The sequence below is a fragment of the Ktedonobacter sp. SOSP1-52 genome (assembly GCF_016587395.1).
Map to the genome: position 1 here is coordinate 1,780,428 of NZ_BNJH01000001.1, position 227,273 is coordinate 2,007,700.

Sequence of the window (227,273 nt, forward strand, 5' to 3'; positions counted from 1 at the left end):
AGATGGCTGGCGAGCGAGATGCGCTCCTCGGTGTGATGCAGATGAGGTTCCCGGAAGGGGAGCAGGGCGCCCAGGGAAATGGCCCCCAGCGGAATCGTGGCAAAATACGCCAGCCGCGGTGAAAGCAACACGGCCACCAGCCCACCAGCGAGCGCACTGAGGAGTAAGGCCAGGCTACCCAGCAGCTTCACCTGGCTCAGATGCCGGGCAAAGGCGAGCCCGTGCCCGGTCTCCTCAAGTAGCGTGTCATACAGGATGGACTCGTAGGTGCCCGACACCAGGGCAACCTCGACCCCGAAGAAGAGGGTGCTGACCAGGTAGGTCGGGATATTGTAGCTGAGTCCCCCGAGCAGGGCGTTGAGCATGGCGGCGAGCGAGGCCAGCATGAGAATGCCCTTGCGGCTCCAGCGATCAGCAAGGAGACCCGAGAGGAGATCGAGCAGCGGGATGAGGCTGCTATAGCAGGCGGCCATCAGGCCAAGGGCGGCCTGGTCAAACCCAAGACCCCGGAGAAACACCTTCTCGATGGGCGCCCAGAGCACCAGCCCCTGCGAAAAAGCGGCGATATAAAGTGGCAGCAGGCGGGTTCGCAGCGCTTGAGACCGAGATGTCCATGGTGTGTGGTTGGTGAGAGGTAGCTGCATGTCCTCGTTCCCTTCTTTCAGAGCGTTGCTATCACTTGCAATAGGTAGTATGTGCAACCTTCGGTTGCATAACTCTTCTCAAAGCGGGATGCAAAAGCGGAAACGCTCACCAGTGAGTCTTGCGGAAGGCATGAAGCCTTTGAAACTCCCACGGGTTGCGTGTATGACGAGATTTTTAGCTGAGCAGTAGTGAGCCCGGTGGAACCTCCTGACAAAAGGACTCCCGGTAGCCTCTTTGAGCAGTATCCAGAGCGAGGGCGTTCTGATGTTGTCCGCTTTTTGAAAACAGCCTGCTCTTCTCTTGACAACGTGCTTCTTTCTCAGTAAAATAAGAGACATGATATGCAACCTTTGGTTGCATATATGCGAGCGACTCTGGAAGCGTTGGTTACATGACATGACGTCAGGAGTATAATTCTATGACCGAGAAGATTGAGCGAGAAATCAGCATTGCGGCACCAATAGCGACAGTATGGGAAGTCATCACAAAGCCTGAATACATTCGCCAGTGGTTTGGGAGTCAGGTAGAAATAGATGTGCGACGAGGAGGAAAAGGCAAACTGATCTGGGGCGAGGATGTTGAAGCCCCCCTGGAAATTGTCGAGGTAGAGAAGCCGCATCTTTTCTCATTTCTGTGGGTCGCACCCGATGAGGAAACCAAACCAACCCAGCAGCAAACCCTGGTTGCGTTCAGGCTGACAGAGGATGGTGCAGAGACAAAGCTCTCCTTCACAGAAAGCGGTTTCGAGCAACTCGAGATGACCGCAGAACAGAAGGCCACTCTGATTGCCAACCATACCCCTGGCTGGGATGACTTTCTGTCCACGTTGCAGCGTTGTGCCCAGAACATTCCAACAAAGGCGTAGCTATGTCATCACCTGCCCCTTTTAATGAAGAGCTCTGGTTTGCCATTGCTGAACCGAGCCGACGGAAGCTCATCGAGGTTTTGCTTCTCAAAGGTGAAGCCACTGCAAGCAGGCTGGCTGATGACGTGCCGTTTAGCCGCCAGGCGGTGAGTAAACACATCGCTGTTCTGAAAAGGGCAGGTCTCGTCAAAGAGCGCAAAACGGGCAAAGAGGTACGTTTTCGCCTCTCGCCAGAAGGACTCAGCGTTGCAGCCCAGGAACTGTCACGGGCTGCAACGCTCTGGGATGAACGGCTACAAAAGATTAAACATATTGCTGAAACGCTTCCTCAAGAAGAGTGATACCACCATGACCGCCATCCTCGATCAGCTCTTAACCCAGTGCTATCCACTTCGTTGCTTGCTTCATTTTATCGACTTTCTCTGTGAGGTAGATGACTGGCTTGATGCCACGATTGAGCGCATCTACGCTGTCCTGGACAATCTGGATATGCACCATTGCCACGATTTGCTGCTCTTCCAGATCCACCATTCTCGTTGGGAATTTGTCTATCAACCCAGTCGCGCCGCCTATCTCAATTTGATTGAACCTTGGTGGAAGACCCTACGCTCCCTTGCCTTAAAAGGAAGATGTTTTGAAACGTGGGAGGAGGTGATGAGGGCCGTTGAAGCCGCCACAGCCTATTGGAATGCGCACAAGCATCCCTTTGGCTGGGGACGTCGTCGTCACCAGCCACTTCGTCAGTCTCACACATTCTCTTTCCAGGTCAAAGTTATGCGTATTTAGCGAATGAACCACTTAGTGGTCAGTCCAGTTAGGTTTGCTTGATGGGATAAAGTCGTTCGAGCTTCACACGAGCATCATCAGAGGTAAAACACCAGGTGATGGTACAATGCTTGTCATTGCACTCGGTCTCAAGGGCTTGGAAGCGTCGAAGCAGCGTCGCTTCGTCGCCGACCCGATGGGACAAACACCCGCGAGAAAAAATCCCGATCTCGATTTCTGCCATGTTCAGCCAGCTCCCGTGTTTGGGAGTAAAATGAAACTCCAAGCGACGTCGCGATGCGCCGGGCTTTGGCTGGAGCAAAGGTCTCGTAGAGGGCGGCAGGCGTGTGAGTACTCAGATTATCCTGGACCACCCGGATATATTCGGCTTTGGGATACGCCTCATCCACGAGTCATTGCATACAGTGGGCATAATCCTGCTTTGTGCGCTGCTGAGTCACATGGATATGTCTCCAGCCAGCCTGGGGTTCGACAAAGACAAAGGCATTGCAGGTAGCATGGCGTTGCTATTCATAGTCTATACGTGCGGAAACTCCTAGCGCAACAGCTTGGGAAGGAGAGACATCGGCGATCAAAGAAACCGGTTTTTCATCAAAGCACACCGTGGGATACTGCGGATCGTACTCCTCTTCATAGCGTTCGAGCACATCTTCCATGGCTGCCACAAATGGTGCTCCTACCTGCGGAATGCACCATTGCTCGTGTTGCCACGGCTTGAGTTCGTTTTTTTCAAGAGGGACGATAAAAAAAGTTTTATGAAAACGGACTGTAGTATTGTTTTTTCCTGCGTGGGAAATTGGTGGTATTGTCAACTTAAGCAAAATTGTAGAGATTAAACAAGAGAAACAGACTCCAAAGTGGGGATAACGCCCTTTTTCTAACCGTGTTTTCTGGAGTATCCTGCGAATGTGGCGTCGATGTGGGGAAAGCTCATCAACAAAATTTTTTAAGTTGACAATACCTGCGTGAGAGAAAAGAAGTGTGAGCAAGGCGCTTACGCTGTTTGACGTCTGCGAGCACTTGCTTTGAGAGAAGGCTGTGGTACCGAGAACCAACGTTGGCATATGAGGAGTGTCTTTTCTATGCCAGGGGTGCATCTCATTGCCAAATGTAGTATACAGGCTTGCTTCATAGACAGATGGAAGAAGGCCTGTATACGTGCTTACCCCGCTCGCGGGTCAAACCATTGGGGGGCCGGCAACGTCACACCTCTGGGCAGTGGAAACAAGAGCTTGCCACGGAAAGGAATGGCTTCGCTGAAATGATGGCGTTGACTTCCACATGGGTCAAGAGGGGATGAAGCAGCGACATGAATGCAGAGCGCGCGTCTTCAGATGAGAACATCACAAAGCAAAAGCCTGCGAGGAGGGCATGTTTTCCAGCAGGCTTTCCCGTTATCCTCGTTTGGGAGAACTCATCATACATAGTACTTAGGGCATCGCCACATCGCTGCCCACTGTTACCTCTTCGATCTTGCATATGCAAGCAGGCAAACACATGAAACACATGGGCGAAACTGTTCCGCTCCTCTGCACGAGGCTGGTTCTGATTCCTTCCTTCATGCGGGGAGAAAAAATCAGCCTGTCAGGTACTCGTCAGTGAATACTTGCAGGCTGATCAACGCTGTTTACATGGCGAAAAGCGTGCCATGCATATGTTGGGGGCGAAGATCTGCTAGAGGCTCTTACATCTAGTATACGAATTGTGTGAAGAATGATAAGTTATCATTTGTCGCATTAAATTTGGGTAGTGACTCTAGCTAGGGGGTGCGCCACACAAGGCTGCGCAAAAACATGAAAAACCGGCTCATGCATCTGTCGGACAAGCTCCTGCTGCGCAAACGGGCGATTATCGAGTCCATTATCGACCAGCTCAAGAATATTTCGCAGATCGAGCATTCTCGTCATCGTAGTCCCGCCAATTTTGTGGTTCATTTGATTGCCGGGCTCATTGCCTACAGCCATCAGGACAAAAAACCAGGTCTTCATCTCGATGAGCACGCTCTCCTGGCTGCTTGATCAGCTTGACTTATCCAGAACTCACGTAGAATAATAAAAAGCGTCATTGTTCAGCCTTTAGTAGAACACTAAGTTTGCACATTTCCAAAGGGCTGCTTAAGCGGCCAAAAGATCAGCAATTTGCTCGCTTGGGGTGCCTTGAAGGAGAACTCAGGCTTGCCAGGCTTTTACTGCCAGCCACCGCCCGCTTGATGTGCAAGAGCGTGAACCCTTGTGAGCCGACGATCAACGCAAGCAGCACAGTGAGGATTTTTGCTTGTTTCTTTTGTATCATGAGTCCTCCATGCTTTCAATTTTTTCACCCATTTGGGAAAGTGCAAACTTAGTGAGATCATTCTGAAGGAGTCATTATGGGCGAAACATCTGCAGGATCTGAATCTCGTCTAGATATCTCAACCTTTGAGCAAATGGTGCGTGATCGAGGATGGCAGGTGAGACGCATGTCTGGGAAGCGGCAGAACATGCACTTGCTCGACGAGAAGCAAGAGGTCTTCTTCTGTTATATCAGTGGTATAGCCGGGGGTCCTGTGGTCACCGTGCCCGATGGAACCCCTCTTTGTTTCGTTCAACACGGGATGTCCATTTGTCTCTCAGGTGAGACCATACAACAACGATTAGACGCTGCCATGGAGCAGGCGAGCAAGCGCCGTCCCAAACGGTGTATTGCACCTTCTGAAGCTCCAAAGAGCAAATCAAGCGAGGGTGAACACGTCCCTCGCCACCAGCCCCCTTGCCTCAAAGGCAACGCGTTGACACAGCGCAATGCATGAGGGGCTTTTGAAGGACGAATGACCCCATAGACATCACTGACTCTCCGTCATCTACCACACAGCGAGACGGGAATTTTGCCAGTGCCTTGTGGCGATTCCTGGTAACAACCAGTCAGCTTGATTCGCTTTTTCTCGAGCATGAGGTGAGCACAGGACAGAATGGAGCACCAAAAACCTCTTCCTGGTGAAGGAACCACTGCTCCGCGCACTTCTCTTCCCCCTGTCATCGGCAATACCGTCAAAATGTGGTCATGGGAACTTGACGTGTACTATATGCGTACTCTAGAATAGAGTAGCGAGCGGAGATGGAATTGCTCTCTGCCACAAAAAGAGGTGTACCATGGCGGATCGTCCCAATCGTGTCGGCCAACACATTGGAGAGTATCACTTGTTGCGGAGGCTGGGGGGTGGCGGCTTTGGCGATGTATATCTTGGAGAGCACAAACATACGCATACCCAGGCTGCGGTCAAGGTGCTTCATACCCCCCTGGCAGGGAGCGACGAATTCAAAGAATTTATTAACGAGGCCCGTACCTTCCGGCTGCGCCATCCCCATATCATTCAATTGCTTGATTTTGGCATTGATCGTGACGAGATCCCTTATCTTGTGATGGATTACGCCTCTCACGGCACCCTGCGCGACAAACATCCGAAAGGAACACCGGTATCGCTCTTTACCGTGCTCTCCTACCTTGCGCCGCTCGCTTCCGCATTGCAGTATGCCCACGAGCAGCACCTCATCCATCGAGATGTGAAGCCGGAAAATATGCTGCTGGGGGCTCACGACCATGTGCTACTCAGCGACTTTGGCATTGCCGTCGTCGCCCACAGTTCCCGCTCGCTGAACGCACACGAAGGCATCAGTGGCACTCTGCCATATATGGCTCCCGAACAACTTCAAGGCAAACCATGCCCGGCCAGCGACCAATATGCCCTTGCCATCGTTGTCTACGAATGGCTCACCGGCAACCGCCCCTTCACAGGGACAGCGGCTGAGATCGCCATGCAACAGCACATGGCATCGCCTGCTCCTTTGCGCGAACACATGCCAGCGCTCTCCATCGAGGTGGAACAGGTTGTGCTGACTGCGCTCGCGAAGGAGCCTAGCCAACGCTTTGCCAGCGTGATGGCCTTTGCAAATGCCCTTCAGCAAGCCAGCGAGCGACAGGAGAGCTCCCCCTGTCGTGTGCCGCTCCCATCCTCGCTCAACACGTTTCCACTTCCGAGAGCAGCGGTACCGACACCAACAGCGGAATCGGTTGAGGTCGTTGCACCTCTGGAAAGCGGCCCCGTCTTTCCCAAGAAGCTTCTTTCTCCCGTTTCCACACCACTCGCATCACCGCTGCCCACCCCTGAACTGACTGAAGCAGCAGGTGCTTCAGCTCTCCCACCGTCTGCCGTTCCCTCCCGCATCGCTCATGCTGTGCCATTCCCTCATGGGAAACGAAGGGTTCGACCGCTTGTTCTCTTCCTTCTTGGTCTGGCCGTCCTTGTTCTTCTTGGAAGTCTTGGCCTCTCGACGATGACAATGCTGATCTCCACTTATAATGCGAATGCCACGGCGACAACACACAGAGGCCCGGCAACCATGAACGCTTTGACAACAATGACCGCTACTGCATACACGCAACCAACCACCACCAGCCAGAGTATGTTTGGCTTCGATGCCCAGCGTACGCGCAATAATCCTTTTGAGCATATCTTAAACGCGACTACGGTGCCCGGCCTCAAGAGAGCATGGACCTCCAGCCCAACTGGCAATTTCATTGGCTCGTCGCCAGTGGTGCTCAATGGCGTCGTGTATGTCGGCTCTGATGATCACAAACTCTATGCTTACACAGCGAGTGGCTGCGGCACGAGCATGTGCTCCCCACTCTGGTCCTCCACTCCTACCGGCGGCATCATCAACTCCTCGCCAGCAATAGCCAATGGTATCGTCTATGTTGGTTCTGATGATCATAGGCTCTATGCCTATAAGGCCAATGGGTGTGGCGCAAACACCTGTTCTCTCCTCTGGTCCTCTGCCCCTACTGGCCAAGCGATTGAATCCTCACCAGCAGTGATCAATGGCGTCGTCTATGTGGGCTCGAATGACCACAAACTCTACGCTTACAACGCTGATGGGTGTGGCGCAAACACCTGTTCCCCGCTCTGGTCCTCCGATCCCACTGGTGGCATCATCTACTCCTCGCCAGCAGTAGCCAATGGCATCGTCTATGTCGGCTCGAATGATCACAGGCTGTACGCTTACAGAGCTGATGGGTGTGGCAGTGGCATACCCACCTGTTCCCCGCTCTGGTCCTCCAATCCTACTGGTGCTATCATCAACTCCTCGCCAGCAGTAGCCAACGGCGTCGTCTACGTGAGTTCTCATGACCACAAACTCTACGCCTACAAGGCAGAGGGATGTGGCACGAGTACGTGCTCCCCCCTCTGGTCCTCCAGCCCAACTGGAGACTTTATCTATTCCTCGCCAGCGGTAGCCAACGGCATCGTCTACGTGAGTTCTCATGACCATAAACTCTACGCCTACAAGGCTGCAGGCTGCGGTAGCAGCCTCTGCCTCCCCCTCTGGTCCTCCAGCCCAACTGGCAACTGGATCACCTCCTCACCGATAGTGGCGAACGGCGTGGTCTATGTCGGCTCTGATGATCACAAACTCTACGCTTATAACGCTGGGGGCTGCGGCACGAGCATGTGCTCTCCCCTCTGGTCTTCCGATCCAACTGGCGGTTGGATCACCTCCTCGCCAACAGTGGCGAACGGCGTGGTCTATGTCGGCTCTGGTGATCACAAGCTCTACGCCTTTCACCTGTAACGATCCCCACCCAAGCCGGGGCTTTCGAGGGGCAAGCCCAAGCCCGGTCGTCCCACGACCAAAATATGCTGTCTTTCAACAAGGGGTAGTGGCTAAAAAGGGAATGATACCGTAGTGTAAGAGTATCATACATGCGAGAGGCCAGACGCCACATGCTATCAGTCATCGTTCATTGTCCCCATTGCGGGAGCGACGCGCTCGTGCGTAACGGCCGAGGTATTGTCAACTTGATGAAATAAGAGAAGAGCTTTTTCAGGAAGAGACAGGAGAGAGAGAAAAGAAGCTGAGTATCAAGGAGGCGGAGTCGGACTTATGCGACTGTTTTCCTTCCAATTACCTCATTCCACGTCTGGAGTCGCTCCTGTATGATGGTATGATACTCCCCGGCCTGGAAATGATGTCGTTTGGGACGAAAATGATCAGAGATCAACCCAAAAGTAGAGAGAAAGCGTTGCGCGTGACCAGGGGATTTGAAACGGCGCATCGTAGGTTCACATTGCCGTGTTGGCTGGTGCGAGTTCTCCGCTTGATTCTTCAAGCCCTTGTGCTGGCGATGCTCGACGCCTGGCATGATGTCTTTCTTTGCAGCTCCATAGCTGGCCAGTTTGTCGGTGATGATGACTCGCGGAACGTATTGGAGGCCTTTGAGCAGCTTGCGAAAGAAGCGTTTGGCCGCTTTTTTGTGGCGCCGACTCTGCACGAGGATATGCAACACATTGCCATGCTGATCGACGGCTCGCCACAGGTAATGTCTCTTCCCACCAATGGTGAGGGACACCTCGTCCATATGCCATGTGTCACCACAGCGAGGACGGCGACGTCGCAGTTCATTGGCGTAGGTCTGACCGAATGTGAGGCACCACTGTTAGAATGTTGTGATGAAGGCACGTGGATGGTATCCTACTTACGTAGAGAAGGTGGGAACGCCTCAGGGGAATGTGGTGTTTGGGCCAACCGAAGTTCGTCATGAGACAGAAGAGCTCGTACCACTGTTTGGTTGCCCACCCGGATCTCTTCACTGAGACTGGAGATGATTCCAGAGCTCGTATCGGTGAATGATCACCTCTTGCCCATGAACACGTGCCTTGTCTTGATATTACGCCAGTTCTCTCTCATGCATAGGAAAGGAATTTTGCATGCACGCTCTTTCTGATTCTCCGGGGTGACTCGTTTTGTGGCCCTGGATCTTCATCGTACCTACCTGGTTGTCGGGGCCGTTGACGCCAACCAGCACATCGTGTTGACTCCACGCCGCTTCGGCTTCGAAGCGTTCTGGGCCTGGGTACCAGAACACTTGTCTCTCTCGGACGCAGTGGTTCTGGAAGCGAGCACCAACGCCTGGGAAATGCACGATCGTCTGGTCCCGTTGGTAGCCAACGGGACCGTTGCCCACTCCTCTACGGTCAAACTGCTTGCCTCAGTTCGTATCAAGACCGATGCTCGTGATACTATTAAGCTTGCTCAACTTCTCGCCGCTCGTCTGGTTCCAGCGGTTTGGGTTCCGCCGCAGGACGTGTGTGAGATGCGAACCTTGCTCGCGCATCGCAAACGGCTTGTTGCTCAACGCACCCAAGCCTTCAATCGGCTGCACGGATTGCGGTCCCCGTCATAACCTGGAGCAGCCCGAGCACCAGCGTTTTCTCACGAGGGTGTCCGACTCGATCTGGTGGGACCAATTGCCCTTGACGCCAGCCGAAACCATGCAAATGCAACAGGATCGACGTCTTATCCAGATCTTGCAAACGCTCATTCAGGCGCCGCTGGCACGGTATTACGCAAGGACTGAACCCAATATTCCTGCTTTCTGTGATTTGACAGAGCTTCTGACCTTTGGTGTAAATCATCTCTTAGGTCTGGCTCAAGTCGTTTCAGGACGAGAAAGGCTGCATTGTCGAGCACTTTGGTCGTCAGGTTTCACCGACCTTTTGAGAGAGAGCTAGTATGTAAATATTCACTTGGCATCGCAGAAACAACATGGTATATTTGGAAGGGAATGACGTCCTTCTAGCCCATGAGAGGTGAACATGGCTCAGAATCTTTACAGCGCTGAAAAACAGGCAAAGTTGCAGGCGGCCAAGACGATTCTTGTGATCGAGGACGATCTTCACGTAGGGTATGTACTCGCGCAGGCGCTGAAAGAGGAGTTTTCCTCCAAAGTCATTTTTGCCACTGATGCGTTACAGGCGCTCAAAATGATTCGCCTAGTTCTCCCCGATCTTATTTTGCTAGATTATCATCTCCCTCACATGGATGGGTTAGCGTTCATTGATCTCCTGCGCACCTTCATCGAAAACCAACAGATTCCGATTGTTCTGATAAGTGGCTCCTTGCCTGAACCGATCCCCAGCTATACCAATGTCATCGCGCTCAAAAAACCGTTTGAACTCGATATCCTCCTCGAACACGCCACACGCCTTCTTGAAAATTGAGGCTTAAACAAGGAATCATTTCGCGAGCAGTCATCCCATGATGTCATGTGGACCCTCCAGATACAGCGGCACTGCATCTGGCGGGTCCTTCATTCCAGGCAAAGAACACTGCGACGTGAAGCGACTCATCTGTTTCGTTCGTGAAAGAAGTGACTCTTTTCGATAGCGAACGAAATTGTAAGGAAAGATCCATATGGAAAAGACTGACATCCTGGCTCCAGAAGAGGAACCACTCCCCGTCAAGACCGTCCTCATTGTTGAGGACGATGCTGATATTGCCGATATTCTCGTTCATGCCCTCAAAGACGAGACCCCTTATCAGGTGATCCATGTTCAGGATGGCTTTGCGGCCCTCAAGGTCGTTCGTACCATCATTCCAGATCTCATTCTGCTCGACTATCTCCTGCCAAATATGGATGGGCTAGAATGCGTGGAATTGCTCCGAGCCATCACGCCCATTGAGCAGGCACCCATCATCCTCATGAGCGCAAACCTGCCTCGGCGTGCGAAAGAGCGAAAGGATCTCCTCTTCCTTCTTGAGAAGCCTTTTGAATTAGACCTTTTGCTTCTTCAGATCAAACAGATCCTTGACACGTGAGAGAGAGCGTTCTTCTTTGTTGACTTTTTTTCTTGTATTGATTATTTTGCTCATGCAGCGGCATGGTGCCATATCTGAACAAACATTTCGCAGTCACATCTCTTTGCCATGCGCAAGAGAAAAGAAGATAAAATATATTTAGGGCAAAGGCGTCTCTTGACAAGAAGGCGACTGGGCGACGTACACACGTGCTGTGAGTCCAACACGAAGACGGATACCAATGTGATTGCGCGTTTGAAGATACCACCCCGCTGCATCACTCTGCACTTGTCCAGGGATCCAAGAATGAAAGACACATATTTCGATCCACATTTCTGGTGTGAGCAGTTGCTCATTGAGTTGGAGCTTGTGGTGATGCATGTTATAGCGAAGTAGTCCTGGTGAAAGACTCCCCTCATGCTGATTGATCATAGCAACAGTTGGCTTTCCTCCTTCTAAAAATAAGAGCCTCCGTTCAGAGAAAACCCAAATACGCCTTTTTTTTCAGAGTGAGATGGGAATCATAGTCTAGCAGAATCCTTTAACCATGATACGCTAAAATAGCGTAAAGTCTCACGACAAGCCTTGTCTCTCCAGGGAATCGCGGTTTCTATCAGGCGGCTTGCCAATTTGCAGCGTGAAGTGGCCCCGATGGAGTTGGCCCAGTACTAAACCTAACTCTTCTGCTGTCAGCTTCAAGTATTTACAAATCTTGCCACGTGAGTACGCACCGATCTTCTGGTTATGCTCAGCCTTCCAAATGGTCTTGACACTCAGACCGACTTTTGTCGCAAATTGTGCTTGGGTGAGGTTACACCTTTCACGAGCTATTACGAGTGGGTGCTTTTGTGCCATAATTCAAGCTCCAATCGTGTTCGAAAATTGTCCACTTCTTCTTCAGGCCTTACAAGCTCCTTTAGACACCGCGCTGTTCCGGAAATGTCCAAGAAAAATACCACTATACTTCATGCAATATGCAACATATGCAACTACATTGATTATGCACTTAAACGGTAGTAAAGCAAGTTTCAAAAAGTATAAAAGGTAAAAAGGGAAATGATATTGAATACGCATAGCAAAAATAAAAGATTAGGGAAATAGAAACCGGAGTATTGAGTGTATGCAAGGATATGGCCTTACGCGTTACCAAACCCCATAGCGAAAGCGAGGGGCTTGTATCTCTTCACACTACCCGTGGATCGGGAAAGGATGTGTGAGCCAGCAAGACGAACTTGCTAGCTGTGAGGACAGGTGACAAGCGGTTCAACCAGCCTCTAGGTGGCGAGACCAACCGCCACTCTCCGGAGAGAGTCACCCCACTCGGAAGGGAGGACATAGGTTGAACTCGCGTCCAGGGCGTTGGCCCTCATGCCGATCCGTGCATGCTGAACAGTCTGGCTGATACAGATACCCCATGCATCACAAACTGTTTATCGTGCCATGCAGAGGAGTGACTTTGCTCCCGCCTGTTCTCAACATCTCTGCATCTCTTCTTGCACGCGAGCATAAAAACAGAAATCGGGAGTCTTTCCAACCCTCTTCACCCCAAAGGGAGGAATGCCTCTTTCCCCCCCATGCCCCAAGGCAGGGGTATCCAGAGGCCGAGATTTTGATGATTTCGTTTCTACCATACTATCCAGAAAGAGTGTATGAACGTAACCAGCATCTAGGGGTATGTATGACCCTATCATAGGCAAAACAAGACTGACGAAATTGTGTATCTATCTCGCAAGCGACTGCTACATCAAGTTGGTACGTGTTTTTGATGGGAGAGAGAGAAACAGTATGCGAAACGTTCTTACGCTTTGGCATATGAGGGCAAGCAATGAGCGCCATTATCTCTATATGCTCGACTATGCTCATGATAGAAGAGAAGCCAAGCAACTCGCTCAGCCTTTTTTCAACGCACACCCTACGTTTCCAGAGCATCGATTGAAGCCGCTTCCCTATGGCTTTCCATCTCTCACTCTGTGGTGGATGCCTGGACAGATGACCGAGGATGGGCGAGATGTCACGCCCTGGGTGCCAGCGTTTGAACGCCTTGACCCAACGATATTTGAAGGCTGTGTCCACGAAGAGGCAAGCGTCAGGCTCACGCTTTTAAATCAGGCTCAGTTCGCACTCTTCTCACGTGAAGACTGGGGTATGAGCAAACTGATTGAGCGGCGAGCCGCAAGAATGGTTATGCGTCAGCTGGCATGGTTCAAAAGGAGGAATGGTAGAGCCATTACAGACCCCATAGGCATTCGCTCTATGGGGCTCTTCCCTTACAGTAACAGCCATGGGGAGTGTGCGAGCACGCCTGATGGCCTCTTCCATCTCACTGATGCCACATGGGAGCACCTCCACGCATGTTGGCAAAAAACACATTGTGTTGAAGTTCAATTAGATTAACCCTTGGAGACAGATTACTTTTGCCGCTTCTCTTCGCAGGAAGTAATTGATCGCAGTGGGAGTTGTAATGTGTTCGTCCTCAACTTCCCACTGCACAAACAAAGGCCATCAAACTCGACGAACGCCTGTTTGATGACCTAAGATGACTCTCAACTCAGTGCAAACGAGGAAAGAGCCCATGAAAAATGATAGCGAGGTGAAGCTATATATGCAAGCCCGTAAAGCAGGCAAAACCCAGAGACTCGCCGCTGCCAAAGCGGGAATGAGCGAGCGAACGGGGCGCAAGTATGAGCAGATGGGGAAGCTGCCCTCTCAGGTGAAGCAGCCCCGGACCTGGCTCACACGCAAGAACCCCTTTGAGCAGGACTGGGAGTGGGTGACCGCCCAACTTGAGCGTGATCCAGCTCTGCAAGCCACGACCTTGCTCGCCCTGCTCATCGAGCAACATCCAGATTGCTACCGCCCTACTCAGATTGTCACATTGCGCCGGAATATTGCCAGGTGGCGTGCGCTGCATGGACCAGAGCGCGAGGTCATCTTTGAACAGGTGCATACACCAGGGGAGCGCGCCCAATCGGATTTTACCCATATGAGCGACCTTGGGATCACCATCGCCGGAGAACCCTTTGCTCACCTAATCTATCACTTTATGTTCACCTACTCCAATGTCGAAGCCGTCACGCTCTGTTTCAGTGAAAGCTTTGAAGCATTGGCCGAAGGCATCGAGCATGCCCTCTGGCAACTTGGCGGAGTCCCCCAGCAGCACCGTACTGATCATCTCACCGCAGCAGTTCGCCAAACGCACCGCAAAGAGACCCGAGAGGAGTGGACGGCTCGCTACCAGGCCCTCATGGATCACTACGAGATGCAGCCCACCTGGAACAATTAGGGACTTGCTCACGAAAACGGCGATGTTGAGCAAGCCCATCACCGTTTCAAGCAAGCTCTCGATCAAGCGCTACGTGTGCGAGGTAGCCGGGAGTTTGCCAGTCGTGCTGATTACTGGCACTTCATCTGCGATCTGGTTTCCAGGCGTAACCGGACCAGGGTCGCGCGCTGGCAGGAAGAACAGGAGGCACTGCGCCCCCTGCCCGGCTTCCGCTGGCTCCCTGCAAAGAAGTACAGGTTCGCGTCTCTCGTTTCAGCACGATCCATCTGGGATCGAACGTATATTCCGTCCCTTCCAGGTTGATCGGCACGAAACTGCTGGTCCGCCTGCATGCCGAGACCGTCGAGGGCTATGTTGGCACAAAACTGGCCTTTACATTGCCGCGCCTGATGGGCACGCGTCAGCACCGTATCGACTACCATCATTTCATCTGGTCGTTGATGCGCAAGCCCGGAGCCTTCGCAGCCTACCGCTACCGCGATGAGCTCTTTCCGACCACAACGTTTCGCCTTGCCTACGACCGGTTGTGCAAGGATCTGGCTGGGCGAGCAGATGGGCAGTACGTTCGCGTCTTGTACCTGGCGGCCAGCACCTCCGAAGCTGAGGTCGAAACGGCGCTGGCGCTCCTGCTAGAAACCAACCAGACCCCGACGTCAGAGGCTTTGCGCGAGCTGGTGCAGGACCCTGTTGCCCATCTCGTTCCTGAGCTGTCAGTCCCAGCGCTCACATTCGATGCGTATGACCAGCTCATTGCATCCAGGAGGGAACATGCCTAAGAGCACGAATCGGCAAGCCGAGTTACGCGAGCTCCTTGAGCAGCTCAATTTGGGCGGGATGGCGGCAATCTTTGCCGAGGTTGCCCTGCGTGCGGCCAAAGAACATCTCACGCACGAAGCGTACCTAAAAGCTTCAGAAAGCTGCGAGATGAGAAAGAGCTGGACGCTCATGAGTATGCCAGCGACGCTTGCTCCAGCGCAAAAGGCGTTCTCTCGGCCTCAAAAGCTAATCGGACTGACCACTAGCGGAAACTCGGCAAGACTCAATTGCGCTTCTTGTGACACACCGCCAGCGGTGTGTCACACAGGTTCGTAGCTCCAGAACGGCCAAAAATGCTGAAGCCGAGTTGCTGCTGATATCTTTGCACGCACTCGGCTCCAACTCACTTCCCTCAGTCGTGAAAGTCGAAGAGACTGACCATGGCCCACCTTTGTGGAGAGAATAAACTCGAAAGAGAGAGCTCCACTGCACAATCGATATGATAACCCGGTTTGGGGCTCCACAAGTCTGGGTGATGGTCACTACAGATTAAAGGAGGCACGACAAAATAAGAAAATGCCAATCCAGGTTTCGTGTACATTGAGGCCACTCTGCGACACGTTATCAATGGCGAAGAACGACTTGGATCAAGTCAAAGCACATTCATCGAAAGAGGATACACCGGCGGAGGCATTCAAACAAGATCTGCCACAAACCGAAGTGCATCTGTTGGATACTGGTCACTTTGCGCTAGAGGAAGATGGAGATGTGATCGCCGAGCATATCATCCGTTTTCTCACGACAAAGATATCAGCTTGATAGGTGACCTCACGGAACGTCATCAACTGATTATCAGGTGGTCACCTCATTTCTGCAATAGATGAGCCAAAATCCCTTGCCGCGTTTGCAGCCTCCTGACCCAGATCGACGAAAATATCAACACAAGATGGAGGGAAGCTATGTCGCAGTTCGAGGACAAAGTACATACATTAATTAGTGGGCGCCTCATCGACTATTCGCTGCTTGAAATCATCCACCATATTATGGGAAATGGGCTTGCCGCTATTTCGGGATACACGCAACTTTTAGAACGTGCGTTGCTTGCGCAAATGCAAGAAGATCATCTTCCGTTAGAGAGACGGAAACGAGAGAATAACAAGTGGTTATATTATCTGCAAGAGATACGCATCCAGGAAGCACAACTGGTTGATATCCTTGCTCAGCTTCGTGAGCTACCGATCACTTCTGTCGAGGAAAAATTTAGTAAGTATTTTGTCAAAACAGATCTTCTGTTGGTATTAGCACAAGTAATTGAACACCTCGTGCCATCCCACAAAGATCGGGTTGTGCAAACCCACTTGCCTGAGCAGCCTCTCTACATTCTGTGCGATCTTGTATGGCTGAAACTTGCCCTAGAACATATCATAAGTTACATGCTTACTGCTCATACTTCCTCAACTCCAGTATGTATACGGGGATGCCTGGAAGAAGATCAGGCAGGTGCTCTTCATGAAGTAAAAATCCGCATTTGTACTCGTCGGAGCGCCTCTGAACAAAAATCAAGTTTGGAAGGCATGTTTGCCATTGGGTCGCACATACTTCATGGAAGAGAGCACGATCTTTGCATGGCCATGTGTAATAAGATTATTAAGGAGCATGGGGGACACATCTGGTATGAACAAGGAGCGGAACAGGAAGATATTGTCTCTATCGTCTTCCCGTTGGTGACATAGAGGGGTGCAACTAATGCCTTTATAGAAGTCGAAGTCGAGCATTTCGAGGAACATTACAGGGCATGGAGCAACTGCTCTACCTTTTCACAGTGAAGCGTGCAGGAAGCCCCCGCGGTTTTTCAAACCGGGGTTCAGGACGGCACTTCTAGATTGTTGCGGAGTTGTTAGACCAAGATGGGTATCATGTTCAATTAGGACGTGGCTCAAAAGATAATGGGGTTGATATCATTGCGATGAAAGCTGGTCCCATTCATGGTGAGTTTATGTCTATTTGGCAGGCCAAAAAGCATGAAAGGCACAATAAAGTTGAGGTTGGTGTCCTTCGAGAATTGGCGTATACTCGGGATCAGCTCAAAGCCACGAAAGGTGTTATTGTCACGACAACGTCTCTGACGAGAGGTGCCATAGCTCTTATTGAACAAGAGCACCATCTCCTCCATAAAGTAGATGGCGATGATCTTTTGGCCTGGATACAAAAGACACGTCGCCAAAAATAACTGCAACTGCCCGCCTTCGCTTTTTGCCCATGTGATGATGAACCCGTTGCCCTTCCTATCAATAGGAATCATTGGAGCGACAGTGACGAGGCTCAAAAGCGGCTGCAACTCAAAATTCTGCGATCGTATTCATCATGGTTTGAACAGCTTTGTCTCCCGTTTTCGTGGTAGACGCGATCCTTGAGCATGAGAGAAGAGGTAATGTAGAATAGTGCTGACTAACTGTCCATGAGAATGACCATGTTTTCTTGAAAGGAAGACGATGGCCACAGCTCTTGCAAAGCAAGTTGCGGCCTGCAACCGGCGCTCTCGTGAGAGAGGACTGGCAGGAACGCTTACTACGCTCGATTGGCAACGTTCATTGGAGTTTTTTTGCCAACGGTGTGCCTTTTGTGGCACTGCTGCGGCATGGACTATTGACCACTTCCAGGCCCTCGCCTATGGGGGCGGATCTACGCACAGCAACGTTGTGCCTGCCTGCCATCTCTGCAATGCTTCAAAGGCGTCTTCCCCCTTCATTAGCTTCCTCCGTCCCTGGTCAGTCCAGAACGGCTGGCCATGATTCGAACCTATTTAGAGGCCATTGGGAAACGAAACCAGGAGTCATGGCAACGATGGAATGAGCGTGAACCAAGATTTGCTCACATGGATGCTGCGGTGACACGCCTCAAGGCATACTGTGAACAACGGCTGCTGGAAAGTTCCAGCAACGAGAATGTTGCCTATGACTATTTACGCCAGATGCTTTTTGGGGTGGAATGGGACCCTGAGCATTACTTCCAGGTAACAGTAAGCCTTTCTTGGCAGGAGCGACATAGCATACTTCCCGAAATAACTATTGCTTGCCAGGATGCCTGGCGCGCCTTGCGTGGTGAAGTAGGGAAGTTTCTACACGATGAGTGACCCATACAAAGCAGATTCCTCCCCGCATGTGACACTTGGCTCTTTGCCATCCATGGGTGTCCAGCCAGAATAAAGGCTTTCGTGAACACGAACCACGTTGAAGGTTTAATGACTGTGAAAGCAGGTTGCCACACCTAGTTGTGTTGCTAGTAGAGAGAGGGCATGGGAGAGGGAGATCTGCAGGCGAGAGGAAGCCCCATTGTGGAAGGTATGAAGGACTAGCGCAAGGCAGGGGTGCCTGGCATGGAGGAACAAGGGTGGACGGGAGTGGGAGCCTGGCCGAGATATGATCCCGGATAGTTGTACGTTTTGCGATGAAAGAGCAGCAGCAGCAGCGGTGGGAGGGTGTTGCAGGAGCGGTAGACGCCCATCTGTCGTGACAGACTCTGGTGTATGGCCAACCACAGCAATCGCCTGCTGGAAAAAGCACTGGGCCACCTCCATATTTCGCTTCTCGCTTAACAGAGAATTCACCAGATTGCCATCGTGGTCGATCGCACGATACAAATAGCACCACTTCCCATGGACTTTTACGTAGGTTTCATCAACATGCCAGGATACTCCTGTTTGACCACGTCGCCTGATTCGCAACTGTTCCGTTATCAGTTGAGCAAACCGCATTTCCCAGTCTCGAATGGCTTCGTGAGTGAATGTAAAACCACGCTCGAGAAACATCTCAGCTATGTCACGCAGACTCCGTTACAAACGGAGTCGCCAGACGACTGCGAGCAAAACAATATCTGTGGGGAATTCAAGATAATTGAAAGAAGTTCCTGTTCGTTCGTTGAGGTAGCTCCCCACTAAGATATTGTTGGCGAATTGATATGGAGCAAAATATGAGATACTAAAGGAGCACAAAAAAGACAAGCATTCAGGAGAGAACCCATGTCACTACATCCACAAGCGATCCCGCCAATCCCAGAAGAAACCGTACAGATAGCACGCGCCATTTTGCCCAAGGGAAATACATGTATTCATATGCGAGATGCATTAGGAACGTTTTTTCAGGATGAAGATTTCTTGGACCTGTTTCCAGCAAAAGGACAACCAGCGGAATCCCCTTGGCGGCTCGCTTTGGCGATGGTGATGCAATACGCAGAGGGGTTAACGGATCGGCAAGCAGCGGATGCAGTGAAAACGCGCATTGATTGGAAATACGCGCTTCCGCTTGGAAATCAAGGATCCAGGATTTGATTTTTCCGTGTTGAGTGAATTTCGTGGTCGTCTCCTGGCTAATCAAGCTGAGCGCCGTCTTTTTGATCTCATGTTATCTCAATTCCGAGAACGAGGCTGGATCAAAGCGCGAGGCAAACAACGCACGGATTCAACGCATGTTCTGGCAGCTATTCGAGCTGTGAACCGTCTTGAAGGTGTTGGAGAAGCCATGCGCCATGTCCTCAATATCCTGGCAGAAGTAGCTCCCGATTGGCTTCTTGAGCGTGTTCAACCTGAATGGGAAAAACGATACAGATCGCGCTTTAGCGACTTTCGTTTACCAAAGGACGAGAAAGCGCGTCAAGAGCTCGCAGAGCAGATTGGAGCTGACGGCCGAATGCTCCTGGAGAGCATCTGGGGCAGCACAACCCATGCCTGGTTACAAGAACTCCCAGCAGTAGAGATTCTGCGAAGGATTTGGATCCAGCAGTATCACGCGAGTGAGCAGGGAACGCCTTGGAGAAAAGATCAGGAGCTTCCCCCAGCAGCGCTCTTGATCCAATCGCCATATGATGTGGAGGCGCGATACAGCAAGAAGAAGCAGACAGGATGGGTTGGCTACAAAGTGCATTTTACCGAAGGATGTGACGCTGATCAGCCTCATTTTGTGCTCGAAGTTACCACGACAGCATCCACGCTCCCAGATGGAGACGTCATGGAAAATCTTCATGAACGCTTGGCTGGCAAGCAACTTCTCCCCAGCCAGCACCTGGTCGATAAAGGCTATGTGGACGCCGAACTGCTTGCCACGAGTCAGCATCGCCACCAGGTTGATCTGGTTGGGCCGGTTCTTCCTGATACCAGTTGGGCCTCAAAAGAAGCTGGGCGTTTTGATCATAGCCACTTCCACATTGATTGGAAGGCCAAACAGGTCCTGTGTCCGGCTGGGCAGACAAGCCGAGATTGGGGACATATCCCTGATCGACATGGAAAGCCAAGTCTGCGTATCCGGTTTCCCCTTCCCCTTTGTCGGGTTTGCACACTTCATGAGAAGTGCTCGTCAACCGCAGCCAAAGTGCTCATTTTGCGACCAGATGAAGCCAGCTATGTGGCACTTCAGCAGGCTCGAAAACGTCAGAAAACCGCTGAATTCCGGGCGTTGTATGCAGCGCGAGCAGGCATTGAAGGAACCGTTGCTCAAAGTGTACGTACCTGTGAGATACGCAGATCCCGATACATTGGCATGAAAAAACTCAATCTCCAGGCGTTTCTAACAGCGACCTCCATCAACATGCTTCGGGCTTGTCATTGGATTGCAGAAGCGAAGCTGGCAACCACGCCAACCTCTCGTTTTGCAGAGCTGCTCGCTTCTGTCAAGCAAGTAGCTGTTGCATAGCTTCTGCTCATTCGCCAACAATATCACTAACCGGTGGTTGAGCACAAGGCCCCCTTGCGCAGCCGAACGAGGGCTCGATTTGACGGCTGCTTCATTGTTGGAACAGACGGCTGAGCGTCTTTCCTTCGTCGTCCTCGTCGCTTGGGCTCAACCCATGCAGGAGGCGCGACTTGGTAGTGCAAGAGCTCACTCACACTCCAGAGGTGATCGGTCAACCCAGCTGCCATCGCCGGCGTCACGACTCTGCCCTCGTGCGTCGGCTTGGAAATCTCGTGGTGCTCCCAGCAGAAATTGTAGGTGGTGCCAAGCAGGTACATTCCCGTCTCCAACGGACGTAGGCGGTGAGCGCCCTGACGACATTTGCGCGTCAAGGTGGCAAACCGCTGACGCATGGTGGCATTCAAGCGTTCAATGAAGGCGGTGTTGAGCACGTTGCCTCCTCTCGACTGCTGCAAGAGCCTCTCGGCTTCCTCTTGTGAGCCATGTGACATGGTGCGTGTGACCTCGACGACGCGTTTCTTCTGCGTTCGCTTGATGACGGTCCCAATATGCAACTCTGGCCAGAGGCACAAGCGAGCGCGTCCTCGTCCCGGTGTTTCTTTGACCTTTTCACGAAAGGCTCGCTTGATACTGCCTGGGTACGCCGACCAGCCGTCGGTCAAGACCAGCAGCGCTTTCAGGGACTGCCCACAGCGTCGTACCTGTTGCAAGAGCCGATCAGCCAGAGCCCGATCACGGGTGAGTGAGACGGTCCCGGCCAGCCACAGGCGCGTCTTGACCATCATCGCTAGACCCATCCACGCCACCATGTTGGAACCTTTGACACGAATCTCATCCGCCTGCACGTGTTGCAGATCCAGCTGTGCCGTTTCTACAACATCCTGATGCACGCGTTGGCAATGCATTCCGGCCCGATCTCGCCAGCTGGCCACGGTTCGTTCATCCAGGCCAAAGGCATGAACAATGGCTTGAAGGGGACATCCGTACGAGAGCAGCGTCACCACGATGACGACCAGCTCAGTTGGCTTACGCAGCCCCTCCAACATGGTTCCCTTTCGAGCACTGAAGGTCTTACGGCAACGCGTACAGCGATAGCGCTGCCGCTTGCGGTCATGAATGACGATGGTACCTGCCCCGATTTGCCCTCTTGCGCAATACGTCGAATTGGGGCAGAATTGTTTCGACGGCTCCATTGAGGGAAATATGGTCTTTTGCATATCCATATCTTGTCAATGGAGCCTGATGTTTGCAAGTCTCTCCCACTTTCACCAGTTAATGAAGTCCTACCGTTCGTTGAACGTACTGCGACATTGAGGGCAAAAGAAGGTGGAATACCCGAGTTTCGTTTTCTTCGCTCGCTTTTTGGTAACAAGTGCAGCGCAATGGTGACACTTCATGGGCTCATGTTCCTCGCTCCCTTCTCTTGATACGATCAGCATACCAGAAAGAGGGCTTCTCAACCAAGATGTAGTTTGAGTTCTGACAGAACCCTTTCCGCCTGACTGTAGGTGAAATTGCATTATTGCTTGAGCTTGACAGGCGTGATTGTAATCGATTACACTTATTCTCTATGAGAAACAAACCTTTATCCGTCACCATCAAAGATGTGGCTCAGCTTGCGGGGGTCTCCAGCGCCACCGTTTCGCGTGTTCTCGCTCATCAGCCACATGTGACTGAAAAGGTACGCCAGCACGTTCTCAACGCAGTGAACGAACTGCACTATCAGCCGAACCGTGTGGCGCGCAGCCTGCGGTTACAACGGGCCAATATTCTTGGTCTGGTCGTCGCCGATGTCCAGAACCCCTTCTTCCTGGCCATTGTGCGTGCTGTTGAAGACATTGCCATAGCTCACGGCTATGCCGTGTTTCTCTGCAATGCCGATGAACAGGTCGAGAAGGCAAAAATGTATATCGATCTCATGCTAGCTGAAAACGTCGCTGGTGTGATCATTGCCCCCTCGCGAGCAGAAAACGATCCTTGCCTGGCATGCATCGAAGCGGGCATTCCCGTCGTGTTGATTGATCGCACATTGGAGGATGCACAAACAGATACGGTGATCGTAGATAATTGTCAGAGCGCCTTTCGGCTTGTCAGTCACTTGATCGACGATGGCTATACCCGTATCGGTGCCATCTTTGGCGATCTGCAGGTCTCGACTAATCGCGAGCGACGCACAGGATATGAGCAGGCGCTTCTGACGCACAATCTCCCTTGCGCCGCCGAACTGGTGCGGCAGGGCAAACCCATTCAGGAAGTTGGGTATCAGTTGACCTGTGAGTTGCTGGGTCTACCAGAACCACCACAGGCCCTCTTCTGTGGGAATAATCTGCTCACCAAGGGCGCCTTACAAGCGCTTCACGATCGGCACTTACGTATCCCGGACGATATTGCGGTCGGTGCCTTTGACGAGAGCGATTGGACCTCACTGATGCAACCAGCACTGACGGTGATTGCTCAACCAGCTTATGAAATCGGCACAACAGCCACCGAGTTCTTGTTGCAGCGCATTCGAGGTGATGAACGTCCTCCACGAGAAGTAGTGCTCAACACGGCATTCCATATCCGCGGATCGTGCGCCCATCATCGCTAGCCAGCAAGAGCGCCCAAACGTTTTTCTCTCACTCCTGGATGACTTCGGGAATGTTCCTTGATTCAGCGTCGCTATCTCTTGTCAACCAGCAGACAGCAGGCAAAGAAGAGGGAGATCCGGAATCAACACGGGTGCTGTCAGAGGATCTGCAACGGAAAACCACCATTGTGTACTGTCAGAGCAAGAACGCTGCTTTCTCACAAGGGATTGACCCATGTGAAAGGGATACAGGCTAAGATATGTGTACTGAAAAGCCAGCAGCATGCGTTGCTCTCGCATCCAGCTGCCCATCCATGCATCTCCTGGAGACGCTTCCTTACGCGCTGATTGTCCTTGATAAGACCGCAACCATCCTGTATGCCAATGCGAAAGCCACAACTATGGTTGGGGGAAGCAAGCACGAACTGGCTGGTAGTGTGCTCTGGCAGAGCGCACCACACCTCGTGACCACCACGCTCTACCAGGCAGTGATTACCGCTCTCCGTACGTGCCAGCCGCTTGAAGTCGAGTATCATGTTCCAGATCTGCAGGCCTGGTTGCATGTGCATGTCTCACCGATCAGTGAGGGCGTCGCTGTCTTTTTCTTTGAAGACACGCAATCAATGCGGTTGCAGGGTGCCCTTCGCCAAAGTGAACGCAAGTATGAGGACCTCCTGGAGAGCATTTCTGACCGTGTTGCGATCTTGACTCCCGACGGACTGGTCCTGGACATCAATCAGCGGCCCTTACGGGATGCCCAGGTCCAACGCGAGGAGGTGGTTGGTACCCCGTTCGCGGAAACGCCCTGGTGGTCGTATGATCGTGCCGCCCAAGCGCAATTGTGCAGAGCAGTTGCGCAAGCCAGCGGGGGAGAGACCGTGCACTTTGAGGCCAGAATACGTCCACAAGAGGGGTGGTATCTGGACCTTGCAGTGACGATGACCCCGCATCTGGATGCTAACAGGCACGTCGAGTACCTTATCTATACAGGCCTGGATATCACTGCGCGCAAGCGCGCCGAAGCAGAAACCCATGCCCTGATTGATGCTCTCCCCCAGTTGGTCTGGACCGGGCGGCCAGATGGGTATATCGACTCGTATAGTCAAAGCTGGTGTGACTACACAGGCATGACCATCCAACAGGCACAGGGAGAGGGGTGGATGCTGTGTACGCATCCCGATGACCAGCAACGTGTCCTGGCGGTGTGGCAACACGCGGTCCAGACAGGCAGGCCGTATGAAACAGAACAGCGGTTGCGCCATGGCACAACCGGAGCCTATCGCTGGTTCCTGATGCAAGCAATGCCGCTGAGAGATGCGCAAAGCACGGTTCTGAAATATGTTGGCACCTGCACCGATATTGAGGACCGGAAACGGGCGGAGCAGCAGCTCAAAGAAAGCGAGGTGCACTGGCATGTGCTGGCCGAAACCATGCCACAAATCGTGTGGATAGGGGAACCGGGTGGTTCGAAAGAGTACTTCAATCAGCGTTGGTTTGACTATACACATGCCACGTTTGAGCACATGCGGGGCGCTGGATGGCTTCAGTTCTTGCACCCCGATGATCATGAGCGAACACTGGCTCTTGGGCGTCATGCGCTTGTAACAGGTGAACCCTATGAGATAGAAAATCGTTTCAAAGAGGGCAAAACAGGAACATATCGCTGGTTTTTAAGCCGCGCGTTGCCGATGCGTGATGAAACAGGTCAGATCGTCAAGTGGTTTGGCACCTGCACAGATATCGACAATCAGAAACGCGTCGAAGAGGCCCTACGAGAGAGCCAGGAGCGCGTGAGTGCCTTGATGAACTCGAGCATTATTGGGATCACTGTCCTCGAAGGGGAGCAGATTGTGGATGCCAACGACACCTTTCTGCGCATGACTGGCTATACCCACGAAGACTTGCGTACCGGGCGCATGAACTGGATGTGCATGACAGCTCCTGAGTATCTCGCTCGGACCCAGCAAGCGCATCGGGAGCTTGCCACCCAGCAGTCGATGACGCCTTATGAGAAAGAGTATGTGTGTAAAGATGGCAGTCGCCTTCCGGTGCTTGTGGGTGGAGTCGTCTTACAGCATCACTCATGCCAAAATATCACCTTTGTGCTGGATAACTCGGCGCGCAAGGAACTGGAACAACGCAAGGATGATTTTATCAGTATGGCCAGCCATGAACTGAGAAACCCGCTCACCGCCTTGAAGATGCAGACCCAACTGGTGCGCAAACGACTGGAAAAGCACTCCCAGCACGAGGCGGCCACCGCGCTTGCCCGGGTGGAGGGTCCCGTCAAACAACTCGAACGTCTGATCAGAGAGTTACTGGATGTCTCCAAGATCCAGGCAGGCAGGTTGGAGTATCTGCAGGAGACGGTCGATCTTGAGGCGTTGCTCCATGAGGTGGCAGACACCATGCAGCAGCTACATACGACGCATACTATGGTGATGCGTGGCACGGCACCCTGCTCCCTGGTCGGAGACAAAGATCGGCTCGGACAGGTCTTCACCAACCTGCTCAGCAATGCCATCAAGTATTCTCCTGGTGCAGAGACCGTCGAGATGGATCTCTCCGCCTTTGCTGAGACCGTCACGATCCGTGTACAGGATCATGGCCTGGGCATCCCACGAGAGCAGCGCGACAAGATTTTTGAGCGCTTCTATCGGGCCGCAGGTCCCCGGCAGAGAGCGATTCCCGGCTTGGGCATGGGACTCTACATTGTTGCGGAGATCGTCAAACACCATGGGGGAACCATCACGGTGGAAAGCGAGGTGGGAAAAGGATCGACCTTTACGGTCACCCTTCCCATGAGGAGGGAGGCCTGAGCGGGAAAAAGCGACGCACGGTAGGAGTATTGCCAACTTGTTTGTAGGAATAGGAATGGGAGTTATTGCTGAGAATAAAAGAGGAAAGACGTTACAGAGCAACAAGAGGCTTGGGATGTTCAGCTGTTAGCCAACCATTTTCACTCCAGTTCTCTCATTCCATTGATGGAATCGGTTTGTAAAGGAGCATGGTACTCCTGAGCACTCAGACGGGTATTGTCAACTTGATGAAATAAGGGAAGAGCTTTTTAAGGAAGAGGCAAGAGAGAGAAAAGAAGCAGAGTATCAAGGAGGTGAATTCGGGCTTATGCGACTGTTTTCCTTCCAATTACCTCATTCCACATCTGGAATCGTTCCTGCATAATGGTTCGATACTCCCTGGCTCGGAAACGATGTCGTTTGGGACGAAAATGATCAGAGATCAAACCAAAAGCAGAGAGAAAGCGTTACACGTGACCAGGGGATGTGAAACGTCGCATAGTACGTTCACGTTGCCGTGTTGGCTGGTGCGAGTTCTCCACTTGATTCTTCAAGCCCTTGTGCTGGCGATGCTCGACGCTTGGCATAATGTCTTTCTTTGCAGCCCCATAGCTGGCCAGTTTGTCTGTAATAATCACTCGTGGCACGTGTTGAAGCCCTTTGAGCAGTTTGCGAAAGAATTTCTTCTCTGCCTGTTTGTTGCGCCGACTCTGCACGAGGATATCCAGCACGTTGCCATCCTGATTGACGGCTCGCCAGAGGTAAGGCTTCTGCAGGAGGTGCTTGATTGATGCTGGTGCGCTATACAAGTGTTTTGAAGTGTTTTATACTACAGACTAAACCCCACACATATGTTGGGTGTGATCCATGTTTTTGGCGAAAGAGTGAGTCCTTGTGACTTGCTCTTTTTTTCTCGAAGCGCGTGGCTTGAACGGCCGCAGGGGAAGCGGTGGGTGCGGCGGTGTGATTTCCCCTGGCCCAGAATCCGAACCCACCGAGAAGGATTGTCCCACACAGGGCAAGCGCCACAACCGTGTTCATGACCCCCTCACGTTCACAAGCGAGCAAGGCAACAGGCCTTTTTCAAAGTAGAGGTGCAACGATCTGTACAAGAGCGGCATTCTATTGCCATTTTTCGCAATGATCCTGTTTGAAATGCGCAACGAGCCGAAGGGAAGGCTGGGGAGTATCAAGGAGAATGCCCAGACGCAGCCTGATGGAATGAAGGGATTTGTGGCATGAGCGATACGAACAGGGAACATCCGCCCCAGGACGACATTGGTCTTGAGATGGTACGTCGCGACTGGACGACCTACCATGACCAGACCCGGTGGATCCTGGAGAACATGCTGACCTGATGGTTGCTGCTCCAGCGCGATCGAGGTCACGAGCACGACCACCTCCCCTCCGTTTCAGTGCTGCTTGAACAGAGGGGTTGCCTGGCTTACGAGATGTGCAATGAGCTAAGCGCAAGAAGAGCTTTGTCTTCAGGCCGAGTAAAAACCAGGAGGGATCTGCTGATAGTGCGAAAGAGGCATCTGTTCCTTAACTCCTTCTGCTTCCACCCCCTCTGATTGTGCTCTCTTCTCTCAGCTTTTCTCTCGCCAATCTCAGCCGTTTTGAGGAGGGGACCCCGCCTGGGGAGGCGATGACGGAAAGTTGTACACAACGAGATGTATCTATGACTGAAGTGGCTCTCGAACGTCCTTCATTGCTGTTATGCTTTCTGTGAAGAAGTGACATTCCCCCCTCTTGTCAACAAGCAAATGCTGTGGCCAAGATGGCTTCTGAAGCCGTTTCGCACTCTACCAACTGTATGCTGCTGCAATCTCGTTGCGCAATCCGTGGGTTCAGCGCGTTCAAGTACATACCCAATTAGGGGGAAGTATGTCCCACTATAATTGAAATATAGAGGTTATCTAAACTTCTCCGGGATAGCACCGTGCGTCCCGTTTCATGTTCCTTACACGACCACACGAAAGGAGCAGATATGTCCTATCTTTTACATTACATACGACGAACCATCATGTCCGCTCGTCAACATCATAGGCAACTGCACATACGACGAACCATCATGTTTGCTCGTCAACATCATAGGCAACTGCAGGGAATGCTCCTCATCGTTGCTCTCCTGGCCAGCATGATCCTGCTTGCCCACTCCCTCGCTATCACCCAGCAAACGGCAACGCACTATGCACCCTCGTTACATCCATCTATCGGCTATCCACATGGTGCTAGTTCCCCCGCTGCCGTTCCGCATAACTCGACCCCCCAGGTCGCCTCCTCGGATGGCGCTAGCTCCCCTGCTGCCGTTCCGCAGAACTCGACCCCCCAGGTCGCCTCCTCGCATGGTGCTAGCTCCCCCGCTGCCGTTCCGCAGAACTCGACCCCCCAGGTCGCCTACCCGCATGGTGCTGGCCTCCTCAATATGACCTATCCTGGGTGGACTCGCTCCTATCATCGTCTATCCTGGCGACAGCTCATCCATCGCCTATCCTGGCGACAGCCCATCTATCGTCTATCCTGGCGACAGCTCATCCATCGCCTATCCTGGCGACAGCCCATCTATCGTCTATCCTGGCGACAGCTCATCCATCGTCTATCCTGGCGACAGCTCATCCATCGTCTATCCATCTAGCGGCCCTTCCGCTCAGCTGAAATAGCAACCTGTCACGCAGTGTTGTTGGAAATATGCAGAATCCCGTCGGTTCCGTTGCGACCAGTGAATTGTCACAAGCAGTTCACTGGTTTCTTTGTCTTCAAAGACCCCTTTGAGCATACCCACATTGGGCACGAATACCAGGCGGGGTTTGAGTGCAGGAATCATTTTCAGTTCGGTATCGTAGTAGAACCCCTCTGGCCCCATCTGGATGTCCAGATGTTGACAGTGGAGATGCAAACAGGTCCGTCGCTGGTGCCGTCTGCTCCAGTCTCGCCAGAAAAATGAGCCAGTGTGAGGTTGGGACTGCGAGAGGAAGCGCTTCCGGAAGGACATACGATAGAAGAAGAAGGATGAGACCTGTCTCAGACAAGAAAAGACACGTCTAGGACGGCTTGTAGAGTGAGTATGAAGCGTAGGTGTGTGGTGTGTCTCCCACACGACGAGAGAGCAGCAGAGAACGTTCCTGGTAGAGCCAGGAATAGCCTTGAGCTGGTGACGAAGCAAGGAACTCTCGATGACGCCAAAGCACCAAGAGATCATAGATACGACATTGCAGGCGATCCAGACGCGCGAGCGGCAGTACTATCGTGCGCTGAGTCTTCCTCCTGAGGAGCCATTTCGCAGGAGGAGTATCGAGCAGTTGCGTGCCAGTTTGCTGGGCCAGAAATTGTGTTGGATTGCGGAGTACGTGGAGGGTTACCCCGCTGCGGTTCAACCAGAGCGACGAGAGCAGGAGTGGGGATGGCGCGCAGTTGAGATCATTGGTGGCATGCGCAGGGAGGTCTACCAGGTGTGCTCGGTCGTCTATGGTTCAGCGCTGGATGGGAAAACCTGGTTATTCCCAAAGGGATGCCAGCACACGGGAGTAGGAGGTTTGGTGGTGTAGATTGTGTAATTGCACTGGAGTAGATGTGACTTTGCACTGGAGTAATGCTGAGTTTGCATTGGAGTGTGTGGTGCTGTTTTGGAGGAAGCAAACGAAAGGTGATATTTCTTGTGTACTCCAGAAGAGCGCCACACTCATCAATAATGGCCTTTGCTTCTTCCAAACCATTGAGAGGGAGGCACTATTGAGAGGAGGTGTTGTGACACTAACAGCATGTGTACAGGTGCTCAACAGGTGATTCTAGAAAACCAGAGCAAAATAAATGCGTCACGTCTTTTGTTCTGATTTTCTAGAAACCACAGAGGTCGTCACGCTCACAGAAGGAGAGCATGATAGCCTCTGTATCCTATTTTAAAAACGAATCTCCTTAAAGGACAAGCAGTTCTGCGATCAGTTGCAATAGTGCCTCCAGGTCAAAGGGGTTCTGCAGTGTTCTCAGATGACCTAGGGCACCGTTTCCTTGTGGCAAATCAGCACTCATGAGGAGAATGGGGCACTGCTTCCCACCTTCTCGGCGACGCAGGTGCTCGGCAAGTTCCAGCCCATTCATCCCGGGGAGTTGGTAATCGAGCAGAAACAACGCAGGCGTGATGGTTGAAAGCATCATCAGCGCTCTCTCGCCACTTGAAGCAAGATAGCCTTGATAGGTCGTCTCCTACTGTAACGTTTCCAGCAGCAGGTTCCCAAGCACGGGATCATCTTCGACAATGAGAATACTCTTGACAACGCCACCCTCGCTGCACACCTGTTGTTGGGAAGTCTTCATGTGCGTTCCTCGTGTTCTTTTCCGGGGAAGCATCACCTGAAAAGTTGACCCTTTTCCCGGTTCGCTTTCGACGGTGATGGTCCCCCCATAGTGTTTCACAATCTCCGCGACAATGTACAACCCCATGCCCAGGCCGGGGATCGCCTTCTGCCTGGGATCAGCGACCCGATAGAAGCGCTCAAAAATCTTGTCGCGCTGCTCTCGTGGGATGCCCAGGCCGTGATCCTGCACACGGATCGTGACCGCATCTTCGGAGACGGAGAGATCCATTTCGATAGTCTGGGCATGAGGAGAATACTTGATAGCATTACTGAGCAGGTTGGTGAAGACCTGTCCCAGCCGGTCTCGATCCCCAAGCAGGATGGCTTGCACGGTACCCCGCACCAGGATGGTATGGCTGGGATGCGTTTGCTGCATGGTGTCGACGATCTCCCGCAGCAAAGCATCGAGATCCACCGATTCCTGCTGATACTCGAGCTTGCCCGCCTGGATTTTGGAGACATCCAGCAAGTCTTCCACCAGCCGGGTGAGTTTGTTGATCTGGGTTTGCATGCTGGAAAGCGCCGAAGCCTGGAGGCCTTGCTTCGTCAGTTGCCGGTGCAGCAAGGTCGTGTGCAGTTTCAAAGCGGTGAGGGGGTTCCTCAGTTCATGGCTGGCCATGCTAATAAAATCATCCTTGCGTTGTTCCAGTTCCTTGCGCGCCGAGTTATCCAGCACAAAGGTAATCACCTGGAATGAGTGATGCTGTAAGAGGACCCCGCCCACGAGCACGGGAAGGCGACTGCCATCTTTGCACACGTATTCTTTCTCATAGGGTTCACCCGTTTCCAGTGAGCGATCCCGGACTGCGCGCACGTGGTCATACTCCTCTGGATGCAGGAACTGACGCCAGCCATACCCTCGTAACTGCTCTGGCGTCGCATGGAAATAGTTCGCAAACCGTTGATTCCAGTCTTCCGTCAAGCCGTCCGGTCCTGTGCTCCACACCAACTGCGGCACCGTTTCGGCGAGCACGCGCAAGTGCTCCCGGCTTTCTTTGAGTTGCTGCTCGGCCTGTTTCCGGTCCTCGATGTCGGTGTTGGTGCCAAACCATTTGATGATCTGGCCTCTTTCATCATGTACCGGCATGGCGCGGGCTAAGAACCAGCGATACTCCCCGGTCGTCCCATGGCGCAGGCGCAGTTCCGTTTCATACACCCAGCCGGTCTGGACGGCGCGCTGCCACGCGGAGCGGACGCGTTGCCGGTCCTCAGGATGCAGACACTGCATCCATCCCTCCCCCTGGGCCTCTTCGGTGTTCAGGCCGGTATAGTCGCGCCAGCGTTGATTACACGAGTCCTGAGAGCCGTCGGATCGCCCGGTCCAGACCAGCTGGGGGATAGCATCGATGAGGGCATGGATTTCCGCTTCGGCGCGCTTGCGCTCAGTGATGTCGGTCCCGACATAGACGAGGTACTTGACGTGGTGGTCCACGTCCCTGCGGGGAATGATCGTTGCCTCAAGGTGAAGGTCCATCCCTTCCCTGGGGTGAACCACCGTCTCGAAACGCACGGTTTCTCCCCTGCTGGCTCGCGCGATGGCGGCGCGGAGCTGCTCTTGACTGGGAGGAGAACAGGACCACCACCGGGCTTCGGCGAGCGGTTTGCCAATCACCTCCTCACGTCGGATGTGCGCATCGTCTAACGGGACCTCATTGATCTCCAACACAATCCCCTCGGGGGTCAAGACCCCGATCCTGGTATGCAAGCCATTCAGGTCATCGATGTAGAGACGCTTGCCTTGGGGAAACGTCTCCTGGCGTTGGGCTGCTGTTCTTGCTGCTCTCCCCTGGTGAAACTGCAGCAGAAGCCCCCCCAACCGTCGGAGCGAGTTGCACGTGCAGCCAGGTCTGGGTCACGGGAGAAACATACTCCACTTCGCTTGGTACTCGGGTCTGGGTGGTCTTCTGGACGGCCTGGTAGAGCGCGGTGCTCACCAGTTGTGGAGCGCAGCGCCAGAAGGGGTTCCCCAGGAATTGCTCTCGTGATGCGCCGAGCATGGTCTGCGCGCTGGCATTGGCATACACAATCGTGGTGGCGTCATCGACGACAAACAACGCATCAGGAAGCGTCTCAAGCGTGCTAAGGAGCGTTTCACGCGATGTGAGCATGCTTGACTCGCTGCTTTGTGGATTGAACATCATGCTGTCTGTCTCCCTTTCACATATCCCCATCCCTGGTGACAAAGATGTTTTCCCGCTTTGAACCTCAAGAAATATCATGCAATGGAGATGATCCCTCTTCTGTCACATCGGTTGGAACAAGCTATAAAAAAAGTGTGTGTATGCAATACGTGCGTTTCTCGGAGAGGCCAGGAGCAATGAGCATCTGCCCCGGGCCCTTTCAGGGGCTGCTTTTAGGGCTCTCCGTTGCAGCGCTTATGTACAACGGAAAACCGCCTCTCCAAGAAAACACATGGTGAAGGATGGTTCTGTCGGCATGATGGTATCTCCCTTCGATGCTCTCGAGCAGAGCCAGGGCACCGCGTAGAGCCTTGTCCATCTGCTGTGGATCTTGTAACGCTCGTGCCCACGTGTTGCGCAACGAGATAACCTCAAGCAAATGGGTCACCAGAACCCCCATTGACCCAGCATCAGAACGAAGGTCGAGAAAGGCGCTGATCATCGAATTGCATCCATCAAAGAAAAGCCATCAGGAAAGAGCAGCGTCGAGGCAAGAAACACCATCCGTGGCGGTGGTTAGGCAGTAGCAAGCAGATCAAAGCCAAAAGAGGAAGCAAAGGTGGCTGGCAGTCCGTGAAGTGTGACGACCAGTCGGGAAGCGTCCGCTGGACGGGCATTGCGCGCCAGGCGCTGTTGCCAGGAGAGACGCCAATGCGCGTGCTCCGCTCGGGTCCAGACCTTCTCGGTGGGCGCTTTTGCGAGTGATGGCGAGAGCGGAGAGGAGCTTTCCAGGCAGACGGTTTGGCTGCGAACCACTTTGAGCCAGGTTCGCCGGATGCTACAGCGCGGCCAGTCGCGCCAGAGCATTGGAGCAGAAGCAGGCGGTGTTCTAGTCGTATCGGGAGGAGGCGAGGAATCCGAACGAGAAGAGGAGAGCGGCCACAGCACCGCACTCACTCGCCGGGGTTTCAGCGTCGTGTTACTCTCCTGGCACCGTTTCCTGGCCGTAGGGGGTATGGGAGTACCAGCGATCCATATCTTGCTCCTCGTCCTCATCGGCCAGGACGGTTTCAAACGAGCCGCGATGCAGGTACAGATCGAGCACATCCGAAGCCGTAAACATCAGGGAGGGAAGCGTACTGACAAACAACTCGTAGACCATCCCATCGCGCTCAGTACCCACAGCGGGAGATGAAGAGGTTCCCGCATGGGTCGCGACCACCAGGCGCACCTCGGGTCCACTGGGCGTCAAGGGCACGGACGCACAATCGTAAAGAGAGCGCTGCATACCGCTCTCTGGATGAGTGCTCACATGATCTGGGGCACGGAGCAGTCGAGACTTCACCATCTCTAGATCCAGCAGGTGGTAGGCACGACTTCTGGTAACGACACTGAGACCAGCCGAGAGCACATCAAGCAGAGGCGCAGCGTCGCCATACAACCCGTCTAACCGCACGAGGATGGAGGCGGGAGAAAGCCCAAGCTGTGTCGCATAACTGGTGATTACCCCGACCGCTCGTCGCAATCGGGTAGCCGGGCGGGCATTACTGCCCGCCAGCCCCCTAAGAACTGTACGAGCACCTTTCGGCGCATACAGCTCAAGCCCTCTCAAGGCACCTTGTCGGCACCCGGCTTCGTTCTTTTCAACTTCTGGTAGCGTACTCGCTCATGAGAGTAGGGGTGGAGCAGGAGCAGATTCGACAGGGTGTCCGTTCCCCCATAGACACGAGGATGAATGTGAGACAAACTCCATCCGCTTTCCTTCGTAATTTTCTGGTCACAGATCGGACACTTCCCTTCCTGCTCTCTCCACAAGGCAATCAGCTTTCGCCGTTTGAGCCAGTGTTCATTCCACTTCGCGCCCAAACGAGCGTCGAAGTAGGCTTCATATTCTGGGTCATACGGATTGGCTGCGCCTTTGATCAGATAATGTCGTCGGATGGAGATTCTGCTGGCTCCCACCAGGTGGATGGTCAGCATCTCCCCCGTCTTTCCTTCGACTTCCCCTGAGAAGACCCACTTGCGAGTGCCGACTTCGTGAAAGTATTTGTCTTTCACCCATCGTCGTCCTTTCGCGGGGTGTCTTCGTTTCGCCCATTGCCAGAGCATCTCAAAAATGGCATGATCCACGTAGCTAAAGGTCTTTGAACTTACCACATGCCGGTGATACATCGCCCATCCCCCAATGATCGGATTCAATTTGGCGATGAGTCTTCCTGCTGTGGCTTGCTTGTGATCCTTGATGACCTTTCGGACGTTCTCTAAGAGCGCTTGCACGTTTTTCCTGGCTGGCTTGATGAGAAGCTTCCCCTGGTACTTGCGTGCATGTTGTCCGAGGAAGTCAAATCCATTCTCAATGTGCGTGATGATCGTCTTTTCCTGAGATAGTTCCAGACCTCGTTCACGCAGAACCCCTTCCACTAATGGCTTCACCTTTTGTTCCAGGATCTCTTTTGATTCTCCTGAAATGATGAAGTCATCGGCATACCGTACAAGATGAATTTTCGCTAATTTCCCTTTCCGCGTTGTTGGAGGAATAGCTTCCTTCAACGCACGCTCCAGGCCATCGAGCGTCCTATTTGCGAGTACGGGTGAGCAACTCCCTCCTTGAGGAGTTCCTGCATTTGTAGGGTAGAGAATGTGTTTTTCCATGAATCCAGCTTTGAGCCATTTCTGTACCATCGCTTTTTCCATTGGAATATGGGTGTAGAGCCACGTATGAGAAATCGCGTCGAAGCAGCCTTTGAGGTCGCCTTCCAGCACCCATTGCGCTGAGGTTTGTTGTGCAAAGATATTGAAACAGTGCGCGATCGCGTCTGCGATTGATCGTTCTTTGCGAAACCCATAGGAGCCGTGATCTGCTTGCGTCTGCGCCACCAGGTCAAGAGCCAGGAGGTAGAGAACCTGCATAGCACGACACTGCATGCAAGGGATGTCTAATGGGCGTTTCTTGCCATTTCGCTTAGGTATGTAGACGCGCCTGAGCGGTTGAGGATTGTATCCTCGTTGCTTGAGCGCGACTACCGCCTGTGATTTCTTTTCTGGAGTGTCCCAGATTACCTGATCGACTCCAGGAGTCGTGCTCCCATCGTTGTCTGTCACTCGTCGAACAGCAAAGGCTTTGCCGCTAAACGAGTGGGTTAACAAGCGTTGCAAAGCTTTCACTTTGCCCCACCTGCCTTTCTTTGTCGCCTTCACAATCCTCGCCTGAAGCCGACGCACGTTGTGGGTGATAGCCTTCCAGTCAAGGTCGTGCCATCCTGCCACGAGGTCGTGGGAGGCCGCACCAGTTTGTGCAACCGTGATCTGCTTTGCCTCCTTGATCGGTTTGTCAGTGTTCTTGTGAGAGAGGACCAGATGGAAGTCTGCCCGCTTTCGCGTGGGGTGATCTTGCTTATCACTCAACCCCTATCCGCTCGATTACCGAGTGGCCTTTGCTTTCTCCATCCTCTTGTACCCACATTCCCATCGGCTTCCCTCGCGGGTCGCTTTCCTGTTGCCAGGAGAAATATGGGCTTACCACGTTTCGTTCTTTTGCCAGAGTGGGGAAGGTTCACCCTTTCCGCCGGGAGGTTTGTGTGTTCACGAGGGGAGAGCGAACAGCTCCCCTACCACCTCCGTTCCCATTTTGGGTCAAGCCTGTCAGCATCTTTGGCTTGTTTACCGTTACGACGTTTAAGCAGGTGTTTGCATGCGCTAACCATTCCACTCAATCCTAGCTCCTTACAGCATTGATGCTTGCAGTTGCATCGTCTTCTCGCGATTCCGATGCCAGCCTTTCGGCTGCGGCTTCATTGTCCCCAGAGCTTCACACGGTTGCGTTACCACACCGCATGTCTGGGTAGGATACTCCTGGTGAAGCAGGAGGTCTCATGACGGAAGAACCGTCGAGACAGCCAAAAGAGCGACTTTCGTGTCGCACGTTCGCCTCTGTAATCCCCGTTGCCGGGGCCACCAAACGTGCCAAGAAACTGATGTGTATGAGCCAGGAGAATCACTGTCCGGGTACGAATAACTTCTCCTCGCTTCCTTCCGTGATAGCCCGGTGCACACACCTGATCAAACCGACGATGAGGAGCAGGCAAGGCATCGGTCTGCGGCAGCGCCCGTTGGCGGGCCGCTTGTCGTGTTCCATCCACATCGACGACAAGCCACTGCCCGCTTGCCCGGTCGAACAGGCCCCCAGGAGAGGGAAACGGTTTGCGCGCAAGCAGGTCCTTGTGAAAGAGCGTGCGCAGGGCTTCCACGGTCGGCTGATCAAGGTCAGCAAGAAACCGGGACAAGGTCGAGCGATGGGGCAACCGATTTCGCCCAAACAAAGCCATGAACGGCTCGGCCCAAGGAGCGAGCTGTTCGTAAAAGGCCTGCAGAGTCGGCTCTCCTGAAATCACATAGCCGATCAGCGCCGCAACAAAATCGATGAGGTCGTATTGACCAAAACGGGCGCATGCGAAGCGCACCTGTTCAGCGATGGCTTTGAGGATTCCCGCATGCGCGAGGACCTGTGCAAAAACTGCCACCTCTCCCATCCAGGATGGCAGGGCGGGTTTGGACTCCGGCGTCATCTGGATGTGTACCGAAGCATGCGTCATATGAGGAGGTCTCCTCCTCGTTTGCAAAGATCTGCCTCTGGTATCCGTAGCTCCCGCGAGACGGATAGGTACTCATGACTTCCGAGATACCTATGGATCGCTTCCCTGCTGAATGGCTTGCCTGGCCTGGCGGCACGGGAGAAAGCGATGCGTTGGTATCAGGTCCATGTTTCGCTACCGTTTCTGTTGACGTGCATATTCGATCTCCTCCAGCAAACAGGTAAGATCCGACTCATTGGTGTGGAAGCTGGTGATGCAGGCTCGCAGGACGCGCTCCTGGTTGCCCAGCACCACATCTGAGATCCAGACACGGCCACGCTCAGAGATGGTGTGAAGGATCTCACTGGTCGAACGCCTTCCTTGCCTGATATCGGGATGGGTAAAACAGACTACTGGCAACTTCGTGTCATTGACCACGTTCCAGCCAAGCTGACGTAGCCGTTCGCGCAAGGAATCCCCTAGGTGGGCCTGGTGCTCGATCAGCTCTGCGTAGCCGCCCGTGCCCAACTCGGCCAGGGCCATGAAGACCTTGAGACCAATGGCCCGACGCGACCATTGCGCAGTCGTCGCGTAGGGATCGACCGTATCATCAGCAACTGCATCTGGCATATACGAGGTGGTAATGGCAAAGGCGCGTGCAACCGCTTCGGGATGACGACAAAAGAACATCCCCGCTCCCATCGGCACACTGAGCCATTTGTGAGCATCCCATGTAATGGAGTCGGCTTGTTCAATGCCTGCAACTATGTCCCTTAGCTGCGGAGAGAGCACAGCGCTGCCTCCCCAAGCAGCATCGACATGGAACCAGAGTCCATGTGCTGTGGCGACCTCCGAAAGCTGCTCCAGGGGATCGACAATCCCGGCGCTCGTGGTCCCAGCTGTCCCTACAAGCAGCAGCGGGGTCCAGCCTGAAGCACGATCAGCCTCGATCTGAGACTGGAGGGCATCGATATCCATCCTCAAACGGCTGTCTGTGGGAATCTCACGCAGCGTATCGGTGCCCAGGCCAGTCATGCGCGCTATCTTCACGAAAGAATGATGTGTCTCGCTGGTCAGATAGATCGCAGGCCGACGATGTTGTCCGAAGAGACCCGCTTCGCTCCATTCTGGGACGCGGCTTACCAGGGCAGCGAGCACTGCGGACAAGTTTGCTTCCGCTCCCCCAGTCGTGAAATTCGTGTGGAGTGTCTGCGTATCGAAGCCCAGTGCCCGCGCGAAACGGCGCAGGGTTACTTGCTCCAGTTCATTGGCTGCCGGCGCATGCGACCAGGCGGCGAGTTGCGGGTTGTACAGTGCCACCAGCGCGTCCGCGAGAATACTGGCCTGCCGCACGCTTGGATTGAACAGCCCAAAATAGCGGGGATGGGTGACATGGACTGATCCCTCCCGCAGCAAACAGATCACGTCTTCGGTGAGGATGTCCAGCGGGACGGGCGTGTCGAAGGAATAGCGACGCGCGAGTTCCGTCCGGATCTCCTCTGGACGCACCTGTGGTGAGACCCGCATTGTGCGAATCTCCTCTGGAAACTGTTCGATCTCCTGGATCAGTCGGAGCAAGGCGGACATGTGTTTTTTCCCCTTTCCGTTGCAAGAAACGTGTCAAACGCCTCTCTTGCGAAAACAAAGCGGACTTTCTGTTTGCCGATCGCTCCCAGCCGCTGGTAAAAGCGGATCGCGTGTTCATTCCACTCCGGCGTTTGCCACTGCACATTGACGCAGCCGAGCTGGCGCGCCAGGCGAGCGATTTCCATCATGAGCAGACGCCCCAATCCCATGCCGCGAGCTTCTTCTCGCAGGTAGAGGCAATCCATATGCAGAAAGGAAGCGGCATCCCAGGTGGAAAACTCCTGGGTCGCCGTGGCGTATCCCAGCAGGTGACCGCCTTGCTCGACGACCCAGGCGTACAAGCGTGGGGGAGTTGCGAAGAGGGCACGGGCAAGGGCCTCCACTTTGCCCTGTGGGTCATATCGAGCACCTTCATAGGCAGCATGTTCTCCGCACAAATCGATTACTGCTTCGAGATCATGGCGGGAAATGGGGCGAACGCAGCACCTCTCGTAGTCAAGCATGGGCTGGGTCCTCTTCGGCGTTAGAAGCATCTTCGCCGCTTCCAAGAATGGGGCGCAGAAAGGCACGTTCGTAACTGAGGATGCAACGAGTCGTTTCAGCGAGGGCGAATGCCGCCTGGCATTCCTCATCGGTCAGTATCTGTTGCCGATAGGTTTCATAGGCAGCCAGGCTGGGAAAACTGAAGAGCGCGATGGCAATATTGTTCGCTCCCTCATGAGGGAGAAAATACCCATGGTGGTTTCCTCCAAAGCGGTTCACTAGCGGAATCCACAGGCGTGCGTAGGCTTCGAAATCTGCCACTTTGTACGGATCAATGATGTAATGTAAATAACACGTAATCATCTTCAAACCTTTCTTTCGCAGCGTCGGGTATCAAGCACTGGGTTGGATGGCTTGATACCCGCGCGGACGGGAAACGTTTTCCTTCGCAGTGCCGTGAAGATCAGCAGGTCAGGATCATGCCTCTGCAAAAGGAGGGACGGAAAAGGGGTGGAAAGGCATGCAATGTGATGCCCGCTACCGAATGAGCGGGGCCTGCTCCCCAAGCGTCCCCTCCACTGGCCCGCCTTCGCGCCGCCAGTATTCAATCCCTCCGAGCATCTCTTTGACCTGGAAACCCAGCGCGCTTAGTCTGGCTGCGGCCTTCGTGGCGGCATTGCAAGCGGGGGACCAGCAATAGGTCACCATAGGCAGTTCTTTGGAGAGATGGGCGGTAGACTCGGCGGTAATCTTGCGGTATGGCAGGCTGATGGCTCCGGGAATGTGGCATTCCTCGAAATCCTGGCTGCCGCGGGCATCAATGAGCAGAAAGCCGCGCTGCCCACGCTGCAGATCCAACATCACATCAGAGGCGTCCGTTTCGACCGAGAGTTTGGAGAGAAAATGGTAGTGGGCTTCTTCGGGACTGGCTGGCGGCGTCTCCAGGACTAACGAAAAATGGGAGGTAGTTGTAGTCATAGCGATACACTCCTTGTGCTGTCGTAAGAATTGGACGAAGACGCACCGCATGGTGCATCTGTACTCTACCATAGACTTTTCCATCGCTGGTAGCTATACTTTTTGATGGGAAGTATCAACATCTTTGATGGAGAGCGCCTGATGGATTTTATTTACTTGCAAACCTTCTGTGAGGTGGCGAAGTGGGGGAACTTTACGCGAGCCGCAGAAGCCTTAGGCTATGCCCAATCGAGTGTGACCACGCAGATTCAGAAATTAGAAGAGCAGTATGGAGTGGTCTTGTTTGAACGCGCTGGCCGAACAATGCAGCCAACCCAGGCCGGGGAGGTGCTCCTGCCCTACGCTCGGCAGATCTTAGCCTTGCAGGCCGAGGCCAAAACACAACTCTCAGAACAACAAACCGGCACGCTGACGATTGGCACCATTGAAACGCTGGCGGCCTTCTACCTGCCCCCGATTCTCCAGATGTTTCGCGAGAGGTATCCCCGAATCACGTTGGCCTTGCATGCTGGCAACGAAGCTTCGATTGTGCGGGCGGTGAAAGAAGGAGAGTGCGATCTCGGTCTGATTCTTGATCGCCGCTCTGCAGATCCAGAGCTGGCGTGTCTCCCGCTCCGCAAAGAGGCGTTTGCCGTGATTGTCCGGCCAGACTCTCCCTACAGCCAGTTGTCGGAGATTACCGTCCAGGATCTCGCGCATGCGCATTTTATCCTCACCGAAGAGGGGTGTACCTATCGGGCCTTCTTGCTCCGCACGCTCAGACAGTCTCATATTCCTCACCATATTGTCTGTGGATTTGGCAGTCTCGAAGCCATCAAGCAATGCGTCATGTGCGGACTGGGCATCGCCTTCTTGCCGTGCGTGACGGTGCAGCAAGAAGTTGCACAGGGAAAGCTCCAGGCAATTCCATTCATTCACGAGAGCCATCTCTATACCCAGGTGATGTACCTGCAGAGCAAGTGGCAATCTCAAGCATTTCAGTGCTTGCTGGATCTGATGGCTCCGGACGTGCAGCCTTGAGTGGGTCCGGCTGATACCGCAACTGCGACCATCGTCACGTGGGTGCTGGCTGTTCACCTTTCTTTGCATGGCTGCCAGCTCTATTGTTCAGCTATGATTCTCGTTGCGCATCCCGTGGGACCCGCGGGTCCAAGAGCTTGAGTACCTCTTCCGTAAGCCTCTGTTCCGGTGTACTCGGGCCGGCACCCGTGGGTACGGCACCCGGATCGTGGGTGGGCTGTCCACGCTTCGGAAAGCCTGCCAGTAAGGGATGCAACTCAGTTGGCCCATTGGAGGCGTGCAGCTCTGGCGGAAACGGCGCACGGGCCTCGATCAGTCCTTGATAGGCTGGTAAGGACCTGGGCGCGTTGACGGCAACCGCCGCGACGATGTGGCCCTGATGACCGTAAGCAGCGACCAGGCGACGCTCCTCGATCGACCCCTGGGTCAGGACGATGGTATCGGCAATGGTGGGCAGACCGATGGCCTTGATATTGACCCCGAACTGGTTGGACCAGAAGGAGGGCAGATGTTTGTGCGCGCAGCGCGTCGCCGAACTGGCCAGCATGTTATGAGCCGCGGTCTCAGCCTGGGTGACAGCGTTGCTCCAGTGCTCGACCAGCAGGAGTTGCCCGTCATAGAGGGGGTGGGGCCAGCGGGCCACGTCTCCTGCGACGAAAATGTCATCGGTGACCACCCCATCGGCATCAAAGGCGCGACAGGACGCATCGCATACCACCCCGCGTTCGTCAGCGGCCAGTCCAGCGCCCTGTAACCACGCTGTATTGCGCAGAGAGCCCAGGGCCACCACGGCCACCTCCACGTCCAGGTCGTTGCCATCGGAGAGCTGCGCGCGGCGCAGCTTCTTCTGGGCATCACCCTCCAGTTCCAATCCGCAGAACATCACGGCGGATCGGGGTATTGCGGCGCTGTCCCCGAACGACATCTGGATAGTTGGACAGTCCAATACTTCGGGGGTAATAGGATACTCCACAATGGCTCAACACTGGGACGGCAAGAGCTGGAGCATAGTTCCCACGCCTAACCCGACCCTGATCCAGTCACTCTACGGTGTTGCGGAGTCTGCGAGCAATGATGTCTGGGCGGTTGGCGCGCAGATGAACAGCTCCGATCCCATCGCTCCGCTTAATACGTTGACAATGCACTGGGATGGCAAAAGCTGGAACATCGTCACAAGTCCAAATCTTAGCACTGATGGGAATATTCTGCAGGGCGTCACCCATGCGTCAGGCAGCGAGCAGGTCTGGACAGCAGGTGACACCTATATCGGTTTTGAGGAATTAGATTCCCTGATCATGCACACCTGCCCATAACGTGCGTTATGTACCTACTTCTGTATTCTTACTAATATGCTTTGTGCTAATTGCTGACAAAAAAAGAGAACTGTAGTACGCTTCCGTTTGAAAAGCAAACACAAACAAGGAGCGTACCAGAATGCTAGACAAAGCGACAGTTCTCACCACACTTTTTACCATAGTTGACGACACAATGAAAGGGTCAGTTGTGATCCAGCAAGCCTTAGAGCGACCCGAACCCGCCCCACAGCTTTCCGATAGCGAGGTAGTGTCCATCGCCCTGTATCAGGAACTCATTGGAGAACCACGAGAAGATCACTTCTTCCGGTTGTACCAAGAGCAGTTGCGGCCCTTCCTCCCTATGCTCAATGAACGCAGCCGCTACAATCGCCGCAAACGGGCGTTGTGGGCGGTCATCTTGGCCGTTCGAGCCAGCTTGCACCTGGTGCAAGAGGCCTGCAAATGGAAGAGACCGCTGCCATTGACTCGGCCCCTGTTCCCTGTGTCAGCTACAAACGCAGCCAGAAGACGAGCGATTTCGCTGGTTCTGCCGACTATGGCGTATGCACCAGCAAAGTGATGAAGTGCTTTGGATGCAAGCTCCATAGCCTGGTGAGTCTCTCAGGCGTGGTTCTGGGCTTCTTGCTGACTCCAGCCAGTCACTATGACAATCAGCCCGTAGTGGAACTGCTCGACTCGGTTGACCATCACCTCAAGCAACTGCTTGGGGATGGGGCTTACAATGATCAAGCGCTCCAGGAGTACCTGGAACACGCTTGCTCGTTGCGCTTGTTGGCTCCCGTCAAAGCGAACCAGCCCGCCAAGCGCTCTCCGGCGGCTCAAAAGGCGCTCAATCGCTTGCGCCTGATCTGTGAAACGGTCAATGCCAATTGCAAGAGCAGTTTCACCTCTCCAAGCACTATGCTAAGAGCGCTTGGGGACTCTTCACGCGCATTGCCGTCAAGGTCACCGCTCACAGTGCTGGCATGATGCTCAACACGCTGTGGGGGCGATCTCCTCTCAAGTTAGCTGACTTGGCTGTCTAAACTATTAGCACAAAGCGTATATATCTCACAGGTTGCCCAAATTGACACAAGGAGGATACGCTCGTAGTATGACGCGTTCTTCGGTAACTATCCAGATGACGCCGGACCCCTTGCCCTCGACCCCTTCCTGGATGGGAGAAGTGGCAGCCTTTGCTCAGGTGCTTTCACACACGGGAATCCTGAAAGCGCTTCAGGAGCAGGTGCGCTTCGCCCGTGCACGCTTTGGTCAGTACGATCTCATCGATTTTGTCGCTGTGCTGATCGGCTATGTCCTTTCGGGTGAGCCGACGCTTCTGGCGTTTTACGACCAGCTTACTCCGTTCGCCAGCGAATTCATGGCCCTCTTTGGCCGCAATCAATTGCCTCATCGCTCCACCCTGTCCCGATATCTCTCGGCTCTTGATCAAGCAAGTGTGGAGGCGCTTCGGACACTCTTTCAAAAGGATCTGTTGGCGCGATCGCCGTTTCCCTCTCCTGGGGCTTGTTTGACCGAACTGGTCGGAAATGGCTGGTGATTGATGTCGATGGAACCCGACAAGCAGCCCGCCAACGCGCGTTGCCGCAGACCGACGCGTTGCCTGCTCCTCATCGGCGGTTTGATCAGGTCTGCGCACCGGGCTATCACGGCAGGAAACAAGGAGAAGTGGTGAGGACCCGGACAGTTGTGCTTCAGGCACATACGCATCAGCTGCTCGGCACGTTTGGCGGCCCTGGCAACGGCGATTACCGGGGGGAGTTGCGACGAGCGATTGGGGTGATTACCAGCTACGCTACGCACCTGGGGGTTGCTCCCGCCTTCATGCTTGTACGATTGGATGGCTTGTATGGTGACGCGGCTCCCCTCCTCGGCTGAGTTGAGCGTGATTGTGAGAAGTCGGGCCTACCACCTGCTCGATTTGGAGCAGGTGCAATCTCGGCTGCTGCGCGCTCCAGATCAGGTCAGCACACACCCCGAAAGTGGCATGCAGCGCTCGCTCTATGACTGTGCGTCCGTGCCCTTGACGCCAGCCGGACCCGAGGTGCGCTTGGTCATCGCGACGCATGCGGGAACCTCCTCCGACCCCGCCGTTGGCGTCGAGCGCGACGGGATGATCTACGAACTCTTTGTCAGCACCCTTCCCTCCCCGGCGTTTACGGCCTCGGATGTCCTGGATCTCTATCTGCATCGTGGCTCATTTGAAACCGTGCTGGCTGATGAAGACAAAGAGCAGGAGATGGATCGTTGGTACTCTCATACGCCGTGTGGCCAGGAATTTGCCCAAATCCTGGCGCAGTGGGCATGGAATGTCCGCCTGGAACTGGGGCAGCAGCTCTCTCAAACCGAACTGCGCACGACTGAATTTGCTCCCGCGCACGAAGCCAAAGCTTCCTCGATCGACGAGACTGGATCTGCGAAAGCACCTCCTCCTGCCATCGTCTATGGTCCACCGCGATGGGCACGCCCATCTTTTACGCACGGTTTCCCTGGTTCCGCATTTACTCCGCAACCAGATGGCACACTGCGTTGCCCTGCCAATCATCCGCTCTATCTCCAGGAGCGACGTCCCGAGCACAATGGTTCCCTGCGGGTCTTGTATGCCGCGCGTATTGGCCATTGTCGTTCCTGTCCTCTGCGGGCGCAGTGCCAGGAAAGCAGCACGACGCTGAAACCACGATGGGTGAGTGCGGTGCTCTGGCCGTCTCACTCGAATTCCTCGCCGCCTCCTGACTCACCACCTGCCCTCTTTCCATTTGCTCCGGTGCTCTGGCGCGACTGGTCACGCTGTAGCATCCGGCGAACCTGGATCAAAGTGGTCCGCAGCCAAACCATCTGCCTGGAAAGCTCCTCTCCGCTCTCGCTATCACTCGCAACAATGCCTGCTGAGAAGATCTTGACCCGGGCTGAGCGTGCTCATTGGCGTCTCTCCTGGCAGCAGCGCCTGGCGCGTAATGCCCGTCCAGCGGATGCTCCTCGACTGATCGTCACGCTTCACGGACTGCCAGCCATCTTTGCTTCCTCGTTTGGCTTTGATCTGCTTGCCACGGCCTAATCGGTCGCCACTGATGATGTTTCTGGCCTTGATGCCATCTGACCTGACCGCTTTTCTTGAATGGATGCAATTTAATGATTAGCGTTTTCTTGACCTTCGTTCAGATGGTGGGTCAATGGGAGCCCTGTTTCTCCATTTCCTTGAGGTTATCTCGTTGCACAACACGTGGGTCTCTGGGATGCACATGTACAGGCGCATGGGTACAGTCCCTATGTCTATGCGCCTGATCATCCTGCTTTGATGCCACTACGCAATAGAATGTACAGCTTGGTCGGGTATCGCCAATTTCCTACACGATATCCACCTGGAGCAGAACTGTTCTTTTTCCTGAGCTACGCTCTGACCCCCGGCTCACCTCTTGGTCTCAAAGGCTTGCTAGCGCTCTGCGATATTCTGACGAGTATAGTTCTCACGCTGCTCTTCTTGAAAAAGCGGATCGACGCTCGCAGAGTTCTTATTTACGCTTGGTGCCCATTACCAATTATTGAGTTTGCACTTGAAGAGCATCAATATGCCCTTGTGATCTTCTGGACTGTGCTGGCAGTGCTTTGTTCTCTCAGCTCGAAGAGGCTATGGCGAGTGGCAATGGGTTGCTGCATTGGGCTTGCTGTATTGGCAAAGCTCTATCCACTGATCCTTTCTGGGTAGTTCTCGTGACGGAAACGCTTTCAAACTACCGAGAAGCTGGGTACGTCGGCAATCCCTTCTTTGTGATATTCTTAATAGAAAATATTTTCCAGAGGTGTTTATGCCAACGCAGAGTCGTTTCACAGGGATAACTCAACAGGTTAAGGTGCCGGATATCGAGGCGGGGCGAGATTTTTATGCCCGTTTGTTTGGTCGCAACCCCGATGTTGAGCCGCACGAGGATTTCAAAGAGTGGGAACTCGTCCCTACGAGCTGGCTTCAACTCGCGGAAGGTACTCCCGAACCTGCAGGCAGGCTGCATCTGGGAGTGCAAGATCTGGCTAGCGAGCGGGTGCGGGTCCAAAGGGAGCTTGGCATCACTTGTAGCCAAATCGAGCGCATTCCAGGGTTAGCCGCGTGGTTCAATTTTGAAGACCCTTGGGGCAATCGTCTCGGCTTCTTTCAAGATCTGGCTATCGATGGTGAGCCTTTTCTTCCTGGCGGCAGGGTGCACGACGCTTTTTCAGAAATACTGGGAGAAAAAGAATAGCTTCCCTAGAAACTTCGTTCCTTGCCTGGAAAGGTTCAGCCCCCGAGGGAATCGAAACACCTTTTGAGCATGAGGTCAATAGTTGACCTCAAAATGGAAATGCGATTGCCCTGAGAAATGTTTGTGTTCTTTGCATCTCTGTTTTCCGTCATGAAGACGGCCTGGATAGGGAAAGTCTCCTCTGACGGATAGGAGAAAGAATCGCAGACGCGCTGCTTGAGCTCGCTCGCTGTCAAAAGTCGAGTGGGCTCAACAATCGCTCGTTTGCCGTGAACCCATTTCGGCTCGATCCGATTCAGCCAGGGACTCTTGGTTGGCAACCAACAGGGGATGATGCGCACCCTTGCTGTGTCAGTCCGGGCTTCTTGCAGCACTGTCTGATGGTGCTCACGTCTCCAGGTTCTGACCTGCTTACTCACATGCCAGGAGGCGTTATCCCAAATAAGCAGCAGGACCTGCTTGCCCTGTGCGTGGACCTGTTTGCATATCCACTCCAGAAAATCCGTCGTCACTTGGCTGACAGGACGACCTTCTACAAAGCGCAGATGCATCCGAACCTGTGCAGTTTGCCATTGATATCCCTCACTTTGGTCCATTCAGTGACCCGCATCTTGTCGCCGAACTGGCGCATGAAGCCGAAGAATCAGGCTGGGATGGATTCTTCCTCTGGGATCACATTAACTACAAATTGACTGGAACGTCAGAACCGCTGCTCATCGCCGATCCCTGGATCCAACTGGCTGCCATTGCATTGCGCACCAAACACATTAAGCTGGGGCCAATGGTCACGGCGTTGCCACGCCATCGTCCCTGGAAGCTGGCACGAGAAACCGTCACCCTCGACCAGCTCTCTGGAGGGCGTCTCATCCTTGGTATTGGCCTAGGGAGTGACCGCAGCGGAGAATATCGTGATTTTGGCGAGACCACTGATGCGAGAGTTCGCGGAGAGATGCTCGATGAGGGGCTTGATGTCCTGACACAGCTTTGGAGTGGTGAAGAGGTCTGCTATGAGGGACAGCATTATCAGCTCTCGCAGGTGCAATTTCTGCCCAAACCTGTTCAGCAACCTCGCATCCCAATCTGGATCGCGGGCAACTGGCCCCACAAAAAGCCTTTTCGCCGCGCAGCGAAGTTCGATGGCGTTTTCCCCCAGATACTTGAACGTTCCCTCACGCCGGAAGACTTCCGTGAGATCCTTGGCTATACCCATGCCCAGAGGATGCAAACAAACCCTTTCGAGGCGCTTGCCTTTGGACTGACGAACGGAATCGACAAAGCGCAGGATGCGGTACACGTCGCCTCATTTGCCCAGGCAGGTGCCACCTGGTGGTTGGAGCACTTCTACCCTCGTCACACGGTTGAGCAGGTCCGCCTGCGTATTCACCAGGGACCACCGCGCTTTTGATGGCAAGCCACCCTATACAAGGTGGCGGAACGATACTCACCTATATGGGGGAGCCAGCAATCACGGTGTTTGCTGTTGGTCGCTTGGCTTCCTCCTCTCACGTTCCCTTCAAGATCTCTTGCTTCAAAACGTTTGATAGCCTCTCTACGTTTTATTTCTCTAAATTACACGGAAGAAGCCTACTATATCGCACATTGTATCTTTTCGTCAAAAAAACACTTAAGGGCCAAATGCGCTGTTTCCGGCTTAGCGGAAAAGTCAGAAACATCTCACTGCTTGCTCGCCCTTAGCGGAATCTATCGAGGAATTTATGTCGAGACCCCATGATGGTCCACACCGCGCGACGCCAGCGTTCTCTTCTTGCCGCAGCGGTTTGAATACCCACCAGATGAGAGTATGGCAATCGCTCATAGGCAACCAGGGCCGGAGCCAAGCCTTGCTGCAAACGATCTTGACGCACCAACTGATGAAGATACTCCACGGGATCAACAACTCCACTGCATTCCAATTCTTCCAAGAGAGTAAGCAGAGGAACTTCTCGCCTTTCCCGATCTTGTGTCTGGCGCACCAACAGCAACATCTTGCAACACAACCTTCCAGCTTGGCTCATCTGGGCGTTCGTGCATCTCCTCTTCCTGATTGGGTTTCGCAATCGGTATGTGACGCTCTTTCAGTGGGCCTGGAGCTACCTCACCTTTGAACGTGAGGCATGTCTCGTTTCCTATGAGGACGAAGAGGCGCTACGATCCCAGGCAAGTCGTGCGCATTCTTGACTTGGTAGTGTCAACGTAGCGAAAAATGTTGATCGTCGAATAACTTTTCGTTTTCCCTGACTCATATCATTTTTCGTGATTTGCCTAGAAGCTCTTCGGAAGCTCTTGTAAGGCATTTCGCTATTCAATGGTTCTGACACATTAATTAGCTCTTACGCAGGTTCGCTGATTTTTGAGAACAGATGAGGTACAAGGCAAAAGAACGGGCCTTCTGTTGCGTACGTCTTTGCTCATCTTGTTTTTCTGCTTGCTCTCTAGCAGAGAAGGTATCCACGTGAGGAGAGAAACTAGGAGGAAGCTGGTGAGGGAAGGAAGCGGTGAATGAGTTGCTCAAGCTGATCTATATGAAATGGTTTAGAGATGAGAGCGTCTACAGGCAAAGATAACTCAGGCCATATGTTGGCTGCGGTGAGTAGTACCATGCGCGGCGGCGCAATTCCCCTTGCGCTTGCTTCCTCACGTAACCCTTGCACCACACCAATCCCCCCCATAATGGGCATCATCACGTCCGTTCTTTATCTCCCCACTCTAACAGATCAGCTTTATTCTTGCAACACAACCCTCGCGTCAGCATAGGCCACAGGGTTAGCCCGATCTCTCTGGTCGGTTCCAGATATCGGTACATTGTCAGCGGGCTTCACACCTCGAAGCGTGCCACTCCTCGACGCATGCCGCTTCACCCTTCCATCGTTATCCAAATGGAGTCCTTCTACTGACATCGTGATAAGAAACTAAACTGAGTAGCCGCATTGCAGTGAACAACTACGAATAATGTCGCGTTTGTGACGTAATCGCTCTTTTGCTCGAAGCAGCTCTTGATACAAGTGATCGAGGTCCCGACAACAGAGATTGCCCATCTCGACGCGCTTGAGATACTGCCAGATGCCCTCATCTGGGTTGAGGTCGGGAGCGTAGCCTGGAAGTTGCTCCAAATGCAGTCGTTTGCCCATCTTCGTTTTGAGAAAGGTCTTGATCTCATGGTTGCGATGGATGGGAGAGCCATCCCAGATGATCAGGACCTTGCCGCTGATCTTACGCAACAGCACTTTCAGAAATCCGACCACTGCCTCCGCATCATAGGAGGTCTGGCGCACTTGCATGAAAAGCCGCCCATCCAGGGTAATCCCACTGATCGCGGAGAGGTGATCCCGTGTCAGTTTCACGCGCAGAAGAGGCGTTTGCCTGCGCGGAGCCCAAGTACGAACCGCCATTGGCAGCAGATAGAACCCAGCCTCATCTACCCAGAGGATGGTGTATTTCTCGTTTTCGGCTTTTTTTTAATCGCTGGCCAACGATCTTCATACCACTGCTTGATAGCTTCTTCATTCCGTTGCGTCGCCCGTTCGATTGGCTGTTGAGGACTCCAACCAGCTTCTCGTAACAGTCGTCCGGCGTGATCGGGATGGTAACGGACACCAAAGCTGCGATAGATCACTTCCGCGATCCGCTTCCCTGTCCAGACATCTCCCCGAAATCCATAGGCTTCTGCCCCCTCCACCAACAAGCCAGGAATCTGCGCTTGTTGCTCAATTGACAGTTTTGGCTTCACGCCTTTAGGAGGATGTGCTTTGAGTGCTTCTATGCCGCCTTCTCTTGCTTGTTTCATCCATTGGCTCACGGCTCCCTTACTTACCCCTAGTGCTTTGGCTATATCCTTTTGTTGCCATCCTTGTTGCTTCAGTTTCCATGCTTGTTTGCGTCGTTCTTCTCGCCAATCGGCTTTCTTTGGTGCTCCCATGCTGCCGATTCTATCACAGTTTACTTGCTTCCGTCGACGTCAGTAGACAACACTTCCACCCGTTAGTGGGCGCACACCAACAAGTTGACAATACCTTCTCCTGCGAGCGGCACAACCAGCTGCTGTACCATATCAATCACAGGATTCCTCTCTCTCTCGCTCTGGCAACCGCCTGGATGCGGTTCTGGGCCTCCAGTTTCTGGCACAGGTGCCTGATATGAACTTTGATCGTGCTCACCGCGACGATCAGTGTGTCGGCAATGGCTTGATTCGACATCCCGGTAGCGACCAATTGGAGGACCTCATACTCTCGCTCGCTTAAACTACCACGGGGTTCTGGCAAATTGAGGCTTCCACCGAACACATCAAGCAATTGGTGCGCATATCCCTTTGCGTTCCCTGCTCTCTCCATTCTCTGCATGAGTTTGTGCAAAGGCTCTCCCAGGTCAAGAAAGGTGCGCAGATAGCCTTCTGACCCTGCCAGATTGAGCGTCTCGCTCAGCAATTGCACGGCCTGTTGGTGTTTCTGCAATTCGAAGAGAGCGCTTGCCTGCAACGCCTGAACCACGAAGACGTTTCTCTGGTGTTTTCTCTGCCGCGTGACCGCTCCAACCGGGTCGAGCAGGTGGAGCACAGCGAGGTCCTTCCCTTCGGCCAGCCAGACCCTGGCGAGCATCAGCCGCTCGTTTTCCTGCCCATCGCCGGGCGCGTGCTCAATTCCTTGCTCGGCGTCAATCCCTCGTTGGCGGAGCGCCCACTTCGCCTTTCCCAGATCCCCCTGCAGGAGAGCCAGGTGAACGGCAATCGCTGCCATGCGTTCGCTCAGCCAGGTGACTTTTCCCATCAGCGCGATCTTTTCTGCCTGCCACACCTGCTGCCACCCTTGCTCGATCTCTCCCTGGGCTGCGGAGATGAGGGCCAGGAGACAGTAGCCAAAGAGGAGCGGTTTGATCTCCCCACAGCGTTCGCCCAGCTCGATCCCCAGGAGTGCATGACGCTGGGCTGCCGCGAGTTCATTGCGCTCGTAGCAGAGTTCGGCTAACCCGATATGGATAATACCCGCGACCGGCACTCGCGCCTGCTCTCTGTCTCCTGCAAGGTGCAGGGCGTACTGAAGAATGGCTTCAGCCTCGGTCAACTTGCCTTGATCCACACACGTCGCGGCCAGATAACGGCTGGCGAACAGAGCCGTGCGCAAGCTGCCCAGAGCAAAGCTGAGGTGTTGCGCTTCTGCCAGCATGCGGTAGGAATCGTCAAGATTCCTGCAGGCCCCGCTCAGGCCAAAGGCAACATCGGCACGCAGGAGTGCTCGCTCTTTCGGTAGGGCTTGTAGGGCCTGATGAGAAAACACGATCACCTGGGAAGTATCCTTGCGAAAGGCGGCCAGTCTGGCGCGCAGGGCCGCGATATCCCCGCGCAGTGTACCACTGGCCGCTGCTCCATGTCGTTCCTCGATGGCATAAAGCCGTGTTTCCACCACTTCCAGGTCACTGGATCCACTCAATAGCAAGGCCCAGGCATACAGGATCCCTAGATGTGGGTGCTCTTCGAGCGATCGATCAGGAAGCTTCTGCATCCAGGCTAGCAGCCTTCTCGCCTCACCTTTCTTCCACAGCCATTCCTCACCCATCTGCTCAAGCAGACGCTTGGCTCTCTCGCTGTCCTGCGCGGCAAGAGCATATTCCAGCGCCTCTTCTCTCATCCCCTGCTGTTCAGAGAAATCAGCTGCCCGTCGGTAGAGTGATGAGACGAGACAAGGCTGACTGCGTCGCACTTTCTCACAGAGGAATTCGCGAAAAAGGGCATGATACCGATACCGCTGGCGCTCTACATCCAGTGGGACCAGAAAGAGATTGGCGCGCGCGATGGTGTCGAGCAGACTCCGAGCGCATGCTTCGCTGTCCTGGGGTCCGTGGTCGTCATACATGGCTGCACACAATGCTGGAGTGAGTTCCGTCAGTAAGGCTGTCGAGAGGAGAAAACGTTGCACAGCCTCCGGCTGCCGGGCGAAGACCTCTTCGGCGAAATAGTCAAAAAGGGAACGCTGGCTTCCGGTGAAACGCGCCAGGACTTCGCCTGGAGGCTCGTGTCCTCGCATGGCCAGACTCACTACGTGCAGACCCGCGATCCATCCATCGAGCCGCTGCTCCAGCACATCCTGTTCTTCATCTGAGAGCACCACACCAGCGATGGTGTGCAGAAAACATCTGGTCTCGTCTGGTGTCAAGCGGAGATCGCTGGCGCGCAGCTCGACGAGTTCCCCATAGAAGCGAATTTTTCCCAGGACCAGTGGTGGCTCGCTCCGGCTGGCCAGAAGAAGATGGATGCTGGATGGCAGATGGGTCAGCAATACATTCATGTCCTCATGGATTTGGGGGTGGGTGATCACGTGGTAGTCGTCCAGAATGAGCACGCAGCGGAATCCTTTCCTCAAGGCGCTCACCTGGGTAGCCAAGACGGTTTCCAGGGGCATCTGGGGCGTCGAGGAGAACGGGAAAGTCACATCAATGTTCGCACGTTCCAGCCCGCCTCGCAGGGCACTCCAGATGCCGCTCCAGAAGCGGGCAGGATCATTGTCTCGTTCATCCAGGGTGAGCCAGGCAATGGCACGTTCGTTTCCCTGGTGTTGTCTGAAGCGTTCATACCATTTACTCAACAGCATGGTTTTCCCAAAGCCCGCCGGGGCGGTGACCAGTGTGAGCTTGACATTCAGGCTTTGATCGAGACGCTCTAGTAATGCCGTGCGTTCAATCATCCGGTCTGCGGAGAGGGAACGCGGAGGAGGAAGAAAGGGAGGTGCGACCACCGGCTGACGCAAGATATGCAGAACCGCGTTCGGCTGGTTGACCGAATGCCCAACCAGTCGGGAAGTCACCTCGCGCAGCCGCTCCAGGGTCAGATCTTCGCTGCGCCCAAGATAGGTCTTGGCCAGTTTCCCACCCTGACTCCGATAGGCGATCCAGTACCACCTGCCCCGTTTCCGGCGCTCCTTGCGCGCCGTAAATGAACCGGCTTCGTTCACAAAGAAAAAGGAACTGTTCTGCTCATCCGCCAGCCAGGAATACCACTGCTGCGACCCGACTGGCACTGCGGATTTTTTGCCCTCTGGCAATACCAGGATTTCTTGTTCAACGCGCGGCGTTGTTCGTGCCATTGTTTCTCTCATTCAGTCGATACCAAAAACGCATGTGCTTCCAGCATAAACTCCAAAAGCTCTGATTGTCAACAGGAGTCGCCGCCTGACGGAGCTTTTTGAGAGGTCAGTTCCCTCCGCTGGTGAGCCTGTGTGGAGGGAACTGGCAAGGACCCTGCTCTATCCCCTCGCAGCATTGTCACTCACCCGCCCCAGGATCTCCTCGATCTGGCGCATCTGGTGCTGGCTCAGCGGACCATACTGCATGGCTGCAACATTCTCCTCCACCTGTTTTACCGTCTTGAAACCAGGGATAGGAATACTCTGCTCATTGAATGCCCAGATCCATCCCAGCGCTCCTTGTGCCAGGGTCCGCCCATCAGCAGTTAAAATATCGCGCACCTGCTCTAGGCAAGCAAGGAGTCCCGGTAGACGCTCGCTGTTGAAGTAATTCCAGGAGAGCTGCGAGAGCCGAATATCCTCCGGCCCAATCTGCTTGCGTGATGTATATTTACCGGTCAGCAGCCCCATCGCCAGGGGACCACGATTGATGCACGCGAGCTGGTAGTCCTGACACACCGTGAGCACGTCCGAGTGGCGTTCAAAGAGATTGAGCTGGGTCTGGATGGCCAGGCAATGCTCTCCCTGGGCAAACAAGCGCGCTCGCTCAGCGTCATCAGTGCTCCAGCCATAGAAGCGGATCTTGCCCTCCGTTACCAACTGCTCTAGAATCTCACGGACTTCGAGCGCACGTTCGAGATCGTAGTCACCTAGATGGATTTGATACAGATCGATGTAATCAGTCTGTAGGCGGCGTAAGCTGTCTTCACAAGCCCGGCGCACGTAGGTTTGAGGATCGTTCATTGCTCCAGTTTTCATGCGCGTAGCTTCGTCAAACTGATTGCCAAATTTGGTGGCGATGAACACCTCGTGGCGACGTTTGCCCAATGCCTGCCCAAGAATACGTTCGCTATGCCCACAGCCGTAGACATCCGCAGTATCGAAGATGGTCACCCCAAGTTCCAGGGCCCGGTGGATCGCGCGAACAGACTCCTCATCATCGACGGAGCCATAGCCACTGACTACGTCTGGTGTTGAGAAGGGCCCGCCAATGGCCCAGCATCCCAAACCGAGCGCGCTGACCTCGATGGCACTTTTCCCAAGTGTGCGTCGCGTCATGGTATCGGTCATGTTCTGTTTCCTCTTTTCTCTGAAAGTATATTGTTCTACCGCAGTTTCCAATAACATGTCATGGGATACGTATCCGTTTTCATGCTTCAAGCATATATGGAAACGCGTTTTCTTCCATCCACCGGAAGGAGAAATGGTGGGAGTATTTTTCCAGAAACCCCAGAAGAGAATGCAACTGCTTTGCCTGCTTTGAGAAGCAGAAATCCTCTGCTTGTGGGTACGTATTTTTCCAGTTCCCTCCCAAACTTACCAAACGGTTTTGACACTGAGCTTACCCCACTTTTGTAGAGTAGTGAAATCTTCGGATATACTATTCTCGAAGGAGGAAAGAGATCATGCAGAAAAAGCAGAAGACCTATCCGCCCGAATTTAAGCGGGAAGCCGTGAGACTGGCGCAGACAAGTGGCAAACCGATTACGCAGATTGCGCGTGAGCTCGGCATTTCTGATACCTCTATCCACCAATGGCGCAAGGGGTAGTGTCAGAACTGAGAGCACAGAAACGCATAAGGAGTCCTGAGAATCTACTACTTGTGCGTTTCTCGCTATGAGGCTACTTGTATGAACGCTTTCAAGGCAGCAAGTCGTCGGGGGAAAGCTTGTCGTTGTTGTAAGAGTGAGACAAATGCTTTCATAGGAGAGCGGGAACGGAAATAGTTCCGTAATTCATCAAAGGCAGAACAGAAACGGGCTGCTGATTCGAAGCTTCCGAAGCCACGCATGGGATAATAGCGTTGCTTGATTCCTCGATGGTCTTGCTCCAACCGAGTATTCAAATACTTGTTTGTTCGATGCTGGACGTTGCTGCTCATCGTCTCACGTATGGCCCGTGGATAGGACGTATGGCCGTCCGTCGTCACTTGATCGGGAACGTGGCCCACGACATCAACGGCCTGCTGGAAAAACTGCTTGGCCGCCTCCATGTTCCTCTTCTCGCTCAGCCGAGAATCAACCAGATGGCCATCAGAATCGATGGCCCGATACAAGTAGCACCACTTTCCATGCACCTTAAGGTACGTTTCGTCGACGTACCAGGATTTTCCCGCCTGTCCACGTCGCCGGGTTCGTAACTGCTCTGCGATCAGTGGAGCAAACCGCGTTTCCCAATCTCGGATGGCTTCATGTGTAAAGACAAAGCCGCGCTCGAGGAACATTTCGGCGACATCACGCAGGCTCAGTTTGTAGCGCAACCGCCACAAGACTGCGAGGAGGACGATGTCCGTGGGGAATTCAAGGGAGTGAAAGGGCGTACCGGTTCGCTCATTGAAAATAGGTCGGCAATGTGGGCAGAAGAACATTGCGTAGCCAAGTTTCGTTTTCTTCGCTCGTTCTCTGGTGCTCGTTGCTGTGCAATGGGGGCAGTTCATTGGTCAATGTTCCTCGTTCCGTCAGAATGCTGAGATTAGCATACCAGAAATACGACCCCTATGCCAAGATGGTGTCTGAGTTCTGACAGAACCCCTGTCCGGTGCGCTCTTCTTGTACCCAAGCAACTATTCTCCCTCGAACCGTGAGAGTGCGCTCAGAGCAAATTTGTGATGTGACCCAGAGGGCCAGAGCACGGCAGCAGACTCCTGAGTTCAAGGCCATCTATAGCAAACGAGCAGACATTGAGGGGACGCTATCGCAAGGGCTTCAAGCCTTCGAGCTCCGGCGGAGTCGCTACATCGGCGAAGCGAAGACTCATTTGCAGCATCTTTGGGTGGCAACCGCCCTCAATATTGTTCGTTTATTTGCCTGGCATGAACAGCGAACGCCTGAGCAGACCCGACGCTCCTGCTTTGCGGCCTTGGCTCCTTCACCGCCTGCTCTAGCTGCAGGGTGATTTCGCCAACAGTAATTCATGCGCCAGAAGCGCACCACTGCGCATGAAAAAGTGTTACACTGTACCCGAGAGAGGGCCATGTCAGAGATCGGATTGATACTCGCGCTACGAGCCGGACCAACAGTATGATTGAGGATGCCGCACAAGCACCACTGTCTGTCGCTCGCCGACCTCGGCGAAGCACGTATGGAAGAATTTGATCACGCTTGGCATCCCATCGCCCTCTCTCTAGATCTCATCCGATGGCGCCGACGCATCACCGGCCTCTTTCTTTTACCCTTTTTTCCCTCGTTTCGTTTCTTTCAGCACGTCACATCAGCGCACACTTTTTCATGGAAGGATCTTGACATACTGCCATGCTTGGAGAATGACCACCAACGCCAACATCGCCGGGGCGATTGGAGGGCGCCCTCGTTCCGCCTGGCGATACAGACTCATTAATTCTTCCTGGAACGCTTCGTTCATCAGTTCATGACGATGCTTTCGCAAAAAGACAAATAATTTGGCTTTCCAAATCCGTCTCATGACCGGCTCTTCGGACTGGGAGAGTTCAACTGACGGGTACCAATATGAAGGTTGCATCGTGATCCTCCTTGCTCTGCTCGTCGCTTTCGGACTCCTTCTTTCTCAGATGCCCTTGATATGATTCGTCTCATTTTGATATAATTCATATCATGAATGAGCAAAAAAAGGCTCCGAGCCGACTGCGGCAGGAGCATACGGAGAGAACACGCGATCTGATCATGGAAGGACTGATCCGCACGATGGCAGGCGGCGCGGTGACCTGGTCTATTCCGGAAGTCGCTCGCGAGTCAGGCGTGTCCGTGCCGACGATCTATCGCTATTTTCGCACGAAGCAAGAACTGGTTGAGGGATTGAGCGCCTATGTGGCGCGCAAAGCTGGCCTGGACTCGATGCAACCGCCACGTAGTCCACAGGAACTGGTTGCTATGGTGCGAGAAATATATCTGCGCTCAGAAGGCATGGGCGACGCGATGAAAATGGCCTTAGTCGGTGAACTGGCCCAGGAAATTCGCAAGGATTCGATGCCTGCGCGCCTCAAGATGATCGAGGCGGCTCTGGCTCCAGTGTTGGACTCATTCGCTGAGCAAGAGCGAGTTTATCTGGTACGTATGGTTCTCTTGTTCACCTCGTCGGCGCTCATTCGCGCCTTCGATCAGTATCTCGATCTTACAGGTGCCGAGGCCGCTGATACGATCAGTTGGGCCATTCTGACGCTGACCCGCGCTGGCTCATCCAATGAGGGGAGCGCATCGCTCTTATCTGAAGAAGAGCGCGAAATGGAATAGCGGGATAAGCGATAGCGTGGCTGAGAGAGCTAGGGGACCCACATATCAAGGAAAGGTTTCTCTTTATGTATACTTCTTCACTCCAGGACATCTCTCAGTACAATCGAGCAATGGTAGGAGGCAAAGCACTTAATCTGAGCAAAATGATCTCGGCGGGCCTGCCAGTTCCTTCCGGTGGACACGCACAAATGTTGGAGAAAACTTTCTCGACCCGATTACCCCATTGAGCGCAACACTCTGGCCAACTTTCTTTCTGCTTGGTTGTCTGCCCTCACAGGAAGAACGCGCTCCTGGTGCGCCTTCTTTACCACTGCTCGGCGAGCGCTTCTATGGACGTATGTATGTCAATGAAGGCGCGCTCATTCATGGTGCCATGGAAATGGGCGTCCCAACGAGCCTTCTGGATATCACCTGGGGCACGAGTGGCCGTGGCATGCGCAATTCCGACGGCATCTTCAAAGCCTTGTGGGTTTGGGCGCAACGAAGACACCGCCACAAAACGCGCTGGTGGATCAAGGAGAAATACTGGCCGTCCGCTGGTCCGAATCGGTGGGTGTTCACGGGAATCCTCAAAGGCGAGGAAGGGCAGATCAGAGTGGTTCGCCTCCTTTCCGCCGACTCGATTCGTATCGAGCGACACACGAAAATTCGTGCTGAGGCCAATCCTTACGATCCTGCCTGGGAACCCTACTTCGAGAAACGGCTTGATGTGCAGACGGTCGGCACGCTCAAGGGGAAACGATGGCTGCTGCATCTCTGGAAAGAACAAGGGGGCCTCTGCCCAATCTGCCACCAAAAGATCACCAAAATCACGGGATGGCACAGCCATCATGTGCTCTGGCGATCCAAAGGAGGATCAGATCGAGCAGAAAATCGGGTGTTGCTGCATCCCACCTGTCATCAGCAAGTTCATAGCCAGGGTTTACACGTGGAGAAACCGCGTCCGGTGAAACGGGCGAAATGAGAGGCTTGAGCCGTGTGCTGCGAAAGCAGCACGCACGGTTCTTAGGGGAGGGGACGATGGCAACATCGTTTCCCCTTACCCGACCGTTTCGACGAGGCTGCCGGTTCGGCACCATTCTGGTGGACCTGGAGAGCCGGCGAGTCGTGGATCTTTTACCTGATCGGGAAGCGAAAACAGCGGCGACCTGGATGCGCCAGCACCCGGATCTGATGGCGGTCAGTCGAGATCGCGGAGGAGAATATGCCTCTGCTGCGCGAGAAGGTGCTCCCCAGGCTATGCAGTATGCGGACAGATTTCACCTGTTGAAAAATCTTCGAGAGTCGCTGGAGGGGCTTCTGGCACGTCATCTGGCAGCGGAGTACAAACAACAGACACAAGCGACGCTCGATGAACAGGGGGGCACCAATGTGGCAGCCGAAACGAGCAGTCAAGATTTCCCCAGCGCTGGAGCGCCTGCAGCAAAGCCGGCGTGAGGAGCGTCTGGCTCGATACGCGCAGGTGATCGCTTTGCACAAGCTCGGTCTGAGCCAAGCGGCTATTGCTCGGCAGGTAGGAATCGGCACGAGCACCGTGCAGAGTTGGCTGGCTGCTGGGAAGTTTCCCGAACGCAAACCACGTGAGCAGGCTAGCCACGTGGATCGCTATCTCCCCTATATGGTCCAGCGTTGGAATGATGGATGCCACAATATCGCCGGCCTCTTCCAAGAACTCGTAGAACAAGGCTATCAGAGGTCCTATGAGAGTGTACGAAACGCCCTCGTTTGTCGGCTTCCAAACGGGCGCAAGAATGCTCTTCACGCCTCATTGAAGGCCCCTGCTCTTGTGAGCGCACGACAGGCTGCCTTTCTGTTTTTTCGTCGTCCGGACAAAGTCCATGTCGAGGAGCAGGAAATGCTTGCCAAACTTCGTCAGCTTCACTCGGAGGTTGATTTGGCCTATGATCTGGTTCAACAGTTTACCCAGATGATGCGCAACCGCACGGGAGAATGCCTTGATGCCTGGCTGGAGCAGGTAGCCAGCAGTAACCTTCCCGAACTCCAGTCCTTTGCCGCAGGAGTCGAGAAAGACAAAGAGGCGGTGAGAACTGGTCTTGCCTGGTGGATCAATAACGGCGTGGTGGAAGGACACGTAATAAAGCTGAAGCTTATCAAAAGGCAGGGATATGGCCGAGCAGGTTTTCCCCTGCTCCGTAAGCGTGTCCTTCATGCTTTGTAAGAGCAACGACTTTGCTGGTCTCCTATGGAGTGGTTTTGACCTCATAATGGTGCGCGAGGGGTTCAACTTTCGAGAGAAGCTGTCTCGCTTCCGGTTCAAAAACGGGAACTGTATAGTCAGGCCCCGCGAAGGCGCGCACCGCCTCCAACGACTCAAAGAAATTCATCACGACGAATTCCACTTCGCCCTGACTCTCTTGTCGAAGAATATATCCGCCTCGATAGCCATCGATTTGTCGCAACCCTGGCAGAACCTGTTCTCGAAGCAGTCCCTCGTAGGCATCCGCGTTTTCAAGCGATGTCCAGCCTCTCCACAATCGTGCAATCATCCTAGGTCACCTCCTGTCATTTTATTTGCGAGAGAACGATCAGAAGACCTCTCTGTAGTATATCTCATCCCTTCCTCACAGAGGGAGGAAATGAGAACTTTTCCCACAAACAAGCGAGCAGTAAGCCCCGAAATTGGGCATCAGCCATCCACTTCCTCCTGTATTACTTGATGGCGAGAACAGCGGGAACGCCTGCGACGGTCACACACAGTTGCGGTGGTCCCCACCAGGCATTCCTGGCGAGCCGATTGGGCCAACTCCAGCGGTAATGCGAACGCACCGCACGAGGGGGATGTGGTGGTGGGGAAACTCTCTTCGGGCACTCGACAAGCGGGATGATCTCAGCATGTTGACTCTGCCAATGAGTAGTCCAGGTGCGGCGAAGCGCTCGACCTGCCACGTCCACCCATCGTATTGGTCCGAGAAGGAGTGGCTCTTGCTCACACGCAGCCGAGGCAGGTGGGGGCAAGAGGCGACGGACAGCGCTGATCCGACGAGCTCGATCACCTTTGGCCCCTTTCGCCAGACATTGCTCTCGGAGAGAACAGCGCTGACAATCGATCTGATACGCAAGGTAGACGGCGCGTTGGGTGAACGCATTTTCTTGACGCACTTCACTCAACCAGAGGCTGGCACCCGCTGGACAGCGGAGCTTGCCATCCTCTTGTAACGTGAAGGCATCGGCTCCAAAGTGTCCCGTGGCTCGCCCGAAGGCTGCGGCCCATTCCCACGGCCCATACTCCTCAACTGGCTTTTCAATGGTGAGGAGCACAGGAGGGGTCTTTTTCGGGGACGCCCACTCGATCTCTCGCAACGCGGCTTGTTGCATAGCCTGCTCAAGCGAGAGCCGGAGGTTCCACACCCATTGACACGTGATCTGCCAGAGTTCTTGTCCACACTCCGTGTACGAACACCAGCGGTCTGGGTCCTCTTCGATATCTTCATCGGTGAGCACCGCCTCAAAGGCTCCTTGCCTATGATAGAGATCGAGCACATCTTCAACGAGGAATCCATCAATGGGCAGGGTCGTGATGAAAACCTTATACACCCACTCCCCGATGCACTTGCCCACCGAAATCCTCTTGCCCGGCTCAGGGGCGCGGTGCCGAGCCACAATGACGCGGGTCCCAACTGCTCCATCCAATTGCAGCCAGCCTCCTTCAAACAACTCGACGACCTCGTCACTGTTGACTCTGCTCACCCTCGCGGTTGGTGGGTGAGCCAGCACATATTGGATCTGAGGATGCTCCAAGACTCGATACCCTCTCGCTCGCGTGACCAGATGGACGCCTGCTTCAGTCAGTTGCGTAATCGCTACAGTATCCCCATATTGCCCATCAAGGCGAACGAGAGCGACCTCTGGTGTAAGAGTAAAGAGTCCCAGGTAGGTTGTGATGGTTCGAAGTGCCGAAGCGAGTTCTCCTTGATAGTCACCATTGCCTCGGCCCGCGTAGGTGCCGACCCATTGGCGGGTATGCATCTGAAGCGCGACGGTGCGTGTGCGAACCACCTCTCTCCGTTTTCGCCCGGTGTAGCCAGGCGCACAGGCCGCATCAAGTCGGCGTCGAGGAGCAGGCAACGTTGGATCACAGGGCAACGCTCGCTGTCGTGCCGCCTGGCGTGTGGCATCCACGTCAAAAACGAGATAGCGACGACCCTGCCGATCCCAAATTCCACCGATAGAATCGTTCGTCCATCCCTCAGCAAAACTGTATTGCTCGAAGAGCTTGCGAAATGCTTCCAGGCAGGGATGGTCTACGCTCGCCAGGAAACGGCTGAGGGTGGCCCGATGGGGAAGATGAGCACGGGGCCAAACAGGGCCATGAAGGCTGATCCAAATGGTGCGACACGTTCAAAGAAGGCCGATAACGTTCGTTCTCCGCTGATTGCATACCCGAACAGAAGCGCGAGAAAATCAATCGGTTCGTAGCTGCCGAAGCGTCTACGCACCAATTGGACTTGATGCGCGAAGGCTTCGAGAAGTCCTTTCGTTGTGAGGTGCTGGGACAGGATGACGACTTCGGCGAACCATGCAGGGACAGAGGGACGATTCACCGGAGAGGTTTGCACCTCTATGCTCGAGTTAGGTATCATACCTAAAGTGACCTCCTCATGAGAATATGTTTTGTTCCTTCTCATTAGAGGTTTCTTTTCTCTTTATGCTGCTAGCTTGCTACAAGCTCGTTGCGTATCTCGTGGGATGAGGTAAATTATGCGGCACTGGCTGTCTGCTTCCAGCCGCTAAAACCATCGGCATATTATCTGGCAAAGCCGCCAATAATTTAGGTTCTCTGAAAGGAAAACGCTTGCGGATGCACGCAAGCTCGCCCAACCTGCTTTTGTGAAACCTGCCACCGGAAAAGCATTCGTGGCTGGAGTATACGCTTTCGGGTGCAGCTCTGCCCATTGAAAGCCAGCGCCTTTCCAAAGCCACGCCTGTCCTGATCTCTGAACCGGTCCACTGGGAGATTGAGTTCCGCTTTTTTGTCCTTGAGCGGCGGGTGATGACCTTCTCGTCCTACTGGCGCGGTAACCACTCCACGCGTCTCCCAGATGGGAGTTGGGAACCCTGGCTAGCGGAAGGAGAAGAAGCACAGAACTTCCTCCAGGCCCTGCTCGCTGACCCGGCTGTGCAGATCCCTCCTGCCATTGTCATCGACATTGGTAAGATACGCGGGCGCGGCTGGGCAGTAATCGAAGCGAACGCCGCCTGGGCCGCTGGCATCTATGGCTGCAATCCTCTCCAGATCCTGACCGTCCTCGCGCGCGCCTGCGTGAGTCGTTCTGACCTCTCAGCCGACGATGCCCGCTGGGAATGCAATCGCAATGCTAGGGGCAGGCGATAAACAGGTCGCTTGGAGATGGGGTCAAAAAAACAAACGAGGCTCGTTTTCTCGTAATGGAGACCAGTGGGTGGCGCCTACACTCGAAAACTCATGGGCACCAGTGCTCCCACCAGCATATCATCCTGCGTAAGCTCGACTCAGCCCAGCCTGACACGAAGAGCCTACGATCTCATCATCGAGAGTGTTCCTCGCCTTGCCTGAGTGAGGAAATGCCCTCCATAAAGAGGAAAAAGGCCAAAGCTGCTTTTTCTCTTCAAAAGAACGTATGATAAGTAGTAAATTGGGCTAAAGCGTGATGTCGCTGAGCGACATAAAAGCGAATGAAAATGGGCTATACTGACCAGGGTGATGAGTGCGAGTGGTCGGTGCAGATTGATACCCACAATTCGAGGCTAAAGCTGACCGAGGTGCATCCAGCATGAATGACTGTTGCCATGATCACGCGGAGGAATCTTGTCCGTTTTTGCACCTGGCACTCATCATTTGCGCAAGAGAGGCCAAGTTCAAGACACAGGAGGTTGGTTATGCAAGTCGTCTATGAACGCTGTGCTGCCATTGATGTGCATCAGAAGACAGCCGTAACACCGTCTTGGTCACGCAAGCCAATGGGCACCAGCAGAAGCAGACACGCACGTTGGCAACCATGACCAGTGATCTGCTGCTGCTCGACGATTGATTGCACGAGTTGGGTGTTACCGTGGTCGCTATGGAAAGCACGGGCGTGTTTTGGCATCCCATTTTCAATCTCCTGGAAGAAGGACGCACGATTATCCTGGTTAATGCTCAGCACATGAAGGCAGTGTCGGGACGTAAGACAGACGTGAAGGAGAGCGAATGGCCTGCTCAAGGCCAGCTTTATCCCCCCTAAGCCAATCCGGGACCTGCGGGACCTCACGCGCTACCGCAAGACCCTGGTCCAGGATCGCTCTCAGGAGGTCAACCGGGTACAAAAGCTGCTGGAGGGGGCTAATATCAAGCTGGCAGCAGTGGCAACGGATATACTGGGCAAGGGTGGACGTGATATGCTCGAAGCGGTGATGGATGGAGAGCAGGATGCGGACGTGCTGGCAGATCTGGCTCGCGGGCGACTACGCTCCAAACTCCCCGACCGGTTGTGTCGCAAGAAGTCAACCGATCTGCTAGAGTTGGGAGAAAAGAGCAAAAGAGGGCTCATCATGGTCGAGCAGAATCCGTTCAAATGGCGTCATTTTCAAGCCGACATCATCCTGCTCTGCGTGCGCTGGTATATCCGGTATGCTCTGAGCTATCGCGATCTGGAGGAGATGATGATGGAACGTGGTTTGCAGGTGGATCATACCACCATGTATCGCTGGGTCCAACGGTATGCACCCGAACTGGAGAAGCGCTGTTGCTCTCACCTCAAAGTCACCAATGACTCGTGACGCGTCGACGAGACGTACATCAAAGTAAAAAAGAGTGGGTGTACCTCTATCGAGCAGTTGATTCAGAAGGAAACACGCTCGATTTTTGGCTGAGCGCAACCAGAGATGGAGAAGCCGCCAAGCGCTTCTTTTTGAAGACACTTGTCGCCTCGCATACGAGCTCGCCACGGGTGATCAATGTCGACAAAAATGCGGCATATCCCAAAGCCTTTGCTGAATTGAAAGCGCACGGCTACCTCCCCGAATGCAGTGAATTGCGGCAAACGAAGTACCTCAACAATCTGATTGAACAAGATCATCGCTTTATCAAACGCTTGACCAAATCTCGTATGGGTTTCTTTTCGTTTGAGACAGCGTGGCGAACCTTACAAGGATACGAGATCATGAACATGATCAGGAAGGGACAATTACAAGGAGTAGAAAAGGGGGATGTAAAAGGACAGATGGCATTGGTTGCCAAGCTGTTTGGAGTCGTTGCTTAAACAAAACAAAGAGAGATCTCCCTACTTATTTTGTTTTCTTCTTTATTCTTGCAACACCCACAGGATGCGCAATGAGATGCTATCATGGGTGGTTCCTCGGCGAGCAAAAATCAGGAAAAGCGCCATACTGTTTGAAATATTCCTCTTCTATGTACCTCAGCGAAAGACTCGACGGTACCAGTTCACGTGAAGTCACGCTGAGTGCGCCCAGAAGCGCACCCAATTGGAGGCAGGTGAGCAGTGTGCATCCATGCGTATGCCCGTAGAGCACACCAGCAAAAAAACTATCACCTGCCCCATTGGTATCCATGACGGAGTACCCTGCCAATGCTGGAATCTCGTACCACTCTCCCTGTGGGGTGAGCGCTGTGGCCCCGGCGCTGCCATGGGTGCATACCACCAGTTTTTTCCCGCAGGCGATCTGCGTTTTCATAAAAGCTCGATAGTCTGGTAACGCATCAGAACTGAGGAAAAGATAGTCCGCGTTTTCCAGGAACTCCTGGTGATAAGGGTTGATCCCATCGTAATTATGCAGGTCGCACCAGATCGGTTTCCGGTACTCCCGTGCCAGAGGGAGAAGCTGGCGGCAGTAATTGAGAATATTGAGCACAACCACATCACACCCGGCAAGAACTTGCCTCAGACGCTCCAGGTCGATTATGGGCTCAAATGAGCCCGATTCCAGGTAAATAGAAAGACGCTCCTTCTCTCCAGCCATCAAATTAAGATGACGTTCCGTACCACGCGGGTCGTGCTCAAAAAGACACTCAAGGTGTTCCTGAGCAAGGTAGTCGCGAACAGCCTGCCCCTGCGCATCGGTGCCAAGCAACGCATGCAGTGTGACCTGAGAGCCCAGGCGATGGAGAGCCAGCGCTTTTCCTGCTCCTGTTCCACCCACCGTTTCATGATAGGCCTGGCTGAACACGGTTGCTGAACGAGGTTCAGGCAGTTCTTTCAGGTACACCATCAAATTATAAGAAACGCCTCCTGCGACGATGATCTTCACCATAGCGTTGTTTTTTCTCTCATCCTTTGGACTGTAGTGCTGAGGTCCATTCTACCTTCTTTTTTTCCACGTGCAAAGCAGTTGGAGAGAGATGCTCCCAACGTTCTGGACCATCATTGGGGAAGGCACGGATTTGGGAATGGCGCTCTCTCTTCTCACCTCCTTCTTTCGCGAACGCCTCCAGACATCCCATTTTCAAAAAGGCTGTCCGCTGGCTACGGTCACATTAGAGATGGCGGCCACCAGTGATCCTGTACAGCATGCTTCTCGCGCTAGCTATCATGCCTGGCTGACCCGCCTCGAACACTTGCTGATGGCCTCCGGCTGCCCGCCCTCGCGTGCTCCTGCGAGAGCACTCTTTGCGCTCTCCGCAATTGAAGGGGCGCTCTTACTCTGTCAAGCCGAGCGTAGTACACGATCCTTAGAACAGGTGGTGGAAGAACTCAGGATTCTTTTCGAAGGAGGTACCAAAGCACCATGAACTCATCTGACCTTGCTCCACGACAGAAAACTCCCGATGCCGATTCTGACCAAGGGTCGCACATACACATGAGCGCTCATCATGTCTGGCAGTTGCGTACCCGTTTTCCAGACAACTTCTTCAATGTCTATCTCGTTGAGGATGTGCTCATTGACGCAGCCTCACGCTGGGATGCTTCCAGTCTGCTCAAACAACTGGTAAATATCCCCCTTTCACAGGTGGCATTGACCCATTGCCACCCCGATCACCAGGGGCAGTCAAGCAGGTCTGCACCACCCGGGACATCCCACTTGCCTGCCCTGAAGGAGATATCGCGAGCATGGAGGGGCGCGCTCCCATGGTCCCCAGGACTGCCGCCATAAAACTCATGCAACTGTGGTTCGCCGGGCCAGCGTATCCTGTCCAACGAAGCCTACATGATGGGGACGAGATAGCTGAATTTCGTGTCATCCATATGCCTGGACATACTCCTGGTCATGTGATGTACTTTCGCGAATCCGATCGGGTGGCGATTGTGGGGGACGTGTTGCGCAATAACCATCCTCTCATGGGCAAAACTGGCCTGTATAAGCCGCCAGCCGTCTTTACGCTGGATCGTGAAGAGAACCGCCGCTCCATTCGTAAGCTTACGCAATTACGCCCAGCGCTCGTTTGCTTCGGTCATGGGCCTGTGCTCCACGATATGGAGCAGCTTGATCGATTTGTCGCCCGGCTCCCGTCCTAAGTGGAATACCAATACAAATAGGAGAATCCCCCAAGTGTTTGTGGGGGATTCTTTAACACTCTTACCCTTTTTTTCTTTTTGATGAGTGCTCAGCAGCACTCATCAAAAAAGGTAGGCGATCAACCTGTTAGATATATAACAAATGCCTCGCACACTCTGCTAGAGATAAAGCACGAGAAGGAAGGAGTGGGCAGTTGCAACCGCTATTCTGGCATCCTCCCATTGCATTGTCAGCACAAGAAGAACAGATTGTCAAACGGATAAAGAAAGCAAAGCTGTTCGTCTTTTTACGGCAATAACCGGCATCTGTTTTCCGGTGAAGCATTTCAAGGAGAACTGGCCGAGATGTACCAGGCGAGTAGTCGTGGTCAGCCACCTATTGCTCCAGCACAACTGGCATTGGCAATCATTCTGCAAGCTTACACGAGAGTGTCTGACGATGAAGTCATCGAGGCGACACTCATGGATCGCCGATGGTAACTGGTGTTCGACTGCCTTGACACAGATCAGGCCTCGTTCAGCAAAGGAACATTGGTGGCCCTCAGGAAACAGTTGATCCAGGCTCAGATGGATCGACGGCTTATCAACCTCTTCTTCTTCGAGACAACACAAGTGGAAAGGAGACGCGCATTGTTACGGGAGACAGGAAGCCCGTTCGTTGTCTCCTCCTCCATTCATCTCCTCTGCCTCAACCTTAGAGCCTATCCCAATAGGTATATTCCCCTCTTACTCTGGAAGACGGCGCACGACTTCGATGGCTTCTTCCAACCAGTCAATATACGCCTGTTCTCGTTTTAACCCCTGCTCTAATGTCAGGCGCCGGAGCATCTGTCTGCGACTCACTCCTGGCGTCCCAACCAACGCGTCCAGGGGAAAATGGACCAACTGTTGATACGAGGCCAACCGCTCGCTGTGAGCGGTACGCTGTTGTTCAAGCAATTGAATAATCTCAACGTTTGATAAGATAGACGCGAAGAAGACCTGGATGAGCAGAGGATCACGGAAGAGGGGCAGATCCTGAGATTCGGTTAGCCAGCGGCGAAATTCCACGCGTCCGATCTCTGTCACGGTGTAGACCTTGCGATTGGGACGTGCGTGCTGGATCTCTTCGTGAACCGAGGCATAGCCCTGTTCCACTAGGCGATCCAGGGTGCGATAGATTTGCATCTGGTCGGCAAGCCAGAAATAACCGACCCCCTGATCAAATTGCTTCTTGAGGTCATAACCCGTCATGGGTTCTTTGTGCAACCAGCCAAGAATAGCGTGGGCAAGCGACATCTCTTTTTCCTCCTGAGTCTCCTCTTGACAACGTAGGGCCCAGTTGTTATTATACAACTACTCTTATATTAGACTTATCTTATATTATATAAATCTAATATAAAGAGGAAAACAATACGCAACCCGTGGCCTGAGCGGTCCGGAAAAGACGAGAGGAACATCTCTTTATGACTCAGAAGCAGGAAAGTGAAGTTCGCGTCCTGTATGATGTGCCTGCAACCATGCGCGATGGAGTAGTGCTACGCGCGAATGTGTATCGTCCGGCAAGCGAGGGGCATTGGCCAGTACTGCTCTTGCGCATTCCGTATGGCAAGCATTTGCCGCTGGCAACGTCCCTCTTCGATCCTACGCAGATGGCGCGCAGGGGTACGTGGTGATTATTCAGGATACACGCGGGCGCTATGCGTCCGAGGGAGAATGGGAACCGAATGTCAATGAGTGGCTGGATGGGGTGGATACGATCGAGTGGGCAGCGAGTCTCCCCTACAGCGATGGCCAGATTGGCATGTTTGGGGCCTCGTATTCTGGTTTTGCCCAGTGGGCACCGGCCATCCTGCAGCCCGCTGGTCTCAAGGCCATTGTGCCGATGATCACCGTGGGCAATCCTCTGAACGGCTCGCGGTATCGGGCTGGGGCTTTTGAGCTGGGCAAGCATACGAACTGGCATTTACAGTCGGTTGGAACTGATGTAGTCCTCAAGCGACACCAGGGCAAGGCTGATCCGCGCAAACTGGGTCAGGCTCTGCGCGAACTGGCCGAGGAGATTGACGCACTGGGCACACGGGGCTACTGGTCCCTGCCGCTCAAAGAGTTTGCGCCGCTCAAGCGCACCGACACGGGGCAAGCGTTGTTTGAGGAGCTTGAGCATGTGATGGATCGTGAGGGATTGGATGGGCTCACGCTGGCGGGCAAATATGAGCAGGTACAGGTGCCAGCCCTCAATATCGGCGGCTGGTACGATCTTTACTTACAGGGCACCATCGAGAGTTTTCGCGCTATGCACGAGCGCGGCAGCACGCGCGTAGCGCGCCAGAGCCAGTTGTTAATTGGGCCGTGGTCGCATATGAACCGCACCAACTTCGTCGGCGAGATCAATTTTGGCATCGGCGCCAATAGTGTGACGCTTGACCTGAAGAGTTCCATGGAGAGCGTTCATCAGCGCTGGTACGATCACTGGCTCAAGGGACTTGAGAATGGCGTCACGGAGGAGGCGCCAATCAGGCTCTTCGTGATGGGCGCTAATGTGTGGCGCGAGGAGAACGAATGGCCGCTGGCGCGCGCAGTTGAGACGCGCTACTACCTGCACAGCGGCGGGCGGGCCAATACCCTGCATGGAGATGGGACGCTGAGCACGATCCCGCCGCGTGAGGAGGCCGCGGATACGTACGATTACGACCCGGCGCATCCGGTTATCACGCGCGGAGGTGCGCTGCTGATGACGGCGGAATATCCAGCTGGTCCCTATGACCAACGTGCCACCGAGAGCCGGGAGGATGTGCTGGTCTACACCACACCACCATTGGAAGAGGACACCGAGGTGACAGGACCGATCACAGTCGCGCTGTGGGCGACATCGAGCGCGCCGGATACCGACTTCGTGGCGCGCCTGATCGATGTGCATCCCGACGGCTACGCGCGCAACCTCACTGATGGCATCATTCGTGCCCGCTATCGTGGCTTCACGCGAGGTGAAGAGCCGTCGCTGATCGAGCCAGGCACCGCCTACGAGTACGAGATCGATCTCTGGTCCACCAGCAATCTCTTCAAGCGCGGGCATCACATTCGCCTGGACATCACCAGCAGCAATTTTCCGCGCTGGGATCGCAATCCCAACACCGGTCACGACTTCGGCGTCGATGCCGAGTTGGCCGTCGCCCACCAGGCGATCCTGCATGATGAGGCACATCCTTCGCATGTCGTCTTGCCCATTGTGCCCTCCGTCTCCTGATGCTCTTCCGCCTGTACCTCCACACAGTGTTGAGTCAATACTGCTGGAGGCCAGAACCCGTGAACAACCACTTTAGCAGCTTATGCCAAAGTGATTGTTCACGTCAGGCGGGAGTCACAAAGAGAAAACCGGTCCCAATCCGACTGATAGAGCCAAACGAGGAGTGAAACGGAGTTTGCTTGTTGAAGGGCACGGCATCCCTATCGGTTTAGAAGTAGAGGGGGCCAATCGCAATGATTTCAAGATGCTTCGGGCAACACTTCAGAGCATTCCCATTGCTCGGCCAGTGCCGATCGACGCGCGAAAACAGAATCTCTGCCTGGATAAAGGGTATGACTACAACGAGGTTCGGGACTTAGGAAAAGTATTTGGCTATACCCTGCATATTCGGGCGAGAAAGGAAGAAGCACAAGCCCTCAAACGGCAAGTTGGTTTCAAGGCAAGGCGATGGGTAGTGGAGCGCACACACAGCTGGATGAACCATTTTCGTGGGGTGTTGATCCGCTGGGAGAAAAAGGTCGAGAATTATCTGGGCCTGCTCCGTCTTGCTTGCGCTTGGATTACTTACCGCGCTGTGGGCCTATTGGGATAGGCACTTAGGCAGGTGTGTAGACGTGAAGGACGGACGGCTGCTTGCCACAACGGAAAGCGTGAGGCGACATACATACATCTCACGTATCAATAGTAGTATTCTTCGCTTATTGCCGAAAAAGGATGATACGATGCTTCAGCCAAGAGAAAAAGCAATTCACTCTGCTGCAAAAGCTGTGCTCTTCGTGGAAGATGATACATACATTGGAGCGTTTCTCGTCGAAGCTGTTCGAGAGGAGACATCATATCAAGCGATGCTTGCAGTGACAGGGGCACAAGCGTTAGATCTGCTTCACTATCTGCGACCAAGCTTGATTGTCTGTGATTATCGGCTTCCCGATATGGACGGCTTTACATTGCATGATCTGCTTCGTGCGAGAGAAGAGTTTACAAATATCCCTATTATCCTGATGAGTGCCATGCCGCAAGTGATGACAAGGACCATTCAGCATGAAAAGCTGCTTCGTTTGAAGAAACCTTTTGACCTGGATACGTTCTTGTGCCTCATCAATAATATCCTGGAATAAGATAATCGCAGTTTTTATTCATAGGCAGCGAATCTTGCCTGTGACGCTGTGAACAACAAAGGAAGATCTATTTCGATGGGAGTGTTTGTCAGATTTGACCTTACCCCTGGTTTAGCGGAGTCCACGTCTGGGACCTCCACTAAACCAGGGGTAAGTTAAAAACTCTTTTGCTCCCCTTTTCTGCTATTCTCTGCTAGACTGCTTGTACACAAGGTGTCTCCTCCTAACCGGTCTGACACGACGGCGGTTGGGATGACATGCACCTGCATCCACGAGGAGACAACCGTTTTTCGTTGAAGGCATGTATGAAACAGAGACAAACACCCCTTGAAGAAAAATATTCTCGTTCGGAAAACGCTCCCCTCCCTGTCGGGCCAGGAAAATGGGTAGCAAAGGTCATTTCTGAAGTGACGAACCCGCTTCTTGTTGCCCTCCCCACATTTCTCATAGTCGCTCTCGCAACAGCACCGGATGTCCTCCACGCGCTCCTCTGGTGGAGTATTGCTGTACTCGGTATTTCTCTCGCTCCGCTCCTCTTTATCTGGCAGGGGGTGCGTCGAGGACGCTATATCGATCACCATGTCAGCAAACGCGAGCAACGCCAGGTTCCGCTCTTCTTCGGCCTGACGTGTATGTTGCTCGTTTTCGTCTTGTTGCTGTTCTTGCATGCATCGTCATCCCTTATCGCAACGGTGACCGCTACGCTGGTCGCCGTTGTTGCATGCATCACCCTGTACTGGAAAATTAGCCTGCATCAGGTCGGGATAGCAGGCGCGGTGACGGTCTATTGCCTGGTATGGGGATCGTTCTGCTTATTCTTGTCACCGTTGGTAGTGCTCATCCGCTGGGCACGCTGGCGGCTGCACGCGCATACATTGTTCCAGGCTCTGGCTGGAACAATTCTGGCCGTCGGCGTGACGATTCTCATGTATTACCTCTTTGGGCTGGTGTGACAGGCCTGGCCTGAGCGACGGCTGTATCTTGTCTCCATCAGACTTTCCTTGCTCCTCAAGAGGTGACTCTAAGGGACGTGCAAAAAAACACTGAAGGTGAGGACGTGACCCTGTTTACACCCCACATGCACCCACCAGTACAATTCTGTCGAACTCTCCAGTGACTGAATACGCTTGCGAGCGGTCAAGACTTTTGCCACTATCTTTGGGGGCATGAGGGCGAAGCATGTACATCACTTCCAGGAGGACCAAAAGGGTTTTGCGGTTGCGTGCCAATAAATCAAATAGATGGTCTACATGCTGCTCTGCAAGCCCCTGCTTTTCTTTTTGAGGCGCATCACCAGATGAAGCCACTATCCATGGTATCCGAATGGTGCGAGCCACCTAATGCAGGAAAGAGCAGGAGAAGCCTTTCTGTCGCTTCTTTATAGGTGGCACGTCTCGGATGGTGCGGCGCTTTTGGTGACGACATTGGGACTGGTCGTGGTGACGATGCTGGTATGCTCAATGTCGAGCTGTACGAGGTTGAGCAGGTTGAGCAAAATGGTCAGCTGACGACTAAAGCGAAAGCTTTTACTGGTCTCACCCGCGGCAAAGGTGAGTGTCGTTGTGTTATAGCTTGCTCCGTTATCGGATGAGTATTTGACGGCAACCACGCCGCCAGGGCTGTTGTCGCTGACTGTGATCGTAGCTATATAGGTTATGGTGGCGATACCTCCACAGGAGGCCGAGATGGTAGGGGGATCGAAAGTGATATCGACTCCTTGCACCTGCAATGGATTGATTGTTGTCGATGCCACGCTCCCGGGTGGCATCGGCGCTGGTCTGGTCGATATGCCAGTGGGGCCGGCTGTAGGGGCTGGGGGAGGTGCTCCTGAGACCCTGGGGGATGTTGGACTCGCCTGAGTATTTCCGGGCGTTTTGCCAATGGCCGGGCTGCCTGTTGCGCCAGGAGTTTGGGTTGTTGGAGAGGTGGAAGGAGTTTGGGTTGTTGGAGAGGTGGAAGGAGTTTGGGTTGTTGAGGATTCGGCAAGTGTTTGAGTTGCTAAAGGGGAAATAGGTGTTTGAATCTGCAGAGAGATGCCGGGTATAAACGTTGAGGCATAGCTATTGAGGACTGTGTTCATTGCAAGTGTTCCTAGAAGTCCGAGAATGATAAGAAGCATAGCTGCGCTTAGGAGCAATCTCCCGTGCCTCTTCTTGCGCTCTCTGTCATTACTATTGGCCGTGCGCCGCATGAATAGAGAGGGCTCTTGCTCGTTATTGATAGGAGTGAATGTAGAGGTCTGCTTCGATTGTTTCAGCTCGCTAGATGCATGTTTGAGTTGGTACTCGCCTATCTGTGATAAGGGTACTGGTGGTTCTTCCGCAGAATCAGCAGGCTCGCTCGTACGGAGTGAGGGATCTGGGCAATCTACTCCTGTGATAGGGGACGATGGCGTCCCATAGCCGCTCGAAGGAGTGCGGGGACTGCTAGCACTATTGGATGAGACGCTCCGTGAGACAGGGCGAGACTCAGCTAGGGAGCGTTGGCTGGGCAATTCGACACTGCACTCTGATATCGAGTGCTCGAGCACTGGTTCGGCGGAGGCTGATGCGCCGTGGAGGGCCTGGTGAAAGGCCTGCGCGAAGGCGACTATGGTGGGATAACGCTCCTCGGGCTTCTTCGCCAGGCCTCGCTGGATGACAGCGCTTAACTCAGGAGAGATCTGCGGATCAAGCTGACTGGCATCGGGTGGCGCGGTCTGGATATGCTGATAGAGGATGGTAACGGCATCGCCTTGAAAGGGATAGTGCCCTGTGAGCAACTTGTAGCTCATGATTGCCAGGGAATACTGGTCGCTGGCGGGCACAGCCTCTCCACGCCACTGTTCGGGGGCCATGTAATTTGGCGTGCCGCGGGCGTGTTTGCTTGAATTGGAGGAGCCCAGGCGCAGGCGAGCCAGCCCAAAGTCCGAGAGCAGGAGATGGGGCACGTCGGGCTGGATAGAACTATTACTGACCAGAAAGTTCGATGACTTTACGTCCTGGTGAACGACCTGATGGTCGTGAGCGTATTGAAGTGCGTCCGCCGCCTGGCGCACGAACGGCTCTACCATCAGAGGAGGCAGCTTCGCATGGTGCAGCTTGCGCAGCCATATGTCAAGCGAGCCCGCAGCATGATACGGCATCACGAGATACGTGAGTTGGGCAGCATTCAACATGATCACCCCATAGTCGAAGAGGGGCAAAATATGGGGATGATCCAGCATCGAGATCATGCGCGCCTCGCGCTGAAAGAGGCGCGATGCCTTACTGCTTGCCTCGCCGCTCTCATTCTCCGCCTCATTGGTGCGAACGATCTTTACCGCGACCTGGCGCGCGAGGCGCATGTCGTCAGCGAGATAGATCTCGCCCATGCCTCCGTTTCCCACCAGTCGAAGCAAGCGGTAATTATGTATCTGCAATCCATCGAGTGGCATTCTTTTACCCTGAAGCCCTTAAAATAAAAACTTGTGCATGTTACGACGACAAATCACCCTGTATTTATCACCACAGGTGTAAATAGACGTTGATCAATATACTGTTTTAGTTATATGCTTATCCTGGTGTTGTTATCTGCACAATAAACTTTAACAAATATGATACATTTTGGCAATTAATAAAGCATAAAAAGATAGAATGGTAAGTAACAGGAGTCTTCGAGAAGACTTCAATCTCTCTATTCCTTTGTTTCTCAGGTTGATCTGGATTGCGTTGACGTGGCATCTCTCTCGCCATTTCAACGCTTTGTGTTATCAAGTGACTCTTTGAGCATATATGGAAAGGATGAGCTCACAAAAAAAATTCAGATGATCAAAAGAGAACATTTAGCCTCATTAGTCACTCCAAATATTACCGCTCTTGTACAGGAATATACCGACGCTATCCACTTGCTCTCAAGCGAGGAGGCTCTACTACACATGAGCCGAGTCCTTGGGAAAGATCTTCTGACGTCAAAAGCAGAACAGAAACGAGCAGCCGAGTCAACATTTCCGAAGCCATGCATGGGATACTACCGTTGCTTGACTCCCCGATGGTCTTGCTCCAGGCGAGTATTGAGATGTTTGTTGGTTCGATGGAGCACATGAGCGCCCAGCGTTTCACGCACTGCTCGTGGGTAGGAGGCGTGCCCATCCGTTGTCACCCGTTCAGGGGTATGACCAACAACGGCGAGTGCCTGCTTGAAAAACTGTTGAGCGGCCTCCATATCCCGTTTCTCGCTGAGGCGTGAATCAACCAGGTTGCCATGTGCGTCAATGGCGTGATAGAGGGAACACCATTTTCCTCTCACTTTGACGTGGGTGCGCATCCACGTACCACGACTGTCCTGCTTGTCCGTGCCGTTTGGTCCGCAATTGCTCTGTAATCAGCGGGGCAAATCGCCTTTCCCACTCCCGAACGGTCTCATAGGTGAACGTTAAGCCTCGATCAAGAAACATTTCAGCGAGATCTCGCAGGCTCAACTTCTACCGGAGCCACCACAGGACAACCAGAAGGACCACATCGGTGGGATATTCCAGGAAGTTGAACGGAGTTCCTGTCCGCTCGTTGAAGAGGTGCTTACAAGGAGAGCAACGGAACATCCGATAGCCGAGCGTGGTCTTCTGGGTTTGTTCTTTGGTCGTGACTGAGGCGCAATGTGGGCAAGGCATGAAGCACTCCTTCTCCGGTTGGTAACGGTTCTTATCATACCTCGCAAACAATCTCCAGGACAAGCCTCTCTCTGCGTTCTGACAGAACCGTGCTCAGCCACCGGTTAATAGGATTCTACCACCAAGACCCAAAAACCATCGAATTTTCACATTTACACACTGACTCTTTTTGCGAGGATCAGGGAAAAACAAAAAAATCAGTTTGCAGAAATTTAGTGCAATCCGTTGCTAAAAATGTCGATTTCGTCGCCTCCCCTTCGTTGTTCTGTTGAAGGACAACACGAATCGTCCTCGAACTATAATAGGAACAACAATACATAGGAGGAAACATGCGTTATCTACTCTTGATCTACCAAAATGAGGCCGACCATACAAAATTTAGCCAGGAAGAATTGAACGAAGAATATGAAGCCTATATGGCCTTTGGCAAAGAAGCCGAACAGCAGGGCGTGCTTGTCAGCAGTGAGGCTCTTCTCCCTACCAATACCGCGACCACGGTACGGGTACGAGGCGGCAAAACTCTGCACACTGATGGCCCCTTTGCCGAGACCAAAGAGCAGCTTGGTGGGTTCTACCTGCTAAACTGCAAGGATCTTGACGAGGCCATTGAGTTTGCGGCCAAGGTCCCTGCCGCTACGGATGGCTCTATTGAGATTCGCCCCATCATGGAATTTGAGTAGTAAAGTGAGAGCATAAATGCTGCCAGCACACCGGATGGTCGCCCATACCTTTTACCAGGAGGCAGATCGTATCCTTGCCAGCTTAATTAGCACCCTACGGGACTTCGAGCTAGCCGAGGATGCCCTCCAGGATGCCCTGCTCATCGCGCTTGAGCGCTGGCCCATAGAAGGTATTCCGCCCAATCCGGGTGCCTGGATCACAACGACCGCGCGGCGCAAAGCCATCGATCGTTTGCGCCGTGCCAGTACGTTGGCACGCAAGCACGAGATCCTGCAAGAGCTACTTCAAAAGGAAGGGCAACACGGAACTGGAGCAAGAGAAGCCGAGGCAATCCCCGATGAGCGGCTCAAGTTGATATTTACCTGCTGCCACCCAGCGCTGGCACTGGAAGCACAGGTCGCACTCACGCTGCAAACGCTCGGTGGTCTCTCCACCGCTGAGATCGCAAGCGCTTTCCTGGTTCCGCTCCCAACTATGGCCCAGCGCCTGGTACGTGCCAAACGCAAAATCAGGGATGCCGGTATCCCCTACCAGGTACCCCCGATTGAGACCATTGGAGAGCGTATGGACGCGGTGTTCTCCGTCCTTTACCTCATCTTCAATGAAGGCTACAGCGTCAGCAGCGGCAATATGTTGCTACGCACTGAACTCTGTGATGAAGCGATACATCTCGCGCGAGTCCTCGTCCAGCTCCTAACACAAGAATCCCTGCTTGACACGCTCCCAGAAGCATTAGGCCTGCTAGCACTCATGCTTTTACACGACGCCCGGCGTAACGCGCGCCTGGGACCAGAGCAAGAACTTGTCCTGCTCGAAGAACAGGATCGCTCTCTGTGGAACCAGGACAAAATTCAAGAGGGGCAGACTCTCCTGGAACAAGCATTGCATATGCGACGCTCGGGCCCCTACCAGGTACAGGCCGCTATAAGCGCCTTACACGTTGAGGCCAAACGTTTCGAGGAGACCGATTGGATGCAGATTGCGGCTCTCTACGGCATACTGATGCGCATGACCCCATCTCCTGTAATCGAACTCAACCGCGTTGTCGCTGTGGCGATGGCGGACAATCCCTTACACGGGCTATCACTACTTGACAGGCCAGAAATGCAAAAAGCTCTCTCCAACTATCACCCCTTCCACGCCGCACGCGCCGATCTACTACGGCGAGCTGGCCGACCCCAGCAAGCCCTTGAAGCATACATCCAAGCGCTCAAGCTTTGCCAAAACGAGATCGAACGCTCTTTTCTTCAACGCCGCCTCGCGGAACTCTCTTAAATGGTGAAGAGAGCAAGCCAGCAGCATCATTTACTTTGATTTTTCGCTCTGCTTCCTTTTTGTGTATTCTGCGTGACTTATACTCAAGTGGTAAATAAGGAGAAATCTGCAACGATTTTGAGGGTCTTGCACACTTTCGAAACGTCATGCGCTGTGAGCGCACCACTCCCGATGAGGTTCTCTATGGCCTCAGAAGATACCACTGGCGAACCTTGGAGCAAGTGAGCATACTGAAAGAGAGAGGGGAGCAAAGGAAAGAAAAAACGGTCAGGGAACGCCAGGAGGACTCCATCGATGTCACTCAAGCCACAACCCATAGCACCAGTCCCTCAAGAAACCGCTCGAGTCGCCCGAGCTGCGTACCCAAAAGGCAATGTGTACATGTTGCCAACAACGTTGCGAAGGATCGATAGGGGGGCTTGGGGTCCCAGGATATTCAGGACGTTGCCGTCCTGGTCCACTGCTTGCCATAGGTAATGTCTCTCACCGTGGATCGTGAGGAAGAACTCGTCCATATGCCATTTGTCTCCACAACGCGGGCCACGACGACGGAGTTCATTGGCGGAGACCTCCTCATAAATCACTACATGTAGTTGGGGAGAGCAAGTTGGCGAACCAGCTTGTCAAACACAAAGCCAGTTCTTACACTGTTCTGGAGAAGCGTGCTCTCGTTTAGGAGCTGCGCGAAAGGATTAGTGTAGGAGACTGCCAGATGCTCATTGTGAATGATGAACACCGAATCGCGGCTGGGGTTAAGAGCCTCTCGAAACGCTGCTCGTTCTGCCGAAAAAAACCTTTCAGCGTATCCCCTGATCATGAATGACGATGCGGGCTTCCATGTCTTTCATGCCGCCTGCACCGCTGCGCTTGCCACCGATATCATTGTCGATTTGTCTACCTTTTTTCATCCACCAGCGCCCTACCACCAGTTCTTTATTAGGGTTTTGAGTGCTTGAATCCGACCTCGCGCACTTGCCCTCCCATATGAGCACAAAGCGTTTCGGTCTTTCGGAATCAAGCCGAAACTCGGACATGGCGAAGGATTTCGTCCACGACGCTGACAAGCGGCGGTGTTGCATCTATTACGATACCACTGCTGGGTATGTCTTCTTTCGTTTGATGCAAGCGCGCAATGATTTCCCGTTCCTCTGGTTTTCCGCCCCAGTCAGTTGGGTCCAGTGCCACTCGCTCATCAATCCGCCGGAGACAGGTGTCAAGGTCGACCTCAAGAATAAACACGCCATCTAATAACTCGAGGAATTTGGAAAAATTCCTCGACCCACCGCAGAAAAAGGTGACCGCCTCATCCTTGTTAGCGATTAAGGCTTGTACTTTCTCTATATCCCAAAGGGGGGACTTGTAGCGATCAGACGTGAAGATATCCGTTGGCGTACCCGTTTCCAGATCGCCTTGATACCTCAATTCCCGGTCACCATGAATGGCCTGGTAGCCACGACGCTGTAATTCTGTGCAGACCGACGTTTTGCCCGTGCCGGAGACTCCCTCGATAAGATAATTTCTCTTCCCCATTGTTTGTCCTTTTCTTGATACGTTTGAGGAACAGTATACCTGATGGGGAGCGGTTTTTCCAGGAAACGCGTGTGAAAATCGCTCATATGGGAAGGCAAGTGCGCGAGGTCGGAGGGCAAAACCTGCTCACGCGCGGACGTCATTTCCCATTTTGTGGAGCAAGATCCCTTCAAAAGGGCCTTGCTCCTTTTCTTGTTATCCAGTCGCGCCAAACAAAGGCAATGGGAGTTGTTGCGCGAAAGCCGTGATCTTGCTCACTTTCTTGCGCGGACTTGGCTCTGGCCTCCTCAAAGCAAGTAACCATTCAGTGTCGGAGAACTGCCACAGATCCATTTGGGGACTGCGAAAGTGTGTCTCCAGACGGCATGCACTCTTGACCTCGGTGATCTCCTTTTGATCGGCAGACAGGTGCACCGAATACAGCGCGAGCGTTGCCGCCTGGTGCTCCACCTTCAGTGTATCCTCATACACCCACACCGAGACCTCTTCACCTGCCAGCCCGTGCTCTCCGTTCCGACGGACTGTCCATGTGAAAACAGTGCAGCCAGTTCCACGTCCCATGGATGAAGAGCAGATTACCAGCCTTCTGGCTTCACTCCGTTTCAAACGAGATAAGGCCATGCTGTTGTTAATGCTCCATGGAGGGCTGCGACCAGGTGAAGTCCTCAATCTTCAGCTCCAGGACATCCAGTATGGCCGAAAACGTCTCATCGTCCGCTATCGGGATGACCATCCGAAAGGAGTAAGGACCAAATCTCGCACAGAACGGGTCGTCGATCTTCTTCAGCCTGAGACACTTCAATCCATTAGTGACTACGTGATGCATGAGCGACCGAGCGATACCGACAGCCCATACGTCTTTCTCGTTGGTGGCCAGGGCAAACGGCGTCACGAACCTTTGAGTTATCACACTCTAGCAAAGCTGTTTGAGCGACACTGTGAGCGCTTAGGCATTCGCGATCCGTGGGTAACGCCGCATGCCTTACGCCATACCCATGCTACCCGTATGTGGGAAGGGGGAATGCGAGAACTCTCTCTTCAAAAGCGTCTGGGACACGCCTCGCCAGAGTCCACTCGAATCTACACACGTGTCGCTGATCCCATTGTCGTTGAGGAGTATCGCCGAGCGCTCGGAAGTGAGACAAGAGAATGATTGGATATGCAGCTTTCTACTCGCCTCAGGAACCTTCCTGGCAGCATGCGGGAGAAAAGGAGTATGCAGCGTTCCTTCAACGATATGGCGAGTCCTACCGTGAACACCTACTCATTCGTCTGAGGCAGTTTATTCAGCATTGTCCTGCTTTACAGGACTGGTTTTAACGCCCACTTGCTGAGCGTGCGGGCCGCCTTCCTGGCGAGACACGCAGTCGTTTGAGCACCCCAGCCTCTTTTCACGCTTGTCAGTATCTTTTTTTTCTCGTGCTCCATGGACACATTCGTTTTGATTGGGAATGGCTCATTGCGATAGAACGCCTGGAAACGTGGGACTTTCTGCGGGTCGCAGGCATCGAGGTAAATCTTGCGCCGATATTGAGCTTGGCTACGAAGCTTGGTTACAGTCAGGCAAGTATCTGCTTTGCGAGCCAGTGGAGTCTCGGTCGTCTTTTCCTCCATACGGGCCAGCTACCGGTAGAACAGTTCAGCGAGAATGATCTGGCAGAGTTCGCAGAAGCCATTCGTCAGTTTGGAGAGCGGCCAGATGTGGCATTGTTTTACGGATCTCTTGACCATTACCGGAAGCGAGCCCAAGCGTATCTGGGCATGCTTTACCGACTGCATCTGGTGTTGTACCATCAATGTCATGCGAAGCAACTGCCTCGTAGAACTCCTCGCAAGCGTGTTTATCCTCCACTCCACAAGCCTCGTATGGAAGCCGTCGTTGCTCGATACCTGACTGCTCGGCGTCTCACCGATCGCCCAAGCACAGTGAAAAGCTTTGCGCTGGCTCTTCACCGCTTCATTCGGTGGATAGAGCAAGCCTATCCCACACTTGAGACCTTTGCTGAAGTCACGCGTGATCATGTTCTCCAGTTTGCTGAAGAATTTGACACTCTGGTTCATCCCAAAACAAAGCGTCCTCCTGGAGCTGGTAGCAAACTGGTAATGTTGGGGCGTCTTGCGGTATTCTTTCAAGATGTGGCTTGTTGGGGTTGGGAAGATGTTCCGCTTCACCCCCTCCTCCAAGGTCGAGACCTCCCACGACGGCCCAAAAGTATCCCCAGATACATTCCCGATGATGAGTTAGCGCGTCTCATGACCGCTATTCGCGCGTTAGAATGTCCCTACCAGAAAACTGCGCTGCTCATCGCTCGCTGGAGCGGTGCGAGGCGAGGGGAGATTCAAAGGCTCGACGTTAATTGTCTGGATCGTTATCCCGATGGTACTGATCGGCTTCGGATACCGGCAGGGAAAACAAAAAAAGAACGTGTGATCCCGCTTAATGAAGAGGCCGCTCAGGCTATTCGCGCTTTGCAACAGGACCGACAAGGCGACTGGAGCTTTCGCGATGAATTAACAGGGATGATGACTCGTTATCTTTTTGTACGGCAGGGAAAATGGCTCTCTGTCAATTACCTTTTTGATACGCCTCTCAAAGAGGCTTGTAGTGTCGCTGGCCTCGTAACAGAAAATGGAAAACCGCTGGTGTCAGCACATAGATTCAGGCACACCGTGGGGACCCAACTCGCTGAACGCGGCGCGAAATTACACACCATTATGAAGATCCTGGGTCACGACAGCGCGCAGATGTCAGTAATCTATGCTCAAATTAGCGATCAGACAGTCCTTCAGGATTACCAAGCAGTCCTTGGCCCTCAAGCAAAAATTGCTGGCTCAGCGGCGAAGCCCCTTCGGTCTGGAGAGTTCACCCCAACCGAGTTGTCTTGGCTTCAAACAAACTACTTCAAGGCAGAGCTAGAGCTGGGTCGCTGCCTCAGACTCCCCCAGGAAGGGCCGTGCGAATGTGAGCTGTATTTGACCTGTGCCAAGTTCGTGACCACCCCTGAATATGCTCCACGACTTCGCCGTCGTCGGCGAATCGAGCAAGAGCTTGTCGAGGACTCCTTGGCTCGTGGATGGCAGCGCGAGGTAGAGCGACACCAATGTACCATCAGACGACTTGAACAACTACTGCATACAGAAATGGACCCCATTCTCTCCTACACTCTCAACTTATTTGCAGATTATCACCAGTTCTATCTACAAGATGAGCTGACGGAAACGGACACGCCTGATGACTGGGGAGAACAATTAACAACACACATGATCGCCGTCGATCCAGGGATCGTTGGTGTTGGTACGGCACGCAATTTGACCGTTCCTGTCCGTGTTGATTTGCTCGTTACTCGACCGGTTGATGATTTCGACGTTTGGGATCATGTCGCGGAAGCGAGCTTAGAAGTCCCTTGCGGCCAGATTGTGATTGCAGGGTGCAGTGATTACTTTCCCGTTACATCTGCACGTACGAAAGTTTTACTGCGATCAGCCGACCTGTCCGCAGCGTATCTTCGCCGAGCGACTCCCTCAAGTCACCTCGTCTCACGGTCGCTACACCTTCGGACTCCGCCACTTTCTTGGTCAGCTTGGTCAACAGCAAGGTGGAGCCGCAGGAGAGCGCCTCGCCAATCTGTTGGGCATCCAGGTGACAGCACGAGCGGTCTTGCGCTTTCTGCATGCTCTCGCTCTCCCGGCTGTCAACACGCCTCATGTCATTGGGATCGATGAGTGGGCTTGGAAGCGGCGTGAGCGGTAGGGAGCTATCGTCGTGGATCTCGAACGGAGCCGACCAATTGCTCTGCTTCCAGATCGTTCACAGAAGACTGTCGCACAATGGCTCAAGCGCTACCCCACTATCAACATCGTTGCGCGAGATCGGAGTAAGAAATTTGCAGCCGCTATTACCGAGGCCCTTCCTCACGCCAAGCACGTAGCTGATCGCTGGCACCTCGCCAAAAATCTGACGGAATATCTGGATAAAGTCGTTTCCAAGCGCTGGAAACAAGTGACTGAAGCAGTGGACGAAGCCGAGTTGCCACCAGAGCCTATCGTCCCCGTTTCTTCTCGGGATCATTGGCCCCGCCAGCCTGCTGGTGAAGCACGCTATCAGCAGGTGCTTACCCTCTAAAGGGCAGGTTTTCCCACAGGAATCATTGCCAAACGGCTGGGCGTTGGGCAACGGACGATCCAGCGTTGGCTCGCACAAGAACATGGTGCCTATGCGGGACCTCGCAAACCACAGCGTAGCTCGCTCGACTGGTCAACACGGTATCTGCGGGAGCGATGGGAGGCAGGCGAGCGCAACGGCACTCTCCTGTGGGAGGAGTTGAAGACCCAAGGCTACACGGGATCGAGCCGCAGTGTCTATCGACGTCTGGCTCTTTGGCGGAATCATCCACGGAAGCTGAAATTGCCCGCTTCGCCTGGATCAGTTCCTCGCTCACCCTTCAAACGCTCAGGCGCTCTCCACCTTTCTCGACTCTTCTAAAACGGGTCAAGCTCAATTCTCTTTTTCCCAGCCATTCGGGGTCCCGACATAAAAGCCCTTCTCAATTCCGGTAAGAGCGACCCTACCCTTAGCGGAATCTAGAGTTTTTTATGCCGTGACCCCAATTAAACGAGGGAGGCTCAAATGTGGCAGAAACATCCAATTTGACTCTATTAGCCCATATTTGTTAAAATATATCTCGATACTTTGTAGGTGCAGAATTTTCCACAAAGGAGCTATCTATGCCGGGTCATTGCTAATGTGTGCCAGAGATAACAGGAGAAAAGCTACGCTGTTGCTGTAGGGCAACAGGATTTTCTTTTTGTGTCTCAATGATAGAATGGCATCACATTAGCAGCTTCATCGCAAGGATCGGCATCGCTCACTTCTCTCTGTCCCGCAATCCTCTGAAGTTGCCTCCCGTTGCAAAACAGCATGTGGATGCTTTTTTGTGCATATCTCTGGCATCTTGTCCTTTTCCCTCTCTCCCATAAAAGTGTGTGTGCAACCCATGCTTGGCATATGATTTCTCACATTGTAGAAACCATGAGAGCGCCGCAGGCGCGACACCGTGCTGGAAGCGGGAGCATGACAAACGGATTCACACAAGATAGGAAAGGAACGATTATGTCGTCATATTCGCGTAGAGACTATGCCCGCAACAGAGATGAACACTTGGCGCAGATTCTTGCCTTTTTACGCAACGATGAGCGTTTCGTCGCAGCCTGGCTCACTGGCAGCATCGGGCGAAACGAAGGGGATGAGCTGAGCGATTTTGACCTGCGCGTCGTGGTCGCCGACGCTTACGCGGAACAGCTATGCGCCTGTAGTCCACAGCAGGTAGGAACCGTCACCAGCGCCGAGCGACTTGCTCTCTATAAGCAGTTTGGTCAACCGCTGGTCCTTTGTGAGGCCCCAGGCTTTCCGCCAACGGGAGGATGTTTCAATCACGTTGTCTATCGCGAGACGGCCATTACGGTTGACTGGGTGCTGATTCCGCAAAAAGACGCGCACATCCCGCAACAAGAGTGCCGCCTGCTGCTCGATAAAGTTGGCCTCCCCAGCGCGCTACCAGTCTCAGAATCCACCCAAGAGCGTCTCCGGCTCGCGTCACGCGATGTAAGCGCTTTCTGGATGATGACATCTATCAGTATTAAATATGTTCTGCGCGGAGATCTCATCATGGGAGATCGTTTCATATTTGGCAATGCTTACTTGTTGCAGGACGTGAAACAGCGCGTTGCTGGAGAAACGCTGCACTGGCAGCGTATGAACATGCCCTTTGCCACGACGCGAGCGGAGCAGGTGACGCTGATCAGGCAGCTTTGCGCGGAGATGCAGGAGGAGATGAGGAAGCTCGTGGCCCAGGGTGGGCAGGTCCCCGATGATCCGATGTCGATCATCGAGGTCTGGCTCTCGATTGAGTGACCTTTTAGAGCAACTCTCTGGGGTCTCTACATATTTTCCCCTCTAGATTCCGCTAGGGGCAGGGGCGCTCTTACCGGAATTGAGAAGGGTTTTTATGTCGGGACCCCATTCCTCTCGGCCGCATCACTCTATACCATGCCATAGCCCTGATCTCTTTTCGAGAAGAGCACCAGGGCTCACTAGTGAGCATGAGAGCAAGCGTCCTCCACCAAACGGGTCCGAGAACCAAGAAATGCGGCAAAAAACTCGCATATTCCCTCCGCTTGAGGTATATTTGCTTCAAAATGTATAAAGCAGATTCTGCATTGAGAGATCGTTTTGCGTTGATCGCAAGATTTTGTAGAAAGTGGTAAATAGCGCGAATGTTCGACGGTTTTTCAGGTGAATGTTAGGAAATCAGCGCGAAACATGGGAATCGACCATTCATCGCCTGAGAAAGCCGCTCTACAAGCGAACATGTGCACACCATTTTTGTTAATTCGGCACGGGAGAAGACAGGCAAATTGAAGACGCCGTTAGCTCCTGCAATACTTGCGAGAGAGGGCTATTTTGTAGTAGTATAGACGTATGACTATGACCAACAATGAAATCTCCGGTGGTGTTGTCCACGAATTGCCAGAGGACTTACGACAAACCCTCGCTTCTGACGCGGAGGCGCTAGCGGCATGGGAGGATCTTACGCCTCTTGCGCGCAATGAATGGATATGCTGGGCGATCTCCGTGAAGAAACCAGAAACCAGAAGGCAGCACGTTGAAAGGGTGCGCACGCAACTCAAAGAGGGCATGCGCCGGCCTTGTTGTTGGATGGGCTGCATTCACCGCACGGACAAGCCAATAAGCCCGTCGGTGCAGTGGGTGCTCGATAAACAATCTAAAAAGTCATCATAGATGATGGCTTTCATAGAATGAGGGCTCATTTGCTTTCGACTTATTCAGCCCCACAGCTTCCAGAATGAGTGCTTTTAACGCGGCTTCATTGATGGTATCACTTTCGTGAAAGTCGATAGCACGAACCGTCTTGCTATCTAGGCGCGTGTTAAAGAGCTTTTGCGAATCTTTCATCTGAGCACCCTTGGGGAATGTCAACCTTACGGCGTTCTTGAGGGTATCGCAAAAGCAGAGTATTCCATCATGAGACCACACAGGGACTCCCTCGGGCCTTGAGGGCTTTTTCCACTTCACTTCTTCAACTAAGGCAGGGTCAGCTTGCTTGATCAAAGCACGCAGTCGTGACAACATCTTACCCCGCCAATTATCACACTTTGTGATTATGGCATCTATCTGCTGAGCAGCAGACTCGTCTTCCATATGAATTTCTTGGTAAATGCCGTACCAAGTGAGCAAATCTGGCCCCCAAATGTGAGAAATTGCCCTCAATCTTGAGCACCGGTACACACGTTTCCTGGAAAACCGCTCTTTATCTGGCTTCTTTCACTGCTATCTTGTAATTTGGAGAGAGGCTCAGGAGAGATGCTTCCATGAAAAAGTGTGCGCTGATGTGACGTGCTGAAAGAAACGAAACGAGGGAAAAAAGGGTAAAAGAAAGAGGCCGGTGATGCGTCGGCGCCATCGGATGAGATCTAGAGAGAGGGCGATGGGATGCCAAGCGTGATCAAATTCTTCCATACGTGCTTCGCCGAGGTCGGCGAGCGACAGACAGTGGTGCTTGTGCGGCATCCTCAATCATACTGTTGGTCCGGCTCGTAGCGCGAGTATCAATCCGATCTCTGACATGGCCCTCTCTCGGGTACAGTGTAACACTTTTTCATGCGCAGTGGTGCGCTTCTGGCGCATGAATTACTGTTGGCGCATTGATTTTCCAAGCTCAAAGGGAAATGGCTTGACGGCGCAGCGTGTAGAAGCAAACACTTGGCCATGCGCCAACAGCACCTCACCTGGACCTCTCGTCTTCGAGCATGTTCCAGAGGAAGAGATACTCTCAGCATTGAGACACATGCAAGATTCCGGCAGCTTCAGTACTCTCTACGCCAGATGCAGAACAGCTTTGCCAGTGAATTGTCTTTGCAGCAAGCGTTGCGCGACCTCACCAATGTCGTGCCAGGAAGCCTCCACCTCAATGGGCGTCCGCAATTGCTGCTCGGCTACCAGTTGTGCGAGCCAGGCCAGGTCACGAGATGCAGCACGACGATCGAATTCTGCAAACATCACCAGCTTGTAGAGGGTAACTCCTCCAGCAACCATGAAATTTCTGACATCAATGGTGACTTCTGGAGATGCCGACCAGCCCAGCGTGACGCAGGTTGCCCCTGGTGCCAGCAGAGAGAGTGCGCTCTTCAGTGCTTTTCCACCGAGCGACTCGATAATCAAGTGGTAAGGGCCATAGGCACGCGCTGGCTCAAGATCGTCCCCCACGATCACCTCATCGGCTCCCGCCTCTCGTACTACCGCCTCGAGGCGAGCATTTCGAGCCGTGCCGACGACAGAGGCACCGCTGAGCCTTGCGAGCTGATGCGCGAAGAGTCCCACCCCACCTGTGGAACCGGTAATCAACACGCGCTTGTGCAGGAGCAGCCCTCCTTTCTCAAGCGCCCGCAGCGCGGTGAGTCCAGCCGTAGGTAAGGTGGCCGCCTGAGCAAACGTCACGCTGGCGGGAAGTTCGGCCAGCCTGTTCGTCGGAACCGCCACCTGCTCAGCCCATGCGCCTGCATTAACCAGGCCTACCACCCGGCTCCCGACCTTCGGCCCTGTCCCATTGGCAGCTTGCTTGATGACGGTTCCGGCCAGATCCCAACCGGGTCGCCTGCCCGCTTCGACCAGGATGATCGCATCTCCTCGATTCAAAGAAAAGGCCTCAACCTGAACAAGCGCTTCCGACGGGCCAGGCTGGGGCGCTTCGACCTCTTTGATGGCAAACCGTCCTGCAACATCAGGATCAACGACTATCGCACGTATTGAACTCATGTATCTCATCCCTTTCTCTGATAGCAATTTGGGAAATTCCCCCATGAGACGTAGGGTTGGGGAATCTGTAAATCCCAACATTCAAAATTCCACACGACGTGCCATAGAACTCCTGTTGTATCCTACGTTGATGCTTGTGGTTCGATGGCATCCTCCATCTCTGGTGGTGGATTGCTACTTGCAAGGGTAAGTATAGTAGCCGCGCGCTTGACAGGGAAGAAGAAAAAAGTTACCCTGGTTATCATGGTATGAACCTGTGGTTTATACGAAGGGAGATCGTATGGGAAATGACGTATTACATACGTTCATAGAAGTCATAGATGCAGGGAGCTTTTCAAAGGCTGCCGAGAAATTATATCTCTCCTCAACGGCGCTCATGAAACAAATGAATGTCTTAGAAGCGCAGATTGGTGTGCAACTTTTAATCCGAACACATCATGGTATACGAGCCACCGATGCTGGAAGATCCTTTTATCATGATGCAAAGTTTCTGCTGCAATATTCAGAAAAAGCCATTGCACGAGCACAGCAAGCCGCCAAGACAAATCCGTACTGTATACGGATTGGAACGTCACTGCTGAACCCATGTACCGTCCTGGTCGATGTATGGAACACCATCAGTGATGCCTATCCCCAGTTCAAAATGAAGATGGTTCCCTTTGATGATGTTGTTGAATCCTGGCCCACGGCCTATCGAACGATTGGGAAGGATTTTGATGTCATGGTCGGGGCATATGAGAGAGCGAATGAGTCTGACTCTTTTCAGGCTCTCAAGTTGGGGGAGTATCGCTTTTGTGTCGCAGTCTCAAGGGAACATTCATTAGCCAGGAAGGAAAGGCTTTCTGTGACCGATCTCTATGGAGAGCGGTTAGTCATGATACAATCAGGCACCAGCCCGCTCATTGACGCAATACGGGGATATTTAGGAACGGAACACCAGGAAATCCAGATTACGGACGGACTCCATCAGTATGATATTGATGTGTTCAACCGCTGTGAAGCAGGCTGTGCCGTTCTGCTGACGTTAGACGGATGGAAAGATGTCCACCCTTCTCTGGTCACTCTTCCTGTCGATTGGGAGTACACGATTCCATATGGGATGCTTTATCCGCGCAAACCATCAAACAGTGTGCTACATTTTGTGAGAGCGATACAAGAAACAGCATTTTCAAACCACCTCACAAACCACAGGTGAATCGCAATACTACTCGTCAACCCTACAGTGCTACCCGCTTTCCGAGAACTTACGCAAGCCTTTCTTTTTCTCCCTCCAATTTACAAAAATCCGGTAAAAGAAGTCAGGTGGAGAGCGGTTTCCCCAGATACGTTCATGGCAATGCTCAAGATTGAGGGCAATTTCTCACGTTTGAGGGCCGGATCTGCTCACTTCGTAGGGCATTTCCTCTGAAATGCAACAGTTGCCCTCTGGTGTTGTCTAAACAACGATCCAGCCTATTTGCTGATTGCTTTCAATTCAGAGACAGCTTACTATTCCTCCTGTGTAGTATACACGAAAGTGTTGCTTAGATAACAATGTTGCCTGTCCGACATCCTTCTGTTCACTCGAGAGATGTGGCAGCCATCAGATGCAAGGGTACCTGTCCCGTGAGGGCGTGTCCGCCGTAGCGAGAGTACACAAAGATGGAGGAAGGACTATCGAAATGCAGGCAAGAGTCATTACACAATCTCTCTCCTGGAGGTGGTTTTCATGATTGTCATTACAACTCCCACTGGCCTGATCGGCCATCAAGTACTTCACAACCTGCTCAATAGCGACGAGCCGATCCGTGTGATCGTGCGCGATCCCTCCCGTCTGTCCCCGCGCGAGCACGAGCGCGTCGAAGTCGTGCAAGGATCGCATGGTGACCTCGATGTTGTTACCAGGGCATTCACAGGAGCAGACAGCGTGTTCTGGCTTGTACCCCGGACCCCCACGCTGAGAGCGTCGAGACCGCCTACGTGGACTTCAGCAGGCCTGCGTGCGACGCTTTCAAGAGCCAGGGGGTCAAGCGGGTGGTTGGCGTCTCGGCCTTCGGTCGTGGGGCAGCAGTATCCGGGAAAGCTGGCAATGTCACGGCATCGCTGGCCATGGACGACCTGATCGCCAGCACGGGGTCAGTTACCGGGCGCTGACCATGCCCACGTTCATGGATAACCTGCTCCGTCAGGTCGAGTCGATCAAGAACCAGGGCGTGTTTGCGGCCCCCATGTCTGGGGACCTCAAGCAGCCAACCTGCGCCACCCGCGACATCGCCACCGTTGCCGCCAAGCTGCTGCTCGATCACTCCTGGAGCGGAGTCGAAAGTCGCCCCGTGCTCGGTCCTGAGGACCTCTCCTTCAACGACATGGCGCAGATCATGTCCGAGGTGCTCGGTAAACCAGTGCGTTTCCAACAGATGGCAGGCTCAGCCCTGAAGGCCAGGCTGCTCCAGAGCGGGTGGTCCGAGGCTATGACCCAGGGTTACCTCGACATGTGTGCTGCCTACGATCAGGGACTCACCACCGCCGAGCCGCGCACCCCCGAGTCCAGCATTCCCACGAGCTTCCGCCAGTGGTGCGAAGAAGTGCTGGGTCCAGCTATCCTGGGCTGAGCACTTCTGCGATGGAGCAGGCATGCATTCGCCATGGGTGCGCAATGGCTCATCGGCGAGGGCACGTTACGATCCGATCAGGACTGGAGCTGCCTGAACCGGGGGTGCGTTCTCCACGAGAGTCGATCCAGAACGCCGTTGGTGTTCCTCTCAACACCAACCTCCAAAAATGTGTCTTTCAGTTCTTGAGCTTCAACTACTCAAGAACTGTTTGTTTTCTATGAAGAAGAGCAAAGGAACATACCATGCGCCCCTTACCCTGGCACCCTCCAGTTGAACCATCGTGCGTGGAGCAAACCATCATCCAACGCATCAAACGGGCGAGATTATTTGTCTTTCTCCGTCATCACCGCCACGAACTCTTTGATGATGCCTTTCAAGAAGAACTGGCGATGCTCTTTCAGAGGCCAACATCTGGCGTGCGTGTCTCTGTGAAGAGAAGAATGTGGTGAGAGCGCGATCGCGCTTTGGAGAAGCGCCTATGCGAGTGAGCGAGTCGGTGGTGCTTTCCTTGCCCAGCCGGGTGCAGGTGATGGTGCTGGCAGCGCTGTTGTTTCACCAGCACTATGGGAGGACTCGCTTGCCGTATAGAGGAGCAGCAGGAGTCGGAGACATTGATGGGGAAGGAAGAGCTGGTGCTGTTGATAGATGGCAATTTCGTCTTCCTCAAGCTCTGATGCACAGGCCCAGGCAAGGTAGAAGTGTGCCTGGTGGAGCAAGCGAGCATGGGTGATCTGCGTGAGCAGGTGCGGCAGAAGCGAGGGGTGTCTCACAGAGCAGCGCGTCTTCTCTTCGCTGGCCTGTTCGATAAGCGTCGTTTCAATGGCTGTCTTCTCCAGATGGTGGAGACAGGACTTGCAGGAGATGTGTTGCGGTTTGCCATGAAGGGAGAGACGCCAGCCACGCGAGGAGATGTTCCCTTGTGAATCTGCATCCGGTTTCCCATTGCGGCAAAGTGTGCGGCCATGCCTGGCAACGTGGGTGGTGAACTGTGTGGGCGACCACGTCTTGTGTGTGGTGTCCCAGTGATGTTTGATGAGAAGGTGCATATTTTTGAAGGCCTGTGTTTTGATGTGTCGCTCTGAACGAGAAATGTGTATATTTCTCACTAGTATACCATACGGATTTCAAGAGCAATGGGGGGAGAAAGGACGTTTCAGAGGGGCTTACGTTTTAGAAGGGCTTTAGGAAGGAGTAGCTGATCCTCGACGTTCCGATCACGGCCACCTTCTTCTCGCATGCGCTCCCGTGTTTTTCCACGATGTTCACCTCTTCCTCTTAATCAGGACGAGGCTTCACCGCTTTTGGCAGTATCATACAGGTATCTGCCCACTAGGCAACATGCGAGCATTGAAAAACGGGGTATTCAGAGGTGTTGCTTTGATGAGAAAGGAAGAACACGTGACTGCCGATCCCGATGGGGATGTCCCTGCCCAGCTTCATGATGAGATGCTTTTCGGCTGGGATCCGACACCAGGCATTGTCTCTGTCTGGGCGACACGGGCAGGGAACGCGCTTGTCTGGCAACGGCAAGGGGGAGTGGTCAGCTGTAGCAACGCGTCCTTTCGCCCCTGGCTCTTTGCCAGAACGTTGGAGGATCTCCCTCCGCTGCACGCGCACCCTCCGGCGACGCTTCCCTGGGACAGGGATCAATCGCCGATCAGCTCTCGCTTGTTGGAGGGTTCAGATGGATCATATCGGTACCTGCTTTCAGCTCGCGATGGGCATCTGTTAGAGCGGATGCTTCTTGCGGGAGCCTCACGACGCCTGGGCCGCCAGGTGACCTCACTTGGTTCCTTGTGGGAAGACTATTACCGTGTTGGCCCCGTGGAACAATATCTGATGCAAACGGGGCGTGCCTTCTTTCGAGGCCTGGCCTATGATGATCTGCATCGCCTGCAATTTGATGTAGAAACCACCTCGCTTGATCCTTCGCGTGGTCGCATCTTTCTCGTCGCGATTCGAGACAATCATGGGCACGAATGTATTGTAGAAGCGCCTACCCCTAAAGAAGAACCGGCCCTCGTCACCGAGCTGTGTGCAGTGATTCGTCGTTTGGATCCCGATGTCATTGAGAACCATAATCTCTTTGGCTTTGATCTCCCGTTTCTTGAGGCTCGCGCCAAGGCTCTCCGTGTGCCGTTGTTGCTCGGGCGATCTGGTGCCCCATTGCAGTTGGAATCGTTTGAGGAAGCGGGAGCTTATCGTAGGAAACGCAAGCGCTTCAGTGTTGCGGGACGAGAATTGATTGATACCTTAGATGCGGTTCGTCGATATGATTTTGTTGCGCGCTCGTTGCCATCCTATCGCCTGAAGGAGGTCGCTCGCCATTTCGGCATGGCCGCTCCAGAACGTGTCTATATCGAAGGGAGCAAGATCTATGAGACCTATCAGCGTGACCCAGATCTGGTACGCACATATGCATTCGACGATGTGTGTGAGGTTGACGCGATTTCGCGTCGCTTGATGGGAGCTGCCTTTGCCCTCGCCGGGATGGCCCCTCGTCGCTATGAGCGCGTAGCTTCAGCCGGTCCAGCCATGGGGATTCTTGAGCCGATGATAGTCCGGGCATATGTGCGAGCAGGCGCAGCGCTTCCCTGCTATACAACTGGCCAGGAAGAACGCTATGGGCAACATCAAGGGGGAGCCTCGTACCTTTTGGCAGAGGGGGTCGCTGAGCATGTGGTGAAAGCCGACGTCGCCTCGCTTTATCCCTCGCTGATTCGGGCTTTTCGGATTGCGCCGAAGTGTGATCGCCTGGGCGTGTTTCTGCATTTCATGGATCGGTTGACGGAGTTGCGTCTCTTCCATAAAAGAGCAGCTCGGGAAGCACCTGCTGGCTCTATGGAAGGCAATCAACATGATGGCACACAGGCGGCCATGAAGACGGTGATTAACGCGGCGTATGGCTATCTGGGAGCGACGTCGATGGCGCTCTTTGCGGATTTGGAGGCGGCAAACGAGGTGACCAGGCGAGGCAGGGCACTGCTCGACAGTCTTCTTGCGTCCCTACGAGAGCGAGGAATGGTGCCAATTGAAGCGGATACCGATGGGGTCTACTTTGCGGTTCCCAGTGAATGGGGTGAAGAGCAAGAACGAGCACTCGTCAGCGAGGTGGGCGCAACGTTGCCCGACGGAGTGAAGCTGGAATACGAAGCGCGCTATGGCGCGATGCTCTCTCACGCGATCAAGAATTATGCGCTCTTGACGTATTCGGGAGAGGTGATCGTGCGAGGGGCGGCCATGCGGTCGAGCCGATCGGAACCCTATGGGGAGCGGTTTTTGCGCCAGGCATTGCGCTGTGTGATGCAGGGTGACCTGGTTGGCGTGGAGCAAGGGTATCAGGAAACGCTTCGGGCGCTGCGGACACGCTCACTTCCGACCTCCGATGTCGCCACGCGTTTTCGGCTCTCGAAAGACGCGCAGACGTATCTTGCTGGTCGTGCAAGGCAGAAAGAAGCGCAATACGAAGCGTTACTGCTCGCGGGGAGAAGGCAGTGGAAGAGTGGTGAGCATGTTCGCTTTTACCGTGCCTCCAATGGGACTCCTGTGTGGTTGCCCGACGACATTGACGACATTTCTCCTCTGGAAGACGCTGAAGAAGACAGAGGGGAAACAATGCGAGTGGCCCCTCCCTCTTCTGCGTTTGGGCGTTCCCCAGCCTATGATAGTGACTATTATCAACAGGTGCTCCTGAATTCCTATGCGGAGCGTCTGCGCGTTGCCTTTGAGCCAGAGGACTTCGCCCAACTCTTTCGTCTGGACGCGCAAACAAGTTTTTTTGATCGCCCCGTGGAGCAAATGCACATACGCTGGATCCGGTACGTGTCAGAGGTGTCTGTCGTGGAGGAGAATGGGTGATGAGACCAGAAGAGCTAGGTCCTCAAACGTACATGCGAGCTGTGGCTGAACGAAGCGCTTCCTGAATCTAGTGTTGGGCGGGCTCGTCATGGTAGTGCTGTCTAGCAGTTTGTCGGAGAGAAACAAGAGTGTGATTTGCCACTGACCCAGTCCTCATGGGAAAAGACATGATCCCAAAAAGCGTGTGAACAAGTTATAGTTACCATTAGTGGAGTAAAAGATTTTTAAAGGCTTTGCGCGAATTTAGTGTTCTTTTGGCCTGCTCGCCCTGGTCGATCCTCGATCACAACCCTGGATACATTGGTTTTTCGAGCGGCTTTACACGAATATGTGATCAAGAATCGATCAGGACAGTTTGAACACAACAAATTCCGAAGATTCCTTTTAAAGGCTGGATGGTTTGAGCGCCGTGAGTTGGAAGGCGCCTCCGTGGTCGTGGGCATGTTGGACGGCTTGATTGACTTGTTCAAGCGAAAATGTAGAGACGGAGAATGGTTCAAGGGCTGGTAGTAGCATGCCACAGGTCCTGAGGCGCTACCAGAGCGTACTGATACTGGTATTGCTACCACCAGGGAAGGGAGCGCAAGATGACAAAGAACAACGAGCAACGTGGAGAACTGGCAACCTTCTTACGCACACGCAGGGCCAGGCTGTCACCAACAGACGTGGGATTGCCACGCACGGTACGCCGCAAGACGGTGGGATTGAGACGAGAAGAAGTAGCACAACTTGCCGGTGTCGGGGTCACCTGGTATACCTGGCTGGAACAGGGGAGAGAGATCAACGTCTCCGTCCAGGTCCTCGATAGTCTGGCACAAACCTTACGGCTTTCTGCGGAGGAGAAAGCACATCTGTTTCTTCTGGCAGGTCAAGTACCACTTCAGCATCCTGCACCTCAGCAGGAACAGGTCAGTCCTTTCTTGCAGAAGTTGCTTGAGCACCAGAGAAGTAGCCCAGCCTATATTATGGGCCGGAGATGGGATGTGCTGGCCTGGAATCGTGCGGCGTGCCAGGTTATCACAAATTTTGCAGCACTGCCACTGGAGGTCTCGCCAACACAGGTGCTGCCTGGGTACCTCTCGCATATTGCCACTCATCTCCAAGGACTCAACAACGCGCCTGGACACACCAAGGCGCAGGACGACTTGGCGATGCAGATTGACAAGGCACTCGCCAGGGTGTCATTGCTCATGACGACCATTGGCAATGATGCGGTGCAACTGGTAAAGATGAGCAACACCGAACTTCAGCAACAGCACGCCCTAAACCTCATCGACGATATGGTGACCAATGCGACTGCCGCATACGTTGGTCAACCCGATCCGGTAAGTGGCGGGAACACTGGAGGAATTACCTATATTCACAATAAGCTCCAGGGGCTGGCCATGATGGCAATCACACCATCAACCAAAGGCGACCAGTAGTTTTTCTAAGTGCATCAGCGTGGCTCTCTTGGCAAAAGAGCCACGCTTTTTAGGTTCGCGGCACATTGCCTTGAATGTGTTTAAACGTTTTAAAGATACTAAAAGCGAGGGGAGAGTTGAATGAGCGAAGAGAAGCTGGTAAAACATCGCAGTACTATACCTCCTTTTGAGTGTGCACATTGGTTTTTTTTGCATAACCCCCCGAAACGGTGCACTCGGCTGCACTTAGGCATCTCCATCGTCCATAAGTGCTCTTCTTTCATGAGAACAGAAGCCGCAGAGTAGGGTTTCTCCGTTTATCCCCCTCTCAATTCCTCTCAGAGACGAGATCATGACAGAAGAGAACCGCTTCCAAAGACCCACGCTCACCACTTCTCGAATCTTGCTCTTGTTCCTGACATCTCCTAAATAAGCAACTTCTGGGTTGCTTATTGTGGTTTTTTCTGGTATACTCTCAATAGGCAACTCTCAGATTGCCTATTGAGTAACACACAAGAGCATCTTGTTTCACTAGAGAGGAGACCCAATGACTCTTGCTGATCGTATCGAACGAACCATGGTCTTGCCTGCCCAGCGCCAACGCGTCTGGGAGGCTGTCACGAAACCAGAACAGCTTGCCCGTTGGTTTGGGGTGGTGAGTGACATGGATTTTCGCGTAGGTGGTGCCATCCAATTTACCTGGGAAAATAAACTATGCCCCTATCCTGGCGTGATCGAGGTCATTGAGCCAGAGCAGCGTTTTGCCTTTCGCTGGCCTTCCTATGCTGTTAGCCTTCCCAATGTCACATTTGCCACCGAGCCCAGTACGTTGGTGGAAATTACTCTGGAAGAACACGCCGAAGGGACCCTCTTGACGCTGGTTGAGTCGGGGTTTGCTTCCCTGCCTCAGCCTATTCCGGCAGAGGAAGCCTATCGCGCCAACTTTGATGGCTGGCAAGAGTGCCTGAACGGGTTGCATGCCTACCTCCAGAGCCAGGAAGTCGTGTAGTCCTGGTCTGAGGGTGCTTGCTTGTTGTAGGTGATGCGGAAAAGCACCCCGTCGAAGCTGGAGAGGAGAAACAGGTGATGACTGATGAACATGCGCAGCGAGTCTTTCTGGCGCTCGCTGATCCCACGCGTCGTCTCTTGCTTCAACAATTATGTGAAGAAGGCTCAGGGACAGCAGCGGGCTTCGCTACCCGTTTGCCCATCACGCGTCAAGCAATCATCAAGCACCTGGTGACCTTAGAGCAGGCCGGTCTCGTGACGGCCCGCGAGACGGGTCGGGAGCGGCGGTATATGCCACGGCCAGAGGGATTGCAGGCCGTCACGACCTGGATTGGGGCTATTGAAGCCCAATGGGATCAGCGCCTGGCTGCCCTGCGGAACTATCTGCTTGAGGAACCAGGCACATCCTCCGCGCAGGAGCAAGAAACCAATGCCAGAGCGAATACACATAAGGACAAGGAGTCTGGGAGTCCATAGCTTGCGCCTGTCCAAATGGAGAGAATCATGAGTCATCCCGCATTCAAGATGGATAGGAAAGAGGGAGTAAAAATCTTATGAATATCACAAGCAAAACAATTTTGATAACAGGCACCAATCATGAGCAAATTGCAAGGCCGTCGGACGAGGCTACGAGCGCATTCATCGGGCAGCCCTCACAAGCTCGGATCGAACAACCGGATGATCAGAAAAGATAGAGAACTGTGTTGTGTCTTCATGGAAAGATTGAGCCATGAATGGATTGAGTAAAGGAGAGAAACAATGACCGATCATCAGACTGGAACACGTGAAGAGTGGCTTGCGGCCCGGCTGGAGCTGCTGGAGGAAGAGAAGGCGCTGACGCGGCGCAGCGACGAACTGGCGCGGCGAAGGCTTGAACTGCCCTGGGTTCGCATCGACAAGCAGTACCGCTTCGAGACAGACAAGGGTACAGCGTCCCTCGCAGATCTCTTCAGGGGCGCTCGCAGTTGCTCATCTATCACTTCATGTTCGGACCCGAGTACACGGCAGGGTGTCAGACCTGCTCGTCGATCGCCGACGGCTTCGACGGCTCGGTCGTCCACCTTGCCAATCACGACGTCACGCTCTGCGCGGTGTCGCTGGCTCCGCTCGCGAAACTGCAGGCGTACAAGCAGCGGATGGGCTGGAGCTTCCTCTGGGCGTCTTCGTTCGACGGCGACTTCAACTACGACTTCAACGTCTCCTTTACGGAGGAGCAGCAGTCGGGAGCCATCGAATACAACTATCGCCAGGGCAACGTCAGCTCACGCACCAACGACATCGCCGCAAACGAGGCGGCGGCTGAAGCCGGGGCGAAGTTCGCGGCGGGTACCGGCACGGACTGGGCAACGTATGCGCGACAGACCCCTGGCATGAGCGCGTTTGCGCTTGAGGACGGCGTCGTCTACCATACCTACTCGACCTACGCGCGCGGGTTGGACGGGCTCTGGAGCATGCAGCAGTGGCTCGACCGCGCACCACGCGGTCGCAACGAAGCAGGCCCCTGGTGGCGCCGCCACGACGAGTACGACAAGGAGTAAAACCATGCCGGGGACAGGCGTGCCTGTCCCGGCATTTGAGAAAGCGGAAGCACAAATGAGTTTGCAACGAGAATATCGTCTTTTTCTGGCGCTGCTGCTGATCCTAGCCTCTGCTTCATGGGCCATGCTGATCTGGCAGTCTGGCATGATGAAGAGTATGGGCATCGGGTTGGGGATGGGAGGGACTATGGGGATGGGAGCCGCGTTGTTCCTGGCGATCTGGGTCGTGATGATGATCGCGATGATGTTTCCCGCGACAGCCACGATGAATCTGGCTTTCGCACGAGTCCAGCGTGAGAGGCACACCGGCTGGCGGGCCTCTGTGTCTCCCTGGATCTTCGTGGGTGCGTACCTGCTGGTCTGGGCGCTCTTCGGCGTGTTCGCGTATCTCGGCGCGCTCGCCGCCTCGGGGTTGGCCGGGCAGATCCCCTGGATCATGATGAACGCGGCCCGGATTGGTGGCGGCATCCTGATGCTGGCCGGGCTCTACCAGCTTACACCCCTCAAACGGGTCTGCCTGGCAAAATGTTGCACGCCTCTGAATTTCATCCATGGCAGGTGGCATGACGGCTACATGGGTGCCTTTCGGATGGGCCTTGAGCACGGCATCTTTTGCCTGGGATCGAACTGGCTGCTCTTTGTCCTCCTCTTCCCCCTGGGCATCATGAATGTCGTAGCGATGGCAGGGCTTACCGTTGTGATCTTCGCCGAAAAAATGTTTCCTCGATGGGAGCGCATTGCTCAGGGAGTGGGCCTAGCCCTGATCCTCTCTGGCATTCTCGTGATGGTCGTGCCCGCTGCGCTCCTTCTGAATGGTGCGTAATGCTCGTACGCAATGCCGAGAGGATAATGGTGCACCTGACTCGTGACTGGAGCACCTCTCTCTCTTTTCTTCAGGAGGCTTGTAATGAAGAGATTTGAAAACAAAGTGGCGGTGGTGGACACCTCGTCATATGAGTGTGGATCTCCCGCTCTTTTGATGAAAAATACTGACTGTTTGCTTGATCGGTTAAAGATCTTCATGAGTTTTTTATGTTATCGGAAAGTATCATCTCAATAATGGGTGGAGAGAAAACCGATCATCTGGTTGAACGCATGGTGTTCGAAGGTGCAGGGAGGGAGAGACCTGTCAATTTGGGAATTTTGTGGCTGATGCCCACTTCGGGGGCTTATTGGTCGCTTGCTTGATCTCTTGAGCAGAAGAATCCTCTTGGTCATGGGCTCTTTATGCAGAGCAAGCAGACAGTAAGCCCCTAATCTGGGCATTAGCCATTCCATGGGCGAAATTTCGGTAAATCCGTGGGTGACGCTTCTCTCGAAACGTGCCCTGTCAGGCACATCGGCAACCCCAAGCAGAGCAAGGCGTTAGAGCGAGCGTTGTTGAACAAGGGAGGCGGTTGCTTCCTGAATCGGCGTATGATCAAGGCAATCATACGTCGCACGCGCTTGCGCGACCTCCTGCAAATGCCCGTAGGCCCAGACCTTGAGTGCTTGCATGGGTTCTCTCAGGGTCTGTCCCAGTGGCGTCAGAGAATACTCGACGACGGGAGGCACAACCGGATAGACCACGCGCTGGACCAAGCCATTGCGTTCCAGCGCCCGCAAGATCTGGGTCAGCATTTTGGTTGAGATGCCATCGATCCGCTTGAGCAATTGCCCAAAACGCATGGTGTGCTCTTCCAACGCATAAATGACCAGAGGCGTCCACTCGTCAGCGATCAGGTGGAGCACCTGCCGCGACAGGCAGTCTGCCCGGAAAATATCAGGTGATGTTGGTTGCTTGCTTTCCATATGGTAACTCTATCACTTTTTGGTTCCTTCTTACAAGGGATATCTTTTTCGATTATAGTAATTCCCAGTGAGTGATTATCCACTCATCTGAGATGAAGAAAGAGGAGATTTCCTTCGATGATGTCCTGACCGCCTATCGTTGGCTCCTGGCCCCCGGCACGCGACCCGAGCATATCGTACTAGCCGGTGATTCTGCGGGTGGTGGCTTGAGTCTGGCCCTGTTGCAGGTTCTGCGCAACCAGCGCCTTCCCATGCCAGCCGGGGCAGTCCTGCTTTCTCCGTGGACTGACCTGCCCGGCACGGTTGCCAGCCGGACAACCCGTGATGAAGTTGACCCTATCTTTTCAGGAAAGACCATCAATTTCTTAGCGAATTTCTATGCTGGCACCGAAGAGAAGAGCAATCCGCTCCTGTCACCCATCTACGCGGATCTGCATGGCTTTCCGCCCCTGATGATTGAGGTTGGCAATGACGAAGTCCTTCTGGATGACGCACTCCTCTTCGCGGAACGCGCCAGAGCGGCGTGTGTCGCGGTCGAACTGACTGTGTGGAATGACATGTGGCACGTCTTCCAGCACTACGCCGCGGTGGTACCCGAAGGACAACAATCACTAGAAAACATGGGGAAGTTTATCCGCTCCCAGACAAAGCTGTCACAGGCATACGCGGAACAGGTCTAAAGAAAGAAGGCGACGATGGATATAGCAGGGAAAATTGTGCTTCTCACAGGAGCATCGGAAGGCATTGGCCTTGCGACCGCGCGGTTGTTCGCGAAGCTGGGGGCCAGAGTTGCTCTGGTGGCTCGCTCAGAGGAAAAGCTTCAGCAGCTTGCGAATGCACTGCCAGACGCATTAGCTGTGCCAGCAGATATGCGGGATGAGACAGCAGTTCAGGCCATGGTCAGGCACGTCTCTCGCTCTTATGGACGCATTGATGTCCTCGTCAATAATGTAGGCCAGGGCCTGCATGTTCCCGTGGAGCACGCCGATATTGAACAGTACCGAGCGCTTTTTCAGCTCAATGTTGTGGGAGTGCTGAGCGCGATGCAAGCGGTGATTCCGCTGATGCGAAAGCAGGGAGGTGGCGTGATTGTCAACATCAGTTCTGGGACGACCAAGACGGTCATTCCACACGTTGGCCCCTATGCCTCAACCAAAGCTGCGTTGAATACGCTTACCTTGACGGCTCGTCTTGAACTGGCCCCTGAGAACATCCGTGTCGGACTCGTCTATCCAGGCATTACGGCCACGGATTTCATGAAGCATGCTGCCAGTGTTCAGATGAACACCGATCGCCAGCAAATGATGCCAATTGAGTCTCCAGAACAAGTGACTGAGAAAATTGGAGAGGCGATCCGAACAGAAGCAGCGGAGGTCTTTGCCGAGAGTCTCACATCACGAAGATGAGACGGGAAATGGACGAGAGTATGAGAAACAATCAGATAAGAGGAGCAAAGGAGAGAGCGTATGCCCAAAGCAGTCAGATTTGAGCAGTATGGGGGGGCGATGTGTTACAGGTCGTCGATGTTGAGCGACCTACACCGGGTCCGGGGCAAGCCTTGGTCCAGGTCAAAGCTGCTGGTATCAATCCAGGGGAGACATCCATCCGTAAGGGCGTGTTTGCCGAGCGCTGGCCTGCCACCTTTCCCTCCGGACAGGGCAGTGACCTGGCAGGAATCGTTGTCGCGCTCGGCCAGGTTATGTTGCAAGAAGTAAACTGATCTGATAAAGTTGAGAGAAAAGAACCAAAGAGGATCAGATATGACCGAGCAGTCCCCGTTCAAATGGCGTCATTTTCAGGCTGACATCATCCTTCTGTGCGTCCGCTGGTATGTACGCTACGCGCTCAGTTACCGAGATCTCGAAGAAATCATGCGAGAACGGGGACTGCAGGTCGATCATACCACTATTTACCGTTGGGTGCAGCGCTATGCACCTGAGCTGGAACGACGGTGCCGGCCCTATGTGAGGGCAACAACGGATTCCTGGCGTGTTGACGAAACCTATGTAAAAGTCAGAAAGGTGTGGATGTATTTGTATCGGGCTGTCGATTCGGAAGGAAAGACGCTCGATTTTTGGCTGAGTTCAACCAGAGATGGAGGTGCTGCCAAGTGCTTCTTTCTCAAAACCCTCACTACATCTCATGTGAACTCGCCACGCGTGATCAATGTCGACAAAAACGCTGCCTATCCCAAAGCGTTTCACGAACTCCAGGCGGAAGGACACATTCATGATGCCTCTACATTACGGCAGGTCAAATACCTCAACAGCCTGATCGAGCAGGATCATCGCGCGCATCAAACGGGTGACCAAACCAGGAATGGGCTTTTTCTCGTTCGAGACAGAGTGGCGAACACTCTGGGGCTTCGAGATGATGAACATGATCAGGAAAGGGCAACTGCAAGGAGTGGCAAAAGGTGATGGAGGTGGGCAGGTGGCACTCGTCGCCCGGTTGTTCGGCGTGATCGCCTAAAAACATTTGAGAGACACACTCACACTCACCATGTTCTCTCCTTATTTCTTGCAACACAACCTATGAGCGCGAAAGAGCGAGTCCTGACGGCCCGCTCTTTATTTCTTTTCGTAAGTTGACAATGCCATACGCACTACAGCCGGGCAACTTGAACAAGAACTCAAGCCGCAGACGCCTCACCGCTAGGGGTTTAACCCTGCGGCTTGCGGTAGGCTAAAGCCCTTTTTTGTCAATATCTGAAACACTGGATGTCGCAGGGTTTCGCGCTCGAAGTCTTGCAGCGAGGATTCGGCCGTCACGTCGAAGTAGCCTTGTGTAATAGGGCCACCTGCGCCTATGCATTCCTTCAGAATAGGTGCCGCCTCCTCTGGCACGAGCTCGACGACGCTGATGGTCTCGCAACGGCGCCCAAGTGTGAGCGTTGCCTCCTTTGCCGCGCGTAGATTGCGCACCCAGTTGACGATACCAAAGGTAGCAACCAGATAGCGCTGTCCATTCTGCTCGACAACCGCAATAGGGGTAGTGCGTGACTGACCGCTTTTGCGTCCCCGCACCGTGAGCAGATGTATTGGCCCTACCTTCAATCCCGCGCGGGCAAAGGTCGTTGCCAGGACATTGCCCGCTTGCCGTATAAATGTGTGTCGATATATCTTGGCCATATATACATCCTTTATCCTTCAAGGATAGCGCGAACCTTATACTCACGCGAATCCGGCGTTGCAATCTGGCGTAATTCAACTAGTAGCGGCGTATCCGCCTTCTCAAACACCTTTGCAGTGGCAGCCTGTAACGCTTCATAACTACTGTATTGCGCGTAGCTCATTACACGCGTACCATCGACGCTGGTGTGAAAGTTGGCCGAGACAAAGCCAGGCACTTCCATTTGGAGCATCCTCGCGATCTCAACCAGTAGTTCCAGTCCTCTCTGCTGTTTCTCCGGCTCAAATGTGAACGTATTAATGGTCGTCACGACATCGTTGTTCTGTGAGATGGGTATCATAAATGCCTTCCCTTTCTTCAAGTGCTCTCACTTTATATGGTTGTATGACCAGCCAATTTCACATGTAAAAAAACTACTTCTCAGGCGCCGGTTCCGTTGTAAGCAAGTCTTGAACAAGTTCATATGCCGCCGTAAGGTCGAGGCCGGGCTGTGCCAGTTGTTGCAGGGCCAGTCCATCAGTGCAGGCGTGGAACACCGCCGCGATGGTCTGCGCTCGTGTCTCATCGATACCCATCTGCTCCTGAATCGTCTGCGCGATGCCCTGCCGCCCCTTTGCCAGCATCTCACCTATTGCGGACAGGAAGTCCGGGTTACGCAAGCCGAGAGCATAGAGCTCATAGCGTAGCCGATACCACGCCGTATGCTCGCGGCTGACAGTAGCAACCGCGAGCATTGCCACATCCGCGAACGTGTGCTCGCTTGACTGCTTCCGCAACTCCTGCATCAACTGCTGATTAAAGCGCGCCCCTGCTTCATAAATGACAGCCAATAGCAGTTCATCCTTGGAGGCGAAGTAATAATGGAACAGACCAGGTGAGACGTTGGCTTTGCGCGCGATCTCTTTGACCGTTGTGGCGTCAATGCCTTTCTCGGAGAGAAGGATATAGCCAGCGTCAACCAGGCGCTGGCGGTTATCTTGCTGGTGCGTCCAGGTTTTCTTCGGTTTCTTTTCTGTTTGGTCGTACATACAAATATGATAACGTGACGAGGGCCATTTGTCAAGGCATTGTCTGCTGGCCGCACGTTTTCTGACCAATGGTGGTGGTGGGCGCGTCACGCGCACTTGCACAGCGCGGCCGACTTCTTTGCTCACCGAGGCCAATACGAGCGGGAAACGGCGGGGACGGAAGTGGCTAGGCGCTGACTCTGTAGAGACCATCATGCAGGCATGTTCTACTGCATGCCTCGACCTGGTGACGGTGCTTGGGTTGGGTTCTGTCAGAACTGAGAACACAGAAGCTCATTGTGGAAATCGAATGCTAAGGATATTGCGGTCTCTTGCGAGGAGGCTGCTTGTACCGATGTCTTCAAGGCTGTCAGCCGATCAAGGAAAGCTCGCCGCTGTTCTGAGCGTGAGGATGGTTCTCCCTTGGTGGAGCGAGGGCAGAGATAGTTCCTTCATTCGTCAAAAGCAGAACAGAAACGAGCAGCCGAGTCAACATTTCCGAAGCCATGCATGGGATACTACCGTTGCTTGACTCCCCGATGGTCTTGCTCCAGGCGAGTATTGAGATAGTTGTTGGTTCGATGGAGCACATGAGCGCCCAGCGTTTCACGCACTGCTCGTGGGTAGGAGGCGTGCCCATCCGTTGTCACCCGTTCAGGGGTATGACCAACAACGGCGAGTGCCTGCTTGAAAAACTGTTGAGCGGCCTCCATATCCCGTTTCTCGCTGAGGCGTGAATCAACCAGGTTGCCATGTGCGTCAATGGCGTGATAGAGGGAACACCATTTTCCTCTCACTTTGACGTGGGTGCGCATCCACGTACCATGACTGTCCTGCTTGTCCGTGCCGTTTGGTCCGCAATTGCTCTGTAATCAGCGGGGCAAATCGCCTTTCCCACTCCCGAACGGTCTCATAGGTGAACGTTAAGCCTCGATCAAGAAACATTTCAGCGAGATCTCGCAGGCTCAACTTCTACCGGAGCCACCACAGGACAACCAGAAGGACCACATCGGTGGGATATTCCAGGAAGTTGAACGGAGTTCCTGTCCGCTCGTTGAAGAGGTGCTCACAAGGAGAGCAACGGAACATCCGATAGCCGAGCGTGGTCTTCTGAGTTTGTTCTTTGGTCGTGACTGAGGCGCAGTGTGGGCAAGGCATGAAGCACTCCTTCTCCGGTTGGTAATGGTTCTTATCATACCTCGCAAACGATCTCCAGGACAAACCTGTAAACGCTAGACTGATAGAGAGCCACTCGCTACCAGAAAAGTGAGCCATGTTCCCAAGAATCCGCTACACTTGAAAAAAATCAAGCGAGCGGAGGAAAACAAGGTGTATCCCGTGGCACTTCGAGATGAAATTCGCACCTGGGTCTTGATCCAGGGCAAGAGCCAGCGGGCAGCGTCCCGCCACTTTGGGCTCTCACGCAATACGGTTGCCAGGCTCCTTGCGGAGGAGCCAGCGACCAATGAACGTCAGTATCAGCGTCAGGCACCGACCAAAACGCCTGTGCGTGACGCGGCACTGCCACATATCCAGAAATGGCTTCAAGAGAATGAGTGGCTTGAGCGCTGGGCTCCCAAGCAGTGCTGGACGGCCCACCGCATGTGGACAGAGCTGCGCACGCTCGGTATTCCTATCGGAGAATCTACCGTACGTCTGTTCGTGCAGGAACTGCGAACGTCGTCGAAGCCGGTGTACGTCCCGCTCGACTTTGCGCCTGGAGAGCGGGCAGAGTTTGATTTCGGTGAAGCCACCATCAAGCTCAAGGGTCAGGTCGCCAAAGTTCCTTTCCTGGTCGGGCGGCTCCGCTTTTCGGGGGCAATGTTTGTGGAATGCTTCCCGACTCAACGGCAAGAAGCCTTTCTCCTCGGCCAGCGCCATGCCTTTGAATTCTGGGGAGGCGTGCCGCGCATCGCGGTCTACGACAACCTCAAACCAGCAGTGCTCCAAGTGCTGCAAGGACATAGCCGCCGCGAGCACGATGTGTTCCTACACTTCCAAAGTGTCTATCGCTTTGAGGCGCTCTTTGCCAATGTGCATGCTGGTTGGGAGAAGGGGAGTGTCGAAAATTTGGTGGGCTATGCTCGTCGTAACTACCTCGTGCCGCTTCCCGAGGGCACTGATCTGGAAGCCATCAATGTGCATCTAGGAGCGTGTTGCCTCTCCGATCAGCAGCGCACGATGGCCAGGCAGACCGATTCTATTGCCGCTCGCCTGGCCTTTGAGCGCAGGACACTCGGGCCCCTACCAACACATGCGCCGGAGCTTGCGCTGGTCGTGGAAGTGCTGGCACACTCGACAGGACGCGTGCGCTTCCAAACCAACGACTATTCCGTTCCCATTCAGTATGCCTATCAGCGCTTAACGCTCAAAGCAGACCCCTTCCGGGTGCGTCTGTATGCAGGTGGGGAACTCGTCGCTGATCATCCTCGCTGCTATGAAAAACGCCAGGTGATTGAGGATTGGCGCCATTACGTCCCCTTACTCCTGAAAAAGTCCTTTGCTGTTCCCTGGGCCTCGGCTTTGAGGCATGGAGAGCTCCCACCAGCTTTTGAAGCGGCACGCCTGGATCTGGTGGCTCATCGTGCTGATGGCAATCGCGAGTTTGCTCGCCTGCTAGACCTGTGTCTGACGCACTCCGTGGAGACCGTCGAGACGGCTCTTACCCAGGCACGCACCCAAGGCGGCTGGAGTGCGGATACCGTGCGGCAACTGCTCAATGTTGCCAGCGTCCAGCAACCTCCCGTTCCGCCTCTTGATCCACGAGCGTATCCAGCCTACCAGAGGGTGACGCCTTTGCCAGATCTCTGTGCCTACAATCGTTTGTTGGAGGTGCAGCCATGACAGAAACGCTGTGCAATGACATCGTGATCACCTATCTCAAGCAACTGCATCTGAACCGGATGGCACGAGATTGTGAGTCGCTGGCTCGCGAAGCTGAGCAGCGCGGGTTAGGCTATCTCGGCTACTTGCAAGCCTTGCTTGAAGGCGAACTGGCTCAGCGGCACGAGCAGCAGTTGCGCCAACGGCTCAAAGCCGCCGCCTTTCCCTACCAGAAACGCCTGGAGGACTTTGATTTTTCCCAGGTGCCTTGCATCCCCAAGGTCCAGGTATTGGAGCTCGCACAAGGAGCCTTCCTGGCGGCGCACGAGAATGTGCTCTTCATTGGCCCCAGTGGGATTGGAAAAACGCATCTGCTCATGGGCTTGGGAAGAGCGCTCTGCCTGGCTGGCTATCGGGTGTTGTTTCGACCAGCGGTCACGCTAGCCACCGAATTGGAAGTTGCACACAAAGAGCTAAAACTGCCACGCTTGCTGGCTTCGTATCGTCGGTTTGATCTGATCTTAGTGGATGAGTTAGGGTACCTGCCCTTTTCCAAGCCAACGGCTGAACTGCTCTTCCAGTTCTTCAGTGATCGCTATGAGCGGGCCAGCGTTGCCATCACCTCGAATCTCGCCTTTGCCCAGTGGACGCAGGTCTTTGGCAATGAGCAAATGACGGCGGCGCTCTTAGATCGGCTGGTGCATCGCAGCCACATTCTGGCTATGGAAGGCGAAAGCTTTCGTTTCCGTCAGAGCTTGCAGCAACAGAGCTCGCAGGCCCTGACGGTTTAAATGGCAAGGAGGTGGCTCACTTTTCCATCAGCGGATGGCTCACTATCCCCTTGACGTTTACAAAACCTCTCTCTGCGTTCTGACAGAACCTCCTAAAAGTTATTCCCTGAATGGCTGGTCAAGTTGGACCGGGAATGGGCTCCTGATTGGAGGCGCTGGAGTCGCGTTGCTTTGCGTCCTTCTGTTGTACTGGGAATGGTGGCAAGGGATAGTCTCTAAAAGGTATAGATATACTAGGCTCGATGAGGATTACCCAATTCAATCCCTGCGCTGGAAGCGTTGAAGCTTGACACCGCATCAATGGAGGAGCCTCCCATGTGGCGCAGATTGGAGAGGTAGATCCTCCAATAACAGGAGAAATAATGGAGAATCCAAATACGACTCCCGCAGGTATTGTCAACTTGGGGACGTAGCTGAACACTATGCTAGAATAGCTTCATGAAAACAACCACCACTCCTCCCTACTACAAAGGCTACCGCTTTCCGCCTGCAATCATCAGCCATGCTGTCTGGCTGTATTTTCGTTTCTCGCTCAGTTTTCGCGATGTCGAAGAGCTTCCGGCACAACGCGGAATCCTCGTCACCTATGAAACGGTCCGTCAGTGGTGCCTCACATTCGGGCAGACCTACGCCAATGAGCTGCGTCGTCGTCGCCCTCGTTGTGGTGACACATGGCATCTGGACGAGGTTTTTCTCAAGATCAATGGGAAGCAGCACTCTCTGTGGCGTGCGGTGGATCAGCATGGCAACGTGCTTGATATCCTGGTGCAGAGCCGACGCAGCACAAAGGCCGTCAAGAGATTTTTTCGTAAACTGCTGAAAGGGCTGCAATACGTTCCTCGAGTGGTTATTACCGATAAACTCCGGAGTTATGGTGCAGCCAAGCGTGAGATCCTGCCTGGGGTGGAGCATCGGCAGCACAAAGGATTGAACAACCGCGCGGAAAACTCGCACCAACTCACGCGACTGCGTGAGAAGAACATGCGCACATTCAAATCAGCCAAACAGGTGCAACGCTTTCTTTCCGCGTTCGGTCCCATCTCGGGACAGTTCCAATCGCGACGTCACTGTTTGAATGCACGAGAATACCGTGCCACTTTACAGGATCAATTCTAGCAATGGAATGAAGTGACCGGTGTGAAACTGGTCGCCTAACCACAAAGACATCCTCACCTCTCGTTGCCCTTCAGCGCTCTCCTCGTTATAGCTCATCAATATATTTCATCCCCCACGAACAAGTTGACAATACCCCCCTCTGACTTGCCCTTTCCGCATCATGTTCATCATCTCGTATCCTTGCAGTGTTCGCCAGGCTGTCTTGAACGAGAAAAAAGCCCATCCCAGGCTTGGTCAACCGTTTGATAAACCAATGATCTTGTTCGATCAGGTTGTTGAGATATTTGACCTGTCTCAGTTCGACCGATGCTGGCAAGATGCCTGCGACTTTAAGATCAGCCATCGCTTTCGGATAGGCAGCGTTTTTATCCACGTTGACCACCCGAGGGGCTGACATGATGTTGGGATCAGCCAGAGCTATGGACTGGGGCGCCTGCTTTTTAAGCGTGTCCGCTTGAGAAACCGAACGAGCAGTCGATGCGAGCGCTTTGAGGAAGAAGGCTTGAGCGGACTGGGCGTCGCGAGTCGGACGCAAGAGAAACTCCAGAGTTTGGCCATCTGAATCGACGGCTCGATAGAGGTGCATCCACACCTCTTTCACTTTTACATAGGTTTCATCGACACGCCACGAGTCATTGCAGGTTTTCAGATACGGCCGGCAGCGCTTCTCCAGTTCGGGGGTGTAGTGTTGCACCCAGCGGTAGATCGTAGTGTGATCGACATGCAACTCTCGCTCCTGCATCATCTCTTCAAGGTCCCGATAGCTGAGCGAATAGCGCAGATACCACCTGACGCACAAAAGAATGATGTCGGACTGGGCCCAGCGCTACGTAAGCTGTCATGAAATAGTCTGTAAGCAAATGACAAAAACGGATGCGCTCACTCCTTGGTGAGGTGGGGATCACATAACGGATCTCCACCTCACCAAGGAGTGACCACAACACGGTCGACCAATAATTCGACCAATTGCCGTTTCTGCTCAACGCTGGCCCGAGAGAGGCCACAACCAATGCGCTGACAAAATTCATTGATCGAATCAGTGATAGGAATCAACTCCATGTGCTGCTGGATACTCGTTTCAATCTGGTTCGCTTGCGCCTCCACTGCTGCCAGCCTCTGTTCCACATCCTGCCGCCGTCGTTTGTATTCTCCGAGAGGAAACGCATCGGCAAGATAGGCTTCTGTCAATCGTTCCAATTGTCCACAAAGTGTGCCACGTGCTTTGCGGACCTGTGTTCGGCGAGCTTGAAGTTCTTGCGGAAGCCATGCACCTGCTTGCGCTCGCTGTAGCGCCTGTTCAATGACGATCGGGTGTTGCAGCACCTCACAGAGGTCTTGCCAGACTAATGTATCCAACTGCCCAGCAGGAATATAACGAGAATGGCAGTATTCCTCTCGTCGAGAACGGATGGGTCCCTGCTTTCCTCGGCAGACATAGTAGGCATGTCCAGAACTCATCCGAGCCAAACAGGAAAGGTGACACAGACCACAACTGACTAAGGCACGCAACAGATACTGATGAGAGGTATTGTTACGACGGGCAAAGCGCACATTGTCTGCCAATTTTGCCTGGACTCGATCAAATTGCTCCTGTGAAACGATCGCTGGCACCTGCCCCACCACAATCCACTCATCAGAGGGCGTCTCTTGCGTACTGGATCGACGCCCAATGGGTTGCAAAGGGGAAAAACGACGATGTTTTTCGACAACACGTTCTCGACCCGCATACACGGTCCCGGCGTAAACCGGGTTCCTCAAGACGTCACGTAAGGTCGTCAGACTCCAATGCGACTTTCCATTAGGGGTAGGAATCCCCAGCTGATGTAAGTGCTTGGCGAGTTGCTCCAAGCCATGCCCCTTTTCCAGATAATACGCAAAGATTTCTGCCACATGGACCGCTTCAGGTTCTTGAAGGCGGACTCCTGATGGATCCCGTGGATGATCAGGATCTAAGCGATACCTATAAGGAGGACGGCTCCAGGGAAGCATCGTCCCTGCCCGCGCATTTTTGCAAACAGCCTCGACGCATCCGTTCAGCAATGAGTGTACGTTCATATTCGGCCACTGCTCCTCGGATTTGCAACAGCAACTGATCGTGAGGATCCTGACTCATGGGATGCTCCACAAATTCCACCTGGCAGCCCCCTCGCTCCAATTCCTCAACGAGGAGGACTTGATGCACATATTTATGGGCGAGACGATCTGGTGCTGTGATAAGAACTCGATCAAAGGTGGCTCTGACCACCTGATCCCGTAACCGATCTAACCCTGGTCGTTTGAGGCTAGCTCCACTGTAGCCATCATCTCGAAAAATCTGGACGTCTTCCCAGAACCAGTTCTCACACTGGCAATGTGTCTGTAATCGTTCCAATTGCTGCTCGATGGTCTGCGTCTGAACTTGACGATGACTCGAGACTCGAACATATACTGCGATGTTCATCGATTTCCTCCTGATTGGCTGGCCTCTGTTGCGGGGCATTCGTCCATCGCAGAAGGCATTGGTAGGCCTGATCCCAGCGAGAGAGGGCATGGAGGTGCTCAACTCCTTGCTGGCGGCATTTCCAGTGGTGCTGCTTCATCAGTCCCCTCTACGACGATATCCAATGTTTTCTTCTCTGTTGAGAAGATACGAGGAGGGGGCAAAGAACGTTCTATTGCGGCTGATGTGCCAAGTGCCAATGAGAAAAATGAAGCTGAACATGACGGCTCATACAGAATTTGTCATTTGCTAGCATACCATTGAAAGGCAGCGTAGCAGTTAAAAACATGCATAAGCTGTACTGGAACTTATTGGTAGTTCCCGATTCAGAGTGAGTCGGAACTAGTACCTTTGCAAAAAGCTCAAAAGCCGATTATTCAAGCTAGCATCTGGTCAAAAATGGCGATTGTTCCGTTTCCGTTCGGCAATTCAGTACTCGTCTATCAAAACTACTTGCCCGAAAAGCCAGATAAAATCTGTCAAAGTGAACAATGCCCGCTACTTTGCGTCCCATGGCAGTTTACGTAGCGCTGGGCCGGATGGGAGCATATTCGCCTGATTGGCGACTACCATTTCGCACCGCAATCCGGGCGTTCCCTGGAAAATCTGTGCCCGTTGCGTTTACAAAAAGAGGAGGAGAGCGCCCAAAAGGAGCAATCAATTCAGTAATCCACCGTTTTGTAAATTGGGCTCTATTGAGTAAGAGGGCCTCCGAAGTGCTATCAACAGGGGAAGTAGTAAATACATCCAACACCCGGACAGACAGTAATAAAATGTGCTTACTACTTGAAATATATACAAGAATTTAGGTATGCTTTTCATGAGGGAGGGCTCCAAGCTAGCTACTTGGAGAAGAAGGAGCTGGAGAACCTTTTACTGACCTCGCGATAAAAAACTAAACCAGATAGGAGTCTCTCAATTACGGCAGGCAAAACGTACGCTATAAATGAGGCAGTTTTTCCAGTTCCCAGGCAGGGCAGGCGAAGACAGAGGATTGCCGCTGCGTTGTGTACCCCGGGTCGAGCCGCTTACCTGCTCTGCTGGGAGCAATGCGGCCTGGTCTGGCGTGTACAGGCTGCGCTTCCGGCTTTCCCTCTATGCGCGCGTCAATTCCTCAAATAGATCAATATTCTTGCGCACAATGTCCAGGCTGGAGCGCCAGAAGGCGGCGGAGCGCACATCAATGCCGAAGCGTGCGGCCAGCGTGGCAGCATCTCCCAGTCCCGTCGAGGAGAGCAGGTCATCATAACCAGTCTTGAAGCTTTCTGAATCTTGCTGGTAACGAGCATAAAGACCGAGACCAAAGAGCAAGCCGAACATATACGGGTAGTTGTAGAACGAGAGGTGTAACCAGTAATAGTGCGGCTTCATGGCCCACATGTAGGGGTGTAACAGGTTCTCGTCCAGCCCGTCGCCATAGGTCTCCTTCTGCGCTTCTACCATCAGTTCGTTGAATTCATCCTCGGAAAGTTCGCGCTGCTTGCGACGCTCGAAGACGCGGCTCTCAAAGAGGAAGCGGCTGGTGATGTCCACGACGGCTTGGCACGAGCGTTGGAGCGAGGACTCCAGAATGGCGATCTGCTCCTCTCTGTCGGCCCTGGCCAGGGCGGCGTGGGTAATAATGGTTTCGCAGAAGATGCTGGCGGTCTCAGCCAGCGTCAAGGGTGTCTCTTTCTGGAGCGCGGTGCGCGTGGCCAGATTAAGCTCGTGATAGCCGTGACCAAGTTCGTGGGCCAGCGTGCTGACGCTGTTGAACGAGGTCTGAAAGTTCAGGAAGACGCGCGATTCGTCCCGGCGCAGGGGCACGCAGTAAGCGCGATCAACTTTGCCGGGCCGTGGTTCAGCGTCGATCCAGTTCTCGCGAAACGCGCGGACTGCGAAGTCCGAGAGACGCTGCGAGTAGGTGCCGAACTTTTCAACAATAAAGTCACGGGCCTCGTCAAAATTCCAGGTCTGCTTTTCCTTGCTTACGGGCGCGCCAAGGTCGTACCAGGCAAGCTTTTCCAGACCGAGCACACGAGCCTTGGCGCGCAGATAGCGATGAAAATCGGGGAAGGACTCGCACGTGGCAGTCAGCATAGCTTCGAGTGTGGCCTGATCGATGCTGGAGTCAAAGAGCGATGCGTCGAGCGGCGAGTTCCAGCCCCGGCGGCGCGAGAGCGTATTGACGTGGCCTTTGATGCCATTGAGCGCGGCGGCCAAGGGTACGGCGGCTTTCTTCCAGCTAACCAGTTCGGCTTCATAAGCCACACGGCGTGTTTCGCGGTTGGGATCAAAGGCCAAGGTGCGCATGACGCTCATGGGCAATTCCTGACGCTCACCCTGCACCTCGATGGGCACGAGCATTTGTGAGGTGATGTCGCCATGCAATTTCTCCCAGCCCGCGCCGCTGCTCAATTTGAGTTCAGCGGCCAGATTCTCTTCGACGGGTGACATAAGGTGCTGCGCTTGCTCGCCGGCTTTGTGGAGCATGTAGGCGTGCTCACGAGCTAGTTGTGAGCAGGCAATCAAGCCTTGCACATCGAGCGAGCCGATCCAGGCGGTGTAGCGCGTGACAAGCTGCGAGAGGTTGACTGCCTGCTGCTGAAATTCACTGTAACGGGCCCGAGCGAGCGTGTCCTGCGTGTTGGTGGTGACGAAGCAGCCCAGGTAGGTGCCCAGGGTGGTCGTTTCCTCCAGCACATCGTTATAACGCATCGTCACTTCCTCAAACGTTTGCACCGTCGCGTCATTGAGTTCTGAGGCTTCCCGAGCCTGGATGCTATGTGCATCGAAAAGCTGAACAAGGTCGGCTACTTGCTGCGCGAAATGGGCAAAGCCCTGGTGAAATTCGGGCGAATCCAGGCCCGGGTAGACCACACTCATGTCCCAGCGTGGGGCGTCTTGGTCGTACTCATAAGGAAACCTCTTTGTTCGTATCATCCTTCTCTTCAGAGTGCGGATATCATTCGAGATACTCACACTGCCGTGAGCAACTGCGAATGATCTCTCGCTTGTGTCGGAGGCGCTCTCTGGCTCGAATCAACTCCTGATACAAGTGATCAAGGTCAAAGCAGCACAGGTTGCCCATCTCGACCCGTTTAAGATAATTCCAGATTCCCTCATCAGGGTTGAGATCAGGAGCATAGCCAGGAAGCTGTTCCAACTGGAGCCGTTTCGCCGCTCCAGTTTTCAAAAACACCTTGATTTCTTTACTTCGATGGATGGGGGACCCGTCCCAAATGAGCAGGATCGGGCCTTTGATCTTGCGGAAGAGCACCCTCAGAAATCCGATCACAGCCTGACTGTCATAACTCTGCTTGCGCACTTGCATGAAGAGCCTCCCACCCAGAGTAATCTCGCTGATGGCAGAGAGGTGATCCCGCGTCAGAGGAACCTTTAAGATCGGCGTTTGCCCGCGAAGAGCCCAGGTCCGCACGGCCATCGGTAAAAGATAAAAACCAGTTTCATCGACCCATAAGATCGTTCTGCTCTCTTGCTCAGCTTTTTTTAAGGCAGGCCAGCGTTCTTGCTGCCAAAGCTGGATGGCGGATTCATTGCGTTGGCTGGCTCGCTCAATTGCCTTCTGCCGGCTCCAGCCTGCCTTATGTATCAATCGTCCAATATGATCGCGACTGTAATGCACACCAAACGTTTTCTCAATCACTTTTGCCACCCGTTTTGCGGTCCACACATCACCGCGAAACCTGTAGGCTGGCGCTCCTTTCGCTAGCAACTCTGGGATCTGAGCAAGCTCGTCCACCGTTAAGCGAGGGGATGTGCCTTTGGAAGGATGCGCTTTCAACGCTTCTTCTCCCCCTTCTCTGCCCCGTTTCATCCACTGACTCACAGCGCTCTCGCTTACTCCTAAAGCGTAAGCAATGTCCTTTTGTCGCCATCCGTGTTGTTTCAGTTCCCAGGCGCGTTTGCGCCGTTCTTCTCGCCAATCGGCTTTTCTCGGTGCTTCTATCTTCTCATGGTATCACAGTTTACTTGTCTATGTCGAGATCAGTAAAGCGGTGTAGTCATCGATCTTATGCTTGGTTCTGATCGCTGAGCGCTCATTGAAACTGGTGCGAAAGAAGCCGGGCTCGACAATGGTTACACGAATGCCAAGCGGAGCGATTTCCTGCGCAAGCGCCTCCAACATCCCTTCGAGGGCAAACTTTGTCGCGCTGTAATATCCATAGCCTGGCACCCCAGCAAAACCGGTCATTGAGGAAAGGGTGAGAATATGCCCCTGCCGTTGCTCACGCATGTAAGGCAACATAGCTTGGATCACTGCAAGCGTCCCGAAGACATTTGTCTCGAACTGGCGACGAATCTCTTCTTCCTCCGCTTCCTCAATGGCTCCCATCAGACCATAGCCCGCACAATTCACCAGCACATCTACCGGGCCAAAGGTTGCATATGTCCGCTGGATGGCATTGCTGATTTGCTCTCGCTCCGTCACATCGAGGGAATGACCAGAATCTGCTTTGCATACTGGAGAGCCAGATCACGCAGGCTCTCCAGGCGGCGAGCGCTCGCGACCACTCGCTCACCTCGCGCGAGCACTGCTTCGGTTAGTGCTCGCCCAAAGCCACTTGAACTGCCTGTAATGAACCAGACTCGCTCCCTCTTTTGTTGATGTGTTGTCATGCTTTTGTCCTTTCTTTCAATGCAAATCTTATTGGCCGTTTTTTTTCGGCTGAATGGCAATCTTGCCTTGAGCTCCGCTCATTTTCAGGGACCCGCGCTTCAACAGCAGAGGCATCGAAGCATCCTTGCCATCAGTTCAATCGCTTCTGCATCCTCTAGCCCTTGCTCGCGTACGAGCGAGCGCCAGGTTTGGAAGCTGATGGCATGCCCAATCGCGGCATGAATCCGTGCCGAACACGTTGCATCCTGGGTTTCCCATGCCGAAGCCAGGAGGTCTCGGACTTGCTCCCAATACGCGAAGGAGGGAGCCAACACTTCGCGCAGCATTGGCTTTTCTTCCATATCATGCAGGACATGCAGAGACATCGGCTCAGTGCGACGATGAAACGCATAAATCTCACGGAGTCCTGTGCGCAGCCGCTGCTCGGCATCCTCGATGCTTTGCCAGGGTTTTGGATCGGGAGGAGGGTTGAGCGCCTGATAATGGCTGGTGCAGGCGATGGCAAGCGCACGCTCATCTGGGAAGTGGCGGTAAACCGTCAACCGTTCGACGTCTGCCAACTCTGCGATGGCACTGATGGAGGCATTGGCTCCTCCGACCGTCTGATGGAGGAAGACCGCTGCTTCGATAATGCGCTGTCGTGTCTCCTCCTGACGTTTCGCACGTTGCTGTAACATGTATTTGCGCGCCATAGATTCGTTTCCCTTTGCTTGCCTTCCCACATTTTGCTAAACAGTAGTGTTCAATGATATTGATAAACCTGAATGCATCGGCTATGCTTGGTTCAAAATCATGATACACTCTTGTTTGCCGAAAGGAAAGGAGCACCCATGTCCCTCGAACAGAACAAAGCCGTCCTCACTCGGTTTGTCGATTTCATTAATACCGGCCAGACGACCATCGCCGACGAGGTAGTAGCCCTTGACTTCCTCGAACATGATCCCTTCCCTGGTCAACAACCCGGCCGCGAGGGTCTCAAAGCGGTCATTCTCATGATTCGTGCCGCCTTTCCCGATCTGGAGTGGGTCGTGGATGAAATGGTCGCCGAAGGGGAGACGGTCGCCAGCCATTTTACCTGGCGTGGCACCCATCGCGAAGCCTTTTTGGGTGTGCCTGCGACGGGCAAGCGGATCACAGTGACGGGCATGGTCTTTGATCGGGTGGTGGAGAGCCAGATCCTCATGAACACCCTGGCTCTCCTGACCCAACTTGGGGCCATTGCGCTGCCCGCACAGCCACCTGCCTAAGCCGTTTCCAGGGAGCGGATTGAACTGGAAGGTACGCTGTAGCAAGGGAGGTGGAGCAGAGCAAGAGAAAGAGAGAAGATGATGAAAGACCGTTTCCAGGATTTGTGAGGTGTAGCATGATGAACCAGCAATTTTTGGAATGCAGTCGATGCATACTTCGCCTACGACGAAGGAATAAAGATCGATCACCCGCGTGGGACGGCGCATCCCCGCCATTTCGATGTGATCTATCCGCTCGATAAAGTAGACACACGAGGAATTGATACGTGCGATCAACGATGGAGGCGAATCTCTCCCTCTCAGAAAGTGAAAAGATATGGCAACACCACCGACACCTCGGAAGAATACCCCGGCACAAACGCCACCAATGCAACCAGTAACCACAACTCCATCCGTATCGGGAATTCCCTCAGCGGTAGCACAACTGGCGACAGCCCAGCAGCTTGGGAGCTGTTCCAGGGTGTATCAGCAGCTCAGTAAATTCCAATCTCTAGGCATTGGTCTGGGCCTTCTCGCCCTCGGACTGCTCCTTTGCGCTGGAGGCGGCTGGCTCGGGCAAACCGGGAACCTGGGGGGTCTGGGATACGCTGTAGCCGCTATCAGTATCGGTGTATTCCTGGGTTTCTTCGGCGGGGCTGTTATGTTTATTGCAAGAGCATTACATACCAAAGGAGACAAGGTCTACCTCTACACCCAGGGCTTGATCTTGACCTCAAAGAGCGGACCTGAGACCTATCGTTGGGATCAGATCGGTGGGCTCAGGGACAAGGTCGTCGAGCAGAAGGTGCGCACATATAGGGTCCCGATCCATTCCTATAGTATTCGGCGTTTCGATGGGCAGCAGGCTGCCCTCTCGGATCATATCCCTGGGATGACAGAGTTATGGCCAATCATCACTCAAGAGGTCGATGCCGTCCTGTGGCCGCGCATCCAGGGTCTGTACCAACAGGGGAAAAAACATCTCATTTGGTCCCCTCGCCATCAGCCAGCAAGGAATAAGCACTAGCAAGGATCGGTTGCCGTGGGACCAGGTGAAGAGTTGCACGATAGCCAATGGGCGAGTAGTCGTCGAGAAGCAGGGCCAACCTGTTCGCTGGGCCGACATCGCCGCCGATGAATTCACGAATCTTCTACTCCTGGATCGCCTGACAAAGCACATTCTGGTGAGCAGACGATAGATGCATCGGGTGGCTTTCTAAACAGCGTCTTCACCTGAAACGGAGTCGATGAGAGAACAAACGTGCGCTGTGAGCTATTTCTACAGGGATCCTGGAGGTGCCTCAAGTTGGTAGCCGCAATGGGTGAACCACCCACAGGCGTCCTGCGGGGTAATCATCAGGAGTGCCTGCGCTATCGCCTCCTGTAAGGTTTCCAACGTGCGCGCTCCCACGCAGCGTAAAAACGCTTTGAGCTTCGAAAACGCCTCCTCAATTGGCGACAAATCAGGAGAGTAGGAGGGCAGAAACAGGAGTTGGCATCCCCGCGCTTTAATAGCGTGTCGAACCTTTGCTCCAGTATGTGTGTTCAAATTGTCCAGGATAACAATTTGCCCAGCTTGCAGACTCGGAGCCAGGACCCGTTCGATGTAGAGTTCAAAAACGGTGATATCCGCCGAGCCTTCCAAGATGAACGCTTTGCCCATCCCTTGAAGCGAAAGAGCCGCCAACAGAGTGATATTGGCTCGCCGATTCCGTCTTCTCTCCATCCTTTAACCGAAAACCCGAACTGATAACGGAGATGATCCACATTGCCGAGGAGCCGAACCCGTTGGGGAGTCCTGACCTGCAGGGACACACGCCACTCCTCATCCATGGAAAACTAGGCGCCCTGCACTCACACCGAAAGTCGAGACAGTCGCCAGATCATATCGACGGCTTCCAGACATGGACTGTCCCATCCAGACTCGCCGAGGCTATGGATGTTCCGTCAGAAGACCAGGCCACCCCTCGCACTTCGTGGGTATGAGCCCGATAGGTCTGAAGATGTCGTCCAGTGACAGCTTCCCAAACCTGAACGGTATCATACTCAGGCGGGGGAGCAGCCATGAAGTTTCTCATGGTATTTCCACTGGCTGAAGCAAGATATCGACTGTCAGGAGACCAGGAAAGTGACCAGACGACCACCAGCGTGTGAAACGTATTCCGTCGAGGATGCCAGAAGTCGTACGTTTCCGTGCGCTTTCCTGATGGATGACCCCGATAGACCCTGACAAGGGCACCGGTCGCGCTTTCACGTATTTGGATCGTGGCATCAAATCCGCATGAGGCCAGAAAACGCCCGTCAGGAGCATAGGTGAGATCGGTGATTCCCCCTCCATGGGCTTTCGCTCGCCAGACGAGGCGCCCAGACGCCACATCACGAATGTAGAGGTGTCCAAAACCAGAGGCCCACGCCAGATGACTGCTATCGAGGGACCACGCAACAGCCGTCGGCCCTGCGCGTCCTGTAGGATAGTGAGCCAGACAAGTCTGATCAGCGGTACGATAGATCAGGCCGATGGAGTACCCCCCTGCTGCGAGAGAATGCCCATCGGGGGACCAGGCCAGGCACTGATCATCACAACTGGGATCAGAACAGGCACCGATGGCTTGACCAGTCATCGCTTCCCATATCCTCACTTTCTCGTCGTCGAAACTGCACGAAGCGATTTGGGATCCGTCGGGAGACCAGGCCAGACGCATGACTTGCAAATCGTGGCCACGGAAGGTGGCCTGAAGCTGTCGTGTCTGTGGGTTCCATACCTGCACCGTTGTGTCACGGCTTCCTGAGGCAAGCCATTGGCCATCAGGAGACCAAGCCACGCAGAAAATCTGCTCAGCATGGCCATGATAGATGGTGAAAACGTCGTTCATGCAAACAGTGTACGTGAAAGCACTGCCTTTCGCAACTGGGCAAGCCGAAACTCGTTGCGCATCACGTGGGAATATCGAGCGGAGGGAGAAAGAGGCAGAGTTACGGGTATCTGGGCCAGGCGTACATCCCACGGGTTGCGCAACGAGATTGCAGCAGCACACAGTTGGTAGAGTGCGAAACGGCTTCAGAAGCCATCTTGGCCACAGCGGTTGCCAGGGCAATGGGAAAACGGGGCCGATAAAAAGACCCTCCACGTTCTCCCTGTTTTCTCTCTTTCTCTCCTCCTCCCATCCGACATTTTCCAGACAGTTCTTTCTCAGTGAGATTGCCTCCTCTTATTATTGACACATAGTCTCATTATTGCTATTATTGAGATGGCGTATCGATACAGTGGGACGCATGCATGCTATCTCGACGGGTTTTCTGAATCTCCTCTTGATTTCCAGGCAGGAGGAGTCGGTATTTTTACAAGGAGGAACTTCTCATGTTCTCTTGGTTCTGTTCGTTGCCACGGGCAGCTTGCGGCTTGTTACTGCTCATCAGTTTCCTGTTGACGGCCTGTGGCACCACCTTTTCCTCGACCGCAACCAGTGGGAAGAGCAACGACCCCATTCAGGTGGTCGCAGCCGAAAACTTTTGGGGCAGCATCGCAGCCCAGGTGGGCGGCAGCCATGTGCATGTCACCAGCATTCTTGTCGATCCCAATGCTGATCCCCATAGTTACGAACCCACCGCAGCGGATGCGCGCACAGTAGCACAGGCCCAGTATGTGATCGTGAATGGAGCTGGATACGATCCCTGGGCCGACAAACTCTTGCAAGCGAACCCGGTGAGTGGTCGCAAAGAACTCAATGTGGGCGATTTCAATGGCAAGCACGAGGGAGATAACCCTCATATGTGGTATAACCCCGACTATGTAACTGCGGTCGCGAACAAAATCGGCGATGATTTGAAAGCGATTGATCCTGCCGATGCCAGCGCGTTTGACCAGTCGGCGCAGGCTTTTTTGACGACTGGCCTCAAACAGTATCACGACCTGATCGCGGCCATCAAGACGAAGTACAGCGGCACGCCGGTTGGGGCCACCGAGAGCCTCTTCTCCTATCTCGCGTCTGCTCTGGGCTTGAACCTGATTACGCCCTATTCGTATCTCAAAGCGGTCTCGGAGGGCACCGATATCTCCGCGGGAGATCAAGCGACGGTCGCGCAGCAGATCCGCCAGAAACAGATCAAGATCCTAGTCTACGACTCCCAGAATACGCCCAACAATATTCAGGCGCTGATTACGTTGGCACACAACAACAACATCCCGGTGGCAACCATTACCGAGACGTTGTCTCCGGCCACCGCGTCGTTTCAGCAGTGGCAGTCGGCGCAATTGCAAGGCATCGAGTCAGCGCTGGTACAGGCGACTGGCAAATGAGTATCGAGGGGCCAGCATGCGTTGGTCCCCTCTGTCAAAAGGAGGTGCAATGGTGATGACTGATTCGTTATCCCTCATTTCTTCTGCTCCCCCCGTTACGCGCCCGGAGCTGGTCATCCAAGTCAGCGATGCAGCGGTCACCCTGGGAGGGCGCACCATCTGGCAGGGAGTCGAGCTCACGGTCCAACCAGGAGAATTCCTGGCCATCCTGGGACCTAACGGCGCGGGCAAGTCCACCCTGCTCAAAGCGATCCTGGGACTGCAGCCGCTCTCTGCGGGGGGCATTTCGGTGCTGGGGAAACCCACGCGGCGCGGCAACGCAGCGATTGGCTACGTGCCCCAGCGGCGGCATTTTGAGGCCGATGTGCATGTCCGGGGACGCAGCATTGTGCAGCTCGGGTTGGATGGCAGAAACTTTGGCCTCACCGTGCCCTTTCTTCGGCCACACCGGGTGCGTGAGAACAAACGCTTGGTCGCCGAAGTGATCGAGCTCGTAGGGGCAACTGCGTATGCGGATCGACCCATTGGGGAACTGTCGGGCGGAGAACAGCAGCGCCTGCTGATCGCACAGGTGCTCGTGCGGCGACCGCGCATTCTGGCACTGGACGAGCCACTGGATAGCCTGGATCTGCGCAATCAGCAGGGGATTGCGAGCGTGATCCGGCATATCAGCCGAGAGACGGGGGCTGCGGTGTTGCTGGTAGCGCATGATATCAACCCAATTCTGCCCGCGGTGGATCGCGTCGTCTATGTGGCTCATGGGCAAGTCGCGATTGGCACGCCAGAAGCAGTGATTACCACCGAAACGCTCTCTCGTCTGTATGCCACACCCATAGAGGTCTTGCTGGCCGTGACGGTCAGTTTTGCCACGATGACAGTGGGTGCGCTCTTGGTGTTTGCCCTGCTTCTTTTGCCCGCCGCGATGGCTCATCAGCTCACCAGTCGCCCGTTTCAGGCGCTTGTTTTGGCTGCCGGGTTGGCAGTTGCACTCACTGGCTTGGGATTACCATCGGGTTTTATACCAGCTATCCAAGCAGTGTGTGCATCAGCCTGCTGGCGGTGGTGGGCTATGTTACTCTCGTAGGAGGCCAGCGGATGTGGCGAAAGCTCTTGTGAGGTACAGAGGGTCAGCTCATCGAAATCGGAAAATGGCCCACGAAGGTTTGGATACGCTGGCTCCTCCTCTCCCACGCGTCCCGCTCAAGATTTGTCGAAGTGATTCCAGCTCTTGAGTTATGATGAAACGCGAAAAACAACGCCAAGTAGTGAAGCCGCTTTTCAGGCTCATTTCTCAAGTCATCGAATGACCTCGATGAGAAGAAGTGAAGTGTGAGCGCATATGAAATGCTGATCAAGGATATGCCAATTTCACGCGTGTTTCTCTCCATTCTCGCAGATCGGAAGCAAGACATCATCCATGCTCGTCTTCTCACAGAGGACCTCGAGATGATAGCGCTGCGCTCCACGATAGCCCAGCAGGAAGTAGGAGGGCAGATCGGGAAACACCAGCAAGCTTCTCTCCATCTCCTGGCTCACCACCTCTATCTCTGGCTCCACGCGCTCCGCTGGCGAGGCAAACACATGCGTCTGCGGATTCTTTCGATCAACAATCGCCCCCGGATCCACCAACCCCAGATACCGCGCATGCTTTGAGGCTTGCAAGACCATCTCCCAGGCCTCATCCGTATTTGTATATAGCATGCCATTCGTAACTACTTAGGTCTCCTCAGGAGGGATAGACAAGGCTGATACACTACGAGCATGACAGAAGAAGCGAGCCAACTGAGAAAAGAAAACGCCGAACTCAAAGAAGAAGTGACGCGGAAAACTCAGCGCATTGAGGAGCTCGAAGGGCTGCTCATGAGTGCGCTGCTGCGGATTGAAGAGTTAGAGCGACGGTTGGCCAAAGATAGCCACAACAGTCACAAGCCGCCGTCGAGTGACGGCTTCAAACGCCACGGAAAGCCACATGCAGCGAGCAGCAAGCTGAACGGTGGGCAAGCAGGTCACCCTGGACACGCGCTCCAGCAGGTGGTGAACCCCGATGAGGTGATCATCCATCGACCAAATCATTGCGAGGTGTGCCACTGCGATCTGGGAGAGGTTGCCGGGCAGGTGAAGGAACGCCGACAAATCCATGAGATCCCCGTGCTGCGTCTCTTGGTGACGGAACATCAGGTGGAAGTCATCAGGTGTCCAGTGTGTCAACATCAGAGCGTTGGAAGCTTTCCCATGGGAGTGAATGCACCCGCTGGCTATGGACCGCGCGTGCATTCACTCGGGGTGTACTTGTCGCAGTACCAATTGCTGCCGATGGATCGCATCGGCGAACTCTTTCTTGATCTGCTCTCCTGGAGGATCTCGGAGGGGATGCTGGCCAACTGGATCCAGGAGGCAGCTCGCACGCTTAGCCCAACAATACTGCGGATCAAAGAGTTGTTGCTGGCACAGAGGCTGGATCATGTGGATGAAACGGGCGGGCGAGTCAAAGGGCTGTTGCATTGGTTTCATGTCAATGCCACGAGGTGGTTGACCCTCTACCACTGGCACCGTAACCGGGGACAGAAAGCAATGGATGCGATTGGCATCTTGCCGCAGTATTCGGGAAGAGCGATGCATGATCGTTTGAGCAGCTACGATCACTACGTATGTGAGCATAGCATCTGTGGGGCCCACCTCTTACGGGATTGCTTGCTGATCGCCGAACGTGACCACCAACCCTGGGCGCGAGAGATGCACGATTTGCTGCGACGCATCGCAGAGACGACTGCTCGTTTTCGTGCCATGGGTGCCCGCGTGCTTCCTCAAGCGGAACGTGACTTCTTGGTGCTCCAGTATTTTGAGATCCTCCGACAGGGCTTTGCCGCCCAGCAGACCCTTGCTTCCCCGCCGAGTAAGCCGGTTCCCAAGAAACCTGGGCGGCGCAAACAAGCGGAGGCGAAAAATCTTCTGGATGCTCTTCTGGCAAGGGCTGAACAGGTGCTTGCTTTCCTGGACGAATTGACTCTGCCTTTTAGCAACAACCTTGCGGAACGCGATTTACGGATGATCAAAGTCCAACAAAAGATTTCTGGAACCTTTCGCAGTAGCGAAGGGGCTACGGCTTTCTGTGTCATTCGCAGTTATCTTTCGACCATGAGAAAGCAAGGCCGCTCCATGCTGGCCGCCATGGCAGCAGTCTTTGAAGGGACTCCTTTTCCCATTGCCTGGGAACCAGGCACCTGAGTAGTTATCTCCTCGCCGCAAATATGGAGATTCTCCCAGAACTGGTGCTGAAGGAGGAGTTCCCCAGGAGAAGTATTCAACTGCCCAAGCGGTCCTGATTTTCTGCTCTCATGGTATGAGAATGAGCTCTGGGCTATGAAACAGGTCCTCCAGTCGCGATCTGACGAAGCATCGGAGAGCAAGCTGGAAGAAGTTTTTCCCGTGGACGCGTGATAAGCTAGAGGCTAGGCCTTCTCAAAAACATGTAGGGGGCTGATAGATATGCAAATGTTCTCGCTCCACCGGGATTTGAGGGCTGTAACTGTCACCGATAGGAGAAAATCGCATGAATAAAGTTACCTGCTCAATTGCAATGTCATTAGATGCTTTCGTTGCAGGACCCAACCAGAGTTTTGAAAAACCTTTTGGGGACATCCCTGAAAATTTACTCCACCACTGGATGTTCGATGAGCCAGAAAAACACCAGGCTGAATTGGATGCATTGCAAGATGCGGGTGCGTTCATTATGGGGAGCAACATGTTTGGCCCAAAAGAAAAGCGAGGGAGCACCGACTGGAAGGGCTGGTGGGGAGAGAATCCACCCTACCATGCGCCTGTCTTTGTTTTGTCTCAAAATCGGAGAGACCCTATTGCTATGGAGGGTAGCACCACATTCTTCTTCATTGCAGACGGTATTGAAGCAGCGCTGTCGCGAGCAAAAGAAGTGGCCGGGGAGAGACCTATTGCGATAGCCGGCGGCGCAAATACGATCAATCAATATTTGTCGGCCGGACTTATTGATGAGTTGTGGCTCCACATAGTCCCCGTCACCATAGGTTCTGGAGCACGCCTCTTTGAGGGGGTTCCCGATCTCGAACTTGAACCTGTTGAAATAAGCGGCACACAATTGGTAACTCATATCAGGTATCGTGTTGTGAAGAAATAGGTAACTTCCCAGTCGTAACTACTCAAGTCCCTTTCCAAGCTCGCCTGAGGCGAGCTTGGAAAGGGACTTGAGTAGTTACAGTGGAAGAAAGAACACGGGTGGCGATGACTCGCGTGCTCCTCGCTCGTCTAGGACGCAAGAACTGACCGGCTCCTACACATACACAGCTTTGCAACATACACACGTCTATTTCCATATTGCTGAACACGAGGAGTGCGGATGAGCCCACTCAGTTGACACTATCTTTTGTTAGGTTTTACTTGCTTGGTTAGCTCCGCTGGTTAAAACGCAAGCTTAGTCACACATCTCCTCCGTCTCCTCCTGCCAGGTATGTGCAATTCGGTCTTCTGGTAACGAGATCGTACTTGTCGCGGTCAAATGTCCAAAAATGGATATAGTTAAGAGCGATCGTGTTCTCTTTGAACCATGCCAGCTGACGCATAACCATCCTTACGGCTCGTCGCTCAATCAGTTTGCTCTCACCCCAGTCTTCACGTGAGAAGAGTGCGAACTGAGCCTGATTTAAAAGCGTGAGCCTGACGCTTGCCTCTTCGTGTAGACAGCCTTCAAATATCGTTGGGTCGAGGCGTTCAAACGCTGGCACCCAGGGCGTGACATTTCGCCCATCCTCGGTCATCTGTCCAGGCATCCACCACAGAGTGGGAGATGGAAAGCCATAGGGAAGCGGTTTCAATCGATGCTCTGGAAACGCAGGGTGTGCGGTGAAAAAAGGCTGGGCGAGTTGCCCGGCTTCTCTTCTATCATGAGCATAGTTGAGCGTATAGAGATAATGGCGCTCATTGCTTGCTCTCATATGCCAGAGCGTGAGAACATTTCTCATACTGTTCCTCCCCCCATCGAAAACACGGTGGAAGGAGGGCCTCGCTCACCGGCCTGATGTGACGATTCGGATCTATGAGGCGGACAACCATCTGTTCTTCCCCGGCACAGGTCCGTCCACGCCGGCAGAATACGACCTAGCGCAACACGTCGATCCAGCCGTTGTTGCTGACATCGCCACCTGGCTGAGACCACATCCAGGGATGCTCGCTCGCTTCGTTTCCAGAGTCCTTCGCTTCAAGCGGTGATGAGACGACATGAGTTCTCCCTCGGTCACGATCCAGATCACACCGGACTCGAAGCCCGCTATACCCTCCTGGATGTGTGAAGTGGCGGCGTTTGCGCACGTGTTCACGCATACAGGTATGCTCAAAACCATCCAGGAGCAGGTGCGCTTCGCCCGTGCACGCTTTGGTCAGTACGATCTCATCGATTTTGTCGCCGTGCTGATCGGCTATATTCTTTCGGGCGAAACGACCTTGCTGGCTTTTTACGAACGGCTCGCTCCGTTCGCTAGCGTATTCATGGCACTGTTCGGGCGAGACCAGTTGCCCCATCGCTCGACGCTGTCCCGCTTTCTTGCCGCTCTTGATCGGCCCACAGAGGAAGCCTTGCGCACACTCTTTCAAAAGGATCTGCTTGCGCGGAATCCCTTTTCTTCTTCTGGGGGTCTGTGCGATCGGACGGGAAAGCAGTGGCTGGTCGTCGATGTCGATGGGACCAGGCAAGCCGCTCGGCAACGCGCACTTCCTCAGACGGACGCCTTACCACCTCCTCATCGGCGTTTCGATCTGGTGTGTGCCCCAGGGTATCAAGGACGCAAGCGTGGAGAAGTCGTCCGTACCAGAACGGTTGTGCTTCAGGCGCATACGCATCAATTGCTCGGTACGTTTGGTGGGTCTGGCAATGGGGATTATCGTGGTGAGTTACGACAGGCGATAGGGGTAATCAAGAACTACGCGACAGAACTTGGGCTTCCCACCACTTCGGCGCTGCTTCGTCTGGACGGCCTCTATGGCGGCGCCGCTCCGCTCATCGATGTCCTCACGGCTGGCCTTGGTATGATCGCCAGAAGTCGTGCCTACCACCTGCTCGATCTGGACATGGTCAAGCAGACGCTTGCCCGCACTTCGGATCATATGTGTACCCATCCAGAAAGTGGGATGACGCGGACCCTCTACGATTGTGCGTCCGTTCCCTTGACACCAACTGGCCCCGAGGTGCGCCTGGTGATCGCTACCCACGCCATCACCTCCTCTCCCGCTGACGTTGGGGTGGAGCGAGACGGCATTGCCGACCATACGGAATATCACGCTAAGTGCTTAGTACAGGCCATCACAAATTCACTCCGGGTTTGACGAGGTGAAGAAAGAGAGGTAAACTGAGCTTGGAGGTGCGAAGCATGCGAGGCCCCAAGCCCACCAATAAGATAGAGTTGACTCCTGATGAGAGCGAGCGATTGCGACGACTCGTGCGTGCACACAGTACGCCACAGGCCATGGCAGTGCGTGCCCATATCATCTTAAGCGCTCATGAACATCCTCACTGGAGCAATCAGCAAATCGCCCAAGCTCATGGAACCAGTGATCGTCAGGTACGTAAATGGCGTCAGCGTTGGGTCGTCACTCATTGTTTAGCCGACGCGCCCCGCAAAGGCGCGCCCAGGCGTTTTTCCCCCTGACGTGCGTGCACAAGCCACAGCGATTGCTTGCAGCTTGCCGCAGAGAAAAGAGGTCCCGCTCGCACGCTGGAGTCGGAGCGAGTTGGCACGCTTTGTCGCAGCGTCTCCCGAGTTGCCGGCCGTCTCGGCCAGCACGATTGGCTGCTGGCTCAAGGCGGAACGTCTCCGACCGTGGCGCTACCATGCCTGGCAGCATATCCAGAATCCTCAGCTGTTTCTGCAACGGGCAAGTCCCGTTCTCAGGCTCTATGAACAGGCATCGGCGTTGCTGAGAGAAGGAACCTGGCTCGTGTGCGTGGATGAGAAAACATCCATCCAGGCACGCGAAGCGGAACAGGCTCCACAAGCAGCCATTGCAGGGCATGTCGCACAGCAATCGCCTCGTTACCATTGCCGTGGGATGCGACATCTGATGGCAGGCCTTTCCGTCGCTGATGGCTTGGTCTTTGGGCAGTGCAGCACACGCAAACGTTTCGTCGATTTCCGTGTGCTCTTGCAAGAAGTCCTCATTCCCCAAGCACAGCGGCGGAAGGTTCAGAAGGTCATCTTGATCTTGGATAACGGACCGACGCACGCTCCCAAACAGCTTGCGCGTTGGCTTGAGGAACAAACCATCGCTTTGCATGACGAGTTGACCCTTGAGGTGATGTGGTTGCCCGTGAATGCCTCCTGGCTCGATCAGATTGAGGTCTGGTTCAGTATCTTGCAACGCAAGCTCTTGCAACCAAACCATTTTCTCAGCACTGATGCCTTAGAGCAGGCGATCTCGGATTTCATCGCCTACTACAACCAGACAGCCAAACCCATCAAGTGGTCCTATACCATCGAGAAGCTGGAGCGCAAACTCGGAGCACACTTGTGATTGTCTATACTTAGGAAAGGGAGTGCAGGCAGAATGTTCGCAATATCTGCCAAATCCGCTGTGGCCTCTATTGTCAGATGGAAGAAGCACATGTTCATGCCCATGCGGAAGTAACAACGTCCCCTCTGGAGAAAGGATCGTAGTTATGGCGCGAGACCTTCCCATCGCCAACACGCACGCTCAATCCCCATCCATCCACAAAGGGAACGTTCGTCAGGACATCTGGATCGAACTGGCCGCCATTGTCTGGATGGTGATTGAGGCAAGTGTTGCCATCAGCACTGGTGTTGCTACACGAAGCGTGTCATTGCAAGGCTTTGGCATTGACAGTATCGTCGAACTGATTGCAGGTAGTATTCTGCTCTGGCGCTTGCTCGTAGAGCAATGCGGAGGTGCTGTCGAACAGATTGAGCAGGCTGATTCGGCAATGGGGAAATCAATCTGAATAGTTTTACCTATGAAAAAAGTTTTTTGCTGCTTCTAGCACTTTTTTATAATATTTTGTGCGGCAAGGGGATTTTGCGAAGAACGTAACCAGCGAAGAAGCATAATGGTACAGCGATGAGAACCACCAGCGCAAATTTGAGCAAGGAATACAACTCGATAGTGCGAGCAGCATATGCCAGTGGAACAATGATCAGAGGATGGATCAGGTAGACTGTGTAGGCGCTGGCCGATAGCGCCTTTCCCATCCTTCCCTGGGTATTAAGATGCTTGCGAAACAACGCTAACAGCCCGATGCACAACCCCACACAGACAACCGACTCCCACAGCGCGTATATCAATGCCTGCCAATGCCATCCTCCCTCGAAGAGGTCTGCGTGGCCTACGGCTCCCAGCGCAATGATCATGATGGGAAACGAGAGCATCGCTCCAATGGCTATCCTCAGCCAAACTCTTCCCAGCACATCGGGAAGACGCAGGAACCAGTTGCGACGATAGGCCATGAGGCCGATGACAAACAGGCTGATATATTGTGCAAATTCAGCCAATTGGAAGCCGAATATCATATAGGAATTGAGTGGCCACCAGAAACGCACCACAAAGGTAACGACCGTCAAGGCCAGAACAAACAGGAGAATACTTCGGAAGGTCAGCGGATGGCTCTCGGTCCTGAGCCAGCTTTCCCGCTGCCTGGTGAGCCAGCGCCCCAGAGCATACAGCACAGAGAAATATAGTAGTGCTAAGATAAACCAGGAAGGCCCATCACCGATCATCTGCCCCTTGAGCAGGAAGGCACTGTAAAAACTCCAATAGGATTGGTGTATGCCACCGGCCATATAGATGACAAGAGGATCAAGCACCAGATCATAGATCAACAACGGGATGCCCAGACGTAAGCATCTCTCCCACAGAAAGGTGCGTCCGCCTTTGCGGTCGTAAGATCTAGGGGTAAAGTAACCAGAGAGCAGAAAGAAGAAACCCATGAAAAACGCTTGATCAATGGCGATCAGGATACTCAGGACGACCGTTGCCAGCATATCCTTGTTCGGATCTTGATAATACCACGCCCCAAGAGCACCATAGGTGATCGCCAGATGATGCACAATGACCAGGGCAGTAAGCGACACACGCAGGTTGTCAACGAAGAAGATACGCGTCTCCTTGGGTGCTTTCAACGACGCATTGAGGGCCTGAGTTGCCGCATGCTCACCGTGAGAAGTAGCTCGTTCAACTTGTGATGACATGTTTGATCCTTTTTTACTCAAAGAGCTGAGGGAGCGAAGAATGGTTTTTGTGGTTCCTTAAACAAGGAGGCAGGGAAGCCATGCTTCATGACGTGCAACACACGATCTGCCATGAGGTCTGGACCTGGTTCGTCCTGTTCATCCCACCAGCAGTGGAAGGCTCGGTCCATCAGGCCTTCAAGTAGTGCAGCGAGCAAGGGAATCTCCTCTTCAGAGAACGGAGAAAGGTCGACTACCTGCTCAAGGAAACGCATGAACATCTCCACAAGCATTCCTGGCCCACCAGATCGTGCCGCTACTCCTTCTCCTGTCCTCTCAATACGAAGAATATCGCGTTGCGCGTACACCTGATGAAAAATGGCACGAACGACCACAGGCAGGGAAGGATTGTCCTCGTGCGCTATCTCCTCCCTCACTTGCTGGCGTATGGCTTCAAGTCCTTCTGTCAGAACGGTATTGAAGATTGCCTCTTTATCGCGGAAATGCAGGTAAAAGGTACCAACACCAACCGCAGCAGTTTCGGTAATTTCAGTGATCGTGGCGTCATGATAGCCACGGATCGCAAACACTTTGCGGGCCGCCACTAGAAGGTTAGCACGAGTGCGAGCCCGTCTTCTCGCCCCTCTGGGCTGTTTCACTTGCTGGCTTTCCTGTTCCATGCTCTATCCATTTCTGAAACTGAAATCACTTTCAGAAATGAATAGTACCCCATCAACTGGTATCTGTCAAGAGGAAGATGAACATATTCAATCATTGACCTCAAATTGAAAGGAGGGCTTCCACCAAATGTATGCCAGGCATTCAGGTCATTTGCGAGAAACTTCTCAGAAGCGGTCGTTTCATAAGCCTTGAAAACGAACGTTATCTAAAGCTCAAAACGAGATTACGCTCAGATGTCATCTGAGCGTAATCTCGTTTTGAGCTTTAGATAACTTTAGCCGTGGGGAGTGTCACACGCCCTGACGAAATCCTTCCTCAATCCAGGTAATGTGCGTGGCTGCATGCCCCGCTCTCCCGGCAAACAAGTCACCGGCGGCCTGGTCACCAATGACAGTGGGCACCGGAGTGGCCAGCTGATCATTGGTGAACTGTTGCAGGAGGCCCAATGTTTCCTGCCGCGCCGCCAGGTAATCCGCTGCCACCGTCTCCATACTGTCGTCATGGTGCTCGTTCACGTAGGTTTGATTGACACTGGCGACGGCCATCCCCAGCCGCTCCACCTCCTCCGGAGTCAGCTCGCTCAGATTGCCCGGAGTGCCCGGCATTTCCATTCCCGCCGGGTATTGAAGGCGTAATAGAACGTCTCGAGTATCGCCGGCGAGTGTACGGCGCAGCAATCGCTGGATGTTGCGCTCGCTTTTCACCAGGTGAGCAAAATGATCCTTGGCGCGCCACGGAGCTGCTCCGGGAACTTCACTCGCCGTTGCCGGGCGCTCCAGGTCTTCCGGGCTCAACCCTTGAAAAAACGCCATGACCTGGGTCTGCGATGCCGCAAGTGTGTCCAAAATCTCTGCACGAGTTGGCATGATTACCCTCCTAGAAACCAGTGGGAAGCACAAGACGTGTCCAGACGACAACCACCAGTGTGGCTCCGCGCGTCGAGCAGCACCTCCTCGGAAGGATAGCATGCGAACCCACAAAAAACTTCTTCGATCTTGCTCTTCTTTCCACACTGGGCTATCTCAACCCAGTATCCAGCAGGCTCCCAGAATCGGTCGTTTTTTGGCACTTCTTGATCAGCTTTTTAAGCACGCTCTCGCAGTATCTCCACGAGCGCGGTCTTGCGGTTGAGGCAGTCTCAGACCGTGTTTTGTTAATCGCAGAGATGGTCTCACACGATAAACTGGAAGGATGAGTACAAGTTATCCCAGTAATCTGTCTGACGTGGAGTGGGAGTGCCTGTAGCGCTACCTCCCTCTCCAGTCCAAACGAGGCAGGCCACCCGCCCACTCCCTGCTTGCCATTTTTAATGCCATCTTTTACGTTTTGCGCACTGGTTGCCCATGGCGTTACCTGCCAACCAACTTTCCGCCATGGCAAACGGTCGTTTATCACTTCCGGCGCCTGCGCCTCAAAGGGACCTGGACGCTTTTGCTGCGGGCGTTGCACCAGGCTGAACGAGAACGACAAGGAAGGCATCCTGACCCAAGTGCCGCCAGCATGGATTCCCAAAGCGTGAAAACGGTTGAGGAGTCGTCTGGGATCTGTGGCTACGATGCCCACAAACACATCAAAGGGAGAAAACGGCATCTCCTCGTGGATACGCTGGGTATCCCTATTTCCATCTACGTAACCCCTGCCGATACGCATGATACCAAGGGGCTCGTTGTCTCCTTGCAGGGCTCAAGTTCTTCGTGCCGCGTCTGAAAAAGATTTGGGCAGATGCGGCCTATCGGGGGCAGGAGTTCGCTGAATGGTGTCAATCCACAGGAGATTGGGAACGGGCGCGTCGTGGAACGTCCATCAGGCACCCGCGGTTTCAGCGTGGTGCCTCGTCGATGGGTCGTGGAGCGAACATTCAGTTGGATTTCTTGTAACAGAAGAATGAGTAAGGATTACGAGCGAAAAGTGCAAACGAGTGAAACACTGATCCCGCGTGGCGATGATTCGGTTGCTCCTCGCTCGTTTGGCGCGGCATCTACGAACCCGCTCCCAAACTCCCCATTAAGGCGTAAACCGTTTCCAATGGCCTTCGGAGACCACTTCGACTGCTCCGTCGAGCACTTTGATGGCGGTCTGATCGTCGATCGCGTACGTTGGCATGGGTAGCCTCGCGGCCCACTTCTCTGCGTTGGCCAGGGAAGCGTCCGGGTGATCCTCGTGATCCAGGTGTGGAATCAACGCAAAGTCAACCAGTCCCACTCCCTGAGCCGTGACCAAGATCCTGCTGATTTCTCCCTGGGGTGTGGCGAACACGATGTCTTCCGACGTGAGCGCTTCACCGCTGCCCCTGCGCGGATCATGGTAGGTCTCGCCGAAGGTGGCCGCCGCCGCCATGCTCCCGGCGCTCACCCCCACGTAGACCGTCTTGCGCAGCAGAGAGGGCAACAGGTCGGCCAGTCCCGACTGTCGCATCCAGTGGCACAGATACAGGGGATCGCCGCCGCCAACCAGCAGGGTGTCCGTCTCCTTAAGCATTGGGACCCAACAGTCCTCTTGGATACTGGGCAGAGCGGTGAGCTCCAGCACGCCCAACGACTTCCATCCCAATTCGCACAAGGGGCCGCGGATCAGCCGCCAGGCCATGGCAGCACCGCCAGGGAAGGGGTAGATCGCGGTGGGAATGTAGAGAGCGCTGGACTCGGTAATCGGTTTGCCCAACAGATCAACCAGAGCGTTGCGAATGCTGTCGTTTTTGATGCCAGCCGAGGTGAGAAGCAATTTCATGATGGTTTCCTTTCCAATCCATGAAGAGCGCGACGCGTCTTTTCCGATCATGCTCTTTGAGACTGAAGCAGAACGGCTCCAGAACGTAAAGACTGCGTTTCTCCCAACTTGAGTCGTCTGCTCTTGCTGTCAGTCTTGAGACAAAGGTCTTCCGCTCCCCAATTGCATGCAAGACATTCTACCATCTTACAAAGCAAAAACTTCTTCTATCTTGCTCTTTTGCCCATGCAGAATTACCGCCGCGCATTCCAAAACACGGTCTTAGTGATGGGTTGCGATAAAGTTCTGAATCTGCTTCCAGGCATCCGCAGAGATGGCTGCATACTCGCTGGCAAGTTGATCAAAGAAGCCATGAGGAGCACCCTCATACACGATGATGTGATTCTCCAGGCCCCTTGCGTTGAGTCTCGTTTCGAGCGTCCGCACAGTTTCTACTGGAATGTTCTGATCCGCGCTTCCAAACAAGCCAAGCACGGGACACGTTATGTTCTTGACCTGATCCAACATGGCTCCTGCTTCAGGAAAGACCATAGGCAGACCCCCATAGAAGGAAATAACCCCAGCAAGCTCAAATGCTTGCTGCGTACCAGACAAGAATGAGAAGGCCCCACCTATGCAAAAGCCAACTGGAAAGGTCGCTTCTCCCTTGTTCCCTTGTTCGCGTAAATAGTCAAGCGCGGCTCTCACGTCCAAGAAGAAGGTTTTCAGTTGCATGTGTTGGATGTGTGGCATCCATTCAAACCCATCCTGACGTGAGGTCACCCCTGCTGTACGTCCAAAATAATCAAGGGCAAGAGCCGGGAGACCAATCTCGGCGAAACGCAGAGCCAATTCTTTGTAAAACTGATGCAAGCCACGAACATCAGGATAAATGATCACCTGACCTTTTGCCAGTGCTTCAGGACGAGCAAAATAGGCAGCAAAATGATTGCCATCAGCAGCTGTCAAGACGATATCTTCACCATGGGCCTTGCCAGTAGCCCTCGCTGGCAGCGGAGGGCGAGCGCTGTCATCATAACACATGACTTCTTTTCTCCTTCTCAACAAATTGAGCGATGGTAACATCTGTGATCAAGACAGAGGGGGACACATACCGGCACTTGACCTGTCAATTTCTGAAGATATTGGTCGCAGCGAATGCAGAGGGAGTGAGCAAGCGTGGTTCAGACCAAGATAGGAGGAAATGTGAGGAGTTAGCTGCAGTCTTGAGACAACCGCACAAAAGCTACCCCTTTCCAAGGAAAGGGAGACCCCGCGTTGTCTATTCCATCAGCAAGCTTCAAGGGCCAGTTTGACATTTTCCCTCTCTGATTTTACCACATATTGCGAGTTGGTATGAGCAGCGCCGAGAACGGGGTCTGCCGCGCACTTTACGACTGTCCGGATCAGCGCCTGGGCGAGAACGGTCCCCCTCGTTCGCGTCATCATGGCGACCCATCCAGCCCCCGTCAAGAAGAAAAAGAAACGGCAAGTCGGGCTCATCCGTGATGGAGTCGTGTATGAACTCTTCTGGACCAATCTGCCTCAGAGCACCTTTACCGCCTCCGATGTGGTGTCCCTCTACCTGCACCGCCGTTCCTTTGAAACAGCCCTGGAGGACGAAGATGAGGAGGTTGATCCCGACCGCTGGTGTTCTCACTCGGCCTGGGGACAGGAAGCCTGGCAGATCGTCGCCCAGTGGACCTGGAACCTGCGCCTGGAGTTGGGACATCAGTTGGCACCGGAACCGGTGCGCACCACGGAATTTGCGCCTGCTCTTCCATCGCCGAACGAGCATACGCCCATACCCCTGGCCTCCCCTCCCGTCTCGGGGTATGCTCCTCCTGCCATCGCGACATGCTGGAAAACTGGTCGCTTTACTGGGATCGACTTTCCCCTCCAACCGGATGGGACGCTGCGTTGCCCTGCTGGGAGCACGCTCCTCCCGCATGAGCACCGCCGAGAAGCGGATGGGGAGCTTGCGCGTGGTCTATGGTGCCAGCATTCGCAGTTGCCGTCCCTGTCCGTTGCGCGAGCAGTGCCATAAGACGTTTCAGGAGATTTCTGTTTCTCTGGGTGAGCAGGTGGTTGTGTGGCAAGAACGGCGCCTGTTGATCTAGTCTATGGCTGCCACAAAAGCAGCACAGATCCACTTGCAAGAACGACTCCAGAAAGCTGAGCACGCCCTGGTGGAACTGGCCGTCCGCAAACAAGGCAAACCTCGGCTGACGGAGCGCGCGCAGGTCAACGAGCAGATTGAGGCCATCCTGAAGCAGTTTCGGGTGGAAGGCTTGTTGCACGTGCAGGTCCAGGAAGAGGAAAGCGAGCAATCTGTTCGGGCATACCGGGGGCGGTTGTCTCCTCCTCGCCGGCATTGGAGCTTCCAAGTGAGAGTGGAGCGAGAGACCACTGCCATTGATCAGGCGATGGGCCAGCTTGGCTGGAGGATATATGCAACGAATCAGCTGGCCAGTTCCCTTGGACTCTCACAATCCGTCGAAGCGTATCGCGATGAATACCTGGTCGAACGCAACTTCGGCCTCCTCAAAGGTCGCCCGCTATCGTTGGCATCCCTGTATGTGCAACGCGATGATCACCGCATTGGTTTGGTTCGGCTGCTCACCATCGCTTTGCGCGTGTTGACCGTGCTGGAAGGAGTGGTTCGCCAACATCTCAGTCAGCAGCAAGAAGTGCTGGTGGGTCTGTTTGCGGGCAATCCCAAACGACAAACTGCTCAGCCGACGACAGAGCGCTTGTTAGAAGCCTTTGGTGAGATCACTGTGACCATCGTTTCGGCTCCAGGTTTCACACAGCGGCATGTCACGCCTCTTTCACCTCTTCAGCAGCAGATTTTAGCCCTTTGTGGCTTTTCTCCTGCTGTTTATCTTGGCCATTGAGTATCCACTCATACTCAATGGCCGATTGCAGGGCGCTGGGTTTGAATGGATATCTTATGCTAATAGGAGAAGAGCCAGAGTATCTTTTCTGGAGGCTGGAAGCGTCAGTATATAGCCAACGTCGCAGCAGAAAGAATCAGCCTATGATTATTCATGGTGAGAGATTTTACAGTGATCCGAGTCCTACCTCTGGAGGTAACACATGGCTTCAACTCAAACCCGCTGGCAGATCGCGGGTGATTACTTCGAGAATTGTAACTGTGATGTAGTGTGTCCTTGTCTCTTTTCGCCAAATGCACCCTTGACTTCGCAGCCGACAGCCGGTGCGTGTGAGATCGCTTTGGGTTTCCATATTGATCAGGGGAGCTATGGTAGTGCCACGCTTAATGGCTTGAATGTTGCTATGATCGTGCGTACACCAGGGCCAATGGCTGAAGGCAACTGGTCTGTGGCCCTCTATCTCGATGAGCTAGCAGATGAACAGCAGCGTCAAGCCCTTCAAGCCATCTTCACAGGGTCGGTTGGGGGGCCATTTGCTGCTCTTGCACCTCTCATCTCCACGGTACTTGGTGTAAAAACCGCGCCGATCACTTTCCGCAAAGAGGGCAAGAGTCGTTCGGTCGAGATTCCCAGTATCATGCAGTTGGCGGTCCACGCTGTTCCAAGCATAAATCCTGACGAAGAGATCTGGGCGAAAAATGCGCATTTCATCGCCCCCAGTGTTGCCCTGGCAGTTGGTGACGAAAAGAGCACGTGGGAAGACTACGGCATGCGCTGGGATAATGCTGGCAAAAATGCTCACTACGCACCAATCAACTGGTCCAGCACGTAGCTTTTGCTCACTTTCACTGAAGGCGACATCGCTTGGTTCTATCAGGTAGAGAAAGAGACCCTCCATGGATAGTGCTAACGTGTCACGGCAACGAAAGTTGATTTTGGGTTTGCTCCTTATCCTGGCCGTCGCTTCGTGGGCGCTGCTCATCTGGCAATCAGCCACTATGAACAGTCAAGCCATGGGAATGGGCCTGACGATGGGAATGAGCGCAGTGCTATTCATCGCGATCTGGGTGGTGATGATGATCGCGATGATGTTTCCCACAGCAGCCCCAATGATCCTCATGTTTACAGCAGTATACGCAGGCAAAAGGCAAAAGTCTCAAGCCTTTGTCCCAACCTGGGTCTTCGTCAGTGCCTATCTGTTCACCTGGACGCTGTTTGGGGTAGTGGCCTATCCTCTCGCCCTGGGAGCTGAGCGATTGACTGGGCAATCCACATGGCTCATGACTAATGCCCCCCGTATTGGTGGTGCCTTGCTGGTGGTAGCAGGACTCTATCAACTGTCGCCGCTCAAGCACGTTTGCTTGGCGAAATGTCGTACCCCTTTACAATTCATCTTGAGTTCCTGGTGTGATGGATATGGTGGTGCCTTCCGTATGGGGTTCGTTCACGGGGCCTACTGTCTCGGGTGCTGCTGGCTCCTGTTTGTGATCCTCTTTCCTCTTGGCATCATGAATATCGGGGTGATGGCACTCTTGACAGCGCTCATCTTTGCCGAGAAGTCGGTTCCTCTCGGTCGCCAGATCAGCCAGATCACGGGAATAGTGCTGATCTTATATGGGGTGCTAGTGGTACTGGTGCCTGCTGCACTCCCAACGGGAATGTAGGGAGAAGAGGGAGTGAGGTAAGATGTCATCAATGTGGGAGCGAGTTCAGCGGACTGTGCCCTGGCAGCATGTTTGCGGGTATTGTCAAAAAAGAATATTTCAAGCCTCTCTCCGCCCTGTCACCTTTTCCTCTTCCTAACTCACCAATAAATTTCATTTCGACGAATAAGTTGACAATGCCATCTCTTGAGAGTCGCTATCGATTTATACACTTGATCTCGTAAACTGCTCGCTGCTGGTCATCACTCATGTATCAACTGATAACAAATTCTGTTCCAGAGCAACCGCAACTGCGGCAACGCGAGAGTCGACACCAAGCTTTGTATAAATAGAGGAGAGATTGGTATTTACCGTTGTCCCACGTTTCGGCCTGCTTCCAAGTCCATGCAGAGTTTTCCTTGGGAGTGGTTTGGTTTTCGTATGCTACAAGGAAAACTCTTCCTTTTCACCTCCTTTCATGAGAATTGGAAAGCCCTGCATACTAGAGGACCTCTCTTGTACTTCTATTTCTTTTTCTGCTATCATTGCGGCGTGGATGAAGCGATTGTTTCTCAGACATGAAGTGGCGTCCTTTCTGTACTGGTCTCGGCTTTTGTCATTAATTTCCAGCCCTCGTATGCATTGGGAACGACCGGTTTCTAACCGGCCAGCTCCCGGAAAAGGTGATTAGGGTAGTTTATGGCCTTTCTTCCGCTTTGCTCATACTCTGTTGCTGGTCGAGCACAAGAAGCGCCTGTTGGATGCCCTGCCGATAGGTTGGGGCAACCACTGGTTTCCACCCGAGCTCACGCACCGCCTTCGCGTTGGAGACGCGCATGGAGGTCGCGAAGAAGTCGGTCGCCAAGGGGGCGAGTGGACGCATCATCCAGCCTGGGAGGGAAAAGGGCCTGGGGAGGTGCGCCTGCTGGCATAGAAACGCGAAGAAGTCTGTATTGTGTACCGGTTCATCATCGACGATGTTATACGCTTCTCCTGCCTTACCCCGTTCGAGGGCCGCGACCGTGGCGGCTGCCGCATCTTCCAGGTAAATCCAGGACGTGATCGCACGGCCCCCATCAGGCAGAGGAAGGCTTCGGTGGCGCAGGGCCCCCAGGAGAGGGGCGAGAGATGCTGCCCCATAAAAGTATCCATAGCGCAGCGATATCCCCTCGATCCAGCCTGCTTGGGCCGCCTCCCAAATCTGCCGCTCCAATGAGCGGAACCCGGCCACGTGCCGTTCAAGTTGGGGAGAGCTTCCAGCAGGTGCGAACGGAGCGTCCTCAGTGAGAATCTTTTTGCCCCAGTCCCCGTAGCCATAGCCCAGCGTCATCGACTCGGCAACGAACCTGCGTGCTCCTACCTGCCTGGCGGCAGCGAGCAGATTCCTGGTTCCCACATCGCGCAGCGCGTTGGTGGCATACATATCCTGATGACGCAGAGGCGTCTTCTTGAGCGCGGTCAGCGCATGAATCACCGCGTCAGCTTGCACCCCCGAAACCGCTCTGAGCAGATCGTCGCGATCCATCACATTTGCCTGGATCGGGTGAGCGCCAAGGTGAGAGAGGTGATCCATACTCTCAGGGGAACGGGCTAACCCCAAAACGTCGTGTCCTGCCGCGATGAGGGCACGGGTCAAAGGGGTGCCCAGAGCTCCACTCGCTCCAGCAATCAGCACTTTCATCATAGCCTCCTAGCTACGAAACGCTCTCAATAAACATGTATACTTTCTGGCATGTTGCTTGCGTTCCCAGATCTCCTAGAAGCCAAGCTGCTGCTTGACCAGGACCATCGTGATACGACCAGGCTCGTGCTCTGCATTGATGGTCAGCAGTTTATTGATGGCGCTGGCCTGGCCATATACTTGCTGGGCACGTTCATTTTCTAAGGGAAGGCTATATTCGCGGATGCGGCTGAGTCCATCTTCCAGTGTGCGCACGAGCTTTTGCGTACCAACGACCCAGATCACCGTGCTCGCGCCAAAAACGGCGGCCCCTAACTGGCTGCCAGATGCTGATGCAATGAGCACCTCGCCCTGTTCAGTGATTGCCTGGACGCTTCCCACCAGGACATCGGGAGCTGAGACCAGTGTGCGCATCTCGCGGTGCTGTGTCGCCCGATCAAGCGTCGATAACCGAGCGCGCACCGCTTGAAAGCGGTTTGCGTGTTCGATCTGCTCTGTCAGGCCAATCACCTCAAGGGTACGCGAGGGCGAATCATAGACCTGCGCGCCATTGGGGATCAGGTCAAGCACATACGTTCTTGCTTCTTCGCCGGTCTCAAAGACAACAACGCGTATACCGTGCGCTTGCAGTGCCTGGACGGTCTTCTCGATCTGCTTCTCTGATGCCAGTTGCGTGAATTCAGAATGTGAGAGATTGGTAGTCATTAGGATTGTTTTCCCTTTCTTGTCTTTTCTATAGTGTCACATCCGTGGGGTTTCCTTTGTCATAAGAATGACAAAACAAAACGAGGAAATGTGACCGATGCGAGAGGCACACAAGTGGCTGCATCTCTTCCGTTCCGATTGCATCGGCCAGATTCCCTTCGTTATACCTATGACAAACCGAAACGAGGAAATGTGACCAATGATAGTGACACACAACTGGCGGGCGGAGCAATTTGAGGCGGAGCGTCCTCGCCTGCGAGCGATGGCCTACCGCATGCTTGGCTCCCTCGCCGAGGCAGAGGATGCCGTCCAGGAGACCTGGCTACATCTCTTCAGTGCCGATACAAGTACCGTCTCGAACCTGGGCGGGTGGCTGACGACGGTAGTGGCGCGCGTCTGCCTCAACATGCTGTATGCGCGCAAGTCGCGGCGCGAGGAGTCTCTGGAAGCGTCTGTGTCTATGCCTATTATCAGCCGCGAGGGCGGAATTGATCCAGAGGAAGAAGCTGAGCTTGCCGATGCGGTGGGTCTGGCGCTGCTGGTAGTCCTGGACACGCTTGCTCCCGCTGAGCGCCTCGCCTTTGTCCTGCACGATATCTTCGCTGTACCCTTCGATGAGATTGCTCCCCTTGTGGAACGTTCGCCGATGACGACCAGGCAGCTTGCCAGCCGTGCCCGTCGCCGCGTGCGAGGGTCGGGACTGGTGAAAGACGCTGATCTAGCCTCCCAACGAGAAGTCGTTAATGCCTTCCTCGCCGCCTCGCGCGAAGGTTCCTTCGACGCACTCCTGGCAGTGCTCGACCCAGATATCGTGTTCCGTGCCGACTACGTAGCCGTCTCCCGAGGCGCGGTAAGGGAGGTTTGTGGCGCACAGGCCGTCGCCAGGGGAGCTAGGCAACTCCTGGAACGCATCCCGTTCGCGCAACTGGTGCTCGTGGACGGTGCGGTGGGAATCGTTCTTGCCCCGCGAGGGCGGCTCCTGCTCCTCCTGCGTCTCACCATCAGGGATGGCAAGATCGTCGCCGTCGATGCGGTCGTCGATCCTGCCATCCTGCACCAGTTGCGCCTTGCGGTCCTGCCCGGCTGACGAGTCACAGGTGGCTGCCAGCAATCATCTGTTCATTCATGTGAGGTGTGGAAGCGAGACAAAGAGGAAGACGATTGACTTGTCCAGGATGGCTATCGCTGGGTTTTTCTTCGGAAAAGATTGAGGTAAAAGGAAGCGTCTGGAGAATAATTAAGACACGAGGCGGGCGCGCTCGTACTCGCCAAGACAATTACCACGGAGTTCGCATCTGATGAACCAGGGCCAACGCGTAACCCGCACCATCTTGAGCATACTCCTGGAGGATCGAGTAGTGGATCTGCGGCAGATGAATGTGCCCTGGTCATATATGGGGATGTCTGTGCTGTCACTGCCAGCAGGGAGGGCAATGAATGGCTTATCATTGGCAGTACAGGTTGTCGCGCTAGCTATGGCGGATGAGAAGCTCCTGGCGTGGGCAGAGCCAATGGCTGGAGTACTGGTAGACACGCCTGGTAGGAAAACGTTCGTGCAAGATGGGAATGTGTAAATCGTGTTGGTTGAAGCCGAAATGCGCAAAGACCTATGATATGAAGAGACAGAACCAGGAGGAGGAACGCTGCTCTGAAAACATTACTTAGATCTCTTGCTTTCACCTGGGGAACGACCGCCGCCGAGAGAGCGATGTTGTTTCCGTGCGATCACTATCTGAACCCATATGATGCGGCCTATTTTCGTGCTGTGTCAGTGCAAGCACCAGCCTCTATGATCTTTCGCTGGCTCTGTCAATTGCGTGTGGCGCCCTACAGCTACGACTGGATCGATAACGGTGGCCAGCGTAGTCCTCGCGAACTCATCCCAGGGCTGGACCAGCTACAAGTTGAACAAGAGTTGATACATAAGAGCAGCTGACAAGAGGAAATACCAGGGTTCATGACGGGATTTCTCATAGACATTGTAGTCTGGGTTATATGTAAAGGCTCAATACTATGGAGAGAAGAAATATCGCTAGTTTGTTGCCTCGGGGAATCACGCCGGATTTCGAGTGAATATCCTGAGCAATATGAGCTCAATTGGTCACTCTTTGATGGGCTTCAAATGGACCAAAATCCGCTCAAGGTGCGAGCAAGAATGCAAAAATTTGAATTACACTCCTGGGAGGTGCGGGAAACACGCGATTGACAGGATGGGGCTAGCAAGCATATACTTGAAGGACAGACATTCCTCTGATCTTATACCACTATAAAGGAGATTGTGATGCCTGTTGAAATGGCAGGAGGAAATCCGTGGCTAACGTGCCCACGGGTGGACTTTGCCCTTTTCTAAAGGCTGTTTTCCTGTAGAACAGGTATTAACATCCTTAGTGTGTTCTAGACCGTGGGTATGCAAGGCATACGCCCACGGTCATTTGCTTTTTGGTCAATCTGTCTGTGCTTTGAGAAGGTCGTGGGTCTGAGTGACTCACGGCCTTCTCTTTTGCCTCATCAATCATTGCTATAAATGAGAAAGGAAGAAAGATGTCTATGTGGAAAGGAATCGTCGTCTCTGTACATATCGCGAGCACCGTAGGTGCGCCGATGCAGTTGGTTCAATCGGTTCGTGTCGTGGCGGGAAAGGGATTAGAGGGGGATCGCTACTTCAAGGGAGAGGGCTTTTACTCCTGGTTTAGCGGTCCCTTGCGCGAGGTTTCACTCATCGAGGCCGAAGTCCTTGAGCGATTAGCACATGACCATCATCTTGTCCTCGAACCAGGGGAAACGAGACGCAATATCGTCACGCGGGGAGTGCCTCTGGGACACCTTATCGGGCGAACCTTTCGCGTTGGTTCGGTGCTTCTCCGTGGTGTCGAAATCTGTGAGCCGTGCCAGCACCTTGTAGAAGTGACAGGAAAGAAGCCGCTTCTCTCGTCGCTCATTCATCGCGGCGGCCTGCATGCCCAGATCATGACCGATGGTGTCATTCAGGTTGGCGACGTAATCGAGCCAATGGAAATCGCATTGTAAACGTGAAGAAGGATAATACAGGAGCGAAAGGAGTCAATATGTTCAAATATATGGTACGACCAGCCGAGGGTGGATTCCTCTGGAGATGCTGTTCGAAGCCGCAGCTGTTGATGACACGATGCGGGCGACAGGGCGGGAAAAGGCGCTTTCGCTGCCAGCTAACCAGAAATACCTGGCTGGCTGGGGAAGAAAGGGCGATGTAGGAAGGATCGCCGTAGAAGCGGAGGGCGTGCCACTCGGTGCTGCTTGGTATAGGCTCTTTCCTGCTGAATCGCCCGGCTACGGTTTGGTCTCGGCAACCATTCCAGAACTGACTATCAGCGTCCACTCAAACGCTCGTGGTAGGCATCGGAGGCGCTCTCATTCAGGCCCTCTTGAGCGCCGCAGCCGAGCAGGGATGGTCGGCCCTCAGCCTCTCAGTTGATCGCGAGAATCCTGCCAGGAGGCTCTACGAGCGTTACGGATTTTGTGACGCGAGTGTCTCCCAGCCATCAGACTCGTCCGTGACCTTGGTAAGGTACTTTGCGTGTTCGGGGGTCCCTAGGTGTTGTAAATCCCAGGATTCAGTGGGAGAAATCAGTACAGCTATCTGGGTGGGCACATGGTTTGAAAGAAAGAGCTTTTGGCCTGAGAACGATCCGCAGAATTATACGATTTTCTCCCGCTGAATCCTGGGATTTACAAAAACGGTACGCTAAGCTTGTCGTGTATGCGGGCTTTTACGGTCAAATCCCAAACATAATCTTCTGTCTGAGAAGAATACCATCAGGAGCATTTCCTTATGCCTCTCGACCGGGGTTGCCGGTCAACTGGTTGATATCCACGGCTTCGGCCATCAAACGGTAGCCCTCATCGTTAGGATGGATGCCATCGCCAGAATCGTAGGCCGGATGGAGCACAGCTTCGTCATCAGGGGAAGCCAGCGGCGTCGCGAAATCGAAGATCGCATCGAACCACTGCTGGCCCTGCTCACGCAGCCACGTATTGACGAGTCGGCGTTGCTCCACCTGCTCAGGCGGATAGCCGCCGGGCAAAATTGTTGTCCCAAATACCCGCCGATAGGTTTTCCGCGCCTGCTGCGCCACCCGCTGGAACGCATTGATCAGCGTGGCACCCGCCACCCCAATGCGCAGGTCATTCGAGCCGATATGCACGATGAGATCCGTCGCACCTGGCTGCGTGAGTGCATCCCAGGCCAGCCGTTTGCTCCCGGCTTCTCCGAACATGAATGGGGGCATCCCCGTGGCGACCTCGGAAGATGTCAACTGGTTGCCACCAATGCCCGCGTTTAAGACTGACATAAAGTGTGTTTCCCCAGCATCCCTCAAGCGGTGAGCCAGATAATCAGGCCAGCGTCGGTTAGCATTGGGCGTTGAGCCGAAGCCATCGGTCGTCGATGAGCCAAAAGCCACAACCGCGTGCAAGGGCGCAGATGGTACTACGTCAATTCCCGTAATCAACCACCAGGATGGGGTCTGCAAAGGATAAACAAAAAACGTAGCTTCTGCCGGGATTGCGGTCACGACACCAGGGCCGGAGACATATGAGGTTTGCTGCGCGAACATGTGACCCGTCAAGCTCTCTCCCTGGGCCAGAACAAAGGTGATCGCCAGATCGCTGAACGCTTCGGCGCGCAAGGAGACGGGATCACTCACCACGTCCTGACCTGGTTCCAGGGTGACGGTTGGCTGTCCCGCAAATTGCACCGTCTGGGCTCCTGGGCGCACAACTGGACTCTGGAGCGCCTGCCCCATGGAGACCGAAGTGAGCGTGACCGGTCCGTCCCCATAGCGATTGGATAGGCGCAGCCGAAGCTGTTCTCCACCCGCGTGCAGATGGACAATCTGCCGCAAGGTGCGGCTACTCAGAGTGGCCGAAAGCATTCGTGTGGGGGCCGCATACCATGCCCCTACCCAATTCATCTGGCCAGAGGTTGCTACATTCGTCATACAGGGCATCATCCTTTCACAAAATCATTCTTCTTCTCATACAAAAACTCTACCACCCTCTTTTCATAACCTTCGTGTTCAGGCGGTGAGGATAATCTTGGCAACACCGCCCTTTTCGGCGATTCCCTGTGCTTCGGCGGCATCAGCGAGCGGCATGATGCGCTCGATGGGGATCGTCAACTTGCCGTCGCGTACTGCCTTTGCATAGCGCAAGATCTGCGCAGCCCTGGTTGAGGGGTCGACTTGCCCAAAAACGGTAGTGATGTGGACGGTAGGATAAAGCGCGGCGTCGTGCGGGTTTTGCTTGGGGAAACAACCAAACGTACCACCTTCCTTGACCCTGGCAAGTAACTTGTCAGCGAGCTTCCCACCAACGGTATCAGCGACGGCGATGGTCTCGCTCACGCCAGGAAGTTGCCGGGCAGCATCAAGTCGTTTGCCGCGAACGCCAGCAATGACCCGAGCACCGATCTCCGATGCCGCGAAGACCGCTGAGCGACCGACAGAATCTAACGCCCCGGTGATGAGGACGGTCTGACCGGGTTGGACGTTGGCACCAAGCCGTATCAGCGTATCGCCCGTGACGTTGACCAGTGGAAGCGCGGCAGCGGTGATCATCTCCAGGCCATCAGGAATTTTGGAGAGATCGGTGGCTTTGACGGTACATAGTTCGGCATAGGTATGTAGAGCTATCGCCATGACGCGGTCGCCAGGTTCGAAACTGGTGACGCTCTCGCCTACCTCGACAACGGTGCCAACGAGGTCGCAGCCGGGGATGTAGGGGAACTCTACCGGAATGAAGTCCTTGACTGCGCCAGAGCGTACCATCCAATCAGCAGGGTTGATGCTGGTGGCAGAGACGCGCACAAGCACCTCACCTGCGGCGGGTTTGGGATCTTCAACGTCTTCATAGGTAAGTGCTGACGCGGGGCCGTACTCGTGGAGAACAATTGCCTTCATGCTTTACCTCGATTTCTTGAGAACTGTTCATGATCGAACAGACGTCTTTTGCTTTCTAGCTGTCAAGGTCGTCGAGAGCACCACGATGCACTTGAGCGCCAGCAGCCACGAGCGCAGCAACAGACGTGTCCGAACGGGCAAGACCTAAGATTTCGTGACCAGCGTCAAGCAGCTCTGCTACGACAAGAGAGCCAATGTGTCCGGTCGCTCCAGTAACAAAAACACGCATAGAAAAATCTTCTTTCATTGCCCTCTTGGTCGTAAGAGTAAAGCGTGAGCAGGTTTTCGAGCAAGAGGAATTCCATAGACACTTCTGTGATGGTTCATTTACTTCATCCATCACGAGTGTATAATAGGGAACAGATTTTAACGAGATACGAGTTTATTCAGGAACTAACACTTCCCGTTTCCGGTCACATCACTGAGTGGAGTATGCTTCATGTCTATGAATCAGTTGAAGTTGGATCGTCATCACGAATTAGCCGCGTTCTTGCGCAATCGTCGCGCTCGCATATTGCCAGAGCAGGTGGGATTACCGAGAGGGACACGAAGGCGTACACCGGGCTTACGGAGGGCAGAAGTGGCCCTGCTCGCCGGAGTCACCCCCGAGTGGTACAGCAGGCTTGAGCAGGGGCGAGATATTCACGTCTCCGTGCAATTGTTAGAAAGTCTGGCGAGCGTCTTGCAACTGGACACGGATGAACGCGCCCATTTATTTTTCCTTGCACTCAACCAGCCACCTCCCGTCAAGACGTTTTCGCCAATGACAATCAACCCAACCATCCAACAGTTTCTCCAGCAACTTGGGACCATCCCGGTGTGCGTCGTTGATCCCCGTTCGACGGTCGTGGCCTGGAATACCGCCTTTCGCGTCGTTTTTGGCGACTATGCCACGCTGTCTGAGCGAGAGCGTAACATGATCTGGAGATTATTCACGCCTCCTTTGTTGCGGAAAGAAAGCGAGGAATGGGAGAAATTAGCACGAGTGTTTCTAGCGCAATTTCGCGCTGGATATGGTCGTTTCATCAACGATCCCTGGTGGGGCACACAGATCGCAGAACTTTCTCGGATTAGTCCGGCATTTCGGGAATTATGGGGCCGTCATGATGTACTCAACAGGCCAGAAGGATGGAAATCAATACATCATCCGCTTGTAGGAGAACTGACCCTTGATTTTTTCTTGCTCCAGGCGGGCGATTCCTGCGATCTGCGGCTCCTGATTTACTCGCCTCGTAGCAATTCCGGGACCGCCGAGAAAATCGAGCGGCTTCTCGCCTGTGAGTAGTAGAGGCAGCATACCGTTTCCGCTGTTCCAGAAGATCTTGCTCCTGCAGCTCCTCTGACGAGACATAATGCTGCACCAGTGGAACATATCCTCGGAGTTCACGGGTATTACCCCGACGTTTGGGCATGACCCGTTGTGGTCGTGGTTCCTTGCTCACATCAGTGTTTCCCTTCATGACGATCTACGTGGGGATGAGCGCCGGGAGCATGGCGGTGGCCACCTTCGGCGAGACCTACCGTGATCCGCGCAGGGGCAGCGGTGAAGCGCTCACGTCGGAAGACATCGTGTTCGCCACACCCCAGGGAGAAATCAGCAGGATCTTGGTCACGGCTCAGGGAGTGGGACTGGTTGACTTTGCGTTGATTCCGCACCTGGATCACGAGGATCACCCGGACGCTTCCCTGGCCAACGCAGAGAAGTGGGCTGCGAGGCTACCCATGCCAACGTACGCGATCGACGATCAGACCGCCATCAAAGTGCTCGACGGAGCAGTCGAAGTGGCCTCCGATGGAGCTGGCACCCCAAGGCTGGAGACGTTGAACTGGACACACACTGCCACTTACCTGATCAGGAAAATGGTGCGAAATGCTCTTGATAAGATCAGGGAGTCTCGGTATTTGAGCTGCTCGTTGCGCAGATAGAATGCAACGATGGTGGTGAAAAGGAGAAGGATACCCTCATTTCCCCCTCTTGACATTGGACGTGGGCATATGATCAGGAACATGCTCACATACGCTCTGTCAATGAGGTAGAGCTTCTAGGCCCTCCGTTAAGGAACGATCGTGTTTGCCGCAAAGTAGATAATTGCGGCACAGTTTTCACGAAACTGGACCGAACTTATCTCCCCTGCGGCCAATTGGGTCGCTCCTTAACTCAGAGCCTTATAGTAGCTTTGCATCTTCAGGTTGGAGGTTCAGGTAGACTTGATAGTCGGCTTCGGATTCGGCAAGGTGAGCGAGTTCTTTGTGGCTTTGCGCTCGGGTAAGGTAGGTCTCGGCGAGTTGTGCATCCAGCGCGAGTGCTCGGGTACAGTCGTCAATGGCTTGCACGTAGTTGTGAGCTCGATAGGAGGCCAGGGCGCGTTTCTGCCAGCTTGACGCATTATTTGGTCGTAGCTCAATTAATTGGGTGAAAGCCTGGTAGGCTCGCTCAGGCTGACCGAGTTCCAGAAAAATGTTGCCGCGCGTCTGCCAGGGTAGATAGTGCTCGGGATCAAGCGCGATGGCTCTGCGACAATCGACAAGCGCGCTATTAAAGTGCTTCATCTCCATGTCACACAGGGCCCGCATGGCGTAAGCAAAAGCGTTGTTGGGGGTGAACTTAATGGCCCGACTATATTGCTGGTGCGCGGCCACAAAATGGTCGTTATATGCGGAACACGAGGCTAGCTGAAACCAGACCTCAGAGAGCGTTGGATGGCGTTGAATGACGCGCTTAAGCATGTCGCGAACCAGGTCGTTTCCTCCTAATTTGAGGAGTAGCGAGGTGAATTCAGACCAGTACTCTGGGCAGGACACGAACGGTCTCTATCCAGCGGGTCGCGTCACCGGCGACACGCACCTGGGTCCCCATGCCAAACATGACAAGGCGTAAATTCGCTGGGGTGTCCAGGCGCAGGAGCCGTGAGCGAAACACCCCAATGAGATCGCAGAGTTCATCGGCCTCTGGTAGATTATGCGTGGTGAGAAAGATGGTCCGTCCCTCCGTCCGCAATTGCTTGATGAAGTCGCGCACCACCCGCGCTGCTTCAGGATCGAGGCCAGACGTTGGCTCATCCAGAAAGATGATCTTTGGTTCGTGCAGCAAGGCGCGGGCAATCGCTAGTTTCTGCCGCATGCCTTTCGAGAAGCCACCGACCTTGTCGTCGCGCCTCTCCCAGAGATCGAGCAGATGCAGGTAGCGTTCGACCTGAGAGGCGGCTCGCTCGGCGGTGAGGTCATACAACTCTGCAAAGAACAGCAAGTTCTGCCAGGCGCTCAGTCGGTCATACAACCCCGGCGTCTCAGTGAGAATCCCAACGGATTGCCGAATAGCCTCATTTTGCGCGCCCAGGCGATATCCCGTCACCGTAGCGCTGCCGCGCGTGGGGGCAATCAAGGCCGAGAGCAGACGCACGGTGGTCGTTTTGCCTGCGCCATTCGGTCCCAGGAAACCAAAGACGGTCCCCTCTGGAATGGCAAGTGTCAGGTCGTCCACAGCCACCAGGCTGCCGAAGGCACGGGTTAATTGGTTGGTTTCGATCGCGTTCATCAGTTCATCCTTCACTCTTTCCAAAAGGTAGGCCACTGGGGTGCTATTGGCCGGGTTGCCACTGGCTTAGCGGTGTGAGCTGGATCTGCTTCGCCAGTCCATAGGCCGTGGCCAGGTCGCTGTCACTTTCCACGAGCGTGCGTCCGATCAGCAACACCGTATTGTTCGGCGAGACGATCCGCTTCATCCCAACCGGCACCTTTCCCTGCCAGCCGGGTTCGCTAATGAGATAGTCGCCAGCCTGCGTCCCGGTGGTGCGCCGGCCCACATAGGCGAAGTCCGTTCCCCACGGATCCGTCAACTGGATGCTGTAATAGCGGCCAGCCATGTCCGGTACGTGCAACACTTCCGGCCCTGTGCTCAGATCGAGCCAGCCCCCAGTGTAGAGCGTGTCGTGGTTCCCGGTACTCCCCAGGGCGTTGGACTGCGAGGGGGAAGCAAGGGTGGGCATCGTATAGAGCGTATTGATGGGAATGCCAGAGGAACTGCCTGGGCTTATGCCGTGCTGGACGACCGCGTTCTCCAACCCGTTGTAGATGAGACGCGTATAGAGGTAGGGGTAAGCGAAGGCGCCGACTCCCCACACAACCAGGACGGTCACGGCGAAGGTGAGCAGGGGAACCTTCCACCAGCTTCTCGTCCGAGTCTGCGAGGTCTGCGAGAAGCTGGACGCAGCCGCGCTCTCCTGATTGTTCGGTTCCTGGTTTTCCATGTGCGCCATTAGTGCACCTCCACGATAGGCGGCACGTGGTACGCGCCACTGAGGATAGCCGCACCGGGCTGATAGACCCGGAGCCAGAGCTTGAAGTACCCGCCGGGGGCCGGAAGCCAGTTTGCTTCGTGCCCCGCCGGGGCGGCCTGCTGGATGTAGATGTCAATGGAGCCGTCGGTGTTGGGCACCAGGCCCGACCGGTCACCGACGCTGTAGCGGTTGCTCGGATTGGCCACCATCTGGCCCTGCGTGTTGGTCATGGTCAGCGACCAGAAGGCCTGGTTGGGCGGCAGCCCTCCCGGTGGGAAGTGCAGGAGGTAGTTATGCCCTCCAGTGAGCGTCTGATCCGCCCCATCCACCGTCGCCGTCCAGTACACCGCCTCTTGCGGCAGGTTGACCATGGGGAGGGTCTGGGCGCAGGCGGCTTGCAGAAGGATGCCATTGCTGGCCTTGCCACATTGCAAGCTGATATTCCAGCCATTGGTCGTCGTTTGCATGGCATTGGCCTGGGCGTTAATGAGAAGACCGGCCGTGAGAATGGCCAGCACTGCTCCCGCGAGAATCCCCAGCACCGCGAACGCGAGGTTCAGAAGGGCAGCCCAGGCTCGATGTCTGGCCGGTGAACAAGGCAAGGGAGGGGACGGTGGGGTCCATCCCGGATCGGCAACGGGGGTGGACGTGGCTGGCCTGACAAGGCGCCGTCCGACCAGACCTCCCAGAGCGCCGAGGCCCACTCCCAGACCGAGCTCTAAGGCGAGGGTCACGATCAGGCTGAGAGCGATGAGAACGATGACGATCGTGTGTAATACACCTAGCGAGAGACTCCCACCACGCTGCCCGGCTTGATTGAGGGCCTGCGTGACCTGCCCATTGGTCGCGATTTGCACAATGGCAAAGATCACCGCGATCAGGCCGCCGATCAGACCCGCGACCAGTCCGACCAGCGCGCCGGTTGTAACCCTGCCGGTCTGGCGAGTGGCGAACAGGCCGATCACGAAAAACGCGACCAGCCACACCAGAACGTCAATGATTGTCTTGAGCGATCCAGGGGAGAGCAGCGAGATGATGATCTGGATCGCGCCCAGCACGGCCCCACAGATCACTCCCCATTTCCAGATGAACGCAGCGCCTCCCCGGCGCACCGTCCCATGTTCGTGCATACACGTTCCTTTCCTCTTCTCCTATTGCATTCTACAATAGGAGATATAACATATTGTTAATGTTCTTTCTATTGCAGAATCTAACGCAAAAAAGCTAGGTTGTCTTCCCTCGAAAGAGGTATTTCGTGGGGATCATGTCCTCCTCAGGAGGGAGGGAGGGAGGATGTGCAAGGCACGTGCCCGGGCCACGGCCTGGGTGCGATTCGTGGCGCCCAGTTTCGCCAGGAGATGCTTGACATGGAGTTTGACAGTATACAGGCTGAGTACCAGGTGCTCGGCGATCTGCTGGTTGGAGAGGCCCTCGGTCACCAGTTGCAAGACGTCCCACTCCCGTGCACTCAGCGGCTCATAGAGCGTCGAGCGTGGTACTGGTTGCGTCGCGGCATCGGGCTGGGTCTGCCAGACGGGCACGATCGCCGCCTGGATGCGCTGAAGGTAGTCAGGCGAGGCGGTGGTAAAGGGGACCATCAGCGCGAGCAGGTGCCCCATCACCTCGCCTTCATCGGCAAACAGGCGCAGATACCCTTCTGGCTCGGCTTGAGCGAGGATAGGGCCCAGGGTGGCTAGCGCCTGCCTGGTCTTGCCCTGGGCGTGCAGCGCTAGCGCGCGCAGCATCTGGATCTCAATGAGCCGACCATGAGCACCTGTCCCAACGGCGATCTCCAGCAGATGGTCCAAAAGAATCTGTGCTTGAGAGAGCGCCAGGGCATTCGGGTGGCCTCGTCCACGTGCGATCAAAACCCGCGCCAACGTGACATAGCCCGCGTAGCGACCCTTCCCCAGGGGGCTCGTGAGCGGATCGTCAGAGTGTAACCCGCAGGTCGAGGCCCACTGCAAGGCAGGATCAAGCTGCCCGCAACGCAGGGCAAGGCGGACGGAAATCAGGATCAACACGTCTTTGCTCGCCTGGGGAACGGGAAACTGCGCCACGTCAAACGCTTCGCTCTCCAGGAGCTGCCTGGCTCGATTAATGTTGCCTTGCGCCAGGGCCACACGCGCCAGGACTCCGAGTCCGAGTAGTGCCAGCCCCTGCTGGCACGAGCAAGATCCAGGTGTGGAACCAGTTCGAGGGATTGCGTCGCCTCGGACTCCGCTTCTTGCAGGCGATTCCACTCATACAACAGGATTCCATAGCGCTGATGCGCCATGGCGAGAGCCAGGGACGGGAGATGGTGGTGCCAGGCGAGCGCGCGGAACAAGTCCTCATAGAGCCGTCCCAGTTCGCGTAATCGCCCCAGCTCCTCGTACAGCTCATCAAGACTGGCGACGACCACGAAATTGGGGCTGGGTGAGCCCTCAGGCAAGGCTTGCCGCAAGGTCTGCTCCGAATCCCCACTGACATGATAGGCAGCTCCAAGGAGCACGCGCTGGCGCCAGAGGGTGAACCGACTCCAGGTTGTCTCGGGGCCCGTGAGCGAACGCGTCATCTCCACAGCGCGGGATAGCGCCTGCGGGATATCCCCTCGGGCCAGATCCAGCGTTGCAACAGGCAACGCCAGCTCTCGTTGCAGTTCTGCCTGTGCCTCGGGATCGTCCTTTTCATGCGTCTTGAGCAGCCCTGTGAGGTGCTTGATGACCCCTTCAGGGTCAGGCGGCTGCGACGTGCGTAGGGGCTGGGTCCAGATCAAGGCAAGGGAGAGATACACCGAGGCCGCGATGACCTCCTGCGGAAGCCGATCCAGCCAGTGTCTCAGGCGCACAAGCTTTCCTGTTCCACGAAAGATGGCACCAACTCCGCCAGCAAGTGTGCTGCGTGAGGCAGGTCGGAAGCTTGATACGCATACTCACAGGCCTCCTCTGCCCACCCATGCTGTTCATACCAGCGACTGGCTCGACGATACAGTTCCGGCACCAGCGCTGGCTCCTGTTGCTGGAGCAGGGTGCGCAGCGTTTCGGCGAAGAGCGGATGGTAGCGATACCAGGTAGCTGTGTCATCCAACGCACTGACGAAGAGGTTTTCCTGGAGCAGGGTTGCGAGCTTCCGCTGGCCACCAGACTCTTCAGTAACGCTCTCGCAGAGCGGCCCGGTGAGTCGCTCCAGAATGCTGGTCCGAGCAAAAAGCGCTGCATCTCCGGTGGTTGCCGCAGCAGGATTTCTTCACACACATAATCCAGGAGAAAGCGATGAGTTACCCCCGTCGTCTGGAGCACTTCTGCAGCATCGATATACCCGCGTAGGGCCAGCGTCAACAATTGGATGCCAGCAATCCAGCCCTCCGTCTGCTCTTCCAGCAGACGGATCGCCTCAGAACTGAGCGGGAGCCCCATCGCGTGTGCAAACGCCTCAACTTCAGCGGATAGAAACCCCAGAGCCTCTCTGGGCAGTTCACAGATCTGCTGACGCGCCCGCAAGCGTGCAAGTCTCGGTAGGTCCACCCGTGTGCCGAGCAGCAGATGCAGACGCGAGGGGAGATGGTTCAGCAGAAACAACAGGAGGGCCTGACTCACCTCGGTCGTGAGAGCGTGAACGTCATCCAGGATCAAGACAGTGTCGTGCTGGAGCAGGCGCTCAAGGTCGTTAAGGAGGCGAGTCAGCACTTGTTCGTGCTCGTGGGGATGCCAGGGCCAATCCGTCTGAGCCGCGCTGTCCAGGCGTGCGTCGACGCGTGCCAGAGCAGCGATGAGTGAGGAAAGGAAACGCGCCGGGTCGTTCTCTGCCTCCTCGCAGGAAAGCCAGGCCGCCGGCTTCGTAGCCGTAGCAGCCCATTCGGCCAGCAGGGTGGTCTTGCCAGAGCCAGCAGGAGCCGAGACCAGTGTCACTGGTCCTCGCAGGCCCTGCTCCAGAAAGGTTCCCTCATCGCAGGTAAAGGTGAAAGTGGTGGCCGTTTCCAGCCAGGTATACCAGGACGGGGTATCGAGCAGTACGGTCAGGTGCTGGCCCTGCTGCTCGTATACCAAACAGCCGTTGCAAACTGTTCCAATGGGTGGTGATGCCTTCTCCATGTGACAACCCTCCGCGAGAAAGGTGGGAGATGTTAGGGATGCTCTGAGGTAGACTTTATCCAATTACTAGACAAAAAACGAAAGGCAGAGTAAGCTTCTCTCAAAATTCTTACCAAGGAAAAAAGAGAGATGCAGACGCTGCCTAAAAGGATTATACACGTGTTGCGCCACTTTGAAACCGCTTTTAGCGAAAGGATTTGGGAATGGGCCAAAGTGCTGCTGATTGGGGCGATTTTGGCTCCTGGTGAGCGAACGGTTACCGCCATCTTGCGCGTGATGGGATGTGCCGAGGAAAAGCACTTCCAGAACTATCACCGTGTGCTTAGTCGTGCCATCTGGTCCTCGCGAGAACTCAGTCGCCGCCTGCTGGTGCTGCTGGTGTCTCTGTTTGTTGCCGCAACTGAGCCAGTGATCCTGGGGATCGACGAAACTATCGAGCGCCGACGAGGTCGCAAGATTGCGGCACGCGGGGTCTCTCGTGATCCCGTTCGTTCGAGCAAAGAGTTCTTTGTGCGCAACAAATGGGTTGCGCTGGATCTCGATACTGCTGCTCACGCCAATTCCCTGGGCACAGCGGGTCTGGGCCTTGCCCTTTTTGACCGCGCTGGCTCCATCGGAGCGCTATCACGAAGAACGCAACATGCGACACAAAACCATTACGGATTGGGCCTGGCAGATGATCCTGCAAGTCACTCGCTGGCTGGCTGCCTGCACGACGCCTGGTGATCGTGGCTGATGGCACCTATGCTGTGCTCTCGTTGCTGCTGAACGTGAGTCGCTTGCCCAGCGCGAGCATCCTCACACGCTTGCGTCTGGATGCATGCTTGTACGAGCCCGCTGCCGCGCGTGAAGCCGGGAAACGAGGGAGGAATGCTCTCAAAGGCCAAGCCCAGCCCAAGCTTTCTGCCCGCCTCATCGCTTCCACCACACAATGGAAGAAACACACTCTTTGCTGGTATGGAGGAACCAAGCGAGAGATGGAGCTTGCCACGGGCACGGCTCTGTGGTATCAATCTCCCGTTCCTCCAGTTGCCATCCGCTGGGTGCTCGTTCGCGATCCCCAAGGCCAATACGAGCCGATGGCTTTGCTGTGCGCGGATCAAGAGGCACTGGCAGTCCAGATCGTCGAGTGGTTTGTCTTGCGTTGGACGCTGGAAGTGACGTTTCACGAGGTGCGTGCTCATTTGGGCGTGGAGACCCAACGCCAATGGTCGGATCTGGCGATTATGCGCACCACACCTGCTCTCCTGGGCCTCTTTTCGCTCGTGACCATTTTTGCGCAGCAGTTGTTGGGGAAGCACCCCTTTCCCATTCGTCAGACGGCTTGGTACACCAAAGCCTTGCCCACCTTTTCCGATACGCTTGCCTTTGTCCGCCAGCATCTGTGGCCCTCCACCTTTTTTTCGGTGTCGTCAGATGAAGGCGACACCGTTCAAATTCCACGGGTGCTTTTTGATCACCTCGTGGACACGCTCACTTTTGCAGCATAGCCAGATCTTGTTGTTTGAAAATTTGGATAAAGTCTACCAGAGTAATTACCAATAAACCCAACAGTCTATTGGCAAAGTTTACAGCATAGTAATATCAGCCTTCTGATATGCATATGTCGTCCTCAATAAAGAACATTCAGTCATATTTACGGACAAGCCAATAAAGCATGACTGGATGTTTTTTTCGCTCCACTGTTCTCTGTATGCGAACAGATGTATTACCCATTGGGAAGGGAGAGAGGTGCGAATGTGTCACCTTACTCGTACGTACGTCAGTGCAAGGTCCTTCTCCCAGGCTGCTCCCTCTCGTGACATTTCACCCTGACTTTCTATCTTGTTGCCGTTGTCTTCTATGGTCATGGTGCATCGCTGAGAAAAACTGGGCTCATCACGCCACCACTTGAGCTGATTTCCTGTCATGGTCATGTCGTATTTTCTGGAGATGCCGCGTTCATCAAAGGAAAGCTGAAAATAGGTTTTCGCCACATCATCGCTGCTAAAAATCGCAACCCCGTCAGGAAAACTAGGGTGGTCAATCTCTGTGTGCATGATCAAGAACGCGCCGCCAGCAAGCCAATCAAAAGTTGTACGGCCATGCAAGATTATCCCGGGAAGGTAGGGATGAGACCCGGTGGTTTGCCATTGCCCCACTAACACCTTCAAGGGTTCAAGCGCGGGGTTGGGTCGTAATGCTTTGCTTCCGATTTGTTCTTCCATATTTTTCTCCGATTTGTTCTTCTATATTTTTCTATGATAGTGGTAAGATCCCATGCATCCAAGATGCACCACCCCGAATGAAAGTCATCCATTCGGGACTTTCAGAGGAAATGCCCTACGAAGCGAGCCGATTTTGCCCTCAAATGTGGATCTGTCCCGCTTTTGGTGATGTCAACCGATGGGCAGAGCTGCATATCCCTACTTGTAAGCACATCTTTGAGAGGTATCCTACAGGTCTCGCTGCTTTCTGAAGCTTCCAAGCACGCTTGTACTTCGGCAATGGTCTGGTCGGTATCCTTGAAGAGGATAGCTTTCATACCCACTCGTTGCGCGCCCTTTACACACTGCTCGCGATCATCAATGAAGACCACTTCTTCCGGGTGTACCCCAAGGCGCTCGCAGGCGAGTAGGTAAAAGTCCGTATCCGGTTTCTGCATCCCCTCCTCGCAGGAGTAGAGCATAACCTCTATCCCTAGCATTTCCTCCAACTGAAACATGCGGTTCTGCTGCTCGCGGGCTCCCGGCCAATCGTTACTCAATGTCGCCAGTTTGTAGCGTGGCCGCAGACTCTCAAGAAAGTGAATGAGTTTCATGTTGGGTTCTTGCATGGCCCAGTTGTCATCTCGAAATTCGCGCAGTTGGTCATCATCGAGATGATAGATCATTCCCAGTCGTCCCCAAAGTTCCTCTTCCGTGATGGCGCCAACGTTCGCAGGGCCAATGACTCCGGACGCGACTAACAACTGCATAAATTCCCCATCTTTGAGACCAAGTCGTCTCGTCCATTTCATTGCCAAGTCCTCAGGGGTCTCGAGGAGGAGCACTCCACCAATATCAAAGATCACGGCACGAATGGGCATAAGGGAACTCCTTTCCGATGAGAAATGAAGAAAGAAAGCAGTGCGCAAAAATATATCCGATTATGATATATCCGTAGGCGTTATATTAATGCATGTTCGATTCATTGTCAAGATCAAACAGAACCGTGAGGAAAATCCGATAAGAACTCCTTCACAGGATAGAGCCGCTCAAGCTTACGACGTGCATCGCACGAAGTGAATTGCCAGGAAATGCCACGCCGTTGTTTGTTACGCTCATTTTCCACCGCCAACACACGACGACGCAAAACATCCTCGTTTTCCAGGCGGCGTGACAACGCGTTGCGCTCCAGAATGGCGATCTCGATCTCAGCCATATTCAACCAGCTTCCGTGCTTTGGCGTGGAATGGAACTCCAGGCGTTGCAGAATGCGACGAGCTTCACTTGACGGGAATGTTTCGTAGAACGCCGCAGGTGTATGGGTATTCAGATTATCCTGGACCAGGCGAATGTACTCGGCATGGGGATAGACTTCATCAACGAGTCAACGGACCACCTTGGCATAATCCTGCATGGGGTATTGTCAACTTATCAAAGGAAATGAAGAGCTTTTCTGGGAATGACGAGGAAGAAAGGGAAAGGCAAAATATGGAGAGCGGATGATGAAGCGCTATGCGATTGCTTTCATCCCTGTCAATTCATTCCATACCCGGAATCGCTTCTGCATGAGGGCTCGATACTCCTCTGCTCGCAAACGATGCCGTCTGGGACGGAAATGATCGGAAAGAGGGCCAAAGGCGGAAAGAAAGCGTTGGGCATGGCCAGGAGATTTGAAGCGGCGCATCGTCCGCTCTCGTTGCCGTGTTGGTTGATGTGAGTTTTCAGCCCGATTATTCAACCCTTTGTGCTGGCGGTGCTCGACTCCTGGCATAATCCCTTTTTTGGCGGCACCGTAACTAGCGTGCGTATCTGTAATGATCACTCGCAGCACATATTGCAGCCCTTTGAGGAGCTTGCGAAAAAACTTCTTGGCAGCGTTTTTGTTGCGCCGACTCTGCACCAGAATATCAAGGACATTGCCATACTGATCCACAGCACGCCACAAATAGTGTTGCTTTCCATTGATTTTCAAGAACACCTCATCGAGATGCCACTTGTTTCCCAGCTTACCAGAGCGATACTTGAGTGTATTGGCATACTGCTGACCGAATTTCAGGCACCACTGGCGAATTGTTTCATAGGTCATGCTGATTCCACGTTCAGCCATGATCTCTTCGAGATCACGGAAACTGAGCGAGAACCGAAAATACAGCCACACGCAGTGACCAATAATCTCAGGTGGGAAGCGGAACCCTTTGTAAGGGGAAACAGATGATGGTTTCATGCCATCAGTATGTCAGAAATTTTCGTTTGTTAGCAAGTTGACAATACCGTGGAATGTCCTGATTGTGCTTGTATGCGCATGGTGGAGTCCTGCGGTTCAAGTCCCACGACAGACGCAAAACGACGACCCCCAATACCGGACAGCGATGGGTCAAAAAGGGGAATGGAGACTGGGATGTTGTCGGCGCTTTAAAGAAGGAGGGAGAGGTAGGATCACTGTCACCAGCCACAAGGAAGGGACAGTGACCACCGAGAGGCGTGAAACACACTGACTTTTTTCTGGAAAGTGAGCGGTACCTCTTTCTCCTGGACTTACTCGGAGGAGAGTGGAACCCGACTGAATAACCGGCCAGCGAGGTCTACTCCCACGACCACGCCACTCGTGTCGCGGGTGAAAAAGCCGCGTTGCCCCTTGAGTTCACCGCTGGTGATGATGTACTCGTTGGATGAGCCGGGCAGCAAGCCGAAATCGGCAGGCTCGGGGTCCGGGGGCGGTGCGTTCTTGGAGGCCTTGCGGATCTCTGGCTTGATCCGAACCGCGAGCCTGAGCCCGGCCCCAACCGTGTCGATGGTGAACGTCATCATCTCATTCTCGTAGGTTCCGGCAATCTCTCTGGCCCGCGCCGCGTCAAACGGGATGGGCTCCTGGTCGCGGTCGACGAGTCCCAGATAGTGCTCAAGCGCGAATCTGACGATGGCCTGGTTGAACGGGATACCATCTGGGCCAGCGTTGGTCAGCGAGATGACGGCGAAATTGCGTTCAGGAACGAGAAGCAACTCGGAGAACTGGCCGTTTGCCGAGCCGCCATGTCCAACGGTGCGCACGCCGTCCACGTCGCGCAGGAACCAGCAGAGACCAATGGCGTCGCCAAGGGAACTCGCTCGCAACTGAGCCGTGGGCTCCTTCATCTGCCGTAGCACATGTGTGGGGAGGACCTGAATGCCGCTTTCTGTGCAACCGTCACTCAGATGGAACCGGCCCCAGCGCAGCAGGTCTGCCACCGAGGAGGCGATGCCCCCACCAGGGGCATCGCCGCGCGAATGCCGCCACGGACGTGCAATGGACAGTGTCCCGTCTTGAGCGCGGTCGTGTCCGACCGCGAAGCGCCGGGTCATGATATCATCGCGTGCGAAGAAACTGTGCGACAGCCCCAGTGGCTCGAAGAGGAGCTGCGCAACAGCCTGCTCAAATGCGACGCCCGTGACGTTCTCGATGAGACGTCCGAGCAGGTTATATCCCGCTTGACTGTAGGAGACCCGGCTCCCAAGAGGGGCGATCAGATCAACTTCAGCCATCTTCGCCACGTAGCGTTGCAAGGCGTCGTCCCCTTCGCCAGTGTCGACGTTGACTCGCCAGTCGAGCCCGGAGGTGTGGTTGAGCAGGTTGAGTACCGTGATGTTCTCTGCAGCTTGTGGATCTTTCAACTGAAACTCTGGAAGATAGCGGCGGACTGGCGCGGAGAGTTCGACCTTTCCTTCTGCGACCAGATGTATCAGGGTGGTTGCGGTAAAAGACTTCGTAATCGAACCGAGAGCAAATAGGGTGTTCTGATCGATGGGGAGTGGATTATCGACACTCGTCACTCCGTGGCAGGCAGAGATCTCCTTGCCATCAGCCCATACCCCTACGGCAACGCCTGGGATATTGAATTTTTTGAATGTTGTCTCGACAAAATCAGCGAACGTGATCTGCGACATTTCCCTTACCTTTTTGGTAGATGGACGCTCAAGTATTCCGCTTCCACTAACTCCCCAAAAAGGCAAGAAACCACGGTGTTTCCCGAGAGCAGCAGTCGCGAACAATGTATTGACAAGTATATCACGCTCGCACTTCAGATGAGGAGCAGTTTCTCCAGATGTCCGTCAGTCGATTCCTAGATTTTGCGCTGATTTCCTACATGATATCTCAATATTCGTGCAGATGGTGCCCAATTTACCACATGCTTCAAAGAATAAAATATAGTTACTACTTGACAGTAACAGAGTGACATTTTACACTGTGTGTAAGACATGTTGTTTTTGAACCAAGGAGGAGCAGATGGCGACTGTTTTGGGATGGGTCCAGCGGCGCTGGAACGAAGTCTTAGAGCCTGTGGTGAGCCGTGCCACGGTGGCGCAGGAGTCCCAGTTGCGAGCGCTGTGGGAGCGTGAACTGGAGTGGTGGAAGACGCAGCGGGGATTGTCTGGTGACTCTCTGCGTAAACCGATCACGCAGCTGCGGCATTTGATTCGTCTGTTGCCAATGACGGAGGAGAATAGCTGGGAGAATCCGCGGACGAATGAACGAGAACATATCGGGCTGCGGGTGTTCAATCTCTCGGAGGGAGAATGGGTGCAGATGAACGCGCGCGCACAGGGGGTGACGCAGGAGCGGTTGAAGCAGCAGGTCTTGCTCAAAGATCCTGATGCCCTGGTGGAGCGGGCGCTCTCCTTGTTGTTTTCGCCAGAGTGGGCAGACCTGGTCGTGGGCATCGCGGTCTGTACCGGTCGTCGCCTGGCCGAGATCATGAAAACCGGGGAATTCCGTGTGAAGGAGCCCTATACCGTCTGGTTTGAGGGACAGGTGAAGGGCCGAGGTCGCGAGTCGGAACGCTATGAAATCCCGACGCTGGTGCGAGCGTTTCTGGTGGTGGAGACCGTCCAGCGGCTGCGTTCCCTGGTGGACTGTACGGGCCTGGAGATTGAGCAGGTCAGTCAGAAGTATGGCAAGGCGGTCAACGAGGCGGTGGAACGGCGCTACGGCGATCTGGAGGAACTGGTGCGTGCCACGCGCGAGAAAGTCAGCGTGCATAACTTTCGGGGAATGTATGCCCGCATTGCCTGCTTCTGGTATGCGCCCCCGCCGGTGGCCGACATCACGTACATGGCGCAGATTCAGGGCCATCGTTTTGTGCTGGAGCCGCGAGTGGAAGATGGGACCCCACCTGAAGAGGTCGAGCAGATCCGACTCAATTATGCCAGTCATGCCAATTACGCGGATTATAAGATTGCGGATAAAGATGGCAACATTGATGGCCGCCAGGGCGTGCGGTTAGGGCAGCCTGGCGTGACGGTCCTCGATGAGTTCCGCAAGGAGTATGAAACATGGGTGGAGAACACCCATCCGGAGCAGCTCCTCCTGAAGAATGTGCTGAAGAAAGGTCGAAAGAAAGCGGCGAAAGAGAACAAAACCGGCTACTCGACCTTCAAGCCGACGATCCAGACGCGGGCCTGGGGTGATGATCTGCGGGAAGAGATCGCCCGCCAGGTCAAACGCGAAGTCAAAGATGACGAACTCTTGCGCCGAGCCTTTGCGGCGTATGAGAAGCAAGAACTTCTGGGAGACCAGATGCAGGGGAGTGTGGTGCGGCAGGATGGAAAGGTTTCGCTCAACCTGGAGCAGCTGAACCTCCCAGCAGAGACGACGGTCCTGTTACGGGAAGGCATGGCCCTGACAGGAGTTTCAGATCTGTTAACCTATCTCTTAGCAGCAGGTGAGCGAGAGGCGCGTCACTTGCGCAACCAGGCGAGACGACACGATAGCGAACGCTACGCGGCCATGAAAACCTCTCAACTCGCGGGGATGAAGGCCCCTGAAGCGGGCAATGAGCGCTATCGACGAGCAGTGTATACGCTCATGCAGTGGAACGAAACGCGCCGTCCGTTAGAGCGCTGGTACATTACCACCCTCGCCATTCAGAAGCTAGTGGGTGGCCGCAAGGAGGCCATCAATGCCTATCTCGAGACGCATGAGGATGAGATCAAGGCTCATCATGATCGTCTGGAGATTAAGCCCTCCTTCAACCGAAAGCCCGAACCGATCACAGAGATGATCCACATTGCTGAGGAGCCGACGGTATTCCCCTGGGGCAAACCGGCAGAAGAAGCTCAACCTGAACAAGAATAGAAGGTGCAGAAGAGAGGATACGAACTAGTGGGTCACTTGCCATTTGCGACAGGAATGTGAGAAGCTGAGGAAAACCATATGGACGGAGCCCGGAGATGTCGCGTTTAGCATCGGAACCGTTGAGAGCATTGACCGAAGAGGAACAGAAGGAATTACAGCGAGTGAGTCGAGCCTCAAGTGAGCCGCGTATCCGCCATCAGCGAGCAGTGGCTTTACTGGCAGTGGCTGAGGGGAAAAGCTTGAGTGCGCGCAGCACGCCTCGCCGGCTGGAAAGGCCACGATCCAGTCACAAAGGTGACCAGGCGATGTAACAGCTTGGGAATCTTAGCCCTGGACGATTTGCCCAGGCTGGGACCCCATCGAACGTACGGGCCAGCGGAACGGACACGGATTTTGCAAGAGGCCCACCGAACTCCTGACCGCAAGGAGGATGCCACGGCAACCTGGTCACTCACGTTGCTGCAACGCGCCTTGCGTCAGGCCAGCGATGGCTTGCCAAAGGTAAGCACTTTCACGATCCTGCATACGTTGCACGAGGCTGGCTACAGTTGGCAGAAAGATCGCACCTGGTGCCATACTGGCAGAACGCTCAAAAAAGGAAAAGACGGGACGGTCTATCAAAAGGAAGATCCCTCTACACAGGAAAAAAAACGGCGATAGAGCGAGCCTATGTGCTGGCAGAACGGCTCGGTTTACCCTTGTGGTGTAAGATGAGGCAGGTCCTTATCAAACTATTCCTCTTCCTGGTTACGCCTGGCAGCTAGAGGGAACTCCGGGCCGCCAGGACCATCAATACATTCGTGGCAAGACCTGCAAATTCTTGACCTTGTGCGCGGCCAGCCACTGGTGAACTGCGAGCCAAACCCGTTGATCAAAGCACGAATGCCATCTTGCATCCCTGGCTCAAGGAGGAATTGGAGGCCATTCTCAAGCAATGTCCGCCTGCCCCAGAACTGGTGCCAGAAGGGCGGCGGTGGCAAGATTGGGACCCGTTTCCTGCGGCGGAGCAACTGGATCGGATGTATCCTCCCTTGCGTATGCTGCTCATTTTGGATAATCTCGCAGGCCACTACAGTCGCGATCTGGTGAGTTGGTGTGGAGAACATGGCATTGGGCTCTTGTACACGCCTTGTGCTGGTTCCTGGCTCAACATGGCCGAATCCGTGCAGCGCATTATCATCCGACGAGCTTTGGAGGGACATCATATCTACGATGTGGAGATCCTCAAAGATTGGCTTGCTGACACGATCGAAGGGTGGAATCGTCATCCCACGCCATTCACCTGGGGAGGCAAGCGCCATGCCCGCTGTGATCGGGCGTATGCCCGTCGTCACCGGCAGGGAGGATCAGGAGCGACCACTCAATACGTGCTGCCGCGACGCATTCGTTCCGTGCGGTATTACCGGCACATCGGCAATGCCATAGGACTTGGCAAGTGACCCACTAGAGAGAACCTGCTCCTGGTTCGTATCCTCTCTCAAATTCCTATAGTCTTGAAAAGTGTCATTTACCTGAATTCTTGGCGGCTTTGCAAGATAATATGCCGATGGTTTTAGCGGCTGTAAGCAGACAAGCAGTGACACATAATCTGGCGAAACATCGCTGGAGAATAAAATTAGGCATCATACCTGTTGTTTCCTAAGCGTTTCTCGTTATCGCGCCAAGTTATCTGGCAATTTGGCACTTTATCGGTTGTTACGCAAGTTTGCTGATTCAAGCAACCGATCGGAGACCATCGAGAAAGCAACGTGGCTTGTTGAGTACATTGGCACGTTTCCAGCGGAAGTGCTTTTTCCCACTATCAGCGAGGTTGCGTAACAACCCTTTATCTGGCAGAAGATATGTCGTTTGACACATAAACTGGCTCTTCCCACGGGATACGCAACGAGCTGACAGCAAGCTAGCAGCATAAAAAGAAAAGAGACATCTAATGAGAGGGAAACAAACCATACTCTCACAAGGAGGTCTCTCTGAGTATGATACCCAACCCGAGCATAGAGGTCCAAACCTCTCCCGTAGATCGTCCCTCGGTGCCAGCGTGGTTCGCCGAAGTCGTCATCCTGTCCCAGCACCTCACAACGAAAGGGATTCTAGAAGCCTTCGCCCATCAAGTCCAATTGGTGCGCGGACGCTTCGGCAGCTATGAACCAATTGATTTTCTCGCGCTCCTGTTCGGGTACGCGATGAGTGGAGAACGAACGTTATCGGCTTTCTTTGAGCGAGTCACTCCCTTTGGGTCAGCCTTCATGGCCCTGTTTGAGCGTGCGAACCTTCCCCATCGTGCCACGCTCAGCCGTTTTCTGGCGAGTGTCGATCGTCCCTGCTTGGAAGTGTTTCGCCAGCTCTTCGAGCAATACGGCTTCACTGAAGGGTGGACCTCGGAGACGATCGGCGGTATTTGGGATCGACAGAGCCGCCGCTACATCGTCTTTGATGTCGATGCGACACGTCAGGCAGCACGGCAGCGAGCGTTGCCCTGTGATCCAAGCTTGCCTCCCCCTCGACGCCGACTCGATGCGGTCTGCGCGCCAGGCTACACCGGACGAAAACGAGGTGAGGTCGTCCGCACACGCACCGTCGCGCTTCAGATGCATACTCGTCAATGGATCGGCACCTTTGCAGGCCGGGGCAATGGTGACTATCAAGCAGAGCTCGCTTCCGCGCTTCGGGCCATCACAACCTACCTGGAGCTCTTTGCGCTCACTGCACAGGTAGCTCTTGTTCGCCTCGACGGGCAATATGGGGATACAGTAGCCATTGCACAACTGATTGCAGCAGGCGTCCATCTGGTGACACGAGCGAGAGGGTATCGCGTCCTGGAGCACCCTCAGATCCAGCGCGTGCTCGCTCACCTACCAACCGCGAGGGTGACCAGAGTGAACAGTGATGAGGAGGTCGAGTTGTTTGATGGAGGCTGGTTGTCATTGGATGAGGGGGTACCTCAAACCCGCATCATTGTGGCTCGGCATCGTGCCCCCGCACCAGGCAAGAGGGTGTCGGTGGGCAAGTGCATCGGTGAGTGGGTGTATGAGGTCTTCATCACAACCCTGCCCATCGATGGATTCCTCGTCGCGCGATGTGCTCGATCTCTATCATGGGCGGGGAGCCTTTGAAGCGGTACTTGCGGATGAAGATGTCGAAGAAGATCCCGACCGCTGGTGTTCGTACACCGAGTGTGGACAAGAACCCTGGCAGATTGCGTGTCAATGGGTATGGAACCTCCGGCTCTCACTTGGACAGGCTATGCAAAAAGCTGAGCTACGCGAGATCGAGTGGGCATCTCCGAAAAAGACACCTCCTGTGCTTCTCACCATTGAAGAACCAGTTGAGGAGTATGGGCCGTGGGAGTGGGCCGCAGCATTCGGACGAGCCACTGGACGCTTCGGGGCTGATGCCTTTACGTTACAAGAGGATGGCAAGCTTCGCTGTCCAGCGGGAGCAAGCTTGTGGTTGAGCGAAGTGCGCCAAGAAAATGCGTTCACTCAGCGTGCCGTCTATCTCGCGTATCAGACCGACTGTCAGCGCTGTTCTCTGCGAGAACAATGCCTGGCGAAAGGTGCCAAAGGCAATCGTGCTCGACGGGTCAGCGCTGTCCGTCGCCTCTTGCCCCCACCTGCTTTGGCTGAGTGTGAGCAAACGCCTGTCCTTCTCGGACCAATACGATGGGTGGATGTCGCAGGTCGAGCGCTTCGCCGCACCTGGACGACCCATTGGCGTCGTCAACACACCGAGATCATCGCGCTTGTTGAGTGTCCTGAGAAGGTTTTCCCACCACCACGTCCCCCTCGTGAAGTGCGTTCGCATTACCGCTGGAGGTGGTCCGACCGGCTCGCCTGTAATGCCTGGTGGGGACCACCGCAACGGCGTGTTTCCGTGGCAGGCGTCCCCACCTTTCTCGCTATCAAGTAATACAGGAGGAACTGGCGAACAAACAGGCGATTTGAGCGAGGTGTCATTGCTCCTCTGAGCTTGTCATGAGGGCCGAGAGTCCCTGTCTGCTTTCAACAATCTCTTCCATTCCTTCATTGCTCGTTTGCTGCAAGCTCGTTGCGTATCCCGTGGGCTCTTGACCACTTTCGGGGCTTACCGTCTGCTTGTTAAAGGGACTCATTGCCGCTTTGCAGGCCCTTGCTAGGAAAAGAAAGAAAAACAGAGCATTTTGAAGAGAAAGGCATACACTATGGACTCAGTTACCACCCTCTGGCAGAGAATTGATACCTGGTTCCAGACCTTTGCTCCCCGGCGCGCCATCGATCTGAACCCAGGAGTATCCCCTGCAGAACTCAATGAGGCCGAAACGGCCCTGGGCTTTCCCCTCCCTGATGATTTCAAGGCTTCTTATGCGATTCACAACGGGGCTAGTGGAAACGGGCTTTTGATGGGATATCTGGACTTTTCCCCACTCAGCGGTGTCGTTGCTTCGCCTCAAAAATACCAGGAGCTGTTGCTGAATACTGCCTGGGCAAGCAGGCCACCGGAGTGGGTCAAGCAGAAGAAGCATCTGCCGGTCCAGCCCGTTTGGCGACATCCCCGCTGGCTCGATTTTGCAGGCATCGGAGACGGGGATCAGTGGTGTCTTGATCTTGCCCCTCCGCCTGATGGGAACCCAGGGCAGATCCTTTTTTGGAGCCATGAAGTGGGTGTAGCGGACGTCCTCTTCGCGAATTTTGAAGCTCTGCTTTCAGCTTTTGCAACTCAACTCGAAGCAGGCTTGCTCCTGGGCTGCGGTCCAGTTTTCAATCCAGAAAAACTGACACACCTCTCAGAGCGACGAGCAGCCTTCCAACAAGCCACTCCGGCCAAACTCCTCCTCCATCAAGCCATGAGCCGGGCTTGGGATGAAGCGGAAGACATTGAGAGAAGCCTCTCAACCTTCAGGTGGGTGTTGCAGATGGAAGCCGCCACTCCAGATGATAGATTCTTTGCCTATTATGGACTCATCACTTGGTGCGCGACAGAAGACGGATATTGGGATGAGATCCCCTCGCTGTTCGCGAAGTATGAGTCGGAAGCATTAAATATGCCAACAACACATTGGGTCCACGAGGAAGTGGCCGTGCTTGAGCCATTGTCACGCTGAGTGGCTCTAACCCAAGACCCTAGATAGCATGAAGCACCCTCTTGCGCAGGAGCAGGAAACCAGCCCGGCCATACCCTTGCCTTTTGATGAGTTTGAGCTTGGTGACATGACCCTCAACCATGCCGTTGCTGATCGAAAGGCTGAGGCCAGCCCTCACCGCCTCTTTGTCTTTCTCGACACCAGAGGCAAAGGATTGCAGTTCGGCAAGGTTGCTCATCTCGACGCGCTTGAGCCAAGCATCCAGGTGATGGTCTTCTCGCTTGCGAACCATCACCAGAAACTCTTGAACCAGCTGATACGCCTGCGAGAGTTGGGGATTGGCTAGGCGGAACATCTCCAGATCCTGCTTCTCGATTTCATCGAGTGTTTCAGGGTCGCGGATAAAAAGCCAGATCGCCGTATTCGCGGTAAATTTTTGCAGGCGATGCACATTGACCGAAGCTTTTACCTCGGTCTGTTTGAGTGTTTCTAGATAGCGATAGACGGTGCGCTCCGAGCCGTCGTAGCCTTGTTCCTTGATGTCACGATACATCGCCAGGCCGTTTCGCTCGCCTGCTTCCCAGCGCGAGAGGACGTATGGCGCGTAGATCTCGAAGGAGCCTGGCCTCCTCCGCCGCCGCTTGGCGTCAGGAAAGGTGTCGGATCTCAACCAACGCTGAATGGTTCGCCCTGTCACACCGAGAACCTTGGCAATCTCTTTGGGAGGTTTTCCCTGACGATTGAGTTCGACTGCTTGTTCATAGCGTGCCAAGCGCTCCGCTCGTCGTGCTTGTTGCACGCGCTCCACATGAGCTGGGATTTTCGGACGCCATTCGGCAAGCGAAAGGGTCGGAGTGTGAGGGGGAGACGTCTGGGAATCCTGTGGCACGGAGGGGGCTAGCATCTCTGCCTGACAGCGGGACAGTAGAGGCTGGAGAGCATCTGTTAAGTTCTTGTGGGATGGGAAGCCGACGAGGTATCACAATGAAGTAACCCTTTTTCGACCTCCTTCCCCCAAACCCGGCGTGCTAATTTCTCGGCACCGGGCTTTCCAGCGTCATCTTTTACGCGAATTTGACATAGGCTTTCGTCTCATCGGTCTTCCATAGGTTACATCCTGGTGGCAGGTTGCGCAGAGCACCAGCGTTTTGCGTTTTCGTGCCGCCATGATTTTGACCCATGCCGGTTTTTCTCGTCCGTCATAGGCCGCCAGGTCTTTGAGTGCTCGAATATGATGCACCTCGATTCGCTCTGCGTCTCCTGTGGTTCCACAGTACTCGCAGGTGTCGGCAAGGAGCCGTTTTTCTAACTCTGATCGGCCTGGACCCAGGAACATCTGATGGTCTTTGAGCGGTGCCTTGATATCCCAGTGAAGCGAAATTCCACCCCATTGTGCGATGAGCGACTTCTTGTCCTTTCGTTCAATCGTGGTTTGAAGGACCTTAAAGGATTTCTTTTCCACACGGACCGTCGCCTGATATTTTCGGTAGACTTTTGGCACTGACACCTTGTGCTTCGTTGCCAGGGTTTTCGTCAACGACTTCTCCATGACTCCTTCCAGCGTCGTGAAACGATGGAGATTGTACGCTAAGCGGTAGTACTCTACCAGTCCACGGTATTCTGCCTGATACAGGGCAATGATGCTAAAGTCGCTGTCATTGATGAGTTCCGTGCGGTGGAGTACTTTCTGATTGTGGGATCGGTAGCGTTGACATTTGGCCTTGATGACCTCTTCAGGGATTCGTAATCCAATACCCCCATTCAGCGTTCTTCGATCTCGTCGATCTCGGTGGGTATCCTCTTGAAGGGTATGGATTTCGTAGTTGAGAAACCGCGCTGTTTCCGTCCTTGCATGGGTGATGAGCGTTTTAGCTTCTGAGAGTTCGAGCTTGAGTTCTTCTTTCAAAAAGATGCTCAATTGCTGTTTGATCTCTTCTGCCTCTTCTTTTGTCCCTACGAATCCTAAGAGGAAATCATCAGCGTACCTACAATACCGTAATCGCCGGTAATCAGGGTCTTGAGGATCAATTGAGGAGAGCTTCTGCCCCTGTTTCCTCACACCGTGGGCTTCTTCTTTTCGCCCTTTACGAGCCAGGTAAGAAGCTCGATGCATGAGTTTTTCGTAGGCTTTGTTGGCTTTCCTCTTGGTCCCTTTCGTGTACTGAGGGACGAGCACGTTTTCCACGAATTTGTCCAACTTGTCCAGGTACAGATTGGTCAGAATCGGGCTGACAATGGAACCCTGGGGGGTGCCGCTGTAGGTCTGATTCCATCGCCAATCTTCGAGGTATCCTGCTTTGAGGAGGCCGCTGATGAGGCGGAGAAACCGTTCGTCTTTGATGGTTTCTCGCAGGATCGAGAGCAGCAGGTCATGGGAAAGCGCGTCAAAGCACTTCGATATATCGCCCTCGATGAACCAAACGCTCCCCACCCAGTTGTGGTAGATTTCCCGTAGTGCGGTATGGCATCCTCGTTCTGGCCGGAACCCGTGGGAATGAGGGCTAAATTGAGGCTCTAGATAGGCATCTAGGAGGAGACGAATCACCTCTTGCACCAATTTATCTGACCAGGATTGAACGCCTAATGGGCGCTTGGCACCATTCTTCTTTGGGATGTAGACCCGTTTGGCCGGACTCCATCGGTAGCGTTCGTACCGGAGATCATCAATGATCTTTGCAATTTTGTCCCGCGCCATGCCATCTGCGGTTTCCTCCGTCGTTCCTTTGGTCATAGCCCCATCATTGCGATAGATGCGGCCGTAGGCCGTGAGGAACAAATCTGGGTTGTACAACAGTCGATACACGCGCTCCAGAGGCAACCGTTTCTTGCCCCGTTCACGTAAGAGTTGCAGGATTGTGCGGGTTTCACGCATCACGCGCCCCTTTCAACACTCAACTCGATGACACCTGCCCTGGACATCTTTGTCAAAGGATATCCTCTGGCCTGATTTCTCAGGCTGCCCCTTCGCCCTGCACATGGTTTTCCCATATTCCTTGACGGGTCGTGACTCCCGCGACTACTACGGGGGCTCCGAACGCATAGGACTCGCGTCCCGTAGCGTTTCCCGCATTCTCGCTTGTTAGACGTTCTAGCGCGCTTTAGGTGCCCTTTCGCCTCCTTCAATGGGATCATTTCCCATCGCTTCCCGAAGAGAGCGTTTCACTGGTCTGATGAACCCCAGTGTATTTCACATCCATCATGAACTGATGTGTATTTCGGGAACGTCGCAACAGGCGTTATCTACAACGACGAGCGTTCCTTACCGCCGCTGGCAGGCTAGGTTCGGCAATTCAGCTTCACCATAACGTGCAAGACACGCAGACCATGCCGTAAACGCCTTCGGGCATGTCTGCCTTTGTCACATGCTACTGTCCTCTTTGGGTTTCCCCTCTAAGTTAGTGACCGTCTTAGGGATCTTTGCTCTCAACCCCTCCTTTCTCAGAAAGGGATCTAACAAGCGCTTATGCGGCGCACACAGATGTGAAAACGGTCAGCGCATTGGATAGCTTGGGGAGCACTAAGTGTTGCTGCGGATGCATATTCGCCTCCTCGATCACGGCTCACTATCGTAATGTCCGGGTGGTGCCACATCCAGGCTGCGGCGGTTTCTACCCGTCGGTCTGGCAACAAATCGACCACACGGTGGCTCTCCAGGTTCACAAGGACTGTCCCGAAGCGGTAGCCGCGCCGAAAGGCAAACTCGTCAATGCCCAGATGAAAGACCGATCCACAGGGAGGGTCAGGCAAGTCCATGATGCGGCGCAAGATGGTCTGGCGAGAGGTTTGTATGCCTAAACGAGCAGCTAGCCTGACTCCTCCTTTGCCACAGGTAGAAAGCCCAATGGAAGTAATCTATTGGCAGAAGCGGATGGTTGTTCTGGCCCACGGTTTAACAAAGTCTGGGAGGCGCTCGGCAAACACTTTCCGTTCACAGTACAGGTTGCGACAGGTGAACTTGCGCACAGTGAGGAACAATTGGACCCGCTGGCCCGTGCAGGGCACATCACGTAGTGTGCGCTGGTAGCGGCAGTGGATCGAGGATGACGGCTCAGAACACAGTGGACAACATGATGTAGGAGTAGTAGAAGTGATCTGGATCACCAAGCCGTTTTCAGTGATCTGGATCTGTTCAATCTGCATTCCTTCTGGTAGAGCGAGCAGAGTAGCCCCTTCCATCACAACCTCGCTTTATGTGTGAAAGTTATCTTTCGCGGAGTATCATGGATAAAAATATATCATTGCATGTCAATATGCATTTTTTTATCCAAGGCAAGCGAGGACTAAGCCCCAAAAGTGGTCAAGAGCCCATAAACTTGCCGAAACGATCTTTAGAGGAAAAAACGTTAGCGTAAGGATAGAGGCCGTGTTGTCGCTCTTTCACATTGCGAAGAACGTTTTACACTTATTCGATGCATAGATCTCGTCATGCTTCAGTGGTCGCGTAGAACGTTCACGTAACGTTTAATGTTCTCATAAGAATAAGGCAATAACGAGAGATTTTAACGTCAAACGTCAACGTTTCTTTCGTTTTTTACCGTACGTTTTTGTCTCCAAAGAACAGAACGGGGAGATATGCGTCAGGAGAAGAAAATGGCGAGGATATGCGTCAGATTTTTTGAGGACCCTGTTTAAAATGGTTCTGTTTTGCAGACATGCACAGAGCCAACCTTCAGAAAGGAGACCATTGCATGTAAGGGGCAAACAGCTTGCCCCTTACATGCAATGGTCTCCATCTGCGCCGCTTCGACACGAGGACAGGCGAGAACTACATCCCATAGCTCTCGTTGGAACTGCCATTGGGCGGTCTGGCCTCTGTCACGGCCATCCTGCGCCGGGTGCCGGTGCCTGGCTGATTACCACTTCCCCAATTCTGGCCGCGGCCACTTCCTTAATCTTATCGACGCCGCGGAATTCAGTAGCCAACAGAAACAGGGTCTTGCCATCTGGGCCACCAAGCGTTACCGCGAAAATATCCTTGTCGTGTTCAATGCGTTGCAGTACTTCTCCGCCTTCGCGTATCCGTAAAACTGCCCCTTCTGGAGAGTCGGCACGATGAGTCACTGCCCGTATGTCGGCTGCCTGGACCCAGATGGCGCCTTCAGCATCCATTTTAATACCGTCTGGGCCAAGACCTTCTGCCCATACCCGCTGATTGGATAGACTGCCATCTGAGGCGATATCAAATGCAAGAAGCCGGCCCGTGAAGGATTCTGAGACGATCAGTGTTGAGTTATCAGGCGTTATCACCATGCCGTTGGGGAAAGAGAGATCATCCGCAACTTTCCGAGTTTTGCCATCCGGGGTGATTAAGGCAATAATACCTGATTTGGGTTGCTCCCCGGCAAGGAAGCCGAAGTTTATGCTATTAACGTAAATGTTACCCCGACCGTCTACAACAATTTCGTTCCAACCGAATTGAGAAATACTGCTCAGATCCGCATGGCGAACCATCGACCCATCCGGCTCCATGCGCATAAGCTCCTTCCCTGTGATCAAGAGACGGCCATCGGGTAACCAATCGATGGACCAACCAAAAGCAGGAGGAGCATGACGAGTGATGACTTCGCTTTTCCCATTGAGGTCTACGGCAACGATTTCACCCGTTCCCCAATGGGCAAACCATAATCGACCCTCATGCCAACGAGCCGATTCAGGCATGGCGAGCCCGGAGAGCAGGACTTTGGGTAAAGAATTGGACGATGTGTGCGACATCAGTGCCTCCTTTTTTAACTCTATCTCGTTGGAGTATACACTGGCAGCTTCTTGAATACTTGTAAAAAACCGTCATGCGAGATAAAAATATCCTGCTTGACCGTGATGAAAATCATCAGCGTTGTGGGACAGGTTTGTAGGCGTCATGCCTGCAAATGCCTTGATGTCACGAATAAAATGAGATTGATCATGGAAGCCTAGCGCATGTGCAACAGCTGTCAGTGCCTCAAATTGCCCGGTTTTCATGAGTCGTACTGCTTCGTTAAACCGCTTCACCCTGATATACAACTGAGGGGGAACGCCCACCGTTTGGCTGAATCTCCTTTCAAACTGGCGTTCTGAGATATTCAAGTGGTCCAGTAAGGATTTCACCTGAATGGCACCGATATGCTGGTGGATCAAACGGAGGCTTTCTTCCACTAACGTATCCCTCGGTTTCTCCTGCTTGATCTGAGCCACTAAAAAGCTCGTCAGTAAAGCGATTTGCTCCTGCTCGTTGGTGGCTTCAAGCAATTGCTCGGGAAGAGAGTGAGCTGAAAATTCATGCAGCTCCACCAACCTATGGGTCAGGGCTGATGCGTTGATGCCAAGGAGGGTTTGGAGGGCGTGAGGTTTAAAAATCACTTGTACTGTTGTATACGGCCCCTTTTTGTGGTTCATGACCCCTGGCTCGGTTGTTTGTCCGTAGATATAGACGGTGGGGATGGAGCCAGTGCTCCTGGAAGGAGTGATGATCGTTTCAACAGGAGACTGCCCGTTGTTCTGTTGTAAGACGATCCCTGGCATGCCATTTGGACTGACGGTGAGAGCGAATCCTTCCTCACCTGAATAGTGCGCGATCCGAAAGCACTCGACATCCCTTTTAAGAATGTCTGGGGCTGGGAGAAGGGTAAATTGAATGGAACGCATATAACTATTTCCTCCGTTGAGAACATACTCCATTTCTGGTCTAAAAACAAGGTGTTGACGCATTTGCTCGCCATATTGACGCAATTCCTCGCCTAGTTAAGGCGTGAAACGGGGATTCGGAGAAGAAATTTTGGTGTGCAGCTTTTTCAGGCAGGGTTATGAGTCAATTTGGAATTCGGCCAAAGATATGCGTCAGAAAAGTGAAGAACAAACTTTCAAATCAAGCTCAAAGAATTGGCGATTTTATACGTCAGAAGTGGTGATTTTATGATCTTTCTTACACTTAGCCGGTCTGTATCAACATCATCCATATGAGCATCCTCCTCGTGCTTGTAATCGTGTACCCACAGGATGCGCAACGAGATTTAACTCATAAGTAATTGGGCTTAAGAACATCCTTTATAGCCCTCCTGTTTTCATAAGGCAGAGGTATTACTGATCACTTGCTAAAAAAAAGACAAGAGCGTTAGAGCAGCCTGCAAAGCCACTTCATCCAACTGTACATCTCGTTGCGCATGCCGTGGGTGTAGGTTCGGGTAAGATGATTGGATCATCTCTCTGCTTGGTGCTTGCGTTCCCTCGTTTGGTGCAAGGAAACCCCGCGCCTAGAGATCAAGGAGAAATTGCTGTCTACGCAACCCATCCCCCTTACGGGGCCATTTTGAAATGGGAACGGAGAAACCCCTCTCCTTAGCCTGTACCTTGGAGGTAACGTTGGCCTCCCTTGCATTCCTCTTGTACCGCAGGTGTTTTATTGTACCTTCAGGCGCTGAGACCCGGTTGTTCTTGGTTGTGGGCCCCGCAGGCGCGTTCTTGTCCGCAGGTGGTGTTCGCATTCGTTGGTGCTCCAGCGGGTAGGATGGTATCCCCGGACACAATGAGTTGCGAGGGCGGTTTTGCAAGAGGATGTGTTTTCTGGATGCGTCTACGATGGAAGGTGGGGCACGTCCCAGACAGGAAAAGACACGTCTGAGACGGCTTGCGGAGCGAGTGTGAAGCGTAGGGGTGTGTGTATGTTCCACGCAAACGCGAGGTGGCAGCAGGAAACGTCCCCAGAGAAGCCAGGAATTGCCTGGAGCTGGTGACGGCGCAAGGAGCTGAGATGACTCCAAAGCACCAGGAAATCATAGATATGACCTTGCAGGCGATCCAGGCGCGCGAGCGGCAGTACCACCGGGCGCTCAGCATTCTTCCCGAGGAGCCTTTTCGAACTCAGAGTATTGAACACCTGCGTGCCAGTCTTCTGGGCCAGAAATTGCGCTGGATTGCGGAGTATGTTGAAGGCTACCCTGCGGCGGTCCAACCAGAGCGTCGAGAGCAGGAGTGGGGATGGCGCACGGTTGAGATCGTTGGAGGCATACGTGGGGAGGTCTTCCAGGTGTGCTCGGTCGTGTATGATTCACCGGATCGAAAGACCTGGTTCTTTCCAAAGGGATGCCAGCGCTCGGGAGTAGGGGGATTGCTGCATGCGGCGCTGCTGCAATTTTACCGCGAGCATTTGCCGCCAGACCAACTGGTGAGTGTCTCCGTGGCGGCGAAGGAGATTGGCATAGGACGACAGACGTTGCATGAGTGGATGACAACCGAAAGCGTTTGCTGGATCTACGAATCGGAGCGAGATGTGATTTGGTTAGATAGCCGCGAGGTGAGGCGCCTGTGGCGGAAAAAGCACGGTCTGCAAAATGCAGAGCCTGACATAGAAGGGCCTTGTTGTCCCCCACGAGAGTAGGACACGTCTTAGACGGCTTCCCATGCGGCTGCTGAGCATGAAAGTGGCATGAGGCCTGTGCAGAGAGAAGAGGGTGAGTTATGCGCTTGGTCACAACAGGGGTCCATTCGTTTTTCCCCCGCTAAATTACTCTAAAGCCTCCCGCTACGTAAGGTGTCACCTTACGTAGCGGGAGGCCTATTACCACTTGCTTTACTCGAACAGCGTTTTATAAAACGCTTCCCGTCCGATGGAGTTGAGTAGCTCAACTTTTCGTTGGCTGTTGAGATAATCCTCGTCGTCATGGATAAACCAAGCATACCCCATGAAATTGATCATCTTAAGCATGTCATAGAGGTGCTCTTTCTCCCGTTGCTCGAGCGTTCTGACGCTCTCATATGCTTCTAGCAGTGATCTGGATTGAGAGAAATCAATCTCGCCTTTGTCTGGCCAGGTCCACCAGTAAATCAAGCTTGCGACGTCATAGAGCAGGTAGGTGTAGCTCGATTGGTCGAAATCGAGGACAGCGCTAACAGGTCCATGCAAGTAGAGAAAGTTGGTTGGATTGCAGTCGCCATGACATGCTCCCTTTGGCAGGGCGTCAGGCAGTTGTAGCTTACAAAGTTCTCCTTTTAACCAATCCAGCCGTAACTGAGTATCAGTCGCGGTCTTTATTTTATGGGTATGAGCAGTGGCGTATGCAAGGCACGAAGCAGGATCATATTTGTCTCTCGCTTCAGCATGGCTTGGCTTATAGTCTCTCGTGATGGTATGGAGTTTGCCAATCACTCTTGCAGCTTCTTTAAAGTTGTCTTCATCGTTGTTATTGTGCTCGCCCTCAAGAAATGCAAAAAATGCGAAGGGTTTGTGATTGTACATCCCCATGTAACCGCCCTGGCCATTCTTGAGAGGTGCAGGACACGGATACGAATGCTTGGCTAAATACTGCAAAAGGTCGATCTCAAACAGTACATAGTTCACTGAACGCTTTTCGTAGTATCGAAAGGCGTATTTGCCCTTGGTCGTGACGACGAGAATGTTGGTCTGGTCGGCGCCTTGCTCAAACGGCTTGTGATCTTGATATTGGCCCAAGTTGTAGTCGGCAAGCAGGCGTATAAGCTCTTCTTTCGTAAAGGATGTTTTAGCTGTCATAGGGCTATTATATTTGATAATTTGGGCCACGTATCCATTGACCTTTTTGGACTGTTTCCTCGCGCATTTGTGAAGCAGGGCTTACCTGTATTTACAAAAACAGTGCGAAACAATCCGCCTCTGGAGCGGTTTCTCCAGAGCCTCTATGGTGAATTCCTACAATTCGCGCTGATTATCTCACATTCACCTTAAAATCGTTGCAGATTTCGCCTTATTTACTATGAGATCGGCCTGACAGAAGCTCCGATACCCATTTGCGCTGCGCGGAGCCTTCGGAAGCAAGCCAATGCTTTCGTAATACCGAATGGCCTTGGCGTTGATGCCTGAGCGCTGTGCCATCTGTCCAATGGTCAGCCGTTCTTGACCGTGCAATGTGTTTTCGTCCTGATGTGTGCGTTCTATCACTGTTCTCGCGGACCTCCTTTTCACTGGAAGTGTACACCTTCCAGCGATGGGAAGGTCAAGCCTTTGACCCCTCTTCCGCTTCCTTCATACTCCTTGACTCTTGGAGCGCGTGCATGGCTTCCCGAATACCGTAGTAAATGATGACGAGGGAAGCGAGCGGATCAGCCCACCACCAGCCAAAGAGCGCATTGAGCAGGAGTCCCAACAGGACAGCTCCAGCCAGGTATGCATCCACCAACGTTACCCGTCCTTCGGTGAGCAACACCTCATTCTGAAGTTTCTTCCCAGTGACCCGCTTGCCAAAGGCGAGCAGTAACATGGCGATGAAGGTAGCCGCAATCCAGATGATTCCTCCAACAGAGGTGGCCGGGTGGGCCCCGGTGAGAAACGTGACTAGCAGTTGGGCGACAATATAGATGACGAGCGCAATGAAGGCAATCCCGATGAGGCGAAGCGCCAGGCGTTCACGGTTCAGGTTGATCCCCTTGAGTTGCCAGACGACCACGACGGATGCAAAGATTTCAATGGGCGAGTCCAGGCCAAAGCCTGCCAGGGCAACAGACCGGGCGGCGTAGGCCGCGAGAACGACCAGGATGACGCCGACGACATTCCACCCCAGGGTCAGATATTCCAGCAGTAATCCTCGTTTGAGCAGAACAGTTTGACTCAAAAACAACCTCCAGTGTATAAATGAACTCCTCTTATTGTAGCTCATCTAGGACTGGAGGCGCTTTAGCCCTCTTTTTCGCTCACACACGATGACACATCGCGCGTCTGGGCATTATGTGACGTAGTATCTCAGCGTCACGCCTTGCAATTTACAGAATGTTGAAGGGAGAAATCAGATGAGAAGCGGTTTTACCAAATGCTGCATGGCAAATTCCTACAATTCACGCCGATTATTTCACGCTCACCCCAAAATTGTTGCGGATTTCGCCTCATTTACTAACCAGAAAGAACAGGTTAGCGGTGTCTTTGCGTTCGTACTCATAGTCAATCCGCTCGGGCACCCCTGGGGGCGACCGGCAGCGTGGGGCGTACATCGGCATGCAGCGCCACGGATTTCTCATCGAAACAGACGACCGGATGGGCTGGATCATACACTTGCTCATAGACGTCTAACACATCCTCCATCGCTGCCACAAACTCCCCGCTCACTTTGGGCAGGCACCAGTGTTCCTGTTGCCAGGGCTTGAGTTCATTTTTTTTGAGCAGGCGCTGGACCGTATCCAGAGAGATCGTCTCCACAAAGCCCAATTCAACGGCTTTGTCCGCGAGCAAGCGCACCGTCCAGTGATCATGTCCGTCGGGCGCTGGGCTACAGGCGACGGCGATCAGATGGGCCGTCTGCAATCCAGAGAGCGCACTGCGGCGGTGCTGCTGGACTTTATCGTGCAAGATCGCTCCCAGTCCGCCTTGCACGAAGCGCCGCCGCACGGACGTCTCGGTCGCTTGGCACACATCCAAAGCCTCTGCAATGGCGGCTGTGCTCCATCCGTCTGCTGATGTGAGCAGAATGCGGGCGCGGGTCACGGTCCGGGCGTTGGCTTTGCCTCGATGGATCATGGCATCCAAGGTTACCTGCTCTTCGCAGGTCAAACGCACCGTCGATGGGAATAGCATAGCAAGCCCTCCGTTTCTCGCAAGCGAGCTATCAGGAGGTTGGGCCACTGCACGAATCTCGCGCATTGCGCATGAACATCACGAATATCGAAAGCCTCATTTTCGATGTTCGCCTTGCTCTGGATGCGCCTGGGTGGTGGCCCGCCTTCCTGTCCATGTGGTTATGCTATTGAAGTTTTCTGAACTGGCGAGAGGCGTGCAGTCCCCCCACAAAGATGAGAACCCCAGCCCCGATATGAAGCAGGTTGGTCGCGTTCAGTTCGCCTGTGGGCAGATGGACGACGACCCCTTGCAGCAGTGTGCTGCTCACATACCCGCTGAGGAACGTGGCGAGGAATGATGAGAGGGTCGTGACGGTTCCCAGGGTGGAGAAGACGCGGCCCACCATCTGCTCTGGCGTGGCAAAGAGGACCAAGGGTCCAACCAGCACCTCGGCCTGCATCGTGGCGATGCCAATAAGCGTGAAACCCACCAGGTCGATGATCGCCTGATTCGGGACGGTTGAGACAATGATCATCACCCCAGCAAAGAGGAGGGCGCGAGCATAGACGCTGGTCGCTCCGACTTTGGCCGCCGCACGATCAACGAGCAAGGTCCCCACGATGCCCCCAATGGCTGGCACTGCGCTGAAGAGGCCAAACAGGCTCATGGGCACATGGATATTCTGGGTGATGTAGAAGAAGGCCAGGACGCTTACAATGCCCCATCCAAAGGAAAACAAGCTCTCGGTAAGCAGAAGAGTGCGGAGCTGGAGCTGGCCCCCGATGAAGCGCAACCCCTCGCGCAGTTCCGTCAAGACGGGCCACAGTGATGTGGGGTGGGCTGACGCACACCTTTCTGCCGCAGAGACGCGCATGCGCCCGATCAACACCCAGGAACAGGCATACGAGGCCGCATTCAAGGCAATCGCCCACCCGGCTCCCAGGGAGACGTAGCAGATGCCCGCACAGGCAGACCCGATGCCCCAGCTGAACACGCCGGCCCCGACGGTCAGCGCCGAAGCGCGGGTCAGCTGCTCTTGCGGGACTACCTCTTTGAGGATCGCCTTGGTCGCCGGAGTGAAGAACTGACTCAGAGCACTAACGGCTGCCACCACGAGATAGATGATGGTGAGCCTGAGAGCCAGTGGCAGCGGGAGCGGTCCACTGATCGGCAAAAGGGAGCACACCAGCACGGCCCGCAGCGCATCCATGAGGCGCATCGTCCGTTGTTTGGACCAGCGGTCCACAAACACGCCAGCGAATGGACCGATCAGCAGGGCCGGGAGCGCGGCGGCCAGCACCACGCCGCTGACAGCAAGGGGGGCCGCACTCTGATTCTGCAGCAGCGTCCCGACCCATAAGATGAGCATCATCGTGAACAGTATATCGCCAATCAGCGAGATCGTCCCACCAAGCCACAACAAGGTGTAGTTGCGATTGATGGGCAGTGCGAGCTTTGGCCGAGAGGACAGGCGTTTGGAAAAGCGAGGAAACATTAGGAATCCTTTCACACGCACACAGCGTTGAGATGCGAGATCGGTTCAAGCTTGTCTCAAGAGGGGGTGCGGTGCGAAAAAGAGGGGGGATAGGTCCCAACAGGGGAAACAATGGGGAGAGCTTGCCTCTCCGCTCACTCCTCGATTCGCGCCGCATGCGGCGCAAACACACCGGTAGAGTGAGCAAGGACGCGTATGAGGCAGGTCAGGAAGAGGTGAAGTGGTTTCATCATGGCTGCATCACGATCCTTGTTGGTAGCTGTTTGAAAAGATGCTTGAAGCTTAGCACAGAATGTTCCCATCTGTCAACTGTCATTGGCACAGAGGCAGGGCTTTCCATTTCTCATCAAAGAAGGTAAAAAAGAAGAGTTTTCCTTGTAGAATACAAAACCAAACCACTCCAAAGGAAAACTCTGCATGGACTATACCACATTGATGCTTTCACCACGAGCTGAACATGACCGAGAAACACTTCCTGTGAACTCGCTGTACCAGACCTTGCAAGCGCTCTCCGATCCAAGGCGCAGACAAGGGAGACGATACGAATTGGCATTGGTCCTCTCTCTGCTTGTGCTCGCGAAGCTCGCTGGGCAAAAGAGTTTGAGCGCGGCCACCGAGTGGGTCCGTCATCATCGAGGATCTTTGTCACAACGCTTTGGGCTTCGCTACCGGAAGATGCCCTGCCAGATGACCTATTGCAATGTCCTGGCCAGGGTCGATGGCAAGCAGCTCGACGAACTGCTCTCCGCCTTTTTCACGCGGTGGGAAGCCCAAGCGCGCTGTGGGAAGGAACCCAGTCGTCTCCTGACTCCAGGCATTCAGGTTGATCATTCGCAGGCTGCTGTTGATGGCAAAACCTTGCGAGCGACAAGTAAAGGGGCGCACCCGGTTCATCAACTGAGTTGTTATGAGGTGAAAACGGGGATCGTGCTGTGGCACTGCAATGTCGAGGACAAGGAAAATGAGATCAGTGCTCTCAAGCCCTTGTTGGCTCCCTCATGGGTCAGTGGTCGTATCCTCACCTTCGATGCCATACATACCCAGCGGGAACTGTGCGCCCAGATTCATCGCCTGGCAGGAGACTACATCCTGATTGCGAAGGGCAATCACCCAACGCTGCGAGAGGATCTGGTGGACTTCTTCGAAGACCCCTCCCCTGATCGACGGCGCTGGATGCAGGCAGAAACGTGGGACAAAGGGCATGGGCGATTGGAACATCGTCAGATCACCTCGAGTCCAGATCTCAATGACTGGTTGGGCAAGGACTGGGAAGGGATCGAGCAAGTCTTTCGGCTCCAGCGGACTACTCACATTCTTGCAGCAGGAAAGATCCGCCACGAGGTGGTGTATGGAATGAGTAGTCTCTCGATACGCCAGGCGCCGCCAGCGCGCCTGCTAGCGCTCATCAGAGACCATTGGGCCATTGAAAACCGCCTCCATTACGCCGGGATGTCGCCCTGGGTGAGGATGCGTGCCAAGTGCGCAAGGGGTCTACTCCTCACACCCTTGCGGTGCTCAACTCTTTTGTGCTCGCGCTCTTCGATTTTTGCCAGGTTTCCAACGCCAAACAGCAGATGCGACGCTTTGATGCTCAGCCTCTTCAAGCTGTGTCATTTATCATGTAAAATGTACTGTTCCTCAGAAAACTTGCCACACAGCCAAGCGCTCCCAGCGAATCGGCTTTCTCACATAATCTGGCGCGGCGCCGTAAGGAACCTTTTTTCCTTTTTCACTTCCCTTTTCCGTCAACTCTCACGACTCATTCGCCAAGATATCTGAGAGATGCGCCAAGAAATGCCTGAAAAGGTTGCATTTTCGGCTCATCTCAGCAGGTGGCAATGTGCCAACACTATCTATTCTGGGCTTCCCTCCACCAGAGAAGCCATGCTGTCTTCAGTCAAGCAACCGACGAAAGGTTACGAAGCCACACTGTCGAACGAGGCAAACACGGCCCGTGCCGCCTCATCGTCCGGCAACAATGCCGCGACCGCCGGAGAGGTTTTGCCGCTGATGGCAATCTGCATATATCGTAGACGTATAGGGAGCAGCTCGCCGGTTGTCGCCATACGCGCAAACACAAGCTTTGTCGGCGCCACCTCCTGTCTGGTGGCAGTTCGCGCCTTTTCCCAGTATTCTTGAAAGCCGGGAATCTCACACCACTGCTCTACGCTTTGCTTATACCAGGCATCGTACTGCGAGAGCACGTTCTGCCGTTTGAAGAGCTGGATGCCAGAAAACGCGTGTTGTTGCCACTGTGCGCGTGCCTCTGGAGGCATCGTGGAGCGTCTGTAAACATCCGGGTGAAAGAGGAAATGAATCGTGCTGCGCTGATGCGGTGGGATAGTATCTTCATCAACCACCATAGATTTCATGAGCCTCATCCGCGCCGGGAGAACGACTATCTATGTACTGAATATGTATGCAGAATTTGATAATCGCCCCCGCTCCGAAGATCTGGCCTGGCTCGCGCAACTGGTGGCCGAGCAAAAACTACACACATCTATTGAGGTTGAGGCACCCTGGCACGACATCGGTGAGATCGCGCAACACTTGCTGCGAAGACAATTCACAGGGAAAGCAGTTCTGCATCTGGCGTAGATACTCCATCGAGAGACTTGTTTGTTTTTTCATTTCTTGAAAGGAAAGGGTGCTATGAGCATACTACAGGGAAAAGTCGCCTTAATTACTGGTGGAAGTAGCGGCATTGGTCTCGCGACTGCAAGAGAATTTCACGCGCAAGGAGCCAGAGTTGTGCTTTCAGGACGAGATCGCCAGAGGCTCGAAGCGGTCGCGACCCAACTGGGATCTGATGTTCTGGCAGTCCCCACTGACGTGACCAGGCTCAGTGACCTTGATAACTTGATGGCACGTACGCGGGAGACCTTTGGCAACCTGGATATCTTGTTTGTCAATGCAGGCATCACTGGCAACAGGACACTTGCTGAGACGGATGAAGCGTTCTTTGATGAGCAAATGAACACCAACTTTAAAGGGGCCTATTTCACAATTCAGAAGGCGTTGCCCTTGTTGAACGATCAGGCTTCGATTATTCTCACTGGTTCGGTCAGTGCGCTGGTGGGAATGGCTGGCACTTCTGTGTATTCTGCCAGCAAAGCGGCGCTGCACTCCCTGGCGCGTACGTTCTCAGCCGAACTCATTGGGCATGGCATCCGTGTCAACACGATCACCACCGGGGCAATCGAGACGCCCATTTTGGAGCGAGCAGGTAATCCGCCAGAGGTCGTTGAGAAGCTGCACAAGATGTTTGCCAGCCGGGTGCCAATCAAACGCATGGGTCGCCCAGAGGAAGTGGCAAAGGTTGCACTCTTCCTCGCTTCCTCGGACTCCTCCTTCGTTGTGGGAACGGAGATCGCTGCCGATGGTGGAAACACAGCCAATATCAGGCCTTTACCACTACAGAACCAGTAACTTTCTTTGCCACGTCTTTTCGCGCAAGAGAGAAGTGCTTCCCGAAGACTTCAAGTATATAGTTCTACTTGAAGTCTTCGGAGGAATTGCTCCTCATTTCAGCTCTGCGCCATTTTGGCCCTTGAGTATTAACGGAACGAAAAACAACGCTGTTAGCATGTCATTGCAAGAGAGCGTTGTCCCTGGTATCCTAATCTTGTTAGGTCAGCGGGGACGCCTTGAGGCGTGTGGCGAGAGGGACGGTCGGCTTTCCTTATGGGATCTCAAGCCCGTTACGCTGTTTGACTGTCCCCCGCGGCTCTACTTAACTGGGATCGCCGCAGAGCGAAGCCCGTATCGGTGTGTGTACACCACTGCCCTCAAGAACACGCTCTCTCGAGAGATCAAGTTAGCCATGACGAGCCAGGGAAAGCAAGGAAAAGAGACTGGAGGGATCATGAGCAATTCTCCCATTTGTTCTCGTTTTGTTGCACTTGATGTTCACAAACAGTATGTTGTCGTCGGAGCGCTCGATGCCCAACAGCATATCGTGCTGTCACCGAAACGGATGTCGTTTGATCAGTTTGAGGAGTGGTCCCCTACCCATCTTTACTCTACAGACGCAGTTGTGTTAGAAGCAACCACCAACGCTTGGGATCTTTACGACCGATTACAGCCTCTCGTTGCTTCCGTCACGATTGCCCATCCTCTTCTTGTGAAACTCATTAGTGCTGCCCGAGTCAAGACGGATGCCCGTGATACACTCAATCTCGCCCGCTTGCTCGCCGCAGGGCTCATTCCAGCCGTGTGGGTTCCTCCAGAGGAGGTCCGAGAGTTACGTGCACTGGTTGCTCATCGCCGTCGTCTCATCGTGCAACGAACGCAGGCTCGCAACCGTTTGCAGAGCGTCCTGCATCGGCACAACATCGCGCCGCCGGAGGGAGGACTCTTTGCGGCGAAACAGCAGCAATGGTGGAACGGGTTGCCACTAAGCGTTTCAGAGAAGTTGCGGGTCCGGCAAGATCTCACCATTCTTACCAACCTGATCCCTTTACTTGAGGAAGTGGAAGTGGAACTGTCCCGTCTGAGCTCGACGGAGCAGTGGGCCAACCAGGTTCCTTATCTGGTCCAGCTGCCAGGCATCGGCATCCTCATCGCCATGGTTCTCCTCTCAGCCATTGGTGACGTCACGCGGTTTCCTTCGGCCAAGCACCTGGTGGGGTACGCGGGGCTAGGGGCTAGTGTGCATGCCAGTGGGCAAACGTATCGCACGGGGGCGATTACCAAACAAGGGAGACGGGAGCTGCGTATGGCCATGGTGGAGGCCGCATGGACAGCCGTCGAGCATCATCCCCATTGGAAAGCGCAATTTGATCGGCTCTCAACTCGGCTTGGAAAAAACAAAGCGATTGTGGCCATTGCCCGCAAACTCCTGGTCGTGGTCTGGCACGTTCTGACCCATCATAAGGCAGATCGGTATGCTGAGCCAGAGAAGGTGGCGTTGAAGTTTGTCGTGTGGTCACGAAAAATTGGGGCACAGAATCGAGCTGGATTGAAAACGCGTGAATTCGTGAGGGGTGAGCTCGTACGCCTGAAGATGGGAGAAGACCTGGAAACCATTGGATGGAAAAGTACGAAGCCGATCCGGCTCCCCTCACAAGAGGAAGGAAAGGCTTTCCTCCAAGCAGCAGCAGGTGGCTGACGCATAAATAGTATGCCTGCTCCAACGCCCTCGAAGATGGACAAACTCTCCCAACAAGCATTTGATCTGGGAGAAAGAGGGAGGGTGCGCCTTTTTTATGCAATGAAGCCGTCGGTGTCCTCCCCCTTGACAAAGAAAAACATCGGTAAGGCTGGGATGCGCTAACCCCGTTGTCGATTAGAACGGCTTGAACATCATCAGCCAGAGGGTCAAGACTAAGCCGCCACCGCCAATCACGGTGAGAAGCCAGGGATGGATGGTAGCGAGCAGAACGGCAAGCTGCTTTTCCGCAGATGTGTCCAGGGACAAATAACTGACCGTCTCCGAGCGCGATGGATTGTCGGCATGCACGAGTTGACGGAGACGATTGAGCGGACGTGAGCCGAGAAGCGTCATGGTGACGCCCATCAGGATGAACAGGCCCAGGGAGGCCCAGATCCAGCCCTGGCCCCACCAGTTGCCCATGAAGCCTGCGGTGATGCCGGCGGCGAGTAGCACCAGCAGGGAGACGTTGGCGACTGTGGTGACGCACCTGGACAGGTCCAGCAGGACCCGAACGCGCCCAACCTCGCACTGCCTCTGTAGCGCGAAAGCAACGGCAGCGGCGGTGCCGTGGGCGAGCAGGAAGCCGAAGACGCCCAGGACGTGGGCGAAGACAAGCCATTGATACATAAAGCTCCTTGACTAGTAAATGAAACGCTGACTTATGAAAATTCGGACCTTGGCGAGGTAGGGCTAGGATTCCTGCAAAAACAGGCAGGAGCGCATTTGCGTTCTAGAAAATTGCCCGGTCCAACCTGTCTAGAAGCAGGTAAAAGGGACTGTAAAGGGTATGTCGTGCAAATCTCTTCATCGGCCCTCGCTTTTTCCCGCATCCACTCAATAAGCCAGGGAAGCCGATTCATACCTCTATTACCTATTTTTGCAAGGATTCTAGAGTTCCCTCAGGTTGGCTCATGGACTGTAGAGACGACCACACATCAAAACCGAGCCAGGCCAACCCGAGGAGGAACAGCACAGTGCCAGTCGTGCCAACCACCGGTGGCAGGAAGCTCCCGCCTAAGCTGAGTACTACCCCAACGATGAGCGGTAGACCTGCCCAGCGCGCCACCGTCTTAGCGCGCAGCATCGTGACGCCAAGCAACACGCTACCCACTAATCCCAGTAGACCTCCGGCAAGAAAAAAGATTACTAATCCTTGTGGGGGCGACCCTTTCACGAGGGAAGGGACCGCCGATGCGAGGAACGGCAGAATGAAGGCTTCGATGGTATCACCGACTACTCCCTGGATAAGGATGTAGACAAATGTGAACAGGAAACCGATCAGCCCTAAGAGACCTGCTCGTTGGGCTTGTCTGCTATACACCCCAGGCAACCCTACGACAATCAACATGTCGCCAATGATACGCAGCAGAGCCGCGGTGGCGGCGATAGGACTGGTAGGATCTTCACCCGTGAAGAAGACGGGAACGGCAGCAAGAGCAGCGAACAAGCCCCCTATGAGTAAGCTGATCCCGCTCAAGCGATACAGGGTTGTTGATGACATGGTTTATTTCCTTTCTCCTTGTTTGACATCGTTTTTCTCTTGCTCACGTTGTCTGTTCTTCGCTCGCGGATCACGGCGCGAGTGAAATGCTCTCTTGATCATTCCTGTTTCACTCGTCGCCTGCGTTTACTTGCCCGAGAGCCGTGCGACAACGGGAGCAAAGGTTTCCAGGTCCTGTTCTAAGACACCGATGTAAGAAATGCCAAAGCGTTCACGGTTCGCCAGCACTTGGTCGCAGATCTGATCTACCGAGCCAACCAGGGTATAGATGCCCTGGGGGGACTGCAGCTCACCGGTGGTCCGAGACCGAAAGAGCGCAGTGATCCTTGGATCTCCTTGCTGTTCTCTCTCCGTCTTGATCCCTCCGATCACAAAGTTGCCAAGCTCAATCTGGGCGAAGCGGTCTCCTGCCGCCTCGCGAATCCAGGTAATTTGCTGTGTTGTCGCAGCCGTCGTCGCCTCAGCCATGTCAAGGCTATTGCCATCTGGTGCCACAGGAGGATTGAGGGTAATGATGTCGGCGTAGCGGCCAGCAATCGATAACATCCGTTTCCCTCCACCAGAGAGCAGCAGAGGGGGATGGGGATGTTGGAAGGGTTTGGGAAAGACCTCAAATCCGTTCAGCGAGTAGGAGCGACCAGCAAAGGTCATCGGCCCATCGGAGAAGAGACCTTTGAGTACTTGAACGGCTTCCTCCAGCCTGCCTACACGTTGACTTGCGGGATCGAAAGGAATGCCTGTCATCTGCGACTCTCTAGCAATCCATCCTGCGCCCAGTCCAAGCTCGAAGCGTCCTTCGGAGAGCAGATCAAGCGTGGCAACCTCTTTGGCAAGCAAAGCAAGGTGCCGGTAATTGATGTCGAGGACCAGCGTTCCCAGACGCAGCGTCCGGCTGGCCTCTGCTGCTGCCATGAGTGCCAGGATGGGAGAGAACTGGTTTCCCAGGTGATCTGGCACCTGCAAGACGGAGTACCCAAGATCCTCGACTTTGTGGACTTTGGCGATCCATTCCTGCCTGGAGGTAGCTCCAAACAATGTAACCCCAAAACGAAAGGGATGGGGCGTACTCATACTATCTTTCTCCTTGGCTCAAGCTATCGAACTCTGTTTGCTCATAAGGCGGATCGCCAGCAGAGCGATCCAAATGCCGCTGCCAATGATGCCAATCCGTTCAATGAGTCCTGTTGGTCCCCCATCTAACAATTTGGCGGTGAGGACGAAGGCGACATCAGAGGCGGCGACCAGCAGACCAGTAGCAACCGAATACCAGGACCAGCCGCGCCTTTCGAGCGCCGCATCGCGCCGTGCCAGCACGAAGCAAGCCGCAATCAGCGAGATGAACTGAAGCTGACCAAAGAGGATATGAATGGCTCCGTGAATGGTTAGCGCGCTCGACGCTCCTGGTGGGTAACCTAGCGACGGGTCGGGAAGGATAGGCCCAGTAACGATGAAGGTGAGGCCATAGATGCCGAGCAGGATGGGTCCCCAGGTGGAACCACGTCCTGTACGCAGGAGCAGCCTCATCCCGATGGCAAAAGCGAGCAGGAGCGCTCCGGTGACGATGTAGTTGGTGCTTTGTATCCACCCACCTTCCCCCAGTTCGAGGTTGCTGTCGGGGACTACCCAGGCGTTGTAGCCAGAGCGTATGGCCCCAAGGATGAGAATGACAACACTGTTGAGCAGCGGAGCAATGACACCGCAAGCCAGGAGCAGTCTCGTCGCCACCGGCTGCGATCCCGCGCTTTGTACTGAGGTTTCCATGTGTTTTTCCCCTTTGTCGTAAGATCATATGACCATGCTCTGAAAATAGTCATACCTACTCTGTTCAAGTTTTAGGAATAGCATGTTCGCTACCGAATATGGTATTCTGAGGAGAGTGTACAAAGGAATGTTTTCCCCGCCAAGCACAAAGCAGGGAAACCGTTCTCTACCGAACAATTGACCATGATTGTTCGCCAAAGAAGGAGGGACAGAAGTGAAACAGCAGAAAGCAGATCGACGTTCCCAACGCACCTATCGCCTGGTGAACGCTGCCTTTGCGGAACTGGTGGTAGAAAAACCCTATGATGAGATTCTGGTGCAGGATATTTTGGATCGGGCAGGGATTGGTCGTACTACCTTCTATGCCCATTATTTCGATAAAGAGGATGTTCTCAACACTATCGTAGAGCAGGAGTTGGAGCTGCTTACTCGCCAGATTGCCCATGCAGCAGCAAGACAACGGGTCGTGCCAAGTCTGGAACTGTTTGAGCATGCGTACCACTCTGAGAATCAGCAGTTTCGGGCGCTGATGGGAAGCCGTGCGGGCGAGTTCTTGTGGGGAGCCTTGCAGGCAGCACTCTGCCGAGCGATTGAACCGGCCCTCTCCACCCTCTATGCAGAAAGACGTTCTCCGCCTATCCCTCTGCCAGTGGTCTCCCAGTACCTTGCCAGTACCTTTCTCACCTTGCTCAAATGGTGGGTCGCTGCTGATATGCCCTACCCACCAGAACAGATGGAGCACATTTTCCAGCAACTGGCGCTACCCGGAGTGTGGGCAATACTCAAAACTTAACTTGACGCGTATAGGGTCCCAACATTTTTACCCCCCGTTTTCCCCGCTCAGCATCACCAGATGAAAACCACGGAGACGTGAGAGATTTTTTCGCGTAGACGGGCCTGCCTCAGCAAGGCGAAGTGCCTTCTTCAATTTGCACAAGTGTTCTCATGTCACAAACAGATTGCCTGTTTCGACTCGTGTATCAGGGGGTGAAGCCAGAGAACGCATGGGAACTCACGTGAGGACGGGAGCCATGGTTCTCTGCCGCTCTCAATACGGTTCGAATGCGCATAAGCGTCTGGCCGTAAGGTCAGAGAGAACACAACTAGAAAGAGACAGATTGATGACGACACATACACGTACTCAACCTCCGGTGATCATTGTAGGCGGCGGCCTCTCGGGCCTCTCAGCCGCCGCCTATCTGGCGCGAGCCGGTCATGGCGTGATGCTTTTTGAGAAAGCTAGTACCCCTGGCGGACGTGCGAGAACCCGCGAGCGCAACGGTTTCTTTTTCAATCAGGGAGCCCATGCGTTGCGTCTGCATGGACCAGGTGAACGAGTGCTGAACGAACTTGGCGTCGCCTATAGAGGTTCGCTGCCACAGCCCTCCGGAATTTTCGGACTGGTGGATGGGAAGCTCTATCCCTTGCCAACTGAAGCAACATCTCTCTTGGAGATACCTTTCTTGACAGACGCCGCCAAAGCAGAATTGATACGCGTGCTTGGTCGTGTCAACCACCTGAACACTGAAGATCTCCAGGAGAGAAGCCTGCAAGAATGGCTCGAAGAGCAGGTCCAGCATCCGCAGGTCCGCCAGTTTCTTCTCGCAAGAGCACGCATCTCAACCTATACCCATGCACCTGATCTGCTCTCCGCCGGTCTGTTTCTCTCTCTGCTGGCTACCCAGGTCCTCTATCTGGATAGGGGCTGGCAAACGCTGGTGGATGGTCTGCGACAAAAAGCCCAGGAGGCGGGAGCCCGTCTCATCACGCAAGCCAGGGCCCAGGCGATTGAAGTGGCTGGAAAAGGATATCGCATGCATCTGGCGGATGGTTCCAGCGTCGAAGCAAGCGCGGTATTGCTTGCCACTGATCCAGAGACGGCCTGTGCTCTGGTTGCCGATGGCACGCACGAGGCTCTACACCGTTGGGCTGCACAGGCGATTCCGGCTCGTGTTGCCTGCCTGGATATCGCTTTGCGCCGTCTCCCCAGAGCAGAGAACCTCGTCACCCTGTGCATGGATCGTCCGCTCTACTATGCGGTGCATTCCGCCTCGGCACATCTCGCGCCGGAGGGGAGCGCCCTGGTCCATCTCATGAAATATTTGCAACCTGGCGAAGCGGCGGAGCCAGAGGCCACACAGCAAGAGCTGGAAGCACTGATGGATCTCTTGCAGCCCAGCTGGCGTGCTGAAGTCGTAGAGCAGTCCTTCTTGCCGCATATGATTGCCTCCAATGCCATTATCCAGGCGAGGCTTGGTGGTCTCTCCGGGCGTCCCGGTCCAGAGGTTCCAGGGCTCCCCAATCTGTATGTCGCGGGCGATTGGGTCGGCCCAGAAGGGGAAAAGGCTGACGCTTGCTTTGCCAGTGCCAGGAGTGCGGCCAGGCTAATGATGGCTCAGCGAAGCTCCAGACAGAGCGCCGCCCTAGTCAGCTCATCGGATGTCATAGACTAAACTGAAAGGGGCTACGTCTCTTTTGCTGGTATGCGCGCTCGCGGCTTCTGACGGTGAGCGCGCATACCAGCAAAAGAGACACTTCACGATGAAAAGATCAGTCGCACAACTGGAAACGGTGTTCCAGCAGTATAAATCGTTACTTTTTTCCATCGCATACCATATGTTAGGCAGTGTGATGGATGCTGAAGATTGTGTGCAAGAAGCATTCTTGCAGTGGTATGCCTCCGAAGAGAAAGAAACGATAGAAAATCCCAAAGCCTATCTCTGCACACTAGTGACGCGCAGGTGTATTGATCGGCTGCGCTCCGCGCAAACGCAGCGTGAAACCTACTTTGGCCTCTGGCTCCCCGAGCCGTTGATCGAAACCACTGATCCGTCCGAACATTCGGAGCTCAACGAATCGCTCTCTCTCGCGTTTCTCCTGCTGCTGGAACGTCTGTCTCCCATCGAGCGGGCGGTCTTTCTCTTGCGCCAGGTGTTCGACTACGATTACGCAGAGATTGCAGCCATCGTGGGCAAAAGCGCGGAAAACTGCCGTCAGATTCTGCACCGAGCGCGGCGGCATCTGCCTGCGCGCCCCACCCACACGCCTGCACCCCATGCCGGGCAATGGCAGGTGTTTACGCAGTTTTTCCAGGCTTTGATGAACGGCAATATGGAAGGACTGCTGCAGGTGCTCTCAGACGAGATTATGCTCTACAGCGATGGCGGAGGCAAAGTCCGCACGGTGCCTCATCCTTTGTATGGGCCAGATCAGGTGGCTCACTCTCTACTTGGGATTCAGCAGAACGTGTTCGATGTGATCAAGGTAGCGATCCGACCGACGGTGATCAATGGTCAACCTGGTCTGATTGGCTATCTGGAGGAACGTCTGGATGAAAAGCCAGGGCGAAGCCAAGAGCGAGAAAGGAAGGAGAACAGCAAAACGCCGGGTGTGTGGTATCAACGTGTCTTCAAGAAGGGAGAAGTGATTTTCGCCATGGGACTGGCGTATGCCGACACCCAAATCCAGGAAATCGATATCATCGTCAACCCTGAGAAATTGCGGCACATCCCTGCTCTCGCGGCTTCCGACAACGGTACTATTGTCTGCTGAGCAAAGGAGATTTTCATGAAGGCAAGCGGTAGCCCTCTTAACCCAGAGAAGCCATATACTCAATTGCATGGCTTCTCTGGGCAGCTTTGCTTGTCTGGTTGATTCTCAATTGGTTCTCTCAATTGAAATGCATAAAGACCATGCAGGAAATGATCAGCACAAAGCCCAGTGACTCCCAGAAGCGAATAATTTTTAGACGGGAGACTGCTCGTGTGTTAACCTGCCCCTCCTCATCCCATAGCTCTCCAATCATCTTGCGGCGGGTCTCCGAGACGACAGCCAGCACTATGGTGAGTAGCAGGGCAACCATCCAAGCAAGGCCATAGGGCTCTATGAGGCGCTCCCAAGACTGGATACGTCCGAAGAATGTCCCCAAGAGGATGCCAGCCAGAATCAACGTCGCTCCCGCAATAGCGCCAACCCGGTTAATCATGGCTGGCACACTGATGGAAAGCCTACGCCCCTCGTCGGCAGAGCCTTTGACTAACAGAGGATAGACGATATATAAAAGCGAAATCTTATCACCAAGCCAGATTATACCAGCAAATATATGTACATATCTCAATATCGCAAGAATCAGAATAATATTCATAAGATCCTCTTCTAGTTGTGTTCTGTCTGACCTTGTGGCCAGACGCTTATGCGCATTCGAACCGTATTGAGAGCGGCAGAGAACCATGGCTCCCGTCCTCACGTGAGTTCCCATGCGTTCTCTGGCTTCACCCCCTGATACACGAGTCGAAACAGGCAATCTGTTTGTGACATGAGAACACTTGTGCAAATTGAAGAAGGCACTTCGCCTTGCTGAGGCAGGCCTGTCTACGCGAAAAAATCTCTCACGTCTCTGTGGTTTTCACAGGTATCCTGGGCCTCCCTTTCCAGCTTTGCAACAGACCGGTCGCGAAACCTGTCCTTTTGGTCAGTAGCAGAAGGAGTGATTGCGTGCTATATTTTTGCAGTGACCAATCAGTCTTATTCGTAGGATACTGGAAGGAGAAAGACTTTTCTGATGAGAACACGCCAATACATCTTGGACGCGGCTGAACGGATGCTGCAAACAAAGGGGCTGGCTCGCCTGACCAATAAAGAAATTGCGGAGGCTGCTGGATGCGCAGAAGGAACCTTATATAATCATTTTGAGACCAAGGAAGCCTTAATTCTAGCTGCCATTGAAGAAAATCAGCCGGAGTTCTTCACCGTGGTTGGGGAGGATCGCATTGGAGAACGCTCCATTGAAGAAAATATCCAGGAAATCGCTCGGGCTGCCATTCGTTATTACCAAAAACTTCTCCCATTGACGACGGCGTTATTCGCCGACATGGATCTGCTGGCACACTTTCGCCTCCGGCTGCAGGAGCATCAACGTGGACCATTGGGACTCTACGAGATCGTTGCCAGCTATGTTGCCGCTGAGCAACGTCTGGGTCGTCTCAAGCCAGAGATCGAGCCGTTTGCGTTCGCGGCGCTGCTGCTGGGTCCCTGCCATCAGTATGCTTATATCCAATACTTCCAGGGATTCAATCCCTTCCCCGTTTCCCAAGAGCAGTTTGTTGCTGATCTAGTGAAAACGCTCTTGCAGGGAGGTATCCCTGTGAAGTAAATCGTTCGGGGAAAGCTTTCTCGCGGGTGATGTCCACCGTTGAAGAGGAAGCTTTTTCCTGGCGATGTGACGTTTTCTCCGACGTCTCTTGTTTGAGATCACAGACCGTCGATATCACTACTGGTCATGCAGAGGACTAGTAGTTCGTAGAAGGAACGAGAACTCTTATGATGAACGCAACCTTTCCTTACCCTAAAAAGTTTCAAGAGGTGCTTGGACTACAAATGGCCTATGCAGAGGTGGGAAGCGGCGACCCGATTGTCTTTCTGCACGGTAATCCGACCTCTTCCTACCTCTGGCGCAACATCATCCCCTACCTGGAGCATTTCGGACGCTGTATCGCTCCTGACCTGATTGGCATGGGCGATTCAGCGAAGTTGCCCAACAGCGGTCCCCACTCCTACACCTACCTCGAGCATCGGCGCTACCTGGATGCGCTGCTTGACCAGCTCGACGTTCGGGAGCGCGTCACCTTTGTCGCACATGATTGGGGCGTTGCCCAGGCTTTTGACTGGATCTACCGTCATCCGCACGCGGTGAAAGGGATCGCCTATATGGAAGGGGTGGTGGCTTCCATGAACTGGAACGAGATGCCCGAGCGCGGACGCAAGATCTTCCAGGCCTTGCGCTCTCCGGCAGGGGAACAGATGGTCCTGGAACAGAACTCGTTCATCGAGGTCAACCTGCCTGCGACCATTCAGCGCACCTTGAGCGAGGATGAGATGAACGCGTATCGCCGCCCGTTTGCAGATCCTGGAGAAGGGCGTCGTCCTACCCTCTCCTGGCCGCGTCAGATCCCCTTTGAGGGCGAGCCTGCCGAGGTCGCCGAGATTGTCGCGACCTCTGGGGAATGGCTCTCCCATCACCCCATTCCCAAATTGTTTCTGCGCGCCGATCCAGGCAACCTGACCCCTTCTTCTCTGGCTGTTTGCCGGGCCTGGCCCGCGCAAACAGAAGTCAGCGTGCGAGGGCTTCATTATCCCCAGGAGGACTCTCCCGAGGAGGTAGGACAGGCGCTGGTGAATTGGATACACACCCTGTAAGAGAAAAGGAGGAGAACAACCATGTCAATTCATGTGACGCGAATGATGCAAGCCATGCTGCTTCCGAGGTATGGAAGTTCGGAATTGCTCCAGTTGGCGGAGACCCCTCGCCCGGTCCCGGAGGAGGGCTGTGCGCTGGTGCGGGTCTATGCCGCAGGTGTGCATCCCATTGATTGGCAAATCCCTCAGGGAATGTTCAAAGAATCTCAGCCCGTCACCTTTCCGTTTATTCCTGGCATCGAAGTGGCAGGAGTGGTCGAAGAGGTGGGAGCAGGAGTGACATCCGAACTGCTCGGCCAGGAGGTTTTGGGGCAGGTTGCTCACGGCGGCTATGCCGAGTATGTCTCAGTTCCCGCGAGCGCCCTGGCCCGCAAGCCACAGACCTTGAGCTTTCTTGAGGCAGCCGCCTTTCCGTTTGGCGCAGTCACCGCCTGGCGCGCGCTCTTCGACATTGCAGGAGTGACCGCCGGACAACAGGTGCTGATCCAGGGTGCCACCAGCGGTATGGGCTTGTTCGCTGTACAACTGGCGAAATGGAAAGGTGCCCGGGTGATTGGCACCGCTCCGGCGAGGTATCACGAGTTTGTGCGCTCCCTGGGAGCTGAACTGGTGGTGGATTCTACGACGATCCCTGCGGAGCGGATGGATCTGGTGGTTCTGGGGCCTGGCGCGACGATGAGCAGCGCGCTGGCAGCTCTGCGCGACGGAGGGATGCTGATGTCGAATGCCGCGCTTCGCCCCGAGGAGCGTGCGCAGGCACAGGCACGCGGAATCCGGGCAGTGACCAGTCGTGGGACGACCACAGTCCCCCTGGATCAGCTCGTCCAACTGGCGGAGGAGGGCTTTCTCAGGGCACCGGTGGGCAAAGCGTTTGCCCTGCGCGAGGCGGCTCAGTCTCATGCTTACGCGCAGAGCGGTCAGGGTTTTGGGCGCTTCGCGCTACGCGTCGTGGAAAAGATACCGTGATGTTTTGATTGACGGTCATGTAACACGTATACATATGTTTCTCTTCTTTTATTGTTTTCCATTTTTGCCTATTGAAAAGGAAGATACGATGACGACCAGACACCTTGTTGACCCTGAACTTTTGCCCACACTTGATCATATTCCTGATGTACAATTTACCACAGAGTCCCTGGGGCAAATCCGCACCATGATGAAGCAGAACAGGCAGCCTGTGAGCAGCCCTGAGTTTGCCGGCATTGCTGTGAGCGAGCGCTTCGTCCCCGGTCCGATCGGGGCACCTGAGGTACGAGTGCTGGTGTACCTGCCGACCACTGTGCAGGGGCCACTGCCCGCGTTGCTCTGGACCCACGGAGGCGGGTACGTCATGGGCGCGCCTGAGCAGGAAGATCTCCTGGTTAAGACCATGGTGTCAGCCGCTGGGTGTGCTGCCGTCTCCGTGGACTACCGTCTGGCTCCTGAGACGCCCCATCCTGGGCCGGTTGAGGATTCTTATGCGGCCTTGAAGTGGCTGTACACCCATGCCAGCGACATAGGCGTCGATCCGACTCGCGTCGCCATTGGCGGTGGCAGCGCGGGAGCCGGGCTAGCTGCTGCCCTTGGCCTGCTGACCCGTGATCGCGGGGAAATTCCTCTGGTGTTCCAGCTCCTGCTCTTTCCCATGCTCGATGACTGCACCGTCACCACGGCTGATCCCCATCCCTATACTGGCGAATTTCTCTGGACAGCCCAGGCGAATCAGTTCGGCTGGACAGCACTGCTGGGGGACAGCCGGGTTCGCCTGGCATTTCTCCCTATGCGGCTGCCGCCCGTGCAGAGAACCTGGCAGGACTTCCACCCGCCTTCATCTGCGTGGCTTCCCTGGATCTGCTCCTGGAAGAAGATATGGAATATGCCCGGCGTCTGATGCGAGCGGGCGTGCCAACGGAACTGCACGTCTATCCTGGTACCTACCATGGCTTCGTGTTGGCATAGGTGGCGCAGGCAGGTATGAGAGATCTCTTAGCAGCCTTGAAACGGGCGCTTGTGGGCTGAGACGAACACCTCCGGGCTTGCCTCGCGCTTCGGGAAGAAAAAGGCGATGCCGGATGCGTGTTTCCTATGAAAGGATAAGAAGGAACTTCCCATGATCTTCATTACTGGAGCGACGGGAAACGTCGGACGTGAAGTTGTCAATCTGCTGCTCGCTTCCGGCGAGGAGGTTGTTGCAGTCACCCGCCATCCCGCCACCGCCGCGCTGCCCGATAGTGCTGTGGTGGTGGAAGGCGACCCCACTCGCCCACAGATGCTGGCAAAGGCTTTGCGCGGCGTCGAGGCGGTTTTTATCAGCCCGCGAGCCCTTGGGGATGCCACTGCTGGCGCCGCCACTGTTGAACCGCTGAAGCTGGCCGCTGAGCAGGGTGTGCAGCGCGTGGTGGTGTTATCGGCTGTGACCGTCGAGTACGGCGTCGGGTATCAGCACTTCGCTGACGCTTTCAAGGCGGTCGAGGATGCAGCCCGTGCTTCTGGCTTACAGTGGACCATCCTGCGCTGCTCGGACTTTGCCTCCAACGCCCTGGTCTGGGCACCTCAGATCCGCGCGGCTGGTGTGGTGCGCGGCGTCTACGGTGACGCGGCAACCTTGACCATCCACGAACGGGACATCGCCGCAGTCAGTGCCCGGGCGTTAGTAGACGCCGCGCATACCGCGCGCACCTACGTGCTCACCGGCCCGCAGTCCCTCACTCAGCGCGAGAAGGCTCGCCTGATCGGCGAGGCCATCGGCCGCGAGGTGCTCTGGGTGGAGGTGGCCCCTGAGCAGCTTCGCCAGGCCATGCTCTCTCAGGGGGTGCCCGAGGATGTCCCTGACAGGATCATCGGCTATTGGGCCGACCACGTCGGATGGCAGGAACCGTCTTCACCTACCCTGGAGCAGCTTCTAGGCCGCCCCGCGCTCACCTTCGCCCAATGGGCAGTCGAGCACGCCGCCACCTTTCGGAACTGATAAGAATTCCATCGTACCAAAAGTTTGGCTATTAGTCAGTCCAGTTTGATTTTGGGGAAAATCTTCTTGGACCCTACACCAAAATCAAATTGGACTGACCAATAGATACTTGTATCAATTGCTCCCGCTCTATCTGCGGTAGGCACAATTTTCTCAAAGGAGTATAGTCATGTCATTCTCACAACGACTCATCCATACTGGATCGCGCAGTCGCGCGTGGATACGTATAGCACTGCTTTTCGGCTTGGTCGCCCTTTTCGCGGTAGCAGGCGGCACATCCTACGGGCTCACCCGGGCCTCCGCCTCGCCCGCCCCGAGCGTGCAGAAATACCTCGGCTACTGGAACTACGATCAGCCCAACCTGACGACCTTAAACAACGTTGGCGTGCTGGCCTGTCCAGACGGTGGAGGCCAGTGCGGCTCCCAACTTCCTCTGCCATTGAAGATCCCCCAGGTCGGCTGGGTGCTGTTTTCAGAAGGTCCGAACGGCACTATCAACGGACACACCGACCAGGGATGCACCTGGAATTTCCGGGTCACTGCTACTGATCTTGAACTCTCCTCGACTACCCAGCAGTGCTTTAACCCCGCCGTCGGCTCTGTAGGCAACATCATCAAATGGTCGGTCACAGTGGAGGGCAATAAGGAACACGAGGAGATCGTTGCCATCAGTCATCAGCCCAATGGCGTCGATCTCATCGCTCCGATGAAATCCGGCTCCCGCACCAGAGTCAACGGTGTCGGTGGAACCGAGTCCTTCTCACGCTTCCTCGACAAGTTTAGCTACGACCCAGCGGACTTCCATACCCTGACGAACGTGGTCGCTACGGACCAAGGCACCGCCTTCCCTGAACAGGGGATCGTCCAGTTCACCAAAAAGGATCGCAGCACCATCCTGGCCCATACCCCAGATGGCTGCAACTGGACATTCGCCGTTCGGGGCAACACCGCCGAACTCGATCCGGCCACACAGACATGCCATCAGGCCAGTGGTGATATCTCATTCCACTACTGGGCGATAGTGACCGACGATGGCGAACATATGAATGCCTTTAGGGCGGGAACCACCACGCTCAACGGTCAGCAGCCGATGAACACCTTCCTCTTCATCGGTGCGCTGACACGATCGAGCCAGGCTGGGAAAGCATAATTGCATCGGAAGGTGGTTCCGCTCAAAGAAATATTACCTACCGCTGTTCTAGCAAACTGCGAGGAAGCTGTTGCAGTTTGCCAGAACAGCAAGGAGTCGGCTCGTGAAGGCGCATGGATGATTTAGGGGTATGTTTGTGTTCAAACAGCTTTTTCGACCAGGCATAATCCAGGCGGTACGCGCTTTCACTCGCCTGGCATGATGTCTTGACTGACTGTAGAGAGAAAGAGAAATACTATGAAGACTATTCTTTGGGGTACATTGGTAGCCAATGGGAACTTTGCGCAAATCGGCGCAGACAAGCCGTCCCATAAGGAGGCATTCGGCGATTTCCTGGCACGCGCCCAGGCTACGGGGAATTTTATCGTTGGGCGGAAAACGTTTGAGGAGTTGGCGACCAGCGGCGGGGGCAGTATGGGTGAAATAGACATCGTCGTCGTCTCTCAGACGATCAAAGAAATCCCTGGCGTGAAGCTGGTACGTTCACCACAAGAAGCGCTCACCTATCTGCAGGCCAAAGGATATACCACTACACTCCTGGCGGGTGGTGCCGCTCTGCACAATGCCTTTTTAGGTCAGGGACTTGTGGATGAGCTGATCTTCAATGTGGTCCCGGCGTTGGAGGGAAAGGGGCTCAACCTTTTGCTCGATCAGGATCGCTATCAGTATCAAGAGGTTAAGTTGTTAGGTTTTCAGTCCCTGGGCAACGACATCGTTCAGTTGCACTACGCGGTCAATCATGCCTAACGTTTTGCACTAAGCAAGCGCTATCCCCGAGCATGGAGGCGCGGCCCCGCAATCGGTGGCTTCGCCTTCATGTTCGTGCGTGACTGGTTCGCCGCATGGGTGAGCACCCTTCTTCGTCGCTCCTGGTGCTTGCTGCAATAAAGAAAGAAAACATATATATGGTAAATAAACAACAGATTCTGCGCTTTGCGCGAATAGGAAATAGAGTGATAACAGCGTTACTGCGTGCAGGTATCAAGCTCAACGGCTTAGGCTATCCCATGTACCTGCTGACGGTGCTAGGGAGAAAAAGTGGTCTGCCACGCACGACACCAATTGTTGTGCTTATGAGTCAGAATGAGTACTATCTGGGGTCGCCCTATGGAATGGTGGACTGGGTACGCAATCTGCGGGCCGCCGGAGAAGCCACGCTGACGCGCGGACGACGCACGGAAACGTTCACGGCCAGGGAACTGTCTCCCAAAGAAGCGGCACCGGTGCTCAAAGAAGCCTTCAAGAAGGACAATCCCTTTGTCCGCACCTATGGGGTGACTCCTCAATCTTCACTGGAGGAATTTGAGCGGGCCGCTCTGACCCACCCGTTTTTTCACTTGCAGCGAGTCTCATAACCATGGAACCATTCGAGCCCTCTCGCCCCTCCCTCTTTTCGGAAGCGAGGAGGATGGCTGGATGCGGTGGCAGGCGAGGTGGAGTCGATGGCAGAAGGGCCGCTGATGGTCGCGTGGAAGCGCTCCACGGAGTGGCTCACGAGCAATCGGGAGAGACGATGAACGTACAGGAAATGCAGACGCCCCGTACCGGCGTTCAGGTTGAAGAGAGGCACGCTCCCACTAGTTCCGAACGCGCCAGTCCGTCCAAGTGGGCGATTCTGGCCCTCGTCGCGGTGGGCGTGTTCATGGCGAACCTTGATTCGAGTATTGTCAATATCAGCTTACCCTCCATTGCGGCTGCCTTTGGGGTTGCGCTGGGCGGCGCAGTCGAATGGGTGGTGATTGCCTACCTGGTCGCCATCGCATCGGTCTTGCTGACCGCTGGTCGCCTGGCCGATATGTTCGGGCACAAAACAGTCTGGCTGGCCGGGCTGCTGGTGTTCACGGTCAGTTCGGCACTCTGCGGGGCGGCTCCGACCTTGCCCATGTTGATTGTCGCGCGCGGTCTGCAAGGCCTGGGGGAGCGCTGCTGATGTCTGTCGGCCCCGCCCTGTTGACCAGCGCGTTCCCGGCGCAGGAACGTGGACGCGCGCTTGGGCTCAATGCCGTGTTTGTCGCGCTGGGGGTCAGCATCGGACCAACGCTGGGCGGCGTGATCCTTGCGGCCTGGAGCTGGCACGGGATCTTCTATGTCAATCTACCTCTGGGTCTGATCGGTATCGTCGCGACGGTGCGCGTCTTGCCCGGATGGACGGTTCGTCAGGCGGGCGCCTTCGATCCTTTCGGCGCGCTGGTGCTGGCTCTGGGGATGGCGGGTCTGACGGCGGGGCTCTCGTTTGGACAGGCGCTGGGGTGGTCCTCGGTACCCATCCTGGGGATGCTGACCGCTGGCGTACTGGCGCTGCTCGTGCTGCCGCTGATCGAGAGGCGGGTGCGTTCTCCCATCATGGTGCTGAGCCTGCTGCGACATCGGGTCTTCTCATCAGCCCTGGTGAGCCTGCTCTTGAGTTACCTGGCGCTGTTCGCAGTGAGCTTCTTGATGCCGTTCTATCTGGAACAACTGCGCCACTTCTCGACGGCTCAAGCGGGGCTGCTGCTGACGCCCGTCCCACTTACGCTGGCCGTCGTGGCGCCGCTCAGCGGCGTGCTGGCCGATCGTTTTGGCTCACGCTGGCTGGCTGCGGGAGGGTTGACACTGGCCTGTAGCGGACTGGTCCTGCTGAGCCAGTTGGATGCGCGGAGTTCGCCGGGAGATATCGTCTGGCGGCTGGTGCTGACGGGAATAGGGCAGGCGCTCTTTCAATCGCCCAATAACAGCGCGTTGCTGGGGGCAGCACCCGATGAGCAGCGGGGCAGTGCATCGGGCCTGCTGGCGATCGGGCGTATTCTGGGGCAGAGTCTGAGTATCGCGCTGGCGGGAGCGCTGTTCGCGAGTCTGGGCGGCTCGACGGCAGGGCAGCTTCTGGCGACTAAGACGTACGTAGCACAAACTGCTCATCTGGAGCAGGTCTTTACCGGCAGCTTCCATACGACGTTCCTGGTCTGCGCGGGGATCGCGGCGCTTGGTATTCTGGCCTCGCTGGTCCGCAGCCCAGGTGAGCGCAAACACACCTGAACTGTCTCCATTGTCATGAGGAATGCAGAAAAGCAAACTGAGCCGAAAAGAGGGATTATCGGCACAGTTTCCCCCACTTGTGGTATATTATCGGCAGAGTTGCGGGTGCTATCTCACCAAAAACTCAGCCGATAATGTAACTGCGCCAATAACAAGGAGACATCATGTGGAACGAGATTGCTGCTTGGCAGGAGACATTGAAAGAGCGCCCAGATCTCTCTACGAAAACCACTGCTTTATATACGCAGGATGCTCGTCGCTTTGCTACATGGTTGCAACAGGAACACTCTGGCCTCAAAGCCACTGAGGCGACGCCGACAGATGCCAAAACGCATCGAGACCACTTGCTTGCTAAACGCTATGCTCCCACGACGATCAATCGGGCGCTGATTAGCCTCATGCTCTTCTTCGATACGATTGAAGGAACCAATCCTTTTCGTCATCTAACCATGATTGACATCGTGGAACCGGCTCCCGTTGCTTTGTCTAAGACCGAATGGAATGCGGTTCGCCGTTGTGCAGAAACCGCAGCTCGGCGCGATCATGGCCTGGCCCTGGCGCTCTCCACCCTCTTTCGCTATGCAGGCCCGCGCGTCTCAGAAGTCGCAGCCCTCCAGACCCCCGATGTGCAAATCTCCGTGCGGCGCGGGCTCCTGGTCATCCGGCGAGGCAAGGGACTCAAGCATCGCGAGATCCCGCTGGTCCAGGAAGCACGCGAACGGTTCTGTCAGAATTGAGAACGTGGAGACTTACAAAAAGCGGTTAAAGCTCCTCAACCATAATCTGCTGGCTATGAGGCCGTTCTCATGCGCTGCTGCAGGACCGCAAGTCTTTCACAAAATACCTGTCTTTGTTCTATGAGTGACATTGCCTTCCCGATGGTGTAACGAGGGCGCAGATAGTTGCGTAATTCATCGAAGGCAGAGCAGAAGCGAGCTGCGGAGGCAAAGTTTCCAAAGCTATGCATCGGATAATAGCGTTGCTTGACCCCTCGATGATCTTGCTCCAAGCGATCTCACGGGTCGGCATGGCTCAGGTGCTCATCCCCTCTCTCTTCCTCCTCTTCCATCTGCTGCCTGTCGTCACCGAAACGGGTGAGCCGATTGTACCACATTTTCCACGTGCTGATCCAGGGGGCATTCCACAGGATTCACGAAAGAAACAGGCGAGAATCGATAGTTGCACCTCTTGAGAAGAAAGGCGAGAGGGCGATGCACGTTGCATCGCCCTCTCGCTGTCCATGTGATAATTGACTGTCCGATCTTTGAGGACAATTCTGTGTCGTCGTGGCTCATCCGGTAAAACGTCTCTCGCAAACTCCGCAGAATTTTGTCATTGACACAGGTCCCTACCTGCCCTCGGAAACCAGACGCCTTCGATTCTGCCGATGGTACCTTCAACGGGTCCTCTTTGTTGGGGAGACGTATTTTGCTCATGTGTTCATCCTTTCGCTGTAGGCCCTGGCCTGGATTCCGTACAACTCTGCATAGCGGCCTCCTCGTGGGAGCAGTTCCTGGTGGGTCCCCGTTTCCACAACCTGCCCGCGATCCAATACGATGATCTGGTCAGCCTCTGCGACCGAAGAGAATCTGTGCGACACCACGATGGTGGCGGCCCCCGTCGTCCTGGCCAGCACGCGGGCTCTCTTCATGTAATGCAGGAAGACATTGTGCTCGCTGGGAGCATCCAGGGAGGCCGTGGGTTCGTCCAGGACCAGGAGCAGAGGATCGTTGCGCATTGACGCGCGCCCTAAGGCCGTGAGTTGCCATTGGCCCTCGGAGAGATCGATTCCGCCCAGCTCACGCCCAAGCGGAGTGTTCAGGCCATCAGGGAGCCTGGACACGAGTTCTGTAGCGTTCGCGGCAAGGACCGCTTCCCTGATCGCCTCGGGTTCCTCCCGTCGTGGCAGGTCGCCTAGTCCGATGGTATCGCCGAAGGCAATGTGATAGCGACCGAAATCCTGGAAGGCTGCAGTGGTGCGAACGCGCCATGCGGACGGGGCCAGCGAGGCGATATCTGTGCCATCGACGAGAATGCGCCCCTCGTCCGGCGTATGGAGCTTGAAGAGCATCTTCACCAGGGTGGTCTTCCCCGACCCGTACTCGCCGACAATCGCCGTGACCGAGCTTGCTGGCAGGCTCATGCAGACATGGTCGAGGGCCGCCGTCTCCGATCCAGGATAGATGAACGAGAGATTCTCCACAACAATGCCAGAGACGAGCTTGCCAGGGGTCATCGCCTCGCATGTGGAAGAGGTTCGGTTGTGTGCGGCGTAGTCTTGCAACCACAGGTACGGTTCCGTCACGCGGGTTGATCCAGCAGCGTCTGTTACGCTTTTAACGATAGCTTGCATGCTCTGCTGCAACGATGAGGCAATCGTGACGATCAGCACCAGATCCCCCACAGTACCTCGGCCCTGAGTGACCTGATAGGCAACGACTGTCAAGCCGCTCGTGAAACCAATTGTGAAGACGAGCCAGCCTGCCAGCTTCCACACGGCGGCAGAAAGGCGTGCGAGGAAGCGGCGGTTGGTCACGGAGTTCCAGGCGTCCGTCTGAAGCTGCCCCACTGGTTCGCCATTTCCTGAAACACGAATTTCTTTGCCGCTGTCGGCCTGCACCAACAAGTCGAAGAGTTGCTGCTGCAAGCGGTAGTCCTCAGCAGTTGCGACTTCGGCCTCGGCGACCAGACGCTGACCACGCTGGTTCGTCCAGATCGGGACGAACGACAAGGCGATGAGGACAAGGAGCCAGGGACTGACCGACCCCAACAGGAGAATGGTCACGAGGAGCTTGATTGCTCCTGCCATGATGGAAATGGCATTCCAGGCGCCTCTCATCAAGGTGACAGAGGAACCACGCACCACAGTAACGCGGTCAAGGTACTCTGGTCGCTCGAGATGATCGAGCGTGTCGATCCCGGCGATGTCGGCATGAATTCGTGGGTTGAGTTCGAGTCGTCCCACGCGGTCGGTGACGGTGCCAATCAGATTGTACTGCATGTCCTGCAAGACCATCGTCAGCGCGAAGGCAACCGCTGTTCCGGCTGCTATCCACAGTGCGAGAGTAGCCTGTTGCGGACGGGTCAGGTCCACCACAGCTCTCAGGCCAATGGCATAGGCGGCAACCGCAATGATGTCGCTGAAGATCACAGCCAGGGACCCAGCCGTCATCCCCGGAGCACTCTTCCAGGAGAGGGCGAACAGATCAAGCCAGAATGCAACGTATCTTTTTCTCATACCCACTCCCCTTCTTCAATGCGGTCGTCATACCCCTGTGCGAAGCGCCTGGCCTGGATGGAGAACATTGCCTGATACCGTCCTTGCATGGCCATCAATTCGTCGTGCGTTCCCGATTCAACGATCCGCCCGTCTGCGAGCAACACAATGCGGTCGGCATCGCGGACGGTGGCGAGCCGGTGTGAGATGAGGATTCGCCCCACTCTACCCCGCAGAGCACCGAGGCGCCCGAACACTTCAGCCTCTGTACGCACGTCCAGATGAGCGGTGGATTCGTCGAGCACGAGCAGACCTGCACCTTCATGCACGCGGTGCAGCGCCCGAGCCAGGGCAACCTGCTGCCATTGCCCCCGGAGAGGTCGACACCACCTGCGCGAGACCGAGTTAGGGGAGTGCTCCACCCCTTCGGGAGACGGTCAATCACGTTTGCAATGCCGGAACGAGCGGTCGTGGGATTGAGGAATGACGCTGCGGTTTGGTCTCCATTGAAGGTCACGTTTTCGCGTGCCGACAACGGGTAGTGGATGAAGTCCTGGAAGATGACAGCGACCCTGGCTCGCCACTCGGCCAGGTCGAGTTGTGAAAGGTCCTGGCCGTCGATGAGAATGCGTCCCGATGTTGGAGCATATAAGCCAGTCAGGAGCTTCATCATCGTCGACTTGCCAGACCCGTTCAACCCAACCAGAGCCAGCGATTCACCAGCAGAAATGTCTAACGTCAGGTGATCAAGAATCATCTGGTTCGACTGGGGATAGTGGAAGGTGACCTCGTCGAAGACAATGCTGGGTGGGTGGCAGGCCGGATGCTGATGTATCGCGGTGACAGACCGGGAAAGAACCACTCCAGAGGGCGACGATTGCAGGATGTTGCGCAGCCGTTCCATCTTATCCAGGATGGCCGCACCAGCGACAATGTTGCGACTGGTGGCGCTTGGTGCGAGATTGAGGTAGACGGCAGCGCCCGCTGAGAGCACCACGATCTGGATGGCGAGGGGAGTCGTCCCGCTGAGAACCCCGAGTGTAACGGCCACGTATGCCGGGATCAGGCCAATCACCACCAACAGCAGCTGGCTCCACTCATCGATGAGGATGTGATTAATGTAGCGCCAGAAGGGCGCGTTGGCGGCGGCAATGTGCTCCTGCATCCGGTTCACCATCCACCGGGTCAGCCCGAACACTCTTGTCTCCTTCCCCGGTCCGGACGAGACGGTGGCCTTGCGCCAGACATCCGCGTAGAGTTCGCCTGCCGCTGCCTTTTGCCAAAGGCGTGTGACGATACCTTCCTGACGATCGCGCAACATGCTGTTGACGGTTGCCGGCAGGATGACCACGAACGGCAACCACCAGGAGTAGCGAGCCAGGACGATGCCGGAGAAGACAATGCTGATCAGGGAAGTGAGCCAGCGTAGTAGTGCTGCAGCACCCTGCCCAGGGGACTCTCGAAGCCGTACCGCGGATCGACCTCCACCTCGCGGATCATGACTTGAACACTGGATTGCTCCAGAACCTCGATGGTGGGCACTGCAGCAATCATCTGGCTCAGCCTTGCCCGGTGTGCGCCATCGATCCGGTTCACGAGCAGGTACTCCATAGGCTGAATGATGGCCTCAGCTAGTTGACCAAGGGCCAGCACCCCCGCAAAGAAGGCTAATGGCAAGAGCATGGCGGACAAGACGAGGCTTTTGAGCCCTTCGACGCGGGAGACGATTGCGCCTAAAACAACAGCAAGTGCGGGTGGGACCAGGGCATTGGCGAGGAGCGCGATGAGGAGACTGGATGTGAGAACCAGTCCAGCCCGGTGGAGTGCCCTCGCCAAGCGCATCCTGCTCTCCCAGAGCGTTGTCATCGTTTTCATGCCTCCTCTCACTTCCATGCGTCTGCACCTTCACCTTTCCCTCGATACACAGCCGTTTGAGTGACGGTCTTCATGCTTCTGGCCTTCTTTCGCGATCTCGTCAGCACTGTGCTTCTCTGAAGCACAGTGCTGACTTGTCAAGAGAGGCTCGCCCCCTGCCAGGGCAATCGCATCTAAATAAGCTCAGCAACAATAAAGGAAAGGAAGAGGAGGTGATAAAATAAGCCAAAAAAGCGGGAGGCTATGAGATGGAGGAGAATGGCCGACGAGATCTTGAACGTCTGTTTGCGCAAGTAGAAGACCCTCGGGTGGAGCGAACCAAACTGCATCGATTACGGGATATCATCATCCTGGCGATCTGTGGAGTCTTATGTGGAGCAGAAGGCTGGGTTGAGATCGAGGAATTTGGGAACGCCAAAAAGGCCTTTTTTACGGATTTGCTCGACTTGCCCAATGGGATCCCGTCTCACGATACGTTCGGGCGTGTGTTTGCGCTCATTGATCCCAAACAGTTTGAAGCCAGCTTCATCCGATGGGTGCAAGGGATCAGCCAAACAGTCAACGGAGTGATCGCGATTGATGGCAAAACGCTGCGCCGCTCGCATGATCAGGCAGGAGGCAAAAAAGCGCTGCATCTGGTCAGTGCCTGGGCGGTCGAAAATCGTCTGGTGTTGGCTCAACTCGCGACGGAAGGGAAGTCCAACGAGATTACCGCCATCCCGCTGCTCTTAGAGCAACTGGCGCTCAAAGGCTGCATTGTGACCATTGATGCGATGGGGACGCAAACGAAGATTGCCGAGCGGATTATTGAGCAAGACGGTGACTACGCCCTGGCTCTCAAAGACAATCACGGGAACCTCTTTGACGAGGTGAAAGCGACGTTTGCTCTCGCGGAAAAAGACGGCTTTGCCAGCCCGTACTGGGAGTTGGATCGACAGGTGGAGAAAGGTCACGGTCGATTGGAAATTCGCGAACAGTGGACCCTGAGTGATCCGGAAATCCTGGCGTATCTCGACCCGCAACACCAGTGGAAAGGCTTGCGAGGCATTGGGGTCGTTCGGGCGCAACGGCGCATGGAACAGAAGACCACAAAAGAAACGCGCTACTTCTTGCTCAGTTTTTCGTCAGTCAACACCTTTGCCACTGCGGTCAGAAGCCACTGGGGCATTGAAAACAGCCTGCATTGGGTCCTCGATATCGCCTTTCGGGAAGATGAATCGCGCGTCAGGCTCGGTCATGCCGACGAAAATCTCGCGGTACTCCGCCATATCAGCTTGAATTTGTTGCGTCAGGAACGCTCTTCCCGTGTTGGCATCCATGCCAAACGTCTCAAATCCGGATGGGACAATCAGTATCTTTTGCGCGTTCTGGATGGGGTTAACTAGATGCGATTGCCCTGGTCAAGAAAGACCAAACGGAAGTCTGCTCGCTTTCGCGCGGGATCATGTTGTCTCTCGACGTCATCCCTATCCACCTCATTACAGGCGGCTTTCGCTTTCTCCGTTTTCCTTTGCCCGCATTCCCATAGGCCGTCCTTGCGGTTGGCTGTCCCTTTCGGGAGGACTACGGGTTTACCACGTTCCGTATGCATACCCGGATCGAGTAGGTTCTGCCTCTGCGCCGGTGGATACAGCGTCTGCGCCAGGGTAAAGGGGCACACCCTGGACCGATCCACACTGCCTTTTGGCTCAAGCCTGTCAGCATCTTTGGCTTGTTTTCGGTGACGACGTTTTGGGCAGTTCACATCTGTTAACCATACGATCCAACCCTAGTTCCCGACCGCTTTGATGCTAGCAGTCGTAGTGAACTCCTCGCGGGTTCACTACCGCTTTTGCAAGCGAGGCATCCATTGTCCCAAGAGCTTCACACCGCCGGATTACTCCAACCGCATGTCTTGGTAGGGTACTGGGGGCAGAACCCCAGGTGAGATCTTGTTCATTCAAATCTCACAGCTATTCATACAGCTTCGTGTCGCACGTCCCTTCCCGAACCCAGCGGGCCACTTTCATGGCACTGTAGCTCTCCAGAACGAGTCTCTTTGAGTGGAGATCTTCTGGCCCATCCGGGCCAACCCCCGTCTCTGAGATACGTTCCTGTGACCCTTCGCCCTGTCTGCGTCTTTCTCGCAGGCCGCGGCGGAGCGTAACTTCCGCGACTACTTTGGTCACTCTGTACCCCTACACCTCGCGGTGGTTAGGGCAACCCCAAGTTGCTTCCAAGAACCTCAGTTCGTGCTCCAGGTGTCCTTTACGTCTTTTCCCGTTCCGTACGGGTAGGCTTCGACGGAAGCTTTGCAGGGAAATAGTACCGTTCCCGGCAACGTCGAACACAGGCGCTAGTACCGTGTCCTGTGGGCTGCGCTTTTTCCGCCTTGACTGGGCTTGAGACAATCAGTCTTCACCATACACGACTTACCTGACGAGCGTCTGGCCCCTGGTACTGGGACTTCACTCGCCTTTGATACAACATGCTACGGTCCCCTCGACTCTTTCGAGCGAAAGTAAGTTGCTGGTTTATCCACTTCGCTTCAGTGGACTCACCCCGACGGGTGAGAGAGATTCTTGTGCCACATGGGCGCACTAATATCAGCGCTCTGTTGCCATAGGTTCGCACCCTTAGGCAATCCCATGTTCCGTCATGATGATACGTCCGAGTGCGACGTAGGGCACTGACTCATGTCCTTCCATAGCTTCATCAGCCATTCCCCAGGTGTGGAAGTTGCATCAGGCGCGAGGTCCTCCCAATGCACACTCTGGCATCGGTATCAAATGCTCTACCGAGGGGGCACCACTTCCCCGATTGGACATTCAGTTTCAGGCAGTCTAGCTTTCCCCATATCGTGCGGGTCTTGCGACACCTCATCCTACAGCATTTTCGGATGACCATCGCGTTCATGGCAGGCTGTTGTCCCCTCGGCCTTTCGACTCCAGGTTAGCCAGTGACCCAAGAACATTCTTCCAAGTTCTTCCTGGCTGAGCCAGGGATATCATCACGCGTGACATGGCGCACCCTCTCGGCGGGTAGGCGATCCCGTGTTTCGTCTTGATTGCACGTCTCGAGCGCACCGTAGGCGGCCTACTCATTCCCTTCAATACCCTCGTTGGTCATCGTCCATCCAGCAGAAGGAACAGGAATCTCCCGTGGTAATCCCCGTTCAGGATGGCATCGACAAGAGATAGGGTGTCGATGGGAGTGCGCCTACTCCGTCTTCCGAATTGGGCTTCGGGCAGTCTCGCTCTCGCCATAGTGCGCGGATCTTGCAGCGCATGAGCCTACATATCTTCAACTCATCGCTGCGTTCCACAACAGGCTCTTGTCCCCTTTGCCTTTCGGCTCCAGGTCGGTTGGGTGATCCAAGTCCCTCCTTCTGAGGACTTCCTGGCTGCGCCAGGGATACAACCAAGCGCGACACGGCGCACACGCGATGCGCAACGAGGTTGTAGCAATATCCTTTCACGATGAAAGTGATATGGTATAGTAGGCGAGTGAGCGACAGCCAAATCCACTCCCATACCTGGGAGAAAAAAGAACATCACAAGGAAGAAGCCATTGCGTTTCATTGAACCTGAAGCTATTCTTGAGACACCTCGCCTTTTGCTTGAACCACTTCAGATCTCTCATGCATCTGCCTTGTACGAGCCTCTTCAATCCGTTGCTCTCTATGAATATATCCCGGTGAACCCTCCAGCCTCATTAGAGGCGCTCGCCACCCGCTACCAACGGCTCTCTTCCAGAAGATCCCCCGGTGGACAGGAAGTGTGGCTCAATTGGGCAATGCGCGAGCGGAGAGAGAACAGGTATGTGGGAACCCTTGAAGCGACCGTTTACCCCGATGCGACCGCCTACCTTGCCTATCTCGTATTTCCTATCTTCTGGAGACAGGGATATGCGAAGGAAGGATGTAGGCGCATCCTGGATCTTCTGTTGAAGGACTACCAGATCCAGAAGATCTCAGCCGAGGTCGATACACGCAACACGCCATCTATCACATTGATCGAGTCTCTGGGCTTCCAACGGGTTGCTACGACACTTGATGCCGATTTTTTCAAAGGAGCCACCAGCCATGAATATCGCTATGAATACCTGTCCCCCCTTCTCCACAGAGAAACAGGAGACATACATAGAAGATAATCGATATAATCATGTTGGAAGTCCAGGACCTCATCGGGGAGAGGAAAGAGGCAGGAACTACCGACTTAGTGTTTAGGTGACCGCGAGGAGGTCAAATGCATACGTATGAGCAAAAGAAGCCGAAAGGCCATGGAGGGTCAAGGTCAGTTGAGGAGCGGCGACCTCTCGAGCATTGCGGGTCAGGCACGGCTTGCCATCCCCCGGATGGAAGCTCGGGGGATGGCAAGCCCAACTTTTTGTAAATTCAGGAGAAGACGGCTCCAAACGCAATCTGCAGGATAAAACACAGAATAAGGACCAGGAAGCTGATCCCGAACATCCACCAGGAGATCGCTTCATGCTCATGCAAAAAGGCTTTTGTTCCTCTGGGCCAAAATTTCCAGCCCTCTATCAGAGGGATAACGAGCATTAGAGCGAAAGGGAGGGCGGTCCCTATGACCGCAAATGCAATGATCACGCCAAGCATATTGCCCCAGAACGGGCCGCCGCTGGGCACAAACTGAAGATGCGTAGGATGTTGAGGATCATAGGCGATCCTCGGGCGATCCCCAGTCTCGACACCGCAGGCCAGAAGTGGTCTGACATTGACCTTGAGGTTCTGCCCATTGGCGAGAAACTGGATGGTGTCCGCGCAGGTCTCCGTCTCCGTCTGGGAGGTGGAGGTGTTCGTTGAGGAATCATACGTGGTGGAGGTATAGGTATGGGTGTAGGTGCTCAGGACCGTCGCCCGCACGATTGGATGCGTTTGTTGAAAATGCATATCTTCGAGACTGGTCTTGATACCGAAGCCGCCGAAAAAAAACTAGGATCGTAAACTGAGCTTGAAGAGAAGAGTATACGAAAGAGAAAGAGGTGAATGAGGAGAAAGAGCAGATGAGGGGAAGAAGAGTGCCTCGCCCCCAAGCAGAGCAGCACGTCCGTTTGGAGCCCCAGGAGCAGCACTGTCGCTCGTGTGGCCACTGGATGCCAGTGGCCTATCATGGAACACGCAAGGTACTCACGATGCAGGGGTTGGTTGGGCTACGCATCGTCGTTCGCCGTTGCTCCAATTCCACCTGTCAGGCGTACAAACAGCCGTATCGAGCCGAAGAAGAAGGTCGATGGGCGCTTCCTCACGGGGAATGTGGCCTGGATCTCATTGCATACGTGGGGTATCTGCGGTATCGAGAGCATCGTTCTGCTCCTCATATCCAGCGTATGTTGCAGGAGCGAGGCGTGCCGGTCTGTGAGCGCACCGTTGAGCATTTGATGCATCGCTATGAGGAATTGGTAAGCCTGCATCTGTGCAGTCGACACCGGCTGCAAGAATGCTTCGCCTCCCAAGGACGTGTGATTGTGGCCATCGATGGGTTGCAGCCGGATGTAGGTCATGAGGTGCTCTCGGGGTATCTGGGGTCATCCGCGAGGTCCTCTCTGGAGAGATCGTGCTGGCTCGAGCCCTTCTCAGCTCAAGTCAAGAGGATCTGGCGGGTCTGCTCACCGAGGTCAAAGACCTCCTGGTTGTTCCTCTCATGGCGGTGGTTTCTGATGGACAGCTTTCCATTCGTGGTGCCGTCGCGAAGGTCTTTCCCGAGGTCCCCCATCAACTGTGTCACTTTCACTACTTGCGTGAAGCAGCCAAGCCTATGTACGAGGCAGATCGGCATGCCAAAAAGGAGCTCAAAAAGCAGGTTCGCGGGGTACGGCCCATCGAGCGAGCGGTTGAAGGGAGAACCGATGAGGAGGCTCAGGTGATTCATGATTACTGCCTGGCGGTTCGCAGTAGTCTCACCGATGATGGGTTGCCACCCCTCTCAGCATCGGGCCTGCGTTTACAGAAACGATTGCAAGCCATCAGTGAGTCGTTGGATCGCGTGGCTCAAAAAAGGGGCTTCCCCGAGAGCTTGGACGATTGAAGCAACTGCTCGACAAGGGATTACAGGCCACTGAGGTACTGTTTGCCGTCGTTCATCCGCTCTTTGCTCATGTCTGGGCCGTGGCCCAGGTGCTCAGCAATCACGAGCAGCAAGCAGCACAAGAGGTCCACGAGCGCTGTGAGAGGGAACTCACGCGCATGCGAGAGCACGCGGAGCAGCATCAGGCAAGTCGAGAGGCCCTCTCGCACTTCTTGAAGGTCACCCAGAGCTATGGGCCTCATCTCTTTTGCTGCTACCAGGTAGCCGATGTTCCAAAAACCAACAATGACCTGGAACAAGCCTTTGGGGCCGTTCGCCAAGGGGAGCGCCGAGCGACTGGACGCAAAGGAGCCGTTCCGGCTCTAGTGGTGCGGGGAGCTGTTCGCTTGACAGCAGCACTTGCCACCCGCTTGCGTCTGTTCAGTGCAGAGGACCTCATTCCCTCGAATCTGGCTCACTGGCGGCAAATCCGAGCAGAAATCGCCTTTCGGCAAGAGGCTCGCTGCAAACAGCTTCGCTTTCGCAAAGATCCTCTCGCCTACTTGGCTGGTCTGGAGAAACAACTTTCTAAGACAAGTTTACGATCCTAGAAAAAAAGAACCCTCCGACGACGATGACGGGTATCCCGAACGTGAAGCCTGCCCAGAACAATATGGATAGGGCATTCGGTATGTTCCTGCGCACAGTAATCGCCTCCTTGTTTCAGTTCATCAGTCCTATCCCGTCAGTGTAGCGAGGTTGAGAGAAAAAGAAAGTGAAGTAGTTCACTTGCTCGTTTTGCGAGGTGGCCTCAGCCTCAAGGGCTGGAGCAAATTCGGGGTATTGTCAACTTGCCTGTAGGGACGCAGTGTATTGTTAGTTATAAAGAAGAAAGATACCGCAAGACAGTGAGATACAGGGGAAGATCGATCGTTATACGACCTTCTTGGCTTCAGTCACCTCATTCCATTGTTGGAATCGGTCCCGTAAAAGGGTACGCTATTCCCCAGCATGCAAAAGGGGTCTTCGCGGTTGGAAATACCCAGCGATGGGACCAAAGGCAGCGAGAAAGCGTTGGGCGTGTTTGGCTGATTTGAAACGCCGCATCTTCTTTTCACGTAATCGCGTGGATTGGGGCGAATTCTCCACTCGATTGTTCAGCCCTCCGTGCTGCCGATGCTCTACGCCCGGGAGAATCTCGCGTTTCGCCGCTCCATAACTCCTCAGTTTATCGGTAATAATTACACGCGGAGTGTATTATAGCGCCTTGAGGAGCTTCCAAAAAAAGCATTTGGCGGCCTTTTTATTGCGCCGGCTTTGCACGAGGATATCGAGCACGTTGCCATCTTGATCTACCGCTCGCCACAAATAGTGTCTTTGGCCACGGATCGTGAGGACGACCTCATCCATGTGCCATGTATCGCCGCAACAAGGGCGACGGCGGCGTAATTCGTTCGCGTAGGTTTGCCCAAATGTGAGGCACCATTGTCGCACTGTTTCATAGATCACTGCAACCCCCCCTTTGTGCCATCAATGGAGGCTTCCGTCCGTGGATGCGGTGAGAGGGGAACTGAGCTCTGCTTTCCAGTTCACCGCCTCCGTTCGAATGGCACGCCAAAGGCATAAGGACTTCAAGAGGCGGTGTGGACTATGCTCACCCACATCAGTAGGACTTCTGGTCCTGTTCCTTCCATTTCTGCCCCAAAAGTGGAGAATAAGAGGGCAGCAATCAAACAAGGAGGGACAATTGTCAACCACTCTCATCAGGGATACATCACTTCAAAGCCTCCAGCCCTCCCAGCGACAAGAGAGACTTGACGAGCACAATAGTGCTCAACCGATTGGAGATACGATATGTCAGCAACAGAACGAGAGCAAGCACGCGCGCTCCTCGCTACCTACCTTCAGGAGGCGGAGGAGGCTCAAATCATATGGCAACAGCTCAAGTCGCTCATTGAGCCAATCCTGCGAAAGAAGAACGAGCGACAAAAAGCGCAGCTTCTGCGAGCCGCTTTTCAGGAAGTCTCTACGCTCTACCACGAGACTATGGATTGGGAGAATATCCCCTTACAGCGGGTCATCATGCTGGTGGTGGCTTTGAAGAAAGAAGCGATCTCTTATACAATTGAAGACATACAGGACATTCTACAAAGTATTTCCCACCTCTTCACATCAGAGGTATATGACCCCTATGGTTATCGTCAGAAATACTTCCAAGAGATTGTTTTCGATCTTCTGCTGTGTTGGGAGCCAGTGTTCGCGCAAGCAGACCTCCTTGCGCATTTTCAGCCTGCATTGACAGCGCTCTATGCTTTTGTCGACAAGCGGAACGACTACGCGACGCTTCCCCAAGCCTATCAAGTACGTACGATGCTAGGTAATCTGTTGTACGCTGGAAGTCCCCCCGGACTCGCCACACTCCTGCGCGACTACGCGCAGAGGGCGGGACCTTCGCTTGAAGAGCAAGCTACTACCTGCCTCGCCACGTATCATCAGGAACTTGGGAATTGGATAAGGGGGAAGCACCCGGCGCAAGAACTCTTGAGCCAGAAGGCTTCCCCGCGCTTAAAGGCCTTCCTGCTCAGGGAAGCGTTTCGGGAGGTGTATACCCACTTTCAGCCACACCACCACCCTGCTATCTTCGATCAGGATGTCTACCTTATTCACCTTCTCCACCCTCAAGACGTATCCTATGAACGCGAGGATATACGCGACATTCTGGAAAGCATCGCTCGCATCTTCGCGTTACCTGACTATGCTCATGGCCAGTTCGATGCCGTATTTAAGTCTGATATTGTAAATAAGCTAGAGGGACCCCTCTTGTGGGACGTGTTTGAGCGTATGATGCCTCAACTCCAACAGCCGGAAACAGTGGACTTTTGCCGACGAGAGATTACCTCCATCTATACTTCTCTCTCGCAATATCCTTGGTATCGCCCGGACGAGTGGAGAAACAGGCTGCGTTTACGGCTGCGCCACCTTCTCTTTCCCAAGAGCGCGGGGCCGTTGATGGATTGTCTACAAGCCAGCGGCGCCCGCTTTGTACGTGACGGGGAACTCGCCGCCTTGCTCACAGCCTACCATCAGGAGATGGCCTGTGGTATGCCTTCCGCGTTGGATGCTGCCACAACACGGCTCGTCAAACAGCACCTCACGCCAGAGTCAACCGTGCTCCTCCTCTGCCTTCTTGCCGAAGAAGGTCATACACTACGGGCGCAGGCCGAAGATCAAGAACGCCAATGTCGAATTTCACAGAACCTTTGCCTCATACGAACGCTCTCTAAGAAGTCACTTCCCTTCCATCCTAAACATATTCATACCATCCTCCACGGGGTGAACGCATACCAGGGGGTGGCTGCATACCTGGACTTGCTCGACATTCTCACCTATCTCCTGCTTCAGACCTTTCCCACTCACCTCACAGAGCTTGCAGTTATGGAACAATGTACTGCAGATCTGGAAACCATTCGCCAGATCGCGCAAGAGCATGGATATAACAACCGCTCCACAGGGCAAGAGCGGCGCTTTTGGCTGAAGCTGCAAGACTATCTCTCTCAACGCCAGCAACAATTCCACTACTCACTCCTGCCCGACGACTGGGGTACTCGCATTCTGGAAGACCTCAGCGCCCTTTCCCCCGAAGCACGTGCCCCCTGGCTAGCTCTCTTACAGCATTGCGCTCTCGCCACAACGCCTACCCCTTCTCCCCAATGGCAGCAACAGGCACGAACACTGCTTTCAGCTCTGGACAGCGACACCTTCACGCCCACGCTCCATCGCTGGGTGCGCTTCTTCAGCGACAAAAAGGGTGGGCGTATGGATGGCACCAATTCAAATATTCTCCGTGGCCTGCTCTGGCTCTGCATGGGGCACAGTGACCGCTTCCTGGCCGCGCTGCTGGCAGATACCGCGATCGAAGGCTATCGCAAACTTTCGGGACTGGGACCCCGCAGTCCCAAAGTCGGGGATGCGGCGGTCATCAGCCTGCAAGGGATGCGCGGACGAGACGCGATTGGGCAGCTAGAGCGCGTACGCCGCGCGGTCAAGCAGCCATCCTATCAGGCGAAGATTGAACGCACTCTCGATGCCATCGCCCAACGCGAACAGATGCTCCGTCTTGACTTGGAAGAGCTCACCGTACCCACCTTCGACCTGCACGAGGGTCAGTTACAGGTGCCGCTTGCCACCTGGACAGCGCGTCTATACGTAGAGGGCAAGGGCGTGCAACGGCAATGGCTTGATCCAGAGGGCAACCAGCACGACGCTCTCCCTGCCTCCATCCGGCGCGCGGCGAAAGAGGAACTGAAAACCCTCACGCGCCTGGTCACGGATATGAAGCACCTGCTCAGTGACCAGCGACAGCGCTTAGAGCGCCTCTTTCTGCACGAGCGCCACTGGTCACTGGTGGATTGGCGGGAACGCTACCTGGACCATCCTCTGCTACATGTACTGGCGCGACGGCTGATCTGGCAGGTGCGTCATAACACGCAATGCTGGCGTGTCATCTGGCACCAGGGCCAACTCGTCACCAGTGACACGCAGGCAGTTGAACTGCCGCCAGAGGCGCAAGTCACCCTCTGGCATCCCCTGATGAGTGATTCACAAGAGGTCGAAGGCTGGTGCCTCTGGCTAGAGGCGCACCGTGTCACGCAGCCATTCAAGCAGGCGCATCGGGAAACCTACCCCATAACGGACGCGGAGCGCACCGCCCATAACGTTTCCCTGCGCTTCGCGAACCACTATATTCGCCAACACCAGTTGAACGCCCTGGCTCGTGCGCACGGCTGGAGCTTCGCTTTACAGAGCGACTTTTCGGGATCAGTCCAGGATGATCCTGTGAGGTTCGACCTCCCCCACCTGGAGATACGCGCCGAATTTGCGCTCAACCAGCTCCCCGGCGAAGATGAGGCGATCCCGCAGTACCTGCTTACCTCACATGTGCGCTTCCCGCTGCTCGCTTCAAGCAACGGCAGCAAGCAATTGCTTCCCTTAGCCCACGTTCCCCCACTGGTCTTTTCGGAAATCATGCGCGACATCGATCTCTTTGTAAGCGTAACTAGCCTTGGAGCCGATCCCTATGGATATACACAAACGGGTCCACTTCTGGACTACTGGCAGGCCTACAATCAGGAAACGCTATCTCTCTCTGCGCAAAGGAGAAAGCAGATCCTAGAACGGCTAGTGCCACAGCTGGAAATTCGCGAACGTTGTACGCTAGAAGATCATTATCTGCACGTGCGGGGCGATGTGCGGACCTATCGCATTCATCTTGGTTCCGCTAACATTCTGATGGAACCAGGACCACAGTACCTCTGCATCGTTTTCGATACCAGCGCGAAGGCGGACTCAGACGAGCCGTTCTTCCTGCCCTTCGAAGGTGATCTAGTGCTAGCGCTCATTCTTTCCAAAGCCTTTTTGCTCGCCGACGATACGCATATCAAGGATCAATCGATCCTCAGTCAGATTCGCTCTCGATAGCTCGTCAAAACTAGGGGAGGCCAAAGTACGAGCCGGCCTCTCCTTGAGCGTGTTTCCCACGCGCCCACTGCTCCTCGCCGCACAGGAACCCCTGACAGTGTTAGTGACGACTCCCCACGTCTGAAGGGCTGATTCTTACCCACATCTTTTTGGGTTCAGGTGTGAAGCCAGTCTTTATGGGGTGATAACATTTTTTCCTGTGCGCCGCTTCGGCGGCAGACCTAGAGTGCAATGAAAGTTGCGAGAACTGATGGAATGTTCTCTGAACACTCCACTTACCCCAACCCTCGAAAGAGGAGGGCGACCGTAGCATGTGGAGACGGCTGCGTAGGAGGAAATTCCCAATCCTTTGAGCGGTCAGTTCAAGATGCGTATGGCGAAAGCTGCATTGCCTGAATCTCAGTCCTTCTGATCTCGAATGTGATCCTAACGGAAGGGAGTTATATACGTTGGGACCAGCATCTAGAGTCGTTTGGGGGAAAGACGACCCTATCCATCGGTGCTGGCAGGCCTCTGATACGAGAGGCAAAGAAAGGACGAACGAGACGCCTGGGCGCATCGTTTCTCAGTCTGCTGAAAAGGCGGGATGACCTAAACAGGGAGCAATCCCTGCATGGTTACGGAGGCCTGGTATTACTCGACGTACGGCTGTAATGGCATGTGCAGACCGCTTTGGCGGTACCGACAGAAGGATAAACCAGAGGCAACTGTGGCGAAACCATCTCTGTTTGGGAGGAAGCAGGCTAGCGGAACCTGAGAGAACCTGGAAAGGAAAAGTGGGGTGTGCTGATGCTGCCCCGAAACCGAGTACAGAAGTATCCAGGGGAAGGTGAGAGCCGTGTGCGGTGATAAGTCGCAAGCACGGTTCGAGAGAGAGGGTGCCGGGCGACCCCGTAAGGGGCGTCCGCTCCCCACTCTACCCCGTTTTTGGCTCATATAATAGCACTAAGTTTGCACATTTCCAAACAAGCCGCTTAAGCGGCCAAGAGATCAGCAATTTGCTCGCTTGGGGTGCCTTGAAGCGCGTGATCAGTGATCCATGCCACAAGCAAGCGGTGATGAATTTGCTGGAGATCCCGTTTGGCTTCCCCCAGCGTTACATGCCGTTGCCGCTGGGTCTGCAACCAGCCGCGATGCTCCTCCAGAAAGGAGAAGGCGATCCAGCACAAGCTCCAATAGCGCTGCAGCCCCTGGGCACTCATCAGTTGATAGTGATCAATGCCCAGCAGTTCTTTGACGTCTTCAAAGAAAACCTCGATGTCCCAGCGACGAGCGATATGGGTGAGCAGCTGCTCCACATCGGCCTGCAGATCGTTTGAAGCCCAGAAGCGAGCCCGGCTCACTGGATCATCGAGGTGCTGACGAATGATGATCAGTTGACAGCGATACAAGCTTTTCACCGAACTGTTCAGTACATGCACCCACACCCGATGTTCGGGGTTGCGCGGCCAGGCACAGGGCACAAAGGCCGCATCCGGTAAGCTTTCGACATAGGCGCAAAGGCGTTGCCACCTCCAGCCTTGTGGCGAGGTCGCATCCGGGATGCGCACCGAGCGATTGCTGCGCAAGGCCGTGGTGATCAAAAAGCCACGATCTCGTGCCGCTTTCCAGATGGCTTTGGCGCTGTACCAACTGTCGAGCAACACATGGGTGAGCGTGTCCTGCGGCGGCTCAAACTGCTTGATGATCTCGATCATGAGGGCAATCTTGCTCTGGAAAGGGACCCCTTCTTGCACACAGGTCGCCTGCTGACGGTAGAGTCGGGGCTCTAGCGGAAAATGCTGTCCAAGCAAGACATAGAGGCCTTGCACCAGGGAATGGCCCTTGACCCGCTGGTTCTGCTTGCTGTCGTGATGCCGCCCCAGGCCTTGCATCTTCACTCCTTTCGGTTTGCCAATCGTCGAGTCATCGCCAATCAAGTAGCCTATCACGAAGAGCTTGCGAGGGCGACCTCATCCAACAGGTTGCAACGTGCGCTGGCGTGAGAGATCCTGGTGGACCCAGGGCTGCATCTGAGCCACAAAGCGAGACCAGGCCAGGGCATGCAGAGGCGTTTGGTCCCACGGAGCTTGAGCAAGGAAACGGCTCAGACTTGCCAGGCTTTTGCTCCCAGCCACCGCCCGTTTGAAGTGCAAGAGCGTGAACCCTTGGGAACCGACGATCAACGCAAGCAGCACGGTGACGAAGTGCTGAAATTGTGGGCGCGAAAACAAGGTCTGCCTGTGTTCTAGATACTGGCGAAAACGCGCGTCCAGACATACAATAGGGTGTGGCATGGCTGACTCCTGACAAAAGACGTTTTTTGCTTGTTTCTTTTGTATCATGAGTCCTCCATGCTTTCAATTTTTTACCCATTTGGAAAGTGCAAACTTAGTGTAATAGTTTGAGTGACAGGCCTCTGAGTATTAATGGATACTGTTGCTAAATTGTTTGGGATACAAGAGAGGCGAACATTTGCTACGATAGTGGTAAATGGCGCGAATGTTCGACGATTTTTGAGCCGAAACGTGGGAAATCGGCGTGAATGTTAGAAATCGAGCATTGGCTGCCTGAACACATGGCTCCAGAAGCGGCTCCTAGCACTTGTCATGTGTAAATTCGAGCGCTAAGCTGGGAGAGCATTTCAAGCTTTACTTGCATCATCTACACAAAAACTGTGCGAGATTGGTTAGACGAAGACTCTGGATCGGCCATGCGCGTTTGCTCTTTCTGTCTCTTTGAAACTCAAAGAAGCGAACGTGAGGCGAACCATGGTGCTGTGAATTTACAAAAACGGTGTGCAAACGTCCGCTTGTAGAGCGGCTTTCTCAGGCGATGAATGGTCGATTCCCATGTTTCGCGCTGATTTCCTAACATTCACCTGAAAAACCGTCGAACATTCGCGCTATTTACTAAGATCTCCATGCTAGCATTGCACCTGCTGCAAATTTCTCTGGTGTACACATTATCTCGTGATTTTGAAGGCCATTTCGAGAATTGCCCCTGTGCAGCTTGAGCTTGCATTGTTCTTCACTAGGTGCATAGGATAAAGCATTAATCGTCTTTAAGGCAGAACAGGAGAAGCTAACGATGGGAGCATTTACACCAATTCAATCGTCTCAGTCACCTGGCCTCTTTCTTGTCATGGGGCCAGATGGCTCCGAAGTCACGACCATCAATGAATTCCTGCTGCACTTAGCTCACTTAGGGCGATCTGCTTACACGCTCCGTTCCTACGCGCAAGGTCTTGCTCATTTTTTCGATTGGCTCCATACAACCGAGCGCCAGGTTGATGAGGTCACGCCGCAGGTGATCGAAGCCTACATTACCGCCTTCAGCCTCCAGGCAAAAGCAGGAGCTTGTTCAGTTGATCCTGCCAAGGCAGGTCAGATCAACTTGCTCACCCGCAAATCTGCTTCAAGAAAAGAGCGGCAGCCACGGACGATTAATCACCGCTTGAGCGTCCTTGCATCCTTCTTTGCCTATCGTATTCAAGCTGACACTGCCCAGGAAAGCGGCCCCTGGGTCAATCGTTCCAATCCGGTGCCGTCGCCACAACAGAACGTCCATGGAATGCCTGGCCGAGATATCCCCAGGCGAGGAAAGCGAGGAGAACTACGCCGTCGCGTGCCCCGGCACCTTCCGCGACACGTTGATCCTCCTCTGGCCCAACAGTTCATCGATACAGCCCATTCCTGGAGAGACAAAGCTCTCCTAACCTTGTTGTATCGCGCGGGGCAGCGAATTGGTGATTGGAGCGAGTACGCAGGTCGGCACGGTATTCTCGGCATGACCCTGGCTGACGTGGACGAGCAGGCCCACACCATCACCGTGCTGTTGAAAGGGGCGCGCGATGAGTATCGTGTTCCAGTCACTGAGGACTTCTGGCCACTGTACCATCATTACCTCTCTGCTGAACGGCCTGCTGATCTTGCGACGCCAGCACTCTGGATCGGTCTTCGCAAAGGGAAGGGAGCGCCGCTGACCTACGCCTCCTTCGAGTCCGCGCTGCGCTATGTTGGTCGCAAACTGGGTGCCAACGTGAATGCTCATATGTTCCGTCATACGCTGGCCCAGGCGCTCGTCGATCAGGGACAGCTCAAAGTCGCGCAAGATCTGCTGGGCCATCAGCATTTGGAAACGACAGCAGACGTGTACGCATCAACTGACCACCGAGCACTTGCTGAAGCGCTCAGTGCAACGAAATCTCAATTTGATCAGGAAGTGGTCCAGCAGAATCGGGTAAGAAGAACTGGTCGCGCATCGCCTCACGAGGTCCGCTATGTTTTCTCCTACGACGATCTGACACTGCAGGAACTCGATCAGGCGGCTAGTAGCCGACCAGAACATCCATGAGGGAAAAGCCATGGTGACAGAACCCGCCCAGAAGCGTTTGGGAGACCTCCCATACGAAGGAGATTCCTTCCTCGGTCAGCTCACCCATGTACAGGCCTCGATGCGTTTCCATCCCTACGCTCGTCAGCAAATTCTGCGTACTTTTGAGCCTTTACGGCAGGCGCTGGATACGTGTCATGGTCTGACGCTTCAGGAACGATGGCAAAACTTTGAACAACATATCTGGCCGCAGTGGTTGGCTGGACAGGACCGGCCTCTGGAAAAATGGTGGACCGGTGGTGTGCGGGTTGCAGTCACGGCTCGCCTCGTCCGGCCCGGTTGGGATCTGCTCTGCCACAGTAATACCGCGACCTGGATGAAATCTCTCTCTGAGAACGATCCGCTCTTCTACCAAGTCCAACGTCTGAAAGAGGCGCTGGCCTCGCTCTCATGGGCACGCCCCCAGATGCAGGCTGCGGCACTCAACGCAGGACTCCGCCTCTTGCTCTTCCATAGCTATCAGGTGCTTGAGCAGATCACCGAACAGAATCTTCTGGACATTCCCGCTGCTGCGGAACTGGGCAGCGATACCCTCGATGCGGCACTCTGTGCATTGGAGATCTTCGCCAGAACTCCGAAACGAGCAGGCAGCCGCCACTTACGCAAAGAGCGTCTTTCCATCGAGGAGCTGGTGGCCCAATTGGCGATCCCAGAACGGTTTCAGGAGGTCACGGCGCTGTATCTCAAAATGTACGCTGCACGGATCAGTTCGGCTTACCAAACGCTGCGGCACAAAGTGTATTCTCTGGCTCATTTCTGGCGCTTCATTGCTGAGCATTTCCCTGAAGTACACAGTTGCGCGGAGATCCTGCCGATTCAGGCACGTGCTTTCATCCCATATGCCATTGAACGTGGGCAGAAGATCAAGCGTGGGAGAGTAGAAGAGCAGGACGACCGCGTCACGGCCTGCAACTGGCTCATGGATGTGCGGGTGTTTTTTGCCGATATTTGCACCTGGGCAACAGAACCCGCTTCTTTGCTTGCTCCCTTTGTACCGCGTACAATCCCCTTAACACGGCATGACCTCATCGGTGTTGGATTTGAGCAGGCCCGCAAGCGCAGCCAGGCTCGCATGACCACCGCCATTCTTGATCTCGAACGGGAAATGCCTAAGATCTGCGCCTACGCGTTGCAGCACTGGTCAGAAGCTGAAGAAGCCCATCGACAGGCATCCGACAGCACGAAGAAGCAAGCAACAGCACTCTCGGCATTTTGGGATTGGGCCTTACTGGAGTTGCTCGTTCAGAGTGGGTTGCGCGTGGAGGAAGCCTGTGAACTGACAACTCTGGATATCCTGAAACGAAAAATGCCCGACGGTCGAGTGTACTACCTGCTGCACGTCAAACCATCCAAGTATGATCGCGCTCGGGTTATTCCCATTGGGGATGGGCTGGGGCGAGTCATCGCCGAGATCATCCGGCGAGTGAAACAGTTTTATGGAACGGCAACTGTCCCTTTCTGCGATCAGTGGGATTACCACGAATCACTCCCGCTCCCGCGTGCGCCCTATTTGCTGCAAGGCGCGGGTCATCCGAGCTGTCTGACCGCCCAGACCATTCGCGCCCGTTTGCGCCATCTTTCGGAGAAGTCCGGCGCGCAAACAGCCGCCGGAGACCCATTGGTATTGCGTCCGCATGATTGTCGCCGGGTCTTTGCCTCAGAACACTTGAACAACAATACGCCAGTGCATGTAATCCAGGCTCTGCTTGGGCACGCCACCCTCGATACCGTCATGGTCTATGCGAAGCTGTATCCAGAGCACCTGGTCGATGAGTACCGGAAAGCTCTCCATGGGGTTTATCGGGCGGTTCATGGTGAGGAAAGCTTTCGCAACCCAACAGCGGAGGAATGGGCAGCGTTTGCCGCAAGCTGTAGCCTGCGTGACATGGGGACACATGTGTGTGCTTTACCAGCAGGGGAATATTGCCCGAAAGGATTGGTGTGTTTAGGCTGTGTTCATGCGCAACCGAAAAAGAGCGCCGCTCCAATCTTTAGTAGAATGCTAGC

At 54.4% G+C, this 227,273-nt stretch carries 220 protein-coding genes and 30 pseudogenes (2 of these 250 cut by a window edge); 136 read left to right on the plus strand and 114 right to left on the minus strand.

From position 1 onward, the window contains the following. On the minus strand, positions 1–644 hold the 5' portion of the coding sequence (locus JMJ16_RS08170) for an MFS transporter (RefSeq protein WP_201380137.1). 562 nt of this gene lie to the left of the window's left edge; only the first 644 of its 1,206 coding nucleotides appear in the window; its start codon is at positions 642–644; the stop codon falls past the left edge of the window. A gap of 419 nt (positions 645–1,063) precedes the next feature. On the opposite strand from JMJ16_RS08170, the gene JMJ16_RS08175 reads away from it, so the two are divergent. Genes JMJ16_RS08175 through JMJ16_RS08185 form a run of 3 tightly spaced genes read left to right on the plus strand, consistent with a single transcriptional unit; the run spans position 1,064 to position 2,296 of the window. After that, a complete protein-coding gene (locus JMJ16_RS08175; protein ID WP_201380146.1) occupies positions 1,064–1,510 on the plus strand; it encodes an SRPBCC domain-containing protein in 447 nt (148 codons plus the stop codon). A gap of 2 nt (positions 1,511–1,512) precedes the next feature. Further along, positions 1,513–1,851, plus strand: coding sequence for a helix-turn-helix transcriptional regulator (locus JMJ16_RS08180; protein ID WP_201380148.1), 339 nt, complete (start codon positions 1,513–1,515; stop codon positions 1,849–1,851). Beyond that, positions 1,823–2,296, plus strand: a complete 474-nt coding sequence (locus JMJ16_RS08185) for a transposase (RefSeq protein WP_201380150.1) — start codon at positions 1,823–1,825, stop codon at positions 2,294–2,296. The genes JMJ16_RS08180 and JMJ16_RS08185 overlap by 29 nt, the downstream gene beginning before the upstream one ends. Positions 2,297–2,324: 28 nt before the next feature. On the opposite strand, the gene JMJ16_RS08190 is transcribed toward JMJ16_RS08185, so the two are convergent. Together JMJ16_RS08190 and JMJ16_RS08195 are read right to left on the minus strand one after the other, a co-directional pair. Then, positions 2,325–2,519, minus strand: a complete 195-nt coding sequence (locus tag JMJ16_RS08190) for a hypothetical protein (RefSeq protein ID WP_201380152.1) — start codon at positions 2,517–2,519, stop codon at positions 2,325–2,327. Positions 2,520–2,802: 283 nt separating this feature from the next. Next, the gene (locus tag JMJ16_RS08195) at positions 2,803–3,360 is read right to left on the minus strand and encodes a hypothetical protein (protein WP_201380154.1); all 558 of its coding nucleotides are present in this window, start codon (positions 3,358–3,360) and stop codon (positions 2,803–2,805) included. Positions 3,361–4,071: 711 nt separating this feature from the next. Here JMJ16_RS08195 and JMJ16_RS08200 point away from each other — a divergent pair. Then, positions 4,072–4,314: pseudogene (locus tag JMJ16_RS08200) on the plus strand (transposase); the annotation flags it as partial. A gap of 112 nt (positions 4,315–4,426) precedes the next feature. Here the strand turns inward: JMJ16_RS08200 and JMJ16_RS08205 are convergent. Next, a complete protein-coding gene (locus JMJ16_RS08205; protein WP_201380157.1) occupies positions 4,427–4,588 on the minus strand; it encodes a hypothetical protein in 162 nt (53 codons plus the stop codon). A 76-nt stretch (positions 4,589–4,664) separates the two neighbouring features. Between JMJ16_RS08205 and JMJ16_RS08210 the strand changes: the two genes are divergently transcribed. The 3 genes from JMJ16_RS08210 to JMJ16_RS56820 all read left to right on the plus strand — a co-directional run bounded on the left by JMJ16_RS08210 (position 4,665) and on the right by JMJ16_RS56820 (position 8,141). Then, positions 4,665–5,084, plus strand: coding sequence for a hypothetical protein (locus JMJ16_RS08210; protein ID WP_201380158.1), 420 nt, complete (start codon positions 4,665–4,667; stop codon positions 5,082–5,084). Positions 5,085–5,424: 340 nt separating this feature from the next. Continuing rightward, on the plus strand, positions 5,425–7,902 hold the full coding sequence (locus JMJ16_RS08215) for a serine/threonine-protein kinase (protein ID WP_201380160.1): 2,478 nt from the start codon (positions 5,425–5,427) through the stop codon (positions 7,900–7,902). A gap of 152 nt (positions 7,903–8,054) precedes the next feature. Next, positions 8,055–8,141 (plus strand): IS1 family transposase, encoded by an 87-nt coding sequence (locus JMJ16_RS56820; protein ID WP_374228992.1) that lies wholly within the window; start codon positions 8,055–8,057, stop codon positions 8,139–8,141. Positions 8,142–8,212: 71 nt separating this feature from the next. On the opposite strand, the pseudogene JMJ16_RS08225 reads toward JMJ16_RS56820, so the two are convergent. Beyond that, positions 8,213–8,767, minus strand: a pseudogene (locus JMJ16_RS08225) (IS6 family transposase); the annotation flags it as partial. A 309-nt stretch (positions 8,768–9,076) separates the two neighbouring features. On the opposite strand from JMJ16_RS08225, the gene JMJ16_RS08230 reads away from it, so the two are divergent. The 3 genes from JMJ16_RS08230 (at position 9,077) to JMJ16_RS08240 (ending at position 10,929) form a co-directional block, all read left to right on the plus strand. Continuing rightward, positions 9,077–9,514: a transposase gene (locus JMJ16_RS08230; protein ID WP_201380171.1), complete on the plus strand. Its 438-nt coding sequence runs from the start codon at positions 9,077–9,079 to the stop codon at positions 9,512–9,514. A gap of 412 nt (positions 9,515–9,926) precedes the next feature. Then, positions 9,927–10,331 (plus strand): response regulator, encoded by a 405-nt coding sequence (locus JMJ16_RS08235; protein WP_201380173.1) that lies wholly within the window; start codon positions 9,927–9,929, stop codon positions 10,329–10,331. Positions 10,332–10,524: 193 nt separating this feature from the next. Further along, entirely contained in the window at positions 10,525–10,929 is a 405-nt protein-coding gene (locus JMJ16_RS08240) for a response regulator (protein WP_201380175.1), read from the plus strand. Between the two features lie 552 nt (positions 10,930–11,481). Here JMJ16_RS08240 and JMJ16_RS08250 read toward each other — a convergent pair. Further along, positions 11,482–11,763, minus strand: a complete 282-nt coding sequence (locus JMJ16_RS08250; protein ID WP_201380179.1) for a helix-turn-helix domain-containing protein — start codon at positions 11,761–11,763, stop codon at positions 11,482–11,484. Positions 11,764–12,693: 930 nt separating this feature from the next. On the opposite strand from JMJ16_RS08250, the gene JMJ16_RS08255 reads away from it, so the two are divergent. From JMJ16_RS08255 to JMJ16_RS08300, 10 genes and pseudogenes are all read left to right on the plus strand, one after another. Beyond that, the gene (locus JMJ16_RS08255) at positions 12,694–13,302 is read left to right on the plus strand and encodes a hypothetical protein (RefSeq protein WP_201380181.1); all 609 of its coding nucleotides are present in this window, start codon (positions 12,694–12,696) and stop codon (positions 13,300–13,302) included. A 178-nt stretch (positions 13,303–13,480) separates the two neighbouring features. Then, a complete protein-coding gene (istA, locus tag JMJ16_RS08260; RefSeq protein WP_201380183.1) occupies positions 13,481–14,191 on the plus strand; it encodes an IS21 family transposase in 711 nt (236 codons plus the stop codon). A 75-nt stretch (positions 14,192–14,266) separates the two neighbouring features. After that, positions 14,267–14,494 carry a hypothetical protein gene (locus JMJ16_RS08265; RefSeq protein ID WP_201380185.1) on the plus strand — a complete coding sequence of 76 codons (228 nt, stop codon included), beginning with the start codon at positions 14,267–14,269 and terminating at the stop codon, positions 14,492–14,494. Continuing rightward, complete coding sequence (locus JMJ16_RS08270) at positions 14,452–14,967, plus strand: hypothetical protein (RefSeq protein ID WP_374228993.1); 516 nt, start codon at positions 14,452–14,454, stop codon at positions 14,965–14,967. The genes JMJ16_RS08265 and JMJ16_RS08270 overlap by 43 nt, the downstream gene beginning before the upstream one ends. After that, the gene (locus JMJ16_RS08275) at positions 14,960–15,283 is read left to right on the plus strand and encodes a hypothetical protein (protein ID WP_201380189.1); all 324 of its coding nucleotides are present in this window, start codon (positions 14,960–14,962) and stop codon (positions 15,281–15,283) included. Before JMJ16_RS08270 ends, JMJ16_RS08275 begins: the two co-directional genes overlap by 8 nt. A 348-nt stretch (positions 15,284–15,631) precedes the next feature. Next, positions 15,632–15,766 (plus strand): annotated as a pseudogene (locus JMJ16_RS08280) (alpha/beta fold hydrolase); the annotation flags it as partial. Between the two features lie 140 nt (positions 15,767–15,906). After that, complete coding sequence (locus JMJ16_RS08285; RefSeq protein WP_201380193.1) at positions 15,907–16,680, plus strand: HAMP domain-containing histidine kinase; 774 nt, start codon at positions 15,907–15,909, stop codon at positions 16,678–16,680. A gap of 161 nt (positions 16,681–16,841) precedes the next feature. Then, on the plus strand, positions 16,842–17,177 hold the full coding sequence (locus tag JMJ16_RS56825; RefSeq protein WP_201380195.1) for a restriction endonuclease: 336 nt from the start codon (positions 16,842–16,844) through the stop codon (positions 17,175–17,177). Between the two features lie 262 nt (positions 17,178–17,439). After that, entirely contained in the window at positions 17,440–17,739 is a 300-nt protein-coding gene (locus JMJ16_RS08295) for an HNH endonuclease (RefSeq protein ID WP_201380197.1), read from the plus strand. Beyond that, positions 17,736–18,080, plus strand: a complete 345-nt coding sequence (locus JMJ16_RS08300) for a hypothetical protein (protein ID WP_201380199.1) — start codon at positions 17,736–17,738, stop codon at positions 18,078–18,080. The genes JMJ16_RS08295 and JMJ16_RS08300 overlap by 4 nt, the downstream gene beginning before the upstream one ends. Positions 18,081–18,298: 218 nt before the next feature. Here the strand turns inward: JMJ16_RS08300 and JMJ16_RS08305 are convergent, their stop codons facing one another. Beyond that, positions 18,299–18,481, minus strand: a complete 183-nt coding sequence (locus tag JMJ16_RS08305) for a hypothetical protein (protein ID WP_201382909.1) — start codon at positions 18,479–18,481, stop codon at positions 18,299–18,301. After that, a pseudogene (locus JMJ16_RS08310) lies at positions 18,447–18,866 on the minus strand (IS6 family transposase); the annotation flags it as partial. The gene JMJ16_RS08305 and the pseudogene JMJ16_RS08310, both read right to left, overlap by 35 nt. A gap of 99 nt (positions 18,867–18,965) precedes the next feature. On the opposite strand from JMJ16_RS08310, the pseudogene JMJ16_RS08315 reads away from it, so the two are divergent. After that, positions 18,966–20,631 (plus strand): annotated as a pseudogene (locus JMJ16_RS08315) (IS1182 family transposase). 26 nt (positions 20,632–20,657) lie between these two features. Here the strand turns inward: JMJ16_RS08315 and JMJ16_RS08320 are convergent. Then, the gene (locus JMJ16_RS08320) at positions 20,658–21,848 is read right to left on the minus strand and encodes a hypothetical protein (protein WP_236601266.1); all 1,191 of its coding nucleotides are present in this window, start codon (positions 21,846–21,848) and stop codon (positions 20,658–20,660) included. A gap of 353 nt (positions 21,849–22,201) precedes the next feature. On the opposite strand from JMJ16_RS08320, the gene JMJ16_RS08325 reads away from it, so the two are divergent. After that, positions 22,202–23,221 (plus strand): LacI family DNA-binding transcriptional regulator, encoded by a 1,020-nt coding sequence (locus tag JMJ16_RS08325; RefSeq protein ID WP_201380203.1) that lies wholly within the window; start codon positions 22,202–22,204, stop codon positions 23,219–23,221. A gap of 239 nt (positions 23,222–23,460) precedes the next feature. Beyond that, the gene (locus tag JMJ16_RS08330; protein WP_201380204.1) at positions 23,461–26,019 is read left to right on the plus strand and encodes a PAS domain-containing sensor histidine kinase; all 2,559 of its coding nucleotides are present in this window, start codon (positions 23,461–23,463) and stop codon (positions 26,017–26,019) included. Between the two features lie 305 nt (positions 26,020–26,324). Here the strand turns inward: JMJ16_RS08330 and JMJ16_RS08335 are convergent. Beyond that, a pseudogene (locus tag JMJ16_RS08335) lies at positions 26,325–26,762 on the minus strand (transposase); the annotation flags it as partial. Between the two features lie 1,226 nt (positions 26,763–27,988). Here JMJ16_RS08335 and JMJ16_RS08340 point away from each other — a divergent pair. Continuing rightward, positions 27,989–28,636 carry a hypothetical protein gene (locus JMJ16_RS08340; RefSeq protein ID WP_236601268.1) on the plus strand — a complete coding sequence of 216 codons (648 nt, stop codon included), beginning with the start codon at positions 27,989–27,991 and terminating at the stop codon, positions 28,634–28,636. A gap of 538 nt (positions 28,637–29,174) precedes the next feature. Next, positions 29,175–29,546, plus strand: coding sequence for a hypothetical protein (locus JMJ16_RS08345; RefSeq protein ID WP_201380206.1), 372 nt, complete (start codon positions 29,175–29,177; stop codon positions 29,544–29,546). A 367-nt stretch (positions 29,547–29,913) separates the two neighbouring features. Here JMJ16_RS08345 and JMJ16_RS53780 read toward each other — a convergent pair. The 10 genes and pseudogenes from JMJ16_RS53780 to JMJ16_RS08395 all read right to left on the minus strand — a co-directional run. After that, positions 29,914–30,168 (minus strand): annotated as a pseudogene (locus JMJ16_RS53780) (response regulator); the annotation flags it as partial. Positions 30,169–30,201: 33 nt separating this feature from the next. After that, positions 30,202–32,491, minus strand: a pseudogene (locus JMJ16_RS08355) (PAS domain S-box protein). 558 nt (positions 32,492–33,049) lie between these two features. Next, on the minus strand, positions 33,050–33,430 hold the full coding sequence (locus JMJ16_RS08360) for a hypothetical protein (RefSeq protein WP_201380208.1): 381 nt from the start codon (positions 33,428–33,430) through the stop codon (positions 33,050–33,052). A 22-nt stretch (positions 33,431–33,452) separates the two neighbouring features. Next, positions 33,453–34,085, minus strand: coding sequence for a hypothetical protein (locus JMJ16_RS53785; protein WP_236601271.1), 633 nt, complete (start codon positions 34,083–34,085; stop codon positions 33,453–33,455). Then, positions 34,082–35,878 (minus strand): group II intron reverse transcriptase/maturase, encoded by a 1,797-nt coding sequence (gene ltrA, locus JMJ16_RS08370; protein ID WP_236601272.1) that lies wholly within the window; start codon positions 35,876–35,878, stop codon positions 34,082–34,084. The genes JMJ16_RS53785 and ltrA overlap by 4 nt, the downstream gene beginning before the upstream one ends. A 416-nt stretch (positions 35,879–36,294) precedes the next feature. Continuing rightward, complete coding sequence (locus JMJ16_RS08375) at positions 36,295–37,065, minus strand: hypothetical protein (RefSeq protein WP_236601273.1); 771 nt, start codon at positions 37,063–37,065, stop codon at positions 36,295–36,297. A 174-nt stretch (positions 37,066–37,239) separates the two neighbouring features. Continuing rightward, complete coding sequence (locus JMJ16_RS08380; RefSeq protein WP_201380210.1) at positions 37,240–38,631, minus strand: aminotransferase class V-fold PLP-dependent enzyme; 1,392 nt, start codon at positions 38,629–38,631, stop codon at positions 37,240–37,242. Continuing rightward, complete coding sequence (locus tag JMJ16_RS08385) at positions 38,610–39,134, minus strand: GNAT family N-acetyltransferase (protein WP_201380212.1); 525 nt, start codon at positions 39,132–39,134, stop codon at positions 38,610–38,612. The genes JMJ16_RS08380 and JMJ16_RS08385 overlap by 22 nt, the downstream gene beginning before the upstream one ends. Further along, on the minus strand, positions 39,127–39,477 hold the full coding sequence (locus JMJ16_RS08390) for an NIPSNAP family protein (protein ID WP_201380214.1): 351 nt from the start codon (positions 39,475–39,477) through the stop codon (positions 39,127–39,129). The genes JMJ16_RS08385 and JMJ16_RS08390 overlap by 8 nt, the downstream gene beginning before the upstream one ends. 174 nt (positions 39,478–39,651) lie before the next feature. After that, complete coding sequence (locus JMJ16_RS08395; protein WP_201380216.1) at positions 39,652–40,092, minus strand: rhodanese-like domain-containing protein; 441 nt, start codon at positions 40,090–40,092, stop codon at positions 39,652–39,654. A gap of 141 nt (positions 40,093–40,233) precedes the next feature. Here JMJ16_RS08395 and JMJ16_RS08400 point away from each other — a divergent pair, with 141 nt between their 5' ends. After that, entirely contained in the window at positions 40,234–41,112 is an 879-nt protein-coding gene (locus JMJ16_RS08400) for a LysR family transcriptional regulator (RefSeq protein WP_201380218.1), read from the plus strand. Between the two features lie 91 nt (positions 41,113–41,203). On the opposite strand, the gene JMJ16_RS08405 is transcribed toward JMJ16_RS08400, so the two are convergent. After that, positions 41,204–42,085, minus strand: coding sequence for an oxidoreductase C-terminal domain-containing protein (locus tag JMJ16_RS08405; protein ID WP_236601274.1), 882 nt, complete (start codon positions 42,083–42,085; stop codon positions 41,204–41,206). Between the two features lies 1 nt (position 42,086). On the opposite strand from JMJ16_RS08405, the gene JMJ16_RS08410 reads away from it, so the two are divergent. The 7 genes from JMJ16_RS08410 (at position 42,087) to JMJ16_RS08430 (ending at position 46,660) form a co-directional block, all read left to right on the plus strand. Further along, positions 42,087–42,425 (plus strand): hypothetical protein, encoded by a 339-nt coding sequence (locus JMJ16_RS08410; RefSeq protein ID WP_201380220.1) that lies wholly within the window; start codon positions 42,087–42,089, stop codon positions 42,423–42,425. Positions 42,426–42,546: 121 nt separating this feature from the next. Beyond that, positions 42,547–42,987, plus strand: coding sequence for a hypothetical protein (locus JMJ16_RS08415; RefSeq protein ID WP_201380222.1), 441 nt, complete (start codon positions 42,547–42,549; stop codon positions 42,985–42,987). Then, complete coding sequence (locus JMJ16_RS08420; RefSeq protein ID WP_201380231.1) at positions 42,870–43,397, plus strand: transposase; 528 nt, start codon at positions 42,870–42,872, stop codon at positions 43,395–43,397. The genes JMJ16_RS08415 and JMJ16_RS08420 overlap by 118 nt, the downstream gene beginning before the upstream one ends. Positions 43,398–43,521: 124 nt before the next feature. Beyond that, on the plus strand, positions 43,522–43,968 hold the full coding sequence (locus tag JMJ16_RS53790) for a hypothetical protein (protein ID WP_236601275.1): 447 nt from the start codon (positions 43,522–43,524) through the stop codon (positions 43,966–43,968). Continuing rightward, positions 43,965–44,306: a hypothetical protein gene (locus tag JMJ16_RS53795; RefSeq protein WP_236601276.1), complete on the plus strand. Its 342-nt coding sequence runs from the start codon at positions 43,965–43,967 to the stop codon at positions 44,304–44,306. The genes JMJ16_RS53790 and JMJ16_RS53795 overlap by 4 nt, the downstream gene beginning before the upstream one ends. Further along, positions 44,278–45,483 carry a hypothetical protein gene (locus JMJ16_RS53800; RefSeq protein WP_236601277.1) on the plus strand — a complete coding sequence of 402 codons (1,206 nt, stop codon included), beginning with the start codon at positions 44,278–44,280 and terminating at the stop codon, positions 45,481–45,483. The genes JMJ16_RS53795 and JMJ16_RS53800 overlap by 29 nt, the downstream gene beginning before the upstream one ends. Before the next feature lie 748 nt (positions 45,484–46,231). Beyond that, complete coding sequence (locus JMJ16_RS08430; protein WP_201380233.1) at positions 46,232–46,660, plus strand: VOC family protein; 429 nt, start codon at positions 46,232–46,234, stop codon at positions 46,658–46,660. Between the two features lie 35 nt (positions 46,661–46,695). On the opposite strand, the gene JMJ16_RS08435 is transcribed toward JMJ16_RS08430, so the two are convergent. After that, on the minus strand, positions 46,696–47,211 hold the full coding sequence (locus JMJ16_RS08435) for a transposase (RefSeq protein ID WP_236601278.1): 516 nt from the start codon (positions 47,209–47,211) through the stop codon (positions 46,696–46,698). 8 nt (positions 47,212–47,219) lie between these two features. Between JMJ16_RS08435 and JMJ16_RS08440 the strand changes: the two genes are divergently transcribed. Further along, positions 47,220–48,065 carry an LLM class flavin-dependent oxidoreductase gene (locus tag JMJ16_RS08440; RefSeq protein WP_201380235.1) on the plus strand — a complete coding sequence of 282 codons (846 nt, stop codon included), beginning with the start codon at positions 47,220–47,222 and terminating at the stop codon, positions 48,063–48,065. 286 nt (positions 48,066–48,351) lie between these two features. On the opposite strand, the gene JMJ16_RS08445 is transcribed toward JMJ16_RS08440, so the two are convergent. Continuing rightward, positions 48,352–48,645, minus strand: a complete 294-nt coding sequence (locus tag JMJ16_RS08445) for a hypothetical protein (protein WP_236601279.1) — start codon at positions 48,643–48,645, stop codon at positions 48,352–48,354. A gap of 1 nt (position 48,646) precedes the next feature. Here JMJ16_RS08445 and JMJ16_RS08450 point away from each other — a divergent pair, with 1 nt between their 5' ends. Next, the gene (locus tag JMJ16_RS08450) at positions 48,647–48,838 is read left to right on the plus strand and encodes a hypothetical protein (RefSeq protein WP_201380239.1); all 192 of its coding nucleotides are present in this window, start codon (positions 48,647–48,649) and stop codon (positions 48,836–48,838) included. A 287-nt stretch (positions 48,839–49,125) separates the two neighbouring features. Here JMJ16_RS08450 and JMJ16_RS08455 read toward each other — a convergent pair whose 3' ends face one another. From JMJ16_RS08455 to JMJ16_RS08470, 5 genes are all read right to left on the minus strand, one after another. Next, positions 49,126–49,341: a hypothetical protein gene (locus JMJ16_RS08455; protein ID WP_236601280.1), complete on the minus strand. Its 216-nt coding sequence runs from the start codon at positions 49,339–49,341 to the stop codon at positions 49,126–49,128. A 228-nt stretch (positions 49,342–49,569) separates the two neighbouring features. Further along, the gene (locus JMJ16_RS53805; protein WP_236601122.1) at positions 49,570–50,049 is read right to left on the minus strand and encodes a transposase; all 480 of its coding nucleotides are present in this window, start codon (positions 50,047–50,049) and stop codon (positions 49,570–49,572) included. 26 nt (positions 50,050–50,075) lie between these two features. Further along, positions 50,076–50,576 carry an IS630 family transposase gene (locus tag JMJ16_RS53810; protein ID WP_236601123.1) on the minus strand — a complete coding sequence of 167 codons (501 nt, stop codon included), beginning with the start codon at positions 50,574–50,576 and terminating at the stop codon, positions 50,076–50,078. Positions 50,577–50,712: 136 nt separating this feature from the next. Continuing rightward, complete coding sequence (locus JMJ16_RS08465; protein WP_201380241.1) at positions 50,713–53,730, minus strand: LuxR C-terminal-related transcriptional regulator; 3,018 nt, start codon at positions 53,728–53,730, stop codon at positions 50,713–50,715. A 159-nt stretch (positions 53,731–53,889) separates the two neighbouring features. After that, positions 53,890–54,900 carry an aldo/keto reductase gene (locus tag JMJ16_RS08470; RefSeq protein WP_201380243.1) on the minus strand — a complete coding sequence of 337 codons (1,011 nt, stop codon included), beginning with the start codon at positions 54,898–54,900 and terminating at the stop codon, positions 53,890–53,892. Between the two features lie 335 nt (positions 54,901–55,235). Between JMJ16_RS08470 and JMJ16_RS08475 the strand changes: the two genes are divergently transcribed. Beyond that, entirely contained in the window at positions 55,236–55,379 is a 144-nt protein-coding gene (locus JMJ16_RS08475; protein WP_201380252.1) for a transposase, read from the plus strand. Positions 55,380–55,444: 65 nt separating this feature from the next. Here the strand turns inward: JMJ16_RS08475 and JMJ16_RS08480 are convergent, their stop codons facing one another. Beyond that, positions 55,445–56,266 carry an IS6 family transposase gene (locus JMJ16_RS08480; protein ID WP_201380254.1) on the minus strand — a complete coding sequence of 274 codons (822 nt, stop codon included), beginning with the start codon at positions 56,264–56,266 and terminating at the stop codon, positions 55,445–55,447. A 101-nt stretch (positions 56,267–56,367) separates the two neighbouring features. On the opposite strand from JMJ16_RS08480, the gene JMJ16_RS08485 reads away from it, so the two are divergent. Continuing rightward, positions 56,368–56,724: a transposase gene (locus tag JMJ16_RS08485; protein ID WP_201380256.1), complete on the plus strand. Its 357-nt coding sequence runs from the start codon at positions 56,368–56,370 to the stop codon at positions 56,722–56,724. 330 nt (positions 56,725–57,054) lie between these two features. Here the strand turns inward: JMJ16_RS08485 and JMJ16_RS08490 are convergent, their stop codons facing one another. Next, positions 57,055–57,306 carry a hypothetical protein gene (locus tag JMJ16_RS08490; protein WP_201380258.1) on the minus strand — a complete coding sequence of 84 codons (252 nt, stop codon included), beginning with the start codon at positions 57,304–57,306 and terminating at the stop codon, positions 57,055–57,057. 92 nt (positions 57,307–57,398) lie between these two features. On the opposite strand from JMJ16_RS08490, the gene JMJ16_RS08495 reads away from it, so the two are divergent. From JMJ16_RS08495 to JMJ16_RS08515, 5 genes are all read left to right on the plus strand, one after another. After that, positions 57,399–58,034: a TetR/AcrR family transcriptional regulator gene (locus tag JMJ16_RS08495; protein ID WP_201380260.1), complete on the plus strand. Its 636-nt coding sequence runs from the start codon at positions 57,399–57,401 to the stop codon at positions 58,032–58,034. A 65-nt stretch (positions 58,035–58,099) separates the two neighbouring features. After that, the gene (locus tag JMJ16_RS08500) at positions 58,100–58,261 is read left to right on the plus strand and encodes a hypothetical protein (protein WP_201380262.1); all 162 of its coding nucleotides are present in this window, start codon (positions 58,100–58,102) and stop codon (positions 58,259–58,261) included. After that, positions 58,258–58,998, plus strand: a complete 741-nt coding sequence (locus tag JMJ16_RS08505; RefSeq protein WP_236601283.1) for an HNH endonuclease — start codon at positions 58,258–58,260, stop codon at positions 58,996–58,998. The genes JMJ16_RS08500 and JMJ16_RS08505 overlap by 4 nt, the downstream gene beginning before the upstream one ends. 56 nt (positions 58,999–59,054) lie before the next feature. Next, positions 59,055–59,471, plus strand: a complete 417-nt coding sequence (locus JMJ16_RS08510) for a transposase (protein ID WP_201380269.1) — start codon at positions 59,055–59,057, stop codon at positions 59,469–59,471. After that, positions 59,404–60,213 carry a transposase gene (locus tag JMJ16_RS08515; RefSeq protein WP_201380271.1) on the plus strand — a complete coding sequence of 270 codons (810 nt, stop codon included), beginning with the start codon at positions 59,404–59,406 and terminating at the stop codon, positions 60,211–60,213. Before JMJ16_RS08510 ends, JMJ16_RS08515 begins: the two co-directional genes overlap by 68 nt. A 22-nt stretch (positions 60,214–60,235) precedes the next feature. On the opposite strand, the gene JMJ16_RS08520 is transcribed toward JMJ16_RS08515, so the two are convergent. The 3 genes from JMJ16_RS08520 to JMJ16_RS53820 all read right to left on the minus strand — a co-directional run bounded on the left by JMJ16_RS08520 (position 60,236) and on the right by JMJ16_RS53820 (position 62,635). Beyond that, a complete protein-coding gene (locus JMJ16_RS08520) occupies positions 60,236–60,541 on the minus strand; it encodes a hypothetical protein (RefSeq protein ID WP_201380273.1) in 306 nt (101 codons plus the stop codon). A gap of 163 nt (positions 60,542–60,704) precedes the next feature. After that, positions 60,705–62,174 (minus strand): hypothetical protein, encoded by a 1,470-nt coding sequence (locus JMJ16_RS53815; protein ID WP_236601284.1) that lies wholly within the window; start codon positions 62,172–62,174, stop codon positions 60,705–60,707. A gap of 122 nt (positions 62,175–62,296) precedes the next feature. Continuing rightward, positions 62,297–62,635, minus strand: coding sequence for a hypothetical protein (locus JMJ16_RS53820; RefSeq protein ID WP_236601286.1), 339 nt, complete (start codon positions 62,633–62,635; stop codon positions 62,297–62,299). Between the two features lie 311 nt (positions 62,636–62,946). On the opposite strand from JMJ16_RS53820, the gene JMJ16_RS08535 reads away from it, so the two are divergent. Continuing rightward, the gene (locus tag JMJ16_RS08535) at positions 62,947–63,387 is read left to right on the plus strand and encodes an ATP-grasp domain-containing protein (protein WP_255553203.1); all 441 of its coding nucleotides are present in this window, start codon (positions 62,947–62,949) and stop codon (positions 63,385–63,387) included. Positions 63,388–63,952: 565 nt separating this feature from the next. On the opposite strand, the gene JMJ16_RS08540 is transcribed toward JMJ16_RS08535, so the two are convergent. Continuing rightward, positions 63,953–64,120, minus strand: coding sequence for a hypothetical protein (locus JMJ16_RS08540; protein WP_201380276.1), 168 nt, complete (start codon positions 64,118–64,120; stop codon positions 63,953–63,955). On the opposite strand from JMJ16_RS08540, the pseudogene JMJ16_RS56830 reads away from it, so the two are divergent. Both JMJ16_RS56830 and JMJ16_RS08545 read left to right on the plus strand, forming a co-directional pair. After that, positions 64,094–64,295, plus strand: a pseudogene (locus JMJ16_RS56830) (IS110 family transposase); the annotation flags it as partial. The gene JMJ16_RS08540 and the pseudogene JMJ16_RS56830 overlap by 27 nt on opposite strands. A gap of 267 nt (positions 64,296–64,562) precedes the next feature. After that, positions 64,563–65,272, plus strand: a pseudogene (locus JMJ16_RS08545) (IS6 family transposase). 82 nt (positions 65,273–65,354) lie between these two features. Here the strand turns inward: JMJ16_RS08545 and JMJ16_RS08550 are convergent. Then, complete coding sequence (locus JMJ16_RS08550) at positions 65,355–66,281, minus strand: carbohydrate kinase family protein (RefSeq protein ID WP_201380278.1); 927 nt, start codon at positions 66,279–66,281, stop codon at positions 65,355–65,357. Between the two features lie 88 nt (positions 66,282–66,369). On the opposite strand from JMJ16_RS08550, the gene JMJ16_RS08555 reads away from it, so the two are divergent. The 3 genes and pseudogenes from JMJ16_RS08555 to JMJ16_RS08565 all read left to right on the plus strand — a co-directional run bounded on the left by JMJ16_RS08555 (position 66,370) and on the right by JMJ16_RS08565 (position 67,963). Then, positions 66,370–66,759: a TetR family transcriptional regulator C-terminal domain-containing protein gene (locus JMJ16_RS08555; protein ID WP_201380280.1), complete on the plus strand. Its 390-nt coding sequence runs from the start codon at positions 66,370–66,372 to the stop codon at positions 66,757–66,759. Positions 66,760–66,827: 68 nt separating this feature from the next. After that, a pseudogene (locus JMJ16_RS56835) lies at positions 66,828–67,483 on the plus strand (MBL fold metallo-hydrolase). Positions 67,484–67,828: 345 nt separating this feature from the next. Further along, complete coding sequence (locus JMJ16_RS08565) at positions 67,829–67,963, plus strand: transposase (RefSeq protein ID WP_201380284.1); 135 nt, start codon at positions 67,829–67,831, stop codon at positions 67,961–67,963. 246 nt (positions 67,964–68,209) lie between these two features. Here the strand turns inward: JMJ16_RS08565 and JMJ16_RS08570 are convergent, their stop codons facing one another. Next, complete coding sequence (locus JMJ16_RS08570; RefSeq protein WP_201380286.1) at positions 68,210–68,761, minus strand: PadR family transcriptional regulator; 552 nt, start codon at positions 68,759–68,761, stop codon at positions 68,210–68,212. 221 nt (positions 68,762–68,982) lie between these two features. Between JMJ16_RS08570 and JMJ16_RS08580 the strand changes: the two are divergent. The 4 genes and pseudogenes from JMJ16_RS08580 (at position 68,983) to JMJ16_RS08595 (ending at position 72,780) form a co-directional block, all read left to right on the plus strand. After that, positions 68,983–70,709: pseudogene (locus tag JMJ16_RS08580) on the plus strand (CocE/NonD family hydrolase). Between the two features lie 121 nt (positions 70,710–70,830). Next, a pseudogene (locus JMJ16_RS08585) lies at positions 70,831–71,301 on the plus strand (IS5 family transposase); the annotation flags it as partial. A 130-nt stretch (positions 71,302–71,431) separates the two neighbouring features. After that, complete coding sequence (locus JMJ16_RS08590) at positions 71,432–71,827, plus strand: response regulator (RefSeq protein ID WP_201380301.1); 396 nt, start codon at positions 71,432–71,434, stop codon at positions 71,825–71,827. 305 nt (positions 71,828–72,132) lie between these two features. Then, positions 72,133–72,780: a hypothetical protein gene (locus JMJ16_RS08595; RefSeq protein WP_201380302.1), complete on the plus strand. Its 648-nt coding sequence runs from the start codon at positions 72,133–72,135 to the stop codon at positions 72,778–72,780. A 114-nt stretch (positions 72,781–72,894) separates the two neighbouring features. Here JMJ16_RS08595 and JMJ16_RS08600 read toward each other — a convergent pair whose 3' ends face one another. The 3 genes and pseudogenes from JMJ16_RS08600 to JMJ16_RS08610 form a co-directional block, all read right to left on the minus strand. Continuing rightward, positions 72,895–73,134, minus strand: coding sequence for a hypothetical protein (locus JMJ16_RS08600; protein ID WP_201380304.1), 240 nt, complete (start codon positions 73,132–73,134; stop codon positions 72,895–72,897). 71 nt (positions 73,135–73,205) lie between these two features. Continuing rightward, entirely contained in the window at positions 73,206–75,242 is a 2,037-nt protein-coding gene (locus tag JMJ16_RS08605; protein ID WP_201380306.1) for a serine/threonine-protein kinase, read from the minus strand. A 365-nt stretch (positions 75,243–75,607) separates the two neighbouring features. Continuing rightward, positions 75,608–76,454, minus strand: a pseudogene (locus JMJ16_RS08610) (IS6 family transposase). 329 nt (positions 76,455–76,783) lie between these two features. Here JMJ16_RS08610 and JMJ16_RS08615 point away from each other — a divergent pair. Both JMJ16_RS08615 and JMJ16_RS08620 read left to right on the plus strand, forming a co-directional pair. Next, positions 76,784–77,134, plus strand: coding sequence for a YciI family protein (locus tag JMJ16_RS08615; protein ID WP_201380308.1), 351 nt, complete (start codon positions 76,784–76,786; stop codon positions 77,132–77,134). 16 nt (positions 77,135–77,150) lie between these two features. Further along, the gene (locus JMJ16_RS08620) at positions 77,151–78,410 is read left to right on the plus strand and encodes an RNA polymerase sigma factor (protein WP_201380310.1); all 1,260 of its coding nucleotides are present in this window, start codon (positions 77,151–77,153) and stop codon (positions 78,408–78,410) included. A 428-nt stretch (positions 78,411–78,838) separates the two neighbouring features. On the opposite strand, the pseudogene JMJ16_RS08625 reads toward JMJ16_RS08620, so the two are convergent. From JMJ16_RS08625 to JMJ16_RS08635, 3 genes and pseudogenes are all read right to left on the minus strand, one after another. Next, positions 78,839–78,976, minus strand: a pseudogene (locus JMJ16_RS08625) (DDE-type integrase/transposase/recombinase); the annotation flags it as partial. A 448-nt stretch (positions 78,977–79,424) separates the two neighbouring features. Next, positions 79,425–79,940: an AAA family ATPase gene (locus tag JMJ16_RS08630; RefSeq protein ID WP_201380312.1), complete on the minus strand. Its 516-nt coding sequence runs from the start codon at positions 79,938–79,940 to the stop codon at positions 79,425–79,427. A 195-nt stretch (positions 79,941–80,135) separates the two neighbouring features. Next, a complete protein-coding gene (locus tag JMJ16_RS08635; RefSeq protein ID WP_201380314.1) occupies positions 80,136–80,411 on the minus strand; it encodes a hypothetical protein in 276 nt (91 codons plus the stop codon). 58 nt (positions 80,412–80,469) lie between these two features. On the opposite strand from JMJ16_RS08635, the gene JMJ16_RS08640 reads away from it, so the two are divergent. The 6 genes from JMJ16_RS08640 to JMJ16_RS08660 all read left to right on the plus strand — a co-directional run bounded on the left by JMJ16_RS08640 (position 80,470) and on the right by JMJ16_RS08660 (position 86,739). Continuing rightward, entirely contained in the window at positions 80,470–81,093 is a 624-nt protein-coding gene (locus JMJ16_RS08640) for a tyrosine-type recombinase/integrase (protein WP_236601288.1), read from the plus strand. Continuing rightward, a complete protein-coding gene (locus JMJ16_RS56840; RefSeq protein WP_374228936.1) occupies positions 81,077–81,196 on the plus strand; it encodes a lipoprotein in 120 nt (39 codons plus the stop codon). The genes JMJ16_RS08640 and JMJ16_RS56840 overlap by 17 nt, the downstream gene beginning before the upstream one ends. Before the next feature lie 115 nt (positions 81,197–81,311). Then, entirely contained in the window at positions 81,312–83,663 is a 2,352-nt protein-coding gene (locus JMJ16_RS08645) for a tyrosine-type recombinase/integrase (RefSeq protein ID WP_236601290.1), read from the plus strand. A gap of 40 nt (positions 83,664–83,703) precedes the next feature. Further along, positions 83,704–84,063: a transposase gene (locus JMJ16_RS08650; protein ID WP_201380330.1), complete on the plus strand. Its 360-nt coding sequence runs from the start codon at positions 83,704–83,706 to the stop codon at positions 84,061–84,063. Between the two features lie 987 nt (positions 84,064–85,050). Then, complete coding sequence (locus JMJ16_RS08655) at positions 85,051–85,851, plus strand: hypothetical protein (protein ID WP_201380331.1); 801 nt, start codon at positions 85,051–85,053, stop codon at positions 85,849–85,851. A 573-nt stretch (positions 85,852–86,424) separates the two neighbouring features. After that, complete coding sequence (locus JMJ16_RS08660; protein ID WP_201380333.1) at positions 86,425–86,739, plus strand: YdeI/OmpD-associated family protein; 315 nt, start codon at positions 86,425–86,427, stop codon at positions 86,737–86,739. Here JMJ16_RS08660 and JMJ16_RS08665 read toward each other — a convergent pair. Together JMJ16_RS08665 and JMJ16_RS08670 are read right to left on the minus strand one after the other, a co-directional pair. Further along, the gene (locus JMJ16_RS08665) at positions 86,734–87,159 is read right to left on the minus strand and encodes a DUF1801 domain-containing protein (RefSeq protein ID WP_201380334.1); all 426 of its coding nucleotides are present in this window, start codon (positions 87,157–87,159) and stop codon (positions 86,734–86,736) included. The two genes, JMJ16_RS08660 and JMJ16_RS08665, sit on opposite strands and share 6 nt — an antisense overlap. Before the next feature lie 675 nt (positions 87,160–87,834). Next, entirely contained in the window at positions 87,835–88,773 is a 939-nt protein-coding gene (locus JMJ16_RS08670) for a zinc-binding dehydrogenase (RefSeq protein WP_201380336.1), read from the minus strand. Between the two features lie 280 nt (positions 88,774–89,053). Here JMJ16_RS08670 and JMJ16_RS08675 point away from each other — a divergent pair, with 280 nt between their 5' ends. The 3 genes and pseudogenes from JMJ16_RS08675 (at position 89,054) to JMJ16_RS08690 (ending at position 91,816) form a co-directional block, all read left to right on the plus strand. Beyond that, positions 89,054–89,968: a LysR family transcriptional regulator gene (locus tag JMJ16_RS08675; RefSeq protein WP_201380338.1), complete on the plus strand. Its 915-nt coding sequence runs from the start codon at positions 89,054–89,056 to the stop codon at positions 89,966–89,968. A gap of 513 nt (positions 89,969–90,481) precedes the next feature. Beyond that, positions 90,482–91,364: pseudogene (locus JMJ16_RS56845) on the plus strand (NAD(P)H-binding protein). A 245-nt stretch (positions 91,365–91,609) separates the two neighbouring features. Further along, positions 91,610–91,816 carry a hypothetical protein gene (locus tag JMJ16_RS08690; RefSeq protein ID WP_201380344.1) on the plus strand — a complete coding sequence of 69 codons (207 nt, stop codon included), beginning with the start codon at positions 91,610–91,612 and terminating at the stop codon, positions 91,814–91,816. Positions 91,817–91,843: 27 nt separating this feature from the next. Here JMJ16_RS08690 and JMJ16_RS08695 read toward each other — a convergent pair whose 3' ends face one another. Then, on the minus strand, positions 91,844–92,413 hold the full coding sequence (locus tag JMJ16_RS08695) for a hypothetical protein (RefSeq protein ID WP_236601292.1): 570 nt from the start codon (positions 92,411–92,413) through the stop codon (positions 91,844–91,846). A 334-nt stretch (positions 92,414–92,747) separates the two neighbouring features. Here JMJ16_RS08695 and JMJ16_RS08700 point away from each other — a divergent pair, with 334 nt between their 5' ends. After that, complete coding sequence (locus tag JMJ16_RS08700; protein WP_201380346.1) at positions 92,748–95,225, plus strand: 3'-5' exonuclease; 2,478 nt, start codon at positions 92,748–92,750, stop codon at positions 95,223–95,225. 384 nt (positions 95,226–95,609) lie between these two features. On the opposite strand, the gene JMJ16_RS55925 is transcribed toward JMJ16_RS08700, so the two are convergent. After that, entirely contained in the window at positions 95,610–95,741 is a 132-nt protein-coding gene (locus tag JMJ16_RS55925; protein ID WP_255553173.1) for a hypothetical protein, read from the minus strand. 71 nt (positions 95,742–95,812) lie between these two features. Here JMJ16_RS55925 and JMJ16_RS08705 point away from each other — a divergent pair, with 71 nt between their 5' ends. The 5 genes and pseudogenes from JMJ16_RS08705 to JMJ16_RS08725 all read left to right on the plus strand — a co-directional run bounded on the left by JMJ16_RS08705 (position 95,813) and on the right by JMJ16_RS08725 (position 99,997). Next, positions 95,813–96,649: a helix-turn-helix domain-containing protein gene (locus JMJ16_RS08705; RefSeq protein WP_201380348.1), complete on the plus strand. Its 837-nt coding sequence runs from the start codon at positions 95,813–95,815 to the stop codon at positions 96,647–96,649. 526 nt (positions 96,650–97,175) lie between these two features. Beyond that, positions 97,176–97,637: an SRPBCC domain-containing protein gene (locus JMJ16_RS08710; protein ID WP_201380356.1), complete on the plus strand. Its 462-nt coding sequence runs from the start codon at positions 97,176–97,178 to the stop codon at positions 97,635–97,637. A 77-nt stretch (positions 97,638–97,714) separates the two neighbouring features. After that, positions 97,715–98,113: a helix-turn-helix transcriptional regulator gene (locus tag JMJ16_RS08715; RefSeq protein ID WP_201380358.1), complete on the plus strand. Its 399-nt coding sequence runs from the start codon at positions 97,715–97,717 to the stop codon at positions 98,111–98,113. Positions 98,114–98,395: 282 nt separating this feature from the next. After that, positions 98,396–99,174 (plus strand): annotated as a pseudogene (locus JMJ16_RS08720) (DUF899 domain-containing protein). A gap of 4 nt (positions 99,175–99,178) precedes the next feature. Beyond that, positions 99,179–99,997, plus strand: coding sequence for a DUF2182 domain-containing protein (locus JMJ16_RS08725; protein WP_236601294.1), 819 nt, complete (start codon positions 99,179–99,181; stop codon positions 99,995–99,997). A gap of 542 nt (positions 99,998–100,539) precedes the next feature. On the opposite strand, the gene JMJ16_RS08730 is transcribed toward JMJ16_RS08725, so the two are convergent. Continuing rightward, positions 100,540–100,965 (minus strand): helix-turn-helix domain-containing protein, encoded by a 426-nt coding sequence (locus tag JMJ16_RS08730; protein WP_201380360.1) that lies wholly within the window; start codon positions 100,963–100,965, stop codon positions 100,540–100,542. A 71-nt stretch (positions 100,966–101,036) separates the two neighbouring features. Between JMJ16_RS08730 and JMJ16_RS08735 the strand changes: the two genes are divergently transcribed. From JMJ16_RS08735 to JMJ16_RS08750, 4 genes and pseudogenes are all read left to right on the plus strand, one after another. After that, positions 101,037–101,645 (plus strand): alpha/beta hydrolase fold domain-containing protein, encoded by a 609-nt coding sequence (locus JMJ16_RS08735; RefSeq protein ID WP_236601295.1) that lies wholly within the window; start codon positions 101,037–101,039, stop codon positions 101,643–101,645. Between the two features lie 15 nt (positions 101,646–101,660). Further along, positions 101,661–102,371 (plus strand): SDR family oxidoreductase, encoded by a 711-nt coding sequence (locus JMJ16_RS08740; RefSeq protein ID WP_201380364.1) that lies wholly within the window; start codon positions 101,661–101,663, stop codon positions 102,369–102,371. 60 nt (positions 102,372–102,431) lie between these two features. Further along, positions 102,432–102,658, plus strand: a pseudogene (locus tag JMJ16_RS08745) (alcohol dehydrogenase catalytic domain-containing protein); the annotation flags it as partial. A 67-nt stretch (positions 102,659–102,725) separates the two neighbouring features. Then, positions 102,726–103,437 (plus strand): annotated as a pseudogene (locus JMJ16_RS08750) (IS6 family transposase). A gap of 182 nt (positions 103,438–103,619) precedes the next feature. On the opposite strand, the gene JMJ16_RS08755 reads toward JMJ16_RS08750, so the two are convergent. From JMJ16_RS08755 to JMJ16_RS08770, 4 genes and pseudogenes are all read right to left on the minus strand, one after another. Further along, positions 103,620–104,096 carry a nitroreductase family deazaflavin-dependent oxidoreductase gene (locus JMJ16_RS08755; RefSeq protein ID WP_201380374.1) on the minus strand — a complete coding sequence of 159 codons (477 nt, stop codon included), beginning with the start codon at positions 104,094–104,096 and terminating at the stop codon, positions 103,620–103,622. Positions 104,097–104,107: 11 nt separating this feature from the next. Further along, positions 104,108–104,437: an antibiotic biosynthesis monooxygenase gene (locus JMJ16_RS08760; protein WP_201380376.1), complete on the minus strand. Its 330-nt coding sequence runs from the start codon at positions 104,435–104,437 to the stop codon at positions 104,108–104,110. 73 nt (positions 104,438–104,510) lie between these two features. Next, positions 104,511–105,320: a TetR/AcrR family transcriptional regulator gene (locus JMJ16_RS08765; protein ID WP_201380378.1), complete on the minus strand. Its 810-nt coding sequence runs from the start codon at positions 105,318–105,320 to the stop codon at positions 104,511–104,513. Positions 105,321–105,376: 56 nt separating this feature from the next. Beyond that, positions 105,377–106,262 (minus strand): annotated as a pseudogene (locus JMJ16_RS08770) (IS6 family transposase). A 180-nt stretch (positions 106,263–106,442) separates the two neighbouring features. Here JMJ16_RS08770 and istA (JMJ16_RS08775) point away from each other — a divergent pair. The 3 genes from istA (JMJ16_RS08775) to JMJ16_RS08785 all read left to right on the plus strand — a co-directional run bounded on the left by istA (JMJ16_RS08775) (position 106,443) and on the right by JMJ16_RS08785 (position 109,834). Next, positions 106,443–107,948, plus strand: coding sequence for an IS21 family transposase (istA, locus tag JMJ16_RS08775; protein WP_201380380.1), 1,506 nt, complete (start codon positions 106,443–106,445; stop codon positions 107,946–107,948). After that, positions 107,945–108,718 (plus strand): IS21-like element helper ATPase IstB, encoded by a 774-nt coding sequence (gene istB, locus JMJ16_RS08780; RefSeq protein ID WP_201380382.1) that lies wholly within the window; start codon positions 107,945–107,947, stop codon positions 108,716–108,718. Before istA (JMJ16_RS08775) ends, istB begins: the two co-directional genes overlap by 4 nt. 438 nt (positions 108,719–109,156) lie before the next feature. Continuing rightward, on the plus strand, positions 109,157–109,834 hold the full coding sequence (locus tag JMJ16_RS08785; protein WP_201380384.1) for an IS6 family transposase: 678 nt from the start codon (positions 109,157–109,159) through the stop codon (positions 109,832–109,834). A gap of 105 nt (positions 109,835–109,939) precedes the next feature. Here JMJ16_RS08785 and JMJ16_RS08790 read toward each other — a convergent pair. The 8 genes and pseudogenes from JMJ16_RS08790 to JMJ16_RS08820 form a co-directional block, all read right to left on the minus strand. Further along, positions 109,940–110,642, minus strand: a pseudogene (locus JMJ16_RS08790) (IS6 family transposase). A 113-nt stretch (positions 110,643–110,755) separates the two neighbouring features. Next, positions 110,756–111,724 carry a recombinase family protein gene (locus JMJ16_RS53830; RefSeq protein ID WP_236601297.1) on the minus strand — a complete coding sequence of 323 codons (969 nt, stop codon included), beginning with the start codon at positions 111,722–111,724 and terminating at the stop codon, positions 110,756–110,758. Between the two features lie 70 nt (positions 111,725–111,794). Next, the gene (locus tag JMJ16_RS53835; RefSeq protein WP_236601299.1) at positions 111,795–112,274 is read right to left on the minus strand and encodes a recombinase family protein; all 480 of its coding nucleotides are present in this window, start codon (positions 112,272–112,274) and stop codon (positions 111,795–111,797) included. A 1,134-nt stretch (positions 112,275–113,408) separates the two neighbouring features. Continuing rightward, positions 113,409–115,235 carry a M3 family oligoendopeptidase gene (locus JMJ16_RS08800; protein ID WP_201380386.1) on the minus strand — a complete coding sequence of 609 codons (1,827 nt, stop codon included), beginning with the start codon at positions 115,233–115,235 and terminating at the stop codon, positions 113,409–113,411. Positions 115,236–115,257: 22 nt separating this feature from the next. Further along, positions 115,258–116,262 (minus strand): IS630 family transposase, encoded by a 1,005-nt coding sequence (locus tag JMJ16_RS08805; RefSeq protein ID WP_201382792.1) that lies wholly within the window; start codon positions 116,260–116,262, stop codon positions 115,258–115,260. Between the two features lie 27 nt (positions 116,263–116,289). Continuing rightward, the gene (locus tag JMJ16_RS08810; protein WP_201380388.1) at positions 116,290–116,745 is read right to left on the minus strand and encodes an SDR family NAD(P)-dependent oxidoreductase; all 456 of its coding nucleotides are present in this window, start codon (positions 116,743–116,745) and stop codon (positions 116,290–116,292) included. After that, complete coding sequence (locus JMJ16_RS08815; RefSeq protein WP_201380390.1) at positions 116,742–116,933, minus strand: hypothetical protein; 192 nt, start codon at positions 116,931–116,933, stop codon at positions 116,742–116,744. Before JMJ16_RS08815 ends, JMJ16_RS08810 begins: the two co-directional genes overlap by 4 nt. A 99-nt stretch (positions 116,934–117,032) precedes the next feature. After that, a complete protein-coding gene (locus tag JMJ16_RS08820; protein WP_201380392.1) occupies positions 117,033–117,626 on the minus strand; it encodes a TetR/AcrR family transcriptional regulator in 594 nt (197 codons plus the stop codon). A 138-nt stretch (positions 117,627–117,764) separates the two neighbouring features. Between JMJ16_RS08820 and JMJ16_RS08825 the strand changes: the two genes are divergently transcribed. The 3 genes from JMJ16_RS08825 (at position 117,765) to JMJ16_RS56480 (ending at position 119,359) form a co-directional block, all read left to right on the plus strand. Continuing rightward, on the plus strand, positions 117,765–118,181 hold the full coding sequence (locus JMJ16_RS08825) for an ester cyclase (protein WP_201380394.1): 417 nt from the start codon (positions 117,765–117,767) through the stop codon (positions 118,179–118,181). Between the two features lie 316 nt (positions 118,182–118,497). Next, a complete protein-coding gene (locus JMJ16_RS08830) occupies positions 118,498–119,187 on the plus strand; it encodes a DUF6585 family protein (protein WP_201380396.1) in 690 nt (229 codons plus the stop codon). Beyond that, positions 119,090–119,359, plus strand: coding sequence for a DUF6585 family protein (locus JMJ16_RS56480; protein WP_307813075.1), 270 nt, complete (start codon positions 119,090–119,092; stop codon positions 119,357–119,359). Before JMJ16_RS08830 ends, JMJ16_RS56480 begins: the two co-directional genes overlap by 98 nt. 80 nt (positions 119,360–119,439) lie before the next feature. Here the strand turns inward: JMJ16_RS56480 and JMJ16_RS08840 are convergent, their stop codons facing one another. Both JMJ16_RS08840 and JMJ16_RS08845 read right to left on the minus strand, forming a co-directional pair. Beyond that, positions 119,440–119,886 carry a transposase gene (locus JMJ16_RS08840; protein ID WP_201380400.1) on the minus strand — a complete coding sequence of 149 codons (447 nt, stop codon included), beginning with the start codon at positions 119,884–119,886 and terminating at the stop codon, positions 119,440–119,442. A 157-nt stretch (positions 119,887–120,043) separates the two neighbouring features. Next, complete coding sequence (locus JMJ16_RS08845) at positions 120,044–121,033, minus strand: WD40 repeat domain-containing protein (RefSeq protein WP_201380401.1); 990 nt, start codon at positions 121,031–121,033, stop codon at positions 120,044–120,046. Positions 121,034–121,518: 485 nt separating this feature from the next. On the opposite strand from JMJ16_RS08845, the gene JMJ16_RS08850 reads away from it, so the two are divergent. Further along, a complete protein-coding gene (locus JMJ16_RS08850; protein WP_201380411.1) occupies positions 121,519–122,457 on the plus strand; it encodes a metal ABC transporter solute-binding protein, Zn/Mn family in 939 nt (312 codons plus the stop codon). 55 nt (positions 122,458–122,512) lie between these two features. Further along, a complete protein-coding gene (locus JMJ16_RS08855) occupies positions 122,513–123,541 on the plus strand; it encodes a metal ABC transporter ATP-binding protein (protein ID WP_201380413.1) in 1,029 nt (342 codons plus the stop codon). Positions 123,542–123,825: 284 nt separating this feature from the next. Here JMJ16_RS08855 and JMJ16_RS08860 read toward each other — a convergent pair whose 3' ends face one another. Next, entirely contained in the window at positions 123,826–124,158 is a 333-nt protein-coding gene (locus tag JMJ16_RS08860) for a hypothetical protein (protein ID WP_201380415.1), read from the minus strand. A 60-nt stretch (positions 124,159–124,218) separates the two neighbouring features. Between JMJ16_RS08860 and JMJ16_RS08865 the strand changes: the two genes are divergently transcribed. Both JMJ16_RS08865 and JMJ16_RS08870 read left to right on the plus strand, forming a co-directional pair. Further along, positions 124,219–125,682 (plus strand): IS66 family transposase, encoded by a 1,464-nt coding sequence (locus JMJ16_RS08865; RefSeq protein WP_201380424.1) that lies wholly within the window; start codon positions 124,219–124,221, stop codon positions 125,680–125,682. Between the two features lie 325 nt (positions 125,683–126,007). After that, on the plus strand, positions 126,008–126,607 hold the full coding sequence (locus JMJ16_RS08870; RefSeq protein WP_201380426.1) for a dihydrofolate reductase family protein: 600 nt from the start codon (positions 126,008–126,010) through the stop codon (positions 126,605–126,607). Positions 126,608–126,905: 298 nt separating this feature from the next. Here the strand turns inward: JMJ16_RS08870 and JMJ16_RS08875 are convergent, their stop codons facing one another. Both JMJ16_RS08875 and JMJ16_RS08880 read right to left on the minus strand, forming a co-directional pair. Beyond that, positions 126,906–127,448, minus strand: coding sequence for a hypothetical protein (locus JMJ16_RS08875; RefSeq protein WP_201380428.1), 543 nt, complete (start codon positions 127,446–127,448; stop codon positions 126,906–126,908). 136 nt (positions 127,449–127,584) lie between these two features. Continuing rightward, complete coding sequence (locus JMJ16_RS08880) at positions 127,585–127,806, minus strand: hypothetical protein (protein ID WP_201382911.1); 222 nt, start codon at positions 127,804–127,806, stop codon at positions 127,585–127,587. On the opposite strand from JMJ16_RS08880, the gene JMJ16_RS08885 reads away from it, so the two are divergent. The 4 genes from JMJ16_RS08885 (at position 127,795) to JMJ16_RS08900 (ending at position 130,435) form a co-directional block, all read left to right on the plus strand. Beyond that, a complete protein-coding gene (locus JMJ16_RS08885; protein ID WP_236601301.1) occupies positions 127,795–128,805 on the plus strand; it encodes a hypothetical protein in 1,011 nt (336 codons plus the stop codon). The genes JMJ16_RS08880 and JMJ16_RS08885 overlap by 12 nt on opposite strands. 44 nt (positions 128,806–128,849) lie before the next feature. Further along, the gene (locus JMJ16_RS08890; protein ID WP_201380429.1) at positions 128,850–129,128 is read left to right on the plus strand and encodes a helix-turn-helix domain-containing protein; all 279 of its coding nucleotides are present in this window, start codon (positions 128,850–128,852) and stop codon (positions 129,126–129,128) included. 1 nt (position 129,129) lies between these two features. Then, on the plus strand, positions 129,130–129,990 hold the full coding sequence (locus tag JMJ16_RS08895) for a transposase (RefSeq protein ID WP_201380431.1): 861 nt from the start codon (positions 129,130–129,132) through the stop codon (positions 129,988–129,990). Between the two features lie 145 nt (positions 129,991–130,135). Beyond that, positions 130,136–130,435, plus strand: coding sequence for a hypothetical protein (locus JMJ16_RS08900; RefSeq protein WP_201380433.1), 300 nt, complete (start codon positions 130,136–130,138; stop codon positions 130,433–130,435). Positions 130,436–130,481: 46 nt separating this feature from the next. On the opposite strand, the gene JMJ16_RS08905 is transcribed toward JMJ16_RS08900, so the two are convergent. The 3 genes from JMJ16_RS08905 to JMJ16_RS08915 form a co-directional block, all read right to left on the minus strand. Next, positions 130,482–131,678 carry an acyltransferase family protein gene (locus tag JMJ16_RS08905; protein WP_201380434.1) on the minus strand — a complete coding sequence of 399 codons (1,197 nt, stop codon included), beginning with the start codon at positions 131,676–131,678 and terminating at the stop codon, positions 130,482–130,484. 17 nt (positions 131,679–131,695) lie between these two features. Continuing rightward, complete coding sequence (locus tag JMJ16_RS08910) at positions 131,696–132,337, minus strand: TetR/AcrR family transcriptional regulator (protein WP_201380436.1); 642 nt, start codon at positions 132,335–132,337, stop codon at positions 131,696–131,698. A gap of 291 nt (positions 132,338–132,628) precedes the next feature. Next, entirely contained in the window at positions 132,629–133,306 is a 678-nt protein-coding gene (locus JMJ16_RS08915; RefSeq protein WP_236601550.1) for a DinB family protein, read from the minus strand. Between the two features lie 223 nt (positions 133,307–133,529). On the opposite strand from JMJ16_RS08915, the pseudogene JMJ16_RS08920 reads away from it, so the two are divergent. After that, positions 133,530–134,447 (plus strand): annotated as a pseudogene (locus JMJ16_RS08920) (IS5 family transposase). Here the strand turns inward: JMJ16_RS08920 and JMJ16_RS08925 are convergent. Beyond that, positions 134,343–135,065: a Type 1 glutamine amidotransferase-like domain-containing protein gene (locus JMJ16_RS08925; RefSeq protein WP_201380440.1), complete on the minus strand. Its 723-nt coding sequence runs from the start codon at positions 135,063–135,065 to the stop codon at positions 134,343–134,345. The pseudogene JMJ16_RS08920 and the gene JMJ16_RS08925 overlap by 105 nt on opposite strands. A 261-nt stretch (positions 135,066–135,326) precedes the next feature. Continuing rightward, on the minus strand, positions 135,327–136,088 hold the full coding sequence (locus JMJ16_RS08930) for a dienelactone hydrolase family protein (RefSeq protein WP_201380442.1): 762 nt from the start codon (positions 136,086–136,088) through the stop codon (positions 135,327–135,329). A gap of 403 nt (positions 136,089–136,491) precedes the next feature. Between JMJ16_RS08930 and JMJ16_RS08935 the strand changes: the two genes are divergently transcribed. From JMJ16_RS08935 to JMJ16_RS08950, 4 genes are all read left to right on the plus strand, one after another. Next, complete coding sequence (locus JMJ16_RS08935) at positions 136,492–137,091, plus strand: hypothetical protein (RefSeq protein WP_201380444.1); 600 nt, start codon at positions 136,492–136,494, stop codon at positions 137,089–137,091. Positions 137,092–137,167: 76 nt separating this feature from the next. Then, a complete protein-coding gene (locus JMJ16_RS08940; protein ID WP_236601303.1) occupies positions 137,168–137,941 on the plus strand; it encodes a hypothetical protein in 774 nt (257 codons plus the stop codon). A gap of 202 nt (positions 137,942–138,143) precedes the next feature. Continuing rightward, positions 138,144–138,773, plus strand: a complete 630-nt coding sequence (locus tag JMJ16_RS08945; protein WP_201380446.1) for a DUF1326 domain-containing protein — start codon at positions 138,144–138,146, stop codon at positions 138,771–138,773. 64 nt (positions 138,774–138,837) lie between these two features. Next, positions 138,838–139,605 carry a DUF2182 domain-containing protein gene (locus JMJ16_RS08950; RefSeq protein ID WP_201380448.1) on the plus strand — a complete coding sequence of 256 codons (768 nt, stop codon included), beginning with the start codon at positions 138,838–138,840 and terminating at the stop codon, positions 139,603–139,605. Positions 139,606–139,851: 246 nt separating this feature from the next. Here the strand turns inward: JMJ16_RS08950 and JMJ16_RS56850 are convergent. The 3 genes and pseudogenes from JMJ16_RS56850 to JMJ16_RS08960 all read right to left on the minus strand — a co-directional run. Then, positions 139,852–139,959, minus strand: a pseudogene (locus JMJ16_RS56850) (DNA-binding response regulator); the annotation flags it as partial. A 322-nt stretch (positions 139,960–140,281) separates the two neighbouring features. After that, positions 140,282–141,268, minus strand: a complete 987-nt coding sequence (locus JMJ16_RS08955; protein WP_201380451.1) for an NAD(P)-dependent oxidoreductase — start codon at positions 141,266–141,268, stop codon at positions 140,282–140,284. Positions 141,269–141,340: 72 nt separating this feature from the next. Continuing rightward, positions 141,341–141,970 (minus strand): LUD domain-containing protein, encoded by a 630-nt coding sequence (locus JMJ16_RS08960; protein ID WP_201380458.1) that lies wholly within the window; start codon positions 141,968–141,970, stop codon positions 141,341–141,343. Positions 141,971–142,169: 199 nt separating this feature from the next. Here JMJ16_RS08960 and JMJ16_RS08965 point away from each other — a divergent pair, with 199 nt between their 5' ends. The 6 genes and pseudogenes from JMJ16_RS08965 (at position 142,170) to JMJ16_RS56860 (ending at position 145,665) form a co-directional block, all read left to right on the plus strand. After that, positions 142,170–143,057, plus strand: a complete 888-nt coding sequence (locus JMJ16_RS08965; RefSeq protein ID WP_201380461.1) for a sigma-70 family RNA polymerase sigma factor — start codon at positions 142,170–142,172, stop codon at positions 143,055–143,057. Positions 143,058–143,216: 159 nt separating this feature from the next. Next, positions 143,217–143,342: pseudogene (locus JMJ16_RS56855) on the plus strand (amidase family protein); the annotation flags it as partial. Positions 143,343–143,678: 336 nt separating this feature from the next. After that, positions 143,679–143,906 carry a hypothetical protein gene (locus JMJ16_RS08975; protein WP_201380462.1) on the plus strand — a complete coding sequence of 76 codons (228 nt, stop codon included), beginning with the start codon at positions 143,679–143,681 and terminating at the stop codon, positions 143,904–143,906. 605 nt (positions 143,907–144,511) lie between these two features. After that, positions 144,512–144,997, plus strand: a complete 486-nt coding sequence (locus JMJ16_RS08980) for an MOSC domain-containing protein (RefSeq protein WP_201380464.1) — start codon at positions 144,512–144,514, stop codon at positions 144,995–144,997. Positions 144,998–145,082: 85 nt separating this feature from the next. Continuing rightward, on the plus strand, positions 145,083–145,421 hold the full coding sequence (locus tag JMJ16_RS08985; protein ID WP_201380466.1) for a hypothetical protein: 339 nt from the start codon (positions 145,083–145,085) through the stop codon (positions 145,419–145,421). Beyond that, a complete protein-coding gene (locus JMJ16_RS56860) occupies positions 145,336–145,665 on the plus strand; it encodes a GNAT family N-acetyltransferase (protein WP_374228939.1) in 330 nt (109 codons plus the stop codon). The genes JMJ16_RS08985 and JMJ16_RS56860 overlap by 86 nt, the downstream gene beginning before the upstream one ends. Before the next feature lie 111 nt (positions 145,666–145,776). Here JMJ16_RS56860 and JMJ16_RS08990 read toward each other — a convergent pair whose 3' ends face one another. From JMJ16_RS08990 to JMJ16_RS09000, 3 genes and pseudogenes are all read right to left on the minus strand, one after another. After that, positions 145,777–146,946 carry a GDSL-type esterase/lipase family protein gene (locus tag JMJ16_RS08990; protein ID WP_201380468.1) on the minus strand — a complete coding sequence of 390 codons (1,170 nt, stop codon included), beginning with the start codon at positions 146,944–146,946 and terminating at the stop codon, positions 145,777–145,779. A gap of 78 nt (positions 146,947–147,024) precedes the next feature. Continuing rightward, a complete protein-coding gene (locus JMJ16_RS08995; protein ID WP_201380470.1) occupies positions 147,025–147,906 on the minus strand; it encodes an NADP-dependent oxidoreductase in 882 nt (293 codons plus the stop codon). A gap of 58 nt (positions 147,907–147,964) precedes the next feature. After that, positions 147,965–148,135 (minus strand): annotated as a pseudogene (locus JMJ16_RS09000) (NAD-dependent epimerase/dehydratase family protein); the annotation flags it as partial. 210 nt (positions 148,136–148,345) lie between these two features. On the opposite strand from JMJ16_RS09000, the gene JMJ16_RS09005 reads away from it, so the two are divergent. Both JMJ16_RS09005 and JMJ16_RS53845 read left to right on the plus strand, forming a co-directional pair. Next, entirely contained in the window at positions 148,346–149,191 is an 846-nt protein-coding gene (locus tag JMJ16_RS09005; protein ID WP_236601307.1) for a helix-turn-helix transcriptional regulator, read from the plus strand. Positions 149,192–149,316: 125 nt separating this feature from the next. Next, positions 149,317–149,832, plus strand: coding sequence for a Type 1 glutamine amidotransferase-like domain-containing protein (locus JMJ16_RS53845; RefSeq protein WP_236601309.1), 516 nt, complete (start codon positions 149,317–149,319; stop codon positions 149,830–149,832). 240 nt (positions 149,833–150,072) lie between these two features. Here JMJ16_RS53845 and JMJ16_RS09015 read toward each other — a convergent pair whose 3' ends face one another. From JMJ16_RS09015 to JMJ16_RS09045, 7 genes are all read right to left on the minus strand, one after another. Next, positions 150,073–150,708: a tetratricopeptide repeat protein gene (locus JMJ16_RS09015; RefSeq protein WP_201380474.1), complete on the minus strand. Its 636-nt coding sequence runs from the start codon at positions 150,706–150,708 to the stop codon at positions 150,073–150,075. Continuing rightward, a complete protein-coding gene (locus JMJ16_RS09020; RefSeq protein WP_236601311.1) occupies positions 150,683–151,441 on the minus strand; it encodes an ABC transporter ATP-binding protein in 759 nt (252 codons plus the stop codon). Before JMJ16_RS09020 ends, JMJ16_RS09015 begins: the two co-directional genes overlap by 26 nt. Before the next feature lie 43 nt (positions 151,442–151,484). Next, the gene (locus JMJ16_RS09025; protein ID WP_201380476.1) at positions 151,485–152,162 is read right to left on the minus strand and encodes a DUF1254 domain-containing protein; all 678 of its coding nucleotides are present in this window, start codon (positions 152,160–152,162) and stop codon (positions 151,485–151,487) included. After that, positions 152,162–153,313: a DUF1214 domain-containing protein gene (locus JMJ16_RS09030; RefSeq protein ID WP_201380478.1), complete on the minus strand. Its 1,152-nt coding sequence runs from the start codon at positions 153,311–153,313 to the stop codon at positions 152,162–152,164. The genes JMJ16_RS09025 and JMJ16_RS09030 overlap by 1 nt, the downstream gene beginning before the upstream one ends. Before the next feature lie 132 nt (positions 153,314–153,445). Beyond that, positions 153,446–154,306 carry a LuxR C-terminal-related transcriptional regulator gene (locus tag JMJ16_RS55930; RefSeq protein WP_201380480.1) on the minus strand — a complete coding sequence of 287 codons (861 nt, stop codon included), beginning with the start codon at positions 154,304–154,306 and terminating at the stop codon, positions 153,446–153,448. After that, entirely contained in the window at positions 154,201–155,013 is an 813-nt protein-coding gene (locus JMJ16_RS55935) for a hypothetical protein (RefSeq protein ID WP_201380482.1), read from the minus strand. Before JMJ16_RS55935 ends, JMJ16_RS55930 begins: the two co-directional genes overlap by 106 nt. After that, on the minus strand, positions 154,901–156,256 hold the full coding sequence (locus JMJ16_RS09045; RefSeq protein WP_201380484.1) for an AAA family ATPase: 1,356 nt from the start codon (positions 156,254–156,256) through the stop codon (positions 154,901–154,903). Before JMJ16_RS09045 ends, JMJ16_RS55935 begins: the two co-directional genes overlap by 113 nt. A 129-nt stretch (positions 156,257–156,385) precedes the next feature. Between JMJ16_RS09045 and JMJ16_RS53860 the strand changes: the two genes are divergently transcribed. Next, positions 156,386–156,982, plus strand: a complete 597-nt coding sequence (locus JMJ16_RS53860) for a transposase (RefSeq protein WP_236601313.1) — start codon at positions 156,386–156,388, stop codon at positions 156,980–156,982. A 2-nt stretch (positions 156,983–156,984) separates the two neighbouring features. Further along, the gene (locus tag JMJ16_RS53865) at positions 156,985–157,746 is read left to right on the plus strand and encodes a hypothetical protein (RefSeq protein WP_236601315.1); all 762 of its coding nucleotides are present in this window, start codon (positions 156,985–156,987) and stop codon (positions 157,744–157,746) included. A gap of 252 nt (positions 157,747–157,998) precedes the next feature. On the opposite strand, the gene JMJ16_RS09055 is transcribed toward JMJ16_RS53865, so the two are convergent. The 5 genes from JMJ16_RS09055 to JMJ16_RS09075 all read right to left on the minus strand — a co-directional run bounded on the left by JMJ16_RS09055 (position 157,999) and on the right by JMJ16_RS09075 (position 162,429). Continuing rightward, positions 157,999–158,463: a hypothetical protein gene (locus JMJ16_RS09055; RefSeq protein ID WP_201380486.1), complete on the minus strand. Its 465-nt coding sequence runs from the start codon at positions 158,461–158,463 to the stop codon at positions 157,999–158,001. A 101-nt stretch (positions 158,464–158,564) separates the two neighbouring features. Next, positions 158,565–159,323, minus strand: coding sequence for an HAD family phosphatase (locus JMJ16_RS09060; RefSeq protein ID WP_201380488.1), 759 nt, complete (start codon positions 159,321–159,323; stop codon positions 158,565–158,567). A 113-nt stretch (positions 159,324–159,436) separates the two neighbouring features. Continuing rightward, positions 159,437–159,793 carry a transposase gene (locus JMJ16_RS09065; protein WP_201382797.1) on the minus strand — a complete coding sequence of 119 codons (357 nt, stop codon included), beginning with the start codon at positions 159,791–159,793 and terminating at the stop codon, positions 159,437–159,439. A 159-nt stretch (positions 159,794–159,952) separates the two neighbouring features. Then, on the minus strand, positions 159,953–160,666 hold the full coding sequence (locus tag JMJ16_RS09070) for an IS6 family transposase (RefSeq protein WP_201380490.1): 714 nt from the start codon (positions 160,664–160,666) through the stop codon (positions 159,953–159,955). Positions 160,667–160,977: 311 nt separating this feature from the next. Next, the gene (locus JMJ16_RS09075; RefSeq protein ID WP_236601317.1) at positions 160,978–162,429 is read right to left on the minus strand and encodes a serine hydrolase; all 1,452 of its coding nucleotides are present in this window, start codon (positions 162,427–162,429) and stop codon (positions 160,978–160,980) included. Between the two features lie 274 nt (positions 162,430–162,703). Between JMJ16_RS09075 and JMJ16_RS09080 the strand changes: the two genes are divergently transcribed. From JMJ16_RS09080 to JMJ16_RS09090, 4 genes are all read left to right on the plus strand, one after another. Continuing rightward, a complete protein-coding gene (locus JMJ16_RS09080; protein WP_201380491.1) occupies positions 162,704–164,551 on the plus strand; it encodes a protelomerase family protein in 1,848 nt (615 codons plus the stop codon). Positions 164,552–164,646: 95 nt separating this feature from the next. After that, on the plus strand, positions 164,647–164,862 hold the full coding sequence (locus JMJ16_RS53870; RefSeq protein WP_236600602.1) for a hypothetical protein: 216 nt from the start codon (positions 164,647–164,649) through the stop codon (positions 164,860–164,862). Positions 164,863–164,866: 4 nt separating this feature from the next. Further along, a complete protein-coding gene (locus JMJ16_RS53875) occupies positions 164,867–165,211 on the plus strand; it encodes a hypothetical protein (protein ID WP_236601319.1) in 345 nt (114 codons plus the stop codon). Between the two features lie 254 nt (positions 165,212–165,465). Beyond that, entirely contained in the window at positions 165,466–165,990 is a 525-nt protein-coding gene (locus JMJ16_RS09090) for a transposase (protein WP_236601321.1), read from the plus strand. A 274-nt stretch (positions 165,991–166,264) separates the two neighbouring features. Here the strand turns inward: JMJ16_RS09090 and JMJ16_RS09095 are convergent, their stop codons facing one another. Further along, positions 166,265–166,408, minus strand: coding sequence for a hypothetical protein (locus JMJ16_RS09095; protein WP_201380493.1), 144 nt, complete (start codon positions 166,406–166,408; stop codon positions 166,265–166,267). Between the two features lie 119 nt (positions 166,409–166,527). On the opposite strand from JMJ16_RS09095, the gene JMJ16_RS09100 reads away from it, so the two are divergent. The 3 genes from JMJ16_RS09100 (at position 166,528) to JMJ16_RS09110 (ending at position 169,631) form a co-directional block, all read left to right on the plus strand. Next, positions 166,528–167,664 (plus strand): hypothetical protein, encoded by a 1,137-nt coding sequence (locus tag JMJ16_RS09100; protein ID WP_236601126.1) that lies wholly within the window; start codon positions 166,528–166,530, stop codon positions 167,662–167,664. After that, positions 167,579–168,460: a transposase gene (locus tag JMJ16_RS09105; protein ID WP_236601322.1), complete on the plus strand. Its 882-nt coding sequence runs from the start codon at positions 167,579–167,581 to the stop codon at positions 168,458–168,460. The genes JMJ16_RS09100 and JMJ16_RS09105 overlap by 86 nt, the downstream gene beginning before the upstream one ends. Positions 168,461–168,731: 271 nt before the next feature. Next, entirely contained in the window at positions 168,732–169,631 is a 900-nt protein-coding gene (locus JMJ16_RS09110) for an SMI1/KNR4 family protein (protein WP_201380496.1), read from the plus strand. 19 nt (positions 169,632–169,650) lie between these two features. Here JMJ16_RS09110 and JMJ16_RS09115 read toward each other — a convergent pair whose 3' ends face one another. From JMJ16_RS09115 to JMJ16_RS09135, 6 genes are all read right to left on the minus strand, one after another. Further along, complete coding sequence (locus JMJ16_RS09115) at positions 169,651–170,409, minus strand: transposase (protein WP_201380502.1); 759 nt, start codon at positions 170,407–170,409, stop codon at positions 169,651–169,653. Between the two features lie 258 nt (positions 170,410–170,667). Next, positions 170,668–172,482: a reverse transcriptase domain-containing protein gene (locus JMJ16_RS09120; protein WP_201380504.1), complete on the minus strand. Its 1,815-nt coding sequence runs from the start codon at positions 172,480–172,482 to the stop codon at positions 170,668–170,670. Between the two features lie 578 nt (positions 172,483–173,060). Beyond that, positions 173,061–173,363 (minus strand): transposase, encoded by a 303-nt coding sequence (locus JMJ16_RS53880; protein ID WP_236601323.1) that lies wholly within the window; start codon positions 173,361–173,363, stop codon positions 173,061–173,063. Positions 173,364–173,462: 99 nt separating this feature from the next. Continuing rightward, entirely contained in the window at positions 173,463–173,786 is a 324-nt protein-coding gene (locus JMJ16_RS53885; RefSeq protein ID WP_236601324.1) for a transposase family protein, read from the minus strand. Between the two features lie 639 nt (positions 173,787–174,425). Then, positions 174,426–175,322 (minus strand): SMP-30/gluconolactonase/LRE family protein, encoded by an 897-nt coding sequence (locus JMJ16_RS09130; protein ID WP_201380506.1) that lies wholly within the window; start codon positions 175,320–175,322, stop codon positions 174,426–174,428. Between the two features lie 72 nt (positions 175,323–175,394). Further along, a complete protein-coding gene (locus JMJ16_RS09135; protein ID WP_201380508.1) occupies positions 175,395–176,231 on the minus strand; it encodes an AraC family transcriptional regulator in 837 nt (278 codons plus the stop codon). Positions 176,232–177,333: 1,102 nt separating this feature from the next. Here JMJ16_RS09135 and JMJ16_RS09140 point away from each other — a divergent pair. Further along, positions 177,334–177,960, plus strand: coding sequence for a hypothetical protein (locus JMJ16_RS09140; protein ID WP_201380510.1), 627 nt, complete (start codon positions 177,334–177,336; stop codon positions 177,958–177,960). Positions 177,961–178,152: 192 nt separating this feature from the next. On the opposite strand, the gene JMJ16_RS09145 is transcribed toward JMJ16_RS09140, so the two are convergent. From JMJ16_RS09145 to JMJ16_RS09165, 5 genes and pseudogenes are all read right to left on the minus strand, one after another. Continuing rightward, positions 178,153–179,121 carry a homoserine kinase gene (locus JMJ16_RS09145; RefSeq protein WP_201380512.1) on the minus strand — a complete coding sequence of 323 codons (969 nt, stop codon included), beginning with the start codon at positions 179,119–179,121 and terminating at the stop codon, positions 178,153–178,155. A gap of 192 nt (positions 179,122–179,313) precedes the next feature. Next, positions 179,314–179,445 (minus strand): annotated as a pseudogene (locus JMJ16_RS56865) (MerR family DNA-binding transcriptional regulator); the annotation flags it as partial. A gap of 106 nt (positions 179,446–179,551) precedes the next feature. Continuing rightward, on the minus strand, positions 179,552–180,166 hold the full coding sequence (locus tag JMJ16_RS09155; protein WP_201380515.1) for a cation transporter: 615 nt from the start codon (positions 180,164–180,166) through the stop codon (positions 179,552–179,554). A gap of 323 nt (positions 180,167–180,489) precedes the next feature. Next, positions 180,490–181,119 (minus strand): IS630 family transposase, encoded by a 630-nt coding sequence (locus tag JMJ16_RS09160; protein ID WP_201380517.1) that lies wholly within the window; start codon positions 181,117–181,119, stop codon positions 180,490–180,492. A 166-nt stretch (positions 181,120–181,285) separates the two neighbouring features. Further along, complete coding sequence (locus tag JMJ16_RS09165; protein WP_201380519.1) at positions 181,286–182,596, minus strand: MFS transporter; 1,311 nt, start codon at positions 182,594–182,596, stop codon at positions 181,286–181,288. Positions 182,597–183,013: 417 nt separating this feature from the next. Between JMJ16_RS09165 and JMJ16_RS09170 the strand changes: the two genes are divergently transcribed. Further along, on the plus strand, positions 183,014–184,375 hold the full coding sequence (locus JMJ16_RS09170; protein WP_201380521.1) for an ISAs1 family transposase: 1,362 nt from the start codon (positions 183,014–183,016) through the stop codon (positions 184,373–184,375). Between the two features lie 137 nt (positions 184,376–184,512). Here JMJ16_RS09170 and JMJ16_RS09175 read toward each other — a convergent pair whose 3' ends face one another. Then, complete coding sequence (locus JMJ16_RS09175) at positions 184,513–184,968, minus strand: hypothetical protein (RefSeq protein ID WP_201380523.1); 456 nt, start codon at positions 184,966–184,968, stop codon at positions 184,513–184,515. Between JMJ16_RS09175 and JMJ16_RS09180 the strand changes: the two genes are divergently transcribed. The 3 genes from JMJ16_RS09180 (at position 184,967) to JMJ16_RS09190 (ending at position 187,706) form a co-directional block, all read left to right on the plus strand. Continuing rightward, positions 184,967–185,194: a hypothetical protein gene (locus JMJ16_RS09180; protein WP_201380525.1), complete on the plus strand. Its 228-nt coding sequence runs from the start codon at positions 184,967–184,969 to the stop codon at positions 185,192–185,194. The two genes, JMJ16_RS09175 and JMJ16_RS09180, sit on opposite strands and share 2 nt — an antisense overlap. 54 nt (positions 185,195–185,248) lie before the next feature. Beyond that, complete coding sequence (locus JMJ16_RS09185; protein WP_201380527.1) at positions 185,249–186,025, plus strand: SDR family oxidoreductase; 777 nt, start codon at positions 185,249–185,251, stop codon at positions 186,023–186,025. Between the two features lie 436 nt (positions 186,026–186,461). Beyond that, on the plus strand, positions 186,462–187,706 hold the full coding sequence (locus tag JMJ16_RS09190) for an IS110 family transposase (protein ID WP_201380529.1): 1,245 nt from the start codon (positions 186,462–186,464) through the stop codon (positions 187,704–187,706). 177 nt (positions 187,707–187,883) lie between these two features. Here JMJ16_RS09190 and JMJ16_RS09195 read toward each other — a convergent pair whose 3' ends face one another. The 4 genes from JMJ16_RS09195 to JMJ16_RS09210 all read right to left on the minus strand — a co-directional run bounded on the left by JMJ16_RS09195 (position 187,884) and on the right by JMJ16_RS09210 (position 191,013). Next, complete coding sequence (locus JMJ16_RS09195) at positions 187,884–188,378, minus strand: hypothetical protein (protein WP_201380530.1); 495 nt, start codon at positions 188,376–188,378, stop codon at positions 187,884–187,886. A gap of 244 nt (positions 188,379–188,622) precedes the next feature. Further along, a complete protein-coding gene (locus JMJ16_RS09200) occupies positions 188,623–189,252 on the minus strand; it encodes a hypothetical protein (RefSeq protein WP_201380532.1) in 630 nt (209 codons plus the stop codon). A 126-nt stretch (positions 189,253–189,378) separates the two neighbouring features. Then, positions 189,379–190,323 (minus strand): TIGR03621 family F420-dependent LLM class oxidoreductase, encoded by a 945-nt coding sequence (locus JMJ16_RS09205; RefSeq protein ID WP_201380534.1) that lies wholly within the window; start codon positions 190,321–190,323, stop codon positions 189,379–189,381. Positions 190,324–190,341: 18 nt separating this feature from the next. Further along, a complete protein-coding gene (locus tag JMJ16_RS09210; RefSeq protein ID WP_201380536.1) occupies positions 190,342–191,013 on the minus strand; it encodes a DUF998 domain-containing protein in 672 nt (223 codons plus the stop codon). 214 nt (positions 191,014–191,227) lie between these two features. Here JMJ16_RS09210 and JMJ16_RS09215 point away from each other — a divergent pair, with 214 nt between their 5' ends. The 3 genes from JMJ16_RS09215 (at position 191,228) to JMJ16_RS09225 (ending at position 194,565) form a co-directional block, all read left to right on the plus strand. Continuing rightward, positions 191,228–191,806 (plus strand): TetR/AcrR family transcriptional regulator, encoded by a 579-nt coding sequence (locus JMJ16_RS09215; RefSeq protein WP_201380543.1) that lies wholly within the window; start codon positions 191,228–191,230, stop codon positions 191,804–191,806. Positions 191,807–192,134: 328 nt separating this feature from the next. Beyond that, complete coding sequence (locus JMJ16_RS09220; RefSeq protein WP_201380545.1) at positions 192,135–193,466, plus strand: NAD(P)/FAD-dependent oxidoreductase; 1,332 nt, start codon at positions 192,135–192,137, stop codon at positions 193,464–193,466. An 88-nt stretch (positions 193,467–193,554) separates the two neighbouring features. Further along, complete coding sequence (locus JMJ16_RS09225) at positions 193,555–194,565, plus strand: RNA polymerase sigma-70 factor (RefSeq protein WP_201380547.1); 1,011 nt, start codon at positions 193,555–193,557, stop codon at positions 194,563–194,565. A 118-nt stretch (positions 194,566–194,683) separates the two neighbouring features. Here JMJ16_RS09225 and JMJ16_RS09230 read toward each other — a convergent pair whose 3' ends face one another. Further along, on the minus strand, positions 194,684–195,157 hold the full coding sequence (locus tag JMJ16_RS09230) for a hypothetical protein (protein WP_201380548.1): 474 nt from the start codon (positions 195,155–195,157) through the stop codon (positions 194,684–194,686). A 417-nt stretch (positions 195,158–195,574) separates the two neighbouring features. Here JMJ16_RS09230 and JMJ16_RS09235 point away from each other — a divergent pair, with 417 nt between their 5' ends. From JMJ16_RS09235 to JMJ16_RS09280, 11 genes and pseudogenes are all read left to right on the plus strand, one after another. After that, complete coding sequence (locus JMJ16_RS09235) at positions 195,575–196,165, plus strand: TetR/AcrR family transcriptional regulator (RefSeq protein WP_201380550.1); 591 nt, start codon at positions 195,575–195,577, stop codon at positions 196,163–196,165. 167 nt (positions 196,166–196,332) lie between these two features. Continuing rightward, positions 196,333–197,208, plus strand: coding sequence for a haloalkane dehalogenase (locus tag JMJ16_RS09240; protein WP_201380552.1), 876 nt, complete (start codon positions 196,333–196,335; stop codon positions 197,206–197,208). A gap of 21 nt (positions 197,209–197,229) precedes the next feature. Further along, positions 197,230–198,174 carry an NADP-dependent oxidoreductase gene (locus JMJ16_RS09245; RefSeq protein WP_201380554.1) on the plus strand — a complete coding sequence of 315 codons (945 nt, stop codon included), beginning with the start codon at positions 197,230–197,232 and terminating at the stop codon, positions 198,172–198,174. 88 nt (positions 198,175–198,262) lie between these two features. After that, entirely contained in the window at positions 198,263–199,078 is an 816-nt protein-coding gene (locus JMJ16_RS09250) for an alpha/beta hydrolase (protein ID WP_201380560.1), read from the plus strand. Beyond that, positions 199,018–199,146: an alpha/beta hydrolase gene (locus JMJ16_RS56870; protein WP_374228994.1), complete on the plus strand. Its 129-nt coding sequence runs from the start codon at positions 199,018–199,020 to the stop codon at positions 199,144–199,146. Before JMJ16_RS09250 ends, JMJ16_RS56870 begins: the two co-directional genes overlap by 61 nt. A 151-nt stretch (positions 199,147–199,297) precedes the next feature. Further along, the gene (locus JMJ16_RS09255) at positions 199,298–200,155 is read left to right on the plus strand and encodes an NAD(P)H-binding protein (protein WP_201380562.1); all 858 of its coding nucleotides are present in this window, start codon (positions 199,298–199,300) and stop codon (positions 200,153–200,155) included. Between the two features lie 169 nt (positions 200,156–200,324). Next, complete coding sequence (locus JMJ16_RS09260) at positions 200,325–201,305, plus strand: hypothetical protein (RefSeq protein ID WP_201380564.1); 981 nt, start codon at positions 200,325–200,327, stop codon at positions 201,303–201,305. Between the two features lie 237 nt (positions 201,306–201,542). Beyond that, positions 201,543–202,052, plus strand: a complete 510-nt coding sequence (locus JMJ16_RS09265) for a dihydrofolate reductase family protein (RefSeq protein WP_201380566.1) — start codon at positions 201,543–201,545, stop codon at positions 202,050–202,052. Between the two features lie 158 nt (positions 202,053–202,210). Then, positions 202,211–202,660, plus strand: a complete 450-nt coding sequence (locus JMJ16_RS09270; RefSeq protein WP_201380576.1) for a nitroreductase family deazaflavin-dependent oxidoreductase — start codon at positions 202,211–202,213, stop codon at positions 202,658–202,660. A 329-nt stretch (positions 202,661–202,989) separates the two neighbouring features. Then, a pseudogene (locus tag JMJ16_RS09275) lies at positions 202,990–204,317 on the plus strand (MFS transporter); the annotation flags it as partial. Positions 204,318–204,481: 164 nt separating this feature from the next. After that, positions 204,482–205,054: a site-specific integrase gene (locus JMJ16_RS09280; RefSeq protein ID WP_201380578.1), complete on the plus strand. Its 573-nt coding sequence runs from the start codon at positions 204,482–204,484 to the stop codon at positions 205,052–205,054. Positions 205,055–205,107: 53 nt separating this feature from the next. Here JMJ16_RS09280 and JMJ16_RS56875 read toward each other — a convergent pair. Then, a pseudogene (locus tag JMJ16_RS56875) lies at positions 205,108–205,332 on the minus strand (IS6 family transposase); the annotation flags it as partial. On the opposite strand from JMJ16_RS56875, the gene JMJ16_RS09285 reads away from it, so the two are divergent. Beyond that, positions 205,279–205,509, plus strand: coding sequence for a hypothetical protein (locus JMJ16_RS09285; RefSeq protein ID WP_201380580.1), 231 nt, complete (start codon positions 205,279–205,281; stop codon positions 205,507–205,509). The pseudogene JMJ16_RS56875 and the gene JMJ16_RS09285 overlap by 54 nt on opposite strands. A gap of 240 nt (positions 205,510–205,749) precedes the next feature. Here JMJ16_RS09285 and JMJ16_RS09290 read toward each other — a convergent pair whose 3' ends face one another. Beyond that, the gene (locus JMJ16_RS09290; protein ID WP_201380582.1) at positions 205,750–207,555 is read right to left on the minus strand and encodes an ABC transporter ATP-binding protein; all 1,806 of its coding nucleotides are present in this window, start codon (positions 207,553–207,555) and stop codon (positions 205,750–205,752) included. 94 nt (positions 207,556–207,649) lie between these two features. Beyond that, on the minus strand, positions 207,650–208,699 hold the full coding sequence (locus JMJ16_RS09295) for an ABC transporter ATP-binding protein (RefSeq protein ID WP_201380584.1): 1,050 nt from the start codon (positions 208,697–208,699) through the stop codon (positions 207,650–207,652). On the opposite strand from JMJ16_RS09295, the gene JMJ16_RS09300 reads away from it, so the two are divergent. After that, on the plus strand, positions 208,688–208,963 hold the full coding sequence (locus tag JMJ16_RS09300) for a hypothetical protein (RefSeq protein ID WP_201380586.1): 276 nt from the start codon (positions 208,688–208,690) through the stop codon (positions 208,961–208,963). The two genes, JMJ16_RS09295 and JMJ16_RS09300, sit on opposite strands and share 12 nt — an antisense overlap. Here the strand turns inward: JMJ16_RS09300 and JMJ16_RS09305 are convergent. Next, positions 208,942–209,400: a hypothetical protein gene (locus JMJ16_RS09305; RefSeq protein ID WP_236601325.1), complete on the minus strand. Its 459-nt coding sequence runs from the start codon at positions 209,398–209,400 to the stop codon at positions 208,942–208,944. The genes JMJ16_RS09300 and JMJ16_RS09305 overlap by 22 nt on opposite strands. Positions 209,401–209,657: 257 nt before the next feature. On the opposite strand from JMJ16_RS09305, the gene JMJ16_RS09310 reads away from it, so the two are divergent. Next, the gene (locus JMJ16_RS09310; RefSeq protein WP_201380589.1) at positions 209,658–210,794 is read left to right on the plus strand and encodes an ISAs1 family transposase; all 1,137 of its coding nucleotides are present in this window, start codon (positions 209,658–209,660) and stop codon (positions 210,792–210,794) included. Here the strand turns inward: JMJ16_RS09310 and JMJ16_RS09315 are convergent. After that, positions 210,791–211,153 (minus strand): hypothetical protein, encoded by a 363-nt coding sequence (locus JMJ16_RS09315; protein ID WP_201380591.1) that lies wholly within the window; start codon positions 211,151–211,153, stop codon positions 210,791–210,793. The two genes, JMJ16_RS09310 and JMJ16_RS09315, sit on opposite strands and share 4 nt — an antisense overlap. A gap of 1,805 nt (positions 211,154–212,958) precedes the next feature. Here JMJ16_RS09315 and JMJ16_RS09320 point away from each other — a divergent pair. Further along, positions 212,959–213,540 (plus strand): GNAT family N-acetyltransferase, encoded by a 582-nt coding sequence (locus tag JMJ16_RS09320; protein WP_201380593.1) that lies wholly within the window; start codon positions 212,959–212,961, stop codon positions 213,538–213,540. Positions 213,541–213,784: 244 nt separating this feature from the next. Here JMJ16_RS09320 and JMJ16_RS09325 read toward each other — a convergent pair whose 3' ends face one another. Next, a complete protein-coding gene (locus tag JMJ16_RS09325) occupies positions 213,785–214,300 on the minus strand; it encodes a hypothetical protein (protein WP_201380595.1) in 516 nt (171 codons plus the stop codon). Between the two features lie 203 nt (positions 214,301–214,503). Between JMJ16_RS09325 and JMJ16_RS09330 the strand changes: the two are divergent. Then, a pseudogene (locus JMJ16_RS09330) lies at positions 214,504–216,025 on the plus strand (ISNCY family transposase). Between the two features lie 322 nt (positions 216,026–216,347). On the opposite strand, the pseudogene JMJ16_RS09335 reads toward JMJ16_RS09330, so the two are convergent. Next, positions 216,348–216,932, minus strand: a pseudogene (locus JMJ16_RS09335) (IS6 family transposase); the annotation flags it as partial. Between the two features lie 336 nt (positions 216,933–217,268). On the opposite strand from JMJ16_RS09335, the gene JMJ16_RS09340 reads away from it, so the two are divergent. Then, positions 217,269–220,892, plus strand: a complete 3,624-nt coding sequence (locus tag JMJ16_RS09340; protein ID WP_201380597.1) for a DUF4132 domain-containing protein — start codon at positions 217,269–217,271, stop codon at positions 220,890–220,892. Between the two features lie 974 nt (positions 220,893–221,866). On the opposite strand, the gene JMJ16_RS09345 is transcribed toward JMJ16_RS09340, so the two are convergent. Next, the gene (locus tag JMJ16_RS09345) at positions 221,867–222,823 is read right to left on the minus strand and encodes a transposase (protein ID WP_255553174.1); all 957 of its coding nucleotides are present in this window, start codon (positions 222,821–222,823) and stop codon (positions 221,867–221,869) included. A gap of 21 nt (positions 222,824–222,844) precedes the next feature. Beyond that, positions 222,845–223,168, minus strand: coding sequence for a hypothetical protein (locus JMJ16_RS09350; RefSeq protein ID WP_201380601.1), 324 nt, complete (start codon positions 223,166–223,168; stop codon positions 222,845–222,847). 793 nt (positions 223,169–223,961) lie between these two features. Here JMJ16_RS09350 and JMJ16_RS09355 point away from each other — a divergent pair. Continuing rightward, the gene (locus tag JMJ16_RS09355) at positions 223,962–225,227 is read left to right on the plus strand and encodes a tyrosine-type recombinase/integrase (RefSeq protein ID WP_201380609.1); all 1,266 of its coding nucleotides are present in this window, start codon (positions 223,962–223,964) and stop codon (positions 225,225–225,227) included. A gap of 10 nt (positions 225,228–225,237) precedes the next feature. Then, on the plus strand, positions 225,238–227,273 hold the 5' portion of the coding sequence (locus JMJ16_RS09360; RefSeq protein WP_201380611.1) for a tyrosine-type recombinase/integrase. It continues 175 nt past the right edge of the window; only the first 2,036 of its 2,211 coding nucleotides appear in the window; its start codon is at positions 225,238–225,240; its stop codon lies off the right edge, out of view.

Coding starts and splice junctions, on each gene's coding strand:
- JMJ16_RS08175 (WP_201380146.1), top strand. CDS start 1,064: ATGACCGAGAAGATTGAGCGAGAAATCAGCATTGCGGCACCAATAGCG.
- JMJ16_RS08180 (WP_201380148.1), top strand. CDS start 1,513: ATGTCATCACCTGCCCCTTTTAATGAAGAGCTCTGGTTTGCCATTGCT.
- JMJ16_RS08190 (WP_201380152.1), bottom strand. CDS start 2,519: ATGGCAGAAATCGAGATCGGGATTTTTTCTCGCGGGTGTTTGTCCCAT.
- JMJ16_RS08195 (WP_201380154.1), bottom strand. CDS start 3,360: ATGCCAACGTTGGTTCTCGGTACCACAGCCTTCTCTCAAAGCAAGTGC.
- JMJ16_RS08205 (WP_201380157.1), bottom strand. CDS start 4,588: ATGATACAAAAGAAACAAGCAAAAATCCTCACTGTGCTGCTTGCGTTG.
- JMJ16_RS08210 (WP_201380158.1), top strand. CDS start 4,665: ATGGGCGAAACATCTGCAGGATCTGAATCTCGTCTAGATATCTCAACC.
- JMJ16_RS08215 (WP_201380160.1), top strand. CDS start 5,425: ATGGCGGATCGTCCCAATCGTGTCGGCCAACACATTGGAGAGTATCAC.
- JMJ16_RS56820 (WP_374228992.1), top strand. CDS start 8,055: ATGCTATCAGTCATCGTTCATTGTCCCCATTGCGGGAGCGACGCGCTC.
- JMJ16_RS08235 (WP_201380173.1), top strand. CDS start 9,927: ATGGCTCAGAATCTTTACAGCGCTGAAAAACAGGCAAAGTTGCAGGCG.
- JMJ16_RS08240 (WP_201380175.1), top strand. CDS start 10,525: ATGGAAAAGACTGACATCCTGGCTCCAGAAGAGGAACCACTCCCCGTC.
- JMJ16_RS08250 (WP_201380179.1), bottom strand. CDS start 11,763: ATGGCACAAAAGCACCCACTCGTAATAGCTCGTGAAAGGTGTAACCTC.
- JMJ16_RS08255 (WP_201380181.1), top strand. CDS start 12,694: ATGCGAAACGTTCTTACGCTTTGGCATATGAGGGCAAGCAATGAGCGC.
- istA (WP_201380183.1), top strand. CDS start 13,481: ATGAAAAATGATAGCGAGGTGAAGCTATATATGCAAGCCCGTAAAGCA.
- JMJ16_RS08275 (WP_201380189.1), top strand. CDS start 14,960: ATGCCTAAGAGCACGAATCGGCAAGCCGAGTTACGCGAGCTCCTTGAG.
- JMJ16_RS08285 (WP_201380193.1), top strand. CDS start 15,907: ATGTCGCAGTTCGAGGACAAAGTACATACATTAATTAGTGGGCGCCTC.
- JMJ16_RS08295 (WP_201380197.1), top strand. CDS start 17,440: ATGGCCACAGCTCTTGCAAAGCAAGTTGCGGCCTGCAACCGGCGCTCT.
- JMJ16_RS08300 (WP_201380199.1), top strand. CDS start 17,736: ATGATTCGAACCTATTTAGAGGCCATTGGGAAACGAAACCAGGAGTCA.
- JMJ16_RS08320 (WP_236601266.1), bottom strand. CDS start 21,848: ATGCAAAAGACCATATTTCCCTCAATGGAGCCGTCGAAACAATTCTGC.
- JMJ16_RS08325 (WP_201380203.1), top strand. CDS start 22,202: ATGAGAAACAAACCTTTATCCGTCACCATCAAAGATGTGGCTCAGCTT.
- JMJ16_RS08330 (WP_201380204.1), top strand. CDS start 23,461: ATGTGTACTGAAAAGCCAGCAGCATGCGTTGCTCTCGCATCCAGCTGC.
- JMJ16_RS08340 (WP_236601268.1), top strand. CDS start 27,989: ATGTCCTATCTTTTACATTACATACGACGAACCATCATGTCCGCTCGT.
- JMJ16_RS08345 (WP_201380206.1), top strand. CDS start 29,175: ATGACGCCAAAGCACCAAGAGATCATAGATACGACATTGCAGGCGATC.
- JMJ16_RS08375 (WP_236601273.1), bottom strand. CDS start 37,065: ATGACGCATGCTTCGGTACACATCCAGATGACGCCGGAGTCCAAACCC.
- JMJ16_RS08380 (WP_201380210.1), bottom strand. CDS start 38,631: ATGTCCGCCTTGCTCCGACTGATCCAGGAGATCGAACAGTTTCCAGAG.
- JMJ16_RS08385 (WP_201380212.1), bottom strand. CDS start 39,134: ATGCTTGACTACGAGAGGTGCTGCGTTCGCCCCATTTCCCGCCATGAT.
- JMJ16_RS08390 (WP_201380214.1), bottom strand. CDS start 39,477: ATGATTACGTGTTATTTACATTACATCATTGATCCGTACAAAGTGGCA.
- JMJ16_RS08395 (WP_201380216.1), bottom strand. CDS start 40,092: ATGACTACAACTACCTCCCATTTTTCGTTAGTCCTGGAGACGCCGCCA.
- JMJ16_RS08400 (WP_201380218.1), top strand. CDS start 40,234: ATGGATTTTATTTACTTGCAAACCTTCTGTGAGGTGGCGAAGTGGGGG.
- JMJ16_RS08410 (WP_201380220.1), top strand. CDS start 42,087: ATGGCTCAACACTGGGACGGCAAGAGCTGGAGCATAGTTCCCACGCCT.
- JMJ16_RS08415 (WP_201380222.1), top strand. CDS start 42,547: ATGCTAGACAAAGCGACAGTTCTCACCACACTTTTTACCATAGTTGAC.
- JMJ16_RS08420 (WP_201380231.1), top strand. CDS start 42,870: ATGGAAGAGACCGCTGCCATTGACTCGGCCCCTGTTCCCTGTGTCAGC.
- JMJ16_RS53790 (WP_236601275.1), top strand. CDS start 43,522: ATGACGCGTTCTTCGGTAACTATCCAGATGACGCCGGACCCCTTGCCC.
- JMJ16_RS53800 (WP_236601277.1), top strand. CDS start 44,278: ATGGTGACGCGGCTCCCCTCCTCGGCTGAGTTGAGCGTGATTGTGAGA.
- JMJ16_RS08430 (WP_201380233.1), top strand. CDS start 46,232: ATGCCAACGCAGAGTCGTTTCACAGGGATAACTCAACAGGTTAAGGTG.
- JMJ16_RS08435 (WP_236601278.1), bottom strand. CDS start 47,211: ATGCATCTGCGCTTTGTAGAAGGTCGTCCTGTCAGCCAAGTGACGACG.
- JMJ16_RS08445 (WP_236601279.1), bottom strand. CDS start 48,645: ATGTTGCTGTTGGTGCGCCAGACACAAGATCGGGAAAGGCGAGAAGTT.
- JMJ16_RS08455 (WP_236601280.1), bottom strand. CDS start 49,341: ATGATGCCCATTATGGGGGGGATTGGTGTGGTGCAAGGGTTACGTGAG.
- JMJ16_RS53805 (WP_236601122.1), bottom strand. CDS start 50,049: ATGGCGGTTCGTACTTGGGCTCCGCGCAGGCAAACGCCTCTTCTGCGC.
- JMJ16_RS53810 (WP_236601123.1), bottom strand. CDS start 50,576: ATGGGAGCACCAAAGAAAGCCGATTGGCGAGAAGAACGACGCAAACAA.
- JMJ16_RS08465 (WP_201380241.1), bottom strand. CDS start 53,730: ATGGCACGAACAACGCCGCGCGTTGAACAAGAAATCCTGGTATTGCCA.
- JMJ16_RS08470 (WP_201380243.1), bottom strand. CDS start 54,900: ATGACCGATACCATGACGCGACGCACACTTGGGAAAAGTGCCATCGAG.
- JMJ16_RS08475 (WP_201380252.1), top strand. CDS start 55,236: ATGCAGAAAAAGCAGAAGACCTATCCGCCCGAATTTAAGCGGGAAGCC.
- JMJ16_RS08480 (WP_201380254.1), bottom strand. CDS start 56,266: ATGAACTGCCCCCATTGCACAGCAACGAGCACCAGAGAACGAGCGAAG.
- JMJ16_RS08490 (WP_201380258.1), bottom strand. CDS start 57,306: ATGCAACCTTCATATTGGTACCCGTCAGTTGAACTCTCCCAGTCCGAA.
- JMJ16_RS08495 (WP_201380260.1), top strand. CDS start 57,399: ATGAATGAGCAAAAAAAGGCTCCGAGCCGACTGCGGCAGGAGCATACG.
- JMJ16_RS08500 (WP_201380262.1), top strand. CDS start 58,100: ATGTATACTTCTTCACTCCAGGACATCTCTCAGTACAATCGAGCAATG.
- JMJ16_RS08510 (WP_201380269.1), top strand. CDS start 59,055: ATGGCAACATCGTTTCCCCTTACCCGACCGTTTCGACGAGGCTGCCGG.
- JMJ16_RS08515 (WP_201380271.1), top strand. CDS start 59,404: ATGTGGCAGCCGAAACGAGCAGTCAAGATTTCCCCAGCGCTGGAGCGC.
- JMJ16_RS08520 (WP_201380273.1), bottom strand. CDS start 60,541: ATGATTGCACGATTGTGGAGAGGCTGGACATCGCTTGAAAACGCGGAT.
- JMJ16_RS53820 (WP_236601286.1), bottom strand. CDS start 62,635: ATGATACCTAACTCGAGCATAGAGGTGCAAACCTCTCCGGTGAATCGT.
- JMJ16_RS08540 (WP_201380276.1), bottom strand. CDS start 64,120: ATGCCAAAACACGCCCGTGCTTTCCATAGCGACCACGGTAACACCCAA.
- JMJ16_RS08550 (WP_201380278.1), bottom strand. CDS start 66,281: ATGGTGAAGATCATCGTCGCAGGAGGCGTTTCTTATAATTTGATGGTG.
- JMJ16_RS08555 (WP_201380280.1), top strand. CDS start 66,370: ATGCTCCCAACGTTCTGGACCATCATTGGGGAAGGCACGGATTTGGGA.
- JMJ16_RS08565 (WP_201380284.1), top strand. CDS start 67,829: ATGTACCAGGCGAGTAGTCGTGGTCAGCCACCTATTGCTCCAGCACAA.
- JMJ16_RS08570 (WP_201380286.1), bottom strand. CDS start 68,761: ATGTCGCTTGCCCACGCTATTCTTGGCTGGTTGCACAAAGAACCCATG.
- JMJ16_RS08590 (WP_201380301.1), top strand. CDS start 71,432: ATGCTTCAGCCAAGAGAAAAAGCAATTCACTCTGCTGCAAAAGCTGTG.
- JMJ16_RS08595 (WP_201380302.1), top strand. CDS start 72,133: ATGAAACAGAGACAAACACCCCTTGAAGAAAAATATTCTCGTTCGGAA.
- JMJ16_RS08605 (WP_201380306.1), bottom strand. CDS start 75,242: ATGCCACTCGATGGATTGCAGATACATAATTACCGCTTGCTTCGACTG.
- JMJ16_RS08615 (WP_201380308.1), top strand. CDS start 76,784: ATGCGTTATCTACTCTTGATCTACCAAAATGAGGCCGACCATACAAAA.
- JMJ16_RS08620 (WP_201380310.1), top strand. CDS start 77,151: ATGCTGCCAGCACACCGGATGGTCGCCCATACCTTTTACCAGGAGGCA.
- JMJ16_RS08630 (WP_201380312.1), bottom strand. CDS start 79,940: ATGGGGAAGAGAAATTATCTTATCGAGGGAGTCTCCGGCACGGGCAAA.
- JMJ16_RS08655 (WP_201380331.1), top strand. CDS start 85,051: ATGTCGTCATATTCGCGTAGAGACTATGCCCGCAACAGAGATGAACAC.
- JMJ16_RS08660 (WP_201380333.1), top strand. CDS start 86,425: ATGACCAACAATGAAATCTCCGGTGGTGTTGTCCACGAATTGCCAGAG.
- JMJ16_RS08665 (WP_201380334.1), bottom strand. CDS start 87,159: ATGGAAGACGAGTCTGCTGCTCAGCAGATAGATGCCATAATCACAAAG.
- JMJ16_RS08670 (WP_201380336.1), bottom strand. CDS start 88,773: ATGAGTTCAATACGTGCGATAGTCGTTGATCCTGATGTTGCAGGACGG.
- JMJ16_RS08675 (WP_201380338.1), top strand. CDS start 89,054: ATGGGAAATGACGTATTACATACGTTCATAGAAGTCATAGATGCAGGG.
- JMJ16_RS08690 (WP_201380344.1), top strand. CDS start 91,610: ATGCGCCCCTTACCCTGGCACCCTCCAGTTGAACCATCGTGCGTGGAG.
- JMJ16_RS08695 (WP_236601292.1), bottom strand. CDS start 92,413: ATGCACCTTCTCATCAAACATCACTGGGACACCACACACAAGACGTGG.
- JMJ16_RS08700 (WP_201380346.1), top strand. CDS start 92,748: ATGAGAAAGGAAGAACACGTGACTGCCGATCCCGATGGGGATGTCCCT.
- JMJ16_RS55925 (WP_255553173.1), bottom strand. CDS start 95,741: ATGCTACTACCAGCCCTTGAACCATTCTCCGTCTCTACATTTTCGCTT.
- JMJ16_RS08705 (WP_201380348.1), top strand. CDS start 95,813: ATGACAAAGAACAACGAGCAACGTGGAGAACTGGCAACCTTCTTACGC.
- JMJ16_RS08710 (WP_201380356.1), top strand. CDS start 97,176: ATGACTCTTGCTGATCGTATCGAACGAACCATGGTCTTGCCTGCCCAG.
- JMJ16_RS08715 (WP_201380358.1), top strand. CDS start 97,715: ATGACTGATGAACATGCGCAGCGAGTCTTTCTGGCGCTCGCTGATCCC.
- JMJ16_RS08725 (WP_236601294.1), top strand. CDS start 99,179: ATGCCGGGGACAGGCGTGCCTGTCCCGGCATTTGAGAAAGCGGAAGCA.
- JMJ16_RS08730 (WP_201380360.1), bottom strand. CDS start 100,965: ATGGAAAGCAAGCAACCAACATCACCTGATATTTTCCGGGCAGACTGC.
- JMJ16_RS08740 (WP_201380364.1), top strand. CDS start 101,661: ATGGATATAGCAGGGAAAATTGTGCTTCTCACAGGAGCATCGGAAGGC.
- JMJ16_RS08755 (WP_201380374.1), bottom strand. CDS start 104,096: ATGGCCAAGATATATCGACACACATTTATACGGCAAGCGGGCAATGTC.
- JMJ16_RS08760 (WP_201380376.1), bottom strand. CDS start 104,437: ATGATACCCATCTCACAGAACAACGATGTCGTGACGACCATTAATACG.
- JMJ16_RS08765 (WP_201380378.1), bottom strand. CDS start 105,320: ATGATGGTCTCTACAGAGTCAGCGCCTAGCCACTTCCGTCCCCGCCGT.
- istB (WP_201380382.1), top strand. CDS start 107,945: ATGACAGAAACGCTGTGCAATGACATCGTGATCACCTATCTCAAGCAA.
- JMJ16_RS08785 (WP_201380384.1), top strand. CDS start 109,157: ATGAAAACAACCACCACTCCTCCCTACTACAAAGGCTACCGCTTTCCG.
- JMJ16_RS53835 (WP_236601299.1), bottom strand. CDS start 112,274: ATGAACATCGCAGTATATGTTCGAGTCTCGAGTCATCGTCAAGTTCAG.
- JMJ16_RS08800 (WP_201380386.1), bottom strand. CDS start 115,235: ATGATACGAACAAAGAGGTTTCCTTATGAGTACGACCAAGACGCCCCA.
- JMJ16_RS08815 (WP_201380390.1), bottom strand. CDS start 116,933: ATGACAACACATCAACAAAAGAGGGAGCGAGTCTGGTTCATTACAGGC.
- JMJ16_RS08820 (WP_201380392.1), bottom strand. CDS start 117,626: ATGGCGCGCAAATACATGTTACAGCAACGTGCGAAACGTCAGGAGGAG.
- JMJ16_RS08825 (WP_201380394.1), top strand. CDS start 117,765: ATGTCCCTCGAACAGAACAAAGCCGTCCTCACTCGGTTTGTCGATTTC.
- JMJ16_RS08830 (WP_201380396.1), top strand. CDS start 118,498: ATGGCAACACCACCGACACCTCGGAAGAATACCCCGGCACAAACGCCA.
- JMJ16_RS56480 (WP_307813075.1), top strand. CDS start 119,090: ATGCCGTCCTGTGGCCGCGCATCCAGGGTCTGTACCAACAGGGGAAAA.
- JMJ16_RS08840 (WP_201380400.1), bottom strand. CDS start 119,886: ATGGAGAGAAGACGGAATCGGCGAGCCAATATCACTCTGTTGGCGGCT.
- JMJ16_RS08845 (WP_201380401.1), bottom strand. CDS start 121,033: ATGAACGACGTTTTCACCATCTATCATGGCCATGCTGAGCAGATTTTC.
- JMJ16_RS08850 (WP_201380411.1), top strand. CDS start 121,519: ATGTTCTCTTGGTTCTGTTCGTTGCCACGGGCAGCTTGCGGCTTGTTA.
- JMJ16_RS08855 (WP_201380413.1), top strand. CDS start 122,513: ATGACTGATTCGTTATCCCTCATTTCTTCTGCTCCCCCCGTTACGCGC.
- JMJ16_RS08860 (WP_201380415.1), bottom strand. CDS start 124,158: ATGCTATATACAAATACGGATGAGGCCTGGGAGATGGTCTTGCAAGCC.
- JMJ16_RS08865 (WP_201380424.1), top strand. CDS start 124,219: ATGACAGAAGAAGCGAGCCAACTGAGAAAAGAAAACGCCGAACTCAAA.
- JMJ16_RS08870 (WP_201380426.1), top strand. CDS start 126,008: ATGAATAAAGTTACCTGCTCAATTGCAATGTCATTAGATGCTTTCGTT.
- JMJ16_RS08875 (WP_201380428.1), bottom strand. CDS start 127,448: ATGAGAAATGTTCTCACGCTCTGGCATATGAGAGCAAGCAATGAGCGC.
- JMJ16_RS08880 (WP_201382911.1), bottom strand. CDS start 127,806: ATGCGTGAACACGTGCGCAAACGCCGCCACTTCACACATCCAGGAGGG.
- JMJ16_RS08890 (WP_201380429.1), top strand. CDS start 128,850: ATGCGAGGCCCCAAGCCCACCAATAAGATAGAGTTGACTCCTGATGAG.
- JMJ16_RS08900 (WP_201380433.1), top strand. CDS start 130,136: ATGGCGCGAGACCTTCCCATCGCCAACACGCACGCTCAATCCCCATCC.
- JMJ16_RS08905 (WP_201380434.1), bottom strand. CDS start 131,678: ATGTCATCACAAGTTGAACGAGCTACTTCTCACGGTGAGCATGCGGCA.
- JMJ16_RS08910 (WP_201380436.1), bottom strand. CDS start 132,337: ATGGAACAGGAAAGCCAGCAAGTGAAACAGCCCAGAGGGGCGAGAAGA.
- JMJ16_RS08915 (WP_236601550.1), bottom strand. CDS start 133,306: ATGCTATCCTTCCGAGGAGGTGCTGCTCGACGCGCGGAGCCACACTGG.
- JMJ16_RS08925 (WP_201380440.1), bottom strand. CDS start 135,065: ATGAAATTGCTTCTCACCTCGGCTGGCATCAAAAACGACAGCATTCGC.
- JMJ16_RS08930 (WP_201380442.1), bottom strand. CDS start 136,088: ATGTGTTATGATGACAGCGCTCGCCCTCCGCTGCCAGCGAGGGCTACT.
- JMJ16_RS08935 (WP_201380444.1), top strand. CDS start 136,492: ATGGCGACCCATCCAGCCCCCGTCAAGAAGAAAAAGAAACGGCAAGTC.
- JMJ16_RS08940 (WP_236601303.1), top strand. CDS start 137,168: ATGGCTGCCACAAAAGCAGCACAGATCCACTTGCAAGAACGACTCCAG.
- JMJ16_RS08945 (WP_201380446.1), top strand. CDS start 138,144: ATGGCTTCAACTCAAACCCGCTGGCAGATCGCGGGTGATTACTTCGAG.
- JMJ16_RS08950 (WP_201380448.1), top strand. CDS start 138,838: ATGGATAGTGCTAACGTGTCACGGCAACGAAAGTTGATTTTGGGTTTG.
- JMJ16_RS08955 (WP_201380451.1), bottom strand. CDS start 141,268: ATGATGAAAGTGCTGATTGCTGGAGCGAGTGGAGCTCTGGGCACCCCT.
- JMJ16_RS08960 (WP_201380458.1), bottom strand. CDS start 141,970: ATGACTACCAATCTCTCACATTCTGAATTCACGCAACTGGCATCAGAG.
- JMJ16_RS08965 (WP_201380461.1), top strand. CDS start 142,170: ATGATAGTGACACACAACTGGCGGGCGGAGCAATTTGAGGCGGAGCGT.
- JMJ16_RS08975 (WP_201380462.1), top strand. CDS start 143,679: ATGTTGTTTCCGTGCGATCACTATCTGAACCCATATGATGCGGCCTAT.
- JMJ16_RS08980 (WP_201380464.1), top strand. CDS start 144,512: ATGTCTATGTGGAAAGGAATCGTCGTCTCTGTACATATCGCGAGCACC.
- JMJ16_RS08985 (WP_201380466.1), top strand. CDS start 145,083: ATGCTGTTCGAAGCCGCAGCTGTTGATGACACGATGCGGGCGACAGGG.
- JMJ16_RS08990 (WP_201380468.1), bottom strand. CDS start 146,946: ATGACGAATGTAGCAACCTCTGGCCAGATGAATTGGGTAGGGGCATGG.
- JMJ16_RS08995 (WP_201380470.1), bottom strand. CDS start 147,906: ATGAAGGCAATTGTTCTCCACGAGTACGGCCCCGCGTCAGCACTTACC.
- JMJ16_RS09005 (WP_236601307.1), top strand. CDS start 148,346: ATGTCTATGAATCAGTTGAAGTTGGATCGTCATCACGAATTAGCCGCG.
- JMJ16_RS53845 (WP_236601309.1), top strand. CDS start 149,317: ATGACCCGTTGTGGTCGTGGTTCCTTGCTCACATCAGTGTTTCCCTTC.
- JMJ16_RS09020 (WP_236601311.1), bottom strand. CDS start 151,441: ATGAACGCGATCGAAACCAACCAATTAACCCGTGCCTTCGGCAGCCTG.
- JMJ16_RS09025 (WP_201380476.1), bottom strand. CDS start 152,162: ATGGCGCACATGGAAAACCAGGAACCGAACAATCAGGAGAGCGCGGCT.
- JMJ16_RS09030 (WP_201380478.1), bottom strand. CDS start 153,313: ATGCACGAACATGGGACGGTGCGCCGGGGAGGCGCTGCGTTCATCTGG.
- JMJ16_RS09045 (WP_201380484.1), bottom strand. CDS start 156,256: ATGGAGAAGGCATCACCACCCATTGGAACAGTTTGCAACGGCTGTTTG.
- JMJ16_RS53860 (WP_236601313.1), top strand. CDS start 156,386: ATGCAGACGCTGCCTAAAAGGATTATACACGTGTTGCGCCACTTTGAA.
- JMJ16_RS09055 (WP_201380486.1), bottom strand. CDS start 158,463: ATGGAAGAACAAATCGGAAGCAAAGCATTACGACCCAACCCCGCGCTT.
- JMJ16_RS09060 (WP_201380488.1), bottom strand. CDS start 159,323: ATGCCCATTCGTGCCGTGATCTTTGATATTGGTGGAGTGCTCCTCCTC.
- JMJ16_RS09070 (WP_201380490.1), bottom strand. CDS start 160,666: ATGAAACCATCATCTGTTTCCCCTTACAAAGGGTTCCGCTTCCCACCT.
- JMJ16_RS09080 (WP_201380491.1), top strand. CDS start 162,704: ATGGCGACTGTTTTGGGATGGGTCCAGCGGCGCTGGAACGAAGTCTTA.
- JMJ16_RS53870 (WP_236600602.1), top strand. CDS start 164,647: ATGTCGCGTTTAGCATCGGAACCGTTGAGAGCATTGACCGAAGAGGAA.
- JMJ16_RS09095 (WP_201380493.1), bottom strand. CDS start 166,408: ATGTGTCAAACGACATATCTTCTGCCAGATAAAGGGTTGTTACGCAAC.
- JMJ16_RS09100 (WP_236601126.1), top strand. CDS start 166,528: ATGATACCCAACCCGAGCATAGAGGTCCAAACCTCTCCCGTAGATCGT.
- JMJ16_RS09105 (WP_236601322.1), top strand. CDS start 167,579: ATGAGGTCTTCATCACAACCCTGCCCATCGATGGATTCCTCGTCGCGC.
- JMJ16_RS09110 (WP_201380496.1), top strand. CDS start 168,732: ATGGACTCAGTTACCACCCTCTGGCAGAGAATTGATACCTGGTTCCAG.
- JMJ16_RS09120 (WP_201380504.1), bottom strand. CDS start 172,482: ATGCGTGAAACCCGCACAATCCTGCAACTCTTACGTGAACGGGGCAAG.
- JMJ16_RS53880 (WP_236601323.1), bottom strand. CDS start 173,363: ATGGACTTGCCTGACCCTCCCTGTGGATCGGTCTTTCATCTGGGCATT.
- JMJ16_RS53885 (WP_236601324.1), bottom strand. CDS start 173,786: ATGGAAGGGGCTACTCTGCTCGCTCTACCAGAAGGAATGCAGATTGAA.
- JMJ16_RS09130 (WP_201380506.1), bottom strand. CDS start 175,322: ATGTCGCACACATCGTCCAATTCTTTACCCAAAGTCCTGCTCTCCGGG.
- JMJ16_RS09135 (WP_201380508.1), bottom strand. CDS start 176,231: ATGCGTTCCATTCAATTTACCCTTCTCCCAGCCCCAGACATTCTTAAA.
- JMJ16_RS09140 (WP_201380510.1), top strand. CDS start 177,334: ATGACTCCAAAGCACCAGGAAATCATAGATATGACCTTGCAGGCGATC.
- JMJ16_RS09160 (WP_201380517.1), bottom strand. CDS start 181,119: ATGCTATTCCCATCGACGGTGCGTTTGACCTGCGAAGAGCAGGTAACC.
- JMJ16_RS09165 (WP_201380519.1), bottom strand. CDS start 182,596: ATGTTTCCTCGCTTTTCCAAACGCCTGTCCTCTCGGCCAAAGCTCGCA.
- JMJ16_RS09170 (WP_201380521.1), top strand. CDS start 183,014: ATGGACTATACCACATTGATGCTTTCACCACGAGCTGAACATGACCGA.
- JMJ16_RS09180 (WP_201380525.1), top strand. CDS start 184,967: ATGAGCCTCATCCGCGCCGGGAGAACGACTATCTATGTACTGAATATG.
- JMJ16_RS09175 (WP_201380523.1), bottom strand. CDS start 184,968: ATGAAATCTATGGTGGTTGATGAAGATACTATCCCACCGCATCAGCGC.
- JMJ16_RS09185 (WP_201380527.1), top strand. CDS start 185,249: ATGAGCATACTACAGGGAAAAGTCGCCTTAATTACTGGTGGAAGTAGC.
- JMJ16_RS09190 (WP_201380529.1), top strand. CDS start 186,462: ATGAGCAATTCTCCCATTTGTTCTCGTTTTGTTGCACTTGATGTTCAC.
- JMJ16_RS09195 (WP_201380530.1), bottom strand. CDS start 188,378: ATGTATCAATGGCTTGTCTTCGCCCACGTCCTGGGCGTCTTCGGCTTC.
- JMJ16_RS09200 (WP_201380532.1), bottom strand. CDS start 189,252: ATGTCATCAACAACCCTGTATCGCTTGAGCGGGATCAGCTTACTCATA.
- JMJ16_RS09205 (WP_201380534.1), bottom strand. CDS start 190,323: ATGAGTACGCCCCATCCCTTTCGTTTTGGGGTTACATTGTTTGGAGCT.
- JMJ16_RS09210 (WP_201380536.1), bottom strand. CDS start 191,013: ATGGAAACCTCAGTACAAAGCGCGGGATCGCAGCCGGTGGCGACGAGA.
- JMJ16_RS09220 (WP_201380545.1), top strand. CDS start 192,135: ATGACGACACATACACGTACTCAACCTCCGGTGATCATTGTAGGCGGC.
- JMJ16_RS09225 (WP_201380547.1), top strand. CDS start 193,555: ATGAAAAGATCAGTCGCACAACTGGAAACGGTGTTCCAGCAGTATAAA.
- JMJ16_RS09230 (WP_201380548.1), bottom strand. CDS start 195,157: ATGAATATTATTCTGATTCTTGCGATATTGAGATATGTACATATATTT.
- JMJ16_RS09235 (WP_201380550.1), top strand. CDS start 195,575: ATGAGAACACGCCAATACATCTTGGACGCGGCTGAACGGATGCTGCAA.
- JMJ16_RS09240 (WP_201380552.1), top strand. CDS start 196,333: ATGATGAACGCAACCTTTCCTTACCCTAAAAAGTTTCAAGAGGTGCTT.
- JMJ16_RS09245 (WP_201380554.1), top strand. CDS start 197,230: ATGTCAATTCATGTGACGCGAATGATGCAAGCCATGCTGCTTCCGAGG.
- JMJ16_RS09250 (WP_201380560.1), top strand. CDS start 198,263: ATGACGACCAGACACCTTGTTGACCCTGAACTTTTGCCCACACTTGAT.
- JMJ16_RS09255 (WP_201380562.1), top strand. CDS start 199,298: ATGATCTTCATTACTGGAGCGACGGGAAACGTCGGACGTGAAGTTGTC.
- JMJ16_RS09260 (WP_201380564.1), top strand. CDS start 200,325: ATGTCATTCTCACAACGACTCATCCATACTGGATCGCGCAGTCGCGCG.
- JMJ16_RS09265 (WP_201380566.1), top strand. CDS start 201,543: ATGAAGACTATTCTTTGGGGTACATTGGTAGCCAATGGGAACTTTGCG.
- JMJ16_RS09270 (WP_201380576.1), top strand. CDS start 202,211: ATGGTAAATAAACAACAGATTCTGCGCTTTGCGCGAATAGGAAATAGA.
- JMJ16_RS09280 (WP_201380578.1), top strand. CDS start 204,482: ATGTGGAACGAGATTGCTGCTTGGCAGGAGACATTGAAAGAGCGCCCA.
- JMJ16_RS09285 (WP_201380580.1), top strand. CDS start 205,279: ATGCATCGGATAATAGCGTTGCTTGACCCCTCGATGATCTTGCTCCAA.
- JMJ16_RS09290 (WP_201380582.1), bottom strand. CDS start 207,555: ATGAGAAAAAGATACGTTGCATTCTGGCTTGATCTGTTCGCCCTCTCC.
- JMJ16_RS09295 (WP_201380584.1), bottom strand. CDS start 208,699: ATGCAGGAGCACATTGCCGCCGCCAACGCGCCCTTCTGGCGCTACATT.
- JMJ16_RS09305 (WP_236601325.1), bottom strand. CDS start 209,400: ATGACAACGCTCTGGGAGAGCAGGATGCGCTTGGCGAGGGCACTCCAC.
- JMJ16_RS09310 (WP_201380589.1), top strand. CDS start 209,658: ATGGAGGAGAATGGCCGACGAGATCTTGAACGTCTGTTTGCGCAAGTA.
- JMJ16_RS09325 (WP_201380595.1), bottom strand. CDS start 214,300: ATGCATTTTCAACAAACGCATCCAATCGTGCGGGCGACGGTCCTGAGC.
- JMJ16_RS09340 (WP_201380597.1), top strand. CDS start 217,269: ATGTCAGCAACAGAACGAGAGCAAGCACGCGCGCTCCTCGCTACCTAC.
- JMJ16_RS09350 (WP_201380601.1), bottom strand. CDS start 223,168: ATGCCACACCCTATTGTATGTCTGGACGCGCGTTTTCGCCAGTATCTA.
- JMJ16_RS09355 (WP_201380609.1), top strand. CDS start 223,962: ATGGGAGCATTTACACCAATTCAATCGTCTCAGTCACCTGGCCTCTTT.